The organism is Azospirillum sp. A29 (assembly GCF_042604625.1).
Taxonomy (GTDB): domain Bacteria; phylum Pseudomonadota; class Alphaproteobacteria; order Azospirillales; family Azospirillaceae; genus Azospirillum; species Azospirillum palustre.
In genome coordinates this window covers 675,068-903,190 of the sequence record NZ_CP170467.1, presented here as the reverse complement: position 1 = coordinate 903,190, position 228,123 = coordinate 675,068, and the positions used below count along the sequence as shown (strand labels likewise).

At 64.5% G+C, this 228,123-nt stretch carries 197 protein-coding genes and 14 pseudogenes (1 of these 211 running past the window's edge); 108 read left to right on the top strand and 103 right to left on the bottom strand.

Annotated features, from left to right (window positions below):
• The 7 genes and pseudogenes from ABNQ38_RS32275 to ABNQ38_RS32245 form a co-directional block, all read left to right on the top strand.
• A protein-coding gene (locus ABNQ38_RS32275; RefSeq protein WP_377810368.1) for a sugar ABC transporter ATP-binding protein crosses the window boundary here: on the top strand, nt 1-488 show its 3' end. Its footprint begins 988 nt before the window's first position; only the last 488 of its 1,476 coding nucleotides appear in the window; the start codon falls outside the window, past its left edge; its stop codon occupies nt 486-488.
• Nucleotides 485-1,516, top strand: coding sequence for an ABC transporter permease (locus ABNQ38_RS32270; RefSeq protein WP_377810367.1), 1,032 nt, complete (start codon nt 485-487; stop codon nt 1,514-1,516). The genes ABNQ38_RS32275 and ABNQ38_RS32270 overlap by 4 nt, the downstream gene beginning before the upstream one ends.
• A 190-nt stretch (nt 1,517-1,706) precedes the next feature.
• Nucleotides 1,707-3,041, top strand: a complete 1,335-nt coding sequence (locus ABNQ38_RS32265; RefSeq protein WP_377810366.1) for an MFS transporter — start codon at nt 1,707-1,709, stop codon at nt 3,039-3,041.
• Between the two features lie 146 nt (nt 3,042-3,187).
• The gene (locus ABNQ38_RS32260; protein ID WP_377810365.1) at nt 3,188-4,576 is read left to right on the top strand and encodes an amidase; all 1,389 of its coding nucleotides are present in this window, start codon (nt 3,188-3,190) and stop codon (nt 4,574-4,576) included.
• 263 nt (nt 4,577-4,839) lie between these two features.
• Nucleotides 4,840-5,727, top strand: coding sequence for an MBL fold metallo-hydrolase (locus tag ABNQ38_RS32255; RefSeq protein WP_377810364.1), 888 nt, complete (start codon nt 4,840-4,842; stop codon nt 5,725-5,727).
• 199 nt (nt 5,728-5,926) lie between these two features.
• Nucleotides 5,927-6,495, top strand: a pseudogene (locus tag ABNQ38_RS32250) (IS5 family transposase); the annotation flags it as partial.
• A gap of 232 nt (nt 6,496-6,727) precedes the next feature.
• Nucleotides 6,728-9,412 carry a P-loop NTPase fold protein gene (locus ABNQ38_RS32245; RefSeq protein WP_377810363.1) on the top strand — a complete coding sequence of 895 codons (2,685 nt, stop codon included), beginning with the start codon at nt 6,728-6,730 and terminating at the stop codon, nt 9,410-9,412.
• 304 nt (nt 9,413-9,716) lie between these two features.
• On the opposite strand, the gene ABNQ38_RS32240 is transcribed toward ABNQ38_RS32245, so the two are convergent.
• Complete coding sequence (locus tag ABNQ38_RS32240; RefSeq protein WP_377810362.1) at nt 9,717-11,084, bottom strand: sensor histidine kinase; 1,368 nt, start codon at nt 11,082-11,084, stop codon at nt 9,717-9,719.
• A 2-nt stretch (nt 11,085-11,086) separates the two neighbouring features.
• On the bottom strand, nt 11,087-11,746 hold the full coding sequence (locus ABNQ38_RS32235) for a response regulator (RefSeq protein ID WP_377810361.1): 660 nt from the start codon (nt 11,744-11,746) through the stop codon (nt 11,087-11,089).
• Nucleotides 11,747-11,955: 209 nt separating this feature from the next.
• On the opposite strand from ABNQ38_RS32235, the gene ABNQ38_RS32230 reads away from it, so the two are divergent.
• The 3 genes from ABNQ38_RS32230 to ABNQ38_RS32220 are packed head-to-tail and all read left to right on the top strand — an operon-like array spanning nt 11,956 to nt 17,186.
• Nucleotides 11,956-12,759, top strand: coding sequence for a MipA/OmpV family protein (locus ABNQ38_RS32230; RefSeq protein WP_377810360.1), 804 nt, complete (start codon nt 11,956-11,958; stop codon nt 12,757-12,759).
• A 30-nt stretch (nt 12,760-12,789) separates the two neighbouring features.
• A complete protein-coding gene (locus ABNQ38_RS32225; protein WP_377810359.1) occupies nt 12,790-13,953 on the top strand; it encodes an efflux RND transporter periplasmic adaptor subunit in 1,164 nt (387 codons plus the stop codon).
• Nucleotides 13,950-17,186 (top strand): efflux RND transporter permease subunit, encoded by a 3,237-nt coding sequence (locus tag ABNQ38_RS32220; protein ID WP_377810358.1) that lies wholly within the window; start codon nt 13,950-13,952, stop codon nt 17,184-17,186. Before ABNQ38_RS32225 ends, ABNQ38_RS32220 begins: the two co-directional genes overlap by 4 nt.
• A 380-nt stretch (nt 17,187-17,566) precedes the next feature.
• Here ABNQ38_RS32220 and ABNQ38_RS32215 read toward each other — a convergent pair whose 3' ends face one another.
• The 5 genes from ABNQ38_RS32215 to ABNQ38_RS32195 are packed head-to-tail and all read right to left on the bottom strand — an operon-like array spanning nt 17,567 to nt 23,320.
• Nucleotides 17,567-20,659, bottom strand: a complete 3,093-nt coding sequence (locus ABNQ38_RS32215; protein ID WP_377810357.1) for an efflux RND transporter permease subunit — start codon at nt 20,657-20,659, stop codon at nt 17,567-17,569.
• Entirely contained in the window at nt 20,659-21,771 is a 1,113-nt protein-coding gene (locus ABNQ38_RS32210) for an efflux RND transporter periplasmic adaptor subunit (protein WP_377810356.1), read from the bottom strand. Before ABNQ38_RS32210 ends, ABNQ38_RS32215 begins: the two co-directional genes overlap by 1 nt.
• 19 nt (nt 21,772-21,790) lie before the next feature.
• Nucleotides 21,791-21,958, bottom strand: coding sequence for a hypothetical protein (locus tag ABNQ38_RS32205; protein ID WP_377810355.1), 168 nt, complete (start codon nt 21,956-21,958; stop codon nt 21,791-21,793).
• A 31-nt stretch (nt 21,959-21,989) separates the two neighbouring features.
• Nucleotides 21,990-22,370, bottom strand: a complete 381-nt coding sequence (locus ABNQ38_RS32200; RefSeq protein WP_377810354.1) for an antibiotic biosynthesis monooxygenase family protein — start codon at nt 22,368-22,370, stop codon at nt 21,990-21,992.
• A 56-nt stretch (nt 22,371-22,426) separates the two neighbouring features.
• Entirely contained in the window at nt 22,427-23,320 is an 894-nt protein-coding gene (locus ABNQ38_RS32195) for an NAD(P)/FAD-dependent oxidoreductase (RefSeq protein WP_377810353.1), read from the bottom strand.
• Nucleotides 23,321-23,605: 285 nt separating this feature from the next.
• Between ABNQ38_RS32195 and ABNQ38_RS32190 the strand changes: the two genes are divergently transcribed.
• The 3 genes and pseudogenes from ABNQ38_RS32190 to ABNQ38_RS32180 all read left to right on the top strand — a co-directional run bounded on the left by ABNQ38_RS32190 (nt 23,606) and on the right by ABNQ38_RS32180 (nt 26,213).
• Nucleotides 23,606-24,265, top strand: coding sequence for a TetR/AcrR family transcriptional regulator C-terminal domain-containing protein (locus tag ABNQ38_RS32190; protein ID WP_377810352.1), 660 nt, complete (start codon nt 23,606-23,608; stop codon nt 24,263-24,265).
• Nucleotides 24,266-24,290: 25 nt separating this feature from the next.
• Nucleotides 24,291-25,154, top strand: coding sequence for a class I SAM-dependent methyltransferase (locus ABNQ38_RS32185; RefSeq protein ID WP_377810351.1), 864 nt, complete (start codon nt 24,291-24,293; stop codon nt 25,152-25,154).
• 346 nt (nt 25,155-25,500) lie between these two features.
• Nucleotides 25,501-26,213, top strand: a pseudogene (locus tag ABNQ38_RS32180) (IS6 family transposase).
• A 186-nt stretch (nt 26,214-26,399) separates the two neighbouring features.
• Here the strand turns inward: ABNQ38_RS32180 and ABNQ38_RS32175 are convergent.
• Nucleotides 26,400-31,517, bottom strand: coding sequence for an autotransporter domain-containing protein (locus tag ABNQ38_RS32175; protein WP_377810350.1), 5,118 nt, complete (start codon nt 31,515-31,517; stop codon nt 26,400-26,402).
• A 442-nt stretch (nt 31,518-31,959) separates the two neighbouring features.
• Here ABNQ38_RS32175 and ABNQ38_RS32170 point away from each other — a divergent pair, with 442 nt between their 5' ends.
• From ABNQ38_RS32170 to ABNQ38_RS32155, 4 genes are all read left to right on the top strand, one after another.
• Nucleotides 31,960-32,556: an invasion associated locus B family protein gene (locus ABNQ38_RS32170; RefSeq protein WP_377810349.1), complete on the top strand. Its 597-nt coding sequence runs from the start codon at nt 31,960-31,962 to the stop codon at nt 32,554-32,556.
• 8 nt (nt 32,557-32,564) lie between these two features.
• Nucleotides 32,565-33,461, top strand: a complete 897-nt coding sequence (locus ABNQ38_RS32165) for a tetratricopeptide repeat protein (RefSeq protein WP_377810348.1) — start codon at nt 32,565-32,567, stop codon at nt 33,459-33,461.
• The gene (locus ABNQ38_RS32160) at nt 33,458-34,606 is read left to right on the top strand and encodes a tetratricopeptide repeat protein (protein WP_377810347.1); all 1,149 of its coding nucleotides are present in this window, start codon (nt 33,458-33,460) and stop codon (nt 34,604-34,606) included. Before ABNQ38_RS32165 ends, ABNQ38_RS32160 begins: the two co-directional genes overlap by 4 nt.
• 91 nt (nt 34,607-34,697) lie before the next feature.
• Nucleotides 34,698-34,841, top strand: a complete 144-nt coding sequence (locus tag ABNQ38_RS32155) for a hypothetical protein (RefSeq protein WP_377810346.1) — start codon at nt 34,698-34,700, stop codon at nt 34,839-34,841.
• A gap of 113 nt (nt 34,842-34,954) precedes the next feature.
• Here ABNQ38_RS32155 and ABNQ38_RS32150 read toward each other — a convergent pair.
• Nucleotides 34,955-35,591: pseudogene (locus tag ABNQ38_RS32150) on the bottom strand (IS6 family transposase).
• Nucleotides 35,592-35,644: 53 nt separating this feature from the next.
• Here ABNQ38_RS32150 and ABNQ38_RS32145 point away from each other — a divergent pair.
• Nucleotides 35,645-35,842: pseudogene (locus tag ABNQ38_RS32145) on the top strand (IS6 family transposase); the annotation flags it as partial.
• 133 nt (nt 35,843-35,975) lie between these two features.
• On the opposite strand, the gene ABNQ38_RS32140 reads toward ABNQ38_RS32145, so the two are convergent.
• The 3 genes from ABNQ38_RS32140 to ABNQ38_RS32130 form a co-directional block, all read right to left on the bottom strand.
• Complete coding sequence (locus ABNQ38_RS32140) at nt 35,976-37,076, bottom strand: LacI family DNA-binding transcriptional regulator (protein WP_377810345.1); 1,101 nt, start codon at nt 37,074-37,076, stop codon at nt 35,976-35,978.
• Between the two features lie 125 nt (nt 37,077-37,201).
• Nucleotides 37,202-38,527, bottom strand: a complete 1,326-nt coding sequence (locus ABNQ38_RS32135) for an NAD(P)/FAD-dependent oxidoreductase (protein ID WP_377810344.1) — start codon at nt 38,525-38,527, stop codon at nt 37,202-37,204.
• A 43-nt stretch (nt 38,528-38,570) separates the two neighbouring features.
• Nucleotides 38,571-39,626: an ABC transporter substrate-binding protein gene (locus ABNQ38_RS32130; RefSeq protein ID WP_377810343.1), complete on the bottom strand. Its 1,056-nt coding sequence runs from the start codon at nt 39,624-39,626 to the stop codon at nt 38,571-38,573.
• Nucleotides 39,627-39,786: 160 nt separating this feature from the next.
• Between ABNQ38_RS32130 and ABNQ38_RS32125 the strand changes: the two genes are divergently transcribed.
• Entirely contained in the window at nt 39,787-40,623 is an 837-nt protein-coding gene (locus ABNQ38_RS32125; RefSeq protein ID WP_377810342.1) for a sugar phosphate isomerase/epimerase family protein, read from the top strand.
• A gap of 31 nt (nt 40,624-40,654) precedes the next feature.
• Here ABNQ38_RS32125 and ABNQ38_RS32120 read toward each other — a convergent pair whose 3' ends face one another.
• From ABNQ38_RS32120 to ABNQ38_RS32070, 11 genes and pseudogenes are all read right to left on the bottom strand, one after another.
• Entirely contained in the window at nt 40,655-41,470 is an 816-nt protein-coding gene (locus tag ABNQ38_RS32120; protein WP_377810341.1) for an ABC transporter permease, read from the bottom strand.
• 12 nt (nt 41,471-41,482) lie between these two features.
• A complete protein-coding gene (locus ABNQ38_RS32115; protein ID WP_377810340.1) occupies nt 41,483-42,343 on the bottom strand; it encodes an ABC transporter permease in 861 nt (286 codons plus the stop codon).
• Complete coding sequence (locus tag ABNQ38_RS32110) at nt 42,340-43,428, bottom strand: ABC transporter ATP-binding protein (RefSeq protein WP_377810339.1); 1,089 nt, start codon at nt 43,426-43,428, stop codon at nt 42,340-42,342. The genes ABNQ38_RS32115 and ABNQ38_RS32110 overlap by 4 nt, the downstream gene beginning before the upstream one ends.
• 48 nt (nt 43,429-43,476) lie before the next feature.
• The gene (locus ABNQ38_RS32105; RefSeq protein WP_377810338.1) at nt 43,477-44,310 is read right to left on the bottom strand and encodes a PfkB family carbohydrate kinase; all 834 of its coding nucleotides are present in this window, start codon (nt 44,308-44,310) and stop codon (nt 43,477-43,479) included.
• 3 nt (nt 44,311-44,313) lie between these two features.
• Entirely contained in the window at nt 44,314-45,357 is a 1,044-nt protein-coding gene (locus ABNQ38_RS32100) for an SIS domain-containing protein (RefSeq protein WP_377810337.1), read from the bottom strand.
• Nucleotides 45,358-45,692: 335 nt separating this feature from the next.
• A pseudogene (locus tag ABNQ38_RS32095) lies at nt 45,693-45,821 on the bottom strand (IS3 family transposase); the annotation flags it as partial.
• Nucleotides 45,822-45,853: 32 nt separating this feature from the next.
• A complete protein-coding gene (locus tag ABNQ38_RS32090; RefSeq protein ID WP_377810336.1) occupies nt 45,854-46,339 on the bottom strand; it encodes a LysR substrate-binding domain-containing protein in 486 nt (161 codons plus the stop codon).
• A 124-nt stretch (nt 46,340-46,463) separates the two neighbouring features.
• Nucleotides 46,464-47,819, bottom strand: a complete 1,356-nt coding sequence (locus ABNQ38_RS32085; protein ID WP_377810335.1) for a transposase — start codon at nt 47,817-47,819, stop codon at nt 46,464-46,466.
• A gap of 244 nt (nt 47,820-48,063) precedes the next feature.
• Nucleotides 48,064-49,374, bottom strand: a complete 1,311-nt coding sequence (locus ABNQ38_RS32080) for an HlyD family type I secretion periplasmic adaptor subunit (protein ID WP_377810334.1) — start codon at nt 49,372-49,374, stop codon at nt 48,064-48,066.
• Entirely contained in the window at nt 49,371-51,143 is a 1,773-nt protein-coding gene (locus tag ABNQ38_RS32075; protein ID WP_377810333.1) for a type I secretion system permease/ATPase, read from the bottom strand. The genes ABNQ38_RS32080 and ABNQ38_RS32075 overlap by 4 nt, the downstream gene beginning before the upstream one ends.
• A gap of 321 nt (nt 51,144-51,464) precedes the next feature.
• Nucleotides 51,465-52,127: a calcium-binding protein gene (locus ABNQ38_RS32070; protein WP_377810332.1), complete on the bottom strand. Its 663-nt coding sequence runs from the start codon at nt 52,125-52,127 to the stop codon at nt 51,465-51,467.
• Nucleotides 52,128-52,410: 283 nt separating this feature from the next.
• Here ABNQ38_RS32070 and ABNQ38_RS32065 point away from each other — a divergent pair, with 283 nt between their 5' ends.
• The 7 genes and pseudogenes from ABNQ38_RS32065 to ABNQ38_RS32035 all read left to right on the top strand — a co-directional run bounded on the left by ABNQ38_RS32065 (nt 52,411) and on the right by ABNQ38_RS32035 (nt 57,461).
• Nucleotides 52,411-53,547, top strand: a complete 1,137-nt coding sequence (locus ABNQ38_RS32065) for a hypothetical protein (RefSeq protein ID WP_377810331.1) — start codon at nt 52,411-52,413, stop codon at nt 53,545-53,547.
• Nucleotides 53,548-53,674: 127 nt separating this feature from the next.
• Entirely contained in the window at nt 53,675-54,388 is a 714-nt protein-coding gene (locus ABNQ38_RS32060; RefSeq protein WP_377810303.1) for an IS6 family transposase, read from the top strand.
• Between the two features lie 355 nt (nt 54,389-54,743).
• Nucleotides 54,744-55,175, top strand: coding sequence for a hypothetical protein (locus ABNQ38_RS32055; protein WP_377810330.1), 432 nt, complete (start codon nt 54,744-54,746; stop codon nt 55,173-55,175).
• A gap of 732 nt (nt 55,176-55,907) precedes the next feature.
• Nucleotides 55,908-56,156 (top strand): type II toxin-antitoxin system Phd/YefM family antitoxin, encoded by a 249-nt coding sequence (locus tag ABNQ38_RS32050; RefSeq protein WP_377810329.1) that lies wholly within the window; start codon nt 55,908-55,910, stop codon nt 56,154-56,156.
• Nucleotides 56,156-56,569: a type II toxin-antitoxin system VapC family toxin gene (locus ABNQ38_RS32045; protein ID WP_377810328.1), complete on the top strand. Its 414-nt coding sequence runs from the start codon at nt 56,156-56,158 to the stop codon at nt 56,567-56,569. The genes ABNQ38_RS32050 and ABNQ38_RS32045 overlap by 1 nt, the downstream gene beginning before the upstream one ends.
• A 54-nt stretch (nt 56,570-56,623) precedes the next feature.
• A pseudogene (locus tag ABNQ38_RS32040) lies at nt 56,624-56,773 on the top strand (polyamine ABC transporter substrate-binding protein); the annotation flags it as partial.
• A 118-nt stretch (nt 56,774-56,891) separates the two neighbouring features.
• Nucleotides 56,892-57,461: a substrate-binding periplasmic protein gene (locus tag ABNQ38_RS32035; protein ID WP_377810327.1), complete on the top strand. Its 570-nt coding sequence runs from the start codon at nt 56,892-56,894 to the stop codon at nt 57,459-57,461.
• Nucleotides 57,462-57,463: 2 nt separating this feature from the next.
• Here the strand turns inward: ABNQ38_RS32035 and ABNQ38_RS32030 are convergent, their stop codons facing one another.
• Nucleotides 57,464-58,786: an MEDS domain-containing protein gene (locus ABNQ38_RS32030; protein WP_377810326.1), complete on the bottom strand. Its 1,323-nt coding sequence runs from the start codon at nt 58,784-58,786 to the stop codon at nt 57,464-57,466.
• Between the two features lie 75 nt (nt 58,787-58,861).
• On the opposite strand from ABNQ38_RS32030, the gene ABNQ38_RS32025 reads away from it, so the two are divergent.
• Nucleotides 58,862-59,233 carry a response regulator gene (locus tag ABNQ38_RS32025; RefSeq protein WP_377810325.1) on the top strand — a complete coding sequence of 124 codons (372 nt, stop codon included), beginning with the start codon at nt 58,862-58,864 and terminating at the stop codon, nt 59,231-59,233.
• Nucleotides 59,234-59,718: 485 nt separating this feature from the next.
• Here ABNQ38_RS32025 and ABNQ38_RS32020 read toward each other — a convergent pair whose 3' ends face one another.
• Together ABNQ38_RS32020 and ABNQ38_RS32015 are read right to left on the bottom strand one after the other, a co-directional pair.
• Nucleotides 59,719-60,054, bottom strand: a complete 336-nt coding sequence (locus ABNQ38_RS32020; RefSeq protein ID WP_377810324.1) for a transposase — start codon at nt 60,052-60,054, stop codon at nt 59,719-59,721.
• A gap of 33 nt (nt 60,055-60,087) precedes the next feature.
• Nucleotides 60,088-61,261 (bottom strand): IS3 family transposase gene (locus tag ABNQ38_RS32015; protein ID WP_377810323.1). Its coding sequence is split into 2 segments (ribosomal slippage): nt 60,088-60,973 and nt 60,972-61,261, totalling 1,176 coding nucleotides; the frame shifts between segments, so codons are not numbered across the junction.
• Between the two features lie 70 nt (nt 61,262-61,331).
• On the opposite strand from ABNQ38_RS32015, the gene ABNQ38_RS32010 reads away from it, so the two are divergent.
• Nucleotides 61,332-61,652 (top strand): LysR substrate-binding domain-containing protein, encoded by a 321-nt coding sequence (locus tag ABNQ38_RS32010; protein WP_377810322.1) that lies wholly within the window; start codon nt 61,332-61,334, stop codon nt 61,650-61,652.
• Between the two features lie 518 nt (nt 61,653-62,170).
• On the opposite strand, the gene ABNQ38_RS32005 is transcribed toward ABNQ38_RS32010, so the two are convergent.
• The 7 genes from ABNQ38_RS32005 to ABNQ38_RS31975 all read right to left on the bottom strand — a co-directional run bounded on the left by ABNQ38_RS32005 (nt 62,171) and on the right by ABNQ38_RS31975 (nt 69,361).
• Nucleotides 62,171-62,887 (bottom strand): hypothetical protein, encoded by a 717-nt coding sequence (locus ABNQ38_RS32005; protein ID WP_377806558.1) that lies wholly within the window; start codon nt 62,885-62,887, stop codon nt 62,171-62,173.
• 1,246 nt (nt 62,888-64,133) lie between these two features.
• Nucleotides 64,134-65,156, bottom strand: a complete 1,023-nt coding sequence (locus ABNQ38_RS32000) for an IS110 family transposase (RefSeq protein ID WP_377810321.1) — start codon at nt 65,154-65,156, stop codon at nt 64,134-64,136.
• Between the two features lie 208 nt (nt 65,157-65,364).
• On the bottom strand, nt 65,365-65,913 hold the full coding sequence (locus ABNQ38_RS31995) for a GNAT family N-acetyltransferase (RefSeq protein ID WP_377810320.1): 549 nt from the start codon (nt 65,911-65,913) through the stop codon (nt 65,365-65,367).
• Between the two features lie 449 nt (nt 65,914-66,362).
• Complete coding sequence (locus ABNQ38_RS31990; RefSeq protein ID WP_377810319.1) at nt 66,363-66,611, bottom strand: GapR family DNA-binding domain-containing protein; 249 nt, start codon at nt 66,609-66,611, stop codon at nt 66,363-66,365.
• Between the two features lie 91 nt (nt 66,612-66,702).
• Nucleotides 66,703-67,968 (bottom strand): calcium-binding protein, encoded by a 1,266-nt coding sequence (locus tag ABNQ38_RS31985; protein WP_377810318.1) that lies wholly within the window; start codon nt 67,966-67,968, stop codon nt 66,703-66,705.
• A gap of 57 nt (nt 67,969-68,025) precedes the next feature.
• Nucleotides 68,026-68,994, bottom strand: coding sequence for an IS5 family transposase (locus tag ABNQ38_RS31980; RefSeq protein WP_377810317.1), 969 nt, complete (start codon nt 68,992-68,994; stop codon nt 68,026-68,028).
• Between the two features lie 13 nt (nt 68,995-69,007).
• The gene (locus ABNQ38_RS31975) at nt 69,008-69,361 is read right to left on the bottom strand and encodes a hypothetical protein (RefSeq protein ID WP_377810316.1); all 354 of its coding nucleotides are present in this window, start codon (nt 69,359-69,361) and stop codon (nt 69,008-69,010) included.
• Nucleotides 69,362-69,835: 474 nt separating this feature from the next.
• Here ABNQ38_RS31975 and ABNQ38_RS31970 point away from each other — a divergent pair.
• Nucleotides 69,836-70,929 (top strand): annotated as a pseudogene (locus ABNQ38_RS31970) (IS1595 family transposase).
• A 467-nt stretch (nt 70,930-71,396) separates the two neighbouring features.
• The gene (locus tag ABNQ38_RS31965) at nt 71,397-73,991 is read left to right on the top strand and encodes a PAS domain S-box protein (RefSeq protein WP_377810314.1); all 2,595 of its coding nucleotides are present in this window, start codon (nt 71,397-71,399) and stop codon (nt 73,989-73,991) included.
• Between the two features lie 1,569 nt (nt 73,992-75,560).
• Here ABNQ38_RS31965 and ABNQ38_RS31960 read toward each other — a convergent pair.
• Nucleotides 75,561-76,366 (bottom strand): IS5 family transposase gene (locus ABNQ38_RS31960; RefSeq protein WP_377810313.1). Its coding sequence is split into 2 segments (ribosomal slippage): nt 75,561-76,039 and nt 76,039-76,366, totalling 807 coding nucleotides; the frame shifts between segments, so codons are not numbered across the junction.
• Nucleotides 76,367-76,457: 91 nt separating this feature from the next.
• On the opposite strand from ABNQ38_RS31960, the gene ABNQ38_RS31955 reads away from it, so the two are divergent.
• Complete coding sequence (locus ABNQ38_RS31955) at nt 76,458-77,246, top strand: sensor histidine kinase (RefSeq protein WP_377810312.1); 789 nt, start codon at nt 76,458-76,460, stop codon at nt 77,244-77,246.
• A gap of 164 nt (nt 77,247-77,410) precedes the next feature.
• Here ABNQ38_RS31955 and ABNQ38_RS31950 read toward each other — a convergent pair whose 3' ends face one another.
• Nucleotides 77,411-77,788, bottom strand: coding sequence for a response regulator (locus ABNQ38_RS31950; protein ID WP_377810311.1), 378 nt, complete (start codon nt 77,786-77,788; stop codon nt 77,411-77,413).
• Nucleotides 77,789-78,339: 551 nt separating this feature from the next.
• On the opposite strand from ABNQ38_RS31950, the gene ABNQ38_RS31945 reads away from it, so the two are divergent.
• A complete protein-coding gene (locus ABNQ38_RS31945; RefSeq protein WP_377810310.1) occupies nt 78,340-78,552 on the top strand; it encodes a hypothetical protein in 213 nt (70 codons plus the stop codon).
• 172 nt (nt 78,553-78,724) lie between these two features.
• Here the strand turns inward: ABNQ38_RS31945 and ABNQ38_RS31940 are convergent, their stop codons facing one another.
• Nucleotides 78,725-80,500 (bottom strand): CHASE3 domain-containing protein, encoded by a 1,776-nt coding sequence (locus ABNQ38_RS31940; RefSeq protein ID WP_377810309.1) that lies wholly within the window; start codon nt 80,498-80,500, stop codon nt 78,725-78,727.
• A 195-nt stretch (nt 80,501-80,695) separates the two neighbouring features.
• Between ABNQ38_RS31940 and ABNQ38_RS31935 the strand changes: the two genes are divergently transcribed.
• The 5 genes from ABNQ38_RS31935 to ABNQ38_RS31915 all read left to right on the top strand — a co-directional run bounded on the left by ABNQ38_RS31935 (nt 80,696) and on the right by ABNQ38_RS31915 (nt 84,484).
• Nucleotides 80,696-80,851, top strand: a complete 156-nt coding sequence (locus ABNQ38_RS31935; protein WP_377810308.1) for a hypothetical protein — start codon at nt 80,696-80,698, stop codon at nt 80,849-80,851.
• A complete protein-coding gene (locus tag ABNQ38_RS31930; RefSeq protein ID WP_377810307.1) occupies nt 80,844-81,707 on the top strand; it encodes a sensor histidine kinase in 864 nt (287 codons plus the stop codon). The genes ABNQ38_RS31935 and ABNQ38_RS31930 overlap by 8 nt, the downstream gene beginning before the upstream one ends.
• Entirely contained in the window at nt 81,704-82,096 is a 393-nt protein-coding gene (locus ABNQ38_RS31925) for a response regulator (protein WP_377810306.1), read from the top strand. Before ABNQ38_RS31930 ends, ABNQ38_RS31925 begins: the two co-directional genes overlap by 4 nt.
• A 263-nt stretch (nt 82,097-82,359) precedes the next feature.
• Nucleotides 82,360-83,982, top strand: coding sequence for a diguanylate cyclase domain-containing protein (locus ABNQ38_RS31920; RefSeq protein WP_377810305.1), 1,623 nt, complete (start codon nt 82,360-82,362; stop codon nt 83,980-83,982).
• Between the two features lie 253 nt (nt 83,983-84,235).
• The gene (locus tag ABNQ38_RS31915) at nt 84,236-84,484 is read left to right on the top strand and encodes a response regulator (RefSeq protein ID WP_377810304.1); all 249 of its coding nucleotides are present in this window, start codon (nt 84,236-84,238) and stop codon (nt 84,482-84,484) included.
• 33 nt (nt 84,485-84,517) lie between these two features.
• On the opposite strand, the gene ABNQ38_RS31910 is transcribed toward ABNQ38_RS31915, so the two are convergent.
• Genes ABNQ38_RS31910 through ABNQ38_RS31900 form a run of 3 tightly spaced genes read right to left on the bottom strand, consistent with a single transcriptional unit; the run spans nt 84,518 to nt 86,808 of the window.
• Nucleotides 84,518-85,231, bottom strand: coding sequence for an IS6 family transposase (locus tag ABNQ38_RS31910; RefSeq protein ID WP_377810303.1), 714 nt, complete (start codon nt 85,229-85,231; stop codon nt 84,518-84,520).
• Between the two features lie 7 nt (nt 85,232-85,238).
• The gene (locus ABNQ38_RS31905; protein ID WP_377810302.1) at nt 85,239-85,433 is read right to left on the bottom strand and encodes a hypothetical protein; all 195 of its coding nucleotides are present in this window, start codon (nt 85,431-85,433) and stop codon (nt 85,239-85,241) included.
• 43 nt (nt 85,434-85,476) lie between these two features.
• Nucleotides 85,477-86,808, bottom strand: a complete 1,332-nt coding sequence (locus tag ABNQ38_RS31900) for a hypothetical protein (protein ID WP_377810301.1) — start codon at nt 86,806-86,808, stop codon at nt 85,477-85,479.
• A gap of 356 nt (nt 86,809-87,164) precedes the next feature.
• Between ABNQ38_RS31900 and ABNQ38_RS31895 the strand changes: the two genes are divergently transcribed.
• Both ABNQ38_RS31895 and ABNQ38_RS31890 read left to right on the top strand, forming a co-directional pair.
• Nucleotides 87,165-87,536, top strand: coding sequence for a hypothetical protein (locus ABNQ38_RS31895; RefSeq protein WP_377810300.1), 372 nt, complete (start codon nt 87,165-87,167; stop codon nt 87,534-87,536).
• Nucleotides 87,537-87,688: 152 nt separating this feature from the next.
• Entirely contained in the window at nt 87,689-87,943 is a 255-nt protein-coding gene (locus ABNQ38_RS31890; RefSeq protein ID WP_377810299.1) for a hypothetical protein, read from the top strand.
• Between the two features lie 54 nt (nt 87,944-87,997).
• On the opposite strand, the gene ABNQ38_RS31885 is transcribed toward ABNQ38_RS31890, so the two are convergent.
• The 4 genes from ABNQ38_RS31885 to ABNQ38_RS31870 form a co-directional block, all read right to left on the bottom strand.
• A complete protein-coding gene (locus ABNQ38_RS31885; RefSeq protein ID WP_377811133.1) occupies nt 87,998-88,627 on the bottom strand; it encodes a hypothetical protein in 630 nt (209 codons plus the stop codon).
• A 37-nt stretch (nt 88,628-88,664) separates the two neighbouring features.
• Entirely contained in the window at nt 88,665-89,537 is an 873-nt protein-coding gene (gene istB / locus ABNQ38_RS31880; RefSeq protein WP_377806510.1) for an IS21-like element ISAzs30 family helper ATPase IstB, read from the bottom strand.
• A complete protein-coding gene (istA, locus tag ABNQ38_RS31875) occupies nt 89,537-90,820 on the bottom strand; it encodes an IS21 family transposase (protein WP_377806509.1) in 1,284 nt (427 codons plus the stop codon). The genes istB and istA overlap by 1 nt, the downstream gene beginning before the upstream one ends.
• A 105-nt stretch (nt 90,821-90,925) precedes the next feature.
• Complete coding sequence (locus ABNQ38_RS31870) at nt 90,926-91,234, bottom strand: hypothetical protein (protein ID WP_377810298.1); 309 nt, start codon at nt 91,232-91,234, stop codon at nt 90,926-90,928.
• Between the two features lie 152 nt (nt 91,235-91,386).
• Between ABNQ38_RS31870 and ABNQ38_RS31865 the strand changes: the two genes are divergently transcribed.
• Together ABNQ38_RS31865 and ABNQ38_RS31860 are read left to right on the top strand one after the other, a co-directional pair.
• Complete coding sequence (locus ABNQ38_RS31865; protein ID WP_377810297.1) at nt 91,387-92,277, top strand: hypothetical protein; 891 nt, start codon at nt 91,387-91,389, stop codon at nt 92,275-92,277.
• A 93-nt stretch (nt 92,278-92,370) separates the two neighbouring features.
• On the top strand, nt 92,371-92,760 hold the full coding sequence (locus tag ABNQ38_RS31860; RefSeq protein ID WP_376968071.1) for a DUF4167 domain-containing protein: 390 nt from the start codon (nt 92,371-92,373) through the stop codon (nt 92,758-92,760).
• 320 nt (nt 92,761-93,080) lie between these two features.
• Here ABNQ38_RS31860 and ABNQ38_RS31855 read toward each other — a convergent pair whose 3' ends face one another.
• Nucleotides 93,081-93,608 carry a 4-oxalocrotonate tautomerase family protein gene (locus ABNQ38_RS31855; protein ID WP_376967725.1) on the bottom strand — a complete coding sequence of 176 codons (528 nt, stop codon included), beginning with the start codon at nt 93,606-93,608 and terminating at the stop codon, nt 93,081-93,083.
• Nucleotides 93,609-93,717: 109 nt separating this feature from the next.
• Here ABNQ38_RS31855 and ABNQ38_RS31850 point away from each other — a divergent pair, with 109 nt between their 5' ends.
• From ABNQ38_RS31850 to ABNQ38_RS31840, 3 genes are all read left to right on the top strand, one after another.
• Entirely contained in the window at nt 93,718-94,743 is a 1,026-nt protein-coding gene (locus tag ABNQ38_RS31850) for a GlxA family transcriptional regulator (RefSeq protein ID WP_377810296.1), read from the top strand.
• 123 nt (nt 94,744-94,866) lie between these two features.
• Nucleotides 94,867-95,241 carry a nuclear transport factor 2 family protein gene (locus ABNQ38_RS31845; RefSeq protein WP_377810295.1) on the top strand — a complete coding sequence of 125 codons (375 nt, stop codon included), beginning with the start codon at nt 94,867-94,869 and terminating at the stop codon, nt 95,239-95,241.
• Nucleotides 95,242-96,110: 869 nt separating this feature from the next.
• Nucleotides 96,111-96,947 (top strand): hypothetical protein, encoded by an 837-nt coding sequence (locus ABNQ38_RS31840; RefSeq protein WP_377810294.1) that lies wholly within the window; start codon nt 96,111-96,113, stop codon nt 96,945-96,947.
• A gap of 1,280 nt (nt 96,948-98,227) precedes the next feature.
• Here the strand turns inward: ABNQ38_RS31840 and ABNQ38_RS31835 are convergent.
• Both ABNQ38_RS31835 and ABNQ38_RS31830 read right to left on the bottom strand, forming a co-directional pair.
• Entirely contained in the window at nt 98,228-98,419 is a 192-nt protein-coding gene (locus tag ABNQ38_RS31835; protein ID WP_377810293.1) for a hypothetical protein, read from the bottom strand.
• 1,123 nt (nt 98,420-99,542) lie between these two features.
• Nucleotides 99,543-100,310 (bottom strand): IS6 family transposase, encoded by a 768-nt coding sequence (locus ABNQ38_RS31830; RefSeq protein WP_377810292.1) that lies wholly within the window; start codon nt 100,308-100,310, stop codon nt 99,543-99,545.
• Nucleotides 100,311-100,776: 466 nt separating this feature from the next.
• Between ABNQ38_RS31830 and ABNQ38_RS31825 the strand changes: the two genes are divergently transcribed.
• A complete protein-coding gene (locus ABNQ38_RS31825; protein WP_377810291.1) occupies nt 100,777-101,154 on the top strand; it encodes a response regulator in 378 nt (125 codons plus the stop codon).
• Between the two features lie 125 nt (nt 101,155-101,279).
• Here the strand turns inward: ABNQ38_RS31825 and ABNQ38_RS31820 are convergent, their stop codons facing one another.
• From ABNQ38_RS31820 to ABNQ38_RS31805, 4 genes are all read right to left on the bottom strand, one after another.
• Nucleotides 101,280-103,643 (bottom strand): PAS domain-containing protein, encoded by a 2,364-nt coding sequence (locus ABNQ38_RS31820; RefSeq protein WP_377810290.1) that lies wholly within the window; start codon nt 103,641-103,643, stop codon nt 101,280-101,282.
• A 776-nt stretch (nt 103,644-104,419) separates the two neighbouring features.
• Complete coding sequence (locus ABNQ38_RS31815) at nt 104,420-104,785, bottom strand: nuclear transport factor 2 family protein (RefSeq protein ID WP_377810289.1); 366 nt, start codon at nt 104,783-104,785, stop codon at nt 104,420-104,422.
• A gap of 81 nt (nt 104,786-104,866) precedes the next feature.
• Nucleotides 104,867-105,469 carry an NADPH-dependent F420 reductase gene (locus ABNQ38_RS31810; protein ID WP_377810288.1) on the bottom strand — a complete coding sequence of 201 codons (603 nt, stop codon included), beginning with the start codon at nt 105,467-105,469 and terminating at the stop codon, nt 104,867-104,869.
• A 73-nt stretch (nt 105,470-105,542) separates the two neighbouring features.
• Nucleotides 105,543-106,277 carry an SDR family NAD(P)-dependent oxidoreductase gene (locus tag ABNQ38_RS31805; RefSeq protein ID WP_377811132.1) on the bottom strand — a complete coding sequence of 245 codons (735 nt, stop codon included), beginning with the start codon at nt 106,275-106,277 and terminating at the stop codon, nt 105,543-105,545.
• 229 nt (nt 106,278-106,506) lie between these two features.
• Between ABNQ38_RS31805 and ABNQ38_RS31800 the strand changes: the two genes are divergently transcribed.
• Nucleotides 106,507-107,403, top strand: coding sequence for a LysR family transcriptional regulator (locus ABNQ38_RS31800; protein ID WP_377810286.1), 897 nt, complete (start codon nt 106,507-106,509; stop codon nt 107,401-107,403).
• A 253-nt stretch (nt 107,404-107,656) separates the two neighbouring features.
• On the opposite strand, the gene ABNQ38_RS31795 is transcribed toward ABNQ38_RS31800, so the two are convergent.
• Entirely contained in the window at nt 107,657-108,553 is an 897-nt protein-coding gene (locus ABNQ38_RS31795; protein ID WP_377810285.1) for a LysR family transcriptional regulator, read from the bottom strand.
• Nucleotides 108,554-108,692: 139 nt separating this feature from the next.
• On the opposite strand from ABNQ38_RS31795, the gene ABNQ38_RS31790 reads away from it, so the two are divergent.
• The gene (locus tag ABNQ38_RS31790; protein ID WP_377810284.1) at nt 108,693-109,712 is read left to right on the top strand and encodes an NAD(P)-dependent alcohol dehydrogenase; all 1,020 of its coding nucleotides are present in this window, start codon (nt 108,693-108,695) and stop codon (nt 109,710-109,712) included.
• Between the two features lie 172 nt (nt 109,713-109,884).
• Here the strand turns inward: ABNQ38_RS31790 and ABNQ38_RS31785 are convergent, their stop codons facing one another.
• The gene (locus ABNQ38_RS31785) at nt 109,885-110,052 is read right to left on the bottom strand and encodes a hypothetical protein (RefSeq protein ID WP_377810283.1); all 168 of its coding nucleotides are present in this window, start codon (nt 110,050-110,052) and stop codon (nt 109,885-109,887) included.
• On the opposite strand from ABNQ38_RS31785, the gene ABNQ38_RS31780 reads away from it, so the two are divergent.
• From ABNQ38_RS31780 to ABNQ38_RS31770, 3 genes are read left to right on the top strand one after another with little or no spacing between them, the layout of a single operon-like run.
• Nucleotides 110,023-110,370 carry a DUF4167 domain-containing protein gene (locus ABNQ38_RS31780; protein ID WP_377810282.1) on the top strand — a complete coding sequence of 116 codons (348 nt, stop codon included), beginning with the start codon at nt 110,023-110,025 and terminating at the stop codon, nt 110,368-110,370. The genes ABNQ38_RS31785 and ABNQ38_RS31780 overlap by 30 nt on opposite strands.
• A gap of 13 nt (nt 110,371-110,383) precedes the next feature.
• Nucleotides 110,384-110,734, top strand: a complete 351-nt coding sequence (locus ABNQ38_RS31775; protein ID WP_377810281.1) for a hypothetical protein — start codon at nt 110,384-110,386, stop codon at nt 110,732-110,734.
• On the top strand, nt 110,710-112,239 hold the full coding sequence (locus ABNQ38_RS31770) for a transposase (protein WP_377810280.1): 1,530 nt from the start codon (nt 110,710-110,712) through the stop codon (nt 112,237-112,239). Before ABNQ38_RS31775 ends, ABNQ38_RS31770 begins: the two co-directional genes overlap by 25 nt.
• Nucleotides 112,240-112,569: 330 nt before the next feature.
• Here ABNQ38_RS31770 and ABNQ38_RS31765 read toward each other — a convergent pair whose 3' ends face one another.
• The 7 genes from ABNQ38_RS31765 to argH all read right to left on the bottom strand — a co-directional run bounded on the left by ABNQ38_RS31765 (nt 112,570) and on the right by argH (nt 119,177).
• Nucleotides 112,570-112,725: a hypothetical protein gene (locus ABNQ38_RS31765; RefSeq protein WP_377810279.1), complete on the bottom strand. Its 156-nt coding sequence runs from the start codon at nt 112,723-112,725 to the stop codon at nt 112,570-112,572.
• A gap of 113 nt (nt 112,726-112,838) precedes the next feature.
• Nucleotides 112,839-113,702, bottom strand: a complete 864-nt coding sequence (locus ABNQ38_RS31760) for a polysaccharide deacetylase (protein WP_377810278.1) — start codon at nt 113,700-113,702, stop codon at nt 112,839-112,841.
• Between the two features lie 17 nt (nt 113,703-113,719).
• Nucleotides 113,720-115,132 carry an MmgE/PrpD family protein gene (locus ABNQ38_RS31755; protein ID WP_377810277.1) on the bottom strand — a complete coding sequence of 471 codons (1,413 nt, stop codon included), beginning with the start codon at nt 115,130-115,132 and terminating at the stop codon, nt 113,720-113,722.
• A 75-nt stretch (nt 115,133-115,207) separates the two neighbouring features.
• On the bottom strand, nt 115,208-116,050 hold the full coding sequence (locus ABNQ38_RS31750) for an ABC transporter substrate-binding protein (protein ID WP_377810276.1): 843 nt from the start codon (nt 116,048-116,050) through the stop codon (nt 115,208-115,210).
• Between the two features lie 23 nt (nt 116,051-116,073).
• Complete coding sequence (locus ABNQ38_RS31745; RefSeq protein WP_377810275.1) at nt 116,074-116,841, bottom strand: amino acid ABC transporter ATP-binding protein; 768 nt, start codon at nt 116,839-116,841, stop codon at nt 116,074-116,076.
• A gap of 10 nt (nt 116,842-116,851) precedes the next feature.
• Nucleotides 116,852-117,697, bottom strand: a complete 846-nt coding sequence (locus tag ABNQ38_RS31740) for an amino acid ABC transporter permease (RefSeq protein WP_377810274.1) — start codon at nt 117,695-117,697, stop codon at nt 116,852-116,854.
• Nucleotides 117,698-117,761: 64 nt separating this feature from the next.
• Nucleotides 117,762-119,177 carry an argininosuccinate lyase gene (gene argH, locus ABNQ38_RS31735; protein ID WP_377810273.1) on the bottom strand — a complete coding sequence of 472 codons (1,416 nt, stop codon included), beginning with the start codon at nt 119,175-119,177 and terminating at the stop codon, nt 117,762-117,764.
• Between the two features lie 112 nt (nt 119,178-119,289).
• On the opposite strand from argH, the gene ABNQ38_RS31730 reads away from it, so the two are divergent.
• Nucleotides 119,290-120,204 carry a LysR substrate-binding domain-containing protein gene (locus tag ABNQ38_RS31730; protein ID WP_377810272.1) on the top strand — a complete coding sequence of 305 codons (915 nt, stop codon included), beginning with the start codon at nt 119,290-119,292 and terminating at the stop codon, nt 120,202-120,204.
• 41 nt (nt 120,205-120,245) lie between these two features.
• Here ABNQ38_RS31730 and ABNQ38_RS31725 read toward each other — a convergent pair whose 3' ends face one another.
• Entirely contained in the window at nt 120,246-120,716 is a 471-nt protein-coding gene (locus ABNQ38_RS31725) for a GNAT family N-acetyltransferase (RefSeq protein WP_377810271.1), read from the bottom strand.
• Nucleotides 120,717-121,059: 343 nt separating this feature from the next.
• Between ABNQ38_RS31725 and ABNQ38_RS31720 the strand changes: the two genes are divergently transcribed.
• Genes ABNQ38_RS31720 through ABNQ38_RS31710 form a run of 3 tightly spaced genes read left to right on the top strand, consistent with a single transcriptional unit; the run spans nt 121,060 to nt 122,368 of the window.
• Complete coding sequence (locus ABNQ38_RS31720; protein WP_377810270.1) at nt 121,060-121,317, top strand: hypothetical protein; 258 nt, start codon at nt 121,060-121,062, stop codon at nt 121,315-121,317.
• 3 nt (nt 121,318-121,320) lie between these two features.
• Nucleotides 121,321-121,851, top strand: a complete 531-nt coding sequence (locus tag ABNQ38_RS31715) for a transposase (RefSeq protein WP_377811131.1) — start codon at nt 121,321-121,323, stop codon at nt 121,849-121,851.
• A gap of 13 nt (nt 121,852-121,864) precedes the next feature.
• The gene (locus ABNQ38_RS31710) at nt 121,865-122,368 is read left to right on the top strand and encodes a LysR substrate-binding domain-containing protein (protein ID WP_377810269.1); all 504 of its coding nucleotides are present in this window, start codon (nt 121,865-121,867) and stop codon (nt 122,366-122,368) included.
• A gap of 277 nt (nt 122,369-122,645) precedes the next feature.
• Here ABNQ38_RS31710 and ABNQ38_RS31705 read toward each other — a convergent pair whose 3' ends face one another.
• The 9 genes from ABNQ38_RS31705 to ABNQ38_RS31665 all read right to left on the bottom strand — a co-directional run bounded on the left by ABNQ38_RS31705 (nt 122,646) and on the right by ABNQ38_RS31665 (nt 130,342).
• Nucleotides 122,646-123,803: a mandelate racemase/muconate lactonizing enzyme family protein gene (locus tag ABNQ38_RS31705; protein ID WP_377810268.1), complete on the bottom strand. Its 1,158-nt coding sequence runs from the start codon at nt 123,801-123,803 to the stop codon at nt 122,646-122,648.
• A gap of 12 nt (nt 123,804-123,815) precedes the next feature.
• On the bottom strand, nt 123,816-124,160 hold the full coding sequence (locus ABNQ38_RS31700) for a RidA family protein (protein ID WP_377810267.1): 345 nt from the start codon (nt 124,158-124,160) through the stop codon (nt 123,816-123,818).
• A 40-nt stretch (nt 124,161-124,200) separates the two neighbouring features.
• Complete coding sequence (locus ABNQ38_RS31695; RefSeq protein ID WP_377810266.1) at nt 124,201-125,679, bottom strand: FAD-dependent oxidoreductase; 1,479 nt, start codon at nt 125,677-125,679, stop codon at nt 124,201-124,203.
• Complete coding sequence (locus ABNQ38_RS31690) at nt 125,676-125,981, bottom strand: (2Fe-2S)-binding protein (protein ID WP_377810265.1); 306 nt, start codon at nt 125,979-125,981, stop codon at nt 125,676-125,678. The genes ABNQ38_RS31695 and ABNQ38_RS31690 overlap by 4 nt, the downstream gene beginning before the upstream one ends.
• Nucleotides 125,962-127,098, bottom strand: coding sequence for an NAD(P)/FAD-dependent oxidoreductase (locus ABNQ38_RS31685; protein WP_377810264.1), 1,137 nt, complete (start codon nt 127,096-127,098; stop codon nt 125,962-125,964). Before ABNQ38_RS31685 ends, ABNQ38_RS31690 begins: the two co-directional genes overlap by 20 nt.
• Nucleotides 127,099-127,163: 65 nt before the next feature.
• On the bottom strand, nt 127,164-128,090 hold the full coding sequence (locus ABNQ38_RS31680) for a lysine/arginine/ornithine ABC transporter substrate-binding protein (protein ID WP_377810263.1): 927 nt from the start codon (nt 128,088-128,090) through the stop codon (nt 127,164-127,166).
• Entirely contained in the window at nt 128,087-128,869 is a 783-nt protein-coding gene (locus tag ABNQ38_RS31675; protein ID WP_377810262.1) for an ABC transporter ATP-binding protein, read from the bottom strand. Before ABNQ38_RS31675 ends, ABNQ38_RS31680 begins: the two co-directional genes overlap by 4 nt.
• On the bottom strand, nt 128,862-129,596 hold the full coding sequence (locus ABNQ38_RS31670; protein WP_377810261.1) for an ABC transporter permease: 735 nt from the start codon (nt 129,594-129,596) through the stop codon (nt 128,862-128,864). The genes ABNQ38_RS31675 and ABNQ38_RS31670 overlap by 8 nt, the downstream gene beginning before the upstream one ends.
• 2 nt (nt 129,597-129,598) lie before the next feature.
• Entirely contained in the window at nt 129,599-130,342 is a 744-nt protein-coding gene (locus tag ABNQ38_RS31665) for an ABC transporter permease (protein WP_377810260.1), read from the bottom strand.
• Between the two features lie 201 nt (nt 130,343-130,543).
• Between ABNQ38_RS31665 and ABNQ38_RS31660 the strand changes: the two genes are divergently transcribed.
• A complete protein-coding gene (locus ABNQ38_RS31660; protein WP_377810259.1) occupies nt 130,544-131,437 on the top strand; it encodes a LysR substrate-binding domain-containing protein in 894 nt (297 codons plus the stop codon).
• Nucleotides 131,438-131,493: 56 nt separating this feature from the next.
• On the opposite strand, the pseudogene ABNQ38_RS31655 reads toward ABNQ38_RS31660, so the two are convergent.
• The 4 genes and pseudogenes from ABNQ38_RS31655 to ABNQ38_RS31640 all read right to left on the bottom strand — a co-directional run bounded on the left by ABNQ38_RS31655 (nt 131,494) and on the right by ABNQ38_RS31640 (nt 134,261).
• Nucleotides 131,494-132,451 (bottom strand): annotated as a pseudogene (locus ABNQ38_RS31655) (IS5 family transposase).
• A gap of 223 nt (nt 132,452-132,674) precedes the next feature.
• Nucleotides 132,675-133,319, bottom strand: a complete 645-nt coding sequence (locus ABNQ38_RS31650) for an HD domain-containing protein (RefSeq protein ID WP_377810258.1) — start codon at nt 133,317-133,319, stop codon at nt 132,675-132,677.
• A gap of 49 nt (nt 133,320-133,368) precedes the next feature.
• Nucleotides 133,369-133,824: a carboxymuconolactone decarboxylase family protein gene (locus ABNQ38_RS31645; protein ID WP_377810257.1), complete on the bottom strand. Its 456-nt coding sequence runs from the start codon at nt 133,822-133,824 to the stop codon at nt 133,369-133,371.
• 17 nt (nt 133,825-133,841) lie between these two features.
• Nucleotides 133,842-134,261 (bottom strand): cupin domain-containing protein, encoded by a 420-nt coding sequence (locus ABNQ38_RS31640; RefSeq protein ID WP_377810256.1) that lies wholly within the window; start codon nt 134,259-134,261, stop codon nt 133,842-133,844.
• Between the two features lie 90 nt (nt 134,262-134,351).
• Between ABNQ38_RS31640 and ABNQ38_RS31635 the strand changes: the two genes are divergently transcribed.
• Nucleotides 134,352-135,764 (top strand): PLP-dependent aminotransferase family protein, encoded by a 1,413-nt coding sequence (locus tag ABNQ38_RS31635; protein ID WP_377810255.1) that lies wholly within the window; start codon nt 134,352-134,354, stop codon nt 135,762-135,764.
• 145 nt (nt 135,765-135,909) lie between these two features.
• Here the strand turns inward: ABNQ38_RS31635 and ABNQ38_RS31630 are convergent, their stop codons facing one another.
• Nucleotides 135,910-136,551 (bottom strand): HD domain-containing protein, encoded by a 642-nt coding sequence (locus ABNQ38_RS31630; protein WP_377810254.1) that lies wholly within the window; start codon nt 136,549-136,551, stop codon nt 135,910-135,912.
• 222 nt (nt 136,552-136,773) lie between these two features.
• Between ABNQ38_RS31630 and ABNQ38_RS31625 the strand changes: the two genes are divergently transcribed.
• Complete coding sequence (locus ABNQ38_RS31625) at nt 136,774-137,742, top strand: GlxA family transcriptional regulator (RefSeq protein WP_377810253.1); 969 nt, start codon at nt 136,774-136,776, stop codon at nt 137,740-137,742.
• Between the two features lie 60 nt (nt 137,743-137,802).
• Here the strand turns inward: ABNQ38_RS31625 and ABNQ38_RS31620 are convergent, their stop codons facing one another.
• From ABNQ38_RS31620 to ABNQ38_RS31595, 6 genes are read right to left on the bottom strand one after another with little or no spacing between them, the layout of a single operon-like run.
• Nucleotides 137,803-138,825: a GlxA family transcriptional regulator gene (locus ABNQ38_RS31620; RefSeq protein WP_377810252.1), complete on the bottom strand. Its 1,023-nt coding sequence runs from the start codon at nt 138,823-138,825 to the stop codon at nt 137,803-137,805.
• Nucleotides 138,826-138,830: 5 nt separating this feature from the next.
• Nucleotides 138,831-139,487 (bottom strand): energy-coupling factor ABC transporter permease, encoded by a 657-nt coding sequence (locus ABNQ38_RS31615; RefSeq protein ID WP_377810251.1) that lies wholly within the window; start codon nt 139,485-139,487, stop codon nt 138,831-138,833.
• 28 nt (nt 139,488-139,515) lie between these two features.
• Nucleotides 139,516-139,872, bottom strand: coding sequence for a nitrile hydratase accessory protein (locus ABNQ38_RS31610; RefSeq protein WP_377810250.1), 357 nt, complete (start codon nt 139,870-139,872; stop codon nt 139,516-139,518).
• 25 nt (nt 139,873-139,897) lie between these two features.
• On the bottom strand, nt 139,898-140,518 hold the full coding sequence (nthA, locus tag ABNQ38_RS31605) for a nitrile hydratase subunit alpha (RefSeq protein WP_377810249.1): 621 nt from the start codon (nt 140,516-140,518) through the stop codon (nt 139,898-139,900).
• 15 nt (nt 140,519-140,533) lie between these two features.
• Nucleotides 140,534-141,256, bottom strand: coding sequence for a nitrile hydratase subunit beta (gene nthB / locus ABNQ38_RS31600; RefSeq protein WP_377810248.1), 723 nt, complete (start codon nt 141,254-141,256; stop codon nt 140,534-140,536).
• A gap of 37 nt (nt 141,257-141,293) precedes the next feature.
• Nucleotides 141,294-142,253, bottom strand: coding sequence for a CobW family GTP-binding protein (locus tag ABNQ38_RS31595; protein WP_377810247.1), 960 nt, complete (start codon nt 142,251-142,253; stop codon nt 141,294-141,296).
• Between the two features lie 350 nt (nt 142,254-142,603).
• Between ABNQ38_RS31595 and ABNQ38_RS31590 the strand changes: the two are divergent.
• The 10 genes and pseudogenes from ABNQ38_RS31590 to ABNQ38_RS31545 all read left to right on the top strand — a co-directional run bounded on the left by ABNQ38_RS31590 (nt 142,604) and on the right by ABNQ38_RS31545 (nt 153,923).
• Nucleotides 142,604-143,561, top strand: a pseudogene (locus tag ABNQ38_RS31590) (IS5 family transposase).
• Nucleotides 143,562-143,896: 335 nt separating this feature from the next.
• A complete protein-coding gene (locus tag ABNQ38_RS31585) occupies nt 143,897-146,770 on the top strand; it encodes an ATP-binding protein (RefSeq protein ID WP_377810246.1) in 2,874 nt (957 codons plus the stop codon).
• Between the two features lie 149 nt (nt 146,771-146,919).
• The gene (locus ABNQ38_RS31580) at nt 146,920-147,915 is read left to right on the top strand and encodes a zinc-dependent alcohol dehydrogenase family protein (protein ID WP_377810245.1); all 996 of its coding nucleotides are present in this window, start codon (nt 146,920-146,922) and stop codon (nt 147,913-147,915) included.
• A 218-nt stretch (nt 147,916-148,133) separates the two neighbouring features.
• Nucleotides 148,134-148,400, top strand: a complete 267-nt coding sequence (locus ABNQ38_RS31575) for a hypothetical protein (protein WP_377810244.1) — start codon at nt 148,134-148,136, stop codon at nt 148,398-148,400.
• 16 nt (nt 148,401-148,416) lie between these two features.
• Nucleotides 148,417-148,716, top strand: a complete 300-nt coding sequence (locus ABNQ38_RS31570; protein WP_377810243.1) for a 4-oxalocrotonate tautomerase family protein — start codon at nt 148,417-148,419, stop codon at nt 148,714-148,716.
• A 257-nt stretch (nt 148,717-148,973) separates the two neighbouring features.
• Nucleotides 148,974-149,798, top strand: a complete 825-nt coding sequence (locus ABNQ38_RS31565) for an alpha/beta fold hydrolase (RefSeq protein WP_377810242.1) — start codon at nt 148,974-148,976, stop codon at nt 149,796-149,798.
• A gap of 93 nt (nt 149,799-149,891) precedes the next feature.
• A complete protein-coding gene (locus ABNQ38_RS31560; protein ID WP_377810241.1) occupies nt 149,892-150,857 on the top strand; it encodes an MBL fold metallo-hydrolase in 966 nt (321 codons plus the stop codon).
• Nucleotides 150,858-150,963: 106 nt separating this feature from the next.
• A complete protein-coding gene (locus tag ABNQ38_RS31555; protein ID WP_377810240.1) occupies nt 150,964-151,401 on the top strand; it encodes a DsrE family protein in 438 nt (145 codons plus the stop codon).
• 124 nt (nt 151,402-151,525) lie between these two features.
• Nucleotides 151,526-152,371 carry an SDR family NAD(P)-dependent oxidoreductase gene (locus ABNQ38_RS31550; protein ID WP_377810239.1) on the top strand — a complete coding sequence of 282 codons (846 nt, stop codon included), beginning with the start codon at nt 151,526-151,528 and terminating at the stop codon, nt 152,369-152,371.
• A gap of 466 nt (nt 152,372-152,837) precedes the next feature.
• Nucleotides 152,838-153,923: a Gfo/Idh/MocA family protein gene (locus ABNQ38_RS31545; protein WP_377810238.1), complete on the top strand. Its 1,086-nt coding sequence runs from the start codon at nt 152,838-152,840 to the stop codon at nt 153,921-153,923.
• Between the two features lie 145 nt (nt 153,924-154,068).
• Here ABNQ38_RS31545 and ABNQ38_RS31540 read toward each other — a convergent pair whose 3' ends face one another.
• The 5 genes from ABNQ38_RS31540 to ABNQ38_RS31520 form a co-directional block, all read right to left on the bottom strand.
• Nucleotides 154,069-154,827, bottom strand: a complete 759-nt coding sequence (locus ABNQ38_RS31540; RefSeq protein ID WP_377810237.1) for an amino acid ABC transporter ATP-binding protein — start codon at nt 154,825-154,827, stop codon at nt 154,069-154,071.
• Nucleotides 154,827-155,918, bottom strand: a complete 1,092-nt coding sequence (locus ABNQ38_RS31535; protein ID WP_377810236.1) for an amino acid ABC transporter permease — start codon at nt 155,916-155,918, stop codon at nt 154,827-154,829. The genes ABNQ38_RS31540 and ABNQ38_RS31535 overlap by 1 nt, the downstream gene beginning before the upstream one ends.
• Before the next feature lie 26 nt (nt 155,919-155,944).
• A complete protein-coding gene (locus tag ABNQ38_RS31530; RefSeq protein WP_377810235.1) occupies nt 155,945-157,090 on the bottom strand; it encodes an amino acid ABC transporter permease in 1,146 nt (381 codons plus the stop codon).
• A 37-nt stretch (nt 157,091-157,127) separates the two neighbouring features.
• On the bottom strand, nt 157,128-158,183 hold the full coding sequence (locus tag ABNQ38_RS31525) for an amino acid ABC transporter substrate-binding protein (RefSeq protein WP_377810234.1): 1,056 nt from the start codon (nt 158,181-158,183) through the stop codon (nt 157,128-157,130).
• Between the two features lie 70 nt (nt 158,184-158,253).
• Entirely contained in the window at nt 158,254-159,441 is a 1,188-nt protein-coding gene (locus ABNQ38_RS31520) for a trans-sulfuration enzyme family protein (RefSeq protein ID WP_377810233.1), read from the bottom strand.
• Between the two features lie 103 nt (nt 159,442-159,544).
• Between ABNQ38_RS31520 and ABNQ38_RS31515 the strand changes: the two genes are divergently transcribed.
• The 7 genes and pseudogenes from ABNQ38_RS31515 (at nt 159,545) to ABNQ38_RS31485 (ending at nt 168,725) form a co-directional block, all read left to right on the top strand.
• Entirely contained in the window at nt 159,545-160,444 is a 900-nt protein-coding gene (locus ABNQ38_RS31515) for a LysR substrate-binding domain-containing protein (protein WP_377810232.1), read from the top strand.
• Nucleotides 160,445-160,531: 87 nt separating this feature from the next.
• Nucleotides 160,532-161,288 (top strand): IS5 family transposase gene (locus tag ABNQ38_RS31510; protein WP_377810231.1). Its coding sequence is split into 2 segments (ribosomal slippage): nt 160,532-160,866 and nt 160,865-161,288, totalling 759 coding nucleotides; the frame shifts between segments, so codons are not numbered across the junction.
• Between the two features lie 287 nt (nt 161,289-161,575).
• Nucleotides 161,576-161,921 (top strand): annotated as a pseudogene (locus tag ABNQ38_RS31505) (transposase); the annotation flags it as partial.
• Nucleotides 161,922-162,329: 408 nt separating this feature from the next.
• Complete coding sequence (locus ABNQ38_RS31500; RefSeq protein WP_377810230.1) at nt 162,330-163,007, top strand: RraA family protein; 678 nt, start codon at nt 162,330-162,332, stop codon at nt 163,005-163,007.
• Nucleotides 163,008-163,048: 41 nt separating this feature from the next.
• Nucleotides 163,049-164,080: an NAD(P)-dependent oxidoreductase gene (locus tag ABNQ38_RS31495; RefSeq protein ID WP_377810229.1), complete on the top strand. Its 1,032-nt coding sequence runs from the start codon at nt 163,049-163,051 to the stop codon at nt 164,078-164,080.
• A gap of 121 nt (nt 164,081-164,201) precedes the next feature.
• Nucleotides 164,202-167,255 carry an FAD-binding and (Fe-S)-binding domain-containing protein gene (locus ABNQ38_RS31490; RefSeq protein ID WP_377810228.1) on the top strand — a complete coding sequence of 1,018 codons (3,054 nt, stop codon included), beginning with the start codon at nt 164,202-164,204 and terminating at the stop codon, nt 167,253-167,255.
• 132 nt (nt 167,256-167,387) lie between these two features.
• Nucleotides 167,388-168,725, top strand: a complete 1,338-nt coding sequence (locus tag ABNQ38_RS31485; protein ID WP_377810227.1) for an MFS transporter — start codon at nt 167,388-167,390, stop codon at nt 168,723-168,725.
• A gap of 78 nt (nt 168,726-168,803) precedes the next feature.
• On the opposite strand, the gene ABNQ38_RS31480 is transcribed toward ABNQ38_RS31485, so the two are convergent.
• Entirely contained in the window at nt 168,804-169,586 is a 783-nt protein-coding gene (locus tag ABNQ38_RS31480; protein WP_377810226.1) for an IclR family transcriptional regulator, read from the bottom strand.
• Nucleotides 169,587-169,744: 158 nt separating this feature from the next.
• Here ABNQ38_RS31480 and ABNQ38_RS31475 point away from each other — a divergent pair, with 158 nt between their 5' ends.
• Nucleotides 169,745-170,065: a DDE-type integrase/transposase/recombinase gene (locus ABNQ38_RS31475; protein WP_377810225.1), complete on the top strand. Its 321-nt coding sequence runs from the start codon at nt 169,745-169,747 to the stop codon at nt 170,063-170,065.
• A gap of 92 nt (nt 170,066-170,157) precedes the next feature.
• Here ABNQ38_RS31475 and ABNQ38_RS31470 read toward each other — a convergent pair whose 3' ends face one another.
• The 3 genes from ABNQ38_RS31470 to ABNQ38_RS31460 form a co-directional block, all read right to left on the bottom strand.
• Nucleotides 170,158-171,114, bottom strand: coding sequence for an ABC transporter permease (locus tag ABNQ38_RS31470; protein WP_377810224.1), 957 nt, complete (start codon nt 171,112-171,114; stop codon nt 170,158-170,160).
• Nucleotides 171,111-173,663 (bottom strand): ATP-binding cassette domain-containing protein, encoded by a 2,553-nt coding sequence (locus ABNQ38_RS31465; RefSeq protein ID WP_377810223.1) that lies wholly within the window; start codon nt 173,661-173,663, stop codon nt 171,111-171,113. The genes ABNQ38_RS31470 and ABNQ38_RS31465 overlap by 4 nt, the downstream gene beginning before the upstream one ends.
• Before the next feature lie 86 nt (nt 173,664-173,749).
• Entirely contained in the window at nt 173,750-174,892 is a 1,143-nt protein-coding gene (locus tag ABNQ38_RS31460) for an ABC transporter substrate-binding protein (protein WP_377810222.1), read from the bottom strand.
• A 327-nt stretch (nt 174,893-175,219) separates the two neighbouring features.
• On the opposite strand from ABNQ38_RS31460, the gene ABNQ38_RS31455 reads away from it, so the two are divergent.
• The 5 genes from ABNQ38_RS31455 to ABNQ38_RS31435 all read left to right on the top strand — a co-directional run bounded on the left by ABNQ38_RS31455 (nt 175,220) and on the right by ABNQ38_RS31435 (nt 181,628).
• Nucleotides 175,220-176,494 carry a ribulose-bisphosphate carboxylase large subunit family protein gene (locus tag ABNQ38_RS31455; protein WP_377810221.1) on the top strand — a complete coding sequence of 425 codons (1,275 nt, stop codon included), beginning with the start codon at nt 175,220-175,222 and terminating at the stop codon, nt 176,492-176,494.
• Nucleotides 176,491-177,900, top strand: a complete 1,410-nt coding sequence (locus ABNQ38_RS31450) for a four-carbon acid sugar kinase family protein (protein ID WP_377810220.1) — start codon at nt 176,491-176,493, stop codon at nt 177,898-177,900. The genes ABNQ38_RS31455 and ABNQ38_RS31450 overlap by 4 nt, the downstream gene beginning before the upstream one ends.
• A gap of 25 nt (nt 177,901-177,925) precedes the next feature.
• Nucleotides 177,926-178,762, top strand: a complete 837-nt coding sequence (locus ABNQ38_RS31445; protein ID WP_377810219.1) for a phosphogluconate dehydrogenase C-terminal domain-containing protein — start codon at nt 177,926-177,928, stop codon at nt 178,760-178,762.
• 185 nt (nt 178,763-178,947) lie between these two features.
• Entirely contained in the window at nt 178,948-179,706 is a 759-nt protein-coding gene (locus tag ABNQ38_RS31440) for a transcriptional regulator NanR (RefSeq protein WP_377810218.1), read from the top strand.
• Between the two features lie 38 nt (nt 179,707-179,744).
• On the top strand, nt 179,745-181,628 hold the full coding sequence (locus tag ABNQ38_RS31435) for a hypothetical protein (protein WP_377810217.1): 1,884 nt from the start codon (nt 179,745-179,747) through the stop codon (nt 181,626-181,628).
• Nucleotides 181,629-181,801: 173 nt separating this feature from the next.
• On the opposite strand, the gene ABNQ38_RS31430 is transcribed toward ABNQ38_RS31435, so the two are convergent.
• Complete coding sequence (locus tag ABNQ38_RS31430; RefSeq protein ID WP_377810215.1) at nt 181,802-183,022, bottom strand: MFS transporter; 1,221 nt, start codon at nt 183,020-183,022, stop codon at nt 181,802-181,804.
• Between the two features lie 107 nt (nt 183,023-183,129).
• Between ABNQ38_RS31430 and ABNQ38_RS31425 the strand changes: the two genes are divergently transcribed.
• Complete coding sequence (locus ABNQ38_RS31425; protein WP_377810214.1) at nt 183,130-183,735, top strand: TetR/AcrR family transcriptional regulator; 606 nt, start codon at nt 183,130-183,132, stop codon at nt 183,733-183,735.
• 181 nt (nt 183,736-183,916) lie between these two features.
• Here the strand turns inward: ABNQ38_RS31425 and ABNQ38_RS31420 are convergent, their stop codons facing one another.
• A complete protein-coding gene (locus tag ABNQ38_RS31420; protein WP_377810213.1) occupies nt 183,917-184,630 on the bottom strand; it encodes a TetR/AcrR family transcriptional regulator in 714 nt (237 codons plus the stop codon).
• A 317-nt stretch (nt 184,631-184,947) separates the two neighbouring features.
• Here ABNQ38_RS31420 and ABNQ38_RS31415 point away from each other — a divergent pair, with 317 nt between their 5' ends.
• The 9 genes and pseudogenes from ABNQ38_RS31415 (at nt 184,948) to ABNQ38_RS31375 (ending at nt 193,846) form a co-directional block, all read left to right on the top strand.
• Entirely contained in the window at nt 184,948-186,234 is a 1,287-nt protein-coding gene (locus ABNQ38_RS31415; RefSeq protein ID WP_377810212.1) for a hypothetical protein, read from the top strand.
• 34 nt (nt 186,235-186,268) lie between these two features.
• Entirely contained in the window at nt 186,269-186,772 is a 504-nt protein-coding gene (locus ABNQ38_RS31410; protein ID WP_377810211.1) for a VOC family protein, read from the top strand.
• A 92-nt stretch (nt 186,773-186,864) separates the two neighbouring features.
• A complete protein-coding gene (locus tag ABNQ38_RS31405) occupies nt 186,865-187,143 on the top strand; it encodes a hypothetical protein (protein WP_377810210.1) in 279 nt (92 codons plus the stop codon).
• 40 nt (nt 187,144-187,183) lie between these two features.
• Nucleotides 187,184-188,854: an AMP-binding protein gene (locus tag ABNQ38_RS31400; protein WP_377810209.1), complete on the top strand. Its 1,671-nt coding sequence runs from the start codon at nt 187,184-187,186 to the stop codon at nt 188,852-188,854.
• Nucleotides 188,851-189,348, top strand: coding sequence for an acyl-CoA thioesterase (locus tag ABNQ38_RS31395; protein ID WP_377810208.1), 498 nt, complete (start codon nt 188,851-188,853; stop codon nt 189,346-189,348). The genes ABNQ38_RS31400 and ABNQ38_RS31395 overlap by 4 nt, the downstream gene beginning before the upstream one ends.
• Complete coding sequence (locus ABNQ38_RS31390) at nt 189,345-190,499, top strand: FAD-dependent monooxygenase (protein WP_377810207.1); 1,155 nt, start codon at nt 189,345-189,347, stop codon at nt 190,497-190,499. Before ABNQ38_RS31395 ends, ABNQ38_RS31390 begins: the two co-directional genes overlap by 4 nt.
• Entirely contained in the window at nt 190,496-191,866 is a 1,371-nt protein-coding gene (locus ABNQ38_RS31385; RefSeq protein ID WP_377810206.1) for an MFS transporter, read from the top strand. Before ABNQ38_RS31390 ends, ABNQ38_RS31385 begins: the two co-directional genes overlap by 4 nt.
• A 12-nt stretch (nt 191,867-191,878) precedes the next feature.
• Nucleotides 191,879-192,643 carry an Asp/Glu racemase gene (locus ABNQ38_RS31380; protein WP_377810205.1) on the top strand — a complete coding sequence of 255 codons (765 nt, stop codon included), beginning with the start codon at nt 191,879-191,881 and terminating at the stop codon, nt 192,641-192,643.
• A 245-nt stretch (nt 192,644-192,888) separates the two neighbouring features.
• Nucleotides 192,889-193,846 (top strand): annotated as a pseudogene (locus ABNQ38_RS31375) (IS5 family transposase).
• Between the two features lie 173 nt (nt 193,847-194,019).
• Here ABNQ38_RS31375 and ABNQ38_RS31370 read toward each other — a convergent pair.
• Nucleotides 194,020-194,910, bottom strand: coding sequence for a LysR substrate-binding domain-containing protein (locus ABNQ38_RS31370; RefSeq protein ID WP_377810204.1), 891 nt, complete (start codon nt 194,908-194,910; stop codon nt 194,020-194,022).
• A 209-nt stretch (nt 194,911-195,119) separates the two neighbouring features.
• Here ABNQ38_RS31370 and ABNQ38_RS31365 point away from each other — a divergent pair, with 209 nt between their 5' ends.
• The 8 genes and pseudogenes from ABNQ38_RS31365 to ABNQ38_RS31330 form a co-directional block, all read left to right on the top strand.
• A complete protein-coding gene (locus ABNQ38_RS31365; RefSeq protein ID WP_377810203.1) occupies nt 195,120-196,199 on the top strand; it encodes an ABC transporter ATP-binding protein in 1,080 nt (359 codons plus the stop codon).
• A 14-nt stretch (nt 196,200-196,213) separates the two neighbouring features.
• A complete protein-coding gene (locus tag ABNQ38_RS31360; RefSeq protein WP_377810202.1) occupies nt 196,214-197,863 on the top strand; it encodes an ABC transporter permease in 1,650 nt (549 codons plus the stop codon).
• A gap of 12 nt (nt 197,864-197,875) precedes the next feature.
• Complete coding sequence (locus ABNQ38_RS31355) at nt 197,876-198,883, top strand: extracellular solute-binding protein (protein ID WP_377810201.1); 1,008 nt, start codon at nt 197,876-197,878, stop codon at nt 198,881-198,883.
• Between the two features lie 55 nt (nt 198,884-198,938).
• On the top strand, nt 198,939-200,141 hold the full coding sequence (locus tag ABNQ38_RS31350; protein WP_377810200.1) for a pyridoxal phosphate-dependent aminotransferase: 1,203 nt from the start codon (nt 198,939-198,941) through the stop codon (nt 200,139-200,141).
• Between the two features lie 11 nt (nt 200,142-200,152).
• Complete coding sequence (locus ABNQ38_RS31345; RefSeq protein WP_377810199.1) at nt 200,153-201,034, top strand: phosphonopyruvate hydrolase; 882 nt, start codon at nt 200,153-200,155, stop codon at nt 201,032-201,034.
• Between the two features lie 122 nt (nt 201,035-201,156).
• Nucleotides 201,157-206,061 (top strand): NAD-glutamate dehydrogenase, encoded by a 4,905-nt coding sequence (locus tag ABNQ38_RS31340; protein WP_377810198.1) that lies wholly within the window; start codon nt 201,157-201,159, stop codon nt 206,059-206,061.
• A 99-nt stretch (nt 206,062-206,160) separates the two neighbouring features.
• Nucleotides 206,161-207,127, top strand: a pseudogene (locus ABNQ38_RS31335) (IS5 family transposase).
• 54 nt (nt 207,128-207,181) lie between these two features.
• Nucleotides 207,182-207,355, top strand: a pseudogene (locus ABNQ38_RS31330) (ISL3 family transposase); the annotation flags it as partial.
• 223 nt (nt 207,356-207,578) lie between these two features.
• On the opposite strand, the gene ABNQ38_RS31325 reads toward ABNQ38_RS31330, so the two are convergent.
• From ABNQ38_RS31325 to ABNQ38_RS31315, 3 genes are all read right to left on the bottom strand, one after another.
• A complete protein-coding gene (locus ABNQ38_RS31325) occupies nt 207,579-208,565 on the bottom strand; it encodes an SLAC1 anion channel family protein (RefSeq protein ID WP_377810197.1) in 987 nt (328 codons plus the stop codon).
• A 212-nt stretch (nt 208,566-208,777) separates the two neighbouring features.
• On the bottom strand, nt 208,778-208,954 hold the full coding sequence (locus ABNQ38_RS31320; RefSeq protein ID WP_377810196.1) for a hypothetical protein: 177 nt from the start codon (nt 208,952-208,954) through the stop codon (nt 208,778-208,780).
• 42 nt (nt 208,955-208,996) lie between these two features.
• Nucleotides 208,997-209,506 carry a mismatch-specific DNA-glycosylase gene (locus tag ABNQ38_RS31315; RefSeq protein ID WP_377810195.1) on the bottom strand — a complete coding sequence of 170 codons (510 nt, stop codon included), beginning with the start codon at nt 209,504-209,506 and terminating at the stop codon, nt 208,997-208,999.
• Between the two features lie 604 nt (nt 209,507-210,110).
• On the opposite strand from ABNQ38_RS31315, the gene ABNQ38_RS31310 reads away from it, so the two are divergent.
• The gene (locus ABNQ38_RS31310) at nt 210,111-210,491 is read left to right on the top strand and encodes a nuclear transport factor 2 family protein (RefSeq protein WP_377810194.1); all 381 of its coding nucleotides are present in this window, start codon (nt 210,111-210,113) and stop codon (nt 210,489-210,491) included.
• Between the two features lie 89 nt (nt 210,492-210,580).
• Here ABNQ38_RS31310 and ABNQ38_RS31305 read toward each other — a convergent pair whose 3' ends face one another.
• On the bottom strand, nt 210,581-211,222 hold the full coding sequence (locus ABNQ38_RS31305) for a TetR/AcrR family transcriptional regulator (protein WP_377810193.1): 642 nt from the start codon (nt 211,220-211,222) through the stop codon (nt 210,581-210,583).
• Nucleotides 211,223-211,306: 84 nt separating this feature from the next.
• Here ABNQ38_RS31305 and ABNQ38_RS31300 point away from each other — a divergent pair, with 84 nt between their 5' ends.
• The 6 genes and pseudogenes from ABNQ38_RS31300 to ABNQ38_RS31275 all read left to right on the top strand — a co-directional run.
• A complete protein-coding gene (locus ABNQ38_RS31300) occupies nt 211,307-211,717 on the top strand; it encodes a hypothetical protein (RefSeq protein ID WP_377810192.1) in 411 nt (136 codons plus the stop codon).
• Nucleotides 211,718-211,783: 66 nt separating this feature from the next.
• On the top strand, nt 211,784-212,725 hold the full coding sequence (locus ABNQ38_RS31295) for an aldo/keto reductase (protein ID WP_377810191.1): 942 nt from the start codon (nt 211,784-211,786) through the stop codon (nt 212,723-212,725).
• Between the two features lie 155 nt (nt 212,726-212,880).
• Nucleotides 212,881-214,071: a GlxA family transcriptional regulator gene (locus ABNQ38_RS31290; protein WP_377810190.1), complete on the top strand. Its 1,191-nt coding sequence runs from the start codon at nt 212,881-212,883 to the stop codon at nt 214,069-214,071.
• Nucleotides 214,058-215,713, top strand: coding sequence for an acetolactate synthase large subunit (locus ABNQ38_RS31285; protein ID WP_377810189.1), 1,656 nt, complete (start codon nt 214,058-214,060; stop codon nt 215,711-215,713). Before ABNQ38_RS31290 ends, ABNQ38_RS31285 begins: the two co-directional genes overlap by 14 nt.
• A gap of 174 nt (nt 215,714-215,887) precedes the next feature.
• Entirely contained in the window at nt 215,888-216,241 is a 354-nt protein-coding gene (locus ABNQ38_RS31280; RefSeq protein WP_377810188.1) for a hypothetical protein, read from the top strand.
• Nucleotides 216,242-216,255: 14 nt separating this feature from the next.
• Nucleotides 216,256-216,735 (top strand): annotated as a pseudogene (locus ABNQ38_RS31275) (transposase); the annotation flags it as partial.
• A 389-nt stretch (nt 216,736-217,124) separates the two neighbouring features.
• On the opposite strand, the gene ABNQ38_RS31270 reads toward ABNQ38_RS31275, so the two are convergent.
• Entirely contained in the window at nt 217,125-217,361 is a 237-nt protein-coding gene (locus tag ABNQ38_RS31270; protein WP_200487422.1) for a 4-oxalocrotonate tautomerase family protein, read from the bottom strand.
• Nucleotides 217,362-217,388: 27 nt separating this feature from the next.
• A complete protein-coding gene (locus tag ABNQ38_RS31265) occupies nt 217,389-218,099 on the bottom strand; it encodes an SDR family NAD(P)-dependent oxidoreductase (RefSeq protein WP_377810187.1) in 711 nt (236 codons plus the stop codon).
• 240 nt (nt 218,100-218,339) lie between these two features.
• Between ABNQ38_RS31265 and ABNQ38_RS31260 the strand changes: the two genes are divergently transcribed.
• On the top strand, nt 218,340-218,576 hold the full coding sequence (locus ABNQ38_RS31260) for a LysR family transcriptional regulator (protein WP_377810186.1): 237 nt from the start codon (nt 218,340-218,342) through the stop codon (nt 218,574-218,576).
• Nucleotides 218,577-218,587: 11 nt separating this feature from the next.
• On the top strand, nt 218,588-219,265 hold the full coding sequence (locus ABNQ38_RS31255; protein WP_377810185.1) for a LysR substrate-binding domain-containing protein: 678 nt from the start codon (nt 218,588-218,590) through the stop codon (nt 219,263-219,265).
• A gap of 188 nt (nt 219,266-219,453) precedes the next feature.
• Here ABNQ38_RS31255 and ABNQ38_RS31250 read toward each other — a convergent pair whose 3' ends face one another.
• From ABNQ38_RS31250 to ABNQ38_RS31230, 5 genes are read right to left on the bottom strand one after another with little or no spacing between them, the layout of a single operon-like run.
• The gene (locus ABNQ38_RS31250) at nt 219,454-220,254 is read right to left on the bottom strand and encodes an ABC transporter ATP-binding protein (RefSeq protein ID WP_377810184.1); all 801 of its coding nucleotides are present in this window, start codon (nt 220,252-220,254) and stop codon (nt 219,454-219,456) included.
• A complete protein-coding gene (locus tag ABNQ38_RS31245) occupies nt 220,251-221,954 on the bottom strand; it encodes a cyclic peptide export ABC transporter (protein WP_377810183.1) in 1,704 nt (567 codons plus the stop codon). The genes ABNQ38_RS31250 and ABNQ38_RS31245 overlap by 4 nt, the downstream gene beginning before the upstream one ends.
• A complete protein-coding gene (fhuB, locus tag ABNQ38_RS31240; protein WP_377810182.1) occupies nt 221,951-223,954 on the bottom strand; it encodes a Fe(3+)-hydroxamate ABC transporter permease FhuB in 2,004 nt (667 codons plus the stop codon). The genes ABNQ38_RS31245 and fhuB overlap by 4 nt, the downstream gene beginning before the upstream one ends.
• A complete protein-coding gene (locus ABNQ38_RS31235; protein ID WP_377810181.1) occupies nt 223,947-224,855 on the bottom strand; it encodes an ABC transporter substrate-binding protein in 909 nt (302 codons plus the stop codon). The genes fhuB and ABNQ38_RS31235 overlap by 8 nt, the downstream gene beginning before the upstream one ends.
• A gap of 5 nt (nt 224,856-224,860) precedes the next feature.
• Nucleotides 224,861-227,083 carry a TonB-dependent siderophore receptor gene (locus ABNQ38_RS31230; RefSeq protein ID WP_377810180.1) on the bottom strand — a complete coding sequence of 741 codons (2,223 nt, stop codon included), beginning with the start codon at nt 227,081-227,083 and terminating at the stop codon, nt 224,861-224,863.
• A gap of 123 nt (nt 227,084-227,206) precedes the next feature.
• Between ABNQ38_RS31230 and ABNQ38_RS31225 the strand changes: the two genes are divergently transcribed.
• Complete coding sequence (locus ABNQ38_RS31225) at nt 227,207-228,025, top strand: AraC family transcriptional regulator (RefSeq protein ID WP_377810179.1); 819 nt, start codon at nt 227,207-227,209, stop codon at nt 228,023-228,025.
• Nucleotides 228,026-228,123 lie beyond the last annotated feature (98 nt).

Sequence of the window (228,123 nt, the reverse complement as noted above, 5' to 3'; positions counted from 1 at the left end):
TTCGGGAGAATGCGACACTCTCGTGCCTCAACCTACGGTCTTTTGCTTTCGGGCAATGGCTGAGGAAGAAATCCGAAGACGACGCGGTGCAGCGGGTTCTGAACCGCTTGAACCTCACCCCGCCACTTCTCGATCGGAACGTTTCGGCATATTCCGGAGGCAATCAGCAGAAAGTCGTTTTCGCCAGGGCATTCTTGCGTGAAACGAAGGTTCTCATCGTCGACGAGCCGACGGTCGGTGTGGATGTGGGAGCCAGGCTCGAGTTTTACGGGATTCTCAAGCAGCTGTGCGAGGCCGGGGCCGCCATCCTTCTCATATCATCGGACCTCCCGGAAATCCTTCACCTCACGCACCGGACATACGTGCTGGCCTTCGGCCGACAGACCGCGGAGTTCCAGCAGGAAGAGATCAGCGAAGCGGCGATCTTATCGTCATTTTTCGCGGTCGGTCGGAAAGAAGGCGACATAAAGACAGGAGCGGCGGCATGACGCCTTTGCAGCAAATTTCCCGGCCGGCGCAACCGTTTGCTCTGCGCAGCGTTGCTGACCGGATGCTTTCGCGCCTCAAAACGACCGGCATCATCAGCGCGCTTGTTCTTGTGGTGTTTGCTTTCTTTGCCGTGGCGAATTCCCGGTTCACGAACAGCAATAACCTCATCAATGTCCTGAATCAGTCCTCATACCTGATGATCGTCTCGCTCGGGCAGGGGCTGGTTCTGATCAGCGGAGGTTTCGACCTGGCGGTGGCCGCTCTGCTCGGCCTCACGAGTGTGGTCTCGGCCACGCTGATGATCGCTCTGGCGGCCAATGGGGTCGATCTCCCGCTTGCCATCGCGATCTCGGTCGCATGCGGCTTATCGGTCGGACTGATACTCGGCATGGTGAACGGTGTCGCCGTCGCCTACCTGAATGTTCCATCGTTCATCGTGACTTTGGGCATTGCAGGAATAGCGGCTGGCGCAGGATACCAAATTTCCGGGGGTGCTCCGGTCACCGGTCTTCCCGAGAATTTCATAGCAGTCTTTGGAACGCCCGATCTTCGCAGCATTTCCACATCGGTCTACATTGCGGTTCTCTTCGCCGTCGCTCTGCATCTCACGATGACGCGGACACGGGCGGGACGCTACATTTACGCTGTGGGCGGCAATCCTGTTGCTGCGCGATTGTCCGGCATCAATGTCAGGCGCCATATCGTTCTCGTCTTCATCACCAGCGGCATGCTGGCCTCGCTTGCCGGCATCCTCCTGAGCGCACGCGTATCGACCGGCGACACCAACCTGGGCGGAAATTTCGTTCTTCAATCCATCACCGCGGGCGTGCTCGGTGGAATTTCGCTTCGCGGAGGAGAGGGTACGCTTTTCGGTGCGGCCCTTGGCGCCCTCTTCATTGCCGTACTGAGCAACGGCATGAATTTGGAGAATATTTCCTCCTACTATCAGATGATCATCTTGGGTGGACTTCTTGTTCTGGCCGTCCTGGCGGAACAGCTGCGCCTCCTGATTTCGGGAAGACGATAGGGCAGATCGTCACCCTCATGCGTGCCGGCCGAAGTCGGTGCGTATGAATGATCACTGACTTTTTATCATATTTGTTCGAAACCACCTGAGGTTGTCCAGCGCAAACGGGCAATGGTGGATGGCGTTCGAATTCGCTCGGACCCAAGGCGGACCGATCGCATCGGTTTGCGGACGAGGATGGGAGACAACAATGAAACAGACAAAAAATGCAACGAATTGGAGGTCGCTGAGCGCAATCTCTGTCGGGAATGCGCTGGAGTGGTTCGACTGGACCTTGTATGCGACTTTTTCTGTATACCTGGCCAACAACCTGTTCGACAAAACCGATTCGCGATCAGCGATGCTATCCACGCTCGCAGTCTTCGCAGCCGGCTTCTTCGCGCGGCCGGTCGGCGGTCTCGTCTTCGGGCGGCTGGGCGATCGATTGGGCCGCAAGGGTGTTCTGGTCGCTACGATGCTGCTGTTGGCTTTCAGCAGCCTTGGAATTGCGCTCATTCCAACTTATGAAAACAGCGGATTGTTCTCGTCCTTTGCCCTGCTGGTCTTCCGCATGTTCCAAGGCCTGGCCCACGGCGGAGAAACGGGCGTATCCTATACCTACGTGGCCGAAATCGCGCCCAGAAGACACCGTGGCCTGTGGTCGAGTTGCGTCTATGCTGGTGTGATCGTCGGTGTGATCGCCGCCACGCTCGTTGCGGCCGCCCTGACCGCGCTTCTGGATGCGGGCGCGATGAACAGCTACGGCTGGCGCATCGGCTTTGCGATCGGCGGCGTCCTCGGCATCTACGCCATCTTCATGCGGAAATCGGTAGAAGAGTCGCACGTCTTCGAGCAACAGGAGAAGGTTGCCGAGAAGAAATTGTCGCGAGGCGACATGTTTCGCATCGCCCGCAACCTCGTCATGCTCAATTGCACGACGAACGTCGCTTACTACACCTGGGTGACGTTCGCACCCGCGACCGCAATTTCCAACGGCATGGATCCTGGCGGAGCCTATCGCGCCAGCTTGATCGCCATGGCCCTCTGCGTATTCTGGCTGCCGGTCTGCGGGATGATTTCGGATCGCCTCGGGCGGAAACCAGTGATGATCGCCTGGGGAATATCGGTCGTCGCGCTTACTTACCCCATTGCCACAATGGTTACGACGGAACCGCACACCCTGTTCTTTGCCCAGGTAATAGCGCTGGGAGCATGGGGGTTGATTGCGTCAATATTCCCCGCTGTGTTGTCGGAACAGGTCCCTACCCAGGCTCGGGCGCAGGGCGTTGGCTTCGTGTCTTCGGTCTCCGTGGCAATTTTTGGGGGAACAGCTCCCTATCTCAATGCTTACCTTTCCGACATCGGGCAACAGAATCTCTATCACTACTACGTTATGTTCTTGGGGTTCGTAGCGATTGCCGCCGGCTTGATCATCCGCGAAACGGCCGGAGTGGATCTCGCGGAAATCGGCACCTCCCATACACGGGCCGATAGTACCGAAATTGGCGGTTCCAACATGCACGCAACCGAGTTGGCCGAACGGTAACCTCGTTTGCAGTGATGCCGAGATCTAAAGTCCCGTAAGACCCAGCTCGTTCAATCCGAACACCCTGACATCCAGCAAAATAGAGGAAGCGGCACATGTACTCGAATCCAAATCAATCGTCTTCCCGATCCGCGGAATTATACGTGATGGATGTCGCAACACTTTCCGCGGCCTATCGGAAGCGCGAGCTGTCCCCTGTGGAGGTCGTCTGCTCAGCGCTGGAGCGCGCGGAGGAAATCTCCCATTTGAACGCATTCACCTTTCTCGACTTCGACAGGGCGATGCGAACCGCCGAAGCGTCAGAGCGTCGTTGGTGCAAAGGCGAACCGCGCTCGTCCATCGATGGCGTGCCGACGACGGTCAAAGACATCCTGCATGTCGAGGGCTGGTCGGTTCGTTATGGCAGTCGTGTGACGGATCCCGCCCCCTTCGAAAAAGACGCTCCGGCAGTTGAAAGGTTGCGGCAAGCGGGAGCGGTTTTCATCGGGCAAACCACCACCCCGGAATATGGATGGAAAGCCGTCACCGACAGTCCTGCGTTTGGCGTCACGAGAAGCCCCTGGAACCCGAAACTGACACCGGGCGGCTCGTCTGGCGGCGCCGCGGTTGCGGCTGCATGCGGCGCAGGTGTGCTCCACGTCGGCACGGACGGTGGGGGATCGGTGCGAATCCCTGCATCCTTCACCGGGATCGTCGGACATAAGCCTTCCTACGGCAGGGTGGCATTTGCTCCTCCGAGTTCCTTCGGCACCGTCGCCCACATCGGGCCAATGGCTCGCAGGGTCGCGGATGCCACGGTGATGCTGCAAATCATGTCAGGCAGGGATTTGCGCGACTGGACCCAGCCTCCCATGCCTTTTCCCGATCTCGATGTCTTCGAATACGGTTGGAAAGGAAAGCGGATTGGCTATTGGCGAACACCGTGCGTGGGAGATGTGGATGTCGAGGTGCTGAACGCCGTAGACGGCGTCATTTCCGATCTGCGGAGGGAGGGCGCGCATGTCGAGGAATTGCGTCTTCCCGATCAAGACGATTTGTTGGAAATCTATACACGGCATTGGTGCGTCGGTGCGGCGAACCGCCTTTCAACAATCGACTCCGGACGAATTTCGGAACTCGATCCGGGATTCGTCGCCGCAGCGCAAGTCGGCCAGAAATATAGCGGCGCTCAGAGAATGAATGCTGAAGCCGGCCGTAGCCGTTTCGGCAGTGCCATGGACGCTTTGCTTTGCGAGTATGATCTCATCGTTTCGCCGACCGTGCCGATCCTGCCGTTCGAAGCAGGGAGGAACGCGCCAGACGGCGACAAGCGGAGCTGGGTCGAGTGGTCGTCCTTCAGTTTCCCGATCAACTTAAGTCAACAGCCCGCCTGCTCGCTGCCTTGCGGTTTCAGTCATCAGGGGCTTCCAATCGGTCTTCAGATCATAGGGGCCAGAGGAGACGACAGGTCCGTTCTCAGCGCCGCACAGAGTTATGAAGCAATGTACCGGGACCGGTTCGTCCAACCCGGCGGTCGATGGTCCGTAGAGCACTGACAAGGCGATGAAGGCCCGAAAGGTCGCATTCTGTAACTTGGTGTTGGGGCTGGTCGGTGCGGCACGGCAACCCCGCGTTTTTGCCGGCGGAACGGAGCGTCAGAAGGTTTGCGGCACGCTCCGCCACCGAAGTGGGCAGTCAAAGGAAAGCATCGGAGCCTGAAGCTCCGTAACAATCCGGGGGTGGCGGGATCGCCGAACCTGGAATCCCGCCATGCACAGCAAAAACGTGTTCTGAGCGATTCAAATTATGGCAGGAGGAAATGATGTCGCGAAAGCCGCTTGGTCAGGTTCCTGGAATCTATCATCGCGCAATCGGTGATATCGTCGTAACCGCGATTTCCGACGGATATGCCGATGCAGGCATCGAACCTTTGAGGAATATCGATCTTTCTGAAGCTCTGCTGTTGTTCGAGGAAAAGCTTCGTCCGGTCAGACGGGCGTCGATCAATTGCTACCTCGTTCACTCGGAAGGACAGATCGCTCTGATCGATACCGGTTGCGGCCCTTATTTCGGCCCGACCGCCGGACAGCTTCTGCGAAACCTTAGTGCCATCGGCATCAGGAGCGATGAAATCGATGCAATACTTCTGACGCATATCCATCCAGATCATTCAGCGGGCTTGACGGACGTGGCAGACGGGCGTCGCATCTTCGCGAATGCCAGACTTGCGGTCCACCGGAACGAGTTGGCTCACTGGTTCGATGATGTCGAGATGGCCAAGGCAAGCGACCAGGACCGGCGTTTCTTCTTCGACACCGCTCGCGAGCAAGTCACCCCTTATAAAGACGTCGTTCAAGCTTTCGAAGGTCGCACGGAAGTATTCCCAGGTGTTCTGTCGAGGCCCTTGCTGGGGCACACACCCGGGCATTCCGGCTTCACGATCTCATCGAAGGGGGAAGAGCTTCTGATTTGGGGCGACACAATTCATATTCCCGAAATACAGATTTCCAGACCGGAAGTGACGCTCACATTTGACTGTGATCAGGAACTCGCCGCGGAGACGAGAAAAAAGCTCTTCGAAGAGGTTTCTGCGAGGAAAACTCTCATCGCCGGCTCCCACATTGACTTTCCCGGGTTTGCGCATGTCGTACAGCGGCGTGATGGCTATGATCTTTTGCCGGAGCCGTGGTCCTACACCATGCGTTAGGGTCCGGACCCATAAAGAGCTTTTCCTGAAGGGAACCGTTGTGATTCATGTGTGGACGACCGCCTCTGTGCAAGAAGAAAAGTGAAGTAAGTGGCGAAGTGGTCGGGTGCGGTCATGTGTCCGGCCTCCAGAGGTGCGGCGCTATTGACCGCGGGCCATGATGAGATCCGCGGATCAGGTCCCAATCAACGTTGCGCGCTACAACCGCTTTGTCCGCGGGGCGGCGAAGGGCGTGTGGGAGGACATCTTCCATGCGTTGGCGGCGGGTGGCTCACCGGCCCAGGTGATGATCGACTCCACAGCGGTGCGCGCCCATCGTTCGGCGAGCGGCGGTAAAGGGGGGAGCGCGCCCAGGCCATCAGACGGTCCCGAGGTGGGAGAACCACCAAAATCCACGCCCTGAGCGATCTGCGCGGTGGGCCGCTCGCCTTCCTGTTGACCGACGGTCAGGTTGCCGATTGCACCGCCGCCGACCGCCTGCTTGACCGGATGCCCGCCACCGATCTCCTGCACGGCGACAAGGGTTACGACAGTGCCGCTGTTCGCCGGAAGATCGAAGAGGCCGGAGCCGCGCCCAACATCCCACCACGCGTCAGCAAGCGCTGGAAAAACTGCTTCTCTCCCTACCTCTACCGGAACCGCAAGGTCATCGAGCGCATGTTCGGACGCCTCAAGGACTTCCGGCGCATCGCCACCCGTTACTACCGCTCCGCCACCAACTTCATGGCCGCCGTCCACATCGTCGCAACGGTCGCATACTGGTTATGAGGCCGGATCTTAGTAAATATTCTTCCCGTATTGCGTGTGCAAAAGCATGAGCAAACCTCACGCAAAAGCTTTGTGAATTCTGAAATTCCACTAAACCAATTTATGGTTCCAAAACAGCCTCCAGAGACCATTTTATGGCTCCACCGTTGCACTTTATGGTTCCAGATTTCGCCGATTTCCCAATGAAATCAAAGAACCCGAAATGCATTTTATGGTTCCTTCCAGAGTCGACGTGCCGATTGTCGTCCTGATCGACGAACTCGACCGGGTCGAGGACGCCGAGGTCCGTGCCGTCGCCCAGCTCGTGCGTGCCATCGCTGACTTTCCGGGCATTTCCTACCTGCTTGCCTACGACCGGAGCCGGGTGATCGAGGCCCTTGGCGACAAAAATTCGGAGCGCGGGGCTGCCTACCTGGAGAAGATCGTCCAGTTGGAGATTCCTCTGCCCGTCGCCGTAAGGTCCGAGACGCAGGGCCTCTTCACGACGGAGTTCGAGGCTGCGGTGCCGTCCGGTGTTCGCCCGGACGGCTGGCGCTCCGATCCGCGCTGGACGCGTCTCCTCGCGATCGCCACCGACGGCCTGCTGACCACGCCGCGCGACAGCCGACGGGTGTGCGGCATGTATGCCGTGCTGGCGCCGATGGTCGTCGGTGAAGTCGATTGGCTGGACCTGCTGGGCTATTGCATTCTGCTGGCCAAGGCTCCGGCAGTTGTCGAGGCGATCCGCCGCAAGCCGCGCCTGGTCGTGCGTGATGCTCCGGTGGACCGGGAGGCGGACATAGATTGGGCCGCCTTCTCCGAACAGGAGCGGGCCGGTCCAGACCAGCGGCTGGCCAATTTGGGTGTCGAAGCCGAAACGCCGCTGGCCCACCTGCTGGCGCTTCTGTTTCCGCGGTTGCGCGCGACTGGCGCGGCCCCCCTCCCAGACATCGCCGACAGCCTGGGTCGGCATCGCACGCTGATGACGGTGCTGCGTCTCGGCCTGCTACCCGGTGCCGTATCCCGCCATGAAATCACACGCTTCCTGGCCGGCGACGAGGACAGCATGCTGACACAGCTCCAGGCACGCTCCGCCGAACAGACCCTTGGACCCTTTCTTGACCGGATGCAGGACGTCTATCGGGAAATCGCAGACCCCGCCCCCGAGCGGACCCTTCGGATGCTCGGTCGCGTTTCCCGAGACATCGATGCCGCCACGCCGGAGCACAGCGGCGAATGCCATGCGCGCTGCCTCTGGTTCATGGAGCTTCTACATCAGGCGGTGAAACGGTGCGGCGTGCCCATCGAACTCGGTGTACGCGTGCTGACCACACTGCTGGCGGACGGCCATCTCGACGCTGCGGCGACGGTGCTGCGCCATCAAGGCTCTGCGCTCGGCCTGTTCGGAGACAAGCATCAAGACCTCAACGACGCATGGCTGCCGCCTGAGACTGCCGAGCATCTGGCCGGCGAGTTGGCCAATGTCGTGCTGGCCCACTGGAAAGCTGGGAATCTGCTGTCAGCCCTTCATACCCCCGAGCCCTTGTTTTTGACGCGCAACCTGGGCCACTGGAGCGAAGATTGCCGCGCCGGTTTGACAGAGCGCGTTCGCGCCGATGATGGCGCGCGCCGCGTCGCCATTATCGGGCCTATGGCCGTGGCAACCCGGCGGGCGCTGCTCGGTGACGGGCGGACCTTCGTGCGCTGGTGCGCCCAAGCCGGTTTGAGTGCGCTGCCGGCTTCGCCGAGTACGGTACAGGCATTTCTTACTGCCGCCCGCAACGCCGGCCGCAAGGACAGCACCGTACGCCGCTACCGCAGCTCGCTCGCCTGGTGGCACGCCGCCGCCGGCTTCGGCAATCCGTGTGCCGCGTCGGTCGTGGCCGTGCCGATGGTCAGGCCTGACCTTGCCGACGCCGCCATGGCTGCGCTGCGCACATTTATGGACGTTGCCCAGCGCGGCTATGCCAAGGCGACCCTGCGCGCCACCGAGGCCGATGTTCGGCTGTTCGCCGGCTGGTGCGGGCAGCAGGGGCTGTCCTGGCTGCCGGCCGAGCCGGCGACGGTCGGGCACTACATCCGGGAGATCGGCAAGGCCCGCAAGCCGGCGACCGTCGCGCGCTACCTCGCGTCGATCAGCCTGATCCACCGCGCCGCCGGGCACACCGACCCCTGCCGGCACTGGAGCGTAACACTGGAGCGGCGCGGGCACATGCGCGACTTGGGATCCGAGCGGCGGCAGGCGGCGGCGCTGACCGACGCCGTGCTGGCGCCGATCCTCGACCGGCTCGATCCGGAACAGCCGGACCGGCGCAAGCCACTCCGCCCGATTGACCTGCGCGACCGGGCGCTGCTGCTGGTCGGTCGCGACACCCTGGCCCGCGGCGACGAACTGGTCGCGCTGCGTTGGGACGACCTGCACCCGGTCGACTTTGCTCTGAACCCGGATGCGCAGCCGGGCGAGGCGACCATCCGCATCCGGCGCTCCAAGACCGACCAGGACGGGCAGGGCGCCGAGGCTTGGCTGTCGGCCGAGGCGGTAGCGGCGCTCGCCGCCTGGCGGGCGGTGGCGCCACGGTGGCCGGCCGATGCGGACGGGGAGGGGCCACTCACCAGGGAAGGGACGTACCTGTTCTGTCACCTGTCGCGCAGCGGCGCCGGCGAAAGGATGAGCCCGGCGGCGGTGCGCCGCGTGGTCGAACGGCGCACCGGCGAAGCCAACCCGCTGGCCGTCGGCTTCAGCGGCCACAGCTTGCGTGTCGGCGCTGCCCAAGACCTGCTGGCCGCCGGTGTCAACCTGCCCGGGCTGATGCAGGCGGGGCGCTGGTCCTCGCCGGTAATGCCGGCGCGCTACACGGAGCGCTTGCGGGCGACAAGGGGAGCGGTGGCCCGGGTCCGGCGGGGAAAGGGGAAAGGAACTCCTGCGTCGTCTGGGTAAGAGTTCGCAGCCCTGCGAGTGGCCCCCAGAGCGCTTCGTCCTACGGCATCTTGGTCATGCCTCGGCCGAGATGACCCGCCGCTACCAACGTCGCTGCGACCACTTCCGCGTCAACATCACCCAGGCAGGCAGCTTGTGACGCTGTCCCGAAGCACGGTCAGCACCGTGGAGACACTGCGATCTATGTTAAGCTGGAACAGGAGGCATTGCCGGACGATGGGTGACGTCTGCTTTGCGCCAGAAGCGGCCATTCACAATTATGCGATCACTGCCCTTTGGCTCCGTCCAAGGTCGATCTCTAACCTCAACCATAGGAGGTGGTCCGGTGATCCGGTGGCGCGCTCGGCAACCGCATGCGGACATGCAGCCCACCGAGCACCCCCGGTTCCAGCCGCTCCACCGGCACATGCATGCGTCGGCACAGTTCAGCGACAATCGAGAGGCCGAGGCCGACCCCGTCGCCTCCGGAGCGCCCGAGCCGTTGGAACCGCTCGAACGCGCGCTCAAACGCGTCAACCGACAGGCCGGCGCCATCGTCCTCCACCACCAGCCCAGTGCCGGCCGGCCCGTCGGCGGCGACCGTGACCGTCACCCGGCCCGGCGAGGCGGCGTACTTCACCGCGTTCTCGACGACGTTGCGCAGCACGATCGCCAGCAGCTCCGGGTGGGCGATGACGGCGGCCGATCGGGACGATTCCAGCGTGATCTCCACCTCACGCCGATTGGCCGCCGGCACCAGCTCGGCGACGACGGACTGCGCGAGCTCGACAAGGTCGATCCGGCTGCCGGGCCGCTGCGCCAGATCGAGCGACTGCGACCGTGTGACGTCGAGGAGTTGCGTGATCAGCCGGCCGGCCCGGTCCACGGCCTCCAGGATCTTGGAGAAACGTGGCCGGGCGTGCTCGGGCAGATCGTCGTCGAGGGCTTCCACCTGGGCACGGATCGCGGTGAGCGGCGTGCGCAACTCGTGGGCCGCGTTCGACACAAAGTCGCGCTCGCGGTCCAGCACCAGCCGCAGCCGTGCCATCAGATCGTTCAGCGCGTGGGCAACCACCCGCAGCTCGCTCGGTACCTCCACCTCATCCAGCGGCGCGAGGTTCTCCTCGCTGCGGTTCCCGACCTGATCGGCGAAGGCGTCGAGCGGCGCCAGGCCGGAGCGGATGCCGAGCGTCAGGGCCGCCCCCCCCAGCACCGTCGCGCATAGGACATAGCCCGCCACCACCCCGGCCACTTGAAGCGAGGACCACAGCGGCTCCCACGCATCGATGCCGATCACCACCCGCGTGCCGGTGCGTTCGTCCTCGAAGCCATGGAGGATGCGCAGGCCGTCACCGACGTCGGCTTTGCCATCCATGGGCAGGGCCAGCAGCCGCTCCGGCGGCAGCGCCTCCGAAGCATAGAGCAGCTGCCCGTTCCGGCTGATCACCACCAGATAGTCGTCGAGCTCGAAGTCGGGGTCGTGCTGCTCCTGGAAGATCGGCATCACGGCGGGTGACGCCGGCTGCGTCGCGGCGAAGGCCAGCATCAGCTGCGCCGTGTGGGCGGTCCGGCTGTGGAACGATTCCTTGTATTCCAGCGCCACCGCGCCGACGATCAGGAGGAAGGCCGGAACCCAGGCCGCGGCGATCAGCCAAGCCAGCCGGCGCCGCAGGTGTGCGTGGATCGACGGCATGCTCACTCCTTCGGCAGCATGTAGCCGACGCCGCGGATCGTCTGGATCAGGTCGGCGCCGAGCTTGCGGCGGATTTGCGAAACGAACACCTCAAGCGTGTTGCTCTCGGCCTCGCCGCTCCAGCCGTAGAGATGATTTTCGAGGGCGTTGCGGGTGAGGACCCGGCCCTGATTCTCGACGAACAGCAGCAGCAGCGCGAACACCTTCGGAGTCAGCGCGATGCTGTCGGCGCCGCGCAGCACGGCGAGGGACGCGGGGTCGATCCGCAGGTCGCGGTAGTGCCGGATCCCCGGCCGGCCGTCGCCGCGGCGGCGGGCGAGCGCGCGGCAACGCGCCATCAGTTCCTCCATGGCGAACGGCTTGACCAGATAGTCGTCGGCGCCGAGGTCGAGGCCGCGCACCCGGCTGTCCAGCTCGTAGCGCGCGCTCAGGATCAGGATCGGCAGGCCGTGGCCGTCCGTCCGCTGCCGGCGCAGGATGTCGAGGCCGTCGCGATCGGGCAGGCCGAGATCGAGGACCATCAGATCGAAGGCGTCGAGTTCGGTGACGCCGTCGAGGCTGGCGCCGTCCTCCAGCCAATCGACGGTCATGCCGGCCCGGGTCAGGCGGGTGCGGATGGCGTCGCCGATCAGCGGGTCATCCTCGACGAGCAGAATGCGCATGCCTCACTCACGGGGTTAGAGAGGTTGGGAGTTGGGGCGGTTGGTCGGAAGACAGGAATAGCAGGGAAACCTGAAGCGAAGCTGAGTCGATGCCCTGCCGCGACGCCCGTGCATGCAACGGCCGAACGCAACGGCCGCGTTCAGGTCCGGTTCAGGCAGCGGTGTCAGGGTCCGCGCCGAACCTGACCTGGACATAAGGCGCAATCATAATGAGATACACATTTCCGGCGGCGGCATTCTGCGCGACGGTGGCGGCGGGGACCATGATGGCGGGGATCGCGGCGGCCGAGGACCGCCCCCCGGCGGAGTGGTCCTTCACGCTCGGCGCGGGCGCCCTCTACGCGCCGGACTATGAGGGCTCCAACGATTACAAGGTGCGGCCGGTGCCGGTGGTGGAGCTGTCCTGGCGGGACCGGGTCCGGTTCACCACGCGGGGCGGGATCGGGGTCTTCGCGACCCCGCTCAAGACCGACCGCCTGCGGGTCGACCTCGGCGTCCGCTACGACTTCGGCCGCGACGAGAGCGACAACGACGCTCTGAAAGGTCTGGGGGATCTGGAGGGAGGCGCGGTGGCGGTCGTCCGGCTCGGCTACGAGGCCGGTCCCGTGGGCCTCGGCCTGGAGGTCGCCCGCGACCTGTCCGGCGACCGCGAGGGCCTCCAGGCCACCGCCGAGGCAGAGTATGGAATCGGGCTGTTCGACGGCCGGGGCCGGTTCAGCGTGACCCCGCACGTCACCTGGGCCGACGACAAGTACATGGGCAACACCTTCGGCATCACCGCGGCCCAGGCCGCGCGCTCCGCCCGCCATTACGCCCGTTACGACGCCGCCGCCGGCTTCAAGGACGCAGGCGTCACCGTCGGCCTTGGGTATCGGCTGACCGACTCGGTCATGGCGATGGGCCGGCTCAACTACAGCCGCTTGCTCGGCGACGCCGCCGACAGCCCGCTGGTCAAGCGCGAGGGCAGCGCTGACCAGGGCTCCGCCCTCGTCGGCCTCAGCTATCGCTGGTAGCGGGCGGCGATGCTGCGGAGATTTCTTGCGTTGGGCGCCCGCGCGGCCTTGTCGCTCCTCACCAGTTCGGGCGCCCTGGCCGAGGAGGCGGCAAAGCCGGACCCTCGGCCGATCCTGCCCTCGATCGTCGTCGTCGAGGCGGTGGAGCGCACCATCCGCGATCGTGTCCTGGCAACCGGTTCGATCGAGGCGGTGGAGGAGATCCATGTTTCCCCGCTGGTGGACGGGCTCTCCATCCGCGCCTTGAACGCCGAACGCGGCGACCGGGTCGAACCGGGCAGCACGCTGGCCGTTCTCGACGACGACGCGTTGCTGTTGGAGAAAAGTCAACTCGCGGCCACGCTCGCCAAGACGGAGGCGGCACTCGCGCAATGGCAGGCGCAACGCGCCGAGGCCAAGGCGAACGCCGACGAGGCGGCCCGCGTCGCCGATCGCGCCGAGCGGCTTTCGGCGAACAAAACGGTGTCGACGGCCGAGGCCGACCGGCTTAAGGCACTCGCCACCGCCGCGCAGGCGCGTCTCCGTTCGGCGGAGCAGGCCCTGGGCATCGCGGCGGCGGACATCAAGCTGGCTGGCGCGCGTCTCGCCGATGTCGACCTGCGCCTCGCCCGCACCGCCGTCACCGCACCGGTCGGCGGTGTGATCTCGGCCAGGAACGCCAAGGTCGGCGCCATCGCCAACGGCGGCGCCAACGTCCTGCCGCTGTACACCATCATCCGCGACGGCGCGGTCGAGATGAAGGCCGATGTCGCCGAGGCCGATCTCCTCAAGCTCGCGGTCGGTCAGCCGGCAACGGTCAGGCTTGCCGGCAGCCGCATGGCGGTCACCGGGACGATCCGCCTGATCATGCCGACGGTCGATGCGCAGACACGCCTCGGCACCGTCCGAATCGCCCTGGCCGATGCGGCCGAGGTCCGGGCCGGCATGCACGCGAGCGCCGTCATCGTCACCGCGGAGAAGCGGGCGGTCGTCCTGCCCCGGACCTCGGTCAGCGCGGCCGATGGGGGAGCCGTCGTCCGCAAGGTCGACGACGGCGTCGTCCGCTTGGTGCCGGTGACGGCCGGCATCCAGGACGGGGCCTTCGTCGAGATTCTGTCCGGCCTCGCGGCGGGGGAGCAGGCGGTGGCGAAGGCCGGCGCCTTCGTGCGCGACGGCGACCGGATCGTCGCGGTCAAGACAGAGCATGGGCCATGAACGTCTCCGCATGGTCGATCCGCAATCCGGTCGCCCCGATCCTGGCGTTCTGCGTGCTGGTCGTGCTCGGCTGGCGATCCTTCGATACCCTGCCGATCACGCGGCTTCCCACCATCGACGCGCCGATCGTCTCGATTGCCGTCACGCAGGATGGCGCCACCCCCGCCGAGCTCGAGGCCCAGGTCGCCAAGCGGATCGAGGACGCGGTCGCCGGCATCGCCGGCGTCCATCACATCGCATCGACGATCACCGACGGCCGTTCCACCACCGTCGTCGCCTTCCGCCTGGAGGTGCCCACCGGCGAGGCCTTGCAGGACGTCAGGGACGCGGTCGAGCGAATTCGCGGCGATCTTCCGGCCATGATCGATCCTCCGATCGTCTCGCGGGTCGAGGTCGAAGGTCAGGCGATCCAGACCTTCGCCGTCTCCTCGCCCGGCATGACGCTGGAGGAGTTGTCGTGGTTCGCCGACGACACGATCACCCGAGCCCTCCAGGGCCAGCGCGGCGTCGGCCGCGTCGAGCGCAACGGCGGTGCCGACCGCGAGGTCCGGATCGAACTCGATGCCGACCGCCTGAACTCCTTCGAGATCACCGCCGCCGACGTCGACGGCCAGCTCCGCCGCATGAACCTGGATCTTGGCTCCGGCCGTGGGCGGGTTGGCGGTGGTGAGCAGGCGATCCGCCTGCTGGGTGACGCCCGCGACGTGGCGGCCCTTGCCGGCACGATGATCGGGCTGCCCAACGGCCGCTTCGTCCGCCTGTCGGATCTGGGGCGGATAACCGATGCCCACCGGGAGCCGCGGTCGTTCGCCCGTATCGACGGGCTTCCGGTCGTCACCGTCGCGGTGTTCCGTGCCAAGGGCGCCGGCGAGGTGAGCGTCGCCGACATCGTGGCCCGAACGCTCGACGGTATCCGCGCGCAACACCCCGACGTCGCCATCACCCTGATCGACGATGCGGTCGTCATCACCCTCGGCACCTATGAGGCGGCGCTTCACACGCTGGCCGAGGGCGGGTTCCTTGCCATCCTCATCGTGATGGTGTTCCTGCGCAACTGGCGCTCCACCCTGATCGGAACGGTCGCCCTGCCGCTTTCGGCAATTCCGACCTTCTGGGCCCTGGATCTCCTCGACTTTTCGCTGAACCTCGTCAGTTTGCTGGCGATGACACTGGCGACCGGCATCCTCGTCGATGACGCGATCGTCGAGATCGAGACCGTCGAACGCCACATCCGGAGCGGCAAGCCGCCCTACCGCGCCGCCATCGACGCGACGGACGAGATCGGTCTGGCGGTGATCGCCACCACCTTCGCCATCATCGCCGTGTTCCTGCCCGTTTCGTTCATGCCGGGCATCGCCGGGCAGTACTTCATCCAGTTCGGCCTGACGGTGGCGGTCGCCGTCTTCTTCTCTCTTCTGGTCGCCCGCCTGATCATCCCGGTCATGGCGGCCCATCTGCTGCGCCCGGCGGAGGCGGCCCGCCATCGAGACGGCGGGGACGGCGGCATCCTGCGGCTCTACACGGCCTTCATCGCCGTGACGACCCGCCGGCGCTACGCCACGCTGCTCGCCGCGATCGGCGGCCTGGGTGTCTCGGTGTACTTCCTGGCCCAGATACCCGGCAGTTTCATGCCGCCGGAAGACAACGCGCGGGTCAGCCTGTCGGTCGAACTGCCGCCGGGCGCAACGCTGGAGGACACCGAACGGGCGACGGCGGCGATCCATGACCGGATCAGGGGCATCGACGGCGTCGCGACCGTCTTCGTGCTTGGCGGCGTCTCGCCGACCGGCGATCCGGAGCCGCACCGAGCTACGGTCACCGTGCGTCTCGACCCGCTCGACCACTCGCTCGCCACCGCGCTGGTCAATGGCGTGGCCGGCCGGATTCCGCTGATCGGACCGCATCTGCCCAAGCGCACGCCGGCTGGCCGTACGACGCCGCAGCCACGCATCGAAGCGGAGATCCTCGGCCGGCTGCGATCGATCCCCGATGTCCGCATCGTCAGGATGAACGAGGAGGGGGAGCGCGACCTGTCCTTCAACCTGCTGTCCGACAGTGCGGCGGATCTTGATCGGGCGGTCGCGCGCCTGGAGGCGAGGCTGCGCGGCGAACCGCTGGTCGCCAATGTTGGCACCGACGGCGCGCTGCCGCGGCCGGAGTTGCGTATCGGCCCGCGTGACGACCGCATGTCCCGCCTTGGCGTCACGGCGGAGCAGATTGCCCAGCTCGTCCGCATCGCCACCATCGGCGACAACGACGCGCAACTGAGCAAGATCGCGCTCGACGGGCGGCTGATCCCGATCCGCGTCCAGCTCGACCGCGACATCCGCGCCGACCTCGCAGCGATCCGCAACCTGAAGGTCCGGACCGCGTCCGGGGCGATGGTTCCGCTGTCGAGCGTCGCGGACATCGACCATGCGGAAGGGCCGGGTTCGATCCGGCGCCACGACCGCCATCGCGTCGTGGCGCTCGGCGCGGACCTGCCGGCCAGGGTTGCGCTCGACACGGCGACCGACCGCGTCCGGGCGATCGTGGCCGAGGCGGAGCTTCCGGCCACCGTCAGCGTCGTCGAAAGCGGCGATGCCGAGATCCAGGGAGAGGTGCAGCAAAGCTTCGGCGACGCGATGCTCCTGGGCTTGATGATGGTGCTGGTCGTCCTGATCCTGCTCTTCAGGGACGTGATCCAGCCCTTCACCATCCTGTTCTCGTTGCCGCTCGCCATGGGCGGCGTGGCGGCCGGCCTGATCCTGACCCGGAACGCGCTTTCCATGCCGGTGCTGATCGGCATCCTCATGCTGATGGGTGTGGTCAGCAAGAACGCGATCGTACTCGTCGACTGCGGCATCGAGAGGATGCGGCGCGGCATGGACCGCAAGGCAGCGATCATCGAGGCCGGGCGCAAGCGCGCCCGCCCGATCGTCATGACCTCGATCGCCATGTCCGCCGGCATGCTCCCGTCCGCCCTCGGTGTCGGCGAGGGCGGCTCCTTCCGCGCCCCGATGGCGATCGCCGTCATCGGCGGTATCATCGTCTCGACGGTGCTGAGCCTCGTCGTCGTTCCATCCTTTTTCCTGATCATGGACGACCTCTCGCAGCTGCTCGCCCGCACCCTCGGTCGCTTGGTCGGCAGGAGGGATGAGGGCGGCCAGCCATTCGACCCTGAGATGCGCGCCACGCTCGCGGTCGGGCAGAGCAAGGGCTCAGAAGACTGGAGGAACGCTTCAGGAAGCTGAAGGACGGGTGGTGGAGCACATCCCGGAGCAGGATCGCCGATGATCCCGTTCTTGCAGCCTTCAAGCGTTCGCAGCAGCGGAACATTTGCGTGCGGCGTGGATCGTACTGGGCAAGGCAGGGAAACGGGACCGTCCGCTTCGGGTCAGAAGCGGACACCGGAGGCTGTCGCGACAGGGGCCGCTATCGGCATGGAGAGGCCCACAGCCTTCCTTCGTGAAGGCATCCAGGCTTGTTCGGAAAGCAGTCCGACAATCAATTTGTCCGGAAAGCCGTCGTTGACGTGGGTTTCCGGACAGTTTGGCGGCTGGCCGTCAAAGGGCGGGATGACGGACCGAATGCGAGGTGGTTCGCTGTTCTGGAGAACCACCTCGAAAGCGCTTCAGATCACGCCGAGACGGGCATGGGAGCTTGACGTATCGCTGACAGCCGTCGGCTTGATCCGGAACCATGCCGCATAAAGAGCAGGGAGGAAGAGCAGGATCAGCACCGTGCCGACAGCCGTGCCGCCGATCAGCGTATAGGCCATCGACCCCCAGAAGACGGAATGGGTAAGGGGGATGAAGGCCAGCACCGCGGCAAGGGCGGTCAGGATCACCGGCCGAGTGCGCTGCACCGTGGCCTCGATGACGGCGTGATAATCGTCGTAGCCAGCCGCTTGGTTCTCCTTGATCTGTTCGGTCAGGATCAGCGTGTTGCGCATCAGGATGCCGGCCAACCCGATCAGCCCCAGGATGGCGTTGAAGCCGAAGGGCTGGTTGAAGATGAGCAGCATGGGCACGGCGCCGACGAGGCCGAGCGGTGCTGTCAGCAGGACCATAGCCATCGTCGAGAAGGACCGCACCTGCAGCATGATGACGATCAGCATGGCGGCGATCATGACGGGGAAGACCTTGCCGAGCGCCGTGTTGGCCTTGGTCGCTTCCTCGATCGATCCGCCCATCTCGATGCGATAGCCGGCCGGAAGCGAGGCGATCAGCGGTTCAAGGGCCGTCATGATCTGCTTGGAAACCTCCGGCGGCTGGGTCGCCTCGTTGATATCCGAGCGGATCGTGATAACGGAGGTCCGGTCCCGGCGCTTCATGATGGGCTCTTCCAGCCGTATCTCCGCATGGCCGATCTGGTCGAGCGGGATTTGCTGGCCGGTCCGGCTCGTCAGCGAGAAATCCGCCAGACGGGCCGGGTCCAGGCGATCGCCGCCGGCGCTGCGCGCCACGATGGGGACATTGCGGATGTCCTCGCGGACCTGGGTGACGGCGATCCCGGTGAGAAGGAACTGGAGTTGCTGCCCGACCTCGGCCGGCGAGAGGCCGATGAGGTTCAGGCGGTCCTGGTCGGGCGTGAAACGGAGCACCGGCGTGCGGTTGCCCCAATCCCGGTTGGCCTGCCGGACATCCGGAACGCTCCGCATGATGGCGAGGGCCTTTTCGGAAATGTCGTAGAGCTTTGCCGGATCGGGGCCCATCACCCGGAATTCGACCGGGAACGGCGTGTAGGGCCCGAACACGAGCTGGGTGACGCGGACATAGGCCTCGGGCACCAGCCCCTGCGCCACCGTCTGCCGCAGCCGGTGCTTCAGGGCCTCGCGCGCCTCGGCGTCCGGGGTCAGCACGACGATCTTGGCGAAGGCGGGATCGGGCAGTTCGGGCGACAGGGCGATGAAGAAGCGGGGAGCGCCCTGGCCGACATAGCTGGTGACGATCTTCGCCTCCGGCTGATCGGCCAGCCAGCGTTCGATCTTCTCGACCGAGGCCGTCGTCGTCTCGATGCTGGTGCCTTCCGGCAGGCGGACCTCCACCAGCACCTCGGGACGGTCGGAGGTCGGGAAGAACTGCTGCTTCACGCCGCCCATGCCGACGATGGCGGCGGCGAAGGCGAGGCCGACGACCCCGCAGGTCACGATCCTGTGGCGCACGGCGAAGCTGATGACCCCTCGCAGGCGCCGGTAGTTCGGGGTGCCGTAGATCGCCTCGTGACCGCCGGGGACCGGTTTGATCGCCGGCAGCATCCTGACGCCCAGATAGGGCGTGAAGATCACCGCCACGATCCAGGAGACAATGAGGGAGAACCCCACGACCCAGAAGATGTTGCCGGCATATTCACCGGCGGTCGAGCGCGCGAACCCAACCGGCAGGAAGCCGGCGATGGTCACCAGCGTTCCGGACAGCATCGGCGCCGCGGTGTGGCTCCAGGCATAGGCCGCCGCCCTGATGCGGTCGACGCCCTCCTCCATCTTCACCACCATCACCTCGATGGCGATGATGGCGTCGTCCACCAGCAGGCCGAGCGACAGGATCAGCGCGCCGAGCGTGATGCGGTCGAAGAAGCGGCCGGTCTCCAGCATGATCAGGAAGACGACGGCGAGCGTCAGCGGGACGGCCGCCGCCACCACGATGCCGACGCGCCAGCCGAGGCTGAGCAGGCTGACCAGCAGCACCACGCCCAGTGCCATGGCGAATTTGATCATGAACTCGTCGACCGCCGCGGTGATGTTGACGGCCTGATCGGTCACCTTGTCGAGCGTCATCCCGAGCGGCAGCGACCGCGCGATCCCCGCCGCCCGCTCTTCCAGCGCCCTGCCGAGCGCGAGGCCGTCCCAGCCCTCCTGCATGACCGTCGCCAGCATGACGGTGGGTTCGCCCTGGTGACGGATGATGTAGGTCGGCGGATCCTCGTAACCGCGGCGGACCTCGGCGATGTCCGACAGCTTCAGCGTCCGCCCGGCGGCGGCGATCGGCGTGTCGGCAATCGCCTGCACCCCGTCATAGGCGCCGTCGATGCGGATGAAGACCTGCGGCCCCTGGGTGTCGATGGAGCCGGACGGCGTGACGCTGTTCTGCCGTTGCAGAGCGGCGATGATGTCCTGGGCCGACACGCCGAGCGTCGCCAGCTTGGCATAGGAGAACTCGACGAAGATCCGTTCCGGACGTTCGCCCAGGATGTTGACCTTCTTGACGCCGGGCACATGCAGCAGGTCCTGGCGGATCGCCTCGGCCTGCCGGGCCAGCTCGCGCATCGGCAGGCCCTTGGCCTTCAGCGCATAGAGGGCGAAGCTGACGTCGGAATATTCGTCGTTGACGAAGGGACCGAGCACGCCGGGCGGCAGGTTGCGCGTCTCGTCGCCCATCTTCTTGCGGGCCTGATAGAACTCCTCCTGCACCCTGGCCGGCGGCGTGCTGTCCTTCAGCGTGAGCGTCATATAGGCGTAGCCGGGCCGCGTCGTCGTCTCCACCCGGTCGTACCAGCTCAGTTCCTGAAGGCGCTTCTCCAGCGGTTCGGCGACGAGATCCTGCATCTCGCGCGCCGTGGCGCCCGGCCAGACGCTGGTGACCGTCAGGGTCTTGATGGTGAAGGAGGGGTCCTCCGCCCGGCCGAGCATGACGAAGGCGAAGGCGCCTGCCGCCGCCAGCAGAAGGATGAAGAACAGGGTGACCGCCCGTTCACGGACGGCGAGCGCGGAAAGATTGAGGCTCATCACCGGACCCCGCTTTCGGAGGCGGTCCTGACACGGACGCCCTCCTGCAAAAGATGGGCGCCGAGCGACACCACCGGATCACCAAGGCCAAGCCCGGAGATCACGGCGGTTTTGCCGCTGACCCGGACCAGCCGGACCGGCTGGAAGCGCACCGTCGAACTGGCGCGATCCAAGGTCCAGACACCGGTCCTCCGGCCGTCGTCCAGCACGGCGCCCAGCGGCACCTGCAAGTTGTCCGTCTGGCCCGTCCGGCTCGTCAACCTGATGGTCACCGTCGCACCGAGGGGTGCCGCCGCGGCATCGCCATCGAGTACATAGCGCGCTTCGTAGGTGCGGGTCTGGGCATCGGCGGCGTCCGAAAGCTGGCGGAGATGCGCGCCGTAACGCTGCCCGTCGGCACCATAGAGGCTGGCCTCGGCCGGCGAACCGATTTGCGGCCGGATGGTTTCCGGCAGCGCCACCACCGCCTCGCGGGGGCCGGCCTGGGCGATCCGGACGACGGTCTGGCCGGCGGAGACGACCTGTCCCGGCTCGCCGAGCGTTTCGACCACCGTTCCGTCGCTGTCTGCCACCAGGAGCGAGTAGGTCGCCTCGTTCTCGGCGACCCGGGCATCCGCCTCGGCACTGGCAAGCTGCGCCCTGGCGGTGTCCAGCGCGGCCTTCGCCTGTTCATGACGCTGGCGGGAGGCCCATCCGTCATTGAGCAGGCTGGCGTAGCGCCGCTCGTCCGCCTGCGTTTGAACGACCACGGCACGCGCCGCGGCAGCGGCATTGCGCTTGGCCGTCAGCGCGAGGCGCAGATCGGTCTCGTCGATGCGCATCAGCGGCTGGCCGGCTTTGACCGGCTGGCCGACCGTCGCAAGCCGCTCGACGATCTTGCCGGGGACGCGGAAGCCAAGGTTGCTCTGCACCCTCGCTCCGACGACGCCGGTAAAACTGCGGTCCGATCCGTTCACCGGAGCCGCGGTGGCAAGCCGGACGATTGGCACGTCCTGCCGGGGGTCGCTGACCGCCGACGCCTCCTGCGTGTGCATGGATAGCGTTACGGCTGCGGCGGCACCCAGCGCCGCCGTCAGAACGCCACCCAACACAATCATCGGTCCCTTCTTCATGCCTGCTCCTGGTCTCACATTAGATTATTAGCGGCGCGGGCATGCTCGCCCGCAGGTGCTCGTGCAGCTTTGCCTTGAGAGCAGGATCGAGCGAGAAGCCGGGCGACCACTGGCGCCAGAGGCGTTCGATGAGGCCGAGATCGCGGGCCGTGGCGATCCAGCCGTGGGCATCGGCAACGAGCGTCAACGTGTCGGCCCAAAAGCCACCATTTCCAGAGTCAGGTTGTGCAAAAGCCGGGGACGGCGACCTTTTGGAACAGGTGCGGTCTGGCTTCGAACGATGACGGATATGCCGGAAGTTTCGCGAGGAACTCGGGATCAGTGAAGGCGGCGCGGACCGCCTCGGTGGATTCCCACACTACATAGTTCAGGTAAGTCGGGCTATCGCTGACCGCTCGGTGCAGTTGCATGGAAATGAAGCCCGGTGCCTTTGTTATGACCCCGGCAGCCGCCTTGAAAGCATCCAGGAACCCTGCTTCGTCAGCGGGATCGACGACCGTGAAGAGGTTGATGAGCACGAGAGGCGCGGCCGCGATACCGAGTTGGCGGTCAAACGGAAATTTCTCGTCGAGAGGTATGAATGGCTTTGCGGCGGCCATGGTGGCGCTCCTGTCTATCGTGAAATTGAAGCTGGCGTGATCGATGCTGCTTGCTCTCAAACCAGCATCGACTGCTGGGCAAAGATACCCGCCATCGCACCCTGCCATGTTGCCGTGGTGACCGAGGGGATTCCGGGGTTGGCGAGGTCGCCGGCGGCGTAGATGCCGGGCATGCTGGTTTCGCGGCGCTCGTCAGTCTTGAGGGCGATGCCGGTTGGCGTATTGACCGTGGCGAGGCCCAGTGAGTCATGCAGGCTTGCGGACGGCTTGGTACGCGGATGCGCGAACAGGATATCGACCGCGACCTCGAGGCCGGTATCGAGCTTGATGGTGGCGCCATGGCTCCCGTGACGGGCAACCCCGATGATCCGGCCATCAACGAGAGGTGCTTGGCGGGCCGTAAGATCGGCCCTGATCTCGGGTGTGATGTCATGACCATCAGCGAAGACCGTCAAATTGTCGGTCCAATCGTGAAACAGCCTGACCTGGTTCATCGACTGCGGACCCGACCAGACAAGGCCCCAATGTTGGTCGGCAACTTCGAAGCCGTCGCAATAGGAGCACGGGATGACGGATGAGCCCCAGCTTTCAGCATAACCCGGAACATCAGGCATCTGGTCCACAACGCCATAGCTCAGGATCAGGCGGCGCGCCCTAAGGCTTTCGCCACCGCTAGTGAGCACGGAGAAATCGTCGATGGCGCCGGAGACGCTGTCGGCCCGGGTATTGAACAGCCTGATCGTGGGATAACGCGCCAGCTGCTGCCGCGCCTCGGCCCAGATGTCCGAGGGGGGCTTGTGATCGTGGCCGAGCACGCCGTGCGAGCGGCCCGCAAAGCGATTGCGCCGCAGGCCGGTATCGAGAACGGTGACCTTGCGGCGGGCACGGCCGAGCTGCAGGGCTGCGGCGAGACCGGCAAAGCTGCCGCCGATGATGATGACGTCATCCATGGCAATGGGCTCCGTGTCGTGGATGGAGAGGTTTGGAGTGGGCATGGCGCGCACTATCGTCCAGCGACACGCGCTCGAGACGGTTGGCGAGCAGGGCTCAGGCATCGCCGAGACAGTCGCCCATCACTGTGTTGGCTGGCCGATGCCGCATTCGATATCGCCGGGCGGTCTCGGGAAACTCAATTTGGCGGACCGGGTAAAAATCCACTCTTTGGCTTGCATGTTTTAGAAACTGAATGGTATCGTAAATCCGTAATTAGGATACTGTCAAGGACTGTAATTGCCGTGACCGAAAAAAACAGCCAGGCCCGGCGCGGCCGGCCCGCCAACGAGGCGCTTGGCCAAACGATCATCGATGCCGCGGGGGAACTCTTTGCGGAACTGGGTTTCCAAGGGACGACATTGGACAAAGTCGCCCAGCGGGCAAAGATCTCCAAGCTCAGCATCTATCGGCACTACGAGAACAAAGAGGCGCTGTTTGGCGCGGCGTTTGCGGCCCGCTGCCATCAGTTAATACCGCAGGCCCTTTTCGAAGGCGTCGACGGTTCGGCCGAAGATCAGCTCATGGCGGTGGGATCATCACTGCTTCGCACGCTGTTGCGCCCGGACGTGCGCAGTGTCGAAGCCATGGTCATGGCTGACGTCACGAGTCAAAAGTCGTTGAGCAAGCTCCATTACGAAGCCGGACCCGCCCATATCATTGCCCAAATCGAAGCCCTGTTGCGTCAATTGCACGCGAAGGCGGTTCTGAACGTGCCCGATCCTCTCCGGTCCGCCCGTTTGTTCGCCGCGCTTTTCAAAGGATCCGATCTTCTGATGATCGCACGCTTCGATCAGGCGAGAGCAGAGGACGACAGCGAAATCGAATCCTATTGCCGGTCGGCCGTCGCCATGTTCATCGCTGCGCACGGTGGCAAAGACTACGACGGCGGATCACCCGGTTAAGAACGGATCAGAACAAGGATATCGCATGGCAGAGAACGATATTCATCAGGTGGCCGACTGGAATGGCCAAGGCGGGGAGCGCTGGGTCGCTTACCACGCCCGGCTCGATACCATGATGGCGGTGTTTGGCTTGGCCGCGATCGAAGCCGCCGCGCCCGCCACGGGCGAACGCGTGCTGGACGTTGGCTGTGGCGCGGGCACGTCTAGTCTGGATCTGGGCGCCCGCGTCGGCGCGGGGGGCCATGTGCTGGGCGTGGACATCTCCGAACCGTTGATCGACAGAGCCCGTGCGCTAGCGCCGCAGGATACGCCGGCCCTGTTCCAGGTGGCCGACGCCAGCAGCGTCGAACTGCCCGAGGCCGCGTTCGACATTCTGTTCTCACGCTTTGGCGTTATGTTTTTTGACGATCCTACAGCGGCGTTCGCTCATATGCGCCGTGCGCTCAAGCCGGGGGCGCGGGTTGCTTTCGTCTGCTGGCGCGGCATGGCCGAGAACGATTGGGTGCGATTGCCGATGGGCGCGATCAAGGGCATCGTCCCGCCGATGACGCCTCCCGGCCCCGAAGCGCCCGGCCCATTCTCGTTCGGCGACCAAGGGCGGGTGGCGCGTATCCTGACGGCGGCCGGCTTCACCGATGTCGCTATCGCGCCATTCGATGCCTCCATCCCGTTCGGAATGGGAGGGACGCGGGACGCGGCGCTCGACGATGCGGTGGAGATGACACTTGAGGTCGGCCCGCTGTCGCGCGCGCTCGCCGATCAGCCCGACGACATCCGGGCCCGCGCCTCCGCCGCGGTTCGTGCCGTCTTCGCGAACTGCCCCGGTGAGCGGTCGGTGATAATCAACGGCGCGGTGTGGATCGTCACCGCGCGCAATCCGGCAAGCTGACAGGGATTGACAGGGGGTACAGGCACTGTTCGCGCAGACGAGCCGCTTCGCCATACCGGGCATCGCGGCGCTCCTGGGCCGCCTGCGCCCACTATTCAGTGCTGCGCAACCGCCGCTCCGGTTCGAGAGCAACCAGCTGGGGAGTTTCACTCATCTCCCCCCGGCGGCTCCGATGGTGCGGGCGCCATCCGAGCAGCGGCGCAAAGGTCGCGGTGATTGTGTTCCGGAACACCGCGAAGGGCGTCGTTGGCGCTGCGCAGCAGATGCCATCGGTTCCGTTGCAAAGTTTGCCGGCGGGCGAAGATCCGGTAAAACCCAACCCTTTCGGCGTTGAGGTGACACGGTGATGCGCAGCAGGAGGAGCCCGTTCAAGGGCCGGCAGTTCACGGCGGAGGTGATCCTGTGGGCGGTGCGCTGGTACCTGCAGTTCCCGATCAGCTACCGCGATCTGGAACAGATGCTGGCCGACCGCGGCGTTGCCGTCGATCACACCACGCTTTACCGCTGGATCCAGGCCTACGCGCCGGAACTGGACAAGCGCATCCGCCCGCACCTGCGCCTGACCACCGCTCCTGGCGGGTGGACGAGACCTACGTGAAGGTGAAGGGGCGGTGGATGTACCTGTACCGCGCCGTCGATGCGCGCGGGCAGACGATCGATTTCCTGCTCAGTGCCAAGCGGGATGCCGCCGCGGCCCGGCGTTTCTTCCGCAAGGCGCAGAAGCAGGCGCACACGGTGAACCCGCGCACCCTCACCGTGGACAAGAACGCCGCCTATCCGAGCGCGACCAAGGCGATGAAGGAGAACGGCGAGCTATGGCGTTTCACCAAGCTGCACCGGGTCAAGTACCTCAATAATATTGTTGAACAGGATCACCGACGGATCAAGCGGCTGGTCCTGCCGGGGCTCGGATTCAAAGACTTCCACTCGGCACGTCGGACGATTGCCGGCTACGAGATCTTGGCGATGGTGCGCAAGGGGCAGGTCGCCGCCATGCCCGCCAACGACATGCCCGCTCAGGCGACCTTCATTGCCAGCCTGTTCGGTGTTGCCGCCTGACGACGCGGACGCCGCGGCTCTTCGCGCCTGCCGTCAAACTTTGCAACGGAACCCCGTCGCCTAACCCGCCGCGCCAAATCGCCAGTCCTAGCGCGAGAGCTGACGGAACTACTAGCGGAACTGGAGCGATCTCTTGCCCCACTCGCCTCGCTGCAACACACAGGTTAACGTGACAATGCCATTCAATCACCAGGACCAGCGCAGTCCAGCCGACAGGCCGTGATTGCTCTCGCGGCGGCGAATCTCGCCGAGATAGCCGACTTGCAAAGAGAGCCGCTGCGTCATCGTCACTGTTAGCCCGGCACCCACCAGAGCGGCATCGCGCCCCCCTTGGCTGGACTGCACAGCGAAGCGCGCGCCGTTGAGGGCGGCGGTCGCCGACGCATCCACGTCGCGCCAGTCATGCTCCCAACCCACAAGCCCGGTCGGCTCGACCACGGTCTCACCCAAGTTCAGCCGCGTACCGGCCCGCAGTCCGACCGAACTGCGCAACACATTCCGCGTCGCCGTTTCCTCCGTCAGGCTCAGTAGCGGGTTGCCGCTCTCGGTAAAGCCGTCGCGCTCCAGCCGATCCCACCGCAGCCCGACGCGCGGCTCGACCCAGGTCTCGCCGTTCAGCGCCATGCGGGTACCCGTCGACAGCTCCGCCGAGAGGGCATTGCCGTTCGCCTCGCCCGATGCCACCCCGGCGACATTGCCGAACGTCACCGACCGCGACGTCTCGGTGCGGCCATAACCATAGCCCAACGCCGCATCGATGAAGGCCGCACCCGGTGTCCAGCTTCCATAGGCGGTTGCCTGATAGCTATCCACCGTGCCCTTGCCCAGTCCACCTTCCGCCTTGACCCGGGTGCGCAGGAAGCCCAGCGCCACACCGGCCTTGAGTGCCGGATCAAATGCGTAGTCGGAACCGACCATGAAGCCGCCGGTGAAGCGGTCTACCGCCCCACCGTTGCCGTCGTTGCCGCTACGGCCCCGGCCGACCAGCGGCTGGCCCCACAGACTGGCCCCACCGGGTGTCGTCTTCACGTTGCCGTCCGGCAGGCCGGAGCCCGACCGCGCCTTGCCGTCGAACAGGAACTCCACCACGCCCGCCACCGGTCCCGGTGTATTGACGGCGCCGCGCCCAGCCGCCTGCCGGGCCTCCACGGCGTGACCGAACAGACGGCGGTTGGCTTGATCGGCCGCCAGCGCGTCGGCATGGATGACGCCGGACAGCTGGTTGAGCGCCGAGCCAATCTGTCCGCCCGGCAGGGTGTGGAGATTATCAAACAACGCCTGTGTCGCCGCATCCGGCGCCTGCCCGCCTGCCGCCGGGCGGAAGCTCTCCAGCGCGGCGCCGACAGCTTGCTGATTGGCGCTCTGGCTGAGACCCGCCGCGCCGAGGTTGGCGTAGCTGCTGGGGGTCGCCACCAACGCGACGGCATTGGAGCCATAGAGCAGGTCCAACCGCGTGCCGGCCGCCAGCCCGCCGCTCGGTTGGTCGAGGGCGGCGAAGTGCCCGGAGACGCCACCGTCGGCGGTGACCACGGTGAAGCTTTCACCCAGCGCCGGAGTGAAACTGTTGGTCGCCGAACCGGCGATGCCGCGCAGGATGGGCGTCAATCGTCCTCCGGCGTTGAAGGAGGCGCCGCGGACGATCACCTGATCGTGGTTGCCGGCGCCCGTCCCAGTACCGGTGCCGTCGATCTCGACCTGGTAGGTGGAACTTGCGGTGAGCCTGACAGGGGCTGTGAAGACCAGTGTGCCTGGCGAATTGCCCGGCGCCAGAATGCCGGAGACAGAGGTGGGGCCACCGACGAGGCCGCTGCCGCTGAGCGTCCCACCGCTGGCAACGCTCACGGCGCCGGTGATCTCACCGTTCACCTTGGCCGAGCCGCCGCTTTCCACGCTCACTGACGAAGCGACCGTGCCGCCGCTGTTGATGGCGACGGTGCCATTTCCGACGGTGACCGGAGCGGAGACGCTACCGCCGTCGCTGACCGTCACCGTGCCGCTGCTGACCGTGAGCGGGGCGGCCACATTGCCGCCGCCGTTGACGGTGACCGTGCCGCCGCCGACGACAACTGGAGCCACGACGTTGCCGCCGCTGGCAATCGTCAACCCGCCCGACCGAACGTTCAGGCCGCCACTGTTGGAAACCGTGTTGGAGAGGATGAGCGAGCCGGAACCGGTCACCGTGAGTTGCCCCGCCCCGGTGATCGAGCCGGACAGCGTGACGGTCGAACCGTTGGGATTGATGACGCCATTGGACGCCTCGACATTGACCGTCTGGCTCAGGGTCAGCGGCGCTACCGGCTTCAGTGTGCCGCCGTCGAAGGTGACGGTTGTGGCCCTGACCGCGCCGTCTCCGTTGGTGAAGGTCGGCTGGGAGCCGTCGATCACGCCTGGGGTGACGGTGGGCGTCGTCGGTGTCACGACCGGGGGCGTCACCACTGGGGTAGTCGGCGTCGTCACCACGGGGGAGGTGGGGGTCGTCACCACGGGGGTGGTCGGGGTGGTGACAACCGGTGTCGTCGGCGTGGTCGATGTCACGGTGGCAACCAGCACCGTGTCGTTGGCGGTGACCGTATAGCCGTTCAGATCCACGGTGCCGACATAGGCCGTGCCGGCCGCAGCCGTCCAAACCGCCGATCCGGTCGTCGCCACCGAAAAGGTCGTCCCGGTGAAGTTGGGTGCGGTGCTGCCGGCATTGCCACGGATCAGGGCGACCGTCGCGCCGTTGGCGATGGTGACGCCGCTGAGCGTCGGCGTGACGGTGACCGTCCCGGCACCCGGTGCGTAGTTGGCAGTGTTGGCGGCGTTGACGATGTAGCCGGTGCCGCCACTGCCGATGGTGACGGTGATGCTGCCCGTGCCGGTGATGTTGCCGCCCGCCGTCAACACCGAGCTGCCGAGCGCGATGGTGCCGCTGTTGACGATGGCGCCAGTGGTCAGGGCGCCGGTGCTTGCCAGGGTGGCCCCTGCAGCGATGGTGGCGGCGCCGATCGTGCCGGCCAATGCCAGGGTTCCGCCGCCAATGCTGACGGCACCGCTGAGGTTCGTGGCGGACAGGGTCGCCACGCCGCTGCCTGCCTTCACCAGACCGCCGGTGCCGGTGATCGAACCCGACAGGGTCGTGTCGGCGGCATCCCCGAACGTCAGTGTGTTGGCGCCCAGCACGACATTGCCGGCACCGGACAGCGCGCCGATCGTCAGACTGGTGTTGAGCTGGAACGCCGCGCCGGAACCGATCGACACGGCCCCTGTGCTGGCGAGCGCCGAAGCGCTGCTGGCCGCCAGCGTCCCGCCGGTGATCGTGGTTCCGCCGGTGTAGCTGCCGCTCCCCGACAGGGTCAGCGTGCCGGTTCCCGCCTTCACCAGCCCGCCGGTGCCGGTGATCGAACCGCTGACCGTGGTGTTGGTGCCGGCGCTGGTGGTCAGTGTGTAGGCGTTCAATCCGATGATTCCGGCGCCCGACAGGGCGCCCACCGTCTCGTTCGCGCCGAGTTGGAGTTGACCGCTGGCACCGACGTCCAGCGTCCCGCTGTCGGCCAGTGCCGTTCCGCCGTTCAGGGTCAGGGTGCCGGCGTTGATGCTGGTGCCGCCGGTAAAGCTGTTGGTTCCCGACAGCACCAGAGTGCCGGCACCGGTCTTGTAAAGCCCGCCGGAGCCGGTCAGGCTCGACGCGATGCTGGCGGTGACGCCGGTGCCGGCGGTGATCGTCGAGGGTGACGCCGTCAGGCCGATGGTTCCGCCGGTCAGCAGGTAGCCGGTGGTCCCGAAGGTCATTCCAGCCGCCGAGACCGAGCCGGAAACGGTCACCGTCCCAGCGGTGCCCTGGAAGACCGGCGTGATGGCGGAGCCGGTCAGGGTACCATTGGTGGAACCGTCGGCTTTGGTCCAGTTGGTCGTGGCGCTGCTCCAAGTCCCGTTGCCGCCGTCCACCGTGTTGTTGGACGCGTTGCCCCCGGTGTCGCCATCCCAATACAGGCGGCTCGGGTCCGTCAGCGTGACCACGAGGCTGTTCGTTGCGCTGACGACGGTGGCGGTGGCGATATCCAGGCCGGAGGACGGCGCGGTGACGGTGACGCCGCTGTAGTCGGTAGAGATCGGACCGCTGACGATCGTGTAGGCACCGGCCGCCAGCGTTCCCGATGGCGCCGCCGTCATCACGATGGATGTGCCGCTGGTCAGCGTCACGTTGCCCGACACGTTCAATTGGCCGTAGGTTGTGGTGGAGACGACGCCGATCTGCAGCGTCGCATTGACCGGTTGGCTATAGGCGCCGGAAAGGGTGGTGCCGCGTTGAACGTAGAGAACGCCCGTGTTGGTGATCGTGCCCACCCCGCTGGCGGAGGTGACATTGCCGTTGAGGACTGTGTTGCCGCTGAACGTGACGTTTCCGGCCGCGGTGATCGTGCTCGCCGTGCCGACCGCGGTTCCCGTCAGCGTTCCGAAGCTGGTCCCGGTGCCGCCGGTGATCAACAGGCCCCCGGTCCGGAGATCGGTGATGTTGCCGAGGATCGTCCCGGTGTTGGTGAAGGTATCGATCCTGCCGTTGCTGGAGATCGAGAGTGCGTTTCCGCTGGAGGATGTGCCGTGGATCGTTCCGCTGTTGGTCAGGGTGACGATCGTTCCGTTGAGCTTGATGCCGGTCGCCGCCTTCATCAGGCCGGCGTTGTCGAGGAGCGTGAGGGAGGTCAGCGAGCCGAAGACCTGAAGCGCGGCTGCCGAACCCTGTGATCCCGTGAGCGTGCCGGTGCTGGTGTTGACCAAAGCTGCGGCGCTCGTGGTCCCGCTCATCGAAACCGGCCCGTTCGATCCGGTGGCGATGATCAGCCCTGAGTTCGTGATGGTGCCAAGAGTTGAATTGTCGAGGTTGAGGCCGGTAGCGCCCGAGAGCGTGCCGGAATTGGTGATGGTACCGATCCTCGAATTCGACGACGCTTGCAGGACGTTGCTGGCGCCAGAGATGTAGCCGGTGTTGTAGATGCCGACGATCGAGGCGCCGACACCCGGCGAAATGGCGTTCGAGTTGGTCGATACGATGCTGCCGTCGTTCCAGACCGACCCGATGGTGGTGCTGCCGGGAATCGAGATGCCGGCCCCCGATGTCGGGGCGATCATTCCGGTGGAGGTGATCGACAGGCTGTTTCCAGACGTGATCGTCTGGATGGCCGTGACGGTCGTTCCCGTAATGGTGTTCGTCGTCTGCGCCTCGCTCGGCGACGGGCTCAGGACACCGGCTAGGACGATCATCGATGCCCCCGCAAGGAGGGTCACGCGTAGGGCTGCATGCTTGCGGGCGGAAACGGTCGGCATTGTCGTCCTATTCTGATCGTTTACTCAGCCTTTGATTGAAGACATCAGGCAAACGCCCGACACCTGGGTCAAAAGCCCACGGAAGTTTCAGGGTTTTGTTGGCAAGCAATAACCACGAAAAAGATGGGCATAAACCGGGTACCGGTAACTCGCGCCGCGGCGTTAACCTTTTCTACATAAATATAGATTTCCCTAAGTCTCTTCTTTCATACTGATACGGCAGCATAACGTCAATGCAACAGAATGTAACATCACAGCGTTATCGCATTCTCACCGCGCTTTTTTGACTTTCTACCCATGATAGAAAGAATTTCTTTGATGGTTGTCGCTGCTTCAGCAGGCTGTGAAAGAAAACAATCGCGTAGCGTTTTCGTGCAGGACCTATCCGGTCACCAGCTGACCTCCGCGATAGAGGGTCAAGCGGACGGAGAACCATGGCGACATGGCGGGCCAAGTGCAGGATGGCGGTCCGTTGCCGACGCACCGTCAACGCTGCGGGAGCCGGAAAGACGCATCAATGGATGAAGGTGTCATGAAAGTCTTGAAGGTCGCCCTGGTCAGCGTCGCCCTCGCCACCGGATCCGCTCCGGTCTTTGCAGCCGATCCGCCGGCCAAGGTGGACAGCGCCCCGCCGCCATTGTGGAGCAAGCGCTGCGTCACGGAGAGCGGCGATCGTGAAAGCTGCTTCATCGAACAATATGCCGTCGCGATGCCGGCGAACACCGTGCTGCTGAACATCCTGGTCGGCTTCCTGGCGCCGGAAGGGAAACCGCGCCTGATCATGACGGCGCCGCTCGGCGTTCTGCTGGCACCGGGTCTGGTGATGAGCATCGATTCCGGAAAGCCCGTCACATTGCCGTTCGAAAGCTGTCAGGCTGGCGGCTGCCGCATGGTCGCCGATCTCGACCAGTCCAGCCTCGACCAGTTCCGGCGCGGCGATAAGATGACGGTGCGTTTCGTCACCGGCGACCGCAAGGCCATCGACATCCCTGTACCATTGAAAGGCTTCGACGCGGCCCTGAAGCAACTCAAGAAATAGGCCGTTCCATGCCTCGCTCCCAGCCTTCGGGAAAGCCCGGACGTTCCCGTTCTTCGAAGAAATCCGAGCCGCAGGGCATCCCCGTCGAAACGGGCATTGAACTCGCCTACCGCCATTGGGAGGCGGGCCAGCTGCAGGAGGCGGAAATGCTCTGCCGACAGGTGCTGGCGGTGTGGCCCGGTCAGGTCGACGTTCATCATCTGCTTGGCCTGATGGCGCATGCGCTCGGCCGGATCGACATGGCGGTCGATCATCTGCGGCAGGCCTGTGCCCAACCGACGGCCCCCGCCGCCTATTTCAGCAACTTCGGGGAGCTGTGCCGCCGTGCCGGCCGCCTGGAAGAGGCGGAGCGCGCCGCTCGGCAGGCGGCGGCACGGGATTGGACAGCCCCCGGCATCTGGAGCAATCTTGGCATCATCCTCCAGGAATCCGGGAAACTGGAGGACAGCCTGCGCTGCCTGAAGCGCGTGCTGGTGCTGGCCCCAGATTCTCCGGAAGGCCACAACAACCTTGCAAACACCCTGATCCTGCTGAATCGGCGGGAGGAGGCCGCTGTCCGTTATGGAACGGCCTTGAACCTCAATCCGCTCTATGCCGACGCATGCAGCAATTTGGGCAAACTGATGGGTGAGCTTGGCCATCCTGACCAGGGCATAGGTCTGCTGCGGCGGGCCATCGAAATCGATCCGCGCATGGTCGATGCCTATTTCAACTGTGCCGACCTAGAAGCCGGGCGCGGCCGCTGGGCGGAGGCACTGGACTGGTTGGAGGCCCTGCGCGACTTCGCCCCCGACCATCCCGGTCTCGCACGCGCGTTTGCCTTCATCCGGCTCCGGCAGGCCGAAGATGAAACAGAGCAGCCTCCTGAAGCATCCGGCGATCCCGTGGAGAACGGGCCGCGATGACCGCGATGCAGACGCTGGAGGAGGAAGGGCGCGCCCTGCTGGCAGCCGGGAAACCGGAAGAGGCAGAACAACGCGCCCGACAGGCCCTTGCCAGCGGTGGCGGAACGGTGGGCTGCTGGCATCTGCTGGCGGTCGCCCTGCGCACCCAGGGCCGTATCGATGACTGTCGGCAGGTTTACGAACTGCTGGTCGACAAGCTTCCCGGCAACCTGAACCTCCGCTTCGAGTTGGCGGAAATACTGCTGCTGATGGGGGAGTTCGAGCGCGGCTGGCGCGAATACCATCACCGTTACGGCATGCCGCACACCGCCCAACTCGAACGCCGAGTACAGCGCCCACGCTGGGACGGGCGGCCGATTCCCGGCAAGACCCTGCTGATCCACGATGAGCAGGGCTATGGCGACACGTTCCAGTTCCTGCGCATGGTGGCTTGGGCGAAGCAGCGCAGCCAAGCCCGTGTCGTCCTGCAGATCAACATGGATCAAATCGGCTTCGCCCGGCGCTCGTCCTGTGCCGATCACCTCGTCCCACGCGGCCAGCTGCCCCCACCCTTCGACGTGCATTGCGAGATGATGAGCCTGCCGATGGCCATGGGGCTCAAGCTCTCCGATCTGCCCGGCGAAGTTCCGTATCTGAACGCGGATTTGGTGCGGGTGAAGCGTTGGCGTCGGCGGCTGGCCGGGTTGCCGAAGCCGCTGGTCGGCTTGGTCTGGGCCGGACGCCCCACCCATCTGAACGACGCCAACCGATCGCTGACGCTGGATCGGCTGGCACCGCTGGCGACGGCGGACTGCACCTTCCTGGCACTGCAAAAAGGGCCGGCGGAAGTGCAGGCGCTGACGCCGCCTTCCGGCATGCGGATTGAACGCCTGTCAAATGAGATCGGAGACTTCGAGGATACCGCCGCCATTCTGGCGGTCGCCGATTTGCTGATTTCGGTCGACAGCGCACCAGTGCATCTGGCCGGCGCCTTGGGCCGCCCGGCCTGGGTGATGCTGCCCTTCGTTCCCGACTGGCGCTGGCTTCTGAATCGCGACGACACGCCGTGGTACCCGAGCTTGCGCCTGTTCCGCCAGCCCGCCCGCAACGACTGGGCCAGCGTCTGCGAGCGTCTGAAGGCGAAGCTTCAAAACTGGAAGGTTTGAAAGCGGATTCGCAGGTCATACGCCAGCAGACCCATCCGTACATCACGCGGGCCTGTGCTCGAAAGGTGCGCAAGGTGCAGCGGAAGATCAGATGGTGCTGGAGCGTGACGGTGTTGTAGGCGACGGCATGCACGGAGACGAAGCCCTGGGCGGACGCGGGCAACTTGAACCGCTGCATCTCGCGTTCGTGTTGCTGCTCGGGCTGGTGCGAGACCTCGGCCCGGTTGCTCTGTAGCCGGCCCTGCTCGTGCCGTGCCGCCAAGCCGATCCCACGGAAGGCGACCCCATAAGAGGGCTTTGTCACGGCAACCGAGGCGGCAAATAGAAGGTACGAAATCCGCAACTCGTTCATGTTGCGGCGGTCGCGGCCTGCCAGTCGGCCACGGCCTGTGCCCGTAAGGTGCGAAGGGTGCGGCGGGAGACCAAGTGACGCTGAAGGTTGAATGTGTTGTAGACGGCGGCATGAAGAGAGACGAAGCGCTGGGCGGAACCCATTGATTTGAACCGCTGCATCTTGCGCTCTCGTCGCCGTACCGGCTGGTGTGAGACCTCGGCACGGTTGTTCGTTCGCCGCCCTTGTTCATGGTGGGCGGTCAGACCGAGTTGGCGGAAGGCGGCCCCGTAGGACCGGAGCTTGTCGGTGGTGGGCTTTGTCCCGTCGGCGCTGGACGAGCACCTCCAGAACTTCACCTTCATCATCCACGGCCCGCCACAGATGCATCAGCTGGCCGCCAACCCGTACGGCCATCTCATCAAGGTGCCAGCGTGGGCTGGGCTTGGGACGCAATCGCCGCAGGTTGCCGGCGATAACTGGCCCAAACTTCAAGACCCAGCGGCGGACGGTCTCGTAGGACACCTCCACGCCGCGTTCGGCCAGCAGTTCCTCGACATCCCGGTAGCTCAGCGTAAACCGGAGATAGAGCCAGATCGCGTGCCGAATGATCTCGGGCGGAAACTGATGGCGGGCAAACGAGAGCGGCGACATTCGGTGAGAATACCGTCACAGCCGCCAGGCCACCATCGTTGATGTGACAATGCCGGGCTGAGAACTCGCATCAGCCAACCCGACGACGCGAGCGGCAGATGAAGCGCTTCAAGTCAGCCCGTCAGGCGCAGCGATTTCTATCGATCCACGAGCCGATCCATAACCTCTTCCATCTTCGCCGCGATCACCTCACCGCCTCCGAGTTCCGAGCCGCCCGCGTCCAAGCCTTCGCTGCCTGGGCCGAGGTGGCCGGCGCGCCCTTGGCCGCGTAAGCACTCGGTCCACCGGCTATTTCCGGTCAAACCGCGCCGTCCCTTATCACCGCTGAAAACGAGTTGACGGTGCCGCTTATTCGACTGTCCGGGGAACGAGACCATCCCGCCTTCAGCGCGGTGCCATCGTCGACCCTCGCACCATCAGCTTCGTGTCGAGAAGGCGTTTGGCGGGCTCGACCCCAGGGGAGCGCAGGCGGCGAATGAGCATTTCGGCGGTCGCCTTGCCCATCTCGTAAACCGGTTGTGATAGGGCAGTGATGTTCGGTTCTACGAAGGTCATCCACTCCATGTCGTCATACGCCACGAACGACAGGTCTTCCGGTATGCGGATACCCATGCTGCGGCAGGCCTGATAGGCGCCGTGAGTCATAACGTTGTCCACCGTGAAGATCGCCGATGGTGGCGGATCGAGCCTCAGCGCCACCAGCGTCTGCTCCCGCGCCGTGGTGGGATCGTAGGACCCGGTGCCGCGGATCAGCGCCGTGTCGATCGGGACTCCCGCTGCCTCGTGCGCCTGGATGTACCCCAGCAGACGAGCGCCACTCGGCATCAGCATCTGGATATCCGGCTCCGTTGCGGAGCCGATCCAGTTCGGCCACTCCTTGTCGTGGGCGGTGCGAAGCTCCGCGATGATCGCGATCCGCCGGTGTCCCAGGCCGAGCAGGTGGCCGACCGCCGTCCGGCTGGCGCCCACGCTGTCGGTCAGGACCGCGTCGGCCGTCAATCCCGCGACATCGCGATCGAGCAGCACCACAGGCGTGCCGCTCTGTGCCGCCTCGATCAGGTGGCCGGTCTCGACCGGGCTCGCAGGTGACACGATGATGCCATCGACCTGCTTTTGCAGCAGCAGACCGACCGCCTCCCGTTCCAGAGCCACATCCTCGTCGCTGTTGGTCAGGATGGTGCCGAATCCCTCCTGCCGTGCGACGTCCCCGATTCCCCGCATGGCGCTTGCGAAGAACGGGTTGGCAATGTCGGCGCCGACGACGCCGATCGTGTTGGTGCGGCCGGTGATCATGCTGCGCGCCAGGCTGTTCGGCCGATACCCCAACGCTTCGGCGGCCTTGCGCACCCGCTCGCGGATTTCTTCCCGCACATAGCCATAGTCGCCGAGGGCACGCCCTGCCGTCGCGGCGGAGACGCCCGCCTCCCTGGCCACGTCGGCGATGGTGGCGCGGCGGCGCTCGGTGTTCGTCGGGGAGGATGCCATGCCTTGAGGTTCTTCGTTTCGGTATCGCTGGGAGGGCCCCATCCGGAGGGGATCGGGCGTCGCATGCTACTCGGCTTTCCCAACCGGGCAAAGCCGATCGCCAGGGCCGTTCGCGGATCGGGAGCCTAGAAGCCGACCTGCGGATCGGGACGGGAGCCGTCGGTGAACCGGGTGATCGAGAAGGGTGACACGTCCACCGCCGGATCGGTGTTGGTGGCGAGGTCCGCCAGCACATGCCCGGCGCCGGGGCCGAGCGTGAAGCCGTGGCCCGAGAAGCCGGTGCCGACATGGAATCCTGGGATGGCCGGAACGCTGGATATCACCGGGATCGCGTCCGGGGTGACGTCCAGCAGTCCGGCCCAACTCTGCTCGACCGGCACGGTTCCGAAGATCGGGAAGCGCTCGACAAGCCGTCGTCTTGTCTCGTCGATGAAGCGCTGATTTGGGTCAGGGTCGTTGACGCGGGTTCCCTCGTAAGCCGAGGCTGCACCCGGGGGACGGCGGCGCGCGTCACGCAGTTCGGTCATGAAACGGCTGGCAGTCGGCCGCAGCCGGCGCCAGGACATGCGCAGCATCGGCGTGAAGTCGCGCATGAACCGGAAGCTGGACGGCGTGATCGGGGCCAGCGTGTTGAAGGGATCGCCAATGGTGTAGCCGCCGTCCGCCCGGCGCCGGAACGAGTAGTGCTGCGTCACCGCCGCCGGCAACGGACCACCGGTCAGGGGAGCCGTCCTCATGACCGACGCCTGCACCGGCAGCTGCGACAGCCTGACGTCCAGGCTGTCGCAGAACAGCCGGCTCCAGGCTCCGCCCGCCAGCACGACCGCATCCGCCTTGATCCGGCCGCGTTCGGTCCACACGCCGGAAACGCGGCCGGCTTCGGTATCCAGCGCCCGCACAGCACAGTTGGTCAGGATGATGGCACCATTGCGTTGAGCGGCCCTGGCAATGGCGGGTGCCGCGCGTTGCGGCTCGGCAACGGCGTCGCCGTCGACGAACAGTCCGCCCTTGAACGGCCGGGTGGCGCCGGGGAATAGGGAGGCGACCTCGGCGCCGGAGAGAATGCGGGCGCCGAGGCCTTGGGGGACCGCCCTGCGGATCCAGGCCTCGGCCACCGCGATGGGGGCGTCGCTGTCGTAAAGCCTGGCGATACCGGTGGCGCGGTATCCGATGTCGGCTTCGACCATTGCCGTCATCCCGCTCCACAGGCGTGCCGACAGGACGCTGATGGGGATCTCCCGGTCGTCGCGTCCGCAGGTGATGATCCAGCCCCAGTTGCGGCTGGATTGCTCCCCGGCGATATGGCCCTTCTCGCACAGGACCACCGGGACACCCTTTCGGGCGAGGAAGAGTGCCGTGCTCGCCCCGACGATGCCGCCGCCGATCACCACGACCGCCGTTTCCGTCGGAAAATCGGCGGCGGCGGTCACCTCGTCCACGATCAAACCCATCAAGCGCTTCCTTTCAAGCTGGTCGACAGCAACGGCCGGTGCGTCAGCGCTGCATGAAGTTGTCCCAGCGCTCCAGCACGGCGGTGTTGTTCTGCGCCCACCAGACCTCGTCCAGCTTGATCTGGGTCTTCATGTTTTCCGGCGAGGTGTTGATCCGGGCGATCTGCTCCGGCGACAGGATCTTGGTGTCGAAGGCTTTCAGGTTTGACGGACCGTAATCGACGGTCAGCGGGAAATGGGCCTGCTGCTCGGGCGAGAAGAACATCGCCAGCGCCTTCATCGCCATGTCCTTGTGCGGCGCGCCCTTGGGAACGGCGAAGGCGTCGCCGGTCAGGATGCCCTGGTTGAAGGTGAAGCCGGCCTTTCCGCCGTCGCGCATCACACTGGAAGCCCGGCCATTCCAGATCTGGATGTAGTCGACCTCGCCATCCTTGAGCAGCTGCGCGGATTGGGCGCCCGAATCCCACCAGGCTTCGATCTGCGGCTTGATCTGCTCCAGCTTCTTGAATGCGCGGTCCACATCCAGCGGATAGAGCTTGTCGGGTGCCACGCCATCGGCCAGCAGCGCCATTTCCAGGTTGCCGCGCGGATATTTGAAGACGGAGCGCGCGCCGGGGAACGTCTTGGTATCGAAGAAGTCGGCCCAGCTCTTCATCGTCTTGCCGCCCGGCTGCCCGGTCTTGGTGTTCCAGGCGATGACGGTGCTGTAGTAGTAGGCGGGAATGCAGTAATCCATGTCCGACGGTGACTCGATGCCGTCGGTATTGACGATCTTCCGGTCGATCTTCTCCAGGATGCCTTCCTTGGCCGCCTGCTGGCACTCGTCCAGGCCAAGCTGTGCGATGTCCCAGGTGACGGCGCCGCTGCGGACCTGAAGCCGGATGTCACGCACGTTCTGGATGGTTTCCTCCTTGAACGTCACGCCCAATGCCTTGGCGGTGGGTTCGAAGAAGGCGGCGCGCTCGGCGTCGGCGATGATGCCGCCGCCGGTGGCAACCGTCAGCTGCTGTGCGCTGGCGCCGCCAAGCGGGGCCGCCGCCATCAGGAAGCCGGACAGGAGCCCCGGCAGCGCAATGGTAGTCAGGAATTTCGCCGTCATGATTGTCCTCTTCTCCCAGAAACGTGAGCCTTGTTTTATAGTGAGATCGTTCTCATAGTGTGTGAGAACGTTCTTACCCCGCTGCGCTCCTGTCAAGACAGATCCTGCGCAGGAGTCGAAAGAGCAGAGCGGGTGGGTTCGATCCAGACAGGAGAAACCATTGACCAAGCTCAGCCCAAACCAGCTTTGCGGCACCAATTTCAGCTACTACCGCTTCTCGTTCGACCGCTTCCTGGACGACATGGTGGCGCTCGATCTCCAAACCGTGGAGATCTGGGGGGTGGCGCCTCACCTGCACGTCGATCACGTGACCTCGGCGGATCTCAAGCGGATCAAAGGCCAATTGAGGGAGCGTGGCCTCAGGCTTGCCTGCTTCACGCCGGAGCAGATCCTCTACCCGATCAACATCGCATCATCCGAGGATTGGCTGCGGGACCGCAGCATCGCCTTCTTCCGCCGCGCGGCCGAGATCGCGTCGGAGCTTGAATGCCCGCACCTGTTCCTGACGTCGGGTGCCGGATATCAGGACCATCCGCGCGAACCGGCATGGCGGCGTTCGGCCGATGCCTTGGGTGAGATCGCCGATCATGCGGCCTCTCTGGGTGTCACCGGAGTGCTGGAAGCCCTTCAGCCGCGGGAGTCCAACCTCGTCCTGTCGGTGGCGGACCTGATCCGGATGCGCTCCGACGCCGGCACGCCGAACCTCAAGATCGCCCTCGACACCGTCGCCATGGCGGTGGCCGGGGAGAGCGTGACCGACTACACGGCGGCGTTCGGCGACGACATCCGTCACGTCCACTTCATCGACGGCAATCCCGCCGGCCACATGGCCTGGGGCGACGGCAACCTGCCGATGGAGACCTATCTGAAGGATCTGGCGGCAGCGGGCTACGGCGGCTGCCTGTCGTTCGAGTTCTCGGCCTCGCGCTACGCGCTCGACCCGCTGACGCCGGTCCGCCAGTGCGTGGAGCGCATCCGCGCGGCGCTGGCGGCGTGATGCCGGGCTGATGCTTGGAGGCGGCGGTCCTTCAGGGCCGCCGCCCGTCCTTGTTGGACCCGGCGGCCACCATGAAGATGAAGACGCCGACGATGCTCATGATGATCAGGATCGAGGACACCGCCGCGATCGTCGGATCCAGCTGATCGCGCAGCGACAGGAACATCTTCTTTGTCAGCAGCGTGTTGTCGCCGCCGGCGATGAACAGCGAAATCACCACTTCGTCCAGCGAGGTGATGAAGGCGAACAGCGCGCCGGCCAGAACCGACAGCTTGATCCGCGGCAGCGTTATGCCCAGGAACGCCCGGATCGGGTGGGCGCCCAGGCTCTGCGCGGCGATTTCAAGGTTATGGTCGAATGTCTTCAGCCCGGACAGGGTCGTCACCACCACGAAGGGTAGGGCAAGGGCCGTGTGGGCCATGACGATGCCCGGCAGTGAATTGACCAGTCCGAGCCGGATGTAGAGGAAGAAGACACCGATGCCCAGGATGATGACCGGGACGACCTGAGGCAGCAGGAAGACCCCCTTCAATATCTGCGCGGTCGTGATCCGGCTCCGCGACAAGGCCGCCGCGGCCGCCACGCCCAGGGGCGTCGCCAGAAGCGTCGTCAGGCCCGAGACGATCAGCGAGGTGCGGGTGGCGTGCAGCCACTCCGACGAGCCGAAGAAGGTCTCGTACCAGCGAAGCGACCACTCCCGCGGCGGAAACTCCAGGTAGTTCGATGCCGAGAAGCTCATCGGCACAACCACCAGCACAGGGGCCAGCAGGAAGAACAGGACGATCACCAGCAGCGCGTGAAGCCAGAGGCGCCGCCATGGCGACAGGTAGGCGTTCGTGGAATCCATCTCTCGTCCTCCTCAGTCGGTGCCGCGCCCGCCGAGCAGGCGGCTCGCGAACAGCATCAGGCCGACGATCACGACCAGCACGACGGCCAGCGCGCTCGCGGCGCCCCAGTCGGCGTAGACGATGACGTTCTGCTGGATCTTGATCGACAGGGTCGTGACGTTGCCGCCACCCAGAAGCTGCGGGGTCACGTAGAAGCCGAGGCAGAGCACGAAGGTCAGCAGGGCTCCGGCGATCAGGCCCTGCTTCGACAGTGGCAGGAACACGTCGAAGAAGGCCCGCGTCGGCGTGGCGCCCAGGCTGTAGGCCGCCCGCGTCAGGTTGCCGTCGATCGACCGCATCGACGCATAGAGCGGAAAGATGAAGAAGGGCAGCATGATGTGGACCATGCCGATCGTCGTTCCGAAGAAGCTGTTGGACATCCGCAACGGCCGCTCGATCAGCCCGGCGTCCAGCAGCCAGCCGTTGAGAATGCCGTTCCGTTGCAGGATCACCATCCAGGCGTAGGTCCGGACCAGCAGCGAGGTCCAGAACGGAATGGCGACGCAGGCCAGCGCCAACGCCGACAGGCGTGGCGGAAGGAGCGTTATTGCGTAGGTCGCGGGATAGCCGACCAGCACCGTTATCGCCGTTACCAGCCCGGCCAGCTGGAAGGTCGTCAGGAAGATCGCCGCATAGCTGGAATTGTCGATCATGCGCTGGTAATGCGCCAGCGACGGCACCCCATCGACCGAGAATGACAGGATGCCCAGCCAGATCGCCGGGACGATCACCAGCGCCACGATCATCAGGCCCGGCAGCACCATCAGCGCCAGTTCGGCCTTGCTCCGGGTCTCCAGCGCGGACAGCAGGCGGGCGTTCAGTGGGAGGCTCATCGCGCGTGTTCTCCGGCTGAGGCCCCGCTGACCACCCAGGCGTCCTCTTCGTGGATCGCCATGCGGAACCGGCTGCCGATATCGGGAAGGCCGCGCATGGTGTTCTGGCGTGTCCCCCGCTGCAGCTTCAGGCGCGTGCCGTCGGCCAATTTGGCGTGAACGACCACCAGATCGCCCTGGAACAGGACCTCCTCCGCCACCCCGTCGAAATGGATCAGGTCCGGCTGGCGATCGGCCGACGAGACGATCTCGATCTTCTCCGGCCGCAGCAGCAGCAGGGGATCGGCCTTGCCGGTGACATGTGCCGCCCGGAACCCGTCGGAGATTGCGAGATCGACGCCACCCTCCCTGGCCGTCAGCGGCACGAAGGCGCTGTCGCCGATGAAGTCGGCGACGAAGCGGTTGATCGGCCTATCGTAGATGTCGCGCGGCGACGCGATCTGGTGGATGCGGCCCGCCTTCAGCACCGCCACCCGGTCGGACATGGTCAGCGCCTCCTTCTGGTCGTGGGTGACATAGACGATCGTGCGGCCGAGCGTTTCGTGAAGGCGCTTCAGCTCGACCTGCATTTCCTCGCGCAGCCGCTTGTCGAGGGCGGAGAGCGGTTCGTCCATCAGGATGATGTTGGGCTCGAACACGATGGCGCGGGCGACCGCCACCCGCTGCCGCTGTCCGCCGGAAAGCTGGTCGATGCGCCGGTCGGCGTATTGGTCCATCCGGACCGCCATCAGCGCCCGCCTCGCCCTGTCATCCCGCTCGCCACGCCCGACGCCGCGCAGCTTGAGGGGATAGGCGACGTTTTCCCCCACGCTCATATGAGGGAAAAGCGCGTAGTTCTGGAACACCATGCCGATGTTCCGCTTGTGGGGCGCCAGGGTCACGATCTCCCGGTCGTCCACCCTGATGCTGCCGGAATTCGGGCGCACGAAGCCGGCGATCGTCATCAGGAGCGTGGTCTTACCCGAACCGGAGGGTCCCAGCAGCGTCAGGAACTCGGCAGCCTTGATCGAGACGGAGATGTCGTCGAGAACGCTCAGCGAACCGTAATTCTTTCTCAGTCCCGCGATTTCTATCGATGAAGCCATGGTCTCCCTCGCACCTTTGCCGCTGGGGTCTTCGCCAATCCCTGGATGTCAGCCCGTCGTCACCGTGACGGGAAGTGGCGCCATCGGTGCCTCGTGCCCGAACGCGCCGAACCGTGTGCAGACCTCGCCGGCAGCGGCGGCCGCGCGATGCGCCGCCTCGGGCAGCGATGCACCGGCGCCCAGAGCCACGACGAACGTCGCGGTATAGGCATCGCCTGCACCCAGGCTGTCCGTCACCGTCACCGGCACCGCCGGCTCATGGTGAACCGCCTCGCCCACTGCCACTGTCGATCCTGCGGCCCCCCGCGTCACGATCACGGTTTCGGGCCCCCGGGCCTGGGCCCAGCGGATCAGCGCCAGTACCCCGGCATCGTCCAGGCCGGAGCCTGAGAAGGTTGCGATCCGGATATGGGGCAGCAAGGGTTCGGCGTATTCCGCCGGCTTGGACCCGAAGTCGAAGGACAGCCGGGCCGCCGCCGACAGATCGGCCAATTGTCCCTCGACCTGACCATAGTCGCCGGTATGGACGAAATCATAGGTCGCGACATGATCCAGCTCCGCCTGGTCGAGCCGCAGCCGGTAGGGCGGCGGCGTCGAGCCGATGAAGTACCGGTTGCCGTCCTGGTCGATGCCGATCTGCGAGAAGGCGTTGAAGCTCTCGTTGACCCGCAGGCGGGAGATCTCGACCTTCTCGGCCACCAGCGCGTTCCGCACCAATGTTCCGGACAGGTCGTCGCCGATGATCCCGATGTAACCGGCCTCGGCGCCCGCCCGTCTTGCGAACACCGCGACGTTCAAGGCGTTGCCTCCGGGGAACATCAGGTCGAGGTGAAGGTAACGGTCAACGACGTTGTCGCCGACACCACAGAGCCGGACCGCCATGGCTCAATACTCGACCTTGTGCATGTACCGTCGCTCGTCCAGCGAATGACCGGTCGCCGCTTCCCGGTGGTCTGCCAGGCGGGTGCCCAGCACGCCCAGCGCAATGGCGGAAACCTCCCCGCGCAGATGCTCCGGAACACCGTCAAGCGGGAGATCGCGGCTATCGATGACGAACACGTGCGTGCCATGACGCCCCGCGAACCTGATGACGCGCTCCGTCAGCGGGCGCGTCGCGTCCTCGCCCTGGAACACGATCAGCGAGGCGTTGTCGGTCAGCATCTCGAACGGCCCGTGCAGATAGTCGCCGGCGTCGATGTTGCTCGCGTTCATCCACTGCATTTCCATGAAATAGCAGAGCGACAGCGAAAAGGCGGCACCCATGTTGGGACCGGACGACACCACATAGGTCGGCCGCTCGGCGCTGAGCTGCCGGGCGATCCCGGCGAGCTTGGGGTCGGCCTGTTCCTGTGCCGTGAGCAGGGCGGCCGGCAGCGCTTCGAGCGCCGTCCGGATGGCGGGGTCCACCGCTTCGCCGGTTTCCTCCAGCAGCGCCTGCCCCAGCTGGGCCAGCAGGATCTGCTTCGACGAGGTCACCGTCCGCTCGCTGCCATAGCTCAGCGAATAATGCGAGGCGTTGACCAGGGGATTGTCGTCGTCGCGGCTGACCGCAACCAGACGGGCGCCCCGTTCGCGGGCGAATTTGGCGGCGGCCACGGTTTCCGGCGTGCCGCCGGAATGCGAAGATGCCACGACCAGCATCTTCGGTCCCAGGCGGGCCGGCGGCAGGGACTGGAACTCCGCCGCGTTGATGTTGCGGATCGTCAGTCTGGTCGAACGCGCCTCCAGAAAAGTGGCGGCATGGATCGACGAGGAATAGGACCCGCCGCACCCGACGAACACGATGTCGGTGACGCCGTCCCGGATGGCGTCGCGTGCGATCCGCTGCGCAATTGCCTGCTTTTCCAATACGCCCCGCAGCGTCGGCACGAAATCGGGTTCGATCGGGCGCAACGGCAGGCCCGTGTTGAGGGTCTTTTCAGACGACACGACGCACTCCACAAAACTTGGATGAATTTCAACGAGAGCAGGGGCCTAGCCCTGAGAACGCTCTCAATATGAGAACGCTCTCATGCGGCGCCGCTGGAGTCAATGCGAATTTTCTTCGAGATGCTTGATCTTGGTGGCGGAGGTCTCGGCCGGCAGCACCCCGCTGCAACACGCTGCTTCACTGAGGGCAGCGCGATAAGCGTCAGCTGAACAACGCCGCCATTATCGACCAAAGATGGCGACGGCCGCGCGGATGCTGATCCCGCCATCCTTGGTTAGCCGGAAACGTCCCGCCCAGCGGATGGTCGCGCAACACCAGAAGCCGTAGGATGTCACTTGCCCTGGTCACGCTCGGCCTGCCGGACCCAGGTCCGCAGCGGCTCGGGATTGCAGCCGATCCTCGCCGCGACCGGGTTGATCGCCGCCCACTGCGAGGCATGCTCGCCTTTGAGTTCGAACATCATCCGAACCGCGCGCTCGCGGACTTCAACCCCAGTCAGTCACGGCGTTCCGGCACCTCGCGATCATGGAATTCCCAGAACTCCTGGACGAAGCGGTCGACGATGGCCGACGCACCCTGGTTCGGTGGGCGGATCACCAGGAAACTCGCGTCGATGTAGACGCTGAAGGGGCGGGTGACAATGCCGCGCCCTTCGAACTCCCAAGCGGCGGTCGGGTCGATGATGGCGATGCCCGCTCCCTCGCTGACCAGCATCAACGCCGTATGGGAGAGCCGAGCTTCCAACGTGGGCAGGCGTGAGATTCCGGCAAGGGCCACATCGACCCTCGACGCGAAGATGGTTCCCGGCTCCAGGGAGATCATCCGTTGCCGGTCGAGGTCGGCCGGATGGATCAGCGCCTTCTGTGCCAGCGGGTGGTTCGCTGGAATCGCGACGACAGCGGCAAAGGGACCGTTTTCGTCGTCGCTGATAGGGATGACCATGCGCGGCGGAGCTAACGTTTTCGTCGCATAGGCTCCCAACCGCTCGTTCTACTCACGTTCTCACATCCCGGACGATCTGATCATTCGACTTTGCGCATTTTGGGATCGCCGTCTCGGTTAGGAGGCGGTTCACAAGTCCAGTAGCGGTGCGGGGTGACGGGGATTACGGCGCGTAGCAGGCGACGTCGACGAGCCGTCGGAGGAGCGGTGGCGGTGCTCTGAGCATGTCGCCTTCAGCGGGCGACATGGCGGCCTGTTCGAACCACAGGTGCTGGCGCAAACGGGCCAAGGTATCGGCGAATGTAGGCGCTGGTTTTGGATACCAGATGGCGCGCCGGGGCGATAGAGCGAGGCGGCCGGCATTCTGATGGACGTACAGCGTGATCAACGAGTAAAGCCCGAACAGTAGCGGGGCGGTGCGGAACACCGCCGGGTCCGCCCACTGTCGCTGAGTTTCTATGCCGAGATGAGCCCGGCTCTCTTCGTAGGTCGTCTCCATCGCCCAACGGCGGTTGAACCATTCCAACACCGTACGTGGCGGCACCGATAGGTCGGTGCACAGAAAGGCTTCTGGATCGCGCCGGCTATCGGGATAGCGCACCATCACCCAGAGGATCGGCACGATCGGCTTGCCCTGGTGGTGCCACAGCGCCGTGCCAGAGACATAGTCGATCCAGCCGCTGGAGCGCCACCGGGTTCGGCCTGGTTGGGCGGCCCGGCGCCAGACGGTAGCCTTGTCGGTCAGACGGGCCCGCAAGCTGGGTTGGCGGGCGCCCTTCACCACCTGTCGCAAGGTCAAGGGCGGGTCTGGTGGCGAATCGAACAGGCGCGCATCCAAGCGCAGCCGAGTGATCGCGACCATGTGCGAGCTGACGGCGTCGAGCAGGGTCAGCGCGGCGAATTCGCCATCCATGACGGCAACCAGCAGCCGGTCCGGCAGCCAGCGATGCAGGCGCAGCAGGATGGCCCGGGCCCAGGTGGTGGTCGGCCGATAGTGCCGGCCCTGCGTCTCACACCAAGAGCGGCTTGGCACCAATGCGCTCAGCACCGGCAGTCCCCAGATGCGGCCGGCGAAGGGAACCTCGACCAGCAGCATGGCGGTCATCCAGCGCAATCCACGGCTGGTGACCGTCTGCTCCGTCGAGGACCGGACGGAGTCGAAGCAATGGCTTGCTGGGCGAACATGGGCTCCCCGGCGCCGTTCAAGAGTATGGTCGACACCGATGACGATCGGGCCGTCTGGGACGAAGGCGCTGACCAGGGCGTTCAGCAGGGTGCGTGCGAGTTTCAGCCCCGACCAGCGGTTCCGGTTGAGCACGCGGTGAAAGGCGGCGAAGTCGGGATCGTCCGCCAAGCCGAGGGTGCGCAGCAGGTTGGCCACGGTGCGGGGACCAACCGCCAGCACCGCACCGACCGCGAGCGCCGCCACCGTAGAGCGGGTGCGCCCCGAAAACGCATCCAAATAGGGCCACAGCCAAGCCACGAAGGTTTGGGGAAGAGAGACGGCTGGGCGTGGCATGGGGCACCTGCGGTGTCGTCGGAGGTTGACCAGCCAACAACCTTTCGCCGACGGTATTGCGACGCCCGCGCAGGACAGGACAAGCGTCCCAAAATGCGCAAAGTCGAATGCGCAAATTGTCCGGGATGTGAGAACACGGCATGAGCGCAAGCTTGCTTGCGTGTAATCATCCGATTCCATAGCGACAAAAATGGCGCTGAGAGAAGCGGAGAGCGCATAGCGGTGGCCAGCCTCCTGCTGCTCCCTACTCCTCGCGGAAAGCTTTCCGGAAGCCATCTTCAATGGGTTGCACGAGGTAGTGCAGCAGGGTGCGGTCACCGGTGACGATCAGGGTTTCCACCGGCATCCCCGGCAGCAGATGGATCTCCGGGAGACGATCGAGCTGGCCGGCATCGACGGAGACGCGGGCCTGATAATAGGGCTGTCCGGTCCGCTCATCCGTCACCGCATCGGCGGAGACGCGGAACACCGTGCCGTCCAGCTGTGGTGTCGTGCGGCTCTTGAACGCGCTCAGCATCACCTTTGCAGGCAAGCCGGAATGGACCACGTCGATGTCCGTCAGGCTGACACGGGCTTCGACCACCAGACGGTCGTCCAGAGGCACCAAGTCCAGCACCGTCTCCCCCGGCGCCACCACCGCCCCAGCTGCGAAGCGGCGCAAGGCCATCACCGTGCCGGCTTCCGGTGCCAGCAGGTCGCGCCGTTCCAGGCGGATACGGGCGGCCGACAGCTTTTCCTCCGTTTCAGCACGGCGGATCTGCACGTCGCGCAAATCCGCCGCCACTTCGCTCTGCCGGTCGTCGCGCAGAGTGAGGACCTCCTGTTCGGCCTGGGCGATACCCTCGCGTGCCTGGGCGATGCGGTTCGCGAGGTCGCCCTGTCCGCCTTCCAGCTCGACCGCCTGCCGCATCAGGGCGAGCAGGCGCGGCTTGCGCTCCAGTCCCTTGTTGACCATGTCGGCGACGGCGTCGGTCTCTTCCCGGATCAAGGCCAACTGCTTGAGGCCGGCCTTGCGCTGTTCCTCCACCCCGGCGATTTGCGCCTCCAGTTGTGCGATGCGCTGCCGGGTCATCAGGATGCGCCCATCCAGGCTGGCTTTGCGGCTGGCGAATATGCGTTCCTGTCCGGCGACAGTCTCCGCCACCGCCGGATCGTCGGCGCCAAGGCGTTGCGCCAGGGGCGGGATCGGCGGGAGGGACAGGGCACCGTCGCGTTCGGCCAGCAGGCGGGCCTCCTGAGCCAGCAGGGAGCAGAGTTGCCCATCCAGCAGCGTCACGGTGGACCGGGCCTCCAGATCATCAAAGCGGATCAGGGGTTGTCCGGCGGTGACCCGGTCGCCGTCCCGCACCAGGATCGCCGCGATGATGCCACCGTCCAGATGTTGTACGGCCTTGCGGTTGCTGTCGGCGATGATCGTTCCGGAAGCGACCGCGGCGCTGGCAAGCGGCGTGAGGGCTGCCCAGGCACAGAAGCCGCCGAAGCCCGCCAACGCGAGCACCAGCCCCGTGACGACAAGGTGCCTGACCGGCGGACGCGCCAATCGATCATTCGTCATTCCGGTTCCACACTGTGCAGTTTCGGCATCGGTGCCGCAAGAGGTCCGGAACGATCGCTCGCGCCTTTGGCCGGTGTCGGCTGAGCCGCCACCGGCTGCATCGTCCGGCGCTTCAAGGCCTCTAGAACCTCGGCGCGCAGGCCGAAGGCCTCGACCCGGCCGTCGCGCAGGGACAGGATGCGGTCGACCTGGGCCAGCGTGCCGGGACGGTGGCCGATGACGATCACGCAGGCCCCGCGCTCCTTCAGGGCGGCGATGGCGCGGTTCAGTGCCTGCTCGCCCTCAGCGTCCAGGCTGGCGTTCGGCTCATCCAACACCACGAGCTTCGGAGCACCGTACAGCGCACGGGCGAGCGCCACCCGTTGGCGCTGGCCGCCGGACAGGAAGGCGCCGCCGTCGCCGACCTGGGTGTCGTATCCCTGCGGCAGGCGCAGGATCATGGCGTGGCAGTCGGCCAGGGTCGCGGCCTCCACCACCGCCCGCGGATCGGGTTCGCCCATCCGGGCGATGTTTTCGGCCACGCTGCCGGCGAACAGCTCCACATCCTGCGGCAGATAGCCGATGTGCCGGCCGACGTCGTCGCGCCGCCATTGGAACAGGTCCGCCCCGTCGAGCCGCACCACCCCGGCAAGCGGCGGGTGCAATCCGACCAGCAGGCGCGCAAGCGTGGATTTGCCAGCGGCCGACGGTCCGATGACCGCAAGGGCTTCTCCCGGCCGGGCATCGAAGGAGATATTGTGCAGCACGGTTCGTCCCGGCGCCGTGCCGTCCTGTTCTCCTCCGCCGATCCGGAAAGCGACGTTGCGCACGCTGAGCTGCCCGGCCGGCTCTGGCAAGGGCAATCCGGGCACGCGGCGCCGCGGTCGCCCGAATGCGGCGGACAGGCGGCGCCAGGCTTCCCGCCCTGCGCTGACCTGCCGCCAGCCGCCGATTGCCTGCTCGACCGGGGACAGGGCGCGCCCGACCACCAGCGAGGAGGCCATCATGGAACCGGCGCCCATCTCGTGGCGCACCACCAGCCAGGCCCCGGTGCCGAGCAGGGCCACCTGCACGAGCTGGCGCACGAATTTGGTGATGTTGAGCAATACCGCCCCGCGGCGATGAGCGCGGTCCTGCGCATCCAGGGCATGGCTGTGGTCGCGGCCCCAGCGGCTGGCGAGACCGGGCAGCAGATGCATGGCATCCACCACCTCGGCATTGCGCAAGGTGGCCTCGGCGGTGGCGACCGCACGGTTGCTGGCGGCGGTGGCCTCGCGCAGGCAGGCCCGGGTGATCCGGTCGTTGACCAGAGCCAGAACGAACAGCAGCAGGGCTGAGGCCACCGCCAGATGACCCAGCACCGGGTGGAGCGCATAGATCAGCGCGAGGTAGACCGGAACCCACGGAACATCGAACAGGAAAGCGGCGCCGTTGCCGAGGACGCTGTGCAGCGTGCCGAGATCCCTCAGCATGGCTGTCCCTTCCCGCCGTCCGAGCAACGCCCCCTCGACCATCCGTTCCAAGATCGGCGGGGCGAGTCGGCGTTCCAGCCAGTCGCCAAGCGTGCCCAGCAGCCGGGACCGTACGAAATCGAGCGCGCTCAGCAGGGCGAGCGCGCCGGCGGTGATCAGCGACAGAAACAACAGCGTCGGTAGGCTGCCGGAGGGCAGGACACGGTCGTAGATCTGCATCATGTAGAGCGACGAGGTCAGCATCAGGACGTTGATCAGCAGGCTGAATCCCGTTGCCCACATCAAGGGAGCGCGACAACGGCGCAGGAGATCGCCCACGCCTTCTTCCGCGCTCGTTAACATATCAGAGCGGCATTCGACGTTGGCCGCATGCCCCGGCGGCTCCTTTGTACCCGCAATAACCACAATGGGATTCGCCTTCCTGTCAGTTATAAACCATTTTTACTTACAGTCTTATAATTTCTTTAGGAGATTGGGGAGGATTTATTATTTTATAAACAACTTTATTTATAAATTCTGCTATGAATTCTCTCCTCTAGCGCGCCATCGAAGGCCGACGAAGCCAGGGCTGAGCAAGCCACATTCCACACTTGGAAATATGGCCTCCAGACGGCCTTCGATGGTAAATATGCGATACTTTTACGCAGTTACATTTGAAACGTTTATCCAGTCGCTGAACCAGTAATTGGTTCCATTAACGTTTAGGTATTCGATACGTCCCGCGCCAAAAGCGCTTCCATTATAGAAATTCTGCACCTCGACCAGTTCATCGAGATTCCCGTCCAAGGCGTCAGTATCCGTATAGACAATAATATGATTTGAGCTATGGCCTATGACAGATGCGGACTTGATCGTGAGCTGCGTGATGTTTGAAACGCCGTCAATTCGCAGGGTGTCATACTCACCTTGGGAATCGTAAATCACGTCCCGTCCATCAGAATTGAAGGTGAAGCCATAAAAATCATTCAACTGCCCGCCATAAAGAACGTCATTGCCAGCCTGCCCATACAAGACGTCATTACCACCATCACCATTATAGTCTCCATACAAAATGTCGTTACCGGCACCACCGTAAAGGGTGTCGTTATTATACTCTCCAACGAGAGTATCGTTTCCATTACCGCCGCTCAGCAAATCGTCGTTCGTCCAGCCCCATATCAGATCATCGCCGTCATCACCATAAAGGCTGTCGTTTCCTGCATCTCCGTCGATGGTGTCGTTCCCACCATTTCCATAGATGGCGTCCGCAGAAGTAGTTCCGAAAAGACTATGAGCATCGTTGTCATCGAAAATTGTAGTCATGATACCTTCTCCAATGTTCACCAGAAACAACTAGCGAATCTCAAAAATCAAAAAGACTGTCAATATAAATGTATGAATAACCTTCAAAATCACAGACCATTCATAGGTATGTATGTCATATTCAAATATGCAATAACTTTAACTTCGGATGCTAATTATTAGAAATCTAATCAAATCAACGAGCCAAATTCAATTTTTATTAATATTTCTCGACTAGCTTTCAATGATCGGCATCGCGCGTTCATTCGCTTGAGCAGGGCGCCTGCCTCACAAGGAGGTTGGGATGAACATCTTTTCAGCAACCACCAAGGCCGCTCACTCGGCGGTCACGGCGACGTGGAAACCGGTCTCCAGCGGAGGCGGTCCTGGGAACGACGGCGCTGCGATGCTGGGCGCGCTAAAACAAACTCAGACCGATCAGGTCTCGGTCAGCAAGCTTGGCCAAGCCTTGACGGGGGTTGCTGCCGATGCCTTCAGCCATTTGAACGGCAAGGCAAAGGGATTCCTGGAGAACCTTGTCAATTCCGGCAAGATCAGCGCGGACGAGGTGGCGTTGGGGCTACGTTCGGCTGCCAGTGAAGCGACCTTCAACCGGTATGTTGCCGAGCGTCCCCAGGATGAGGAGGACAAGCGGCGGCTTGCCGCGTCGAACGCAGCCTCCGACCGGATGCAGACCTATCTGGGCGGGCTTGAAACCGCACGCGTCGCTTTCGGCGCGGCTCGGGACCAGCTGCACGAACAGCAGGCTGCTGGTATGCTGTCCGAGACTGGAATGCAGGAGCAATTGGCTCCCCTGCAGGCTGGCTTCGACGCCGCCGCCCAGGAAATCGATTCCCAGTACGGCAAAGCGGAGCGCGACGTTGATTTGGCTAGTCTGGGTGATAACGGCGGTTTCGCGAAAAATGTGAACGGATTTAATGCCGCCATGGGCATCGGCACGGACAAGGATGGCTTCATCAGCCCGACCTCTTCGGAGGGGAAGGCGGTGGGCGCCAAGCTATTCCAACTCGGCTTCGGTCCGGAGATGTTCGGTTCGGCCTTTGACGACTTCGCCGCGACGGTGGATGTGCCGGGCATCGGCCGCAAATCTTCTTCGACGGCTTCGCAAGCAGCGCCATCCGCTCCGACCGAGTCTGCCACCCCCGTAAGCATCGCCCCAACGGGTGCCGCTGATTCGGCATCCTCGGTGGCCTCCCCACCATCGGTGGGGCTCAAGCCGACCAACGCCGATCCGGGCAAGGCGAAAGCTGCTCTCTCGATGCTGCAAGATGCCCTGGAGAGTAATGGTGCTGGAAAGAAAGCTGGGGGCATCCTGGTCGCCACTACTGACGAAGAGGCGGATGCCGGCATCGCATCGTTGATGGAAACGTTGAAGGCTGGAGGACCGTCGTCCTCTCCATCCGTCAAAATCGACAGCTGAGGGACATTGGCGGTCGAAGCGGAGGCCAAGGATTGAGGTGATGTGGTGGAGGTTCCGTTGCAAAGTTTGACGGTGGGCGGAGATCGGGTAAAACCCGGCCGCTTTCGGCGGCTGGGGTGACACGGTGATGCGCAGCGGGAAGAGCCCGTTCAAGGGCCGACAATTCACGGCGGAGGTGATCCTGTGGGCGGTGCGCTGGTATCTGCAATTTCCGATCAGCTACCGTGACCTCGAACGCATGCTGGCCGATCGCGGCGTGGCAGTCGATCACACCACGCTTTACCGCTGGATCCAGGCCTACACGCCTGAACTGGACAAGCGCATCCGCCCGCACCTGCGGATGACCACCGGCTCCTGGCGGGTGGACGAGACCTACATGAAGGTGAAGGGGCGATGGATGTACCTGTACCGCGCCGTCGATGCGCACGGGCAGACCATCGACTTCCTGCTCAGCGCCAAGCGCGATGCGGCCGCCGCCCGGCGCTTCTTCCGCAAGGCGCTGAAGCAGGCGCACACGGTGAACCCGCGCACCCTCACCGTGGACAAGAACGCTGCCTACCCGAGCGCGACCAAGACGATGAAGCAGGCCGGCGAGCTGTGGCGTTTCGCCAAGCTGCGCCAGGTTAAGTACCTCAATAATATTGTTGAACAGGATCACCGACGGATCAAACGGCTGGTCCGGCCGGGGCTCGGGTTCCAGGGCTTCCACACCGCGCGCCGGACGCTCGCCGGCTACGAGATGATGGCGATGGTGCGCAAAGGGCAGGTTGCCGCCATGCCTGCCAACGACATGCCCGCCCAGGCGACCTTCATCGCCAACCTGTTCGGAGCGGCCGCCTGACGGTGTCGATACCGCGGCTCACCGCACCCGCCATCAAACTTTGCAACGGAACCGACATCTCAGCGTCGGCGCGGCGGTCGACCAGGCTGGGCCAGCCGCTTCGCCATGCCCCATTGCCCCAGCGCGAACGCCGCTGCCGGATCAAGAGCCTCCAGAGGCCCGCCATCTGCCGGGCGGCGACTATCGGGTGTTTCAGGATCCTGCACGGGTGATAGCCGGCGGTCCATTCGCGAAAGGGGTGCTAGGCGGCATAATAGTATATGACGCGCACCGCATGTGAGGGGTTGCACAACTCCTTAATGAGTTATAAAGCCAAAATTCGCATATTTCCTCAAGTTCAAACGAGGAGGTGGCAATGCCGAAAATTACGCATGGAAAATCGGATCGGGCGCTTCGAAAAACAACTATGGATGAGCGAGACCGGCGGGAGGATAAAAGGCCCACGCATGGCCGCGACACCAGAGCAAAAGAGAGGTATGATAAAGAGAATGAGCGTGATAGTGAAAAGGACCGTCGTGAATTATATTCTCCCAATCGTGAACAATCGTTCTCAAAATATGGCCCTGCTTACGTAGAAGTGAAAGGTAAAAAAGAGAAAATTTTTATGGTTAGAGATAAAAAAGTGGTGCCTAAATTCGATCTCGCCTTCAGAACAGATTTTTGGAAGCCGTCCGCTGATCACGGCCATATTTGTGGAATTTGCAAGAAACATATACCCGGAGACACTCCGAATGATCATAAGAACAGGGGAATAGATCACAAAAAAATTGGCTTGCCTATATATTAGGGAAGGTTAGTCCAGTCGAGTGCTGCTATGGCGGCTATCATTGGGAGGTATGGATTGAACGCAAAATATACAAGTACTACTGCGATATGACTAACTTACAACCATCACATAAGTCTTGCAATAGCAGAAAAAACGGACCAAAAACGTTTGACGCTTTTCAATCAAGAAAACTTAATCCATTAGACAAATGCAATGGTAATTGCGATAATCCAAAAGGTAGTGATTAAATATTTTTGTATCGACATTAACAATCTGGATGCCAACGACAGAGTGGAGGACGGGTTCAGTTCTTCTCTTACATTTGAAAGATGTGGGATGATCCGCGTTAGTTGATGCGGACCAAGTTTGGTCAGCCTGATCCGGATCGACGTCGGCGCCACTGCAGGATGACCGGCCGGGGTTGGCGTCGATGTCGCCCAACTGCAGGACCTGTGCGACGCGGCGGCCGACCGGCCGGGCCGATGCAAGGAGCCGATCGCTGCCGGCCCCGCCGGCGTAGGACCGCCTCGCATACGGCGGCGCGCCGCATGACCCGGCGGTACCGGCCAGTTGGTCCATGCACCCCAGTCATGGCCCCGCAGATCGAAACCCGACACGAGCGGCGCTGGCCAGGGTACGATCATCCAGTAAACGCCACTTTGTAGGATTGTGCCTACATATGGATTTGCAGTTCTCATTTTTATGTAGTATTGTAGCATTATCGTAATGGCTGGAGTGCATAGCATGGGCCGAATGATGTCCAGCAGAGATTTCAACCAGAACCCCAGCGAAGCTAAGCGTGCCGCCGAAGATGGCCCGGTGATCGTCACCGATCGCGGCGAACCGGCCTACGTGCTTCTGCGTTACGACACCTATCAGCGCTTGTCGGGCGAACAGGGGGGCTCCATCGTCGAGCTGCTGCGCCAGGACGATGCTGGAGCCGATTTCGACTTCGAGCCGCTGCGGATCGGTGACATCGCCCGGCCAGCGGTTCTGGACTGATGTTCCTACTCGACACCAACGCCATTTCCGAACTGCGGCGGCCGGCGCGGGCCAACCCCGGCCTGATCGCCTGGGCGGGCGGCAAACCGCCGGCCGACCTGTTCATCTCCGTCATCACCCTATTCGAGATTGAGCTAGGTGCCGGACAGGTCGGCCGTAGGGACGCCGCGCAAGGGGCGGTACTGCGTAAATGGATCGACACCCAGGTGATACCAGCCTTCAGAGGCCGTATCCTGCCGGTGGATGCCGAGGTGGCGCAGCGCTGTGCGACACTGCACCTCCCCGACCCTCGGCCACAGGGCGACAGCCTGATCGCGGCCACCGCTCTGGTTCATCGCTTGACCGTCGTGACTCGCAACGTGCGTGATTTCGAGCCGATGGGTGTTCCGTTGCTCAACCCCTGGAGCAGCTGACAGCCACTCGCCTTCCAAGCAATTTTCCGTAACCCTTGGGACGCAGGCCTAATCATGAAGCGCTTGCTTCCGATCCTCACCGGGCTTGTATTCAGCCTTTCAAGCGAAAGCGCTTTTGCTGAGCAGCTCCGTATCGCCACTGAAGGCGCCTTCCCTCCCTGGAATGCCATGACGCCGGCCGGCGAGTTGGTCGGCTTCGAAATCGACTTGGCCCGCGACCTCTGCCGCCGAATGGAAGCCGATTGCGAGATCGTCGCCCAGGCCGTGGGAAGGCATCATACCGGGCCTCCAGCAGGGCCACTACGACACCATCATGGCTGGAATGGCGATCACCGACTCCCGCCTCGCCAAGGTGGACTTCGCCGGCCCGTACGCGACGGAGCCGACGGTGGTTGCAGCCCTTCCGTTGTCGCCTCTGCTGGCTCTCCACTTCCCTGTGGACCGCGTCGACATGGACAACATCGGCGCGTCCGGAGCCGCAGCGATAACGGAGCTGCAGCATGGCCTCGCTGGCAAGACAATCGGCGTTCAGGTGTCCACCATCCAGGCCGCGTTTGCAGACCGTCACCTTCCCGACGTCCGGATCCGCGAATATGGGAAGCTCGACGAGGCGGCGCTCGACCTCGCCGTCGGCAGGTTGGATGCCCTGCTCGGATCCCGCTCCGCCGTCGAGGCGCTGCGCTTTCGAAATGACCCGACATCCTTGGCGGTCGTCAGCCCCAATTTCACCCGAGGCGGGCTTGGACGCGGCGTCGGGATCGCAGTGAGAAAGGGCGACGCCAGGAACCGGGCGGCATTCGACGATGCCATCGCTTCCGCCCAACGCGACGGCGCTGTCCAGGCCATGAGCATGCGCTGGTTCGGTTTTGATGTTTCGGTAAGCTCTCGTTGAAATTAGGACATGTAGTCAAGCGTAAAGGTGGTCCCCTGTCCGCCACTGATCCGCACTTGGCCGCCAACCTGCTTAGCTATCGCGTGAACCAGCCGGAACCCAGTTCCGCTGCCGCCTGCGGCTGGCGGCGTATCGACTGCGCCGGTACCATCGTCCCGCACTGTGAGCAGGCCCGGCTTGCCTTCGCCGGCACCGTTGAAGGTTACGGATATCGATCCCGCCCCACCATTCGGGAATGCGTGCTTCATGGCATTGCTGATCGCCTCCGTGGCGATCAGGCCCAGCGGTATCGCCGCATCCAGATGGACAAGCGACCCGTCGCCCACGACCTCAAGCCGAATGCGGTCGGTCATGCCAAAACTCTCGCTCAGCGCCTCGCACAATACGGTCAGGTACCGGCCGAAGTCGATCGCGCTGGTTGTCTCCTGCTGATAAAGCGCCTCGTGAACAAGGCTCATCGCGGTGACCCGGCGCAAGGTATCGTTGAAGGCCTCACGGATCGAGGAATCCGTGGATCGCAAGGCCTTGAAGGTCAGCAGGCTGTTGATGATCTGGAGGTTGTTCTTGACGCGATGATGCACCTCGCGGAGGAGGACGTCCTTATCCGACAAGGCGCTCTGCAGATTGGCGGTGGTCTCCCGCAAAACCGCCAAGGCGGCGCTCAGGTCGGCGGTGCGTTCATCGACCCGACGCTCCAGATCCTCATTAGCCCGGCGCAGTTCCTCCTTGGCGCGTTTCAACGCGCCATGCTCGATCAGCGTCCACTCTCCGTGGCGCCGAGTGAGGGCGAACTGGTGGTTCTTCACCACATCCATCACGTCGCCTGCTGAACTCTTCGCTAGGCAATAGCTGCAAAGCGCGATCACGCGGTGGTTACAAAAGCAGTCATTGACCTTGGATTCATATTCCGTGAAGGAATCCCAGTCCTTTGCCTCCAGGAAATACGTATTTCCGGTCAGGCGGAAACCCGAATATCCTCGGGCCAGAGCCTGTTCCTTGCGCTGGAGCCAGCCGTCGATAACTTCATCGGCACCCATCTTGCCGGTGCGCAGATACCAATCCTGATGATCGATGATTTCAATTTGGCCCTGGCGCATCCGCCTATCGACATCGGGCACAGCGTTTCGCAGGGCGGAGAGCGCGTCCTCCGCACCGAATGGGGAGGAGGTCACCCACATGCACTGTTCATTGGCATCCAGCCCAGCCTTGAAATAGGGGACCAGTGTGTCGGCCAGATCATCCGCCGTTTCGTAAAATTGGCAGAAATGACTTCCCCAGGGTATGCTGCCGATGGCAGGAATACCTGAGTTGGCGAGCTCACCCATCTAAGACCTCCAAATTTCCGGCAGAATAGAGCATTCTGCACTGCGAGAAAATCCTCCTGTTAGGTGATATTGCCTATGTCGAAAGTTATCTTAATTGTCGAGGATGAGGCGGTTGTTGCCCTGGCTACAGCGGATCTTGTGAGTGCCTTGGGCCATACTGTCCTTGGCCCGGCCGAGAGCTTCGACGAGGCAATGAGCTTGGCCGCTAACACATTACCGGAGCTCGCCTTAGTCGACATCCGCATCCGTGGCGAAATCGACGGCATCGAAACGGCCCGCCATCTTCAGGAGAGTCATGGATGTTCGATCGTGTTCGTCACTGGACAGACCGATGCCTCGACACGCCAGCGTGCCGAGGCCCTCAATCCGATTTATTATCTGCGCAAACCCTTCACGCCCGAACAACTGTCCGAAGCGGTTCGACTGGGCCTCGCCGCTCGCAAATGAATCCTGGGGTGGTTCGGCAGGTTCCATCAAAATCTCCACAAGTGCCGCGAACGGTCGTCGCGCAATCCCCCTAGAACAACGCCTTACTGGTGCATCCGGTAAATGGTCTCTTAGATTATATTTTTTAAAGCAGAGAAAATCAAATTTAACTCTCTGTTCTAATTGCCTCCTCCTTAGTCTCCACCATACCCTTCAACGTCTCCCGCTTTTTTCCACCAAACCGCCTCGATGATTCGAGCGCGGAAGCGCTCTCCCATTGTCATCGGGAAAAGTCGAATGTCGGACACTATCATCCTCCCCGCCCCGCTGCCGGCCATCGCTCTGCAGCTGGCCGCGGGAAACAGCATCACGTCCTCATTCCTGTTCAAGGAAGCTGATGCCCGGTTTGGCGGATCGCAGGGAAACGGTGCCTACACCGCCGCGGATGCCTATGACCTTGCCGTGATGACGCTGCACCGGCTGATCCCAGGGTGCGTATGCAAAGGTCAGAGCCATGGAAGGATGGCGGCGACGGTGATCATAGCGAGATAGTTGGCGGCACGCTTCTCGTACCGAGTGGCGATCCGGCGGAACTGCTTCAACCGGCCGATCAGGCGCTCCACCCGGTTGCGTTCGCGATAGGCGGCTTGGTCGAAGGCGAGATCCGGGCGCTCATTGCTCTTGGTCGGGATCACGGGCTGGATGCCGCGGCGGCGCAGGGCACGGCGGATCACGCCGCTGCTGTAGGCTTTGTCGGCGGCCAGCCGATCCGGCTTCAGGCGTGGCCGCCCTCGACCCAGACGCCGGATCCAGCCAGTACCCACGAGGGTGGGGAAGGCCATGCTTGACCTTCCCCCGGCAGAAGGGACACCGGGTTAAGCGGCTCGAAGCTCGGCTTGGTCCGGGGTTATGTAGCCGAGAGCCGAGTGCAGTCGCTGGCGATTGTAATAGCCTTCGATGTAGGCGAACAGGTCTCTGCGAGCGGCGTCACGCGTTGCATAGCGGGCGCCATGGACGAGTTCCGCTTTCAAACTGCCGAAGAAGCTTTCCATCGGGGCGTTATCCCAGCAGTTGCCTTTGCGGCTCATCGACTGCACAATGCCATTGTTTTTCAAAGCTTTGCGGTAATCCCCAGCGGCGTATTGACTGCCGCGATCCGAGTGGTGCAGGGGGCCGGGCTGGGGCCGTTGCCGCTGGATCGCCATGGTCAGGGCCGCCAGCGGCAGTTCGGTGCGCATGTGGTCGCGCATTGCCCAGCCCACGGCCTTGCGGCTGAACAGATCCAGGACGACGGCGAGATACAGCCAGCCCTCGTCCGTCGGGATGTATGTGATGTCGGTGAGCCAGGTCTGGTTCGGCTTCGCCGGGTCAAAGTCGCGATCGAGCCGATTGGGCGCCACCGGCAAACCGTGCCTGCTGTCGGTGGTGCAGACGCGATAAGCCTTGGCGCGTTGCGCCCGTAGGCCGTAGCGGCGCATGAGGCGTTCGACACGCCCGCGACTGGCGCTGTGCCCATTCGCCCGCAGGGCGGCGTGAATGCGCGGAACTCCGTAGCGTTGACGATGCGCGTCGTGAAGGCGCCGGATATCGTCGAGCAACTGTCGGTTCGCTGCCTTGCGTGGGCTCTCTGGTCGCGTGCGCCAAGCATAATAGCCCGATGGCGACACGCCGAGGGCATCGCAGAGCACCCGAACCGGGTATTCGTCGCAGCAGTCCGCAATGATCCGGAACCTCATCTCGGTGCTTCCGAGAAGATGGCAACAGTTTTTTTAATATATCCCGTTCCATCTGGACGCGGGCGAGTTCGCGTTTCAGACGGGCGATTTCCGATGCTTGATCAGCGCCAGCGGTCAGGGGGGCCGCCGCTTGCTGGACGGGGGGCATCGACGGCCCCCCTGACCCGGTTAGACGGCGCTGCCATTTCCGTAACACCGAGGGCTGCAAGCCTAATTCCCGGGCGATCTGCGCAAGGGAGCGACCGCTGCTGGTCAACAGCGCCACCGCCTCGTGCTTGAACTCGTCCGTAAAGATGCGCCGTGTCGTCGTCATTCTTGACCTCTCCACTCCATCTGGAGCTTAGCAGAGGTGTCCACTGATTCGGAGGAGGGTCATCATAAGCATGCATGGCATTCCGGACTGGGCCGGCGGGGGTGAGGTGCACACCACGGGGGTTCCCTTCAGGACCACGGACGCCGCGGCGCAGATCGTCGCTGTCCGGCAAGGGCTCGGGATCACGACGCTGCCGTGCTTCGTCGGGGATGCCGATCCCTTGCTGGTGAGGGTGCCAGGGACCGACCTGCACATGTACGGAACGCTATGGATTCTCACACAGGGGGAGACACGTAAGACGAAGCGCGTCCGGCTCTTCACGGAGTTCGTATCCCGCAGGCTCGCCGCCTACGCTCCGTGTATCGCGGGGCTGTCGATAGCGCGCGGCTGACAGCCGGTAGGTCGGTCCCGCCCACTGAAAGGCTGTCGCGAAAGCAACCGTGTTCTGCGAAGCGTGAACTACACCACTAAATCTGCAATTCCTGTCCAGCTCATGCGTGTCTTCAGCGTCGATCCGGAGGCCAGCCACCATATTCTCTCGGTCGTGGCCGGCCCCTGGGTCAGCCACTTCCGAATGGCGGTTTTGCGCCGATAGTGTTGAAAAACTCCCCAGCGACTGCTTCGCCGCCGTCTTCGCGCAACAATTAGTCATTCCGGCAGCGCTTCAAAGCGACATCGCTGCGCGGCGCGGCCAAGGCAAGACGGAAAATTTCTCACTCTGTCGGGCCTGGGAGTTTTTCAACACTATCCGCCACAAGCAGATGATTGGTTCCTTTCCCTGGCGTCGAAAATGGTCTGCCCATGCCCCTGAAATGATGAAGGCCGTCGGCTTGGTGCCGGCGGCCCTGTTGTCGTGGAAAGGTAGATTATGTCGCAGTCGCCGGTGTGCCACCGTTTACCACAGCAAAGTTACCTTGTTCTGCCGGGTTTTCCGCAGTCAGGTTCTTTTCCCATATTCTTACAAACTTCGTTTAAGACTTTCACTCTTTCGGGGTCTTTAGGATTGCCAAAATCTATAATTGGTCTCGAAATAGTTACGAATGATAAAATTCCACTTTTATTGTTACCAATGTGAGAGTAATCGTATTTTTTCATATTCTCGTCCATTTTATTTTTACAGAATGCGCGCTGACTTTCATCAAGTTTACCTGGTATAGTTATTACCAAGACGGTGAGATCAAGCCATGACCGGATCCGATTGGTAAAGGAGCCACTTTTGCCAACCCATACTGCAACAACCCTGCTATTTGATGCCTCGATAGCATTCACAGTTTCGTTTCCATTCCCATATGCCTTTGCATAAGTTCCAATTGGAAAGCCATATTTAAAATTCCCATTCGAGCTATTATTTTTGATTGAAGCAAAGCAAATAGAAGTTGATGGATTTGTAGAGAAAGTGTATTTAGCTACGATATCATCTCCGTTCCATGGAACCTCGTGGCTTATTCTTCCCTCCCACAACGTCCACTGAGGAGATCCTGACTTTTGAAACATTTTATTTAAATCATCAATATCTGAGGTAGGCAGCGGTATACCCTGCCTAACAGATGGACTTTGAGCTTTGCTTTGCGTAAGGGAAAAAAACAAGTATGTAGCAAGCAACGCAGTCAGCAACCGGTTATTCATATATGCCTCCCCGTGATACAGTGAATTTATCGGCGCTTTGCGGGAAGCTTGTTCAATTACTGAATATAAAATTCAGTAATAATCTGTTGTATAAGATAATTCCTAACACATATTTTTGCAGTTATCCATGCAAGAAGATCGTTCGCTTGAGCATACATTGTGCTGATTTGATGGTCTCATATTGATGCACATATCATAGTTTGTATTGCACTGCTTGCTGCAGACGTCCCAGCATATTGCAGGCTGCCCAACTTGTACTTTTTTCAAGTACATTTCAACGTGCTCCGTTTGGCTGGCCGCATGCGGTGCCAAAATACGCTGCAAAGCCGATGTTGAGGCTGCTGCCGCTGGGTTAATTATTGTCAGAGCTATTATTAATGAGGTGAGAAGACGTGCGATTATCATGATTTCCACTCCCAATAACGTCAGAGGATATCGGGTTTTCCTAAAGCGCCTGTCAGAGCCCAAGTCTGGTGTGCTGAAGTGGCTGGTATACCTCCGCTCCAGACCATTCCTGATCGGCGCTTTAAACTATTCTCACATCCGGGCAACCACGATGGTTGCGACATAAACATTCCGCAGGAGGCGCAAGATTATCAGATAATTTTTGCAAGTAGGAAAGGGAAAAATGGATATTATCATTTGATAATGATGAGTGGTACATACTCTGATACTCAGAGACGGACGAGCTGACCGATTGAGAGTAAATTGTCCGATGCTTGAGAGCGTGATTAGAGCAAAGTGTTAGGACGTGACATGTCGGAAACGGTCGGCCCATGGTCTGGGAACGACAAAGGCCGCAGGCTGGGCGCCAACAGGCCTCAATGTCGCGGAAGGGTGCGAATGGGGCGTTCCGGCTGCTGTCGTGGAAAGGGGCACCAGCGGGCATTGACCGCGTCTGCTATGGGTCGATAGTGTTGAAAAACTCTCTGGTGAGTGCTCCATAGCCATTTTTACGCAACAATGAGGCGCTTCTTTCAGGCAGCAGGAACATATCTGCGCGGGAAACGGCCGCCATGAGGCAGAAAATTTCTCATTCTATCAGCCTGAGAACTTTTTCAACACTATCGGCCAGATTCGGACGTTCGAGACTGCCTCGAAAGCGAGAGCTGAACCGGTGGTGCTCCGCGTCAAGGCGGGCGCGGACGCGCCCCCGCCCTGCGGGCGGCTTCGGCCTTGACCGGTCCGCGCCGCCGGTTCGCTGTGTTCGGCATCGGTCGGCGGCGAGCGCCGACCGTCGGCCTTCTTACGCGGGTTTCGCTTCCCAGTTGGCTCCCTTCGCGAGCATGGCGTTGAGGCGGACAATCAGCTTGCGCATACAGGCGGCCAAGGCGACCTTCGGCGGCTTTCCTCGTCCGATCAGGCTCTGGTAGAAGTCGGCGATGACGCCCTTGGCGTGGGTGGCGGCGGACAAGGTGGCCAAAAACAGCGCACGGCGCACGCCGGCCCGCCCGCCGGCGATATGGCGTTGCCCGCGCAAGGTGCCGCTGTCGCGATCGAAGGGCGCGACGCCGACCAGAGCGGCAATTTTCCCACCGGAAATCCGGCCCAGTTCCGGCAGCAGGACAGCCAGCGTCACCGCCGTCAGCGGACCAATGCCTGGAGCGGTCTGGAGTTCCTGTAACGTTCGGGACAGGGATGACAGGGTTTTGGCTGCCTGGGCAATGGCGGCATCCAGCGTGGCGATCTCCCGCGCCAGATGCTCGACCGCGTTGGTCAACGCCTCCCGTGCGGCGGCTGGGGCATGGAACATGCCCTTGCTGAGATCGGCTCGCTTGTCGACAAGCAGGCGGCGGGCCTTGATCAGGCCGGCCAACTCCTCGCGGGCCAGATCGGCCGGAAGCAGCGGCTCCGCCGTCTGGGTGGCAGTGAACTCGGCGATCACCGCCGCGTCGAGGCGGTCGTTCTTGGCCCGTCGCCCCTTGGCCTTGGCAAAATGGCGGACCCGCGCCGGATCGAAGATCCGGACCGAGACCCCGGCAGCGCGTAGCGCGTTCCGGACCGGCCGCTCATAGCCGCCGCTGGCCTCCAGGCCAGCCACGCCGATCCCCCGTTCCGCGATCCAGGCCACCAACTCCCGGTGTCCCTCGGGCGTGTTGGCCACCCGATGCTGGCCGGCGCCGGGGAACACGCCAGCATCCAGGAAATCCTTGCCGCAATCGATCCCCACGGCTCGTTCAGATTCCGGCATCCTCGTGATCCTTCCTTGTGATGCGAGCTCGAGCTCAAGCAACCGTTCGGACTTGAAAGGATGGTTGGCCGCCCTCAAGCTTTCGCCCGGCCTCGAAGCCTTGGGAGCGACGGGGTCAGCCAACCCGGACGGCTGGTTGCCACCGACCGTCCGAGCTTCAATATGGACCGGCTCTGTCATACAAGGGAGGCTAGTTGCCGCATGGATGCCGTCCGGCAGACTTCGGTTGCGCGAGGGCAAGGTCAGAATCAAACGCGGAACAACTATGCAACCCTAAAGTTAGGGCCTATGAACTGGAGCGGGGCAGCCTGTAGAGCACGTGCCGTTTGAGCGAATGCCCATCTGGAACACGAGGATGATCGAAGTCGTCATCCTCATGTCTCGCCATACCGATGCGCTCCATTACCCGTCTCGAGCGGTGGTTAGCGGGAACTGTTATGGCTACAATCTCTTTGAGATCCAATCTTTCGAAACCATCACGCAAGGCGCGCTTCGCGGCCTCAGTCGCGTAGCCGTAACCCCAGTAATCGGGATGCAGCCGCCACCCAATCTCCACCGCTGGTGTGAAATGAGCGTCATACCCGACGTTTACGAGGCCAACAAATCCGATAAACTCGTGTGTGGATAAGAGCTCCACCGCCCAAAATCCAAATCCATATTGCTCGAAATGCGCCTCGGCACGGCGAGCAAACGCATCGCTGGCAGTCCGATCGCCGATTGGCAAGAGATATTGCATAGCGACTGGATCCGCGGAAATCCGCGCAAAAGCCTGCAGATCCGCCTCCCGCCACCGTCGGAGCTGAAGGCGACTCGTTTGCAACAGGTCGGGAACCATACGGAAACTCCGAGTTGAGGACGACCATCATATAGGGTCCCAATCTCAAGCCGATTGATAGATGGGAAAGACTTCGGACCATTTGCCTCCGAACGTCCGCGAAACACCACCAACCGCCGCGCCTGCACGACGATTTGGCGGCAGAATCGGACACCGGAGACTGTCGCGAAAAGGGCCATAGCCACCTTGCCGGCATGCCGGCGGCGATCAGCTGGGCCAGCACCGGCCCGGCCGGCTCCTCGATCTCCACCACGGCCGCCAGCAGGTCGATGTCGAGGCCCTGCGCCTGGTGCCCACTGTCCGGCGCCGACGGCGCGGTGCCGCCCTGGACGATCACCTCGCATGCACCGCCGCGGCGATCCGGATCCGGCTGGCCGCCCCATATTCCATATGACCCGTTGTCTGTTTCCCGGGCGTGGCGCGGGTCACTCCATGCCGAGGGCTTGCTTTTACAGGGCCACCGTGGTCTCCAACTCGCGGCGGTCGGCCGCGTCCATCTTGCGCAGCCGGAGGATTTCGCGGGTCGTCGCTGCGGAGAAGCGGGTGTCTTCTAGCTCCTTCCACACGGTCTTCAACTCCGCCTGGATCTGTTGGCGTTCGGCGGCGTAGGCGGCGGTCAGGGCCGGGTTCCGGCTGCGGGTGCCGGCCAGTTCCACCGGCTGGCCATGGTGGAGCTGGCCGCACATCCAGCGTGCCATCCGACGCCTGCAGGTCGTGCGGGCTGACGGCGCCGATCAGCGGCGGCAACCCGGCCCGCACAACGTTTGGAACGCCGCCCGGGCCGCCAGATCAGGCGAAGAGGAAGTGATTGCCGTTCAGAGACGATACATGAACGTTGGCGAGCGTGATGCCGGAGTTGCCGCCGAGGCTGATCGTCGCATCGGCTCCGTTCTGGGTCAGATGCGGCGACAGGTCGGACATGCCGTGGATCGACGTCCATCCCCTCAGGTCGATGATGTCGGCGCTGGCCGGGCCCGTGCTGAAGTCGCCGATATAATCATAGCCGTCGCCGGGGTTGAACACGAAGGTGTCGAAGCCGCCCCCTCCCTGCAGGTAGTCGTCACCACCTTGCCCAACGAAGATGTCGTTGCCGTCTCCGCCATAGAGGCTGTCATTGCCCGATCCGGCCTCTACATAGCTGCCGCCGCCACCGATCATGACGACGTCCGCGCCGTCCCCTCCATACACCTCGTCGAACCCGCCGCGGCCTTCGATGTAGTCGTTCCCTGCGCCGCCCAGAATGGTGTCCTTGCCCGCAAAGCCATACAGTTCGTCGTTGCCGTCGCCACCGTTCAGATAGTCGGCGCCGCCGCCGCCGAAGAGGGTGTCGTCGCCACCCTGGCCATAGAGCTGATCGTTCCCGAGGCCACCCTGTAGGTAATCGTTGCCGGCATCCCCGTACAGCGTGTCGTTGCCGGCGCCGCCCGTCAGCGTGTCGTTTCCGGTGGTGCCGTACTGCACGCCGCCCGTTGGCGGCGCGCCGTCGTCGTTCAGGATTGTGCCGTTGGCGCTGACCGTACCGTAACTGCCGCCGCTGACGCTGAGGACGAAGCCTTCGTCGGCTTCTTGGACGGTGTCGACGACGACGCCGACCGTGATGACCGCGCTGGCGGCTCCCTGCGCGAAGGACACAGTGCCACTGGTCTGGGTGAAGTCGTTCGCCTGGGCCGCGCCGGAGACAGACCAGTTCAGTGTTTCGGCCGCTGTGGTCCCCGTACGGGTGAGGGTGAAAGTGAACGGCGTGGTGCCGCTATTCCCCTCGTTCTTCACCGCGTCGGTTGCGGCGATGGACAGCGTCGGCGTCGGTGGTGTCGTTCCCGCGAACAGGAAATTCCCGGCGGTGAGCGAGGCCTTCGTAACCCCGGCCAGCAGCAGGCTACCCGACCCGAGCGCCAAGCTGACGCCGTTGGCGGTGTCAGTGGTATGGGCGCCGACATCGGCAAAATCGTCGAAGCCGCCTGCGAAGCGGAGATCGACGACATCGCCGCCCGTTCCGGCCGTGAAGTCGGTGACGACATCGGCGCCGCCATCGGTTGTGGCCACGATCAGGTCCACACCGACTTTGGCGCACAAATTGGTGCGAGGGCGGAGTTCACCGGCGGGCAGCGGTGTTCAGGCGACCTTGCGGGTGGTCGGCATGCCCAAGCTGGTCATGATGTTCATGACCTTGCAGCCGACGGTGGCCTCGACCTTCTGGGTAGGCAGAATCCGAGCACGGAGGCAACGCCCGATCAGCTGCTTGTAGCGCATCATCGCCACCTCGCCCAAGGAGCGGCGGCCGTAGTGGACCGCCCGCTGCCAGCCCAGCCGTCCACGCTCGTAGATCAGCTGGATGTGGCAGTCACGCTGCGTGGGGGCGCTCTCGGCCGTGTCGCTCGGCGCCGCGCTTGAACGCGGCGGCACGATCACCTCCGCCGCGGGGCTGTGGGCGGCCACGGCGCGGTAGACGGGCTCGCCGTCGTAGGCGCCGTCAGCCAGCACCGTGCCGATTGGACGCGCGATCTGATCGAGCAACGGACCGACCAGCGAGGCATCCCCCTCCTCGTTGGACGTCAGTTCCGAGGCGAGGATCACACCGCAGTCCGGATCTACGGCCAAGTGCAGCTTTCTCCACGTCCGGCGCGCTTGGCTGCCGTACTTTTCCAGGTGCCACTCGCCTTTGCCGAACACCTTCAGCCCGGTGGAATCGATGACCACCGTCACCGGCTCGTCCGTCTTGGCCAGAGCCGACGCGACCTCCAGGTCGGCGCTGCGCCGGGAGAAGGTCGTGTGATCTGGAACCGGCAGATCCAGGCCGAGCAGGCGCATCAGCGAGCCCAGCAAGCCTTCGGTCTGGCGCCACGGACGACCAAAGGCAAGGCGCAGCATCAGCCCGGCCTCGATCGCCACGTCCGAGTAGCGAGAAGGCCGGCCACGCCGCCCCGTGGCGGGCGGCGTCCACGCGGCGATCGCCTCCGGCGTCACCCAGAGCGTCAGGTCGCCGCGCCGGCGCAGCGCCGCATCGTAGTCCGACCAGTTCTCGACCCGGTAGCGCGCCTTCGGGATTTTGTGGCGACGGCTCTCGTTGGCCTTGTAAGGCATCAGGCTCTCGGCTTCAGCGGGACGCCTCTATACCCGCCAGAACCCTCACACCGACAGCCCCAGGCGATTTATGCGCCAACGTCCAGTCAAGCTGCTCCAGTGACCTCATGGTCTGAAAAGAAACTAAGCTGGCAAGATCAGAACCGACAACAGACAGAGATTTCAAGTGAATGAGTCGTCCAAACTGCTCCCGTTGCGCATCGATTCTGTTGATGCTGGACTGATTTGATCTCCAATCTGGGGTTCCAAGATCGAGCACCTGCAGATGCGTCAGGTCAAACAGAGTGTCCGGCAGCCTGTCTAGACCCAGACCGCGCAGGACAAGGGTGCCTGTCAGCCGCTCGGCCTCATCGGCGATGAGACGCAACGCAGTGCTCATGGCTTGGGGGGGGGGGTGTGGAGCCTGAGATGCCATCGCCATTACTGCCTGTTCAGTAACCTCATTCATAAAGAACAGCAGAGCTCTTGCAACTCAAAACGCGCATATCTCCGCGCTCAGTCCACATAAGGTAAACAAGGTGCCGCTCAATGCCTCGTCTGCTCCTTACTGTGACGGGAGCCCTTACGATAGCGCCCAATAGGCGGTCGTCCTCGCGTATACCGAGGGCCTTTATCTGTGACCAGTATACCGATCACCCGGCTCACGTGTACCGTGGTGGGTCGGCTCCATCGCTTCTTCGTAAAACAGGGTCCGGGCGTTATGACAAGCTGGCGCCGCAGGGGTAGAGGGCAGCGCGATAATTGTCAGCTAAACAGCGCCGCCATAATCAACCAAACACAGTAAAGCATAGCTTTCCCAGCGTTTACATGCGACTCTCAGCCATCAAGCACTGAGGGGACGATGGGATCGGTGCTCGAAGAGCTGACGGCCATTCGGACCGTGGCGGAGATGACCGAAGCGTTCCGCGACGAGGCGCGGTGCCGCCGGCTGGTTGAGGCGATGGTGTGGCCGAACGGACGGCTCTGTCCGGCCTGCGGCTCGCGGCGTTCGATCACCCTGGCCGGGCGCGACATGGGACGACGGTCACGGCCAGGGCTTTATCAGTGCTGCAATCCGGACTGCCGCTTCCAGTTCACCGTGACGACGCGAACCCCGTTGCATGGAACGAAACTGCCGTTGCGAAACTGGCTCATGGGGCTGTAGTTCATCCTGCAATCGGACAAGGGCATCTCGTCCATTCGTCTGGCCGAAGCACTCGGCATCAGCCAGCCGACAGCATGGCGAATGGGTCACGTCCTGCGGCTCCTAGTGTTGCGCGACCATCCGCTGGGCGGGACAGTGGAGATCGACGAGTTCCACTTCGGCGCCAAGCCGCGCCGGGATCCCAACCCTCCCAAGCTGGGGCGCGGACGCAAGGGCCATCCCCGTACGACGAAGACGCCAGCTCTCGCGGTCGTCCAGCGGCCAAGCAGTCGGGAACCAGGGACGCCGGCGGGCGAGGCCTGTGCCGCCGTGGTTGGTGATCTGTCGCTCGACGAGGCCGAGCGGGTGCTGGAAGCCGCTGTCGATCCTGACGCGCACCTGATGAGCGACGAATGGAAGGCGTTCGTCGCCATCGGCAGCGCATTCTTCGCTGCGCACGATACCGTCCGCCATTCCCAGCGCGAGTACGTTCGCGGCAGTGTGCATGCCAATTCGGCCGAGGGCTTCAACGATCGTGTCCGCGCACGATCGCCGGCGTCTTCCATCACATCAGCCCCGACCATGCTGACCTGTATTTTGGCGAGATCGGTTTCCGCTGGGCACAGCGCACGGTGGCAGGTCAGGCCCAACGCCGGACCCGCAAAGGGCGGACGGTGATCCAAATCCTCTGGTCCCGTGTTACCCCAGCGCTCCAGCTTCCGGCCGTTTTCCGTTATGCTGTTGGGCGCCAACTCCGGCGAACCAAGGACGGCGGGATCAGCATCCGCTCTGCTGTAGCTATCTTTGGTTGATAATGGCGGCGTTGTTTAGCTGACACCTATCGCGCTGCCCTCGGGTATGAGCGCGCGTTCTTACGGTGTTCCCACATCCCGGACAATCTGGTCATTCGACTTTGCGCATTCTGGGACTGCCGTCTCGCTTAGGAGCGAGTTCACAAGTCCAACAGTAGTGCTGGGTAGTGGAGACGACGGCGCATATCAGGCAATGTTCCATAAGCCGTCAAAAGAGGGAGGTGAGCATGTTGCTTTCGGTGGGCGACATAACGGCCTGCACGGATCATAGGTTTTATCTGTAAGGCTGATCTTCGGTTCTGATCCACACAAAAGAAGTTTATTGTTTTCTCACCATACCGTGCGGGCAGAGCGGGAAAATTCGGGTAGGCTTTACCATTTGGTATGGACCATTGGTTATTGCCCCAACAAACTTAGATGGTTGAGGTAATTTTGAGAAATCGCGCGCGAGGATTGTAATGGTCGGTATGAGCTTGCTGCGCAGACTGATGCTGTTCGTCATCCTGGCCATGCTGCCGATCGCCGCGGTGGAGACTTACAATCAAATCGCCATCCGCAAAGCCAGAGCTTTGGAGGTGCGTCAACAAGCGCTCAGTGCCGCCACTTTGATCGACGCAGCACAGGAACAGATTATCCAGAGCGTCCGGCAGATCCTCAGCATTCTCAGGAATTCGCCGGTCATCCTGAGTGGCAACTTTCCTGCTTGCCAGTCCGCTTTGGCACAGGCAAAGCAGGGATTTCCAGACTACATCAACGTTCAAGTGACGGACGTGAATAGGGTCATTCGCTGCGCAACCGATGCTCCCGCCATCGGCATCGATATCGCCGACCGTCCCCATGTCCTTGATGCTCTGCAAACCGACCGCTTCACCGTTGGCGAATACATCCGCGTGCGCAGCACCGGCGAACCGGCGCTGCCCTTCGCGATCCGATATACCGGTGCAGATGGTAGGGCCGGCGTGGTAACCGCCTACCTGACACTCTCGTGGCTGTCGGAATTTCTGCGAACCCACCCTCTCCCTGAGAACGCGGCGATGGTCATTGCCGACCGGGCCGGCGTCGTTCTGGGGCGCCTTCCGGAGCTTCCCGGCATCCTCGGCACGCCTTTGCCGGAGCGCTATAAGCCGCTGCTCACTGCCTTTGCGGCCGGCACAACGGAACTTGTCGACCTGCAGGGGATTGAGCGAGTGTTCGGGTATATGCCGGTTGGGAAAGGGGCCGAGGGACTGTTTGTCGCTGTTGGCGTCGATCGGGCAGCGGTGATGGCGCCCATCACTGACGCGGCCATTCGTTTTGCCATATCCGCCCTCCTGCTGGGGATCGTCGGGCTTCTGCTGGTCTGGTACGACGTGCAACGGCAGGTGGCCAACCCAGTGGCGGCGATGCTCGCGGCCACTACCCGCTGGCGGGCTGGCGATCACACGGCGCGGGCGGCTCTGACGCAGGGCAGTGCCGAGATCGTCGAGCTCGGCAGGGCCTTCGACGCCATGGCGGATAATCTGGAGACCGAGGAGCGGACCCGCAAGCAGGCAGAGGCTGCGCTGCGGTTGAGCGAAGCGCGTCTGCGATCCATCGTCGACACGGCTGTTGATGCGTTCGTGGTAATCGATCCCAAGGGCATGATCTGCTCGGTCAATCAGGCCGCAGAGCGCGTGTTCGGGCACCCTGCCAAGGCGATGGTGGGGAACAACGTCCGTATGCTGATGCCGGAGCCAGACCGCTCCCGCCATGATGCCTACCTCGCCAACTACCTGCACACCGGCGAGCGTCGGATCATCGGGATCGGACGCGACGTTGTCGGTCTGCGCCAGGATGGTTCAACGTTTCCGCTGGAGCTCTCCATTGCGGAATGGGAGGTTGCCGGCGAACGTCGCTTCACCGGCATCATGCGCGACATCACTCAGCGCCGAGAGGCGGAGGATCATCTTCGTCAGGCCAAAGGAGAGGCAGAGCGGGCCAACTTGGCAAAGTCTAAATTCCTGGCCGCCGCCAGCCATGACCTGCGCCAGCCGCTCCAATCGACCTACCTGTTCATGGAGGTGATCCGATCACGGGTCAAGGATGAGCGTACGGTCGTGGCGGTCGAGCACGTGCAAACCGGGCTGAATGCCTTGACGGATTTGCTGAACCGCCTTCTCGACGTGTCGCGCCTGGACGCGGGGGCTGTGCACCCAAGAGTGCAGTCAGTCCAATTGGACAGCGTACTGGCTGATCTGAGCGCCGGATATGCCGCTATGGCGGCGGCGAAAAAGATCGATTGGACGGTGAAAGACTGCGCAATGCTGGTCCAAACAGACCCTGTACTGCTATTGCAGATGCTGCGCAACCTGGCAGACAACGCCGTCAAGTATACGGAGCGAGGTGCGATCCACATCGAGTGCTTCGAAGCCGAAAATCATGCCCGGATTGTGGTGCGCGATACCGGGATCGGCATTCCTGCGGAACACATCAAGGAAATCTTCGAGGAGTTTCATCAGGTCGGCAACCCCGAGCGTGATCGGACAAAAGGACTTGGCCTTGGATTGGCGATTGTCCGCCGCCTCTCACGGCTGCTTGATCATCCTGTGGAGGTCCGCTCCCAACCCGCCATCGGTACAGAGTTCTGCGTGAACCTCCCCATATCCACTGAGAGTGTTCAGGCAAATGACAACAGCGATGAGGGAAACCATGGGGTGACAAATGGTCTATTGAATCGCTTTGTGGTTCTGGTGGACGACGACGCTTTTGTGCTGACGGCACTGGAGACCATCCTCATCTCCTGGGGGTTTGAGGTGTTGGCTGTGCCCTCTTCTGAGGCTGCCGTGGAAAGACTGCAGCTGATCGACAAACGTCCTGACATGATCATTTCCGATTACCGACTGCGCAACGGCAAGGTCGGAACGGCGGCGGTTAAGGCAATAAGGGAAACCATGGGGGCCGACATTCCGGCGCTGATCATCACCGGGGAAACGGGCGGTGATGCTTTGCGCGATGCTGCCGAACATCGCTTGCCCGTCCTGCACAAGCCTGTACCTCCCGGCATTTTGAGGCAGGAGATGACACGACGCATTGGAATCCAGTGAAGGGATGCGAGTGGCAGGGGACACTATGGCGAATTCCGAGGCGGCGTTTCTGAGACCTCCGACGCACGAATATCCTGCTCCAGCTTGTGGTTGGTGGTTAATGCCAGGACCTGTGTGTAAAATAGCACGTAGGTAGGCACCTAAGGGCTCTCATACTTTCAGTAGGTTGCTGTGCCGATCGGCGTCAAAACCCCGTGCCGATTCAAACTCCTGATTTGCCTATCCCTCAAATAGGGGCTGGAGCGGGTTCAGGGGGGCAGGTCACTTGATGTCAGGCCCCGTGCCGTCGGGCAAACCGGCGCGTGGGCTGAAGACCCTACCGTGCTGAAATCTCTCTTTCATAGCTATGATGATAGCGTTATGCCGTAGGTGGTAATTGGGGCGCAAGTGGCCTGCCCCCCGCGACCAGCCAGCGAGAGGCGCCATTCAGTGTTTCGGTCCCACACCGTGCCTGGTTCCGACTATCACCGGACCAAAATGAGTCGCGGCGTCGGCCTCAAGTTCTTTGTGGTGCTCCTTATCGGATGGGCTGTGCCCACGCTGGAGGTGGAAGCCGCATCAGAGAGGCGCGTGCTGTTTGTCTCCTCCTTCAGTCCAACAGTCCGCTGGACGGAGACGATGCTCAGTACCGTCAATGCGGAGTTGGAAAGGCATGATCAGGCGGTCAATCTGTACGTCGAGTTCCTCGATCGCGCGCGACTACCCGACCGGCCCGACTCCGCCGACTGGGCGGCATTCCTAGCCAGCAAGTACCGGGATGTCCGGCTGGACGCGATCATCGCGGACGGTGCGCCAGCCATCCAACTGGTTGCTGAAAACAAGACCCGCTTGTTTGGCACTGCGCCCGTGGTTGGCATCTTTCCCAATTTCGATGATCTGCCGGAGGCGGCTCGGCACGCTGTGACCGTGAAGGTGATGACCGGACCGCACATTGATCAGACCGTCGATATGGCCTTCACTCTACAGCCGGCGGCCCGCCGTCTAATCATCGTATCGGACGACAGCCCGCTGTCCCACCATCTGGCCAAGATCATCCGTGCCGCTGTAACGCAACGCACCCTGCGTGCTCCCGGTCGCCAGATCGATATCCAGCATGTCTTCGACAGGCGGCTTGAGGATCTGGAGGCGATGTTGAGAGCTCTATCCAGTGATTGCGTCGTCCTCTACACCCATTTGTCGATCGACGTCACCGGGCGGCATTTTCGGCCCGAGACCGTCGCCGCCCGTTTGGCCAAGGCCTCGGCGGTGCCGGTGTATGCCCTGTTCGGATCCGATGTCGGCAGTGGGGTGGTCGGAGGATTGGTCAACGACCCGCAAATCGCGGGACGGGTTGCGGTCCAGGCGGTGGTAGGTCTTTTGGGCGAGGCCCCGGCATTGCCGGGCGACATCCGTTACTCGTCTGGACCAGTGGTCGACTGGCGGCAACTGCGGCGGTGGAGACTTGCGGAAGCGGACTTGCCGCCCGGAACGGAGATCCGCTACCGCGAGCCATCCCTGTTTGAAGCCCATTTTGCCCAGGCACTCGCCGGACTTATCTTCATCATCGTTCTCAGCGTGGCTTTAGAGCGCCTAACAGAACCATCTCTGGACGAAGCGCCAGCAGATGAGGCCGGCGGCAATGTGGTGGAAGGCGGTGAAGATGTCGGCTCGGCGTTCATAACGGACGGCGATACGGCGGAAGCGGGCAAACCAGGCCAGGGTTCGCTCGACCACCCATCGGTGCCGTCCCAGGCGCTCGCTGCTCTCGATGCCGCGTCGGGCGATGCGTGGAATGATCGCGCGGCGGCGCAACGCCCGCCGGCAGTGGGCAAAGTCGTAGCCCTTGTCAGCGTGCAGTTTGGCCGGACGACGTCGTGGCCGGCCGGCACACTGGCGGATTGCCGGTACCGCATCGACCAACGGCTCCAACAGCTTGCTGTCGTGCCGGTTGGCGGGAGAGATCTTCAAGGCGAGCGGGATGCCATTGGCATCGACGAGGATATGCCGCTTGGAGCCCGGCTTTCCACGGTCCGTCGGGTTCGGGCCGGTCTCCTCGCCCCCCTTTTTGCCGGGATGGCGGCGCTGTCCACCGCAGCCCGCTCCCAGTTGATGGCGTTGGCATAGCCGAGCCGGTCGAGCAGCAAACGATGCAACCGCTCCCAGACGCCGGCCTGATGCCATTCGTGCAGCCGGCGCCAACAGGTCATGCCTGAACCGCATCCCATCTCCACCGGCAGCAGTTCCCAGGGAATGCCGGAGCGCAATACGAACAGGATACCGGTCAGCGCCGCGCGGTTGTCCAGCCGAGGCCGCCCGCCTTTCGGCTTAGGCGGCTCCGGCGGGAGCAAGGGCTCAATCAGTGCCCACAGGGCATCGGAGACGAGAGGTGCAGCCATGCCCCTCCCAACAGCCCAATCCCCGTTTTGTTAGGCGCTCTTAGCCGTTATCCTCTTCCTGTATGCGCAGCGTGTGCGCCTTGGCAAAGCCTTGCAGGAAGCCAACGGCCGATTGGAAGAGCGGGTGGTCGAACGCACGCGCGACATCGAGCGGGCACTCAGCGGCGAACGTGAGGCGCGCCGACGCCTGCGGACCTTTCTTGACATGGCAGCGCACGAGTTCAAGACGCCATTAGCGGTCATTGACAGCGCAGCACAGATGCTGGTCGACACCGCCCAGGAGGGGGTTGGCAAACGTCTGATCCTGATCCGTCGCTCGGCACGCCGGGTCAGCGATCTGATAGAAACCTGCCTCACAGGGGAGCGCGTCGACGAGGAGGTGCCTATCCGCCCCATCCCCTTCACCCCGGCAACATTGATCAACCGTGTGGCCGAACGGCAACGCGGGCATGGCGCCGCCATCTCTGTGGCTGATGGCGTCCACTTGCCAACGATCTGCGTCGCCGATCCGGACCTGCTGGGGATTGCGCTTGATGCGCTGCTCGACAATGCCCGGCGCTATGGTGGAGACGGGGAAGTTATTGAGTTGGAGGCTCACAGTGACGGTGCCGTGCTGATCATATCCATCGCCGATCGCGGGCCGGGCATACCCTGCGAGGAACGTGAGCGCATCTTCGAAAAATATTATCGCGGCGAGGGCAGCCGGAACACGCCGGGCACCGGCATAGGCCTCAACATGGTGAAAGTGATTGCCGATCTGCATGGCGGGAGCATCGTCCACCATCCGCGGCCAAGTGGTGGCAGCGTCTTTGTTCTCACCATTCCCCTGAGCCGAACTGACACCGTGACCGATAGAGAGCCTTCTCCCGCCCAAGCATAGGCATTTCCGGCGCCGGTGGTTGCCGGTAGTGCTGCGCATGCCGGCAGACGTCGGCACCGCCCGCGCCCCTGGCCGACCACCCCACGCCCAACAAAGGCAATTTGAAGGGAGCGCCCATAAGCATCGCAACAGGCCCAGCAGCCCCCCGTTGCGCGCCGCACCCCTCAGGGGGCCGGAGCCGTCCGGCGGGCGAGAATGGCTCTGACCGTTGGCGCCAAAGCGGACACTGCATAAGGCTTGCGCAGGACCGTCAGGCGCCCCGGCTCCTCGTCCGGAAGATGCTCGCTGTAGCCAGTCATGACGATGATCGGCAGGTCGGGCCGACGCTGCCGGATCATCCGGATCAGCGCCTCGCCGCCCATCACCGGCATGCGCATGTCCGTGAGCAGGATGTCGGCCGGATCGGCGGCGTCGGCCTCGATGGCCTCCAGCCCATTGTGCGTGACGGTGACCCGGAACCCCTCGGACTCCAGAATTTCGGCCACCACCAGGGCAACCAGATCCTCGTCCTCGGCAAGCAGAACATGAAACAAGCCGGACATGGATCGCACCATAGGGTTTTAAGTTCCTTGGAAATACCTGAACAAACATAAATTTGATATCCTAAAATGATTTCGACACTACACCTAATTAATGACCGCCCTGGATGAAATGTAATTTTCTGTTGTTGCTAGGGCAGATTAATTCTGCGAGTTGGTACGATTTTCTCTTCTTGCCCAGCCCGCCGGGCATACCTCAAGAACACGCCGGTCGAGAAAGCAAACACGGGGCAATTTGCAAAACCGCCCTCCACAACCGAAAGCGAGGGGGGAGGGTCGGATGCGCAGGGGAGAGACGGCACCATACCGCAGCGTTACAGCACGCGGTAACAGAGTGGCATTTCCCAGATGTTCGACATCTCTGTACAGCCGCCCTCGAATTCGTCAACAGTGTCTGCTGCTGCCCAGACCCCGGTTAGTGTGGTGGGCGTCAGCTGGCATGTCCTGTGCTAAAGCCTTTGCTAGGGCCTGCCCTGCAAGCACCGCATGCGCTGGAATGACTCCGGTAACCTTTGGCTGTCATGAAATGGGCATCCAGCCAGGAAACAGATGTCATGGCCTCCACCATCCGTAAGTCTTCTCCGCCTCACTGCACGAACTGCAACAAGCCGGTGCTGCTGGGTCAGCCCCGCTGGGCAGGCGATCCAAATGATCGTCTCTGGCACTACGCCTGCGCCGAAGCGGCCGGCTTCACCTGCTCGGCCGAAGACTCCCCGTTCAACTGGCGGGCACTAGGGCTGCTTCCGCAGTTTTCGGCTGTGCTGTAACGTCGATCACGTTCATTGGCGCACTTGCCAAGCGGCGCAGGACCTCCAGGTGCAGCGCCCCGACGTCATGTTGAACTGGGGCGGCGACCATCTGCGGCGGTCGGCCATACCCTCGGTTCAGAACCTCCTGGCAGGCAGCCAAGGCAACGCGTTCATGCCGGATATACCATCGTCATGATGCTGTATTGGGCAGTCTGATTTCTGGAAGTTCAATCCAGAAGCGGCTGCCCGCCCCGACGGAGGAAACAACGCCGCAGCGACCTCCCATTTTGCCAATAGCTGTCCAAACGATCCCCAGACCTACGCCGCTGCCCTCGTAGGCGTCCGCTCCATGCAACCGCTCGAACGGCTGGAAGATGCGCGATTGATGCTCGGGTGCGACGCCGATCCCATTGTCTTCGATCCACAGCCGGACCACAGCGGGCCGGCACTCGGCCCACACTCGAACCCGCGGCACAGTTCCAGGGGCTACGAACTTAACGGCGTTCGTCAGAAGGTTCTCGACGACCTGCCGCAACGCCGTGGCATTGCCCAGAACGACGGGCAACGGGCGGGCAACATTTACCTCGGCTCCGCTGGCCTGAATAACCGCGCCAAGGTCGGCAAGCGCGTTCCACAGCAACCGGTCGAGATCGACGCACTCCACTGAAAATTGACCCTGTTGCAGCTGGCTGTAAGCCAGGACGTCGCCAATCAAGTCGTCCATGCGTTCGGCGGCCGCCATGACCCGCTGCAGATGCCCACATGCCGCCTCGAGTAACCCGTCGCCGAGATCCTCGCGAGCGGCTTGGGTGAAGCCCTCTACAGCACGTAAGGGTCCGCGCAGATCGTGGAAAACGGTATGCGCGAAGGCATCGAGCTGTCGGTTGGCCTCAAGCAGGCCGGCCGTGCGTTCTTCGACGCGCTGCTCCAGATCCTCGTTCAGGCGGCGGATCTCCATCTCGGCGGCCTTGCGGGCGCTGATATCCTCCAACACGCTGATAAAATAATCGGGGCTACCGTCCACTTTGCGGACCAGCGAGGCGGTCAGATTGACCCACACGGAGGTCCCATCCTGACGCAGATAGCGCTTTTCCATGGAATAGGTCGCCAAGTCACCGCGCAGCAAGGCCGCCACCTGCGCCTCATCGCCACCCAGGTCATCGGGATGCGTGATGTCTTGAAACCGTCCAGCCAGAAGCGCGGCGCGCGTCCACCCGACGATCGTGCACAGCCGGTCGTTCACCCGCAGCCAACGTCCATCCAATCCAACGTGGGCTATGCCCACGACGGCCTGGTCGAAGGTCGCCTGGAAACGCACTTCGCTACTCTCCAGATTCCCCAGCGCGGTGTCGCGTGCCCTTTCAGCATGCTGGCGGTGGGAACGATGGCGGCGCGCCACGAGGTGATAGGACAGCGCCGCGCAGAGGCACGCGAGGCTGCTGGAAAGCAGAGCGACGCCCATCGCCACGCGCCACCGCCACTCGGTGGCCTGCGTATGCTCCTCCAACACGTTCCGTTCTTCGGCCGCCATCGCCGCCACCTCGGCGCGAATGGCATCCATGATCTGCTTGCCGCTGTCCGTTTGGACCACGCTCAAGGCGGCATCAGAACCTCGGGTTTGCCGCAACCCGACGGTGAGGGCAAGTTCATCGCGTTTTGCCTGAGTGAGGTCGCGGAGACGTGGCAGATGATGCCGGATCGCCGGCACCAGCACCAGCACCAACTGGGTGAGGCGGTGATCGATGGCCTGTTGGGCCGCATCATACGGCTCCAGGTACTTGGGATTTCCGGTGAGAAGATACCCGCGCTGCCCGGTTTCAACATCTTTGAGGTCGGACAGCAGTTGCTCCGTGATCAGGATGATGCGATCGATGCGTTGCATCAGGGCACGGGCTTCATCGACCTGCCGCAGTATCATCGTCAACGTCAATCCAGTCAGAGCCAGCAAAATCAGCGCGGCAACCACACCCCACCCCGTTTGGCGGGACGGCGGCCGGTCAGGTTCTGTCACCTCTGAGGAGACTACCGCTCGTGATATTGCCATGGGGAACTTTCCATCTCAGCATTCACGACATTCCAGACCCGTGCTTGTTCAACAACATAGCTGGCTCCAATTCATGCCGGCCAGAAGTCTACCAAGCCGATCAAGCCGGAGGCATGAATGCGGGCCATTTTCATCGACGACGATGCGGACAGCCGGGCGTTGGCGGCTCGTGCGGTCATACGTGAGTTTCCTGGGACTGAGGCGGTGGAAGTAGCCGACCTGGAAGCCCTGCAGGTCGCGCTCGATGCCGGGCCAAGATTTGATCGTGACTGATTACCGGCTTCAGTTCTCCACCGGGTTGGAGGTGCTCCGAATGGTCCGTGAGCGTCTGCCGGAGTGTGTGGTGGTGATGTTCACCGGCACCGGCACGGAGGAAGTCGCAGTCGAGGCGATGAAGGCCGGACTCGACGATTACGTGGTCAAGCGCCGCAATCATCTGCCACGCTTGGTGGCGTCGATCCGCAGTGCCCTGGACCGGGCGGACACGCGACGCGCGTTGCGTGCATCGCAAGCAAACCATCAGGCTGCGCAGGAGGAAAAGGGGCTGTTGCTGGAGGAGCTCTACCACCGTCTGCACAACAACCTTCAGATCGTCGCCAGCCTGATCACCTTCTCGGCACGAAGCTTTTCCGATCCGGCGGTGCAAGAGGCTTTTACCGACATCGTCGAACGCATCCACTCGCTGACTTTGCTCCAGGAACGCCTGTACCGCAGCCGTGACCTGCGCCAGATCGACATGGCTGGCTATTTGGAGGACTTGGTTTCCCGTCTGATCCTGGGTTATGACGGCAAACTGGAGGTCGCACTTGAGCTTGTGCCCCTGGCCCTGCCACTGGATCGTGCGTCACCAGTGGCCCTGCTCGTAAACGAGCTTCTGCTGGATGCGGTGAAGCGAGCGGTGAGCACGGACGGTAAATTGCGGGTGAGGTTGGCGCTGACGGAGGAACGGACCGAGATGACGGTCATAGTGATCGGTAGCGCTGGACGGCTGCTGCCGGAGGACACCCTGTCCTTCCAAATCGCCTCTCGCCTGGCGCGGCAGGTGAAGGCGACCGTGAACTTTTCCGCGGGTGAGCCGGGGAGCACATGCACGGTGATTCTCCCGCCGGTGGACATGGGGCGGACATGAGCATGCTCCGGGTTCTGGTCGTCGAGGACGAGTTCCTGATCCAGGATGCCGTGGTGATGATCATCGAGGAGGTGCCGGGCTGCCATGTGGTCGGTGCCGTCGACAGCGCTGACGCGGCGTTGGAGTTGATAAGCCGCGCACCGGTCGATCTCGCGGTACTCGACATCAAGCTGCCGGGCACCATGGACGGCGTGGACTTGGCGCACGAATTGCGCCGCCGCCATGGCGTGCCGGTGGTGTTCCTAAGCGGCTCGGGAGACCCGACGACGATGCGGCGAATTGAGGCTTTCGGTCCGTTGGCTTTCTTGCGCAAGCCCTTTCATCCTCAGGAACTCAAGCGCCTTATTGCGAATCGGAAGGCAACCGACATGTCGTCGGTTCCTGTCTAGGCTTCAACTTCACACGCTCTGAAATGATTGCCGTTCAGAAACGGATTCAACCTCGTCAAGGGCGAGCACGGACCCGAAGACTTCAATCTGATTCTGTACGTGCCGCAGATGATACAGGATTGTCTGGTTGCGGAACGGTATTTGGACGCAGTAAAACGATTTGGGCAACCCGACCCCTTTCATGTGTAGACCTGCTGGCGCATACTCCGAAAGAGTGATAGCCTACATACTATAGTATGCAGAGCGAGATGCGGAGCCGCTCCATGGCCTGGAAGCGTTGGGGTCTACAGGGTGCAACGGCCGCCTCCAGCGCCGCTCTCATTCTGGGCGTGTCCACCCTATTGAGTGTCGTGGCAGGAGCCCGATCCGAGCAGCAGTTAGAGCAGGAGATTGGCCGCTCACTTTCGGAAGCGGCCTTTCAGATGTCTGAGAAGCTGGACGCGGACATGTGGGCCCGCTCCAAACAGATCCGCGTTCTGGCAAAAATTGACGCGGTTCGCGATTGGGCGATCGCCCAGAAAATGGTCGACGAACTCAAGGCGACGGACCCCACACTTGCCTGGGTTGGCGTCACCAACACCACAGGAACCATCGTAGCGTCGAGCGGCGGGATCCTCCTTGGTGCCGATGCGTCCTCACGGCCGGTCTACCAGAATGGCATCAAGGGCCACTTTGTTGGAGACGTTCATGAGGCGGTGATGCTTGCCAAGCTCCTACCGAATCCCACCGGCGAACCGATGAAGTTCGTCGACGTCTCCACACCTCTGAAGGACGATAGCGGCACCACCGTCGGGGTGCTGGCAGCACACTTCTCGTGGGCATGGGCGCGTGAGGTTCAACAAGTGTTGTTCCGGCCAATGCGCGACCGGCGGGGTTTGGAGTCCTTCATCGTCAGCACTGACGGTACGGTGCTTCTCGGGCCTGAGGGATCACTGGGGCGTGCACTGCCGATCGCCAGTGTCGCTGCATCCAAAGCGAACGGCACCGGTTGGGCAACTGAACTCTGGCCTGATGATCAGACATATGTAACCGGCTATGCCCATGGCGTCGGGCACTCGGATTATCCAGGACTGGGTTGGAGTGTGCTGATCCGGCAGCCCGTGGAGGCGGCCTACGCGAGCGCCGTGGCGCTGCGGCACGAGATCATGCTCTGGGGCTTGGGGTTTGCCACGGTGTTCAGCGTCGTTGCGTGGTTCGCGGCGGGTTGGATCGCTCGTCCCCTGAGGGCAATTGCCAATGCTGCCAACCGTTTGCGTCATGGCGAACCCGGTGTGGAAATTCCGGCGGTCGGCGGCGCTGCCGAGGTTGTGAATTTGTCAGGTTCACTGAGGGCTTTGATCGCTTCGCTGACGGATACGAAACAGGCTTTGGCTCAGATGGAAGATGCCGCCTATCAGGACCGATTGACGGGTCTGCCGAACCGGCGTTTCTTCGAGCAGTACGCCGCATCCCTGATGCAGCGTCCCGGCACCCACCCCTTCACTCTGTTGTATATCGACCTGGACGGTTTCAAGCCGGTGAACGACACGATGGGACACCAGGCGGGTGACGCTGTACTCCGTCAGGTCGCCGCTCGACTCGCATCTTGCCTGCGCGGAGAGGATGTTGTGGCACGACTCGGTGGGGATGAATTCGTCATCGTTCTCAGCGCAAGCCCTGGGAAAGCCGACCCTGCCCAAGAGGATATCGCACAGCGCCTCATTTCGGCTGTCAATGAGCCGGTGCTTGTCGCCGGCAAAGTCGCCCGGGTGGGATGCAGTATCGGTATTGCAACGTGGCCACAGGATGGTGTGACGCTGATGCACCTTCTGGAAGAGGCCGACCGGGCTCTTTATGCGGCGAAGTCTGCCGGCCGGAACTGTGCTGTCAATGCCTTTGGCAAGTGAGCGCCTGTTGATCTGTGTCTACCCAAGGTTGGATCGGCCACGGATAATGTGAAGGGATAACATCGCATCATCTCGTGATGGATCTCATCTGAACGAAATTGGCCCGGCCTCTCCCCGCTATTTGATTGGTAGCTAAGACCAACGCATACGCCGTTGTTTGCTGCGACAACGATCTCGCATACCTCTGGCCAGCTTGGTTTTGTCATTAAACTAAGTTAAGTGTGAGCTATCTCAACGCCAATGTGATCAACCGATGACGGTCCGGCCCCACATCATCCTGGCAGAAGACGAAGAACTCGTTGCCGCTGCGTTGGCTGAATTTTTAGAGACCGAAGGCTTCAGGGTTACAATCACCCATGATGGAGTGCAGGCCCTGGAGGCCGAAGAAAAGGATGCGGCCGACCTACTTCTGACTGACATGCGGATGCCGGTACTGGACGGAGAGGGCCTGATTAGAAGCGTCCGAGCCGGGCGCCCAAACCGGTTCCGTTGCAAAGTTTGATGGCGGGTGCGGTGAGCCGCGGTATCGACACCGTCAGGCGGCCGCTCCGAACAGGTTGGCGATGAAGGTCGCCTGGGCGGGCATGTCGTTGGCAGGCATGGCGGCAACCTGCCCTTTGCGCACCATCGCCATCATCTCGTAGCCGGCGAGCGTCCGGCGCGCGGTGTGGAAGCCCTGGAACCCGAGCCCCGGCCGGACCAGCCGTTTGATCCGTCGGTGATCCTGTTCAACAATATTATTGAGGTACTTAACCTGGCGCAGCTTGGCGAAACGCCACAGCTCGCCGGCCTGCTTCATCGTCTTGGTCGCGCTCGGGTAGGCAGCGTTCTTGTCCACGGTGAGGGTGCGCGGGTTCACCGTGTGCGCCTGCTTCAGCGCCTTGCGGAAGAAGCGCCGGGCGGCGGCCGCATCGCGCTTGGCGCTGAGCAGGAAGTCGATGGTCTGCCCGTGCGCATCGACGGCGCGGTACAGGTACATCCATCGCCCCTTCACCTTCATGTAGGTCTCGTCCACCCGCCAGGAGCCGGTGGTCATCCGCAGGTGCGGGCGGATGCGCTTGTCCAGTTCAGGCGTGTAGGCCTGGATCCAGCGGTAAAGCGTGGTGTGATCGACTGCCACGCCGCGATCGGCCAGCATGCGTTCGAGGTCACGGTAGCTGATCGGAAATTGCAGATACCAGCGCACCGCCCACAGGATCACCTCCGCCGTGAATTGTCGGCCCTTGAACGGGCTCTTCCCGCTGCGCATCACCGTGTCACCCCAGCCGCCGAAAGCGGCCGGGTTTTACCCGATCTCCGCCCACCGTCAAACTTTGCAACGGAACCGAGATGTCTAGGCAGGCATTGACCTGACGCTGTCTATCAATGGAGCGAATACAAGACCGTTCCTTCGTGAGCGAGATCACCCAGAACCCCGACGACGCGGCGATCGCCGCCACCATCATCGCCATGGCCCACCGGCCGCCGGCAGCCTCGCCGTGCCGGTCTGAGCGCTCAGGCCTGCTTGAGGAACAGCGGCGCCGACGGGTTGTTGAGCGGAGCCCCGACCACCGTCCAGCGGCCGGCGCGGTACTGGAACAGCTCGAAGCGCGCGGTCGGCCGGCCGCTGCGGTGCAGGAGGACGATGCCGTCGTCCTTGGTCCGCCAGGAGGCCTCGGTCTCGCGGCCGCCCTCGACCCGTCCGTCCGGCTGGAGGCGCAGGACGGACAGGCGGTTCCCGCCGGCATCCTCCAGCACCCAGTCGCCGGCGGTCACGTCCACCGGCAGTGCTGCCGCGGCGGCGGGGGGCGGGGCGGCGGGGTCCGGCCGGCGGGTCGCCGGCGCGCGCAGGACATAGACCTGCGCCGGATCGGCCGGGGCGTGGCCGCGCAGCACCCCGTCGCCGGCGACGGCGGGGAACAGTAGGGCGGTGCGGCCGTCGGCGTCGTAGAAGGTCAGGCCGCCGTCCTCGACCGACCAGAAGCGCGCCTGCGCCTCGTTGCCGCCGGCGATGACGCCGTCCGCCGCCAGGGTGAGCGTGCCGGTCGGCGCGCCGTCCGCCGGGCCGAACGACCAGACGCTGTCCTCCAGCCCGCCGGGGGCCGGGGCGGGCTGGGACTCCACCGATGCGGGAGCGGGTGTCGGGATCGGGGTCGCGGGGGGCGGTGCCGACGTGAAGGTGGGCGCCGGTGCCGGAAGGGGATCGGGCTGGCTGCTGTTGCCATCGACGACGCGCAGCGAGGAGACCGGCACGGTGCCGTACTGGCTGGTGAAGGTCAGCGTCCAACCGTTGCCCTGCTGCTGCGAGACTCCGGAGATCTGGTGGTTGCCGGTGTCGTAGACGGTCAGCGACCCGGCGACCTCGACCGCCAGCCGGCTGGTGCCGCCGAAATAGGCGTAGCGCAGGTCGTTCTGCGAGCCGCTGGAGTTCGGCACGCCGAGATCCGCCGGCCACCAGTTGCCGCCGCCGAACCCCATGCTCATCCCGGAGGAGAGGGAGGCGCCCTGGCCCTGCTGCTGGTGCTGCCACGACGGGGTTGCCGGCGTCGGTGCGGCGTCCTGCCACAGGCCCTGCTGCGGGTTCAGCACCAGGCCGGCGAGGTCGTTGCAGAGATTGTCGACGGTGGCCTTCAGCGCGTTGTTGAACAGGTCGCTGACCATCGTCATGCCGCCCTGCATCCACTGGCCCGAGCCACCGAACTCCGGATGGCTGAACTGCGCCATGGTGCCGCCGCCGTTCAGAAGTGCTGTCAGCATGGACTGCGCGGCGTCGGTGCTGACGCCCTGGCGGCTGGCGATCTCCGCAAGGCGGTCCTGGCCGGCCGCCGTCAAAACCCGCATCGCCATGGCCCGTCTCCCGCCTTTGCACCGCATCTCCGCCACGTCGCGGAGCGTCTCGCGTCTCCTTATCATGGAGGACATCCGGCGTCACCCGCGCACGGGAGCGCTGGCACCGGGGCAGGAATGCCTCAGCGTTACACCAACGGTGGCCGGGACGCGCGGCGGATGAGACGAATGGGACAGTATGGAACATGGAACGTCGTCATGTTCGATCCGGCGCGGGTGGCAAGCGGGACGGAAAAGGGCCTTGCAAGTCCTTTTCCCCCTGCGGCAGGGCAATCGCATTTGGAAACTACATTCCTTGGAAAGGACCTCCGTCATCCCCGCTAAGGCGGGGATCCAGAGTTTCCAGGGCGAATCTGATGGATTGCGTGTTCTCGGCCGACTGGTTGCCGCTGGTCACTGCGCCGACTTTCCTAGAAGCCCTGGCGAAGCTGGAGGATTTTCTGGCCACGCTGCCGGCGGAGATGATCGGCCGGAATACCGTGTGGGCGGATGCCATCTACTCGGCGCTGGAGCAGCTCCACGAGATGCGCGTCGAGCGCAAAGACTATGGCGCGACGCAGCGTCAATTCGCCGCTCTTCCGAAGACGTTCCAGGATGTGCTCGACCAGGCGCTACGTCCGGCATCCGAGCCGACCGCTGCGGTCCGTCAATCGGGTATGCCGCTATTCGTCCTTGAGGAGTATCACCCTTCTGGAACCGGTAGATCGCACGGCTCATCCGCGAACTGACGCGCCCGAAACCGAAGGATTTGCGCCGTGAATATAAAGTTAGAATTACCGGCTGCCGGGCGCGGCCGTAATGCCGGCAATCCCCATAAGCCGCTGCCGGGACAACGTACCGTTCTTGCAAATGTTGGAACTCCGGGAGGGGAGGATTTATCATGATTGAATTTGCGGGACATTCCTACCCCGACATGGCGGCTCTCGGCCGGTCAGGGCGCAAGGCTGCCGCCGCTGTCATCCACGCGAACGGCGATCCGCTCGGTGCCGCCGCTGATCTGGCCGGAGCGGTGTTGCCTCTCATACCTTCGGCCGACACGCCACATGCCGATCTGCCGAATCTGCTGCAACTGGTGTCACTCGTTCTCCAGGACGGCTTGGCTGCTCACAACCGTCGGCTCGGCATCGCTGCATAGCGTCTAGAAAGGGAGGCTTTCGACAGAGCAAGTTAGCCTCACAAACGGCGCCCCTCAATCAGAAGAAAGACAGCTGCCACAACAGCGGCCGGACGCATCCGTTCTCGCTGCGTCGGCAGGGCGAAATTCCGGCGTGGGCCGAGGAACCGGCGGTAGCGTGCACAGCCACTCCTCCAGGGTCTCAGGCGGCGGGTCTGCCGCGGCGGGCGGCCTTTCGAGGGATTGGACGGCGTCCGATGCCTGCGGTGCCGGGCCCGGCTCGGCGGTTCGGGGCATGGGCTTCTCAGCAAGCTTCTCAAGAGACCTCTTGGCGGATCGGCCGGGGCTTGGCGCCTTGTGGCGCGGTACGGACACAGCCGGGGGCAGGTTCTTCCCGGATTCGGGCGGTGGCGGTCGTCGGGCGGGTGGCGCCGGAGCCGCTTCTCCCGGACCTAGCATCGCGCCGGGCCGTACCTCGCCATCCTCGTCGAGCCGGGCGGCGTAACGCGTTCCCGCGGAGGAAATGAACTCCCCCTCCCCGGTCGGACGTCCGCCTTTGAAGGAGCCGACGTAGCGATGGCCGCCCGGAAAGGTCAGTGTCCCATTGCCGGAGGCGTGGCCGTGGCGGTAGGTGCCGGTGAAGGACCGCCCATTCTCCCATTCGACATGGGCCTCGCCTGTAAAGGCCGAATGAAGTTTCCCCAGAACGGTCGGTCGAAAAATCCCCAGATGGTTTGAAGGGCTATGGATTGGCTTCGGTGTCGGCGCTCCTTCCTTTCGGTGGCCGCCCTCGGCGCCGTGGTGCCGGTGGCGGAGCGGTGATCGGCCGGCTGCGGTTGTTGTCCGGCATCAGTTCGGCGTGACGGCGCAGGCGGTAGCTGGCACCTTCGATCTGCACCACCACGGCATGGTGCAGCAGGCGGTCCAGCAGGGCGGAAGCGACGACGGTGCCGCCGAAGACATCGCCCCATTCGGAGAAGCCGCGGTTTGAGGTCAGGATCATGGCACCGCGTTCATAGCGGGCGTTGACGAGCTGGAAGAACAGGTTGCCGCCACCGGGTATCACCGGCAGATAGCCGATCTCGTCGACGATCAGCAGCTGTGGCCGACACAGGAAGCGCAGGCGTTCCCGCAAGGTCCCTTCACGTTCGGCCTTGGCCAGCGAGCTCACGATGTCGGCCAGGGTGGCGAAGTAGACCGAGCGGCCGGCCTTAACGGCCTCCACTCCCAAAGCAAGCGCCAGGTGCGTCTTGCCGCAGCCGGGCTGGCCGAGGAAATGGACCACCTCGTGCCGGTCGACAAAGTCGAGCTGCGCCAAGGTCATGATTCGATCGCGATCGAGGGAGGGTTGGAAGGAGAAGTCGAAGCCGGTAAGCGTCTTGATGGAGAGAAGCCGGCCCATCTTCAGGGCCGCCTTGATGCGACGTCCCTCGCGCAACGTCAGTTCCTCGCCCAGCAGGGCGTCGATGGCCTCCAGGGCGGAGAGTTCGCCGCGTTCCAGCCGGCGTAGGATGTGCTCCAGCGCTTCCAAGGCGCGCGGCATCTTCAGCCCAACCAGATATTGGCGAATGCGGTCGAGGGTGGCGGGGCCGGCTTCCAACGGCGTGGCGCTCATCACGGGCTCCCCGGCTGGTTGGCCAAATGGCGGCCGATGGTGTCGTAGATGGCCAGCGAGCGAGGGGTGACGGTGCCGCCCTGCAGCGGAGGTGCCGGGGGCGTGGCGACCTCCCTGGGCGTCTGGCTGTTGGGCGGTGGAGGCTGGGTCCGATGGCCGGTGGCAATGCGCCGCTGGCCTCGTCCTTCCAGCGCCGGGTGGGATGCGACGGCTATGCCGTCCTCCAGGATGGTGACAGTGCCGGCGGTGACCTGCACCTCCACCGTCCGCCGGCGGGTGCAATCCGGCACGGAGTAGAGGTTGCCGCCGACCGACACCATGCCGTCTCGGGTGACACGGCGCTCCAGGGCCAGCACGCTGTTGAAGGGGCCGGCCGGCAGCGGCTTGAGGTGGGAGCGCTCCTCGGCGAAATGCTCGGCGACGATGCGCTGGGTGGTGGCGTGCCGACGGCGGTTGGCGAGCTGATCCAGCCACTGGGTGAACTGGATGTTCAGGTCCTCGAGATTGCGGAAGCTGCGGGCCAGGAAGAAGTCCTCGCGCACGTAGCGGAAGGGCCGTTCGACTTTGCCCTTGGTCTTGGCGCGGTACGGCTTGCAGGCCTTCGGCAGGAAGCCGTAGTGGCTGGCCAGGGAGAGGAGCTTGGGATTGTAGGCGATGCCTTGGGCCGGTTGATCGGGGTCTTCGACCTCGCCCAGCACGGCGGTTTTCATGCGGTCGTAGAGGATTTGTTCCGGCACGCCGCCGAAGCTGTCGAAGGCGGCAATGTGGCAGCGGAGCACGGTTTGCAGGTCCTGGCGGGCGACGAAGCGGGCCCACATCATGCGGCTGTGGCCGAGCACCATCGAGAACAGCCAGACGATCCGCTCCACCTCGGGCTCTTCGGTGAAGGTCGTCTTGAAGAAGGCAAAATCGACCTGGGCCTGCTTGCCGGGCGGCGTCTCGAAGCGACGCTCGAAGGACGGTGACGGGGTGGGACGGATGGCGCGAACCACGGCTTTCAGGATGGTATAGCCGCCGGTGTAACCGCGCTCCGTGAGTTCCCGCAGCAGTCGCCGGGCGCTGAGATCGGGAAAGGCCTGCAGGCGTTCGCGCAGATAGGGCTCGAAGGGCGTGAGCAGCGTCGGCCGAGCCGGCCGAGGGGTGTAGGCGGGCGCCTCCAATCCGCGGGCGATGTATTTGCGGATGGTCTTGCGATCCAGGCCGGTGCGGCGTGCGATCGCCGACACCGACAGGCCCTCGCGGGCGAGATCGAGAATCATGACGAGTTCTCCAAGTCTGACCACCGGCCCTCTCCCTCAGCCTCGGAGGGTGATCATGGGCGACGGGCGGCCGCAGGGCTCCGGGGCGTACGCCCCGGAGCCCTGCCGTTGCGTCAGCCTGGGGAATTTTCAGCCGCCCTTTCCGGGGAGTATCCAATCGGCACTGACATCGCCCTCCAATCGACCGGCCACCAGGGTCCCCTCCGCCCAACCGGCCGACTGGCCGTTGGTCGTCCAATCCAGCACTCCACTGCCCTGGGCAAAGCCGTCCCGGCACTGGCCCGCCCAGCGGAAGCGTTTCCGGTTGCCGGGCTCCTGGTCCCGGACGCGGCAGCCGCCGGTCAGGTCCGATGCCTGCCTTTCCGTGGCGGGAGCAAGGCTCGATGCCATCGCCCCCAGCAAGACGGCAAAGCCGAAGATCACTGGCCGGACACGCATGAACAGGCACTCCAGACGCACTCGAACCGTGGCGAGAGGAAAGGGTAGCCGCACCTGTCCATCCCCCTCTGTGGTCTGGCTCTCAAACCGCGCTCGATCGGCTGGCGGGGGCCGCGCTACACTCGCTTCCGGTGCAGCGTCGGAGTTTGGCGATGAAAGCGTTCGCGGTCGCTCTTCTGCTGTGGACGGTGGGAACGGCGCAGGCGGCGCCCCTCGATCGGTATCTGGCCGTACGTGACCGACACATCGCCGCCCTTAACCGGGAGGCGGAGGCCGGTGGCGTCGACAGCGCGAGCCGGAAGGAGGCGGACGCCCGCCGCGAGCTGGAAGGGATGCTCAAGGCTATGGTCGGGCCGGTCGCAGTCCGGGGCTTTCCTGCCGATGGCCGGATTAGCCTGCAGACTCTGCTGAAGGAGTTGGGCTTCGGCATGCTGGACGGCATCGCCTACGGCGAAGCGGACAACCAGCGGGTCGTCGTCGCCACTACGGAGGAGCTGCTGCGGAATTGGCTGAAGGAGCATCGTGACTGGTGGCCAGGGCTTGGCCGCATGCCGCAGGATCCCAGGACGGCCCTCGGGGAGGAGGATTTCTACACCCAGGCGATCAGCACTGAGGCCGCGGTTGCCCGCTTCGCTGATCTGCCGGTCAAAGCCCGAGGGGCGGGGTTCGCCGTCGCCATGCTGGCGGCCGCCCGGCAGGACATCGGGCTGGGGGTGCCGGACCGGATCGTCCTGTCGGTGGTCCAGGGCGGCCGGGTGTTCGTCGCGGTCGAACCTGTCGCCGCGCCCATCGCACTCATCCCTGCTTGCGACGCGTTGTGGACGCAGCACGAGGAGGCCGCCCGGCGCGCTTGGAATGTCTTTTCTGCCTCAAAACAGGACGAGGCGACGCGTGAGATGCTCTTCAAGAAGGCCACCGGTCTGGAGACGGAAGGCGACAGAGCCTACCGCCGCTGCTTCGCACAGCGGCTCTTAAGGGAGGCTGCCTTTCAGGCCGTGGTCCAGCAGGCGCAGGCCCTGATCGACCGCCTACCGCTGCCCTAAGAGCACCTTACTCTGTCGAAGTCCTCGCGCACCGAGCCATTGAGCCGTTCCGCTCATTCTTCCAAGAAGGGGCGGTATGGCTATTCCGCCGGCATGACGGCGCCAGCGCCGGCGGCGCCATTCGCGCACCGGCAGACCCACCGTGTCGGAGAATTTCCGCGCGTTGTAGCGATGCACGGCGTAGACTCTGCCCGGTCAAAGGATGCCCCTCCACTCTATCCAAGGAAGTCGGTAGGCCCCATGCCACCCTCCAGGCCCTACGTGCCAGTACCGCGACCAAATTTCAGCAAGCCCCGTCCCACCACTGCCGCCTCGACCGGCGTTCGACCAGCCCCCGCGCGTGTGAATGGATCCGCGCTTCAAAAGCAGAGTCAATGGCTCGCCCGCGCTGCCGATGCCGAACGCACCGGAGATGGCGTGGAGGCTGAACTGTGCCGGCAATATGCCGAGCATTGGTTCCGCGTCTTCCGAGGACAGGATTGAGGAAGATGAGCTGGTGTCTGGATTATGACCGATGCTGGCGAAGAGGTTGTCGTTGATGCTCGCTACATCGTCGATGCAGAAACCCCGACCGATCCAGAATAGGAGCCTTCTGCCGTCTATGCGCGACCAGACCGCCGACAACGGCGGTATGGGCACCTTGGGGCCACTACGCGAACGTGCTTCTTTCGAGTAGTGACCCCAGTCCGGCCAAATCTGATCATGCCATCCGGAAGCCTCGGCAGATCCGCTTTAGATCGACTGGCTTGGCCGGGAGAGGCTGCCTCTGATGTCCGAAAGCTCCAGGCGCAGCTGGGTCGACCTTAACCGGCTCCTCTTCCAATGGCATCAGCCATACTCGCAATGACGTCCAACGCTTTCGTCCTGCGGCGGCGGGCCAGCCTTTCGCTACCCACACTGCGGTCCTGATCCCCGGAGATGAAAGCCTGGATCTCTGGAAGGTGACGGATTACGCCGCGGCTGCCCCAATGGCCGTCGGGCACCTCAGTCGGGAAAACCCAGACCCTCGGAGCGACATCCTCAAAGCGTCCACCATCGGCACGGACGATAGCTTCCGTCAGTTCCTTGACCAGACGCGCCATGGACTCCTGCGTGTACTGCCCCTCTGGGACGCTCGGGACGATCCGATAGCGCGGCGCTGCGGCGGGAAGGCCACCGACGAAAGTAGCGTCGGGCCGATGGAGGAAAAGCACGGATACGCTCTGCGCGACCTCGTTGGCAGGGTCGAACCCTTCGGCCCGGAGCAGGATGTCGGTCATCTCCTTGAGCAACCGCGCCTCGACGTCTTGCGCTAAGGCGCCCTTCGGAATCACCACGTCGATCATCGGCATTCTTGCATCTCCTTTATCTGCAGCCTTGACGGTTTGCATCATGCGGCTTGAGTACGGCGTGCGGGAGTGGCAGATTTGACGATGTTCAAGGCAAATCAGACAGGGCGCGATGATCATCCGGTTTTGGGTCTGTGACGGCACCCTGTCGTCCGGCGTGGCCGGTCCGGTGGATGTCTTTGCCGTCGCAAACATGCTGGCTGCCAAGCGAACGGGTCCCGGCGGGCGGCCGCCGTTGCGGTGGTCCGTTGAATCCCTGGACGGTCGCCCGGTCCAAAGCGCGTCCGGACAGATGATTGCGGTCGATGGCCGCATCAATCCCGAAGCGCCAGCCAACGCCATACTGGTGACGGCGCCATACGCCCCGGACATCGACAAATTTCTGGAACGCCGCGAGGAGGTCGCCGCACTGACGCGGGCGCTGCGGCGGCAGCACGAGAGAGGGGCGGTGTTGGCATCCTACTGCACCGGCAATTACCTGCTCGCCGAGGCCGGTCTGCTCAATGAACGGCCGGCGACCACGCACTGGGCGAAAGCCAGGGATTTCAGCAGGCGTTATCCACGGGTCGCGCTGCGCGCTCAGGAAATCCTTACCGAGCAAGACGGTATCCTGTCCGGCGGCAGCGTGACTTCGTATCTCACGCTCGCAATAAGGCTCGTCGGCAGGCTGTCCGGCGCGGAACTCGCTGCCGCCACGGCCAGGATGCTGCTGATCGACACCAATCGGGTCTTGCAAGCACCGTTCGCGACGCTGATTGAGGAGCATGGACATGGCGACCGGCTCGTCGCCCGTGCCCAGCGCCGGATGGCCGCGACCATTCAACAGGCCTCATCCCTATCAGAACTCGCCACCCATCTCGCGGTCAGCGAGCGGACGCTCAACCGTCGCTTCAAACAGGCGATCGGGATCGGTCCTTTGGAATATCTTCAGGCGTTGCGGGTGGAGATCGCAAAGCAACTGCTGGAGGCAGGAACTTTGAGCATCGATGAAATCTGCCTGCGCGTCGGCTACGCGGATAGCAGCACGTTCAGGGCGCTATTCAAGCGCTTGGTCGGGCATTCGCCGCGTGAGTATCAGCGGTGGTCTCAACAGTTGCGGCCACAATGCAACGCCGCAACGGAAAATGCCGTTTGCTGACAGACGAGGCCGCTCACGGATATGCCGGCGGTTCGACGGCAGCCTGTCGGAAGCATCCGACAACGATTTGAATATCTTCAATGTCGTGGCAGAGCGTGTCCATCAAAGGAGGAGTTTATATATATGATGTTATTGGAGCGGTACATCGCTGGCTGGCGCGCGCAGGACGCGAATGCTATCCTCGCGACACTCACTACGGATTGCGTCGTCATCGAGAGTTTCGGACCAGTCTACCGCGGTCACTCTTGGGTGGAACAATGGGTTTTTACGTGGCTCGCCGAGAACGGCTGCGTCCTGGACTGGACAATCCGCGATTTGCAGTCGCTGGGCGATTTGGAAATTGCCGAATGGACATTCCGCTATACTTTGCGGGGCGAAGAGAGAACCTTTGATGGGGCAACCATTGCAAAGTTGCGTGACGGCAAGATCTCGTATTTGCGCGAATATGCCACAACAGACCCGCTGTATGATTGGCGAGGTGAGTGGAAGTCAATCTAAAGCATCCTCAGATTGAACGAAATCGTTGAGAGGGATTGTCATCGTAGCGATTGCCATCACGATGGATGAGGAGTTTGACGCGGACGACTTGGCCTGACTTCGACGGGGCATTGAGGGGATGAAGATCGTGTCCGGCGCATCGACACCGGTCGGCGGGGCAGGATCGGAGCGCCACGTCATCGATTACTGCCGGCAGACATAGCCAAGCCGGCGGAGAACTATTGCGAAAAGGAGCGTCATAATGACTACGAGCAGTTCGACGTCAACATGCTGAGCCGACTTCGTTGGGTCATTAATGACATTAAGATCGTGTCCAGAACATCGACACAGATCGACCCGGTCGGATCGGAGCGCCGCTCACAAGCCACGAATTCCTGCCCTTTGGCGACCGACTGCAACGTACAGCGCTCCCCATCCCGCTCCCAGCGCATCGGGTCCATGTGTAAGGACAGACCCGACCCCCGCCGGCAGGAACCCGCGCGCCAGCAACATCACGATGAGTTTCCCCACTTGGTACCCAGACCGCTCCTTCCCCTGGTCAATATGAACACGGATCGGAACCGGTCTGAGACTGAGGAAAATCAGCAACTTTGGTGCAGATATGTGGGCCATGATAGCGCTTTTTAGGCGTCCAGTTGGCGCATGCTAACCCAGCACAACTTTCGATAAAGCGACGTGATCGTTTGAGCCGATTTTCGCGGGAGATGGTATCTCGGTAGAAGGCCAGCAATCCCTTTCAGGAAACGAGAAATATCATCAGATCACGTTGAGTCACATTGCGCCTGGATGCTAGGTTGCAACCCTAACGAACATCATTGGGCGGGCGCACACCCGACGCTGCGAGCGTATCAACATTTGAGGAGAAGCGAATGAAGCCGCCCGCCACCTCAAAGACAACATTTCCGTTGCGCGCGACGCTCCTAACGGTCGGAATTTTACTTGCCTCAACTTCCGCTTCCCATGCGGGCTGCGGTTTGGACCCGCTCTGCCATCTCTCGGAGTCGCTCGCCAAGGGAGGTATCAGAGGGGTGTCTGAAGGCGTTCGTCCTCTCGTTACTGAGGTCATGACGCAACAAGCTCCAGCCCTAATCGCGCAGCTCCAGGCTGGCGTCGACCACAACCTCATGACGGCGGAGCAGGCCGCCCAGCGACTGTCTGATTATGCTGCCAAATTGGTAGAGAAGGCATCCAGCAATATTATTTCCAATGTCAAAGAGGACTTGATCCTATACGCCACGCAGCAAGCGATGCTGATCGAGAAAGACATAATGCGTGACGTGATGAAGATAATTGATTCCTTTCATTGCGAAATGCTGTCCGTTAATCTCCTTATGGAGAGGCAAATTAATATTTTTGATGAAAAAGTAAATATATGGCTTAAGAAAATACTATTTTGGCGGAATTTTAAAAATACTGTAGAAATGGCATGCCGAGCAGAACTTAGTCTTAATCCGACAATGCCGTTCTCGCAAATGGGGGCGCCCACAACATCCAGAATGTGGCGTTGCGTTCGCCTTAAATACGTCGACGTGAATGGGCATCCCGAGGCGATTCTTGACGCTTATGAGGATGTGGTCTCTAACGGACAGGCCACAATGTGCGCACTCCGGATGGGAAATCCCACCGCCCTTGAGAGGGCCACCGAGACCTGGATGGCGGATACTCAAGCAGCAAACACATGGCGCAGAACAATTCGGGGCGAATGAACTTTTGCTAGGGAGGAACCGACAATGCGTAGGACTATGCCTGCAGCGCTTCCTTTTGCTGCCCTTCTAATTTTATCAACCCCAGCGCAAGCTCAAGATACCTGCTCGCAAAGCAACGCCCTTGCTTGCTATACGCAGGCCTTGGTCAGGCTGCAATCCGCTCAGGACGCGCTGATTGCAGCGAGAACGGAGATCACGTCGTTGCGCACGGACATTGCAAGAGGAACTCCAGTCGGCTTCGTAGCGCCTATGTTCGTATTCGTCGATCAAATCAAAGCGTTGGCGCCGACTTGGCTGCCAGCTGACGGCCGAACCGTCGACGATAAGGACTCTGAATTGAACGGCATCGCGTTACCAAACCTTACTGATCGAGTGGTTTTGGGCGGAGATCCTAATGTATCGATTATAGAAACGACCCCGTCGAACTCGTCTGGGAGTCTGTCTACCTCAATTCCATTCAATTACTCTGGCCGCACAAATACCCTCACTTCTAGTGAAGTGACAGGGATTACTGGAAGAAACCAGGGCGCGCCACCTGAGTTCGTTATTGATACCAATGGCTATGAAGTCGCAGTAGCCGTTCATTTTCATTCATTCTCAATTAATACAAACCTCTCCGTCGACATTCCAAGGCAACCATATCGGAAGTTGATATACATGGTTAGATGTAGGAGATAAGGGACTGTTTGTGAGAACGCTAATTTGCGGATTAGGTCACACAGATCCCCAAAATCTCTTTGTCGCTGTCATGCGCGCAAGAACATTTATGCGAATTCATAAGACGGCCGTATGGGAGGTTGGTATGGTGGGAGAAATCAAACAGGTAAGCGCTTCATGGACATGGTTCGCAGATTATGCGCTGGCCTACGGAAATTGGACTGTTAACTGCCCAAGAGATCGTACCTGCCAAGTCGGCATGGGAATAAAGTTATTCGGAACACCACAAGGGGAGAAGATCTCATTCTCCGGTCACCGCGAGTTCGTAACGCTCGGCGTAGGGGCGATACATATTCGCTGCGTCGATGGGCGGGGCCCTTGCAAAGTCCGGCTCGATCAAGGAAGCGTTGGCCCAATCACGATCATCAGCGAGCCGATCTAATACTCCAGTCCTAAAGATGACTGGCTCGCCAGATTGCGGAGCTGCCGTCATCTACGGCCACTTTGTCGATAAGGCTCACACAATCGAAAGCTCGACCACGAAAGGGCGCGGTTCACAACCGAATAGGGTCGAGGCATATCAACGGTTTCAGCCCACTCCTTTGAATGTTCGATAGGAACACTTATTCCGCCGTCTCGTAGATCGAGCGGCGGGTACCGGCGCGCGGGACGAAGCGGACACCATCCGCGTCGATGTCCAGCAGCTGCTTGTTGCAGGCCAGCCAAAGCACGGAGTCGACGGTGGCGCTCCGGTCTCCGGTCGCCGCGGCCAGCCCGGCACACAGCGCCTGGCATGCTGGGAACAGTCGGGCCACTGGCGTCCTCTCCGACAGCCCGGCGAGGCGAGCCAGCCAGATGTCAGGCTTGCAGACATCGAACCCGACGTTCTTGGCGAGCTGGTACTTCGTGACGGCGCCGATGAAGGGGTTGCCGGCGGTTCACCCCCGCATGGGCGGGGAAAGGGACGGCCGCGAGATCTACGACTGGACGCAGAGCGGTTCACCCCCGTACACGCGGGGAAAGGGCCGAACGTGCTGCCCTGCGACCGGTGGACGGTCGGTTCACCCCCGCATGTGCGGGGAAGGGATAATGGATGCCGTCAACAGCAACAGGCTTAGCGGTTCACCCCCGCATGCGCGGGGAAGGACCCTGTGGGCGCTTCCGGACTGGTGTTCCGGTCGGTTGACCCCCGCTTGCGCGGGGAAGGGAAGCCCCTCATCAACCAGCTTCCACAGGTCCACGGTTCAGCCCCGCGTGCGCGGGGAAGGGCAGACGCGGGTGCTGATCCTCACCTTGGTTGCCGGTTCAGCCCCCCATGCGCGGGGAAGGGGACCTCGCGAAGATCGGACTCTGGCACCACGACGGTTCACCCCCGCATATGCGGGGAAGGGGCCAAGCTCGAGCGTTGGTCGCCGGTCGACGCCGGTTCACCCCCGCATACGCGGAGAAGGGTTCAGGTAATCGGCCCGGTCCTTGTCCGCCTTCGGTGCAGCCCCGCATGCGCGGGGAAGGGGGTGTGAAGCGCTACGGCGCCTGGGCTCCCGACGGTTCATCCCCGCATGCGCAGGGAAGGGGCCACGCTCTCCGGCTGTGTGGTGGTGTCGGTCGGTTCACCCCCGCTACGCGGGGAAGGGTGGTGAGGTGACCACATGAGCCTGCTCACGAGCGGTTCACCCCCGCATGGGCAGGGAAAAGGAACGCGATCAGGCCGAAGGTCATGCGAGCGTTGGTTCAGCCCCGCACACGCGGGGAAAGGTCCCCAGTCTCGCCGGGGGTGGAGATGGCGTCCGGTTCAGCCCTGCAAGCGCGGGGAAGGGCCGGCAAGGAGCAGCACCTGACCGGGCGGGATCGGTTCACCCCCGTATGTGCGGGGAAGGGCTCTGTTGCAAACTCTTCCTGTAGGCGCGTGAAGATGACGACCGGCATCATTGTCGGAGGCTATGCGGCCTGGAGTGCGAGTTGCTGGTTGACGAGCTGAACTGCTTCGGCGAGCACGCAGGGACCGACGTTGAAGGCGCGCTCGACAAGGCGCGCCTCGCCCTGCATGTCGCGGGTCAGATTGAAGGCGGCCGCCTGCCCTTTGCGGAGCGCACGCATCACCTCGAACCCCTTGATCGTCGCATAAGCCGTCTTCAGGGTCTTGAAGCCCCGAACCGGCCGAATCAGCTGCTTCAACTTGCCGTGGTCGGCCTCGACGACATTGTTCAGGTGCTTGACCTGCCGATGTTCCGTCTCCTCGGGACATTTGCCCTCGGCCTTCAGCTCCGCTAGGGCTGGCCCATAGGTGGGCGCCTTGTCGGTGTTGATGACCATCGGCTTCTCCCAATCCTTCAGGCCGTTCAGCGCCTTGCCGAGGAAACGCTTGGCGGCCGCGGTATTCCGCGTGGGCGAAAGGTAGAAGTCGATGGTGTTGCCATGCCTGTCGACGGCCCGGTACAGGTAGGCCCACTTGCCAGCGACCTTCACGTAGGTCTCGTCAACCCGCCAGCTGGTTGACCGTGGGCAGCGCCACTGCCAGCGAAGCCGCTTCTCGATCTCCGGCGCGTACTTCTGCACCCAGCGGTAGATCGTTGAATGATCGACCGCGACGCCGCGCTCCGCCATCATCTGCTCGAGGTCACGGTAGCTGATCCCGTACCGGCAGTACCAGCGCACGGCCCACAGCACGATCTCGCCCTCGAAATGGCAACCCTTGAAGTCCGACACGGTTTGGCTCCCTCCAACGTCCAGCCATTCCGCCGCGTGCCGGCCAACTTTGCAACAGAGCCCAGCCCGCTGGGTCGGGGACACAGATCCGGCGATGCGCGCGTAGCCTCGTTTTCCGAGACGCTATCGCGATAGGGAGGCAGACACTGCGCCGTTGTCGCGAAAAGGGCCGATCCGCTCGCCGGCGTGCCGGCAGCGATCCGGATCCGGCTGGTCAGCAGCGGACCCGCCTGGTCGGCCGCCCCATGTTCCATAACGCCCGGAGGCTGCTTTACGGACAGCGGGCGACCGGGGCGCCAGGACCGGTGTTCGTCTTGAATAATCGGAGGTGTTGTCGCCACCTTGAGTATAATTATCCCAAATACTTTTTGTAATATCTAGACGAACGCCGAAATCACTTTTGGTTGCTCCGGAGACAATTATTTGGGCATATTTGAACCATCTGAAATCCCATCCGGCGCGACACATGCACGATCCCCATCATGTTCTGATCGCCGAGGACGAGGATCTGGTTGCCATGGCGGTGGCCGAAATTCTGACGTCCGAGGGGTTTCGGGTCACCGTCACGCACAACGGGCTGGAGGCCATCGAGGCTGACGCCGCCGATCCGGCCGACCTTCTGGTCACAGACATGCGCATGCCGGTAATGGGCGGCGAGGCGCTGATCCGGATCATCCGGCAGCGGCGTCCCGCCCTGCCGATCGTGGTCACGACCGGGTTCAGCGCCTATCTTCCGAACGAAGAGCCGGGGCGGCTGGTGATCCTGCGCAAGCCTTATTCCGTGTCCGCCTTGGCCCCGACGATCACCGCCCTGCTGTCCGGCCGGACGGGGCCGGCCTCCTGAGTGACGGAGGGCGGACAGTGACCGGCGCAGGAACCAGAGCCAAGCTTATTTCAGCCGCAAATCTGTCCGGGAAACGGGGATCAGCTCACTCTAGCCCGGCATCCACTCCGGGATTGCGGCCATCGCTAAGCCGCTGGCGTGCGGTCCTGCAATACGGCCAGCAACATACGTTCGAGCTCGTCTATCTGGAATGGCTTTCTAAGCACGGGAATGTTGCCGCCCACGACCTCTTCAAGTGCCTCGCTATCGGCGAAGCCCGTCACGAAAATGATCGGCATGCCAGGCCGGGATGCCTGCGCCCGTTTCGCCACTTCTGCGCCGTTTAGGCCCGGCATGGCAAAGTCCAGGATCATCAGATCCGGTGTCGATCGTTCGAGTTCCGTCAGCCCGGCAGAGCCATCTTCGGCCTGCGTCACGGCAAAGCCGAGTTCGTCGAGAGACTCGACGAGGAACTGCCGAACATCGGGATCGTCATCGACCACGAGGATTCGCGCCGAAAGGCCCGTTGCGGTGACTCGCCTCTCATCGGCGGCCCGTTCAGCAAGATCGTCTGTTCTCCGCAGTAGCAGGTGCATCGTCGTGCCCTCGCCAGGTCGGGTGTCGATGCGGACGGTGCCGCCGGCTTGGCGCATCGCGCCATAGACCTGGCTCAGCCCCAGCCCCGTCCCCTTGCCGACGCCCTTGGTCGTGAAGAACGGATCGAAGGCGCGCGCGACCACTTCGGGCGGCATCCCCATTCCTGTATCACGCACCGCGAGTTCGACATATTCGCCATCGGCTAGTTCCCGATCGCCTGCCAGGCTGACAGGCCGCGTACTGATCGTCAGATCGCCGCCCTCCGGCATGGCGTCGCGCGCGTTCAGCGCCAAATTCAGAACCGCCATCTCGATTTGGACCTCATCACCCAGCACGCGGATGCCATCGGTCTTAAGATCGAGGCTGACCTTGATGTGCGGCCCGATCGTGCTGGCGACCATCTCACGGAAGGCGCTTACCAGATCGGAGACAGAGACCGGCTTCAGCTCGATCTTTTGTGCGCGGCTGAACGCCAGGAGCTGCCCCGTCAATCTGGAGCCGCGCTGGGCCGCCTTGAGCCCGGCTTCGGCCCACCGTTGCACACGCCCATGGTCGTGGGACTTGCGTCGGATGAGATCGAGGCTTCCCACTACGCCTTGGAGAAGGTTATTGAAGTCATGGGCTATGCCGCCCGTCAGTTGACCCACCGCTTCCATTTTCTGTGCCTGGGCAAGCGCACCCTCTGTTTCCCGCAAGCGATGCTGTTCGCGCAGCCGTTCCGTCACGTCGGAAACGAACTGATAGGCCCCGATCAGCCGTCCTTCAGCGTCGCGCAAGCTGCGGAACCGCATCTCATAATAGCGCCGATCGAGCGAAGGGTCGCCGAACTCGTCTGTCTGGACAAACTCCTTTCCGGCAAGGGCGCGAGACCAGACCGCTCGAACGGCGGCCTGATGCTCCGGTTGCCTTTCCAGCAAGGCAAGCATGTTATCGCCGACCCTCGGCTTCCGAACCCCGAAAATGCGCGCGAATTCGGCCGAAGCTGCTCGGTTGATCGCCAGCCAATTATAATCGACGTCCGCGACCTGGACGAAAATATCGGTGCCGTCGACTACATCGGCAAGCACCTTGCGCCCTGTCAGAGCTTCAGCAATGCGATGTTCCAACGCTTGGTTCAGCTCCCGAAGCTCCGCTTCCACCCGCTTCCGCTCGGTGATGTCCATCGCGGTTCCGATCACACGCAGGCAGCGGCCCGCCTCGTCGAAGACACCACGGCCCTTGGCTGCGACCCAGCGCACAATGCCGTCTTCTTTACCAATCGTGCGGTATTCCACATCGTAGAGGGAACGCCGGTTTGGATCAGCTGCAGCAGCATAGGCGGCCGCTGTTGCGTCGTGGTCGTCAGGATGCAGGCCCTCGTAATAGTCCCGCATCGATACGGGAACGTCCGCTGAGATACCGAACATCGCCTTGACGATCGGCGGCCAGTGCAGCTGCTGGTTCACCTCGTCCACGTCCCACAGGCCGATTTCGGCATGTTCCGTTGCAAGCCGTAGCCGTTCCTCGCTTTGGCGAAGCTCTGCCTCTGCTCGTTTCCGATCGGTGATTTCCACGACGGTTGCCCCGACCTGCGCGACGGCGCCGTCCTCGCCGGGAACAGGAAAGAAGCCGAGGAGCCATGTTCGCTGCGCGCCCTGGCTGGCGGGCGTCTCCCCGTCCATCTCGAAGCCCGCTACCGCGTCGCCGGTCGTGAACACCTGATCAATTATCGGCCCCACGGTTCGGGCATACTCGGGCAGCAATTCCTCTATTGTGCGGCCAACATGCGCATCAGCCGAAATGCCGTTGATCTTTGCGAGGGCGGCGTTGACCTTTGTGTAGCGATGATCCCGGTCGAAGAAAGCAAAGCCGATCGGCGCATTATCCGTCAGTGTGTCGAAGGCCGAGCCAGCCGTTGTTCCGAGACGCATCATAGGCCAGACCTCAACCGGTTCGCGGCTGGTTCAAGCCACGTCGCCCGAAACCCAACGGCCCGGTCAGGCCAGGTTGCACATACCTTGCGACGCTTTTGTTCCACTTTCTGCCGCTCCTCGCTGCATCTCTTTGTCGTTCCCCCTGCCCGCCGTCCTAAGTCTACTCACTGTTGACAGATTAGCCAGTGAATTCTTAGATTATCGGGATAACAGATGCCTATTATAGCGCGCTCTAGTCATACGAAATAATACTCATCCCCCAGCACAGTTACCAATCGACCCTGTTACTTACTTCGGTGACTTCGAAACCACCGGCGGCTTCCCGCCAGGGCTGGGACGAGTGCACGCAACTTAGTGGTGAGAAGATCTAGAGTGCACTGACGCAGACATAGGATTCACACACGAGCCTCGGACGTGCGATTCTGTTGGTATGTCCATTCCAGATTTTCTCGACACGCACCTAAGTTAAACGACATTGCCGGTTCGGGATGCGGGGCAGGGGGGAGCCGCGCCGGTGCAGCGCGGTTGCAATTGTGCATGTTCCATAATCGCTGTTCGCCGCCCCGGTTGTGCCCGGTCAAGCCCCTGCTCCAGCTCACCTTCGCGCGCTGGAGGAAGTTATGCAGCAGCCGTTAGGCCGCCTCCGATTAACATCTTGTGGGCGGCGGCCTCCCAATCAGCCCCCCGGAGGTTGAAACTTGGCTTGGTACGCGACGTCCGGCAACGCGGGCGCGGCGCCACTCCAGCCGATCCGCTCGTCGGTATACCGGCAGCGATCATAATTTTCGCGCGCCCGAGGATGCGCGGGGTGGAATGCACACGGCAAAAGGGTGTTGCGAAAGGGAGGAGCAGTGGCGGCCAAGGCAATTCATCGGCCAGTCGCGCAGAATGGACCAGAACCCGATCTCCCTGCGCCACATATTCGGGGGCTCGGGATAGGTGAACGGCACCTCCTCGGAAGCCTTCCGAAAGGCATCCACTACCCCGGCGCGCCCACGGTGGGTTCCGGCCAGCGGCCAGTCCTCACCCGGAATGATCCACTCGATGTCTTCGGCGACCAGCGCCAGCAGACCCTCCTTGTCGCCGCGGCCGATTGCGGCAAGGAAGTCCTTCACCGTCTGGACGTTCTCTTCGGTGCCCATAGGAATTCTCCATTTCCTTCGGGCCGGATCGCATTCGACCCGGCCGCGAGTATCACGTCCCTGCCGTCGGGGACGTCGTGTTCATCCGTCGAGTTTGACCAGGTCCTGGAAGATCAAGCGGCCCCAGCTGTTCCCGCGCCCCTGTACGAGAAGTCCGCCTTCAGAAAGCCCGCCGAGCTTGATCGGCGCGAAACCGAGCTTCTCCGCCAGCGCCCCGATCTCCGTTGCGGCGTCCTCATCATCGCTCGCCAGGAACACGACCCTCCTTCCACCCAGCAGGGCAGGATCCTGGGCCAGTTTCGCAGCGATCAAGTGGTTGAAGCCCTTGACCAGTTTCGCACCGGGGAAGGCCTGCGCGACGAACTGGGAAGAGGGCTGATCTCCCAGATCCTCGGGGTCCACGCCATAGGCATTGGTCACATCGACGATGGTCTTGCCCCGCCAGGTGGGAAGTGCCTTCGCGACATCCGGGTGCGCCCCGAAACGGACAGCCAGAAAAATGACGTCCGCCTTGACCGCTTCCGCCAGTGTCTTGGGAATGACCTCGGGTCCGATTGCGGCCGCGTCGGCTGCAAAGCTTGCGGGGTCGCGCGTGGTTGCGACGGCCACGTCGATGCTGTTGCGGTCGAACGCCTTGGCCAGGGCTCGGCCGATACTGCCGAAGCCGATAATTGCGTAGCTCATATGTTCTCCCTTGAGTTGCCAAACACCGGAGCGCACCGGATGACCGAACGGAGCGCTCGGCCGGATCCACATGTCAGAGCTGTGCCAAGCCGCCGTCGACGGCGACTTCGCTGGCGGTCATGAAGCTGCTGTCCGACGAAGCGAGAAAGGCGGCAACCGCCCCGATCTCCACCGGATCGGCCATGCGCTGGAGCGGAGTGATCGCACCGTAGGCCTTCTGGCCCTCCTCGCCCAACGCCTCCTTCGCGAGTTCGGTCGCCGTCGCCCCGGGCGACAGCACGTTGACCCGGATGCCGGTGCCCTTCAGATCCGCCGCCCAGCTCCGCGCGAGGTTGCGCACGGCCGCTTTGCTCGCGCTGTAGGCCGTAAATCCCGGAGCGCCCGTGGTGCCGGCGCTCGACCCGGTCAGGATGATCGAACCGCCGTCGCCCATCAGCGGCAGCGCCTTCTGGACCGTGAAGATCGTCCCCTTCACATTGGTGTCGAAGGTCTCGTCGATGTGCCCGGCGGTGATCCGGCCGAGCGGAAGCGGGCTTCCGGTCCCGGCATTGGCAAAGACGATATCGAGGGTTCCGCGTTCGGCCTTCACCGCCGCGTAGAGGTGGTCAAGGTCGGCCTCATCCGACACCGAGCCTTTCACCGCGCGGGCTTTGGGCCCGAGCTCCGCCACGGCCGCATCGAGGGCTTCCTGCCGGCGGCCGAAGATGAAGACGACGGCGCCCTCCTCGATGAATCGCTTTGCCGCAGCGCGGCCGATGCCGGTGGCGCCCCCCGTGATGACGGCGGTCTTTCCATTCAATCTGGTCATGTCGTGCATCCTTCGTTTCGCCATCCCGGGTCTTCGGCCGTATGGGGAAGCTGCCCCGAGAGCCTCAGCATGGGCCGGCGGACGTCAGGGGGGCAGTGCGGAACCGCGCACATCGATGGTGCGAAAACGATCCACCTAGACGATCTTCCGCCGCGATGATCCTGCGGACCGGTGTTCAGCGTGGTAGAACGGGCTCCGGTAGGCGGAACTCTCGGCGCGGAAATGCACCATGATCGACTGGGATGACGTTCGTTACTTTCTTGCCGCCGCGCGCGGGGGATCAGTGCGGGCTGCAGCGGGGCAGCTGGGTGTGAACCACTCGACCGTGCTGCGACGCATCGCCCAGCTCGAGGAACGCCTCGGGGCGCAGATGTTCGAAAAGCTGCCTTCGGGCTACCGCCTGACGGCTACGGGCGAGGAGGTCCTCGAACTCGCGATCCAGATGGAAGCGTCGTCGCACCAACTGGCGACGCGCGTCCTCGGGCGCGACCAGAGCGTGCGCGGGCTTCTGCGGGTGACGTTGACACCGATCCTTGCGACACACCTGCTCATGCCGGACTTCGCCGATTTCGCGCGTCAGTATCCAGACATTGAGATGGAAATCCTGTCGTCCGGCGAGTTGGCCAACCTGACCAACCGAGAGGCCGACGTGGCGATCCGCGTCGTCTACGATCGCCGAACCCTGCCGCTCAATCTTCACGGCTTGAAGGGACCGGAGTTGTTCGGCGGCGTCTACATGTCCCGCGAGCGACTGGCCGCATGGCGGGCGGGCGCGCCGGATCCCTTTCGGTGGATCGTCATAAGCATGCATGGCATTCCGGACTGGGCCGGCGGGGGTGAGGTGCACACCACGGGGGTTCCCTTCAGGACCACGGACGCCGCGGCGCAGATCGTCGCTGTCCGGCAAGGGCTCGGGATCACGACGCTGCCGTGCTTCGTCGGGGATGCCGATCCCTTGCTGGAGAGGGTGCCAGGGACCGACCTGCACATGTACGGAACGCTATGGATTCTCACACAGGGGGAGACACGTAAGACGAAGCGCGTCCGGCTCTTCACGGAGTTCGTATCCCGCAGGCTCGCCGCCTACGCTCCGTGTATCGCGGGGCTGTCGATAGCGCGCGGCTGACAGCCGGCAGGTCGGTCCCGCTCACTGAAAGGCTGTCGCGAAAGGGAGGCGCCACCCTGGTCAATCAGCCTGTCAGTTGACGCAGCCCTGCGGATCGGGTTGGCCAGCATCGACCGGGGCCGGTCGGATGGGACAGGCTTCCAGCCGTTCGCTTCCGAACGTCCGCAAAACGCCAGGAGCGGCCGTTGCAAGCATTGTGGATGCGAAAATGAATAGCTAGCCGGCGAATGTCCCAACCGACAGCTGCGCTTGATCAAAAACTCACAATCTTCATGAAGTCGATAAAGGCTCTCACCGAAGCGGGCATGTGTGTCCGCTCCGGATAGTAGAGATAGAAACCTGGGAAAACCTTACACCACGGTTCGAGCACCCGAAGAAGATTTCCGTTCTCAATTAACGGTAAAACCAAATCTTCGATCAGGTAGGCCAATCCAAGCCCCTCGCATGCGGCTGCCAGCAACAGATCCGTGTCATTGACGGTAAGCACGTTCCCGACATCGACATCGATCACGCCATCGACGTCAGAAAACCGCCATGGATACAGAGCTCCCGTGTTTTTCCATTTGTAGGTAAGGCACATGTGGTCTTTCAGATCGGCCGGGGTTTCAGGCCGCTGCCGGTCGGCGAAATATGTGGGGGCGCCAACAACCGCCATTCGAAGATCGGGCGTGATGCGAACCGCGACCATATCGCGACTGATTTGGCCGCCGATGCGGACACCGGCATCGAAGCCCTGCGCAACCACATCCGTGATGTCATTGTCGATCACGAGATCCAAGCGGACGTCCGGATAGGCGGATCGGAACCGCGCCAATTTCGGCAGGATGGCAATCCGCGCCGCGATGCTCGGCAGGTTGACGCGCACCACCCCTTTCGGCGTCTCCTGATAGGCGCCGACCGCCAGCATAGCCTCGTCCATCCCCGTCATCATGGGCTGGATGCGATCGTAAAGAACACGCCCCGCTTCGGTCAGCCCGACACTCCGGGTCGTGCGATTGAGAAGGCGCACACCAAGGCGGCTTTCAAGGGCTCGGACAGTGCGGCTCAGCGCCGACGGCGACATCGCAAGCCGCTTGGCAGCGCGCCCGAACGCTCGCTCGTCGCAGACAGTGACAAATGCTCTCAGCTGCGTGAAGTCCGTTCCATTCATTATGGCATCTCAATGCAATACTTCATCCCAGATAGGTACCATACACAGGCATAATCGCGATGCCGCATAGTCCTCCCGATGACAGGTGGAGCGTCCGACAGGTGCCGGACGTCAAAGGTCGTCAGACATGGAGCGAGGAATGGCGTCGATGAAACGCTGGGAAATCAATGCAATCGGCAGGCAGCACCTCAGGCTGAACGACGTCGGGATTCCCCAGCCCGGCCCGCGGGAGGTTCTGGTGAGGGTCGATGCGGTGGCGCTGAACTACCGCGACAAGATGGTCGTCGAGACCGGCCGCGGGCTGCCTCTGCAATTCCCTTTCACGCCCGGCTCCGACCTTGCCGGCGAGGTGGTGCTGCTCGGCGAAGGCGCATCCCGCTTCGGGTTGGGCATGAAGGTCATCTCCACGCCGACCCCGGACTGGATCGACGGCTTGCGTGCCGGGAACGCCCGCAAGCCTGCGTATCAAACATTGGGCGGCTTTTATCCGGGTGTGCTTGCCGAGTATGTCGCCATGCCGGAAGAGTGGTTCGTCTCGTCGCCCGAAACGCTCGAGCCATGGCAGGCCTGCACGCTTCCAGTCGCCGGTCTCACGGCCTGGTTCGCGCTTGTCGAACGGGCCGGGGTACGGGCGGGCGATACGGTTCTGATCCCCAGCACGGGCGGGGTCGCCCTTTTCGGAATGCAGATCGCCAAGGTCAATGGTGCCAAAGTGATGGTCTGCGGCCAGCCCGACTGCGAGACGCGCGCGAAGGCGCTCGGCGCCGATCACTTCATCGACGCCGGGAGTGACTGGATGGAAGCCGTCTACACGCTCACCTCCGAACGCGGCGCGGATGTCGTTCTGGAGGTCATCGGCGGCAAACATCTCGGACAATCCGTGCAGGTCACGGCGGTGGGTGGTCATGTCTGTCAGATCGGCGCGCTCGACGGTTGGGACATCCAGGCACCCGCAATGCCCTTGATGATGAAAGACATCACGATCCACGGGATCGGAACCGGCAGCAGAAAGGCGCTGGAACGGTTCGTCCGTGCGATCGATCAAACGGGCATCAAGCCGGTCGTCGATTCGCGCTATTCGCTCGCTGACCTTCCTGCAGCGTTCGACCATTTGGACCGGGGACCATTCGGTAAAATCGTTATCGACGTCACGTCATAGAACGGGCTGCGGTCCGGCTTGACGCATGGAGTTCGATGCCCATCCGCCAGTTGGAAAGGCGGACGGCGATAGGCGGGATTTCTACCGCGATGGCTGCTTTGGGTCAGAAGCGGCCACTGGAAGGTGTCGCGAAAAGGGCAGCATGGCCACCTCGCCGACATGCCGGCGGCGATCAGCTTGCCAGCACCGGCCCGGCCGGCTCCTCGATCTCCACCGCGGCCACCAGCACGTCGACGTCGAGGCCCTGTGCCTGGTGCCCACTGTCCGGCGCCGACGGCGTGGCGCCGCCCTGGGCGATCCGCTCGCCGGCATGCCGGCGGCGATCATATTTTTCGCGCATCCGGCGATGCACGGCGTAGACTCTGCCGGGTCACAGGATGACCCTCCACTCTATCCAAGGAAGTCGGTAGGCCCAATGCCACCCTCCAGGCCCCGCGTACCAGTGCCACGACCGAATTTCAGCAAGCCTCGCCCATCTACTGCCGCTTCGGCCGGAGTCCGGCCATCACCCGCCCGTGTGAACGGATCAGCGCTTCAGAAACAGTCTCAGTGGCTCGCCCGCGCGGCAGATGCCGAACGCACCGGAAATGGCGTGGAGGCTGAACTGTGTCGGCAATATGCTGAGCACTGGTTCCGCGTATCGCGGGGAGAGGAGTGAGGGAGACGATCTGGTGAGCGATACCACATTGACGCCACGGGAGCGGGCTCTGATCCGCAACGAATTCATGGTGCGCTTTGGGCAGGCACCGCGGCTGGAGAGCGGCATCCTGGTGAAGCGGTGGGCCACCGGGCGGAACAAGGGGCAGCCGAAGCCGGGAACGGTCATTCAGGGGATGCTGGACCGTGGGCTGCTGGAGTTGCGGGATGACGGTGGCCATTGGCTGCGGGCTCGGTTTACCGAGGCCGGCCTCGCTGCCTTACGGCACATGGCCGAGGACGCAGGCGCCCTTCCACCGGCCGAGTACCAGCACGTCTTGGACGAACTCGGACGCGGGCAATGGGTAGAGGTAAAGCACGGCTGACCTCACGTTCATGCCGCGTTCTCGGATCCCGGACAATTTGCGCATTCGACTTTGCGCATTTTGGGACGCTTGTCCTGTCCTGCGCGGGCGTCGCAATACCGTCGGCGAAAGGTTGTTGGCTGGTCAATCTCCGACGACACCGCAGGTGCCCCATGCCACGCCCAGCCGTCTCTCTTCCCCAAACCTTCGTAGCTTGGCTGTGGCCCTATTTGGATGCGTTTTCGGGGCGCACCCGCTCTACGGTGGCGGCGCTCGCGGTCGGTGCAGTGCTGGCGGTTGGTCCCCGCACCGTGACCAACCTGCTGCGCACCCTCGGCTTGGCGGACGATCCCGGCTTCGCCGCTTTTCACCGCGTGCTCAACCGCAACCGCTGGTCGGGGCTGAAACTCGCACGCACCCTGCTGAACGCCCTGGTCAACGCCTTCGTCCCGGACGGCCCGATCGTCATCGGTGTCGACCATACTCTTGAACGGCGCCGGGGAGTCCGTGTTCGCCCAGCAAGCCATTGCTTCGACTCCGTCCGGTCCTCGACGGAGCAGACGGTCACCAGCCGCGGATTGCGCTGGATGACCGCCATGCTGCTGGTCGAGGTTCCGTTCGCCGGCCGCATCTGGGGACTGCCGGTGTTGAGCGCATTGGTGCCAAGCCGCGCCTGGTTTGAGATGCAGGGCAGGCGCTACAGGCCGACCACCACCTGGGCCCGGGCCAGCCTGCTGCGCCTGCATCGCTGGCTGCCGGACCGGCTGCTGGTTGCCGTCATGGATGGCGAATTCGCCGCGCTGACCCTGCTTGATGCCATCAGCCCGTACATGGTGGTGATCACTCGGCTACGCTTGGATGCTCGCCTGTTCGATCCGCCGCCAGACCCGCCCTTGACCTTGCGGAAGATGGTGAAGGGCGCCCGTCAGCCCAGCTTACGGGCCCGTCTGACCGACAAGGACACGGTCTGGCGCCGGGCCGTCCAACCAAGCCGAACCCGGTGGCGCTCCGGCGGCTGGATCGACTATGCCTCCGGAACGGCGCTGTGGCACCACCAGGGCAAGCCGATCGTGCCCATCCTCTGGGTGATGGTGCGCTATCCCGATGGCCGGCGCGATCCGGAAGCTTTTCTGTGCACCGACCTGTCGATGTCGCCACGCACCGTCCTGGAATGGTTCAACCGCCGCTGGGCAATGGAGACGACGTATGAGGAGAGCCGTGCTCATCTCGGCATCGAGACCCAGCGACAGTGGGCAGACCCGGCGGTATTCCGTACCGCCCCACTGCTGTTCGGGCTTTACTCGTTGATCACGCTGTACGTCCATCAGAATGCCGGCCGCCTCGCTCTGTCGCCCCGGCGCGCCATCTGGTATCCGAAACCAGCGCCGACTTTCGCCGATGCCTTGGCCCGTCTGCGCCAGCACCTGTGGTTCGAACAGGCCGCCACGCCCGCTGAAGGTGACATGCTCAGAACGCCGCCATTGTTCCTTCGACGGCTCGTCGATGTCGCCTGCTACGCGCCGTAACCGCCCATCATCCGCACCATTGCTGGACTTGTGAACCGGCTCCTAAGCGAGACGGCAGTCCTGAAATGCGCAAAGTCGAAGATCTCTCGTGTAGTGACCCCGGTTAGGGCGAACGCCGAAGCTGAACGGACGCGAACGGTGATCCAATCCCTTTGGTCCCATACGCCGGACCTCTCGCTTCGCCTGGAGGAGTTTCGGGCCGGGGAGCAAACTCACAGAGGCTCTCCCAATGACCGGAGGGAGCTTCGGTCTCAGGTCACGTTCTACCTTAACGTTGTTTGCCTAACACCTATCGCGCGCTCCTCTGAAAGGGCCGTCCACCACATCACCTCAGTGATGCGGGCGCTTCGAAAGGGCCAGGCGTCCAGCCTCAACATCACCCGCGACATGCGAGGCGAGGCGCGCCTCGTCGAACGCGCCTTCAATGTCGGACCCGGCATGCTGGCCGAGGTCGTGCAGGTCGTCAGCCAGCAGTTCGAACCCCAAGCCGCATCATCGGCAGCGATGCCGGTCGCCATCATCATGCGCCTACAGCAAGACAGGGCGGCCAGCTTTTCGGGCGTCATGGAGACTCTCCTTTCAGGGTGCGGCACAGGCGCTCAGGCCGTTTCGCAGGCACGGTAATGGGCGGCGATCTCCGCACCGGTGGCGATCCAGACATCGTCCTTCGCCAGCACATGACGCAGGAAGTCGCGCAACAGGTGCCAGCGCATCGGCCGCCCGGAAACCTGCGGGTGAAGCACCATGGTCGTGCAGCCGCCCCAGGCGTGCGTCGCCTCGAACTCGTCGATCCACAGGCTCAGGACCGCGTCGCGGCCGAAAATCGGGCGCGGGTCGACCCGGCTCGTCATGCCGAAATTCCAGTCGTCGAAGGCATAATTGACCGGGATCTCGATCGGCCCGGGCCGGTCGTCGTGGAGCAGATGCCGATAGGGCCGGAAATCATCACGGAAGGAACTGGAATAGACGATCCCGCTGTCCGCCAGATAGGCGAGAAGCTCCGGGAAATTCTCGCCGGACGGGGCGCGATAGCCGACCGGCCGGACGCCCAGGGCGCGCTCCAGCGCTTCGAACCCGCGGTCGATCTCCTCGCGGGCGGCGTCGAAGGCGGAGCGTTCCGGCCGGCGATGAAGATAGCCGTGATGGCCGATCTCGTGTCCGGCGGCCACGATAGCCTCGCATTGCGGACGATGGGCGAGCGCGGTCCAGCCGGGAATGAAGAAGGTCGCCTTGACCTTTACCTCTTCGAGCAGATCCAGAATGCGGGCGATGCCGACGCGGCCGTCCCAGCCGCCATGCGAGACGGTGACCAGACGGTCGGCGTTCTCCGGCCGGTTGCCGATCCAGGCGGTTTCGCCGTCCACGTCGAAACCGACGAAAAGCGCGCTTTTGGCTCCGTTCGGCCAGGGGAAGTCCGAGGCAGGCGGCGCCCGGTTGAAGGCGATCGGGGGAAAGTCGGTCATGGCTGGCTCCCGGTTGATCAGCGGAACGGCTCTGTAAGGGGACGACCTGCGGCAAGCCTGGCGCACAGGGGGGCGACATCCTCCAGTGCCGGAAGGGCCGCGACGAGATCGGCCAGCGCGGCGACGGACTCCGCCGGCAACGCCATGCCGGCCAGTTCGGTGAACTTGGCCTGCACCGCCGTCGGCGTCATCGGCCGCTCAGGCGAGCCGGTGGCCCGTGGCACCATGCGGTCAACACCGGTTCCATCGGAAAAGCGCAGTTCCACAACCGGTTCGTCGAGCGCGGCCATCGCCGGATCGGTTTCGACGGCGATCCGGGCCAGCAGGTCGCGGATGCGGGGGTCGCGGCGCTTCGGCCCGGCATAGCTCGACAGCCCGGCTTCGCCATGGACGGCGCGCAGGGCAACGGCGAGCGGCAGGCTCATCTGGGCTGCGGCGAGCGGCTCGACCTCCGGCCGGCCGCACATGCCGACGAGGAACTGGCTGGCCTTCACGCGGATCCGCTCGATCTCCGCACCCGGCCGGCCGGTCTCGGCGAGCAGGTCGCCGACCGCGTCGATCGCCGAATGGGTGCCCCGGCAGGCGGCATAGGGCTTCAGCGACACCCGCATGATCCGGTAGACATCGCCCAGATCCTCGGTGAAGCGGGCAGGATCGCCATCGGCATGGCCGAAGCTGCGGAAGAAGCCTCCCCAGACCTCGTCGAAGACCTGCGACGGGCCGGTCATCCCGGCACGGGCGAGTTCGGCGGCCAGCACGCCGCCTTCCGCGGCGCGGCCGGCATGGATCTTTTTGGTTTGCGCACCGTCATGGATGAAGGCCCACAAGCCGGAGGAGAAGCTGGTGGCGATGGTGATCGCGTGCGCGGTCGCGGCGGCGTCCAGCCGCCACAAGCGGGCGACCGCGGCGGCGGCGGCGACCGCGCCGCAGGTCCCGGTCGAATGCCAGCCGGCGCCGTTGTGCCGGTCGTAGCCGCCGGCCGCCTCCAGCAGGCGGCGGCCGACCTCGTATCCGACGACGACGGCGACGAGAAGCTCCTTACCCGAAACCGGGCGGCCTTCGGCAGCGGCGATCACCGCCGGCACCACGACGGCGCCGGAATGGTCGCAGCCGCCGGTATCGTCCAGTTCGAAGACGTGGGCGGCGACCCCGTTGACCAGCGCGGCGTCGCGCGCGCTCGCGGTCCGGCCCAGTGCCCACAGGTGCGCCGGGCCGCCGGGGGCCACGCCGACCGTCCCGGCGACCAGCGCGAATTCATGCGACCGGGTTCCGGCGAGGCTGGCCCCCAGCGTGTCGAGAATATGGACCAGCGCCTTGTCCACGACGGCGGCGGGCAGATCGGCGAAACGGAGGGTCGCGGTGAAGGCGGCAAGGCGCGTCAGCGCGTCCGCTCCCGCGGTCGGCGGGGCGGCGGTCGGATGGGAGGTCATTGGACGTGTCCTGGAAGTCCCCAGGGTGGGGATGGGAGGGACCGCGCCGGGTGGGCCGGCGCGATTCCCGGACGATCACTTCACCGGTTCGCTGTTGACCAGCACGGTGTCGAGCATCGCGTCGGCCAGCCCCCAGCTGTCGAAGATCTTCTTGTATTCACCCGACGCCATCAGCGTCTTCAGCGCGGCGACATAGGCGTCGCGCAGTCCCGGCTCGGTCTTCGCGAAGGCGATTCCCTGGTAGAGCGAGGTGAAGGGCTTGCCGACGATCACGTAGCTGTCCTTCTCCAGGCCGACGAGATAGGGCAGCGTCTCGGAGCCCTGGACGGCGCCGTCGACGCGGCCCTGCTTCAGCTGCGTGCGGGCATCGGCCGACCCCTCCGACCCGACCACCTGGACGGCCGGCTTGCCCTGCGCCTCGCAATTTTCCTTCGACCATTTGGCCGTCTCATCGGGGAACGAGGTGCGGCGGCTCATGGCGACCTTCTTGCCGCAGAAGTTGGTCGGCAGCTTGAACTCGTCCTTGCGGTCGGCGAGGGTGTAGAACTGGGCGCCGGACTTCATGTAGTCGACGAAATCCAGGCTGTCGCGGCGCTTGGGAAGATCGCTCATCCCGGAATGGATCAGATCGGCGCGGCCGGTGGTCAGCGAGGAGATCATCTGCTCGAAGCCGATGTCGGCCCACTCGACGGTGACGCCGAGCTGCTTGGCCAGGGCCAGGCTGAGGTCGATGTCCAGCCCCTTCAGCGTGTTGGTCGCCGGATCCTTGTATTCCATCGGCGGATAGTTCGGCTGGTTGGCGACGATCACCTTGCCGGCGGACTTGATGCGCGCCGGAACGTCCTGGGCGGCGGCGGGGACGACCGTCGCACAGGCGAGACCTACAGCAACAAGGAGAGCGGATTTCAGGGTCATCATGGTTTCTCCGGGCACGAGATCGTTCACTTGTGGACGGCGCGGACGAAGGCCGCGCAGCGGGCGCTGTCCGGATTGGACAGGACTTTCTCCGCCGGACCGATTTCCTCGATCCGGCCTGACTCCATGAAGGCAACTGTATCGGCGACGCCGCGGGCGAACCCCATTTCATGGGTTACGACCACCATCGTCATGCCGCTTTCGGCAAGATCCTTCATCACGTCGAGGACTTCGGAAACCAGTTCCGGGTCGAGGGCGGAGGTCGGCTCGTCGAACAGGATCAGTTCTGGGCGCATGCCCATAGCGCGGGCGATGGCCACCCGCTGCTGCTGGCCGCCCGACAGTTCGGACGGGTAATGGTCCATCTTTTCGGCCAGACCGACCCGGGCGAGGAGATCGCGGGCATGGACGACGGCCGCCTTGCGATCCTCCTTCAGAACGTGGATCGGACCTTCGGTCACGTTTTCCAGCGCGGTCAGGTGGGGGAACAGATTGAAGCGTTGGAACACCATGCCGGTGTGCCGGCGCTGGCGGGCGATCTCGGCGTCGCGCAGCTCGTGCAGCTCGTCGCCCTGCCGGCGGTAGCCGAGCAGTTCGCCGCCGACCCAGATGGCGCCGCCGTCGATGCGCTCCAGCATGTTGATGCAGCGCAGGAACGTGCTCTTGCCCGATCCCGACGGCCCGATGATGCAGCAGACCTCCCCCTTGCGGATTTCGAGGTTGACGCGGTCGAGCGCGGTGAAGCTCGCGTAGCGCTTGGTGACGTCGATCGCCTTGACGAGGATTTCCGACATCGTCCCCTCCTCAGCCCGTCGCCTTGGGGCGTTTGGTTCCACGCGCGAAATGGCGCTCGACGTACATCTGCAGGACCGACAGGATGGAGACGACGGCGAGGTACCAGAAGCTGGCCACCAGCAGGAGTTCGAGGACCCGCGTGTTGGCGTAGTAGATGATCTGCGCGTTGTGCAGGATTTCCGAATACTGGATGACGCTGGCCAGCGACGTGATCTTGACCATGCCGATCACCTCGTTGCCGATCGGCGGCAGGATCACCCGCATCGCCTGCGGCAGCACGATCCGGCGCAGCATCATCAGCTGTCCCATGCCGATGGCGCGCGCCGCCTCGTATTGACCGCTGTCGACCGACAGAAGGCCGCCGCGGACCACCTCCGACGTGTAGGCCCCCTGCTGGATGCCGAGCGCCAGCATGGCGGCGACGAACGGCGTCATCACGTCGACGGTCCGCCATTCCATCAGGCCGGGGATGCCGATCTTGGGGAAGACCAGCGCCAGATTGAACCACAGCAGCAGCTGCAGCAGGGCCGGCGCGCCGCGGAAGATCCAGACATAGCCCGTGGCGATCCAGGACAGCACCGGGTTCTCGGAAATGCGCATGATCGCGAAGACCACGCCGAGCACGATGCCGATCAGCATGGCCGAGACGGTCATCAGGATCGTGTTGACCAGCCCTTCCAGGATCGCCGGGGCGAACAGGAATTCGCCGACATAGGACCATTCGATCTTGCCGGTGGCGAAGGCGCGGACCAGCGCGGCGAGAAGCAGCAGCACGATCCCGGCGGCGACCATCCGTCCCCAATGCCGGCGGGGACGAAGTTTCAGATGGCTTGTTCGGTAGATGTCCTCGCTCATCGGTTCAGTCCGCCCCCTTCGTCCGTGGTCTTGTCTTCCGGCGCGCCGGTCCGGTGCTGGTCGCTTAGCCGGGGCTGGGTCCCGCCCAGGCGCGCTGGCGCCCGATCACCGTCTCCAAATGCCCGATCTGCCGGCGCACGCTGGACGGCGCGGTTCCGTTGTAGCCGGAGCGTGCGGCGACGGCGGCTTCGGCGGTCAGATGCGCCAGGACGTCGGGCCCCAGCCGCGGATCGACAGTGGCGAGGTCTTCGGCGCTCAGGTCACTGAAATCGCAGCCCCTGGCTTCGCAATGGCGGACGAGCGCGCCGGTGATATCGTGCGCCTCGGAGAAGGGCACGCCGCGGCGGGCCAGCCAGTCGGCGACCTCGGTCGCCAGCGAAAAGCCGAGCGTCGCCTGCGCCTTCAGTCGCTCGCGATCCACCGCCATGGTGGCGATCATCCCGGTCATCGCCGGCAGCACGAGGTCAAGCGTATCGATGGCCTCGAAGGCCGCCCACTTGTCCTCGGCGAGGTCGCGGTTGTAGGCGAAGGGAATGCCCTTCAGCGCCACCAGCACGCCCTGCAGCACGGCGATCAGGCGGGACGAGCGGCCCCGCGTCAGTTCCGCGATGTCCGGGTTCTTCTTCTGCGGCATGATCGAGGAGCCGGTGGCGTGGCCGTCGTCAAGCTCGACCCAGGCGAACTGCTTGGAGTTCCACAGGAACACCTCCTCCGCCAGCCGCGAGAGGTTGACCCCCAGCATGGCGGTGACGAACAGGAACTCCGCGACATGGTCGCGGGCGCCGATCGCGTCGATCGAGTTCTCGCACGCGCCGTCATAGCCGAGTTCCACCGCGGAGAGTTCGGGATGGAGCGCGATGGCCGAACCGGCAAGCGCCGCGCCGCCGAGCGGCGACAGCGCGGAACGCCGCTCCCAGTCCATCATCCGGTCGATGTCGCGGGCGAAGCCCTGCGCATGGGCGAGCAGCTGATGAGCGAAGGTCACCGGCTGCGCCGGCTGGAGATGGGTGAAGCCCGCGGTGATGGTTTCGACATGCTCCTTCGCTTGTGCGACCAGCGCGTTCTGGAGGTCCAGTACATCGGCGGCAAGGCTGCGGATTTTGGTCCGGAGATGGAGCTTCAGGTCGTTGGCCGCCTGGTCGTTGCGGGAGCGGCCGGCGCGCAGCTTTCCGCCGAGCGCGCCGATGCGATCCTTCAGCACGCGTTCGAGAAAGGTGTGGACGTCCTCGTCCGCCGGGATCGGCTGCAGCTTGCCGGCAAGGAAATCCTGTTCCACCTCGGCAAGGGCCCGCTCGATGGCGGCGCATTCCTGCGCGTCCAGGATGCCGGCGCGGACCAGCTCGCGGGCGTGGGCGGCCGAAGACCGCAAATCTTCGGGAGCAAGCCGGAAATATTCAGCCGGAGACCGCGAAAGATCGACCAGGGCCTTGGACGGTGCCTTCTTGAACCGTCCGCCCCAGAGGGCGCCTGCGCTGTTCATGTGCAACTCCTCGTTCTGCACACACAGTGAGCATCAGGAAGCCCTGGCTGGACAAATGAATTGAATTCCGCAATGGTATTCCAAATCGGAATAGTCACCCGAGGAGGCCGGTTTGCATCTCCCCACCACCACGGCGCTCCGCGTCGTCGCTGCGCTGTCGCAGCACGGCACCGTGTCGGCGGCGGCGGTCGCCCTCAACATGACGCAGAGCGCGGTGAGCAAGCAGCTGAAGGCGGTGGAGACGCTGGTGGGACTAACGCTTTTCGAACGCGCGCGGCATGGGCTGGTGCCGACCGAAGCAGGCATCATCTACACCGAACAGGCGCGGGTGGCGATCGGGGCAATGGAAACCGCGGCCGTCCGCACGGCGCGGCTGCGCCACACCCGGCCGGTCCTGCGCCTCCATGTCCTGCCGATCCTGGGAGACCGCTGGTTCATGCAGAAGCTGATCGGCTTCACCGACCTGCATCCCGATGTCGACGTTCAATTCGTCACCTACGCGTCGCGGGAAAGCCATCCCGGGATCGACGTGGTATTCCGCTTCGGCAAGGGCGATTGTCCCGGTTGGGCCGCCGACTATTTCCTCGGCCGCGATGTCGCCCTGGTCGGTTCGCCGATGACGCTGGAACGCGGCGGCGGCATCGCCGGTCTCGACGACATCGGCAGATACCGCCTGCTTGTCCATTCCCAGACGCCGCTCGGCTGGGAGCAGTTCTTCTCCGCCCATGGGCGCGAGCTTCCGCCCGGCCGGGAACAGTTCCCGCTGTCCTACTATGCGCTCGTCATCCGCGGAGCGATCGGCGGCCAGGGGCTCGCCCTTGTGCCGCGCGTGCTGATCGCGCGGGAACTCCAGTCGGGCGAACTCGTCAACCCGCTCGGCCTCGGTTTCGACAGCCGCAATTGCTACTGGCTGACGACGCCATCGACACGGCCGCGCGAAGGGGTGTTGAAGTCCTTTTGCGATTGGGCGCTCACCGAGGCGGCGCGGTCGGAACGGGAGACTGCCGCCTGGACCGGCGGCGCCTGATCGAACGTTGTCTTGGAGCGCCGTTCGATTGCCGACTGCTCTCAGGACTCCCGTCCGGCAAAATGGGCCATAGCCTTGCCGGTCAGGCGGTAGGAGAGCTTTCCGTTCTCCCGCCGCGCACCGGTCGCGTCGTAGAAGGCGAGAAGCGCCGGGTTGCTGCGGTCGGCCGTCCAATCGACGCGGGAATGGCCTTCGGCCAGGGCGAGGGCGGCAAGCGCCTTGACGAGGCCGCGGCCGAGACCTTTGCCGCGATGGGCGTCGTCGACGTAGAGTTCCTTGAGAAACAACCCCTTGCGCAATCCCGGTCCGGGCCAGATCTCGGCGAAGGCGGCGAAGCCCGCCAGGACGCCATCGGCCTCGGCAACCAGGATCCGGTTGCCCGGCGGAAGGCGGCGCAGGTCGGCGACAATCGCCGGATGGGGCGGGCAGGGGACGCGGTAGTACGCCTGCATCGCTTCGAACAGTCGGGCGAGCTGCTCCGCCTCGGCGGGATCGAATGGCCGGATCGTCATGGGCGGGCCTGAAGAGGAGTGATAGGCATCTGCGTAGTCCCGCCATTTGATGGTGCATTCTACCAGTAGGACTGGAGGGATGCACTATGGGCCAAGTACTTCATGGGAGCGCCACGAGGACAGAGGCGATCAACATAGTCACGAGGGTTCTGTCAGGGCTTGCGCCAAGTTGCCGAGAGCGTGGGCATTCCTCAGATCTACCCTCCTATCGCGGAGGAGATGAACGCGTTGCCCACATTGCCAGTCGGCGAGCACGACCGAACGTTCGGATCGGACAGCGCATGGCTATCGGCGCTTTCGTTGCTACGGCTGCCGGCGCCAATTCAATGAGCGCACCGGCTCGGTGCTGAACCGGCTGCAACTGCCTTCGGACGTGGTGTTCCTGATCGTGTTGTGTCGGCTGCAGCTCAAGCTCAGCCTGCGCGATCTGGCGGAAATCTTGCTGTTACGCGGGCTGGTCTTCAGCCACGAGGCGGTGCGCGACTGGGAGGCCAAGCTGGCGCCGCGGCTCACCGAGGCTTTGCGCCAGCGCCGCCGAGGTAAGATCGGCCGCAGTTGGTATGTGGATGAAACGTACCTCAAGGTCGCGGGTCAGTGGTAATACCTGTACCGGGCCATCGACAGCGACGGTAATCTGGTTGATGTCTTCCTCAGCGCTACCCGCGACCGGGCTGCCGCCGAAACCTTCTTCCGCTCTGCTATCGAGGTCACTGGCATCACCCCCGAGACGATCACCACGGACAAGCACGCCGGCTACCCACCCGCGACTGACGAGCTGTTCGGCGAGGACGTCGAGCACCGAAAATCCAAATACAAGAACAACCATTTGGAGCAAGATCACCGCGGAGTCAAAGGGCGCACCCGCCCGATGCGTGGCTTCAAGTCGCCGGTCAGTGCCGCACGGCTTTGCCGGGCTTACGACGAAGTGCGCAACTTTCTGCGCCCGGCGCCCCGGCGCAAGCAGCACGTCCCGGCGGCACGCCGACGGGCAATCCATGTCCAGAGAGTCGCCGCGCTGCGCGACATACTCGCCGTCGCATCATTCACGGCGACCGCCCTCCGGGCCATTCGCATCACCGGCTCAGGCGGGGCGCGACACCTGACGGAACCGCTTTCGCCTCACCGCGAAGGGTGACCACTTCGCCGCATTGGCCCGCAGCCTGCTGCATGCGATCAGCGATTTCAGCTTGCGGGCACGCAATCTGGACAAGAAGCTGGTTGGCAATCTGAACATCGGCATGATCGGCCAATCACCGCTCAGTCAGAACAGCCGTATCAGTAAAGCCATCGCCCGGTTTCGCCAGCGTGACGAAGCAGTGAAATTGACGATCCTGATCCGCTCTCCAATCGAGTTGGAGGGGTGCCTGTTGAACGGTACGTTGGACATCGCGATCGGTTATTTCTGGCGCCGGGTGCCGTCCCTGCATTTCACACCGCTGTTCGTTGAGCGCCAGGTCGCCTATTGCGGCAAGAACCATCCTTTGTACGCTCAGGCCGGAAACCTGTCCCCGGACGAGGTCAGGGACTATGATTCGGCATGGCGCACTTATCCGCTTCCGGAAGCGCAGTTATTCACGCCGCCGCAGCGAATGACGGCGGCAACCGACAACATGGAGGCGCTGGCGATGCTGATACTCTGGGGCATCACTTAGGATATCTCCCGCAACACTTCGCCAAACCCTATTCGGACCAGGGGCTGTTGACCCCCCTGAATCCGACCCTGACGGAGTACGAAGTGCTCTTTCACGTCGTGACCCGGTAACGCCATTATCTTGGAGAGGTCGTCCGCGCGTTTCTGGATGACCTGCGCTCGGTCCATGTCGACGAGAGTAGGATGTGCAGCGTCTGAACGCTCCGCCGCGGCCTGGGGCGGGGCGTGCAACGCCCCCGTCCGCGTGGATGCGGAGCGGGAGCGGACGAACGGCGGGATCAGTTCGACAGGTCAGCGGCGAGGAATGGGGCGATGGCCGCACGGTCGACCACTGCACCCAACCCCGGTAGGTCCGGAAGCGCGACATACCCGTTTCGCACCTCCCTTTCCGGCGGGTTCTCTGTGACCGGCACATAGGAGTTCTGGTCGGAGAAGTAGGGATACACTTCCAGGTTCATGGTGTTCGGCAGCAAGCAAGCCAGAACCAGCGACGCCGACGAACATAGGGAACTCGCGCAATTGTGCGGAGCGACGCGGACGTTGTGGGTGTCCGCCATGCCGGCGATCTGCACAGCTTCCAGCAGACCGCCGCAGTTGCCGATGTCCGGCATGATGATCGAGACGGCACCGGTGTCCAGCAGATTGCGGAAACCGGCGCGGCCGTACACCCGTTCGCCGGCGGCGATGGAGATCCCCGTCCTGGCGGCGATGCGCGGAAGGCCCGAGAGGTTGAATGGATCCAGAGGCTCCTCGATCCATGTGATGTCAAGGCCGGCGCAGACGTCGAGGAAGCGGATCAACTGGTCGTCGCACAGGCCGCCCGACAGGTCGAGCATGAGTTCGACCTCCGGGCCGACCTCCGCACGCAGGGCCTTCACCCGCTCGACCGCGCGGCGGAAGCGTCCATCGTCCACCGCGCGGGCGGACACATGGCGGAAGGTGCCGTCCGGAAGTTCGTGGGCGAGAGGATAGGCTTTCAGGCTGGTGTAGCCGTCGGCCAGCGGCCGGGCCGCCGCCTTGGCCCAGCGCACGACGTCGTCGTGTTCGTGGTTCCAGCCGTTGGCGTAGACCTTGACCGATCGCCGCACCGGCCCCCCGAGCAGCCGGTGCACCGGCAAGGACAGGGCTTGGCCCAGGACATCCCATAGCGCGAGTTCGATGGCGCTCAGCGCCGCGAAGGTGATGGCGCCACCACCTTTGCTCCAGAAGGCTTGATCATAGAGATCCTGCCAGATGGCGCGGATCTGGGTGGCATCGCGCCCGATGATCTCGGCGGCCATGTCCTTCAGCATGCCGGCGACGGCAGACGCGCCGTAGCCGTAGGCGACGCCGGCTTCTCCAAAGCCGCTGACGCCGTCCTTGGTGACGATCTCGACCAGGACGGGCCGAAGCCCACCGCCCTCGACGGTGTAAATCTTGACGGATTTGATCTGCATCGCGGCGGGCCGTCAGATGTGGGCGGTGACGACGATTTCGATCATCGTCGTCCCCCCGAGATCGGCGACGCCGACGGTGGCGCGGGTCGGCAGGGCCTCGGCTGGCAGCCATTCCTTCCAGACCGCGTCCATGTCCGGCTTCTTTCCAAGGTCGGTCACGAAGATGGTTGCGGACAGCAGCTTGGACTTGTCGCTGCCGGCCAGGGCCAGATAGCCGTCGATCTTAGTCAGGATCTCGCGGGTCTGGCCCGCCATGTCCAGGCTTTCGTCGTCGCAGGTGGTGCCTCCGACGAAGACCATGCCGTTGCGTTCGACGACGCGGTGCATGATCGGGGTGCGCAGATGCCGGATGGTCATCGCTGGTTTTTCCTTTGGTGGTGGGGTGCTGTGGACGGGATCAATGTCCGCCGCCGGGGGGGCGCTCGCCCGTCACGGCGAACACCGCATCGGGCGGGGTGGGAAGGGCGGCCAGTTCGGACAGGCGCAACGGCTTGACCGGCGTGCGCCATCGGTAGGTGCCGATCTTGGACGGGCTGACGCCGCGTTCCTCGGCCATGATCTCCGAAACGGTCTGGGCACAAAGCCGCCCTTGGCAGGGGCCCATTCCGCAGCGCAGGAAGGTCTTGAGCTGGTTGGGTCCCGGCAGGCCGAGGGCGATCGCCTCGCGCAGCGCACCGGCACGCACATCCTCGCACCGGCAAACGATCGTTTCGGGATCCTGCGGTGCGCGGAACGCAAGGGACGGTCGATACAGTGTGTCGAGGAAGGCGCGACCGCGCCGATAGAGCGCCTGTTCGCACAGCAGCGGTTCGAGCGCGCGATCCCGCTCTTCGGCGGACAGCAGGCCGAGGCTTTCCAGCGCGACGATGCCCGCGATCCGACCGGCGACCGCCGCGTGCTGGGCTCCGCCGATGCCGGCTCCGTCGCCCGCCACGTACAGACCGGGCGTCGTGGTCCGTCCGCAGGCATCCGTGTGCGGCTGGAAGGCGCGCTGGGCCTCGTTCCAGACGATCTTGCAACCGGCGGCGCTGGCGAGGTTGATGGACGGAATCACGCCCTGGTGAAGAAACACGCAGTCGGCGTCGATGCTCCGCACGCGGGCGCCCTGCCGGAAGGTGATTCGCTTCGTCCGTTCATCCCCGGCGATGGACAGCGCGGTCACGCCGGAGTGCACGCGCACCCGTCGGCGCACCTTGACGAACAGCGCCAGCCCCTTCGCCAGATAGGGGGAGCGCAGGAAGTCCGGCGCGTGGCGGAGCGCCGCCCGGCGCTGCCGGGCGTCCGTGGTGTCGAGGAAGGCCGCGATCGTCGCGCCGGCTTGCACCAGCTGCCAAGCGAGCAGATAGAGGAGGGGACCGCTGCCCGCCAGAACGACGCGTCCCCGCGGAACAAGTCCTCCCGTCTTCAAGGCGATCTGCGCGGCCCCTGCCGTCATCACGCCGGGCAGAGTCCAGCCCGGCACCGGCATCGGCCGTTCCATGGCGCCGGTCGCGAGGATGACCGCGCGCGCTGGCAGGCGGCGGGCGGCTCCGCCCAGGCTGACCCCGACCATCGGGGTGGACGGCGCGCTTTCCGGTTCCAGCCCCCAGACGGTCGCTCCCGGAGCATAGTCGAGGGTGGATGCGGCGAACGCGTCGGTCAATGTCCGTCCCGCCCAGTAGTCCGGCCCCAGACAGTCGTCCGGTCCGGGCTCCCGCCGGGTGATCGCCCGGTAAATCTGCCCCCCAGGCGTCGGATTCTCGTCGAGCAGCAGGACCTGCGCGCCGCCGCGCGCCGCTTCCGTGGCGGCGGAGAGGCCCGCCGGTCCGGCGCCGACCACCACGAGGTCGTAGCGCCCGGCCAGCTCCGCCGCGGCGGTGAGCGTGCGCGCACTCATGCGCCCGTCTCCACGCCAACGCGGCGCCGGCCGCTCTGGCTTTCGACCAGCATGCCGTCCCGCGCAACGGTCAGGCAGCCATTCCGGTTCTGCGCTCCGTCAATGGTGACGAGACAGTCGAAGCACACGCCCATCAGGCAATAGGGCGCGCGCGGTTCGCCGCCGACGACGCTCGTGCGGACCGTGCGGACGCCGGAGGCCAGCAACGCCACCGCGACCGTCTCTCCTCTCTCGGCGGCGATAACCTGCCCGTCGAACGTGAAACGCACCGGGTCGGCCGGCTCATGCTGTCTGCGGAACATGGGACCTCCTGGGGAACCTCCTGGAATCGAAAACGGCAAGGTCGGAAGACAGAGCGCCTGCTGCAATTTGTGGCGCGAGAACCAGCGCGTGGCTCGCGGCCAGGGTCACGCCGGAATGGCAGGCCACCGCAAAAGCGCCGGGATGCGACGCCGACTCTTCGTAGACCGGCAGCCCATCCAGGGTCTTGACGCGGAAACCGGCCCAACTGCGCACGACGTTGACGTTGGCAAGCAGCGGGAACGTGCGGATCGCCCGTTGCGCCAGTACGGCGTTGATGTCGGCGCGCGCGGCGATGGATGTGGACGCCGTTTCCTCGCTGTCGCCGATCATCACCCCGCCCTCGTCGGTCTGGCGTATGGTGGCGGAGGCGAAGCGGAGGAAGGGCGCGCATTTCTCGGTGACCAGCACCTGGCCCTTGCTGCGCTTCAACGGAACGTCCAAACCGACCTTCGGCGCCAGCGTCCCGTTTCCGATGCCGGCCGCCAGCACCACGCGCCGGGCCACCGCCGTTCCCCAATCGCCGGACAACCGGAACCCGGCCTTCAAGGGTTCGATGTCCTTCACCGTGTGGCGCGCGCGGTAGTCCGCGCCGCCGGCCTTCAAGGCGGCGTGAAGCGCCCGCAGCAGCCGCAGCGAATTGACGTGGCCGTCCGCGGGGGAGAAGACGGCGCCGACCACGTCAGGGCCTATGGCGGGCAGGCGATCACGCAGCTCGTTGTGCCCGAGAATTTCATAAGGAGCCGCAGCACCAGCGGTTTCACCGGCGATGGTTTCCATCTCCGTGCGCCAGCGGTCCAACTCGGCCGAGGATAGGGCGAAGGAAAAGGCTCCCCGCTGGCTCAGGGCGACGTCGATTCCCGTGGCGTCCCGCAGCAGGGCCGCGAACTGCGGCCAGAGCAACGACGACTGCCGGGACCACAGCGCGTAGTGCGGCGCGCCGACTCCCTTCCCTTGCACCCAGACCAGAGCGAAATTCGCCCGTGAAGCGCGCAGATCGAGATCCTCGCCGTCCAGGACCAGCGGCCTCACACCGCTGCGGCACAGGCCGAAGGCGATGGACGCACCGACGAGCCCTCCGCCGATCACGGCGACGTCGCATTCCAGAAACCGTGACATACCGTGTCCCATTCACGCCGGGAGAGGCGGCGCGGCGTCGGAACGCCGCACCGCGCCGGATACGCTCAACTGCGCGGGCTGACGTCCACCTTGAACCACTTCATGGACAGGTCACGGACCGTGCCGTCCGCGACGGCCGAGGTGATGGCCGCGTCGAACCTGGCCTTCAGTTCCGCGTCCTCCTTGCGCAGGCCGACCGCGATGACGCCGAATACGCCGCCCGAAAACAGCGGGCCGGACAGCTTTGCGCCCTTCATGTCGGGCTTTTCCAGGGCGGCGGCCAGCACGGTGGCGTTGGCGAGCACCGCGTCCAGGCGACCGTTCATCAGGTCGAAGTTATGCTCCTCGGTCGACTTGTACTCCTTCAGGTTCACCACCCCATTGAAGTACGTGTCCATGAAGGTCGAGGCCGTCGTGGAGCCCTGGACGCCGGTCGACGTGCCCTTCATGACCTTGGCCATTTCGGCGATGCGCGCCTTGGCGGCGGTCTCCTGCGTGTCGAGGGAATAGCTTTCGCCCGTTCCCGGCATATTGGCCAGCGGGCTGTCGGCCAGCACGGCAAAGCCGTTGATGCCGGCGGCGTAGGGCTTGCTGAAGACGATGACCTCCTGCCGCTTGGGCGTCACGCTCACCGCCGCCATGATCGCGTCGTACTTGCGGGCGGTCAGCGCCGGAATGATCCCATCCCAGTTCTGCGCCACGATCTCGCATCTCACCGACATGCGTTCGCAGAGGACCTTTGCGAGGTCCATCTCGAAACCCTGCAGGGTGCCGTTCGGGGCCGAGAAGTTCCAGGGAGCATAGGCACCTTCCGTGGCGATCCGGACGGTCTGCTCCGCCGCCTGGGCGGTGAAGGAGGTCAAGGCGAGGACCGATGCGGCGATGATCCGTTTCAACGACATGAAGCCACCCTTTCTATTTTGTTTTGGGATGCGGAACGTGGCCCGGTCCGGGTTCGCGGCCGGGGACGGGCCTTCCTTGCCGGCGATCACGCGCGGGCGAGGAACTGGCGGAACCGTTCGGAATGCGGCCGGGCGAAGACGTCGGCGGGGGAGCCTTCCTCTTCGATCACTCCCTTGTGCAGGAAAACCGTCCGGGTCGAGACCTCGCGGGCAAACGCCATTTCGTGCGTCACGACCAGCATGGTCCGGCCCTCGGCCGCGAGGTCGCGCATCACCTTCAGCACCTCTCCCACCAACTCCGGGTCCAGCGCCGAGGTCGGTTCATCGAACAGCATGATCGCCGGATGCATGGCGAGCGCCCGCGCGATGGCCGCCCGCTGCTGCTGCCCGCCGGACAGGTGCGCCGGGTAGAAATTGCGTTTGGCGGCGATGCCGACGCGCTCCAGCAGCGCTTCCCCCTCCGCGATGCAGTCCTTGCGGTCCCGCCCCTGAACGTGCACCGGGGCTTCGATGATGTTTTCGAGGATCGTCAGGTGGGACCAGAGATTGAAGGATTGGAACACCATGGCGGCGCGGGATCGCAGACGCTGGACCTGTGCGGCGTCGGACGGGCGGGGTGGCCGGCCGGCCCTGCGGTCGATGCGGATTTCCTCGCCCTGGATGGCGACGGTGCCGTCGTTGGGCACCTCCAGCATGTTCACGCACCGCAACAGCGTCGATTTCCCGGAGCCGGAGGAGCCGACGATGGAGATCACCTCACCCTCATGCGCGGCGAGCGAAACGCCGTGCAGCACCTCCACCGACCCGTAGCTCTTGCGGATCCCGCTCAATGCGACCGCGGGGACAGGTTCGGGTATCCTCTCAGCCATGCTGCAGCATCTCCGGGGGCTCGGCCGGTCGGTGCGCTGCCGGCTGCCGGCGGTCCGGCGTGATCGCATGTTCGAAAAGAGTGAAACCATGGGAGGCAACGAAGGTCAGAAGCAGGTAGATCGCGCCGGCCATCATGAAGACCTCGATGGGTCGATAGCTCTCCGACACCAGCTTCGCCGCGATTCCGGTAACGTCCATGAGCGTTATGGTCGATGCGAGTGCGGTTGACTTGATCATCAGGATGACTTCGTTGCCGTAAGCCGGCAGCATGTGGCGAAGCGCCTGCGGCAGAACGATCCGGCGGAACATGAGCGCCTGCGACATGCCGCAGGCCCGCGCCGCCTCAACCTGCCCCGCGTTGACGGACAGGATTCCGCCGCGGATGATTTCCGCGCTGTAGGCGGCGGTGTTGAGAGCGAGCGCGATGACCGCGCACCAATAGGCTTCGCGCAGGTAGGGCCAGGCGAAACTGTGACGCAGCGCCGGAAATTGGCTCAGACCGTAATAGATGATGTAAATCTGAACCAGCAGCGGGGTGCCGCGATAGACGAAGATGTAGGCGCGGGCGCTGAGATCGAGCGCCGCATTGCCGCTGACCCGCATCAGCGCCAGTCCGAACGCCAGAATGGCGCCAACCGACACCGATATCAGGGACAGCTGGACGGTCAGCGGAATACCCTTGACCAGCGTTGCCAGCGTGCTGGCCAGGAATGACGTGTCGATCATGGTCACACCGCCTTGCGAATGCCGCGCGTGGCGCGCGCTTCCAGTGAGCGGAAGGCGATGCCCGACAGGAATGTGATGACGAGGTACAGCGCGGCCGCGGTCAGGAAGAAGCTGAAGGGCTGGCGGGTGGAGCCGGCGCCAATCTGCGCTTGGCGCATCAGCTCGACGAGCCCGATGACCGAGATCAGAGCGGATTCCTTCAGGACAAGCTGCCAGATGTTGCCGGATCCAGGAATCGCGTGGCGCACCGCTTGAGGCAAAACGATCCGGCGAAACAATGTGACCGGTGACATCCCATAGGCTCGTGCTGCTTCGATTTCTCCCTTGGAGAGGGCTTGAACCGCCCCCCGGAAGATTTGTGCCTGATAAGCGCCAGCCACCACGCCGATGGCCAGGACGCCGGTCAGGAAGCTCGGCGCGCCTATGAACCCTCCGGAGCCGCCCGACAGCAGGGCCAAAAGCTGGCTTGAGCCGAAGTAAAAAAGATAAATGACAAGGAGGTCGGGAATGCCGCGCAACACCATCGTGTAGAGGCGTCCGGCGGCGCGGAGTATGGAAAGATGCGACAGGAGGGCCGCGGCTCCCAAGGCGCCGAGCAGGACGCTGGTCAGGAAGCCGCACACTGCAATCGCCACCGTCAATCCGGTTGCGGCGAGCATGTCGCGGCCCCACCCACCGGGCGCAAAGCCCATGAGCTGGACGTAGTCGTGCAATTTTGCCTCTCGTTCCGGATGCATGTTGTCCATGCACCTTTTATTGCAGCCATTACTCGCCGGGACTTGGAGTAGCTCCGGATTTCGGAATGGAAAATTTGCCTCCGGCGACTTTAATCCATCGCAAAAAGCTGCTTTTCTGCACCATCACTTGGACGCATGATGTCCAACGGTCGTGCATGCGGTCAAATGCGAAATCGCTCGTCGTGAATAAGCAGACGTTATGGTGGAAGGATGAATCTTCGACAGGTTGAAGCGTTTCGCGCGGTCATGCTGACCGGTCAGATGACCACGGCGGCGGAACTGCTGTCCATCACCCAGCCCGCCGTCAGTCGCCTGATCCGCGATTTCGAGCATTCGACCCGCCTGCGCCTGTTCGAGCGGCGCGGCAACCAGATCATCCCGACCCAGGAGGCGGTCACGCTGATGAAGGAGGTCACGCGGTCCTTCGTCGGCTTGAACCGGATCGCCGCCGTCGCGGAGGAGATCAGCCGTCAGGCCGCCGGAACCTTGCGGATCGCCGCGATGCCGGCGCTCAGCAACGGCATTCTTCCCCGATTCCTGGCGCGCTTCCTGCGCGACAAATCCAACCTGTACGCCGCCTTGAACGGGCTCCCCTCGTCCATGGTTATCGAAGCGGTCGCGTCCGGCCAAGCCGATGTCGGCTTCGCGGATGGTCCACTCGACCGGCCGGGCTTTCTGATCGAAACCCGTCCCTTTGCCGCTGTCGTCGCGATTCCAGCGAACCACCCGCTGGCACAGAAGGCGCTGATCCATCCGGCCGACCTCGACCGGCAACGGATGATCTCCCTGGAGCCGGGAACCATCTTTGCGTCGAGGGTCGATGTGGCCCTTGCCGGAATCTCACGCCTGCCCACGTTGGAAGCTCGGCTCTCCCATACGGCGTTGATGCTGGTCAGCGAGGGAGCGGGCATCGCCATCATCGACCCGACCGCCGCTTGGGAGTTCGAAGGGCGCGGCGTTGTCACCCGCCCCTTCAGCGTCTACATCGACGCGAGTTTCCTGGTGATCCGCCCACCGAACCAGGGTGCGTCGGCCATCGTCGACCGCTTCGTCCAGGAGTTCTGGGAATTCCATGATCGCGAGGTGCCGGAACGCCGTGACTGACTGGGGGACTTTGTTGCGCAAATCGGCGCGACGAGTCCACCTCGGGGCAGTGATGATCAGGTGACCTTGCGGGTGGTCGGCATGCCCAAGCTGGTCATGATGTTCATGACCTTGCAAGCGACAGTAGCCTCGGCCTTTTGGTTGGGCAGACTCCGGGCGCGGAGGCTACGGCCGATCAGTTGCTTGTAGCGCATCATCGCCACCTCGCCCAAGGAGCGGCGGCCGTAGCGGACATCCCGCTGCCAGCCACACCGTCCACGTTCGACGATCCTCTGGATGTGACTGTCGCGTTGGCTGGGAGCGCTTCTGGCCGTGTCGCTCGGCACCGCGGTGGAGCGCGGCGGGATGATCACCTCCGCCGCGGGGCTGTGGGCGGCCAGGGCGCGGTAGACGGGCTCGCCGTCGTAGGCGCCGTCGGCCAACACTGTGCTGATCGGGCGCGCGATCCGATCGAGCAGTGGGCCGACCAGAGAGGCGTCACCTTCCTCGTTGCCCGTCAGCTCCGAAGCCAGGATCTCGCCGGTATCGGGATTGGCCGCCAAGTGAAGCTTTCTCCAGCTCCGACGCGCTTGGCCGCCGTGCTTTTCCAGGTGCCACTCACCCTTGCCGAACACCTTCAGCCCCGTGGAGTCGATGACCACCGTGACCGGCCCGTGCGTCCTGGCCAGCGCTGATGCGACTTCCAGATTGGCGCTGCGCCGGGAGAAGGTCGTGTGATCCGGAACCGGCAGGTCCAGGCCGAGCAGACGCATGAGCGAGCCCAGCAAACCCTCGGTCTGCCGTCATGGCCGACCGAACGCCAGACGCAGCATCAGCCCGGTCTCGATGGCGACGTCGGAGTAGCGCGCCGGCCGGCCGCGTCGGCCCGTAGCAGGCGGCGATCGCCTCCGCCGTCACCCACACCGCCAAGTCACCGCGCCGGCGAAGCGCCGCGTCGTATGCCGCCCAATTCTCCACACGATAGCGGGCCTTCGGGATCTTGTGGCGGCGGGGCTCATTGGCCTTGTACGGCATCGGAGGCTCGGCTTCAGCGGGCCGCCTCTATACCCGCTTGGCCTCCCGAACACCACCGGCCCGGCCTTTTTGCACCAACGTCCGCCAAGGGTGCTTTCAGGTTGGTGGATGCCCTGTCCGTGACAGTCATGCCATGGGTTTCAACAGGTGGCCCTGGGAGGGCTGCCTGACCGGGGCTCCGTTCTGTTCCAGGACGCCGGCGTTCCGCGGCTTCTTGCTTCGGTCAGCGCGCCCAGGGTGATGCGAGGATGACGCTGCACATATCCACCCGCTGGAACGCCGGATCCTTCGCTGCCAGGAAATCGTCGTTGAAGGTACCGAAGGTGCTGTTGGGGCGGTGCTTCATACCCTCATAGAAAGCGTCGATGATCCCATGCTTGAAGTCGGCTTCGCGGGGGAAGGCCGCGATAACGGCGTCACGCTCGTCATCCGTAAACTGGTCGTAGCCGCGGCCAGCCACGTCCATACCGGCGCCCGCCTGCACCAGCGCGATCTCCGGGCGCATGAATTCCGGAATGCCAGGCGTCGTGTGAAGAGCAACGGCATTCCAAACCGTTTCAATGTCACCGTCCGAGATTCCCTGCGCCCGCAGGAAATCCCGCGCGGCGTTGGCGCCGTCCACCTCGAACCGCAGCTGGCTGTTCTTGTAGGTCGCGGTGAGGCCGATGTCGTGGAACATGGAGGCCGTATAGAGCAGCTCCGGATCGAAGCTCATGCGCCGTCGCTTTCCCGCTATGGCTCCCCAGAAATAAACCCGGACCGAATGGTGGAAGAGCAGATCGCTCTCCGTATCCCGGATGAACCGGGTCACCTCACGGGCCAGTCTGCTATCGGGAATTTTCACGTCCGAAATGTCATCGGCCACCATGGTCTGTACTCCTTCCCATGCTGATCGTTGCATCAGAGTCGTGGCTTGTTCAGGTCTCCAGAACGGCCTGCGGCGTGTTCCGGAAGCTGATGGCCATGCGATTGTAGCTGTTCATCAGGCTGATCGCGATCGTGAGGTCGACGAGCTGCTTCTCGTCGAACACCTCCCGTGCAGCGTTGTAGGCGTCGTCCGGAACACCGGTCTCGGCAACGAGCGTCACGGTCTCGGCCCAGGCCAGGGCGGCGCGCTCGGTCTGGCTGAAGAGAGGACCGCCTTCCTTCCAGGCCTGCACCAACGCGAGCTTCTCGACCTTCACCCCTCTTTTGATGAGTTCGCGCGTGTGCATGTCGAGACAGAAGGCACAGTTATTGATCTGAGAAACTCGCAGGTAGACGAGATCCACCAGCTCTCCGGGCAGGCCGCTCTGCATGACATAGCCATAAACACCGCCCAGTGCCTTGGCGCCGTTAGGGGCGATTTGATTGTAGTCGAGCCTGTTGGTCATTGTTCGGATTCCTTCTTTCACTTGATGGGGAAGGTGAGCTTGGTCTCGTCGGAGTCGACGACAAAGACGGCAAGCAGCTTCGCTGGCGTGGTCTTGCTGGCGTTGCGGCTGACGGAATGGACCGCGCCCGGCACTTCCGACCAGCCCTCACCCGCCTTGTAGAGGCGGGTTTCACCGTCGTTCACCCTCGACTCGATCTCGCCGGACAGCACGTAGGCGTAGATGAAGGCGGACTTTGCGTGGGTGTGCGACAGGGAAGCGGCGCCGGGCGCGTACTCCACTTCGACCACGCGGAGCGACTTGCCGGGAATGTTGGCGATGGCCTGATCGAACTTGGCCGTCACCGTTTCGGTTTGAGTGTCGTGAGCCGGGGCAGGACCGGCGAAGATCGCAACGAGCACGGCCACGACAGCAGGGGCAATGATGCGGTTCTTCATGGCTCTTTCTCCTGTGACGCTCTGAAAATGCGGGTTTTTTGAGCCAGGAAAAAGACCCAAGAATGCGATGAAATCATGTACCATGGTGACATGACCAAGCCGCTCGCCTTGACTCTCGACCGTTCGGCCAAGGCCTCCCTGTCGGAGCAGATCCGGAGGGGTGTTGCCAAAGCCATTGAGGATGGCGTGCTGGAACCCGGCGCACGGCTGCCATCCTGGCAGGATCTTGCGGCCCAGCTCGGCGTTGCGCGCGGTACGGTGCGGACCGCCTATGAGACTCTCGCTGCCGCCCAGTTGATCGAGGCCTCACGCGCCAAGGGCACGCGCGTCGCTCAACGGCCGCGCACCGCCACAAGGAGCGAACCGCCGCCGGACGCAGGGTCGTTCCTGGAGACCTACCTGGAAATGACGCGGGGGCCTGCGTTCTTTCAGATGGGCGTACCGGCGGCCGAGACTTTCCCGGCAACCTTGTTCGCACGCATTCGCGCGAACGCCGTCCGCGCCGAGGCGAGCGTTCCCCCGTCATATCCCGACCCCCGCGGCGAGCATGAGTTGAGGCGGGAGATCGCAGCCTATCTGGCTGTCGCTCGCGGCATCGGCTGTTCGCCGTCGCAGGTCATCGTCACCGGGGGGTTCGGCGCAGGGCTCGGTCTGGGGCTCAGCGTGCTCGGCTTGGGCGGGCAGTCCGCCTGGTTCGAGAACCCGGGCTTTCCATGGACGAGGAAAGGACTTGAACTCGCAGGTTTGGCGGTGGCCCCGATTCCCGTCGATGCGGACGGAATCGACGTCGATCATGGGCTGCGCCATCATCCCGACGCGAAGCTCGTCGTCGTGACCCCCGGACAGCAGGCGCCGCTCGGGCCGACCTTGTCGCTGGAGCGGCGCCTTCGCCTCCTTGAATGGGCGGACGCGAACCGGGTCTGGGTGATCGAGGACGATTATCTGAGCGAACTGCAACTGGCGGGAAGAGCCGCACCGGCGCTCGCCTCGCTCGATCGAGGCGGGCGCGTCATCCACATCGGCTCATTCAGCAAGACGATCAGCCCGACCCTTCGACTGGGCTTCGTGGTCGCCCCGGTCGCGTTGGCCTCCCGGTTCGCCGAGGTGGCGGCATGTCTGGCACCACCGCCTGGACCCGCGGTGCAGATCGCGACCGCCGAGTTCATCCGCGAGGGCCACTACATGCGCCATCTCCGGCGCACCAAGCGCGCTTATGCGACCAAGCGGCAGGCCGTTCTGGATTGTCTTCACGCCTCCGTCGGCGCGGATCTTGTCGCTGCTCCCGGTTTGGCCGTGCTGCTTAGACTGCCGAAGGGAACGCCGGATGTCGCCATCGCGCGCGAAGCCCTGACGTTCGGCATGTTTCCGGCACCGCTTTCACCCTGGTATGCGCCGCCGGGCAATGCTGAATCCGGGCTTTTGCTGGGTGTCGCCACCGCACCGACCAAGAACCTTGCCCGGTCTTGCGACCGGCTCCTGGAAACGGTCCGGCGGTTCAAGTGAGGAGCTTGGCACGCCGAAGGTCGCGCGCCTGCACCACAAAGCCCCGGCCGCCCGGCTGCGGCAGCGCAAAAGAACCTGAACGGCGGCGCTGACCGGGATCAGCGCCGCATCAAGTGGATGGTCTGTGCCGGGTTCGGAAAGCCGATCAGGTCGGCCACGCCGAATTGAGGATGATCGAGCAGAAGTTCGTCTGCTGGAACCCCGGCTTCTTCAGCGCGAGAACATCGGCCTTGACGTTGCCGAAGGTGGTCTGAGGTTTTCCGCTGATTCCCTGTGCGAAGTGGTCGATGATGTTTTCCTTGAAGTCCGCCTCGCGTGGATGATGGGCGCAGACATGATGACGCTGCTCATGGGTAAAATCGTGATAGGCAATCCCCAGCACGTCCATTTCCACACCGGCCGTCACCAGGGCAACCGTCGGCCGCATGTGCTCGGGGATGCCCGGCGTGGTGTGGAGCGCGATTGCCGTCCACACATCCTCGATGTCGCGTTCGGCGACGCCATACCCCCTAAGGAATTCGCGGGCTGCATTCGCGCCGTCGACCTCGAACCGGAGATCGGCGCTCGAATGGCGGTCGGTCAGGCCCATATCGTGGAACATCGCGCCCACATAGAGCAGTTCGGCGTCGTAGGCGAGACCACGGCGATTGCCGGTGAGCGCCCCCCAGAGGAACACCCGCCGGCTGTGATTGTACAGCAGGTCATCCTCCGTATCGCGAACAAGCTGGGTCGCCGCGCGGGTAATCGCGCTGTCGGGAATAGGGATTCCGGCGATGATTTCGGACATGATTGCACTCCTTGAAAAGAACCGGCGTTGCCTCTTCGTGTATTCGCACGCTGAGGACATTACCATTACGGTCGAGAGGGCGGATCATGCTGGGTAAGAATACAGTCATCAGCGTGATCGCCGACTTATTTCTGCCGATTATAGCTCGACACCGCAATGCCGGCTGACCTATAGATCAGGACAATGGCACGTCGGTTCGTGCCAGTACCGACTGGAGCGACGGTGGCTGTTCAAAAGGTTGCGATCGTGATCCATGAGGGCGTCCAGGCGCTGGACGTCGCCGGACCCGTCGACGTTTTCGCTGAAGCGAACACTTACCTCCCGGCGGAGGACCGATACGAAACGGTCCTCATCGCCGCCGACCGAAGGCCATTGCGCGCGTCGAACCGGATGCAGATGCTGGCGGACGTGAGTTTCGAGGACGCATCCGGGGACTTCGGCATCCTGCTGGTCGCCGGCGGCCCCCATTTGCCCAACGCCGGTCCGGACGCGCGGCTCACCGGTTGGCTGCGCTCGGCGCCGGACCGCGCGGAGGTCTATGGCTCCATCTGCACGGGAGCCTTCGCACTCGGCTGTGCCGGGCTGCTCGACGGTCACACCGTGACCACCCACTGGCAGAATGCGCAAGCCCTCGCCGAGCGCTTTCCCGCCGCCAAGGTGGAGCCGGACCGCATTTATGTTCGTGACGGGCGGCTGGTCACATCCGCCGGCGTGACCGCAGGCATCGATCTCGCACTGGCGCTCGTGGCTCAGCGCCACGGGGCCGGCGTCGCCGTAGCGGTCGCAAAACGGTTGGTGGTGGTGGCCCAGCGCCAAGGAGGACAGTCGCAGTTCAGCCCCTATCTGACCGTGCCGGCGGACCCGGCGTCGGTCAGCGCGCGCATCCAAGACCATGTCATGGCGAACCTGGGAAAACGTCACACGCTTCGGTCGCTCGCCGACGAGGTGGGCATGAGTTCCCGCAATCTTGCCCGGCACTTCGTGCAGGAAACCGGGATCACGCCGCACGACTTCGTCCAGGGCGTCCGGATCGACGCGGCCCGCATGCTGCTGGAGGCAACCGACCGCCCGCTCAAGACCGTGGCGCACGACTGCGGCTTCGGTACGGCTGACCGGATGCGCATCGTGTTCAGCGAAAAGTTTGGGGTGTCCCCCGCTCAATACCGGGCAAGCTTTCGTCGGGGAGGATAAGGAGTTTCCCGCTGTTGCTGCGGCATTCGGAATGGCCGCCTCCCCCGATCAACCCATGGATCAGGAGGCTGTCGTCGTGCGGAAGCGCTTCCGGTAGTCCGCCGGAGTGATGCCGAGACTGCGGACGAAGGCGCGCCTCATGGTGCCGGCGTCACCGAAGCCGCAAATATAGGCGATGCGCTGGAGCGGCGTGGAGGAATCGACCAGCATCCGGCGCGCCGCGTCGAGCCGCGCGGCTTCAACGAAATCGGCCGGGGGTCGGCCGACGTCGCGCTTGAACACCCGGGCAAAATTCCCCGGACTCATGCCGGCCTGGGCGGCCAAGGCATCCACGGACAGATCGGCGGAAAGGTTGTCCAGCACATACTCCTGGATCTTCTGGATTCCGGTCCGGCTCGATGCTTGTGCGGCGAGATGGGCGCTGAATTGCGACTGCCCGCCGGGCCGCTTCAGGAACATCACCATGTAGCGGGCGACCAGCAGTGCCAGGTCCCGCCCGTGATCCTCCTCCAGGAGGGACAGCGCCAAGTCGATGCCCGACGTGACGCCGGCGGCGGTACAGACCTTGCCGTCGCGAATGAAGATCTGGTCCGAATCAACGGTCAATGCCGGAAAGTCGATACGAAGCTTGTCGGCGCATTCCCAATGGGTGGTGACGCGCCGGCCATCCAGCAGCCCGGTCGCCGCCAGAAGGAACACCCCCGTGCAGATCGAGCCGTAGCGGCGGGCTTGCGGCGCGCGACGCCTGAGCCAGTCGATCACCGCCGGATCGACGGCCTTGAACGACGGGTCACCGGCGATCAGCAACGTGTCGATCGGCTGGTCCGGATCGTGGATGGAACGATCGGCCAGGAACCGCAGGCTACCGGTCCCGCAAACCGGCCCCTCCGCGGTGCCCATCACCTGCACCTCGTAGGCCTTCGGATCGCCGAGGCGGCGCGCCGCCTCCCAGAACACCTCCGCCGGACCCACGACATCCAACGCCTGAACCCCAGGAGGGGCGAGAAGCACAATCCGCATGAGAAACGCTCGTCCTGCAGTCGGGCGGCCGAATTGCCCTGGCCGCCCGATCGTATTCGGCATGCCAATTATCGGGCAAGGGCAGGGCTGCGGAGCGTGGTGACGCGAAGCAGGGGATTGCCGGCGCCCAGCCGGCCCAACGCCCGCAGCAGCCCGCAACTGATCGCCGGTTCGCACAGCACCACCGGCAGATAGGCGGCGGCGAAAACCACCCAGTCCACGAACGGCGTTGCCTCCTCGCCCAACATCAGCCAGAAGCCGACCATGGCGACCACACCGCTATAGTAGACGGCGTCGAAGCGCAGAACCGACGCCCAGCGGATCGAGGTCAGCCCGCCGGCGTCCAACAGGCGCTTTCCGCCCATGGTGTGAGCGGCGACCAGCGGCACCATCAGCGACAGCGAGTTCACGGCGAGATGCACGAGATCCTGCGGTTCGAACAGCAGGCCCTGCAACGCAAGGCCGATGCCGAACCCGAACAGGGTCGCCCGGAAGCCGAAGATGAAATAGATGGCGGAGGCGCCGATGAAGTGCAGCTCCGATGGACCGACCGGCTGGTGCCAGACCTCCATGAGGACCGAGAAGAATGCGGCCGCCAGGAGTGCTTTGATCCATTCCTGCGGCCGGCGCAGGAATGCCGGAGCGTGTGAGGCAAGAAGGCTGAGTACGGCGGCATCGGCGCCGACGATCTTGGCGGCGGACAGCATGCCGGGTTCGATATGCATGGACGTCTCCCGATGTTTGACTGTGGAATTAGGCCGATTGCGGGTCGGCCGGCGCAGTGGCAGCGGCTGTGTGTGCGCAAAGCTCGTCGGGCGTCGCGAGCCCGGATTGGAGGATCGTCGCCTCCAGGGCACTCAGCCACTGCTCGTAGTAGCTCCAGGAGGGACCGTCAGGGGACTGGGTCCGTTCCCAGTCACCGATGGCGGCGATCAGGTTCCGGCGGAAATCCTCCCATTCGAAATGGCCCTCCCGCGCCAGGGCGAGCGCCACCCCGAAGGCCGACCGCTCCCACTCCTCCGCGAAGCAGAGAGAGCCGTTGGCGCGGGGCGGGGAATCCCCGGCCCCGGCCATGCTGGTCAGGGCGAAATGTTCGAAGCGGGTGAGCATACCCGTTTCTCCTGCCGGATTGGGTTCATGTGGACGTCGCCATCGCCACGCCCATCATGGCTTCCGGCGTGACCAGGGCGGCGAGTTCGCTTTCGCTCATGCCCTCGGTCCCGGCGGGACGCTCGGGAACGACGAACCAGCGGATTTGCGCGCTGCTGTCCCAGACCTTGACCTCCGTGCTTTCGGGCACGGCCAGCCCGAACTCCTTCAGCACCGCGCGCGGCTCTCGGGCAGCGCGGCTGCGGAAGGTCGGATCCTTGTACCAGTAGGGCGGCAGCCCCAGCACCGGCCAGGGGTAGCAGGAGCAGAGCGTGCAGATGACCAGATTGTGAACGCCTTCGCCATTCGCCACGGCGCGCATGTGTTCGCCCTCGGCACCGGCCATGCCTTCCGGCAGGTCCGTCATCTCGGCAATGGCAGCCGGCGCATCCTCGATGAGCCGCGTCTTGAAGGCCGGATCGACCCAGGCCCGGGCGACGATCCTGGCGCCGTTGAACGGACCCATTTTGGTTTCGAAGACGTCCAGCACCGTGTCCACGGTTCTGCTGGTGATGATGCCCTTTTCGATGAGCAGCGCTTCCAGGGCGCGGACACGCGCGGCGCTCCGGGCTTCGCGGTCATCGGGATGATGAAAGCGATCGGTCATGGTCGAGGACTCCTGTCAGGCGGCGGGCTTGGCGACGTAGGCGGCGTAAAGATCGGCATAGAGCGTGACGTTCGGCTCCGTGTTGCCGGGCCACAGCTCCCCGGCCTCGAAGCGCACGCAATAGACCGCCATCGGCGTGCCGACGCCGTCGGTCCCGGTATCGGTCAGATAGCCGTAAGCCCCCGGATAGACCGTCTCGACCACGCCACTGTGGTTTCGCAAAAAGCCGGGAAGGCGGGTGTGGTCCACCGTCGGAACATTCCTGACCGTGACGGTATCGCCTTCCCGGAAGTCGGGCAGGACCGCGATGTCGCGCTTTGGCGAATCCCCTGTCGCCAGATAGTGCTCGACACGCCGGTCGATCTCCGGCGCGCCACCTTGCGGCAGCGGCTTGTCCGGATCGGCGAGATATTCGGCCGTGCGGTCGTCCAACTCCTCCTCGGTGATGTAACCGTTTTCGATCAGGTAGCCGCAGATGCCGCCCAGCCATTTCTCATAGTAACGGTACTTGAAGTAATCGAAGGGGTTCAGGCTTTCCGCCCCGGTGCGCAGGTGGGCCCAGGTCCAGACGGTGTGAAAGGCGCTCGGCGTGGTCTGGAAGGGCAATTGCGGGCTGAGCGCCATCATGGCCGTATGAATGCCGAAGATGCGCTTTTCCCACTCCTCCACGAACACACGTGTTTCGACAGTGATGGAGCCCAGGCCTTCCAGGCCCCCGAGATAATGTTGCAGCTTCATTGGGTTGTTCCTGAGATGGGGAACGGGATCGGAAACGTCAGGGAACGGGGTCGTCCGCCCCGACCTTGCAGCCGCGGAGTCCCTCCAGAAGCGCTCCGGCATCAAGGTGGCGGCCGATGAAGACGAGTTGGTTCAACCGTTCCTCGTCGGGCTTCCAGGGCCGGCTTGGCCGCCCGTCCAACGTCATGTGGACGCTGTGGAAGACGAAGCGGCGCCCCTGTCCGTCGAGAGTCAGCACGCCCTTGGCGCGCAGCAGGTCGCGCCCTTTGTCCTGCACGAGTTGGCTGAGCCAGCGATCCACCGCCGTCGGGTCGAGCTGCCCGGCTTCACGCAAGGCCACGCAGCCGATGCCGGCGTCATGCTCGTGCTCATGCTCTTCGAGGATGCCGGGGTCGAGGCGCAGGATGTTCGCAAGATCGAAAGCAGCGATCCCAAGGATTTCAGAAAGTGGCAGGACACAGCCTTCGGTCCGGTGGATGCGGGCCAAAGGGTTGAGCCGACGAATGTCGCGTTCAACGGCGTCGAGTGCCGCGGCGGACTCCAGATCGATCTTGTTCAGCAGGATCACGTCGGCGAACGCGACCTGTTCGCGCGCCTCGTCGTGGCCGAGTTGCAAGGGCAGGTGACGGGCATCGGCCACGGTGACGATGGCATCGAGCGCGAAGCGGCGGCGCAGCCCGTCGTCCAGTATGAACGACTGGATGACGGGTGCCGGGTCGGCGAGCCCGCTCGTCTCGATCACCACCCGATCGAACCCGCACTCGTCCTCGACCAACCTCATCAACGCTTCGATCAGATCGCCGCGGACGATGCAGCAGACGCAACCATTGTTGAGTTCAACAACCGTCTCGCTCGTCGCCGTCACCAGCAGTCCGTCGATGCCGAGTTCTCCGTATTCGTTGACGATGACGGCGGTTCGCTCACCGCCGTGTTCAGCCAGGATGCGGTTGAGCAGGGTCGTCTTGCCGGCCCCGAGAAATCCGGTCAGCACGGTCACCGGAATCGGTCGCATAGCGATGCTCCGTTGCTTCAGGTTGCGAGAGGCAGCCTTGGCCTCACAGATAGCCAAGGGGATTGGCCGATCTGCTTCGGCGTCTCGTGGTATACATTGCACCGCATACCCTCCGCCGACTCAACATGTGGCAGCGGGCAATTCCTGACAAAGTGCCTATCAGAATCGGCCAACCGCATTGCCGCCATGGCTGCGACGATGAGCGAGTGTGCGAACAGGAGGGCGAACTAAAGAAAACAGATCACCTGGGAAAGACGTTGGTGCAAAAAGGCCGGGCCGGTGGTGTTCGGGAGGCCAAGCGGGTATAGAGGCGGCCCGCTGAAGCCGAGCCTCCGATGCCGTACAAGGCCAATGAGCGCCGCCGCCACAAGATCCCGAAGGCCCGCTATCGTGTGGAGAATTGGGCGGCATACGATGTGGCGCTTCACCGGCGCGGTGACTTGGCGGTGTGGGTCACGGCGGAGACGATCGCCGCCTGCTACGGGCCGACGCGGCCGGCCGGCGCGCTACTCCGACGTCGCCATCGAGACCGGGCTGATGCTGCGTCTGGCGTTCGATCGGCCATGGCGGCAGACCGAGGGTTTGCTGGGCTCGCTCATGCGCCTGCTCGGCCTGGACCTGCCGGTTCCGGATCACACGACCTTCTCCCGGCGCGGCGCCAATCTGGAGGTCGCGTCGGCGTTGGCCAGGAGGGAAGGGCCGGTCACCGTGGTCATCGACTCCATGGGGCTGAAGGTGTTCGGCAAGGGTGAGTGGCACCTGGAAAAGCACGGCGGCCAAGCGCGTCGGAGCTGGAGAAAGCACCACTTGGCGGCCGATCCCGATACCGGCGAGATCCTGGCTTCGGAGCTGACGGGCGACGAGGAAGGTGACGCCTCTCTGGTCGGCCCACTGCTCGATCAGATCGCGCGCCCGATCGGCACAGTGTTGGCCGACGGCGCCTACGACGGCGAGCCCGTCTACCGCGCCCTGGCCGCCCACAGCCCCGCAGCGGAGGTGATCATTCCGCCGCGCTCGAGCGCGGTGCCGAGCGACACGGCCGGAAGCGCTCCCAGCCAACGCGACAGTCACATCCAGAGGATCGTCGAGCGTGGACGGTGTGGCTGGCAGCGGGATGTCCGCTACGGCCGCCGCTCCTTGGGCGAGGTGGCGATGATGCGCTACAAGCAACTGATCGGCCGTAGCCTCCGCACCCGGAGTCTGCCCAACCAAAAGGCCGAGGCTGCTGTCGCTTGCAAGGTCATGAACATCATGACCAGCTTGGACATGCCGACCACCCGCAAGGTCGCCTGATCATCACTGCCCCGAGGTGGACTCGTCGCGCCGATTTGCGCAACAAAGTCCATCAGTGCACTATTGTCCGATGCGGCGGCAGATCACTACCACCTGCGCACGCTAGTGGAGGCCTGCTTCAGCCGCTACAAACATGTCATCGGAACTCTTATAGGGTTAGACACCGACGACCGCCAGCGGAACGAGATTGACGTCGCCGTACTCTTCCAGAATCCGCATGCTCGACCTTTTTTTGTCTTCAATGTTTAGATACGCAGCACTGCCGGCATCAGATCTCGGCATCTCGACGCAATAACATCGTGAAGCATTCTTGCTAACCGGAGCGAGGTCGCCTCATGGTTCAAGTCCCTTTCCAAATGGAGATAGCGGCCGAAACGGCGATCACATTCGGTGCTTTTCGCCTCCATTCAAACCGGCATCTCTTGTTCAAAGATAACGAGTCGGTTGTACTGGGTTCGCGCGCAATCGACATCTTGATTGCGTTGACAGAACGGGCTGGAGATTTGGTTACGAAGGACGAGCTGATCACGCGCGCGTGGCCGAACACAATTGTCGACGAGTCAAATCTCAGAGCGCAGATAGCTTTGATTCGCAAAGCTCTTGGTGACACCGGGAGCTCAGCCCATTTTATTGTGGCTGTTCCAGGTCGCAGCTACCGCTTCGTGGCGCCAATCTCATCCTCGATCTTTACAGATGGAGCCGAAGCTGCGGGCATCCGGAACAACCTCCCACAACTGCTGAGACCACCAATCGGGCGAGATGAGGCCATAAAAGCCGTTCGAGGCCGCTTTCAGCGTTATCGTCTTACAACCATCGTGGGACCAGGCGGCATCGGCAAGACCACACTTTGCGTCGCCGTCGCTCAGCAACTCCTGCCTTCCTATAAGGATGGAGTGTGCTTTCTAGATCTGGCTCCGCTGACGAACGGTCAACTTGCGTCAAGTGTGCTGGCAGCCACACTCGGCCTTGCCATCAGTTCCAAGGATCCGCTTCCCGGCATCATCATGCACTTGCGTGAACGTCAGATTCTACTTGTCTTCGACAGTTGCGAGTTGGTTGTCGATGCAACTGTGCAATTGGCAGAAGCGCTCCTCCGACAGGCACCGGACATCCACATCCTTGCAACGAGTCGGGAAGGTTTGCGAGCGGAAGGCGAGAGCGTCTATCGATTGGCGCCCCTGGACCTGCCTCCCGTTTCTGCTGGATTGACCTCGAGGGAGGCAATGACCTTCTCGGCCGTGCAGCTCTTCGTCGAACATGCATCGTCTCGCGGCACCGGATTTGTGTTTGATGACAGTGAGGCGCCTCTCGTTGCTGATATTTGCCGTCAACTCGATGGCATCCCCTTGGCCATCGAACTGGCGGCAGGTCGGGTTGGAGCGTTCGGCACGCGAGGCGTGGCAAAACTACTGAACGATCGCTTTCGGCTGCTCACTGGAGGCCGGCGTACCGCCCTTCCCAGGCATCAAACGCTGGAGGCTACGATTGATTGGAGTTATGAGGCGCTCTCGGAATCAGAACAGAGATTCTTGCGCTGTCTTGGTGTGTTTTCGGGTGATTTCACGCTGGACGAGGTTGTCGCTGTCGTAACTGGGGTCAGTAATCTTGAGACCAACATTCCTCTTCATCTTTCCAATCTGATCTCAAAATCTCTTGTCGCTGTCGATGCTCGCCAGGAAGTTGCGCAGTACCGATTGCTTGACACAACCCGCGCCTACGCGTTGGCCAAGCTTTTGCGACACGATGAACTCAATGGGGTCGTACTACGGCTGGCTGAATATCTGTGCGGGGTCCTTAAACACGCGCATGGCGAAATTGAAACAATTCCGGTTGGCGAATGGCTAAGTAGGTACAGCCACCATATCAACAATGTGCGTACGGTGCTGGACTGGGCCTATTCCCCTAAGGGCGATCCAAAAATCGGGCTTGCCATGACCGTGACCGCAATCCCGCTGTGGTATCAGCTATCGTTGGTCGACGAATGTCTGAACTGTGTTCAACGCGCGCTGTCAAGTATCAGCCCAGGACCAGAACGGGATGCGCAGGCGCGCGAAATCATGCAGCTTTACAGAGCGCTTGGTCTGTCTCAGGCTTTCAAGGTGGGCTTCGCGCTCCAGGCACCGGCGGCATTCGCCAAAGCTCTGGAAATTGCCGAGAACCTCGGCGACGTGGATGCTCAGTCGGAAGCGCTTTGGGGATTGTGGCTTTGCCAAATCGGGATGGGTGAGTACCGATCATCACTTGGCATCGCGCAGCGATTTATGAAACTCGCGGGAAACGGCCTCGATCGCTTCATTGGCGATCGGATGATCAGCATGACACTCTTCTGCATGGGAGATTGCAAGGGGGCTCGCATCCACGCAGATCGTATGCTTGCTCATGACACTTCCACTTCGGAAACCACTTCGACCAGTTCGGTTCGTTTTCGATTTGGGCAATCAGTGGCCGCGCGCATTCAGCCTGCCCAACTCCTTTGGATGCAAGGCTTCCCCGATCAGGCAATATTGGCCGTGAAGAGTGCCGTCGACGCCGCACGGGCATCGGGTCATGCGATTTCGCTCTGCGAAGCACTGGCACGGTGGGCATGCCCTGTCTGGATCCATGTCGGCGATCTGGCGGCTGCGGACCTCTCGATCACCAACATGCTCGACTTGGCGGCCGCGAATTCGCTCGGTCCGTGGGAGGTGTTCGGTCGTTGCTGGAGAGGCACACTTTTGATCAAGCAGGGTCATGTAGATCGAGGCATTGCAGTTCTTCGCACGGCTCTGGAGGAGCTTGGAAAGGGAAGGGTGTTCACGCTCTACAATGTTAGATTTCTTGGGTTTCTTGCCGAAGGTTTGGCCGCCGCGGGTCAGAGCGCTGAAGGTTTGACCTTGGTCGACGCTGCCATCCGGCACAGCGAGGAAAAGGAAGAGCTTTGGTGCATTGCCGAACTCTTGCGCGTGAAAGGTGAGATCCTGCTGCTTGACGGCGCAGGTTCAGCTTCGGCCGAGCAATGCTTCCTACAGTCGGTCAAATTTGCGCGACAGCAGGATGCTCTATCCTGGGAACTCCGTACGGGCATGAGCATGTCTCGTTTGCTATGTCAACATGGAGAGATAACGATGGCACGTTGCTTTTTGATGAATATATTCTACCGTTTCACCGAAGGCTTTGAGACAGCCGATTTGAAAGCTGCGAAGGCTCTTCTCGACGAATTCTCGCAGTGATCGATCGGGGCTCCACTCCTTCGCATCCCAGCTTGGACACACCGGAATTCACAACGATTCACTGGCTACTCTTCGGTCTCTTGGGTCATCGTCTTCCAATGCCGATCATTCGGCAATGTGCGATTGAACCACTGTGGAGAGGAGCGGACATGACCAACGCTGTAATGGATGCGCTCGTCCTGCATGGGCCCAACGCACCCTTCACTCTTGCCAGCATCGCTCGCCCGGAACCCGTGGCTGGCCAGGTCTTGGTTCGCATAAAAGCAAGCAGCGTCAACCCGCTGGATCTCAAGATCAGAAGCGGCAACGCGGCGCACGCGAAACATCCCTTCCCCGCAATCCTGGGAATGGACTTTGCCGGAACCATCGAGGCGCTCGGTGCCGGCGAGTGCGGTTTCGCCGTCGGAGATGATGTGTATGGACTGGCCGGCGGCGTGGGTGGCCTTCAAGGGTCGCTGGCACAGTTTGCTGCCGTTGATGCCAGCCTATTGGCGCCGAAGCCATCCAATCTCAGCATGCGCGAGGCGGCCGCGCTCCCCCTTGTCTTCATCACGGCTTGGGAAGGTTTGGTCGACCGGGCCCAAGTCCAAGCCCGCCAGAAGGTGCTTGTTCTGGGTGCCGGCGGAGTTGGGCAGATGGCGATCCAGATCGCTTCGGCTTTTGGAGCTGAAGTCTTCGCTGTCGACACAGCTGCGAAGGGAGCCACCATCGAACTATTGGGCGCAACAGCAATCGACCGTGAGCAGACAACCCCTCAGGAGTATGTCGGCGATCACACCGGTGGTATCGGTTTCGATGTCGTCTATGACACCGTAGGGGGCGCAGCACTTGATACCGCGTTCAACATCGTTCGGCGTTTCGGTCATGTGGTGAGTTGCCTCGGGTGGAGCACACATTCACTTGCTCCCCTGTCATTCCGCGCCGCGACCTATTCGGGTGTCTTCACGCTTTTGCCGATGCTGACAGGCGAGGGTCGCGCACACCACGGCGACATCATGCGTGAGGCGACAAGGCTTGTTGAGGCGGGAAAGGTCGTGCCTTTCGTCGATCCTCGAAGCTTCAAACTCAACGCGGTCGCCGATGCTCATCGCGAGATCGAAAATCGCACAGCCGCGGGTAAGATCGTGATCGAGATCACGGATTGAAACGCGACTCATGTCACCCAGTGCAGCGATCGGTGTCATGCCATTCCCTGACACGTAACTGATCGAAAGTGTCTTTACACGACAAGCTCGTCGCCCAGGCCGAAGCCTTTCATAGCTGGATCGACATTTCCGGCACCCAATTGTCCGCGCAATCGGGCGGCACCTCGGCACTTTACCGGCGATTCACGCCGGATTGACAAGCGGCCTTCAATTCGAAGGTGCTCTTCAAGGTCTTCCGGCCGGCGACCGTCATCGCCGTTGATCCCGACTTGCTCGCGCCCAACCTCGAAGACAAGTCCATGCGCGAAGCTGCCGCATTGCCGCCTGTCTTCATCACGGCATGGAACGATGTCCCCGATCGCGCACAGGTCGGGGCTTCCATTTCGAGACTGTCGCGAAAGCACAAAACGAAACCGAAAGGCGCACTGTCGACGGCAATCTTGCCGTCGATATCACCGAATAGCGCAGCATCATCAACCCTCTGAAGAAAGGAAAGATGTCATGCCATTCGTCAATGTGAAACTGGTCGACGGCGTTTTCACGCCGGAAGAGAAACACGCCATGGCCAAGGCCCTGACCGATGTCATGGTGAAGTTCGAGGGCTCTGAGGCCTTCCGCGAGGTGGTATGGGTCCTCATCGAGGAACTTCATACCGACGGCTGGCACATCGGCGGCAGGCCGTTCGAGGGGCCCAAGTCGTTGATGACGATCCTCTCGAAATCCAAGGACGTCGTTGAAATGATCGACGGCACGCCAACAACCCGCAAAGAGTGGGCCGCGGCAGCGCCAGTCTTGGGCTGACCACCTCGCACTCTCCAACACGGTGACCGTGGAGAACCGCTCGACCGAAGTCGGGCGGCTGCCGGTGGAACCGTGCCCGCCCGACAGAGGGAAGAGACATGAATGCGAGAGAAGCGTTTTCAGCACCCGGTGCGACGAGACGGGACGTCTTGATTGGCACCGCTGCCGTCCTCGCCACGACGTTGCCTCTGGAGACCATGGCCGCCACGGTGTCGTCGAACTCAATCAGAGCAACCATTGCAGATGGGAGTGAAACCATGAGCAGCATCAAAACGAAAGACGGTGCGCAGATCTTCTATAAGGACTGGGGCAGCGGGCAGCCGATTGTGTTCCATCACGGGTGGCCGCTGAGCAGCGACGACTGGGACAACCAGATGCTGTTCTTTCTCGGAAAGGGTTTCCGGGTCATTGCCCACGACCGCAGGGGCCATGGCCGTTCAAGTCAGACCTCGGGCGGCAACGACATGGACACGTACGCGGCCGATGTCGCCGCGCTTGCCGAAGCGCTCGACCTCCGCAATGCGATTCACATCGGTCATTCGACAGGCGGCGGGGAGGTCACCAGATACGTCGCCCGGCACGGCAAAGGCCGGGTCGCCAAAGCGGTTCTCATCTCCGCCATTCCGCCCGTGATGGTCAAGTCCGCGAAAAATCCGGGAGGACTTCCCATCGAAGTCTTCGACGGCTACCGTGCCGCTCTGGCGGCCAACCGGGCGCAGCTCTACCTCGATATAGCAAGCGGCCCCTTCTACGGCTTCAACCGCCCCGGTGCGGCAGTCTCCGAAGGCACGATCCGCAACTGGTGGCGTCAGGGCATGATGGGCGGCGCGCACGCGCACTATGAGTGCATCAAGGTCTTCTCGGAGACCGATTTCACCGACGACCTGCGGATTATCGATGTTCCGGTTTTGGTGATGCACGGCAGCGACGACCAAGTGGTGCCCATCGCGGACTCCGCCGAACTCTCGGTCAAGCTACTCGAGAACGGGAAGCTCAAGGTCTACGACGGCTATCCGCACGGGATGTTCACCACCCACGCCGACGTCATCAACGCGGACATCCTGGCCTTCATCAAGTCGTGATGGCCCGGGCAGGTCGATATGCCGGCCCTCAAGCTTCCACATCAGATTTGATAGCTGCCGGCTCAACTGAGACCGGCTGCGGAAAGGTATGTCGTGAAACCCGAACACATGCTCTCCCGCCGTGGATTCTGCCTTTGCTGCATGGGCGCAGCGGGTCTCGCCGCCACAGGGGGCTGGCTAAGTCCACGCGAGGCCTATGCCGAGGCGCGCGGCTTGGTGAGCCTCATCAAGGACAGCGCCGCCAAGTCCGTGATTGCCACCCACGAACTGAGGAACAACATCACCATCCTCGAAGGCTCCGGCGGCAACGTGGCGGTTTCGGGGGGCAAGGACGGCCTCGTCATGGTCGATGCCGGCATCAGCGTGTCGCGCGCCCAAATGACGAAAGCACTCTCCGCGCTTTCTCCGGACCCTGTGACCCACCTCATCAACACCCACTGGCACTTCGATCACGCGGACAGCAACGCGTGGATCGGTGCGGCTGGAGCCAAAATCATCGCACACGAGAACACCCGCAAGTACCTCTCTCAAGTGCAGCGGGTGGAGGACTGGGATTACAATTTTGTTCCGCTGGAACAGAGTGGAGTGCCGAAGCACGTCTTCGCCACGGAACATTCGCTCAAGCTGAACGGCCAGTCGCTCGCCATGAAGCATTACGGTCCGGCGCACACCGATGGCGACATTTCAGTGATGTTCGGCGAGGCAGACGTCCTCCATGTCGGCGACACCTACTGGAACGGAATATATCCGTTTATCGACTATTCGACGGGAGGCAGCATCGATGGGATGATCGCCGCCTCGGATGCAAACCTCGCTGCGTCGACCAGCAAGACGATCATCATTCCGGGCCACGGGAATCCGGTGAGCAACCGCGCTGAGCTGCAGGATTTCCGCGACATGCTCGTCGCCATTCGCGAGAATGTCGCCGTGCTGAAACGCCAGGGACGCACGCGAGACGAGGCGGTTGCGGCCAAACCGACAGCGGCTTTCGACGCCAAGTGGGGCAATTTCGTCATCGATCCGGGCTTCTTCACGCGGCTGGTCTATGCGGGCGTCTAGCACGCCCCTTCGGTCATCCGGCAATCCGGGCGCTTTCCTCCCCCGGGTTCCGGCGCGTCATCAGACCCCCGATCCGCCGACCATCGAACCAATTTTGGAGATGACTATGTCCGAAACAAAAAGCCCTCTGTTCATCGATATTCCGGTCGAACTGAAGGAGGTGAAGTCAGTCCACAGCATCGGCGGCCTTGAGTTCGAAGGCGACCTGCCCGCGTCGCTGTTCCATCTTCATTTGATCACCACAGACATTGCGAATTGGAAAGCGGAATCGGACGTGATCGTGGTCTTCCATACCAATGCGGGCCACGTCACGTTGAACGACGCTGCCTACAATACTTCGCGCAATATCGCCACTGGAAACCCATACAAAAAGCTGGTGGCCGACCTTATCGACGTCGGCGTCAAGGTCGAACTCTGCGGCGCGACCGCGCAAGTGAACGGCTGGGGCAATGCCGATCTTCTCCCCAACATAAAGATCAATCTCGATGCCATGGCCCGCACGATTCAGCTTGTGCAGCAGGGCTTCGTCAAGATCACGGAGTGATGATCGGTATCCCTGATACAGGCGCTACGATAGCTTCCAAGAGGCCGCCATGCTCCAATCGCCATTCGGATTTCATTCGACCGCATCGGAAGTCCTGAGAGGCGTCGACCTCCGGGGGAAGACAATGATCGTCACCGGCGGAGCAAGCGGTATCGGAATCGAGACAACGGCGGCACTCGCCGCGGCCGGGGCGTCTGTCGTCATCGCTGCTCGCCGCCTGAAAGCCGCTGAAGAAGTCGCAGCGGACATCCGGATCAGAACCGTCAATCCGGGCATCTCGGTCCGCCAATTGGACCTCGCGGACCTCCGCTCCGTCGGGCATTTTGTCGACAACTGGGAAGGCCCCATTCACGCGCTCGTCAACAACGCGGGCATCATGGCGCTGCCGGACCTGCAGCGCTCTCCCCCAGGATGGGAGATGCAGTTCGCGACCAACTTTCTGGGGCATTTCGCCTTAACCCTCGGCCTCCGCCGCTCCCTCGCCCAAGCCCAAGGCGCACGCGTCGTGTCCGTGAGCTCCAGTGGGAGCCTGTTCGGCCCGGTTTTCTGGGACGACCCGCACTTCCGCTTCATCCCCTACGATCCGCTCCTCGCGTATGCGCAGTCGAAGACGGCATGCACGCTTCTGTCGGTGGGCATCAAGGATCAATGGGCCGAGGACGGGATCGTGTCGAACGCGCTCAATCCGGGAGCCATTGCGACCAACCTCCAGCGTCACACAGGCGGGCTCCGTACGCCCGAGCACCTTCGCAAGACCCCGGAGGAAGGCGCGGCGACGTCAGTGCTCCTCGCGGCTTCGCCGCTGGTCAACGTAACGAACGGACGCTATTTCGAAAATTGCGTGGAGGCTCCAGTCGTGCCTGGTCGCCCCCAGTCGGTATTGGAGGGCGTCGCTGCATATGCGCTCGACGCCGTCAACGCTCAAAGGCTCTGGGAGATGGGCCTCGGACTTTTGGGAAAATGCAAATGACGTTATCTCGGAATTAGGATGCATCGGTCAAGGCGACCAAGGGGCTCCCATGGCGAGAAGCTATCGCGCAGGGGAATATGCTCTATGTCTAAGCCATTCGACCTATCATCCGTCGAACCTCTGGAGAAGACTTCCGACAAGTCCGCCGTGGGGTCCCTGGACGCTCGGGCACGGAGGCGCGAAGCCTCACGACGTTCGCCGAGTGCCGCTGAGGCACCTGCGTTCGACGTAAGGAAGTCATCTGCACCATCGCACCGGAATCGAACGAGTGTCCGATAGCGAGATGAACGGGACATGGTCAATGGAGGACCGTCTCGTCTTCCCGCCAACCGACGACACACGGTCGGCCCACTGCACAGCTACGGGCCCCACCGCGAAGCCTGGGAATTCACGGATGGGCCGTCGCCGGTCGGCAAGCATGAACTTCGCCGCGCCATTCTGGAAATCACGTCAAGGAGCGCGCCCAATGACCCATGCACCGATCAGAGTTGGCATCATCGGCGTTCACCCCGACCGTGGTTGGGCCTCGACCGCCCATGTGCCTGCGTTGAGGGACCTGCCGCAGTTCCGACTCTCTGCCCTGAGCCACAGCCGGATCGAAACCGCGAGGGCGTCGGCTGAAAAGTTTGGTTTCGAACACGCGGTGTCATCGACCGACGAACTTGTGAACCATCCTGATGTCGACTTGGTGGTCGTGACCGTGAGGGTACCGGAACACCGTGGTCTCGTGACCGCGGCGCTTCAAGCAGGAAAGTCGGTGTTTTCCGAATGGCCACTCGGCATGAACCTTCGGGACGCCGAGACGATGAACTCGCTCGCCGGCGAAAAAGGCGTCTCGGCGATGATTGGCCTTCAAACCCGTGCCAACCCGACCCTCCGGCACATGCGCAACCTGATCAAACAGGGCTATCTCGGCGAGGTGCTCTCGGCGTCCGTCATCGGGTCGGGAATCACCTGGGGGGAGGAAATCGAGGAGACTTTTCGCTATACCTTGGACCCGTCCAAGGGCGCGAGCATGCTGCACGTGCCGTTCGCCCATACGATCGACGCCTTGTTGTTCGTGCTCGGCGAGGACTTCCACAGCGTGTCCGGGACGCTGATTCGTCGTCGTCGGACGATAAGGATCATGGGGAGCAAGGAAGTCGTCCCGCTCGACGTCGCGGATCAAATAGCTTTCATCGGCAAGCTCACGTCCGGCGGCTTGGTGACGAGCCATTTCCGTGGCGGGTTGTCGCGCGCAACCAATTTCCATGTGGAGATCAACGGCACCAAGGGCGACCTGTTGCTGACGAGTCCCGTTGGCTACATAGGTCTGGGCGGATTCAAGCTCATGGGTGCACAAGCGGACGAGACCCTTCACCCGATCTCCATACCCGAAGGCTTTGGTGCCGACGACAATGTTCTGACGGGCAATGTGAAAAGGCTCTACCAACTGATCGCTTCCGACATGACGTCCGGTACCTCTCAAAGTCCAACGTTCGGAGACGCCGTCAAACTGCATCGGTTGATCGACGCGATCGAGCAAAGCGGCGGGGTGGCACGCTATGTCTGAGTTGACGCGGGTTGCCGTGGATTTATGTGCCCGTTGGACCTGCGGCCCTGCAGGTCCGGGGGGTTCACGCCGTTTTTCTCGGATACGCGCCGCCCCATTCAGTCAGGCTGTCCGGCGGTGGCGGGGCAATTTGCATATTCACTCATCAATGAAGGATCTGGTGCAGGAAGTTGCGCGTCCGTTCGTGATGCGGTGCATCGAAGAACTCATCGGGTGCCGCGCACTCCACAATCCGGCCGCCGTCCATGAAGACCACCCGGTCGGCGACCCGGCGGGCGAAGCCCATCTCATGCGTCACCACGATCATGGTCATGCCGTCCTCGGCCAGGGACACCATGGTCTCCAACACCTCCTTCACCATCTCCGGATCGAGCGCCGACGTCGGCTCGTCGAACAGCATCACTTGCGGTTCCATGCACAGGGCGCGGGCGATAGCCACCCGCTGCTGCTGCCCGCCGGAGAGCTGGCCAGGGAATTTCGCTGCCTGCTCGGCAATGCGGACGCGCCGCAACAGATGCATCGCCCGGCCTTCGGCCTCCCGGCGGGGCGTTCCGCGCGCCAGCATCTGCGGCAGCGCGCAGTTGTCGAGAATCGACAGATGGGGGAACAAGTTGAAGTGCTGGAACACCATGCCCACCTCGCGGCGGACCGCGTCGATATTGCGCACGCTGTCGGTCAGCTCCACCCCATTGACGGCGATGCGGCCGGCCTGATGCTCCTCCAGGCGGTTGATGCAGCGGATCAGCGTCGATTTGCCGGACCCCGACGGGCCGCAGACGACGATGCGTTCTCCCGCCGTCACCGTCAGGCTCACCTGGTTGAGAACCTGAAAGGTGCCGTACCATTTGTCGACCGCTTCGATCAGGATGGCAGGGCTTGCGGCGGCAGTTGCGGGGGTGGTCATCAGCGGATGTCCTTTTCCTGGACGCGGCCTTCCAGCCAGCGGGCATAGAGCGAGATAGCGAAGCAGATGAGGAAATAGACGGCCCCCACGAATAGGTAGCCTTCGGCATAGGGGGCCGGCCAGACGGGGTCAGAGGCGGCGGTGCGCCCGGCGCTCAGCATGTCGAAGACGCCGACGATCAGCACGAGGCTGGTGTTCTTGACCATCACGATAGCGGTGTTGGTCAGCGGCGGGATGACCTTCTGAATCGCCTGCGGCAATGCGACGTGCCACACCGCCTTCCACACCGGGATGCCCAGCGCGCGGGCCGCCTCCATCTGCCCATCGGGGACACCCTGCAGGCCGCCGCGGATTACCTCCGCCAGATAGGCGGCGGCGAAGATGGTCAGGGCAGCCAGGGTGCGGCCCAGCTTGTCGACTGACCAGCCCGCCGGCAGCAGCAGCGGCATCATGATCGAGGAGATGAAGAGTAGCCCGACCAGCGGCATGCCGCGGGTCGTCTCGATTACCAGCACCGACAGGAAACGCGGGACCGGCACCTTGGAGCGGCGGCCGAGCGCCAGCGTGACGGCGAACGGGAAACCCAACCCGAGGGACAGGATCGCCAGCAGCAGCGTCACCGGCAGGCCGCCCCAATTGGCGGTGGAGATGAAAGGCAGGCCCGCGAAGCCGCCCCACATCAGCGCCAGCATCGCGCCGACTGCCACGCCCCAGGCCGCCAGCAGGCGGCGCCCCCAGTGCCGCGGCGGCAGCGACACCAGCACCATGGCCAGCACCAGCCCGATCACCGCCAGCGGGCGCCATTGTTCGTCCGCGGGGTAGACGCCGAACAGGATGAAGCGGATCTTGGCGGCGACGAAGGCCCAGCAGGCGCCGCCGGCGCCGCAGCGGCCGGGATCGGCCGTGCTCCACACGGCGTCCAGCACGCCCCAACGCAGCGCCGGCAGTAGCGACAGGACGAGGGCGCCGGTGAGTACGGTCAGGCCCGCTGCGATCAGGTCGCCGAACAGGATCTGCAGGATGGGGGTGCGGCGGCGTCTCGGTGGGCCGTCCGGTGCCGCGGCGGGGATGGCAGTCGTCGTCATGGTCATGATCTGGGACTCTCCCATCGGCCGGCTCATCGCGTGACCAGGGCGGTTCTGGCGTTGCACCAGTTCATCAGCAGCGACACCGCGCTACCGATGGTCAGGTAGACGGCGAGCAGGATGCCGATGCTTTCCAGCGCTTGGCCGGTCTGGTTGATGACGGTGCCGATCACCAGCCCCAGCTCTGGAAAGCCGACGGCGAGCGCCAGGGTGGAGTTCTTGACCGTCGAGAGATACTGCGTGGTCAGCGGTGGAATGATGACCCGCAATGCCTGGGGCATGACGATCCGCATGAGGGTCTGCCGCTCGCTGAGGCCGAGCGCCCGCCCGGCCTCCCACTGACCGCGGCCGACGGCGTCGATGCCGCCGCGGATGATCTCGCCGATGAAGACGGAGGTGTAGAGCACCAACCCAACCATCAACGCCGCGAATTCCGGCGACAGCCGCATCCCGCCGGTGAAGTTGAAGCCGCGCAACTCCGGCAGGCTCACCGCCGCGCCGAGGCTGGTCGTCCAAGCCAGGAGCAGGATGGCGGCCGCAGCACCGCCGGCGGGCAGGGCGCGCGCCGTTCGGTTTTGCCGACCCTGCCGGCGCTGCCGTCGAGCCGCCAAGGCCGCAATGGCGAGAATGGCCGGCATTCCCACCGCAAAGGCCCAGCCGTTGCCGCTCCACTCGATGCCCGGCAGAAAGAGACCGCGCTGTGACAGATAAATGCCGGGCAGGGGGTGCAGGGCGTTGCGCGGCGCCGGCAGCGCCGTGGTGGCGAGCGCGTACCAGAACAGCAGCTGCACGATCAGCGGCGTGTTGCGGATTACCGTGACGAAGACCCCCGCCACCCCCGACAGCATCGGGTGGGCCGCCCGCCGCGCCAGCCCGATGAACAGACCGAACAGGGTTGCGAACAGGATGGCGAGAGCCGAGATCATCAGGGTGTTGCCGATCCCGACTACATAGGCCCAGGCGAAGCTGTCCGTAGGGCTGTAGGGGATCACGCTTTCCGAAATCGGAAAGTTGGCCGGCCGGGCGAGGAAATCGAAGCCGACCCGGATGCTGCGGACAGCCAGATTCTCGACCGTGTTGCCGGCGAGCCAGACCAGGGTCCCGATGAAGAGGAAAAGAAGAAGTGCCTGACCGACCCAAGCCCGGAGGCGTGGGCTGTCCCAGAGGGCGGCGAGCATAGGCCGATCTCCTGGATGCTGTGTGGATGCGCAGGATTTACTGGAAGGCGAGCGGGAACATCAGCCCGCCGTCGCGGAACAGGCGGTTGTAGCCGCGGTCGATCTTCAGCGGGCTGCCGGCACCGAGATTCCGGTCGAAAACCTCACCATAGTTCCCGAGCTGCTTGACGATGTTGTAAGCAAACTTGTCGTCCAGCCCGAGCCCCGTTCCATTGCCGGGCTCCAGCCCAAGGAAGCGGCGGATGCGGGGATCGCTGGAACTGAGCTTCTGGTCGATGTTGGCCTGGGTGATGCCGAACATCTCCGCCGCGGTCAATGCTTGGAACGACCAGTTGACGATGTCCATCCATTGGTCGTCGCCGTGTCGCACCGCCGGGGTCAGCGCATCCATATAGGGGGTGGCCGGGAAGATGATGTAGTCGCCTGGGTTCTTCGCCTGGGTGGCACGGATGGAGGCGAGTGCCGCCGCGTCGGTGATCAGCGCGTCGCAGCGGCCAGAGAAGAAGGCTTGGCGCAGCGCCGACACGCTGTCGAAGACCACGGTCGTCAGCTGGAGCTGATGCTCGCGGGACACATCGTTCACCACCACTTCGGTGGTCGAGCCCGTCTGCACGCACACCGACGCGCCCTTCATGTCCTGAACCTTGGTGACACCGAGGCTTTTCGGCATCAGGAAGCCGGTGAACTCGTAATAGTTGGGCGTGGTGAAGTTGATGCCGTTGCCGTCGCGCTGGATCGTCCAGGTCAGGGTGCGGGGCAGAATGTCGATCTCGCCGCTCTGCAGGGCCGGAATGCGCTGCTGGCCGCTGAGCGGTACGAATTCGGCCTTGTCCTTGTCGTTGAACACCGCAACCGCCACGGCGCGGCAAGTCTCGACGTCCAGCCCGCGCCAATAACCCTTGTCGTCCGGCGCGCTGAAGCCGATGGTGCCGGAACTGGCGGCGCAGATCACCTTGCCACGGGCTTTCACGGCGTCGAGAGTGGGGCCGGCCATTGCCGGAAGCGTGGTCGCCGAGCCAAGCGTCAGGACTGCCACGGTTGTGGCGATGGCGAGGCGGGCGGCGCGGCGCCAGCCGGATGTCTGTTCGGTCATGCGGGAAACCCCTGTTCGTCGTCTTGCTTGTTGTTCGCCCGCCATTGTCGGCAGTGCGTGTCCGCCGCCGTCAGGCGGCCTCGGCCTTGCTCGTCCGTGCAGCGATGTCGTCGAGGAAGGCGGTGAGGTCGTCCTGGAGGTCGGACGGGTCCTCCAGCCCGACGCTGATGCGCAGGATCAGGTCCTCTCCGGTCCAGGGGCGGGCGGTGCGATTGCGCTTGACTGGCATCGGTGCCATCAGACTGCGGGTTCCGCCCCAGGAGGCGCCGATGGCGAAGGTGCGCAGCACGTCGAGGGCCGGCGAGACATGCGGCGTCGCCGCGGGCGTAAACACGACGCTGAAGACGCCGCTGGCTCCGAGGAAATCGCGCTTCCAAACCGCATGGCCGGGAGAGCCGGCAAATGCCGGATACAGCACCTCTTCCACCAGCGGATGACCCGCCAGACGTTCGACCAGCGCCATCGCCCCGTCGGACGCCTGACGCATCCGCACGCCCAGCGTCTCCATCCCCCGCAGCACCAGAGAGGCGTCGTCAGGCGACACGCCGATCCCGTAGCGGCCGAGGGCGCTGCGGATCGGCGCGATCAGGGACTCGTCCCGCACGGTGAGAGACCCCATCAGCAGATCAGAATGGCCGCCGACGTACTTCGTCAGCGCTTCGGTCACCAGATCGGCGCCATGGTCCAGAGGCTTGAAGTTCAGCGGGGTGGCCCAGGTGTTGTCGCAGCCGACCAGGGCGCCGTGGCGATGCGCAACCGCGGCAATGGCCGGCAGGTCTTGAACCTCCATGGTGGTGGAGCCGGGGGATTCGCACCAGACGACCTTGGTGCGTCCGTCGATCCGCCGTTCAAGGTCGGCGACGGAGGTCGGGTCGTAATAGTCGACATCGATGCCGAATTTGACCAGATCGCGGTTGGCGAAGTCGCGCACCGGCGGATAGGAGGTGTCGGCGATCAACATCCTGTCGCCGGCCTGCAGGAAGGGCAGAACGGCGAAGCTGTTGGCCGCCTGCCCCGACGGCAGAAGGAAGGTCCAGGCGCCATTTTCGAGTGCCGTCAGCTTGGCTTCCAGCGTCCGGGTCGTTGGGGTGCCGTAAAGGCCATAGGTATAGCCGGTGTGCCCGCGGTCGCCGCGTGTCGCGTAGCCTTCGGCATTGGCGAACACGATTGTCGATCCACGATGAACGGGCACGCTGAGGCTGTCGAATCCTTCGGTGGCAACCGAGGGATTCACCACGCATTGGGTGAGATCTTTCATGGGGCGTCCTTTGACTGACGCCCCCGATTTGACGCTACCCGCCCTATTTCGTCCAATATCCATTTTCAGGTAGTTTATTCTCCCAGGTTATAGGGAGTTCGCCATGAATCTGCGGCAGGTCGAGGTGTTCCACGCCGTCATGACCAACGGCACCGCGTCGCGCGCTGCCGAGGTGCTGCGCATTTCGCAGCCCGCCATCAGCAAGACGATCCAGGAGTTGGAGCGGGAAATCGGCTTTCCGCTGTTCCACCGTGCCAAGGGGCGCCTGATCGCGACGGAGGAGGCGCGGCTGTTCTTCCAGGAGGTGTCGTCGTCCTTTGCCGGTCTGATCCACCTGCGCGCCGCTGCCGCCCGCATCCGCGATTTCGGCTCGGGCGAAATCCGGGTCGCCTGCCAGTCGGCGATCAGCACCACCATTCTTCCGAAAGCATTGCGGGCTTTCCAACTGCATCATCCCAATGTGTCGATCACCGTCCAGGCACGCATGTCGTCGGTGGTGAAGGACCTGATTGCCTCCGGCCAGTTCGATGTTGGGCTGGCGGCCGACGAGATCGACGTGACGGGAGTGGATGCGACGCTGTTCATGGAGCAGCGCCTGGTGATCGCGGTTCCCGCCGATCACCCGCTGGCGGAGCGCAAGGTTCTGCATCCTGCCGATCTTCACGGCACGCCCTTTATCGCCCTCGCGCCGGAGGACACCGCGCGTCGCCGGCTGGATGGGGTGCTGGCCACCCACGGCGTGATGCCGAAGATCGTGCTGGAAACACCCTATTCGACGACGGTCTGCGCCATGGTGCAGGCCGGAATCGGCTGCGGCCTGGTCAGTCCGTTGACCACAGAACCCTATCTCGGCCGGGGTTTGGTCGCCTGCGCATTCGAACCGGTTATCCGATCCCGCACCCTGCTCCTGCTGCCGCCAAACCGCCGCCCGTCTCGCATTGTCGCCGACTGCATCAAAGAGCTAATGGCATTTTCATCTGCCGGAGCGGGCGCAATCGATTGATCTTCAATAGGCTTAGGGTCCGGCCCCATAAAGGGCCTTTTACGCAAAGAGTCGTTGTGATTCAAAGTCCTGGAGAGAGGCTTTGTGATGAGCGACGGTCAGTTCTGGTTGACGGCGGAGCAGTTTGGGCGGCTTGAACCGCACCTTCCGCGCGACACCCGAGGCAAGCCGCGCGTGGATGATCGCCGTGTGATCAGCGGGATTGTCCATGTGCTGAAGTCGGGCGGGCACTGGGTGGATGCTCCGCCGGTCTACGGCCCCCGCAAGACCCTTTACAACCGGTTCGTCCGCTGGGCGGCCAAGGGGGTGTGGGAGGACATCTTCCATGCGTTGGCAGCGGCAGGTGGACCACCGGCCCAGGTGATGATCGACTCCACGGCGGTCCGCGCCCATCGTTCGGCGAGCGGCGGCAAAGGGGGAGCGCGCCCAGGCCATCGGACGGTCCCGAGGCGGACGAACCACCAAAATCCACGCCCTGAGCGATCCGCGCGGTCGGCCGCTCGCCTTCCTGTTGACCGGCGGTCAGGTTGCCGACTGCACCGCCGCCGACCGTCTGCTCGACCGGATGCCCGCCACCGATCTCCTGCAGGGCGACAAGGGCTACGACAGTGCCGCTGTTCGCCGGAAGATCGAAGAGGCGGGAGCCGCGCCCAACATCCCGCCACGCGCCAACAAGCGCTGGAAAAACTGCTTCTCTCCCTACCTCTACCGGAACCGCAACGTCATCGAGCGCATGTTCGGACGCCTCAAGGATTTCCGGCGCATCGCCACCCGTTACGACCGGTCCGCCACAAACTTTATGGCCGCCGTCCAAATCGCCGCAACCGTCGCATACTGGTTATGAGTCCGGACCCTAGCCCGGACAGCGGCGGTGATGGCAGGTACGGGGTGCTGCGTTAGGACGTCGACGACCCGCGCGTCGAGCAGCGCCGCCAAGCGGCGCCCATTGTTGGCCAACTCTGGTGGTGAAGGGTGAGGAACGGTCATGGCGGCAGTGTGCCGGATCTGGTGGAACGGCGTACCGGCGAAGCGGACACGCGCGCCATCGGCTTCAGCGGGCACTCGCTGCGGCTCTGTTGCAAAGTCGGCCGGCACGCGTCGAAATGGCTGGAGGTTGGATGGAGCCAAGCCGTGTCGGACTTCAAGGGACGCCACTTCGAGGGTGAGATCGTGCTCTGGGCGGTGCGCTGGTACTGCCGATACGGCACAGCGACCATGATCTCGAGCAGATGATGGCCGAGCGCGGCGTCACGGTCGATCATTCAGCGATCTACCGCCGGGTGCAGAAGTAAGCGCCGGAGATCGGGAAGCGGCTTCGCTGGCAGTGGCGCTGCCCACGGTCGACCAGTTGGCGGGTCGACGAGACCTACGTGAAGGTCGGTGGCAAGTGGGCCTACCTGTCCGAGCCGCCGCCAAGCTCTTCCTGTCCAAGGCGCTGAACGGTCTGAAGGAGTGGGAGAAGCCGACGGTCATCAGCCAGCAGCTCGAACTCCAGGACGCATAGCGTCGGCGGTGAAGCCCGTAATCATCATCCCGCGGCCTGCCGGCGAACTTTGCAGCAGAGCCGCTTGGCGGGCATTCACAAGCCGCCGCATTCCACCTGACCAGCATCAGGCTGGACAGTCATTCATCTCCCTTCTCTCATCCCGCGGCTCGGTCGTCGGCCCATCGCGGCATTCGATGCCTGGAGACGGACAGCCCTCGCAGAGACCTGTTGTAACAGCAATAGAACGGCGTTGCAAAAGTTCAGTCGGCTGACGATTTGGCTTGCCACGTTTCCCCGGAGGCTGATAATAGAACGGCGTTGCAAAAATCTAAACCGTGGGGCGCTCGTCTGCTGAGCTGCAGCGGCCCACACCGCGCCCGGCCCAGGGGAGGAAACACAATGCCGTCAGGATTCCGTGTTCTGTCGCGTCAGCGCGCCGTCAGCCGCGAGGTGGTGGAGCGGTTCGCCCAGCTGCCGGTCGCCAACGTCAGTGACAGCATGGCACGCATGGTGGCCGGCGGAGCGCGGTTGCGCCCAATGCACGCCGGTGGTGGCTTGGCCGGCCCGGCGCTGACCGTGAAGACCCCCCCAGGCGACAATCTGATGATGCACAAGGCCATTGCCATGGCCCAGCCGGGCGATGTCATCGTCGTGGACGCGGGAGGCGAGCTGACCAACGCGCTTATGGGAGAGATGATGCTGATGCAGATGGTCAGGCGCGGCGTGGCCGGCGTGATCATCAACGGCGCCATTCGCGACGCCGCATACATCCGGAGCCAGGGGGTTCCGGTTTTCGCAGCCGGCGTCACCCATCGCGGCCCCTACAAGAACGGCCCGGGAGAGGTCAATGTGCCGGTCGCCATCGATGGCATGGTCATCGCACCGGGCGATTTGATTCTTGGCGATGACGACGGCGTACTCTGCGTGCCGTACGACGTCGTCGACCCCGTCTTCGCGGCGGCGACAGCGAAGTATGAGGCGGAGCAGCGTCAGATCGCGAACATCCAGGCGGGCACGCACAGCGCGGCATGGGTGGATGAAGCCCTGCGCAGGCTGAATTGCGAAGGGGTGGAATAGGCTCCCATCCGGCTCACCCCTTCCTTGAAAGGACATCCGTCATGAACGCTTTCCCGACCGGCCGCGAGGGCCGGCCCACCGTTCTGGTCAGCGCCGCGGCGCTCGCGCCCGAAGCCGTCGCCATGCTGCAGCAGGCCGGTTATGCCGTGATGACCACCTCCGCCTATCCGTCCGAGAGCGAGCTTCTCGACGCTGTGAGGGAGCACCGGCCGGTCGCGCTGCTGCATCGCCAGGGCCACATCAACGGTGCCGTCCTTGATGCCGCGGGGCCGGATCTGCGCGTCGTCGCCCGTCATGGCGCCGGCATCGACGGGATCGACGTCGCGGCCGCCAAGGCACGTGGCGTGACCGTCACCCGGGCGGCCGGCGCCAACTCCCGCGCGGTCGCGGAGCACAGCTGGGCGCTGCTGCTGGCCGTGCTGAAAGATCTGCCATCGATCGGCGCGGGCATGGCGGGAGGGCTTTGGGAGAAGACCTCGCGCCACACGCGCGACGCCGAGGGGCGGACCATCGGCATCGTCGGCTACGGCGCGATCGGCTCCAAGGTTGCGCGCTACGCCGAGGCCTTCGGCATGCCGGTCCTTGCCTACGATCCCTACCTGCCGGGCGATGGCCTGCCGGGGCCGGGCGAGCGCGTCGGGGCGCTCACGGATCTTCTGGCCCGCTCCGACGTCCTGTCGCTTCACTGCCCGTTGAGCGCAGAGACCCGTGGCATGATCGGCGCGGCGGAACTCGCCCGGCTGCCGAAGGGCGCGCTGCTGGTCAACGCCGCCCGCGGCGGCATCGTGAACGAGGCGGCGTTGGTGGCGGCCTTGGACTCGGGTCACATCGCCGGCGTCGGCATCGACGTGTTCGAGACGGAGCCGTTGCCGCAGGAGAGTGCGTTGCGGCGGCACCCCAGGGTCATCGCGACGCCGCACATCGCGGCCAACACCCCGCGCGGGGCCCTGGGAATGGCCGCCGGCGCCGCCGACTGCATCATCCAGGTGCTGGCCGGCCGCGAGCCCGCTTTGAAGGGCGCCATTGTCACCCTGGGCGAGAAGACTCCGCTCGCCATCGGCCACGCCGCCTAGATCGGATCGCGTAAAAATCGGGATCGATTTGAAGCGTGAATCCGATCGTGAAACAGAAGCCTACAGCATCGTGCGTTTCATAGTGAACGCACGATGCTGTAGCCCAGGCGAGAACCGTCCAATGTTGCCCCGCCTCTCGCACACCTCCGACCCGGTGCCGCTGTATCTGGAGTTCCTGACCGAACTCCGGGTGCACGGCTTCGAGGGCGATCTGTCGCCGGACCATGCCGCGCGCACCGTGCTGGCGACGGACAACTCCGTCTATCAGGTCACGCCACAGGCGGCCGCCTTTCCGCGGAGCACCGAGGACCTTGTCCGCATCGCCCGCGTCGCGGCGGAGCCGCGCTTCGCGGACTTGCGGATCGCGCCGAGGGGCGGCGGCACGGGGACGAACGGCCAATCGCTCACGGATGGGCTGGTCGTGGACGTCTCGCGGCACATGAATGCAGTGCTGGAAATCAACGTGGCCGAACGCTGGGTCCGTGTGCAGGCGGGCGTGGTCAAGGACCAGCTGAACGCTGCGCTGGAACCGTATGGCCTGTTTTTCGCGCCCGAGCTGTCCACGTCAAATCGGGCAACCATCGGCGGCATGGTCAGCACCGACGCCTGCGGCCAGGGCTCGTGCCTCTACGGAAAGACCCGTGACCATGTGCTTGAGCTGACGACCGTGCTCCTCGACGGCACGGTCTGGACCTCGCGCGCCCTGGAGCCCGCGGACCTGGCTCTGGTCCAGCGCCGCCCGGACCGCGTCGGCGCGGTGCATCGGGCGGTGGATTCCATCCAGCGCGAGCAGGCCGAGCTCATCGCGCGGCATTTCCCGCAGCTCAACCGATGCCTGACCGGCTACGACCTGGCGCACATCCGGGACGAGCGCGGGCGCTTCCACCTGAACTCGGTGCTGTGCGGCTCCGAGGGCACGCTCGCTCTCCTCGCCGAAGCCAAGCTCAATGTGTTGCCGATCCCGCGCCACGCCGCCCTCGTCAACCTGCGCTACGGCAGCTTCGACGCGGCGCTGCGCGATGCGCAGACGCTGATCGGCTTCAAGCCGGCATCGATCGAGACGGTGGACTCCAAGGTCCTCGGGCTCGCCCAGGACGACATCATCTGGGACAGTGTGCGGGTCTTCTTTCCCGATGACGACGGGCAGCGGGCCAGTGGCGTGAACCTGATCGAGTTCGTGGGCGACACCGCGGACGAGGTCGAGGCCGCGCTGGAGCGCTTGATCGCCACGTTGGCGGATGATGGCCAGTCTGGGGGGCAGTCTGGGGGCCGGCGCGGTTTTACGGTTGCCCGGGGCGAGCGGGACGTGACCGCGATCTGGGCGATGCGCAAGAAGGCGGTCGGGCTCCTCGGCAAAATGCAGGGCGACAAGCGGCCGGTCCCCTTCGTGGAGGATACGGCAGTGCCGCCGGAGAGTCTGGCCGACTACATCGCGGAGTTCCGCGCCGCTCTCGACGCCCGCCATCTGGACTACGGCATGTTCGGTCATGTCGATGCCGGCGTCCTGCACGTCCGGCCCGCCATCGATTTAAAGGATCCGACGCAGCAGGCGTTGATCCGCGAGGTGACCGAGGAGGTCGTGCACCTCACGCGCAAGTACAACGGCCTGCTCTGGGGCGAGCACGGCAAGGGCGTGCGCTCGGAGTTCTCGCCGCGCTTCTTCGGCCCGCTCTACCCCGCGCTGCAGGAGATCAAGGCCGCGTTCGATCCGCGCAACCAGCTCAATCCGGGCAAGATCGCCACTCCCGGATCGGGCGAGCTGCTGACCATCGACGGTGTGCCCTTGCGCGGCGCCTATGACCGCGAGATCCCGCCCGATGTGCGCGCTGCGTACGACGAGTCCATGCATTGCAATGGCAACGGGGCCTGCTTCAACTGGGACCCGGATGACGCGATGTGCCCGTCCTACAAGGCGACGCGCGACCGCCGGCATTCGCCGAAGGGCCGCGCCTCGCTGATGCGGGAATGGCTCCGGCAGTTGGCGGTCCTCGGTGTCGATCCGGCGGCGGAAGCGCGCCGGCTGCGTCGGGAGCCAAGCTGGCGGTCGTTTCCCGAACGGCTGCGCAACACACTGGCGCGCCGCCGCGGCGCACCGGACTTCTCCCATGCGGTCAAGGACGCCATGGATGGCTGTCTCGCCTGCAAATCCTGCGTCGGCCAATGCCCGATCAAGGTGGACATCCCGGCCACCCGCGCCAAGTTCCTTGAGCTTTATCACGGCCGCTATCTGCGCCCGCTCCGGGACCATGTCGTCGGCTCGATCGAGCATCTGACACCGCTGCTGATGCGGATGCCTCAGCTCTACAACGCCGTGGTGGGCAGCGCCATGGGCCGGGCCGGGCTGCGGGCGCTCGGGCTCGCGGCGACGCCGAAGCTGTCCGGGCTGGATCTGCGGCGCGAACTGGCATCCCGCGGTGTGCAGGTGGCGACGCCGGCCGCCCTGCGGGCTCTCGACGAACCGGATCGGGCGCGCAGCGTGGTTGTCGTGCAGGATGCCTTCACCAGCGCTTATGAGACCCGCCTCGTCCTCGACCTGCTCGACCTCGTCGCCGCGCTCGGCTTCCGCCCGTGGCTGGCGCCCTTCCGTCCGAACGGCAAGCCGTTGCATGTCCATGGCTTCCTCGGCCGGTTCGAACGCGTTGCCCGCGCCAACGCGGCCATGCTGCGGACCTTGTCCGGCACGGGGGCAACCTTGGTCGGCCTCGATCCCTCGATGACGCTGACCTACCGCGCGGAATACGCGGGCGTCCTGGACCCGAGTGAACGGCCCGGCGTGCTGCTCGTCCAGGAGTGGCTTGCCCAGCACGTTGACGCCCTGCCGCGGGTGGCCGAGCCCATCAAATACCAGCTCCTTCCGCACTGCACGGAGCGTACGACGGCGGCCGCCAGTCTGCCGGCATGGAAGGCGGCGTTCTCGCATTGCGGCCTTGACCTGCGCATCCTGCCGTCCGGGTGCTGCGGCATGGCCGGCACCTATGGACACGAGGCGGAGCACCGCTCGATTTCCGAGCGGATCTACGACCAGAGCTGGGCGAAGCACGTCGCCGACGCTGGCCCAACCGGACAATTGCTGGCGACCGGCTATTCCTGCCGCTCGCAGGCGATGCTGATCAGCGGCGTTCGACTGCCGCACCCCGTGCAAGCTCTGCTGCGCCACCTCGGTTCAGAACGCTGAGCGGGTCCTGTCAGGGTCCGGCTCATCAGAGTTTCGCAGCGCTATTTCAGTTTGCTGACAACGCCGCCTCCGCCTGCACGTCCAAATGGACGAGCTGTTGGGTGCCGGACGGCGAAGGATACCGAAAACGCCATGGAGGAACGCGCAATGCAAAGCGACCACGCCGGGCAAGACGGCCTGGAACGGGCAACGATGCGGAAGGTGATTATTCGCCTCGTGCCCTTCCTGATGCTCTGCTATTTCTTCAATCTGCTCGATCGCTCGAACATCGGTGTGGCCTCGCTGCAGATGCGGCCGCAACTTGGCCTTTCCGCGTTCGCGTACGGCCTCGGTGGCAGCCTGTTCTTCATCGGCTACTTCCTGTTCGAGGTGCCCAGCAATTTGATGCTGCAGCGTTATGGCGCCCGGCGCTGGATCGCCCGCATCATGATCTCCTGGGGCGCCATGTGCGTCCTGATGGCCCTGACGCAGGGACCTCTCTCCTTCTACGTCCTGCGTTTCCTTTTGGGCGTCGCCGAGGCGGGCTTCTTCCCCGGCATCGTCCTGTTCGCGACTTATTGGTTCCCGGCCCGCTACCGCGCCCGGATCGTCGCCGCCTTCTCGATGTCCGTCCCGCTCGCGAGCTTCATCGGCTCGCCGGTCTCGGCCGGCCTGCTGCAGGCGGACGGAGTGCTGGGGCTGCACGGCTGGCAATGGGTTTTCGTCGCGGAAGGCACTCCGACGGTGCTGCTCGGCATCGCCTGCCTGCTCGTCCTCAAGGATCGACCCAATGATGCGCACTGGCTGTCGGCGGATCAGCAAGGCTGGCTGACCCGGACGCTCGATGCCGAGCGGGCAACCACGCGCACCGTCGGTCACCTCTCGCTTGCCCAGCTTGCCCGCAACCCCTACGTCTGGGGCTTGGCCATTGCGTGCTCCGCCAGCTCGGCGGCGAGTTCCAGCCTGTCGGTCTGGCAGCCCCAGCTCATCAAGAGCTTCGGCCTGACCAACTTCCAGACCGGGTTGGTCAATTCGATCCCCTACGGCATCGCCGCGGCGCTCATGATGTTCTGGGGCATGCACTCCGACCGCACGGGGGAACGGCGGTGGCACACGGCATTGCCTCTGATGGTCATTTCTGCCGGGGTCATCGGTGTGTTCTTCGCACGTGATTCGCTGGCGCTGACGGTGGTGCTGCTGAGCTGCGTGCTGGCGAGCTATTCCTCCTTCAAGGGGCCGTTCTGGGCCTTCACCTCGACCACGCTGTCGCCCACGACAGCCGCCGCCGGCATCGCGGGCATCAACGCGGTGTCCAACCTCGTCGGCGGTGGGATGGTGTCTCTGGTGGGGGCGATCCAGGACACGACCGGCAGCTTTGGCGCGGCCCTGCTGCCCATCGCCCTCCTGGCGATGACCGGCGCCCTGATCGTGGTGGTGATGGGCGCCCGAAAGACGCGTACCATCGGCGGCACCCCCACAGCGGCCGAATAGGCGTCGGCCAGATCTGGCGGGCACCGTTGCCCGCCGGTTTTCGCTCATCGGCTTCCCCAAGGGGGCTTGCCCGTTAAGTTAAGCGCCTTGCTCCGCTTGGCGCTTTCCCCTGAAAGGCTTTCGGCGAAGAAGAAATTTCCTAACCGGGGGAGCGATCGGCGTTCCTCCACACGCTCGTGTCAGCTTGGTGGCTTCATCGAGCAGCGTGCCTCGGATCCGCTGGGCGTGCTCCGCCGTCAGCCGGCTCACCGGCCCGGACACAATGAGCGCGCCCATGAGTGTCTGACCGACACCGAACACGGGTGTCGCAAGCGAGGCGGCGTGTGGGTCAGTCGCGCCCGAGGTGAACAACGGCAGCTTTGCATCGACGTCCGTTCCCGTCGGACCGTTGGCGAACAGCTGCAAGACCTGGGCGGAGGCCGATCGGTCCAGCGGCCGCGTGTCGCCGGGTTGCACGTGCAGGCGGATCCGGTTCGAGCTCTCCACCCGGAACAGGCAAAGCCGTTCCTCCCCATGACGCACGTAGAAAGCAGCGGTCTCCCCCGTTTCGGAGGCGAGACGCTCCAGCGCGGGCATGACGTGGTCCGCAAGGTTGAACGCCTGTTGGTAAGCCGTACCGAGCCGCAGCGTCTCTGCATCCAATCGGTAGCTGCCGTCCGGGAGGCGTGTGATCAGGCGATAGCGCTGCAACGAGACCGCCAACCGCATGATCGTGCTCTTGACCAAGCCGGTGCGCTCGGCCAACTCGGCCAGGGTGAGAGCGCCGTCGCCGCGCCGAAACGCTGTCAGAACCGCGAGCGCTCGCTCCACCGCGGACACACCAGCCACGGATTCAGGTTCTGTTTCCTTCGTCTTCGTCATCTTCCAGCCCTCAACCTGGACATTCAATGCCCGAAGATAACTGACTATGCAACGTCATTTCACTTTTTGCCGGCGGCTGATGTCGGCACGTTGATGCACGAATTGCTGCTCGGGTGAAGCGCGCATATGGCCGCGACGCCTTCCGCGCGGAGGGCTGCATGCTGCTGGAAGGATTGCGCTATGCGCCGCAGGCCGTCATCACGGACACGCTGAAACCCTGCGCGGCAGCGAAGAGGGAGACGGGGTCCGGCAGCGAACATCGACAAAGCCGATACCTGAACAATCGCTGCGAAGTCCCGCACCAGCCGACCGGACGGCGCGAGCGGCACAGGAAGCGGTTCAAATCCGCCCGGCAGGCCCGGCAATTTCTGTCCAGCCATAGCCCGATCCACGATCACTTCCAACTGCGCCGCCACCTGATCTCCGCCTCCGTGCACCGCGCCTCCCGCGCTCGGCCGTCACCGCTTGGCGCGGGGTGACTGGCCTTGCTCAGGTCAACGGATCAACGACCCAGACGCGGGGCGGCTCATCGTCATTGCGTCCTTGGCTGGTCAAGTTGACAACACCCAGCCTATGCCGAACCGCGGCTCCGGGCGTCTCCCGCGAAGGCAAGGACGGTGATGATCACCAGCCCCTGGATGATCTCCTGGGTTCCTCCGGGCAGCCCGGCGATCTGCATGGTGGTGACGATCAGGACCAGCAGGACGGAGCCGAACAGGGTGCCGGCCGCGGTGGCGCTGCCGCCGAAGATCAGGGTTCCGCCGAGCACGACCGCCCCGACCGACTGGAGAAGGAAGGGGCTGCCCATGTCGAGGAAGGCGCCCCCCGCCCGTGCCGACAGCAGTGTCCCGGTGAGGGCGGCGATCATCGCGCTGGCGACGAAGGTCGTGGTGACCACCCGGCCGACCGGGATGCCGGCGAAGGCGGCGGCGCGCTGGTTCTGCCCGACGGCGGACAGCACGCGTCCGAACACCGTCCACCGCAGCACGAAGGCGCACAGGAGGGTGGCGAGCAGCGCCACGATCACGATCACCGGGATGGACAGGACCCGCCCGCTGGTGAGCCAGGTCAGGATCGGGCTGATCTGGAAACCGGCGGCCGACCGGTTGGCGAGCATGGTGGCGGTGGCCAGCACATAGCCGGTCGCCAGCGTCGCGATCATCGCGGGGATGCGCAGCACAAGGACCAGCAGGGCGTTGAGCAGTCCGACCGCAAGCCCGGCCCCCAGCACCGCGAGCAGGCCGAGCGGCAGCATGCCATCCGATCCGCCGACGATGTTCACCGACAGGAAGGCCGACAGGGTGATGACGCTGGGGATCGAGAGATCGATGTTGCCGCGCCCTGTGGTGACGACCAGCATCTGTCCCAGGGCCGGGAACAGCAGGAAGGCCGCGGTCGTCATCACGCCGGACAGGCTCTGCACGCTGAAGCGGGCGGTCAGGATGCCGAGAACCAGCCACAGGATCAGGATGCCCAAAAGCGACCACGACCAGGGGCGCTTGTCGGTCCAGGTCAGAAGCGCCTTCATGCCTCGGTCTCCTTGCGGTCGATCAGCGTGCGCAGCGCCAGGATGCCGATCAGCAGCAGGCCCTGGACCGCGGCGTTGTAGTCGGTGCTGATGTCGAGGAAGCTCAGCAGCGAGCCGATGAGCGAGAGGGTCACCGCACCCGCCACGACGCCGGCCGGGGCGGTGACGCCGCCGACCAGCCGGCAGCCGCCGATCACGACGGCGGCGATGCTGAGAAGGGTGAAGCTGCTGCCGGCATTGATGTCGCTGGCGGTGGTGATGGCGGTCATCGACAGGCCGGCAGCGGTGGCGAACAGCCCGGCGACGAGATAGCGCAGGACGCTGTGGCGGAGCGGCGACCATCCGGCCTGGACCAGGGCGTGCCCGTTGTTGCCGAAGGCGCGCAGGACGACGCCCAGGCGCGAACGGTCGACCAGCAGCCCGCACAGCCCGGCCAGCACGACCATCACCGCCGCGGTCGGCAGGCCGGGGATCTGCCAGCCGAAGGCGGCGGCGAGCCAGTCGGGGCTGGAGCCGCCCGGTGCGGCCTGCAGGGTGAAGCCGCAGCCGAGCCAGATGAAGGAGGCGCCGAGCGTCACGACGATGGCGGGAATCCGGCGGCGTTCGATGACGGCGCCGAGCAGCGAATAGCCGGCGAGCACGGCGGCCAGCATCACCGCACCCAGGGCGGGCTGTTCGACCAGCATGGTGGCGCTGACGACGTTCACCAGCCCGGCATAGGCGCCGATGCCGAGATCGACCTGGCTGCCGCCGACGACGATCATCTGCGCGAGCGCGATCAGCACCAGAGGCACCGCGGAACTGAGCAGCAGATCCATGCCGAACAGGCTGACCGCCGACGGGTTCAGCCAGCCCAGCGCCCCGGCGACGAGCGCGAGGCTCGCCAGCGGCATCAGGGACACCAGCCCGGCCGTCCAGCGCGGCGGGACGGATGTGGCCGCAATGGGGGTGGCGGGGGCCGTGGCAGGGGCTGTGGCAGGGGCAGTGGTGGAGCGGCCGGACGCTTCGCTCTGGAAGGCGCCGCCGACGATGCTGTCCTCGGAGATGTCCTCTCCCTCCAGATCGCGCACGACGGCGCCGTTCTGGAAGACCAGCACCCGGTCGCACTCCAGCAGTTCGACATCCTCGGTGCTGAGCCAGACGACTAGCCGGCCGGCATCGGCGGCCTCGCGGATCACCCGGTAGAAATCATGCTTGGCGCCGATGTCCACGCCGCGCATCGGATCGTCGAGCAGCACGATGTCGAAGCCGGGCAGCAGGGCGCGGGCGACCAGCGCCTTCTGTTGGTTGCCGCCGCTGAGGTCGAGCAGGCGGGAGGGCAGCCGCTCCGGCGCCAGCCGCAGCTGGCCGGCCCACCGCTCGGCCGCCTCGCGCTCGGCGCCGGGCGACAGCAAGGCGGTGAAGCGGCGGCGCGCCACGTCGGCGATGGTCATGTTCCGCAGCACGTCCCACAGCGCGAAGACGCCCTCGCGCTGACGGTCGCCCGACACGAACCCCGCCTTGGCGGCACAGGTGAGGTCGGGATCGCGTCCGCCCGCCGCGCAGGCGCGGATGCGGTGGAGCAACTCCTTCTGACCGGCGCCCTCCAGCCCGGCGAGCCCGAGCACCGTCCCGGCCGCGACATCGATGGAGCGGCCGAGCGGGGCGGTCGCCTGTCCGCCGATCCGCAACAGGGGGGCCGCGCCTTGCCGGGCCGCTCCGGCGGCGTTGTCCCCGGTGCGGCGGCCGCGCCGTTCGCCATCGCCGCCCATCAGTTCGACCAGGGCGTGGATGGTGAAGCCGGCGGCCGGTCCCTCGCGCACGACCCGGCCGTTGCGCATCACCACCACGCTGCCGACGACATCCAGCACCTCGCGCAGCTTGTGGCTGATGAAGATGAAGGACACCCCGTCGCGGGCGCGGCGGCGGATGAAGGCATGGAGCTGCGCGCCGCGTTCGCTGTCGAGGGAGGAGGTCGGCTCGTCGAGGATCAGCAGGCGCAGGGCCGGATCGCTGGCGGCGCGCGCGATCTCGACCATCTGGCGCTGGCCCAGCGTCAGGTCGCCGACCACGGCGTCGGGAGCGATGCCGCTGTCGGGAAAGACCGCTTCGATGCCTTGCCGCGCCAGCGCGCGGTAGCGCGAGCGCCACAGCGGCGACCGCCCGCCATGGTCCGGCGATTCGAGGAAGACATTCTCGGCGACCGTCAGGTTGGTGCAGAGCGACAGTTCCTGATGGACGATGCGGATGCCGCGGGCGCGTGCCGCGCGCGGGCTGTGGCTGTCGAACTCCACCGGCGTGCCGGCGATGGCGAGGGTGCCCTCGTCCGGCTGCGTGACGCCACAGAGGATGCGCATCAGCGTGCTTTTGCCGGCGCCGTTGGCGCCGACCAGCCCAAGGACCTCGCCGGGGTGGATCGACAGGTGGATGCCGTCATTGACGCGGCTCGGGCCATAGGATTTCGAGATCCCGTCAAGGACGACGACCGGCCCGGAGCGTGCGGGCAGCGGGTCGCCGTCCGCTGGGACGCGGTCGTGGAGGTGGCGATCCTTGGAAAGGGCGGAACTCATGGCGCGATCGGCCTCTCGTCGGTGAAGGCGAAAACGGGCCGGCTGCGTGCCGGCCCGGCGGCTGTCCCCCGCGGGAACGGCCGGTCCTACTTGGCCTGTGCCTGGGTTTGGCCCTGGGCTTGCTCACCGGAGCCCAGCAGGGTCTTCTTCACCCAGTCCTGGCTGTAGGTGGGGCTGACGATAGTGCCGGACGGCATCGAGCGGAACTCGTTCAGATTGGTCTCGTCGACCACCGTGACCGGCATGGTCAGCGCCTTCGCCGGCTTGGCGCCCTTGGCGATCTCAAAGGCGAGCCAGAAGGCCGCGCTGCCGATGCCGGGGGCCGAATTCATCGAGACGGTCGAGTAGCCGGACTTTTCCTTCTGGACCGCCCACCACTGGATGAAGTTGGAGCTGCCGCCGCCGGTGATGATCGGCGGCTTCTTCTCGTAGTCGCCGCCATACTGTTCGAAAGCCTGGGCGATGCCGAAATCGTCGCCGCCGCCCTGGCCGATCACCGCATCGATCTTCGGAAGGCTCGGCAGAACGTTGGCGACGGCGGATTGCGCCGTCGCGGTGGTGGCCTGGCCGTAGACGGTGGCGACGACCTTGATGTCGGGGAACTTCTTCAGCGCCTCCATCTGGCCGCCGTACATCTCGTTGTCGGGCGCTGATCCCTTGACGCCGCGGACGATGATGACGTTTCCGCGTCCGTTCAGGCGCTTGGCGATCTCGGTCGCCATGTCGGCCTGATATTTCCGGAAATCGAAGCCCAGCGTGTAGGCGCAGGGGGCCGACACCAGGGAATCGAAGGCGACGACGGTGATGCCGGCCTTGCACGCCTTCTGGATGACGCCGTTCAGCGCGGTCTCGGACGCGGCGTCGATGGCGATCACATCGACCTTGCGCAGGATCAGATCGCCCATCTGGCTCATCTGCTGGTTGGTCGAGCCGTCGCCGTTGGCGACGATGAAGTCGGCGATCTTGCCCTCCTGCTTGGCCTGCGTGGCCGCGGCCTCGAAGGATTCCACCATCTGCCGGCGCCAGGTGTTGCCGTAATAGGAGTTCGACAGGGCGATTACCGGTTTGTCGGCCACCGGCTTGTCGGATGCGGCCAGCGCCTCCGGCATGCCGCCGGCCAGCGCGCCTGCCAGCGAGACCGCCGCGACCGGCAGCGCGACCATCAGTCGGGAGGTGAGCGGCAGGGTGGCGCTGGGCCGCGGCGCGGTCCCAGTCAGTCGGCGTTCCATCATCATCTCCTCCCGGTGTTTTTGCAGTAGGGATCAGTCGCAGCGGATTTGCCGCAGCGGATTTGCGGGGAAACTGGCAGCCATGCGCCCGGTCGGGGGCTTACAGCGCGCCATCGCGGGCGCGCCTGCCGAACGGGCTCCGGCAGCGGCTGAGCACGGCACGATCATCATACCAGTTATCGTTCGTGTGCAAGATCATTTTTAAAAAAGATTGTGTTGCTACGAACTGGCATACTGGTATGATGAGTATATCGGAGCTGCGTGACGCCCATGCCTTCTGTCGCGGCCAATCCGAAAAAAATCCCTTGAACACAGGTGAGACGCACGATGTCTGCGCATCGCATCACCGCGACCTACCGGATCGAGACCGCCTGTCCGCTGATGGAAGCGATCGAGACCATGGCCGGCGAGCAATCGACCGGGACCTTCATCCGCCTTCCCGGCGAGACTGACGCCATGCGCGACGCCTATGGCGCGCACATCGAGCAGGTGACCGAACTGGAGCCGGTCGGCTCCCCGTCGCTTCCGGGCGCCGGATCGCCCCGTGACGGAGCGGCAGCCGGCGGGACTCCGCTGTGGCGCCGGGCGGAGGTGGTGCTGTCCTGGTCGCTGGAGAATTGCGGCCCGTCCCTGCCGAACCTGCTGGCGACCGTTGCCGGCAACCTGTTCGAGCTGCGCCCCTTCAGCGGCCTGCGCATCCTCGACATCGCCCTGCCGGAGGCGTTCGCCGCCGCCTATCCCGGACCGCGGTTCGGCGTCGCCGGCACCCGCCGGCTGGCCGGGGTGGAGCAGGGGCCGCTGATCGGCACCATCGTCAAACCGAGCGTCGGTTTGGGACCGCAGGAGACTGCCGAAGTCGCCCGGACGCTGTGCGCGGCGGGGATCGACTTCATCAAGGATGACGAGCTGCAGGCCGACGGCCCGCACTGTCCCTTCGACGAGCGCGCCCGCGCGGTGATGCGGGTGGTGAACGAGCAGGCCGACCGCACCGGCAAAAAGGCGATGTACGCCTTCAACATCACGGGCGATCTCGACCAGATGCGCCGCCGCCACGACCTCGTGCTGTCGCTCGGCGGCACCTGCGTGATGGCGAGCCTGAATTCCGTCGGGCTTGCCGGGATGATCGAGCTCGGCCGCTTCAGCCAGCTGCCCATCCACGCCCACCGCAACGGCTGGGGCTACCTGTCGCGCGAACCGTCGCTCGGCTGGTCCTATGTGGCGTGGCAGAATATTTGGCGGCTGGCCGGCGCCGACCACATGCATGTCAACGGGCTGCGCAACAAGTTCTGCGAGCCGGACGACAGTGTCATCGCGTCGGCCCGCAGCTGCCTGACCCCGATGTTCGACAGCAAGCCCTGCACCGTCATGCCGGTCTTCTCCTCCGGCCAGTCCGCCCGTCAGGCGCCGGACACGTATGCCGCGCTGGGAAGCGCCGACCTGATCTATGCCGCCGGCGGTGGGATCATGGGCCATCCCGACGGTCCGGCGGCCGGCGTCGCCAGCCTGCGCGAGTCCTGGGACGCGTCGCTAGCCGGCATTCCGCTCGCCGAGCATGCAAAGACCCATCCGGCGCTCGCCAAGGCCATCGAGGCCTACGCATGAGCCCGTCCTCCATGGTCCCACCCCCGGCGTTATACCCGCCGCTGCCCGACGGGCTGCTTCTGAGCTATTACGGCGACGACTATACCGGTTCGGCCGCGGTGATGGAGGTGATGAGCTTCGCCGGTTTGGCCACCGTGCTGTTCCTCGACGTGCCGACGCCGGAACGCCTGGCCCGCTTCGCCGGATACCGGGGGGTCGGCATCGCCGGAGTGGCGCGGTCACAAACGCCGGAGTGGATGGAGGCCAACCTTCCGCCGGTGTTCCGGGCGATGGCGGCGATGGGCGCGCCGCTCGCCCACTACAAGATCTGCTCCACCCTCGATTCGGCTCCCCACATCGGGTCGGTCGGCAAGGCGGCCGAGCTGGCGTTGCCGATCCTCGGGTGCGCCGGCTGGAGTCCGCTGGTGGCGGCGGCCCCGGCAATCGCCCGGTATCAGGCCTTCGGCAACCTCTTCGCGGTGGCGGCCGACGGCGTGCGCCATCGGCTCGACCGGCATCCCGGCATGGCGCGCCATCCGGTGACCCCGATGGACGAGGCGGACGTGCGGCTGCACATCGCCCGGCAGACCGGGCTTTCGCTGGGGCTGGTCGATCTGGTCGCCATGAAGACCGGCGCCGCCGATGCGGCCCTCGCCGCGGAGCGGGCGCGTGGAGCGGCGATTGTGGCGCTCGACGTCGTCGATGCGGAGACGCTGCGCGAAGCCGGCCGGCTGATCTGGGAGGGGCGCGGCGACGGGCTGTTCGCCCTCGGCTCGCAGGGGGTCGAGTATGCGCTGGTCGCGCATTGGCAGGCAGCCGGTCTGATCGATCCGCCGAAGGAGCCGTTTCGCGCGTCTCCCGCGGAGCGGATCGCCTGCGTGTCCGGGTCCTGCGCACCGGTCACCGCCAACCAGATCGCCGTCGCCGGCGAGAACGGCTTCTCGCCCTTGCGTATCGACGCGGCCCGCGCCGTCGACGTGGCGGAGTGGGAGCGTGAATTGGGACGCGCCGCGGAGGCCGCGCTGGCGGCGGCCGGGCAGGGGCGCGATCCGCTGGTCTTCTCCGCCATGGGACCGGACGACCCTGCCGTCGCCCGCCTGCGCGACGCCACCGCGTCGAACGGGCTGAGTGCAGACGACGTCAACGACCGCATCGGCGCCGGGCTCGGCCGATTGCTCGACCGAGTGCTGCGGACCGCGGGGCTGAGGCGCGGCGTCATCGCCGGCGGCGATACCTCGGGCCATGCGGCCATGCAGCTGGGCATCCACGCCCTGACGGTTCTGGCGCCGATTGCGCCGGGTGCTCCGCTGTGCCGGGCCCATTCGGACGAGCCGGCCCATGACGGGCTGGAGATCGCGTTGAAAGGCGGCCAGATGGGCGCGCCCGACTATTTCGCCGCGGTCAAGCGCGGCTCTGCCACTTCCTGAGCTTTTCAAAAAGGATCGAAGACAGATGACCAAGATTGCTCTGCTCGGCGCCGGCGGGAAAATGGGCGTCCGGCTGGCCTCCAACCTCCACGGCTCGCGCTTCACCGTCGATCATGTGGAAATCTCCGACGAAGGCCGTGCCCGGCTGAAATCGGCCATCGGCGTCGAGTGCGTCGACCGCGAGCAGGCGCTGGCAAACGCCGACGTGGTGCTGATGGCGGTGCCAGACCGGCTGATCGGCAAGATCGCCCATTCCTTCATCGACCAAGTGCGGCCCGGCACCGCCATCATCATGCTCGACGCCGCCGCGCCCTATGCCGGCCTGCTGCCCGAGCGCGGCGACGTCACCTATTTCGTCACCCATCCCTGCCATCCGCCGATCTTCAACGACGAGGTGGAGCCGTCGGCGAAGTCAGACTTCTTTGGCGGGATCGCCGCCAAGCAGCACATCGTCTGCGTGCTGATGCAGGGGCCGGAGGAGCATTACGCCCTCTGCGAGGATATTTCGCGCACCATCTACAAGCCGGTCATGCGCTCGCACCGCGTCACCGTGGAGCAGCTGGCGTTCCTAGAGCCGGCGCTGTCGGAGACCGTCGGCGCCACCCTGTCGCTGGCGATGCGCGACGCCGTGGACGAGGCGGAGCGCCAGGGCGTTCCCCGTCAGGCCGCCATCGACTTCATGCTGGGGCATCTGAACATCGAGCTGGCCATCGCCTTCAACATCTTCCCCGAAGGCCGCTTCTCAGACGGCGCGCTGCATGCCATCGACAAGGCCAAGCCGGAGATCTTCCGCGACGGCTGGCTCGGCCGCGTCTTCGACCGCGAGGCCGTCCTGAAGTCGGTGAAGGACATCTGCGCTTAAAGGCATCCGGCGCGGCGGCGTTGCGCTATACTGATGTGATCGTCATACCGGGGTGCTCCAATGGGTTTCGACCGCCGACCGCGGAACCCTGAAACGGAGGCACACCGGTGGGCGTCGCCTTCGGCGGATCCCCTGGGCCGCGCGTCCGGAGGCTCCTTCCGGTACGTCCCACAGCAGAGTTGATCATGAGCGCCATCGATCCGATCCCCCGCCGCAAGCTTTCGCAGGAGGTCCTCGACCGGCTCCTGACGCGGATTTCGACCGGAGATTACGCGCCCGGAGACCAGCTTCCCTCCGAACGGCAGCTGATGGAGATGTTCCAGGTCGGGCGTCCGGCGATCCGCGAGGCGATGCAGACGCTGGCCCATATGGGGCTGGTCTCCATCACCCACGGCGAGCGGGCACGGGTGACGCCGGTCACCGCCGAGAAGCTGATCGAGCAGGTCGGCGGCTCCGCCCGTCATTTCCTGGCCACCGCGCCGGAAAATCTCGGGCATCTGAAGGAGGCGCGCCTGTTCTTCGAGGTCGGAATGGTCCGCATCGCCGCGGAGCGGGCGACGGAGGCCGACATCGACAGGCTGGGCTGGCGCCTGCACGAACAGCGGGAGAGCATGAACGACCGCGGTCAGTTCCTGGCCCGCGACATGGCCTTCCACCGCGAGATCGCCGCGATTTCCGGCAACCCGATCTATGCGGCCGTCAGCCAGGCAATGTTCGACTGGATGTCGGCCTACTACGTCAACCTGCTGCGGGCGCCCGGCATGGAGATGCTGACCATCGAAGAGCATGAGCGCATCTTCGACGGCATCGCCGTGCGCGATCCGGACGCCGCGGCCGAGGCGATGACCGACCATCTCAAGCGTGCCCACCACCTTTATCGCCAGGTGCAGGATCAGGTCGCCGGACCGTCCGCGGAGCAGGGTGGGGACGAGGGGCAGGGCTGACGCTTCACCTCACCGGAAATTCCAGGGAAGGACCTGTCGTGTTCGACCGCCCGTCGTCCATCTCGGACCATGCCATCGCGTGCTTCGGCACAGCCCAGCCGCCGTCGCGTCCCCATGTCCTGCGGGCCGGCCCTCTCAGCGCCGAGCTGGAGGATGGCGCCGTCCGCGCCATCCGCTGGCGCGATGTGGAGATCCTGCGCGGCGTCGCCTTCCTGGTGCGGGACGCCCATTGGGGCACGCCGTCCGCCCAACTGTCCGATCCGGAGGTGACGGAGACGCCCGGCCGCTTCGACGTCCGGTTCCAGGGGCTGGTGGACAAGGACGGGCAACGCTTCCGCTACGAGGTGCGGATCGGCGGGTCGGCCGATGGCGAGTTCGTCTTCGAGGCCGCCGGCATGGCGGAAACCGACATCCTCACCTGCCGAACCGGTTTCGTCGTGCTGCATCCCATCGCCGGGATGGCCGGCCGGCCGGTCAGGATCGAACATGCCGACGGCAGCGAGGAGGAGAGCTGCTTCCCGGCGCTGGTCAGCCCCGGCCAGCCGATTTTCTCGATCCGCAGCCTTGCGCACGAACCGGCGCCGGGGCTGCACGCCCTCTGCCGCCTGGACGGCGACGTGTTCGAGATGGAGGACCAGAGGAACTGGACCGACGCCTCTTTCAAGACCTATGTCCGGCCGCTGGCGCTGCCGACGCCCTATCTGCTGTCCGCGGGGACGCGGCTGGAGCAGGCGGTCAGGCTGACCGTCAGGGAGGAAGCCGGGGGCGACAAGGGGCTGCCTGCCGCCCGGCCGTCGGATGGCGTGCAGCGGCTGACGCTGGGGGAGGCGCTGGGTGCCACGATGCCGCCGGTGGGTGTGGGGATCGACACGCTTCGGCTGCCGGCGCAGGAGGCCGGGGTCTCCCTCATCCGGGATGCCGGTGTGCGGCTGCTCGTCGGCCGGTACGACCCGCGGATCTCCGGCGACGAAACGCTGGCAGCCTTCACCCGGCTGGTGGAGGCGACGGGTGCGGAGCTGCTGCTCGAACTGCCGTTGCCCTGTCGCGAAGCGCCCGATACCGAGCTGGGAGGAATTGCTGCCCGCATCGATGCCGCCCGCCTTCCGCTCTCCGGGCTGACGGTGGCGCCCGCCGCCTATCTCAGGAGCCATCAGCCTTCCGGCCCCTGGCCGGACGGGCCGTCCTTCGCCGACATCTACCAAGCCACGAGACGCGCTTTCCCCGGACTGCCGGTCGGCGGCGGGGTCCATGCCTATTTCTCCGAACTGAACCGGGCCCGGCCGCCGACGGTGGGCTGCGACTATGTCAGCTTCTGCACCAGCCCCCTCGTTCATGCCGCCGACGAGCGGTCGATAGCCCAGTCTCTGGAAGCCCTGCCGGCCATCATGGAGACGGCGCGCTCCTTCTGCGGCGGCCTGCCGATCCGGGTCGGTCCATCCGCCATCGGGATGCGCGACAACCCCTATGGTCCGGGGCCGGTCGACAACCCCGGCAACGGTCGGGTGCCGATGGCGCGCATGGATCCCCGACAGCGCGGGCTGTTCGGCGCCGGCTGGTATCTGGGCTATGTCGCCGGGCTTGCGCGGCAGGGCGCCGCCTCCGTCACGCTCGGGGCCATGGCCGGTGAGTTCGGTTTCGTCTATCGGGCCGGTGAGTGGCCGCAGCCCTGGTTCTACCACGAGCCGGCGGCAGTCTATCCCGCCTACCATGTCCTCCGTGCGGTGACCTCGGCCGGCGGAGCCCCGCTGGTCGAGTGCCGCTTCGACGGGCCGGGGGAGCCGCCGGTCGCCCTGGCATGGCAAAGACCGGACGGGGCGGTCGAGCTATGGCTTGCCAACCTCACAGCCGGGCCGATCCAGCTGGAGATCGCCGGCGTTCGCGGTGGCAGGCTCCATATGCTGACCGCCCCTGATTTCGCCTAGTCCTGCCGTGATCCGCAATGGATGGTGGGAGAGGGCGAAGTCTGGCCGCTGTCGGAGCTCGACCTGCCGACCTGCTCCGTGGCGCGTATGGTCTTTGATCATCGTTCGCTGACGAACCCGGTCGCCGGGGGGCGCGAAGTTCGGGCCGCCTTCCGCCAACCCGGTCTGACCGCTCAGTGGCCGAGGGCCTGGCCGGGCGAAATGCGGTGGCCGGCCGGAAAGCCGTGGGTCCTCGCGCGCCAGGCGATGAGGAAGCCGATTGCCAGCAACAGGGCCATGGCCCATGGGAAGGCGGATACTCCCCACGCATCGAGCAGAACGCCGCCGAGAAGACCACCGCCGGCAATTGCAGAGTTCCAGGCGACGACGTTCATCGACAATGCGACGTCCGCTCCGTCAGCGGCGGCATCGGCCAAGGCTGTCTGAAGAAGTGTACCGGCACCGCCGAAGGTGACGCCCCAGGTCGCCATCGCGACCAGGAGGACCGACGGAACCACCGCCCAGACGCCAAGCACCAGCGAGGTGAGGCCGAACGCCAGCAAACTGAGGAGCACGGTCCGGCGGAGAGCCCGATCGACGAATTTTCCGGCAACCCATATGCCGACCAGCGCGGCGACGCCGAAAACCAGAAGCACCAAATCGACATGGTCGGCGAGGTTTGCCACGGCAACGAAGGGGGCGATGTATGTGTAGAGAAGATTGTGGGCCAGCATCCATGCGATGACGACGCAGAGAACCGGCCGAACGCCGGGGGTCTTGAAGACCTGCGGCAACGGACTGCGATCGCCTTTGGCCTGCCCGGCATAATCCGGGACCTTTGCGAAAACCCAGGCGATCAAGCTCAGCGTCAGCAGCGACATGATGCCGAAGGCCCAGCGCCAGCCGACCGAGGTCCCGAGCCACGTTCCGAGCGGAACACCGAGGGAAAGTGCGATCGGCGTCCCGACCATTGCAATTGCCAGAGCCTTGCCTTGCTGGCTCAAGGCAACCATCCGGCGCGCGTAGCCTGCCAGCAGGCTCCAGGCCAGGCCGGCGGAGACGCCGGCAAAGAACCGGGCGGCCAGCGTCAGCCAATAGGCGGTAGAAATCGCCGTGACCGAGTTGAAGATCAGGAACCCGACGATGGCCAGCAAGAGAACAGTGCGTCGCCGCCAGCCGCTCGTGGCAAGCGTCAGGGGAATGGCGGCCAGGACGGAGCCCATGGCATAGGCCGTTACGGTCTGCCCTGCCAGCGATGACGACACGGCCAGGCCGTCGCTGATCTGTGGCAACAGTCCGGCCGGCAGGGTTTCGGTCACGATGCAGAGGAAGCCGGTCATCGCGAGAGCCAGCAGCCCTGCCACCGGCAACCGGTCCGCCTCCTCACGCGTCGCTATCGTGGTCGTCGATGCCATCGAACCCTCGTTTATTTATGGATCGGTCAATCCATATATCGAGGACGGGCGTCCCTTGGCAAGAACTTCTGGATCGGTTAGTATAGAAATAGCTCGAGGGAGGGGACATGGCGCGAACCGGACGCCCGAGGGAGTTTGACCGCGACGAAGCGCTCGATGCCGCTTTGTCCCTGTTCTGGGCGCAAGGGTACGAGCCGACCTCGCTTGCGCAACTCAAGGCCTGCATGGGGGACATTTCTTCGGCAAGCTTCTATGCCGCCTTCGGATCGAAGGAAGCGCTGTTCCGCGAAGTCGTCGGGCGATACCAGTCCACTTATGGTCAGGTGACGGCCTGCCTGACGGATGGCAGCCTGCCGCCGCGACAGGCGATTGAGCGTGCGGTGAGGCGCTCCGCCGAGATGCAGACCAACCAGGAGCATCCGCCGGGTTGCCTCATGATCCTCGGAGCGAACAACTGCGCGCCTGAGAACCGGCATATCGACGGCGTCCTGGCGGCCGATCGAATGAAGAATTGGCAGGGGATCAGGGATTGTATCGCCCGTGCCGTCGCCTCCGGAGAGCTGTCGCCTTCGACCAACGCCGATGCGCTGGCGACCGTGTTTCACACATTTCTCATGGGCATTGCCTTTGAGGCGAGGGACCGCACCGAGCCCGCGAAACTCAGTGCCTCGATCGATTCCCTCATGGAACTGTGGGACCGGCACCGCGCATGACGGGGCGGCCACGGTGCGACGGACCGACCATCCGGCCCCTTCCAAGTCCGTCGGGCGGCACCGAAGCCGGCAGATGACCAGCTCGGGCATGCCCGCCTCCCGCAAGGGCGCCCGATCACAACCGGCCGCCGGTGGACTCCGCTCTCACGCCGGATTGTGCGCCAAACTCAACGGAACCCCTTCACGCTTCCGCATCCCGCCGCTTGTAGAGGAGTTCCAGGCAGTCCAGATTCTCGTGCAACTGACGAAACAGATCGCCGGGCTCGCTGGCCGCCCTGCGCTGATCGTCCGTCCGCAAAAGGCCATGCACCGCCAGATCCGCCAGAATCCCAGCGACCTCCCTGGCCGTCTTGCGCCCGCCTTCGTGAAACCACCAGGTCGTCCAGCTGCACATGCCGATCAGCGCGAAAGCGGCGACGCGGGCGTCGACCGGACGGAACACGCCCTGCTGGATCCCTCGTGCGATCTGCGTCGTGAAATGGTCGAGCACGGCCCGTTTGGAGCGCTCGTGCACCGCGCGCAGGTCGGGGGGCAGTTCCACCTCGGTCCGATCCACGACCCGGAAATGAAGGGCGTGCGAGAGGAGAAGCTCGACATGGCCGCTCACCATGGAGCGCAGCACCTCGACCGGATCGTCGTCGGTCCGGGCTGAGAGCATGGCGGATTGCCGATCGCTGACGACGGTGACCTCCTCCACCAGCGAAGCCAGGATCTCTTCCTTGCTTTTGAAATAATAGTAGAGCGCCGTGCGCCCGACATTCAGCGCGTCGGCGATATCCTGGAAGCTGGTGCCGGCGAAGCCGCGTTCGGCGAACAGCTTTGCCGCTGCGTCGAGCACGCTCTGGCGCAGCAGCGCCTTCCGGCCGGTTTCCGCTTTGGCCGATGTTCTGCCCATCCCGTCCTCCTATCCGGCTTCTCCGCGCCGCAGGATGGGAGATTTTGACGCGGACGTCAAATTTTTGAAGCGATGACAGACCGGGTTTTCCACTCCCGCGGCCATCGAAGGCTTTGAAAACATTGCCCTGAAGCGCAATGACCACAACACAGGTGCGACAATGCGCGCCTTGACAGGAATTTCCACCTATTGACGGTGCCGTCAATTATTCGTCACCATGTCAAATATGCAAGGCGGCCAGCATCGATCGATAGCCGTGCCGGCCTGCCTCAAGACCAACATACGGGCGGATCGCGCCGCCCTTCGTAAGGGAGACGATGGACATTCCGGTTTCGGGCACACCCGCGCCTGCCGCACATCAGTCAGCGGAACAGGCGGCGACGGCGGGATTTCTCAACACCGATTGGAACCCACGCGACCTTCCCGACGGCACGCTGACGCGCAACGTGGCGCTGCGCACGGCCGACCGGGCGGCGACGGGAGGCACGCTCTATATCCGCGGACGCAGCGACACGGTCGTGTGCATCATGCACCCGCGGGAGTTCATGGCCTGCCATTATCTTGTCCCGGACATCGTGGAGGCCGGCTTCGCCGCTTGGTCCCAGTCGCCGCGCTCCGTCGGCAACGACAGCCGGCTTGAGCACGAGACGGCTCTGTTCGATGTCGCCGCGGGGCTGTCCTTCCTGCGCGCCCAGGGCTTCCGCCGCATCGTCCTGCTCGGCAACTCCGGCGGCGGCAGTCTCTATGCCTTCTACATGCAGCAGTCGCAGCTGGCGCCGGACCGGCGGATCGCCCGCACGCCCGGCGGGCGGCCGACCAACCTCGCATCGCTTGAGATGCCGGTGGCGGATGGGCTGGTGCTGGTCGCTCCGCACCCCGGCCAGGGCATGCTGCTGATGGGATGCATCGACCCGTCGGTGACCGACGAGGACGACGCGCTGTCGGTGGACCCGGCGCTCGACCCCTTCAGCCCGGCGAACGGCTTCGCGGAGCCTCCGGGACCGTCCCGTTATTCACCGGACTTCGTCGAACGCTACCGCTCCGCGCAGCAGGCCCGGGTCGCGCGCCTGGACGAACGGGCGCATGCCCTGATCGGGGAACGGCTGGCGGCGCGCAAGCGCGCCAAGGAGACCGGCAGCATCGACGACCGGCGGCGCGGCGCCCACACGCCACTCATGACCGTTTGGCGGACCGATGCCGACCTGCACTGTTTCGACCTCAGCCTCGATCCTTCCGACCGCGGCTATGGCTCCCTGTGGGGGCGGGATCCCTTCGCCTCCAACTACGGCGCGGTCGGCTTCGCCCGCGTCTGCTCCCCCGAGGCGTGGCTGTCGACCTGGTCGGGCCTGTCGTCGAACGCCTCCCTGCACAAGACCGCGGCAGCCGTCGAACAGCCGTTGCTGCTGGTCGAGTACACCGGCGACGTCTCGACCTTCCCGTCGAGGGTCGCGTCTCTGTTCGACGGCTTCGCCACAGGACGCAAGACACATCTGCGCATCCGTGGCGACCACCACGGCCGCGCACTGACCCCGGATGAGAAGCCGGGGCGCTACGCCGCCGGCCGGGCGGTCGGCGGGTGGCTGCGCGACCATTTCGGCGGCTGAGTGCCGCGAACGATAGGAATTCAAGGAGACCAGCATGCTTGACCAACCTGCGACCAGGCTCCGCCTGCGCGGCGTGGACCATAGCGCCCGCCCGACCTGGAAACTGCGCGAAACCGTGGAGTTCTACCGCGACAGGCTGGGCCTGCCGCTCGTCCATGTCATCTCGGCACGCGGTTGGGGCCCGGCCACCCATCCCGACTTCCTGCATTTCTTCTTCGACAGCGGCAATGGCAGCACGATCGCCTTCTTCTATTATCTCGGGTCCGACCAGCCGGAGGCGCTGGAAGGGCGCGTAGCGATGCCGCCGCTGCCGGATGACCACGTCTTCGATGCGACCCACACCGCCTGGCTCGTCGACAGCGAAGAGGAGCTGAAGGACTGGAAGCGGCGCCTGGAAGCCGAAGGTCTGACAGTCTCGGTGGAGACCACGCACGAGGTGATCGAGTCCATCTACGTGCGCGATCCCAACGGCTATTTCGTGGAGATCACCCGCAAGCTGCGGCCGCTGAACGCCATGATGCCACCGACGCCGCCCTGACCCTGCGGGCCGCCCTGGACGCGGAAGACGCCGCATCCGCCGAAGGCCGGCGCGTCGTCGCCATTGACGAGATCTGGACACGCAAGTCCAGGTTGCTCGATACGGACGGCAGCCACGCCGCGGCGGTCAGCATCTTCGTGCCGCGGCTGGAGGAATTCGCCAGCCTGACCCGCGCAGCCCGCGGACGCGGCGACTGCACCGTCACCGCGCTGGACACTCACGACCGTATCGACGCCGCCGGGCCGGTCGAGTTCCAGCGTCGTGCACTCGGGCTGAAGCCGGCGGTCTGGTACGGACTTTTCACCGGCGGCATCCGCGGCCGGATCGAGATCTTCGACCGCGACCGCGTCGTCATCGCCCCCGCTGCTTAAGGCGGCCCGCGCATCAAAACGCATCAAGGGGAGGACAGAGATGACAGGAATCCGCAATCCCATAAGCGGAGTCGTCTACACGCCGGCCGATCAGGCCGAACGATACCTTACCGACGGAGCCTGGATCCCGTCCACCGTCGGGGACGTGCTGCGTGCCACCGCAGCGCGCCATCCTGACAAGCCGGCTCTGATCAGCGACGAGCGGACCGTTACCTTCGCCGAACTGGACGGGACGAGCGACCGATTGGCCGCGGCGCTGCTGGCGCTGGGCCTTGCCGCCGGCGACCGCGCGATATTCCAGATGGGCACGACGATCGAGACCGTCATCGCGCTCGCCGCCTGCTTCAAGGCGGGGATCATCCCCGTCTGTACGCTGCCGCAGCACCGCGAGGTGGAGATCGGCGAGCTGGCCCGGCAGAGCGGCGCCCGCGGCTATTTCGTCCAGGCGGACTTCAGCCGCTTCGACCTCGTCGGGTTCGCCGTGTCCATGATGGAACGGCACCCCGGCCTGCAGCATCTCGTGGTTGCGCGGGGCGGGAGGTCCGCCGGACTGGCGCTGGAGGACCTGATCGCCGCCGTTCCGGCGGAAACCGCGCGCGCCCGGCTGGCCGGCATGCCCTTCGGTCCGCAGGACGTCCTGACCTTCCAGCTGTCCGGCGGCACGACCGGACTGCCCAAGATCATTCCGCGCTTCCATGCCGAATATCTCGGTCATGTGCGGCACCTGATGGGGCTCTACGGGATGACGGCGGACAGCCGCATCCTGTGGTCGCTGCCCCTGCTGCACAATGCCGCCCAGGTCTATGCGCTGATGCCGATGATGCTCGGCGGCGCGACCGTCGTCCTGATGCCGAAGGTCGACATCCGGCGCATGCTGGAGCTGATCGAGGCGCACAGAGTCACCCACGCACTGTCGGTCGGCCCCATCGCTCCGCAGCTGATGGGCTATGCGGACATCCGGCGGCACGACCTGTCCTCCCTCCGCCTGTTCGCGACGATGAGCCGTGCCGACAAGCTGGAGGAGCACATCGGCGTGCCCTGCTCCAATCTCTACGGCATCACCGAGGGGCTGCTTCTCGGCTCGCCGGCGGACGCCCCGACCGAGCGGCGGCACCGCACGCAGGGCACCTCCGGCTGTCCGTTCGACGAGATCCGGCTGCTCGAACCGGGAACCAGAATCCCGGTGCCGCCCGGCCAGATGGGCGAGCTGTGCTTCCGCGGCCCGTCCAGCCTGCGCGGCTACCTCGACAACGCGACTGCGAATGCCGGGGCTTTCACGTCCGATGGCTTCTACCGCACGGGCGACATCATGACGGCCCATGTCGTGAATGGGCAGACCTGCTACGCCTTCGAAGGGCGCCTGCGCGACAACATCAACCGCGGTGGCGAGAAGATCGGCTGTGAGGAGGTGGAGGCCTATGTCAGCCGCCATCCCAGCGTCGCCGACGCCAAGCTGGTCGCCATGCCCGATCCGGTCTATGGCGAGAAGGGCTGCATCTTCATCATCACGCGGCCAGGCATGCCCGCTCCGAACGTACAGGAGTTGGGCGCCTTCCTGACCGGTTGCGGGCTTGCGAAATACAAATGCCCGGAGCGCGTCGAAGTGCTGGACGAGTTCCCCCTCACCCGCGTCGGCAAGCTGAACAAGCCGGCGCTGAAGACACTGATCGCCGACATGTTGGCGGCTGAATCCACGGCAGGTGCGGCATGACCCCCAACGACTTCACAGCAACCGAATACGTCGTCGGCACCGACCCCCTGGTGATCCGCCGCCGCGTAAAATGGGGGGAATGCGACCCGGCCGGCGTCGTCTACACCGTCACCTTCAGCGAATACGTCATCTCGGCCGCGGAGCTGTTCTACGGCAGCCTGTTCGGCACCACCCCGCAGCGCGCCAAGGACGAGCAGGGGTTCGGCACGCCCACCCGCGCGCTCGACTTCGACTTCCGCCGGTCGCTGCGGCCGGACGAGGAGTTCGAGATGACCGTCACGGTCGCGGAAATCCGGAACCGCACCTACGTGCTGCGGATCTGCGCCCGCACACTCGATGGCGACATCGCGTTCCTGGCGCATCTGACCCCGGTCTGCGTCGCCCGCGGCGAACGCCGCTCCATCGACATCCCCCCGGCATTCCGGCAGGCGCTGGAACGCTACCACGGCGCCTGTGCGGCGGAAGGCTGTGCGGCGGAAGGAGGCCCGGCATGAAGATCACCATCATCGGAGGCGGCCCGGCCGGCCTTTATTTCGCCCTGCTCGCCAAGAAGCACGACCCGGCGCACGACATCCAAATCCTGGAACAGAACCCGCGGGGCGCCACCTACGGCTGGGGTGTCGTTTTCTCCGACGTCGGCCTTTCCTTTCTGAAGGAGGCGGACCCGGACTTCTTCGCCGAATTCACCGCCGGGCACGAATGCTGCGATTATATGGAGATCGTGCACCGCGACACCCGCGTGCAGATCCACGGCAATCACTTCTCCCGCACCGCCCGGCTCTCCATGCTGGAAACGCTGGAGCGGGCTTGCCTGCGCGTGGGTGTGGAGATCCGCCACGGCGAACGCATCACGGACATCGACGCGCTGGCGCATGACGCCGACCTGCTGGTCGGGGCCGACGGCGCCAACAGCGCGGTGCGCCTGCACTATGCCGAACAGTTCCGCCCCAGCTTCGAACGGCGACGCAACAAGTTCGCCTGGTACGGTACGCGCCAGCGCTTCCATCCCGTCTCGCTGATCTTCCGCGAAACCGCGGCGGGCGTTTTCATCGCCCACAGCTACCAGTACAGCCCGGAATTCAGCACCTTTCTGGTCGAGGTCGATCCGGAGACGTGGCTGCGTGCCGGCTTCGACCGGATGAGCGAGGAGGAGAGCAGCCGCGCCTGCGCGGAGATATTCCGTGCCGACCTCGGCAGCAACCCGTTGCTGACCAACCGGTCGCACTGGTTCGAGGCGAACATCGTGCGCAACGAGCACTGGCACCACGCAAACGTCGTGCTGCTGGGCGACGCTCTGCGCACCGTGCACTTCTCGCTGGGGTCCGGCACCCGCATGGCCATGCAGGACGCCATCGCGCTCCACCGCGGGATCGTCGACCACCCCGGCGACCTGACCGCCGCCTTCCAAGCCTTCGAAGCGCAGCGCCGCCGGTCCTCCTCCAGCTTCCAGGGAGCCGCCGCGCGCAGCCTGGACTGGTACGAGACGGTCGCCGGCAAGCTCCACCTCGACCCCGTCGCCTTCGCCTACGACTACATGCGGCGCACCGGGCAGGTCAGCCACGAGGATTTGCGCCGCCGCGATCCGCACTTCACCGCCGCCTACGAAGCGCAGAACACCGACGAACCCCTGGGGAGGACGGCATGAACACGGTCAGCGTCTCCGACGTCATCGGGCGCAGCCGGCTGGGCGGCCTGCAATTGCGGGTCGTCGCGCTCTGTACCCTGTGCATGATCGTCGACGGTTTCGATGTCCAGGCCATGGGCTATGTGGCGCCGGCGATCATCGGCGACTGGGGCATCCAGAAGGCGGATCTCGGCACCGTATTCGGCGCCGCGCTGCTGGGCATGACCCTGGGTGCCCTGGTCATGGGCATGGTCGCCGACCGGTTCGGCCGCCGCCCGGTGCTGATCGCCGCCATGCTGTGTCTGGCACTCACCAGCTTCGCGACCGCGCAGGCCGCCAGCGTCGAGGAGTTGCGATGGATGCGCTTCCTGACGGGCCTGTGCATGGGTGCGATCGTTCCGAACGCCGTGGCTCTGGCCGGGGAGTTCAGCCCGGCGCGGGTGCGCATCACCCTGATGATGGTCGCTTCATCCGGCTTCATCCTCGGCGGAGCCTTGGGCGGGATCGTCGCCGGCCTGCTCATCCCGGCCTATGGCTGGCATGCGGTGTTCCTCGCCGGTGCGGCCGCCCCGCTGCTGTTGGGCGTGGCGATGCTGGTCCTGCTGCCGGAATCCCTGCAATACCTGACGGTAAGAGGGCGGAAGCTGGAGCAGGTGCGGCGCTGGCTTGTCCGGATCGAGCCGGACCTGACCATGCGCGACGACACGATCCTGGCTGCGGCCGACCGTCCGGCGCGCGGTGCGCCGATCCTGGAGCTGTTCCGCGGCACGATGGCGGTGGCAACGCCGCTTCTGTGGCTGCTGAACTTCATGAACCTGCTTGCCGCCTATTTCCTGGCCAACTGGCTGCCGGTGATCATGACGGAGGCCGGTCATCCCGCCTCGGCAGCGGTGATGGTGGGAACGATCTTCTGGGTCGGCGGGCTGGTCGGCAACCTGCTGCTTGGCTGGCTGGTCGACCGGCACGGCTTCGGCCCGACCCTGGCGATCAATCTGCTGGCCGGCGCACTCGGCGTGGCGCTGATCGGACAGGTCTCCGGCTCGCTGGGGATCGCGGGCGTGGTGATCGCGGTGGCCGGCTTCTGCATCCTGGGGGGACAGTCCGCGTTGAACGCGCTCGCCGCCGCCTTCTACCCGACACCGGTTCGCTCGACGGGTGCGGGCTGGGCGCTTGGCATCGGCCGGCTGGGATCGATCTTCGGGCCGGTTATCGGCGGAGAACTGATGCGGCTGAACTGGTCCACCGCGGACCTTCTGGTGGTGGCCGCCATTCCGTGCCTGATCGCGCTGGCCGGCAACCTGCTGCTCTGGGCGCTTGGCCGGCTGCCGCGCACGGCCGGCAGCACGGCCGGCGCGCTTCCCCCGCAACCCGCCCGATCCCGCACCTGAGGAGCCCGCACCATGACCCGGACCTACCGCATCGGGCAGATCGTGCCCAGTTCCAACACGACCATGGAAACCGAAATCCCGGCCATGCTGCGCGCCCGCGAGGCGGTGCTGCCGGAACGCTTCACCTTCCATTCCAGCCGGATGCGCATGCACCGGGTGGTGAAGGAGGAGCTGGAGGCGATGAACCGCGAGGGGCTGCGCTGTGCCGCGGAACTCGCCGACGCCCGCGTCGACGTGATGAGCACGGCCTGCCTCGTCGCCATCATGGCGATGGGCGTCGGCCACCACCGCACTGTGGAGCGCGAACTGGCCGAAGTCGCCCGCGCGAACCACTCCGTGGCGCCGGTGATGACCTCGGCCGGCGCGCTGGTCGAGGGGCTGAAGGCGCTCGGCGCGCGCCGCATCGCCCTGATGGCACCCTACACCCGTCCCCTGACCGAGCTGGTGGTGGCTTACATCGAGCATGAAGGGATCGAGGTGATCGACTGGCGCTGTTTCGAGATCGCCGACAATCTGGAAGTCGGCCGCCGGGACCCCATGCGGCTGGTCGAGGACGTGCGTTCGCTGAAGACGGCTGGGGCGGACGTCGTTGTTGCCTCGGCCTGCGTGCAGATGCCATCCCTGCCGGCAATCCGCCCCATCGAGGAGATGCTGGGCATCCCGACAGTCTCCACGGCGGTCTGCACCGTGTACGGCATGCTCACCCGTCTGGGCCTGATTCCCGCAGTTCCTGGCGCTGGGGCGTTGCTCGCGGAAGGCGGGCCGGTCTTGGGCTGACTGGCACCGTCAACTTGTCGCCCACCCAGTTGCCTTAGGCCGACGGTGGCGGGGGATGGGACGGCATGACGACGCGCCCCGATCCCCGCTACGCTGGCTATCGCTATCCTGCCGAGATCACTGCGACGGCAGTGTGGCTGTACTTCCGCTTTCCGCTCTAAAGGACGTTGGTGCAAAAAGGCCGGGCCGGTGGTGTTCGGGAGGCCAAGCGGGTATAGAGGCGGCCCGCTGAAGCCGAGACCTCGATGCCGTACAAGGCCAATGAGCCCCGCCGCCACAAGATCCCGAAGGCCCGCTATCGTGTGGAGAACTGGGCGGCCTACGATGCGGCGCTGCGCCGGCGCGGTGACCTGACGATGTGGGTGACGCCGGAGGCGATCGCCGCCTGCTACGGGCCGACGCGGCCGGCCGGCGCGCTACTCCGACGTCGCCATCGAGACCGGGCTGATGCTGCGTCTGGCGTTCGGTCGGCCATGGCGGCAGACCGAGGGTTTGCTGGGCTCGCTCATGCGCCTGCTCGGCCTGGACCTGCCGGTTCCGGATCACACGACGTTCTCCCGGCGCAGCGCCGATCTGGAGGTCGCATCGGCGCTGGCCAGGACGGACGGGCCGGTCACCGTGGTCATCGACTCCACGGGGCTGAAGGTGTTCGGCAAGGGCGAGTGGCACCTGGAAAAGCACGGCGGCCAAGCGCGCCGAAGCTGGAGAAAGCTCCACTTGGCGGTCGATCCCGATACCGGCGAGATCCTGGCCTCGGAGCTGACGGGCAACGAGGAAGGTGACGCCTCGCTGGTCGGCCCGCTGCTCGACCGGATCGCCCGCCCGATCGGCACGGTGCTGGCGGACGGCGCCTACGACGGCGAGCCCGTCTACCGCGCCCTGGCCGCCCACAGCCCCGCGGCGGAGGTGATCATCCCGCCGCGCTCCACCGCGGTGCCGAGCGACACGGCCAGAAGCGCTCCCAGCCAACGCGACAGCCACATCCAGAGGATCGTCGAGCGTGGACGGTGTGGCTGGCAGCGGGATGTCCGCTACGGCCGCCGCTCCTTGGGCGAGGTGGCGATGATGCGCTACAAGCAACTGATCGGCCGTAGCCTCCGCGCCCGGAGTCTGCCCACCCAAAAGGCCGAGGCTGCTGTCGCTTGCAAGGTCATGAACATCATGACCAGCTTGGGCATGCCGATCGCCCGCAAGGTCGCCTGATCACCACCGGCCGTCGGTGGACTCCGCTCTCACGCCGAATTGTGCGCCAAAGTCCCTCGTCGGAGACCCAGACGGTCAGGCTGCCGCGCCGGCGTAGCGATGCGTCGGACATTGGTGCGCAACTTGGCAGGCTGAGACCGCCACTACCCCGGCCTTTTTGCACCAAAGCCCCTTCATCCCGCTTCGGAATCCCGCTTCAGCAGCCATTCGAGGAAGACCCGGCCAGCGCGGTCTTTCGCGGTGCCCTCGCTGTAAAGGACGTGGAAACCGGGCCCGACCAGCCTGTGTTGCGGAAAGGGAGCGACGAGCCGCCCTGCGGCGAGATCGTCCTTTATCAGTGCGTATGGCCCGATCGCCGCCCCGAGGCCGCTGATCGCGGCCTGGAGCGACAGGAAGAAGTGATCGAAGAACGGTCCGGCGATGGCTTCGGGCGTTGCCACGTGGGTGGTCCTGAACCACCGTGTCCATGCGTCAGGCCGCGACTTCAGATGCAGGAGCGGCACCTCGAGCAAATCCTCGGGAGACGCGATCCGCTTCTGCTTCAGCAAGGTCGGGCTCAGCACGACGGTCGACACATCATCGAGAAAACGCTGGCACATATGGTCGGGGCGGCTCATGACGTCGCGCCGGACAACGAAGTCAACCGGCTCGTTGAGATGGCCAATTCCATCCGTCGCCGAGGTCGAGATGCGCAACTCGATCGAAGGGTTGGCAAGCTGGAACGCCGAGATTTGAGGAATAAGCCACCGCAGGGCGAAGGACGGGGTCGCGTCGATCTTCAACACCCGCCCGTAGGTCCGGTGCGACAGTTGCTCCGAGGCGATGGCGAGGCGGTCGAAGCAGGATCGCACATCCTCCAGGAACGCGATAGCCCCCGGTGTCAGACTGATACCGCGTCCCGAGCGCATGAAAAGGGGCTGCCCGAAGTAATCTTCCAGCTGCTTGATCTGCTGGCTCACGGCGCTGTGGGAAACCGCAAGCTCTTCCGCGGCTCTGGTCACGCTCGCGTGGCGTGCCACCACCTCGAAGACCCTGAGTGCGCGGAGCGGTGGAAGGCGTCTCATTTCCCAAGCCTCCTAACAGGTCGGTCAGATTTTCGAACTGGAGCGCCGACTGATTTTCTTACATACAGACATCGTGCGGCGCAACCGCCCATCCAAGAAAAATAATATCTTTCAACGCGGTAGCTGCTGGTACCGAGCAGCGATCGTGCGGTCGTGCGTCAAATCCACGGTGCCCGTCGCGGCCCGATTCTGAAGAACAGGGAAAATTCATGGCTGCAATCACCATCAGCAAGGTGTCGAAAGCCTACGGCAAGGCGGCTGTGCTCCAAGGCGTCGAGCTCGCAATCGACAATGGCACGTTCTTTACGCTTCTCGGGCCAAGCGGCTGCGGGAAAACCACGTTGCTGCGAACCATCGCCGGCTTTATCTCTCCCGACACGGGAAAGATTCTCTTCGACGGCGAGGACGTGACCCGCGTGCCGGTTCATCGCCGGGACATCGGCATGGTGTTCCAGGATTACGCGCTGTTCCCCGACAAAACGGTGTCTGCCAACGTCGCCTACGGCCTGCGCGCCCGGGGCCAAGACCGGAGCACCGTCGAGAAATGTGTTGCCGAGTACCTCGACCGGGTCGGCTTGGCGCATCTCGGCGACCGTTACCCGGCCGAACTCTCGGGCGGCCAGCGCCAGCGCGCCGCGCTGGCCCGCGCGCTCGTCATCCGCCCGCGCGTGCTCCTGATGGACGAGCCGCTGTCGAACCTGGACGCGAAGCTGCGCGTCACCATGCGGGAAACCATCCTCGACCTTCAGCGGGCGTCCCGGACCACCACCATCTTCGTGACGCACGATCAGGAAGAGGCTCTGTCGATGTCCGACCGGATCGCCATTCTCGATCGCGGCGTCATCGCGCAGGTGGGCACGCCGGAGGATCTCTACGAACGGCCGACCAACGCCTACGTCGCCGATTTCATCGGTGCCGCCAACGTGCTGCCGGTGCGGATCCTGCGGGCGGCCGGCGAGGACCACGTCATCGCCGCGATCGCCGGACACGAGTTATGCTGCCTGGGCAGCGGCGCGGCGCGCGGTGGCGAAGACGGCAAACTGATCGCCCGGCCCGAATTGCTGGTGCTGGGCGAAGCCGAAGCGGCGCCCGGCACGCCGAACGTGCTCAAGGGTCAGGTTGCGCGGCGGCAATATCTCGGCGCCCGCACGGTCTACACGGTGCGGATCGGTAACGAGCTCACGATCACGGCGGAGCGGCACGCCGGCGCCACGCACCAGCCCCTGCTGGCGCCCGGCCAGCCGGTGGACGTGGTCGTGCCGAGGACATCCCGCGTCGTGGCAGCCTGAAGGGAGGCGTATCCATGCGACAGCGTATTCTGCCCTGGGGCGCCCTGACCACCCTGTGCATCGCGATCAACGTCCTGTTCGTGCTCTTTCCTCTGCTGACGCTGGTGGGAAACAGCTTCAGCGGCGCCGACGGCGGCCTCGGTTTCGACGGGCTTGCAAGGTTCCTGGCGAACCCCGACTATCTCCAAGGCCTGCGGAACACGGTGGTGCTCGGCGTCGCGGTCACCGTCGCCGCGACTCTCGTGGGCGTGCCTTTCGCCTACATCGTGGCGCGCTACGATTTCCCGCTGAAGAACGTCGTGGCGCTTCTGCCGGTCGCCACCATCATTATTCCAGAAGTCATCACCTGTCAGTCCTGGCTTCTGGTGCTCGGCAACAACGGCTTCGTCACCAAGGCCCTGCGTGACTCGGCGGGGATCGAGCTTCCAAGCTTCTACGGCTGGGGCGGCATGATCTTCGTCATGACGCTGGTGTACTACACCTACATCTATCTAAGCACGCTCGCCGCGCTGCGCGGATTCGACGGCCAGTTGGAAGAGGCGAGCCGGTCGCTTGGCCGCACCCCGGTCGAAACCGTGTTCCGCGTGGTGATCCCCACCGTGGCGCCCGCCATTCTCGTCAACGCGATGGTGGTCTTCACCCTGGTCGTCGGGAACTTCGCGGTCTCGATCATCCTGGGCAACCGCATCCCGCTGCTCTCGATCCAGACCTACAACGCCTTCGTCAACGAGATGGGGGGCAGTCCGGTCATGCAGAGCACGCTCTCCCTGGTGATGATCACGCTGGTCGCCATCGTGCTGTTCGTGCAGAAGCGGTTTGTCGAGCGGCGTCTCGTGCAGATGGCGCAGGGGCGCGCGCCCACTGCGGTCCGGGTTGCCTCGTGGCGGGGCATGGTCTTTGCCGGCCTCGTGCTGGTGGTCGTCCTGCTGTCGTTCCTGCCGCTCGTCACCGTGTTCGTCGCCGCCTTCACCGAAAGCCGGGGCCCGCTCGTCCGCTGGGGCACGTTCTCGCTGGCGGGCATCGAGCGGGCGCTCACCGCAGGCGTCGACCCGATCCTGAATTCGCTCAAGTTCGCGTCGGTGGCGACGGCGGTGGGCATCGCCTTCGCGGTGGTCGCGAGCTACCTGATCGTCAAGAAGCGGTCGGCCGCGACCCAGGCGCTTGATTACCTTGTCGTGCTGCCGCTGACCATCTCCGGCACCGTGCTCGGCATTGCGCTGGTGCAGGCGTTCAACAGCGGCAGCATGGCCCTCACCGGCACCGCGCTCATCATGATCGTCACCTATGTGGTGCGCCGGATGCCCTTCTCGATCCGTTCGGCCGCGTCCTCGCTCTACAACATTCCGGACTCACTGGAGGAGGCGTCGATCAGCCTCGGCGTCCCTCCCTTGAAGACCTTCCTCAAGGTCGTCGTTCCCGTGATGTGGGCTTCCGTCGCGTCCGCCTTCGTCTTGATGTGGGCGAGCACGCTGTCGGAACTCAGCGCCTCCATCGTCGTCTACGGCGGCGGTCTGGAAACGCTGCCCATCGCGATCTTTCGCCAAGTCGACAGCGGCCGCATGGGGCCGGCTTCGGCCTACGCCGCCGTGCTTGTCGTCCTCATCGTCGTGCCGATCGCGCTGAGCGTGAAGCTGCTCCGCATCCGGCTGTTCGCCACCAAGTGAAGGACCAAAGACATGCTTGATCGCCGCAGCTTTATCCTTGCCGCCGGTGCCGGCCTTTGCACCGCCGGCGTCGGGTCGACCTCCCTTGGGCAGCAGGGCGCGGGCAAGGTCGTCCTGTACACCTCGAACAACACCGAGGTCGTCCAGAGCGCCCTCGACGTCATCCGCAAGCGCATCCCCGACCTGCGGGTGGAGCAGGTCACCGGCGGCACCGGCACGCTGATGAAGCGCGTCGAAGCGGAGGCAACGAGCCCCGGCGGCGACGTGTTCTGGAGCGGCGGGTTCGGCACGCTCGGCGCCTATGTCAGGCATTTCGAAAGCTACCGCTCGCCCGAGATCGCCGCCATTCCCCAGAATCTGCAGGGCCCCGGCGGTCTTTGGACCGGGACCAACGTTCACATCATGCTGATCATGGCGAACAAAAGCCGCGCCGGCGGGGCTTCCCTTCCGAAATCCTGGACGGACCTGTTCGACCCCCGTTGGAAAGGGAAGGTCGCCATGACCGACCCGAACAACTCCAGCTTCACCTACATCACCGTGTACGCTCTCCTGCAAAGGTTCGGCGTCGATGGATTGCGCAAGCTTGCCGCTAATCTCGTGATCACCGGCACGACCGGGCAGACGAACAAAGGGGTTTCCGACGGAGAATACGCCCTCGGCATCACCTCCGAAGCCGCGGCCTACGAGTATGTCGCCGCCGAACAGCCGGACATCTCGCTGATCTACCCAGCGGAGGGCGCCGTGCTGTCGCCGGAGGGGATGGTGCTCATCAAGGGCGCCAGGAACCCGGACGCCGCCCGCCGGCTCTACGACGCCTTCCTCTCGAAGGAGGTGCAGGAGGCTGTCCTCAAGACGACCTACCGGCGCCCGTCCCGCGTGGACATCAAGGTCTCGTCCATCGTCAAGCTGCCGGACATGGTTGATATCGCCCTGCTCGACGTCGACCAGAGCGCCGCCTCCCAGGATCGCGAGGAGCTGCTGAAAGTGTGGAACACCATCGTCGCCGACGCCCGGCGCTGACCAACGCCGACCCGCGGCGCCGGCTCGCGCCGCCCCTCTTTCACCAAGGATAATCATGGGAATCGTTGCCAACCACGTAAAAGCCGTTCGTCCTTCGGAAACCAAAGCGATGACGGCCCGCGCCGCCGCGCTCAAGGCGCAAGGGCGGGAGATCATCACGTTGAGCCAGGGTGAGCCGGATTTCGATACGCCGGATAATGTGCTTGAAGCCGGCATTCAGGCAATCCGCTCCGGAAAGACGCGCTACACGGCGGTCGCTGGCATCACTCCGCTGAGAGAGGCGATCCGCGACAAGCTGAAGCGCGACAACAGCCTCGATTACGACATCGACCAGATCACCGTCGGATGCGGCGCCAAGCAGGTGGTGTTCAACGGCCTGTTCGCCAGCCTGAATCCAGGCGACGAGGTGGTCATCCCCAGCCCCTGCTGGGTGTCCTATCCCGACATGGTGCGGCTCGCCGGCGGAACGCCGGTCATGGCGGAATGCTCGGAAGTCCTGGACTTCAAACTCGGGCCTGAAAGCCTCGAGGCGGCCATCAGCCCGCGCACGAAGTGGCTGATGCTGAACTCTCCGCTGAACCCCACGGGAGCGGTCTACAGCGCCGAGGATTTGTCCCACCTCGCCGAGGTGCTGCGCAGACACCCTCACGTCTGGGTGCTGGCCGACGACATCTACGAGAAGCTCGTCTACCCGCCGGCCCGCTTCGCGACCATGGCCGAGATCGCCCCCGACCTCCATGACCGCACGCTCACCATCAACGGCGTTTCCAAGGCCAACTGCATGACCGGCTGGCGGGTTGGTTACGGCGCCGGTCCCATCGAGCTCATCAAGGCGATGAACACGATCCAGGGGCAGACCTCGTCGCACACGAGTTCGATCTCGCAGCACGCCGCGATCGAGGCGATCGCCGGCGACCAATCCTACATAGCCGGCTTCGTCGCCGAATTCCAACGGCGCCGGGACCTTGTCGTGGCGCGGCTGAACGAGGCCCCTGGTTTGCGGTGCCGGACGCCGGAGGGTGCGTTCTACGTCTACCCGAACTGCGCGGGCGTGATCGGCAAGCGCACGCCCTCGGGCGACACCATCACGTCAGACACCGACTTCGCCATGCATCTGCTCGACGCCGCCGGGGTCGCGGTGGTGCCCGGCTCCGGCTTCATGGCTTCGCCCTACATCCGGATTTCCTACGCCTCCTCCTTCGAGGAGCTCGAGCGTGCCTGCGACAAGATCATCAAAGCCTGCGCGGATCTGAATTGAAGGGTAATGACATGACGACGAAGAGCAAGAGCCGCATCCTGCGCGATGCGATGGCCGACAAGGGCCTCGTCCACATCATGGCCTCACACGCGCCGCTGTCGGCGCGGCTTGCCGAGGAGGCCGGGTTCGACGGCGTCTGGGCAAGCGGGTTCGAACTGTCCGCGCTTTACGGTCTTCCGGACGTGAGTCTGGTTTCCATGACCCAGCATCTCGACATGATGCGCGCCATGTCGGAACAGATGGACCTGCCGATCGTCGCCGACATCGACACCGGGTTCGGCAACGCCGTCAACGTGATCTACGCGGTCGAACAATACGAAGCGGCGGGCGCCGCAGCGGTCGTCATCGAGGACAAATCCTTCCCCAAGGTCACCAGCCTCGTTGCCGACGGCCGCCAGGAGTTGCTCCGGATCGAGGAGTTCCAGGGCAAGATCGAGGCCGCCTGCAAGACCCGCAAGGATCCCGACTTCCTTATTGTCGCCCGCGACGAGGCGCTCATCGCCGGCCTGGGCGAGCTGGAGGCGCTCAAACGGGCCGCAGCCTACGAGGAGGCGGGCGCCGACATGATCCTGATCCACTCCAAGAAGAAGACCCCCGACGAGGTCGAAAGCTTCGTCAACGCTTGGCATGGAAGGGCGCCGGTCGTCATCGTGCCGACCGCCTATCCCGAAATGAACGCGGAACGGATTCGCGCGCTCGGCAAGATCCGAATGGTCATCTACGGCAACCACGCCATCCGCGCGTCGGTGACGGCCATGCAGAAAACCTTCTCCGACATCATCAAGAATGGCGGCATCCAGAAGGTCAATGAGGAGATTGTGTCGGTCGAGGAAATCTTCCGTCTCCAGAGAATGGACCGGGTGAAGGCGCACGAGCGGGCCTATCTCCGCTGACGTCGATGGGACGGAGGCCCCCTCGTCCTCGCGAAGGTTCCGGGGAGGGGGCCGCTTTCCCGGCGGTAATGGTCCTGCGTCGGCAACCGACGCCACAATCCCTCCATGACGGTAACACAGCCATGAACGCAAACGCGGCCTCGCGCAAAGCCGAGCGAATGGAAGAAGTGGTGCGCCAACTTCGCGGCCGGCTGCACCGGCACCAAGCCGCCGAGGCAAGACGGTTCGTGCGCCAGTTCTACGCCAACGTGCCCCCCGACGACGTTCTGCGGACGCCGGCCGACCAGCTCTACGGCGCCGCCGTCGCCATGTGGCGGTGGGGCCGGCGGCGCCGGCCAAGCGAGGCCGGCGTGCGCGTCTACAACCCGCGCGTCGATGAGCATGGCTGGCAGTCTCCCCGCACCGTGGTGGAGATCGTCACCGACGACATGCCCTTCCTGGTCGACTCGGTCACCGCGGAGCTGGACCGTCAGGGCTTCATTGTACATCTGGTGATCCACCCCGTGCTGCGGCTGACACGCGACGAGTCCGGCCACCTCGCCCAGCTTTACGAACGCGAAGCGGCGCCGGTGGAGGCCGGCCGGGAATCCTTTATGCATGTGGAGGTGGAGCCGCGTTGCGCCGCGCAGGCGCTGGAGGGGGTGCGCACCGGGCTGGAACAGGTGCTGGGCGACGTGCGCGCCGCCGTGGCCGACGGGCGCGCCATGCGCGACAGGGTTCTGAGCGGGCCGCGCAGCAACCCGGCCGCCACGCTTCCGGCCCAGGAAGTGGCGGCCGAGGAGGTGGCGGAAGCCGAGGCGTTTCTGCGCTGGATGGACGCCGACCACTTCACGTATCTGGGTTCCCGCGATTTCCGGTTCGAACCGGCGGCGGGGGGTGGGTTGGCGCTGAACCCGGTCGAGGGCAGCGGGCTGGGCATGCTGCGCGACGGCGAGGTCACGGTTTTCGAGGCCCTGCGCAACCAACAGGCGCTGACGCCGGACGCGCGGGCGATCCTGCGCGCGCCGCGCGCGCTGATGGTGTCCAAGGCCGACACCCGCTCCTCTGTCCACCGGCCGGCGCACATGGACATGGTGCTGGTGAAGCGCTTCGACGACGAGGGGCGGATCGTCGGGGAGCGGCTGGTCGTCGGCCTGTTCACCTCGGCCGCCTGCAACCGCAGCCCGCAAGACATCCCCTTCTTGCGGCGCAAGGTGAAGGCGGTGATGGAGCGCGCCGGATTCGACCCCGGAAGCCACGACGGCAAGGCGCTGCTGAACATCCTGGAGACCCACCCACGCGACGAGCTGTTCCAGGCCGGCGTCGAGGAGCTGCACGACACGGCCATCGGCATCCTGCATCTCCAGGAACGTCGGAGGATGGCGCTGTTCTTGCGCTGGGATCCGTTCGACCGCTTCGCCTCCTGCCTCGTCTTCGTGCCGCGCGACCGCTACGACACCGCGCTGCGCCGGCGCGTCCAGGCGATCCTGGAGGAGGCGCTGGGCGGTCCCTGCACGGCCCTGTCCACCCTGCTGTCCGAAAGCGCGCTGGCGCGCATCCACGTCATCGTCAAGGCCGGGCCGGGGCGGGCCGCGCACGTCTCGGTGACGGATGTCGGGGAACGGCTGGCGGAGACCGCGCGCGCCTGGACCGACCAGCTCAGGGACGCGCTTGTGGAGGCGCACGGCGAGGAAGCCGGGACGGCGCTGAACGCGCGCTACGCCGACGCCTTCCCCACCAGCTACCGCGAGGCCTTCGCCGCCGAAGCGGCCGTGCACGACATCGAGCGGATCGAGGCCGCCGTCCAGCATGGCCGGCTGGGCGTCAACCTCTACCAGCCGCCGGCGGCGGGACCGTCGGAGCTGCACGTCAAAATCTACCGCGAGGGCGGCCCGGTGCCGCTGTCCGACGTGCTCCCCATGCTGGAGCACATGGACCTCAAGGTCATCACGGATCAGCCCTTCGACGTGACGGCGTCCGGGCGTCTGGCGCCGGTGTGGATCCAGGAATTCGTGCTGCGCACCGCGACCGGGGCGCCGGTGGACGTGGCGGCGGTGAAGGAGAGCTTCCAGGACGCCTTTTCCGCCGTATGGGACGGGCGCATGGAGGACGACGGCTTCAACCGGCTGGTTCTGCGCGCCGGGCTGACCAGCCGCGAGGTCACGGTGCTCCGCGCGTACGCCAAGTATCTTCGCCAGGCGCGCGTCGCCTTCACCCAGGAGGCCGTGGAAGCGACGCTCGCCGCGCATCCGGAGACCGCGCGCCTAATCCTGCGGCTGTTCCAGGCGCGTTTCGATCCCGCCGGGCAGGATCCCGCCGGGCAGGATCTCGTCGAACCGGGCGACGAGGCGGGCATCGCGGCGTTGATCGAGGACGCGCTGGAGTCCGTCGCCAACCTGGACGAGGACCGCATCCTGCGGCGCTTGGTGAACCTCGTGCGCGCGACGCTGCGCACCAACGCCTACCAGTCGGGGATGGACGGGCGGCCGAAGAGCTACATCGCCTTCAAGCTGGACAGCACCGGCATCGAGGCGTTGCCACTGCCCCGCCCGTGGGTGGAGATTTTTGTCTACAGCCCCCGCATGGAGGGCGTGCATCTGCGCGGCGGCCGGGTGGCGCGCGGCGGCATCCGCTGGTCCGACCGGTGCGAGGACTTCCGCACCGAAATCCTGGGGCTGATGAAGGCGCAGATGGTGAAGAACACCGTCATCGTGCCGGTGGGGTCCAAGGGCGGCTTCGTCGTCAAGCGCCCACCGCCCACGAGCGCCGGTCGCGAGGCGATCCAGGCCGAGGGCATCGAGTGCTACAAGACCCTGATGCGCGGTCTGCTGGACGTGACGGACAACCTTGCCCCGGACGGCACGGTGGTGCCGCCCCGCGACGTGCGCCGGCACGACGGCGACGACCCCTATCTGGTCGTCGCGGCGGACAAGGGCACGGCGGCCTTTTCGGACATCGCGAACTCCGTCTCCATCGAATACGGGTTCTGGCTGGGCGACGCCTTCGCGTCGGGCGGCAGCCAGGGCTACGACCACAAGAAGATGGGCATCACCGCCCGTGGCGCCTGGGAGTCGGTGAAGCACCATTTCCGCGAGCTGGGGCGCGACATCCAGCGTCAGGACTTCACCTGCGTCGGCGTGGGCGACATGTCCGGCGACGTGTTCGGCAACGGCATGCTGTTGTCGGAGCACACGAAGCTGGTCGGCGCTTTCGACCACCGCCACATCTTCTGCGACCCGGACCCGGACCCGGCCGCGAGCGTCGCCGAGCGCAGGCGGCTGTTCGAACTGCCGCGCTCCTCCTGGGCGGATTATGACGCGGCGCAGCTGTCCCGAGGCGGGCGGATCTTCCGGCGTTCCGCCAAGTCGCTGCAACTGACTCAGGAAATCCGGGAGCGCTTCGGCGTCCGCGCCGACCACGTCACTCCGGCGGAGCTTATCCAGGCCATGCTGAAGGCCGAAATGGACCTGCTGTGGTTCGGCGGCATCGGCACCTACCTCAAGGCGTCGGACGAGACCAACGCAGAGGTCGGCGACAAGAGCAACGATGCGCTGCGCATCGACGGGGCGCAGGTGCGCGCCCGGGTGATCGGCGAGGGTGCCAATCTGGGCGTAACCCAGCGCGGCCGCATCGAGGCGGCGCGGCGGGGCGTGCGGCTGAACACCGACGCCATCGACAATTCGGCGGGGGTGGACACCTCCGACCATGAGGTGAACATCAAGATCCTGCTGAACGATCTGGTGGCGCGCGGCGACATGACCATGACCCAGCGCAACGGGCTTCTGGTCGCAATGACCGACGAGGTGGCGGCGCTGGTGCTGAACGACAACTACCTCCAGACCCGGGCGCTGACCATCGCCCAAGCGCGCGGGCCGGACCTGCTGGAGCAGCAGGCGCGTTTCATCCGCTCGCTGGAGAAGGCCGGTCGCCTCAACCGCGCCATCGAACATCTGCCGGACGACGAGGAGCTGGCCGCCCGCATGGCCGCCCGCCAAGGGCTGACCCGGCCGGAATTGGCGGTGTTGCTGGCCTACGCCAAGATCATGCTGTACGACGACCTCCTGCGCACCGACCTGCCGGACGATCCGTTCATGCGCGAGGATCTTGCGCGCTATTTCCCCAGCCCGTTGCGCGACCGCTTCGGCGCGGCGATCGCGCGGCACCGGCTGCGGCGCGAGATCATCGCCACGGGGGTGAGCAACTCGCTGGTCAACCGGGTCGGGCCGGTGTTCGTGAAGGACATGATGGAGAAGACCGGCATGGGGCCGGGCGACGTGGCGCGGGCCTACGCCATCGTGCGCGACGCCTTCCAGCTCCGCCCGCTGTGGACGTCCATCGAGGATCTGGACACCCGGATCCCCGCCGCCGCGCAGACCGCGATGCTGCTGGAGACCGTCCGCCTGATGGAACGCGCGGTGGCGTGGTTCCTCACCGGCGGCGCCCACCCGCTGTCCATCGCCGGAGAGACCGCGGCCTACCGTCCTGGCGTCGAGGCGTTGATCGGTGCGCTCGACACGGTTTTGGACGGCGAAGAGGCGGCGCGGCTGGCCGCCCGCGCCCGGATCCACACCGCCCAGGGTGTGCCGGAGGAACTGGCCAGGCGCGTCGCGGCGCTGCCGGTGCTGGCTTCGGCCCCGGATCTGGTGCGGGTGGCGGAGCGCACAGGGCGCGACGTGCCGGCGGTGGCGGCGGTGTATTTCCGTCTGGGCCGGCGCTTGGGTTTGGAATGGCTGCGCGACAAGGCGGACGGCGCCAAGGCCGACAACCATTGGCAGAAGCAGGCGATCGCCGCCATCGTGGACGACCTGTTCGCTCACCAGACGGAGCTGACCGTACGCGTGCTGGACGGCACGGCCGACGGCGGGACGGCGGTGGAGGGCTGGATCGCTCAGCGCAAGCCGGTGGTGGAGCGCGTGGAGCATCTGCTGTCGGAACTGCGCGGTCAGGTCGACCTGGACCTCGCCATGCTGACGGTGGCGAACCGCCAGTTGCGGGGGATGATGGTCGGGGGCACCGTCAAGTTCGGGCTATGCGGCCGTGTGCGGTGACGGTATAGGGCCGAGATGACGACGCGCCCCGACCGCCGTGTTGCATGGATGCGGTCGGTGTCGTAGGTCCATACCCCGTCTCCGCTCTGGTCGCCCGCTATGCCGTACAAGGTCAATGCCGCTCGTCGCCATCACATTTCCCGGCCAATGCACAGTGACGAATTGGTCCGAGTACGATGCCGCCCTGCGCCAGCGTGGTAGCCCTGCACTCTGGGTCAGCGAGACGGCGATCGAGCAGTGGAAAGCGGCGCCGCGCCGAACGCCGGGTGGACAGGCGAGCTATTCAGACCTGGCGATCACCACAGCGCTGATGCTGAAAGCGGTGTTCCGGCTGGCGCTGTGGCAGACCGAGGGGCTGCTCGCCTCTATTCTCCATCTGCTCGGTGTGGATTTGGCGGTTCCGGATCAACCCACCATCGCCCGCCGTCCCCGGACGGTGACGCTGCCCTCGGCGCCGCGCTCGAGCGGTGGGCCCGTCCACCTGCTGCTGGACAGCACCGGGCTGAAGCTGTGCGGACCGGGCGGATAGCTGATTGAGAAGCACGGCACCAAGCGGCGGCGCTCCTGGCGCGTCCTGCACCTTGGGATGGACGCGGGCAGCGGGCGGATCGTCGCGACCACGCTGACCGAGCGCGGTGTCGATGATGCCTCGCAGGTTGCCCCTTTGCTCGACCAAGTCGCCGAGCCGGTCGCCTCGATTGCGGGCGACGGCGCCTACGACCGAACCGGGGTCTATGCGGCGGTCCACGAGCGCCATCCCGAAGCCGCGGTGGTGGCGCCACCGCGCCGCGATGTCGTGCTCAGCGATACGGCCGAGACCGCTCCCACCCAACGCGACCGTCACATCCAGATGATCGCCGAGACCGGACGGATAACGTGGCAGCAGACCAGCGGCTACAACAAGAGGGCTGGCGTGGAGAGCCAAATGGCGCGCTGGAAGGGCGTCCTCGGCGAGGCGCTGCGCTTCCATTCCGATCAGGCGCAGGCCACCGAAGTCGCCATTGGCGTCATCGTCCTCAACCGCATGCTCGACCTCGGACGCCCGAACTCCGTCCGCGTCGCCTGATCGCCAACGGAGCTGGGGCGTCTCTTGCACCGCTCGCCTCGCTGCAACACGCCGACGTTTGCTGCCGGTTTGCATCAGGATGGTGCTGCCGTTCGGGCGGCACTCACATTGCCATGGAGCAGCGGGCAGGCTGAGGGGCAGATCAATCGCCTCAAACTGCTCAAGCGTCAGATGTACGGCAGAGCCAACCTGGATCTGCTCCGAAGACGAACCCTCCTGGCCGCGTGATCCGCGCAAAATGCGCAAGAACCACCGAACCGGGGCAAGATCACCGATGACATCCAGCCGTTTCTGCTACAGGCGCCGTCGTGTCAATCGGCGCAGCACACGCGACACGTCGTCAACGGCGTAGGGCTTATGCCGGACCCCGCGAGGTCGCTTGATCACCAGCGTAGCAGGGCAAACTCCGTCAGAACGCCCAACTGTGCACGAAAGTCTTTGATCCGCACTTTTATGCGCTTAGGAGCTTTCCATTGAACACGATCACCAACGTACGCACGAATAGGACTGCGATAACCACCGTCACTGCCGCTAGGACGAGCGCCGCAACGATTGTAGTGCACCAGCCCCCCTGCACGCTTGCGTATTTGAGAGCTGCAATCGAAAGGGCCGCCATTGGAAAGCTCACGGCCCACCACGGTGCGCCGAAGGGCACAGACGGGCGAAACACGCGTGGTGCGAGCACCAAAAACAAAAAAAGACCAAAATAGAATAGAACCGACGAGAACATGTCGATGCTGTGTGTCATGTTCGTATAGGCGAGAAACCCGACCTCGAACGGTGCGACGAGGATCAGCAATACTGGCGTCATTGGCGTCGGCACCGGATGGAAATGACGCAACCTCCCCGCAATGAGCACAAATAGAGCAACAGCGAGAACAGCGCCAATCGCCAAGGCGAAGAGATTTACCTCACGTGCCCAATCGAAGGGCATGGCGGCGCCAGTCACCGCAACATCGAGGGAGGCCACGCCTGGTATCAGCAGTGGAGGAGCAGTATTGGTTTCATCCTCCTTCGCAGTAAGAAAACGCTGAACCACAATGTAGGACAGCCCCAATGTGGTGACAGCGCCAATAATCCAGATCCACTGGCCGAAATATTCACTGTGTGGCGCCACGACGGCGGAAAGCAGCAATAACGCTATTGTGATCGTTCCGAAGAAATTCCCCATCACCGGATGGTTGAATTCAGCCATAACCGCTCTGGGGTGTCGCAGGGTTTTCACGATGTAAGCCACCGCCGACGCTGCGAAAACGCCGGTCGCTACGATCCCAATGGCATCACTGATCAGGGCATTCGCTCCGAAAACCACGTGCGCCTGACGCCACGCAAGCGAAAGGCCGGCAATTCCCATTACGGCTCCAAAAATATTTACCGGTAATTTTTCAACTGAGGTGGCTTCTTCGGCATTTGACAGAGCAACGGCGGTCTCAATCATCTTTACCTTCCATCTGTATCGCCTTCTGGTAACCCCAACCGTCGACGCATCTTCGATGAGCCTTATTAAAGACAATTACACGTGCGACAACAACAACGCGCGGGTACCAGTTTCTGCCAATTCTCACCCTCAAACGGCCAGCGGCTTTCCCGTGTTGCTTGCCGCAATGATGTAATCGCGCCGTATTCCTAAATGGCCCAACAACTCACGTCTCAACAACCTTCTGCAACCAAACGGCCAATGCCCGTGAACACCATCACCGGCAGGAAGCGATCGAACTTCGATAAAAATCGGATGCAGAAAATTCGCAGGTCCAGATCCGCTTGGAAAAGAGTCGAAGGACTGAGCCAATCGACCAAGGCCGCCTCAATCGCCTTCCCGCGCGACATCTGGCGCAGCCTCTTGGAATTTCCTTTGGGCCATCCATCGCTTCAAAGACGGCGAACATGCAATCCTAAGGTTTCCGTAAACCTCAACCAGATCGTCGAGGCTGAAGCTGCGATTGAGTCCACTTGGGTTTGGCAAATCCACACAGCGGCACCGCAAAAGTGGGAGGATTGTGGACCCCAGCTGACCCTGTTGCCCTCGATCGCTTCATACGCAGCCTTTCCCAGGAATGCGATGGTTTCAGGGTGGAAGTGCTCCAGCTTCGCGCGGAGCGCCTCTCCAGCGTCGTGGAACTCATAAATCTGAAGTTCGCCGGCGTTGCGCGTGGGACGTGGGACAGCGGCGGTTATGCCGCAACCAAACGCGAGCAAACGACGATCTTCTTCCGCCGACATCCTCACAGGGGTGAAGCCCGAAAGGTGAAGGACACGCCAGAAGCGATTAGACGCCGATCCAAAGTTGTGGCCGGAGGCGGCCGTTCGTACGCTGGGATTTATGCCGCAGAAGACGACCGGAAGGTCCGGGACAAGAATGTCGAAGGATGACAGTTCCATCGGTGTCTACCAGAATTTCCCCAATTCCTGTGGCGATAGGCCAAATCCGCGTCCCTCTCGACGTGCGACGCTCGTCCACCAAGCGGATCGGCCACCGCCAATCGGATGGAGAACTCGCCGATCTGCAGCGCTCGCAGTCCCGGGATGCGCGTCAGATAGTCCGGCAGGACCAAGGCCATGGCCTGTGAGACGAAGGTTGGTGATTGAATGTCCACCTGACCCCTCCGTTTCGAGATTCATCGAGGCGCCACACCAGGGTCGAACCGCGACCAAGTCCTTGTCGTAGCAGCACTGCGGGAGGACTGAGATGGTCAGGTGGAAGATCGCATCGGCCAAACACATGAACTCAGTTCCGTAAACCGCTACTGCCGAACCGCCGGTCAGCCAGGCGCAACGCCCATCCCTTTGGACAGCGTTTGATAGAGTGATGCGCCGATCTTGATCCGCGCTCTCGAAGGGTACGTTTCGGGCGCCCATCTTGCACTGGTAAGATTGTCACCGTGCCCCTTCGCCAGGGACGCGGTTCGTGGCCGGATTCGCGGTGCGGCCGGTGCGCCTTTGCACGCCGCGGCTGAACCTCGGGACCAGAAACCGGAGCAGTAGGATGGACGAGAGCGAGATTCGAGAGGCGCTTAATCGCCATTGGGCAGCCTCGGATGCAAATGACTTTGAGGTCGAGCACGAGATATACCGTGAGAATGCGCTGCTCGAATACCCGCAATCGGGCGAGAGGATCAGGGGCCGACGCAACATACAGGCCTCGCGCGCCGCGCAGCCGAATTCGAAGCGTTTCAAGGTACGTCGCATCATCGGAATGGGCGACCTCTGGGTCACGGAATTCATCCTGGAGTATGATGGCCGCCCGTCCCATTCGGTGAGCGTCATGGAGTTTGTGGACGGCAAGGTGGCCCGTGAAACCCAATATTTTGCGGACCCGTTCGAGCCCGGCCCCTCGCGCGCGCGTTGGGTTGAACCCATAGGATAAAGGCGGCGAGACAGGGCTGCGCCCATGCGGACACCGATCGGCGGGATGCCGGGGTGAGATAGACAGCATCACCGACATGGCGCGCCTGGTCAGACCGCATCCGCAGATGCTCCGCAGATGATTGCCACCGCTCTGCGTGCAATCTCCGTAAGTTCGGCACGGGGCGTGCCGGTACGGGCGCGGATTGCGATGGAGTGCAGCACGGCGGATGCGAGCGCCGCGAGCGCCGCGGGATCGGCATCGTCTTTCAACTCTCCTCTTTCGCGCGCCATTCGGAAGCGCGCTTCGAAATCGGCATCGAGAGCACGAAGTCCGTCCGCGAGGATGCTTCGGATCACAGGATTGTCGACCGCCTCGGTTGTGGCGGTTCCAACCGCAAAGCAGCCGCGTGGCAGGGCGTCCCCGGAAAAATAAAGCGCCAGCTGCCCTTCATAGGCGCGCATCAGGGCCTTGTCCAAGGTCTGGTCACCGTCCGTCGACGCCTTACGCAGAGCGGTAAGGCTGAGCTGCCAATACGACGCAAGCGCCTTGAGATAGAGCGCGTGTTTATCACCGAATGCCGCATAGAGGCTCGGCCGGTTCATGCCGGTCGCAGCACTGAGCTCGTCAAGCGACGTGCTGGAAAACCCGCTTCTCCAGAACTTGTCCGTTGCCTGTTGCAATGCTTCGTCGGGGTCGTAGGCGCGTGGCCGGCCTCGGCCCCTCGGCCCAGAATGCTTATTTTGTACCATATCGAATAAAAATCCTTGACGGGGAATCCTGCGCGATCATATTTGTACACATCGGTACAAAATTCAATGGCCACGAGGCTCCCCATGCAGTCCGATGTCGCATCAACCGCCGGCCCGACGGCGTCCGACAGCGCGGTCCACGACGCCGATGGGAAGCGGCTCGCCGAACTGGGATCCGAGTTCAACCGTGCGCTCGACCGTCCTGCGCGCGGCGCGGTGCCAAAGGGATCTCTGCGAGAGTGCCTTCGCCGCCCGTTGATGATTGCGCTTCCGGTCATTCCGGCCGTCGTCGGCGCGGCGTACTATGTGGCAGAGGAGCCTTACGTCTCGACTGACGACGCCTTCATTCGCGCAGCGAAAAAGTCGATCAATGCCTGGGTTTCCGGCCAAGCGGCTTTCGTTGGGGTCATCAGCCAATTCGAGGTCGTGATGATCGCAATGCTGCTCGTGAGCCCGCTGGTGCTGTTTCTCCACAAGCCCCGCGCGGCCGGTTGACGCGGCTGCTCCAATGAACCCAGCCGCGGCAGATGCGGCCACCAGCCTCCGAAAAGGAGTACAGGTATGACAACCGGCGATGCGTTTCGCGACACCAGAATTCCTCTCGCCCATGGATCCGGTGCCATTCCCGCCATCGGGTTCGGCACGCTGATCCCCGATCCCCTCGCCACGAAACAAGCGACAATGACCGCACTGGAAGTGGGATTTCGGCATCTCGACTGTGCAGAACGCTACCGCAACGAAGACGCGGTAGGGGATGCGATGCAAGCATCATTCAAAGCGGGAACGGTTCGGAGGGAGGACCTGTTCGTCACCACGAAGCTGTGGAACACCAACCATCGTCCCGAGCGGGTCAAGCCCGCCTTCGAGGCCAGCCGCCGCCGGCTGCAGATCGACGATATAGATTGCTATCTCATCCACACCCCCTTTGCCTTTCGACCCGGCGACGACCAGGATCCGAGAGACGAACATGGTCGGGTGATCTATGATCCTGAGGTAACGCTGGTCGAGACTTGGCAAGCGCTCGAACGTCTTGTGGACGAGGGACGGTGCAAGGCGATCGGCCTGTCGGATATTACGTTGGACAAGCTCCGGGAAATCGTTGCGGTCGCACGGATAAAGCCCGCGGTGGTGCAAGTCAAATCCCATCCGTATCTCCCTGAATGGGAACTGCTCGACTTCTGTCGGGAGCAGGGGATTGTGCTGCTGGCCTTCGCTGCCTTGGGGCACGGCCTGGATCCAAAAGTTTTGGATGACCCCGTGATCACGGCCATCGCACAGCGCGTGCGGAAGACGCCCGCTCAGGTCGCGCTTTCGTGGGCCGTGCAGCGCGGCACCGCCTTTCTGACCACCTCGACCAAGCCCCGCAACATCCGGGAGAACTTTGATATTTCGCCCTTGCCGGACGACGCCATGCAAGGGATTAGGGACGACATAACAACAAGCGTGCGTTTCAACACCGTGGTGAGGACCGGTGTGCCGGGCTTCATTCCGCGGGCCGGTTAGTTGGTGCGGATGTCCGGTCCGGCCTTGCCCGGCAAAAACACCGGACCGACGGAGGCGCCGGACCTGCCGGAATCGGTACATCCGCGGGACGCACATCGGCGTGGCCGGAAGCGGTTCGATATCCTGGTTTCTGCCAAACCATTTGGAAAAATGCCATGCGCGTGTCGTTGCTCGCCTTTCCCGGGGTTCAGCTGTTGGACGTCGTGGGGCCACTCGATGTGTTTGCCGAAGCCGGCCGCCAGCTTGGCGACACAAACGCATACACGATGCAGGTGATCGGCCTTTCCCCAGGGCCGATCATCGGTTCCTCGGGATTGCGGCTTCTTCCGGACCGCACCATCGAGGATCCCGATGAAGGCCCGATTGACACGGTGCTTGTTGCCGGTGGCCCCAGGATTCAGAATTATCCGTGCGAACCCGTCGTGCAGAGGTGGTTGAAACAGCATGCCGCAACGGCGCGACGCTACGGTTCGGTGTGCTCCGGGGCGTTCGTGCTCGGGGCTGCCGGGCTTCTCGACGGTCATCGCGTGACCACGCACTGGAGGGTCGCCGACGAACTCGCCACAGCCTTTCCTGAGGCAACGGTCGAGCCCGATTGCATCTTCGTGTGCGACGGCCCTCTGTACACATCGGCTGGTGTGACGGCGGGTATGGATTTGGCGCTTGCGCTGGTGGAGGAAGATTGGGGACGTCCGCTTGCGCTGGCGGTCGCACGCGAGTTGGTGATGTTTCTGAAGCGTCCTGGCGGACAGTCACAGTTTAGTGCCCATTTGGCCGCCCAGTCGTCGGAGCGCTCGGCCATCCAGGCGGTACAAGCGTGGGCGCTGGAAAACCTGACAGGCAACCTGACTGTCAACGCCTTGGCGAAGCGGGCGAACATGAGCGCTCGCAATTTCGCCCGAGTGTTCCGCTTGGAAGCAAACATGACCCCGAAAGACTTCGTAGAGGGGGTGCGGGTCGACGCGGCCCGGCGCTTGCTTGAGGACACGGATACACCGCTGCAGCGTGTTGCCGCCCGATGTGGTTTTGGAAACGCCAATGCCCTGCGCCGCGCGTTTTTGCGACGGTTGCGGGTTACACCTGGAGAATACCGCCGGCGTATTGAAGACGCCGCGACATATGTTCGGCAAACAACGCCGAGACCAAACGTGCTGGGTACTTCGCTTTCGAGTGGTGTGGCGGTGGCGTCCCAGGTCGCGTGGGTGCCTTTGGACGAGCGCGGCCACGGCACGGTCCCATATGAGAATCCCTTGTGCCTGCATGCTCTGATTGAGGTGTTTGGGCCCTTGGCGGAATTTGCATCGCGCTTGGATCGGCTTGAGGAGTGTTCCCATGAACGGCGCTGAACTGCTGGTATCGGCACTGGAGTGCGAGGGTGTGGAGCAGGTCTTCGGGGTTCCCGGAGAGGAAAATCTTGCGGTCGTCGAGGCGCTGCGGCATTCGTCGATCAAACTGGTGCTGACCCGCCACGAGCAGGCGGCCGCCTTCATGGCGGCGACGCACGGGCGGCTGACTGGCCGGGCCGGGGTGTGCCTGGCGACGCTCGGGCCCGGCGCGCTCAACCTCGCCACCGGCGCCGCCTACGGTCTGCTCGGGGCGATGCCTATGATCCTGCTCACCGGCCAGAAGGGGATTTTGAGCCGCAAGCAGGCGCGCTTCCAGGTCGTGGACATGGTCTCGACGATGACGCCGCTGACCAAGATGGCGCGCCAGATCGTAAGCCCGACGGTCATCCCGGCGCTCGTCCGCGAAGCCTTCCGGGTGGCCCAACAGGAGCGGCCGGGGCCGGTCCTCCTCGAACTGCCCGAGGACATCGCCAGTGAAGCCGCACCGATGCTCGCACCGGTGCCGCCCCACCGGATCGACCCGCCGGTCGCCTCGCGGGAAGCACTGGACAGGGCGGCCGATTTGATCCGCAAGGCGAAGCGGCCGCTGGTGATGTTGGGCGCCGCGGCGAACCGGCCACGCCTAGCGCAGGCGCTGTCGGAATTCGTCAAGCGCGTGCAAATCCCGTTCATCAACACCCAGATGGGCAAGGGAGCGGTCTCGGGGGGCTCCGGACTCTACATAGGCACCGCCGCCCTTTCGGAGCGCGACTATGTGCATCGGGCGATCGACCAAGCCGATCTCATCGTCTCGATCGGCCACGACACGGTGGAGAAGCCGCCGTTTCTGATGGGGCCTGGAGGTCCCACGGTCCTGCATGTGGGCTATCAGCCGGCCACGGTCGAGGAGGTGTTTTTCCCGCACGTCGAGCTGGTGGGCGACGTCGGGCCGAGCCTCGGCCTGTTGGCCGACCGGCTCGAGGGCAAGCTGCCCCGCGCGGGAGCGCTCCTTGGCCTACGTGAGGGGATCCTCGCCCGGATCGCCGACCGGGCGGACGAGAGCCGGTATCCGCTGACCCCGCAACGCATCGTGCATGATGTGCGCCAGGTGATGCCAGAGGATGGCATCGTCTGCCTCGACAACGGCATGTACAAGATCTGGTTCGCCCGCAACTACCGCACCCGGGTCGCCAACACGCTGCTGCTCGACAATGCGTTGGCGACGATGGGGGCCGGTCTGCCATCGGCGATCATGGCGGCCATGCTCTACCCGACCCGGCGGGTTCTGGCGGTGTGCGGAGATGGCGGATTTATGATGAACGCACAGGAGCTGGAGACGGCTGTCCGTCTTGGGCTCAACCTCGTGGTGTTGATCCTTCAGGACAACGCTTACGGGATGATCCGCTGGAAACAGGCGGTCGACGGTTATGCCGACTTCGGCATGACTTTCGGCAATCCCGACTTCGTCACTTACGCCCGGGCCTACGGCCTGCCGGGCCGCCGGGTCGAAGACGCCGATGGCTTGGCGCCGGCGCTTGCGGCGGCGTTCGCCGGCGGCGGCGTCCACCTCATCACGGTGCCGATCGATTACTCGGAAAACATGCGGGTCCTTGTCGACGAACTGCGCGACCGTGGCTCGGAGAGTGGGAGTGAGAACGTTTGACGATGCGCCGTCAACTTGTCGATGACCGAACAGAGTGAAGGCGCGGCGGCCTGGAGCGGTCTTTGATGCCGCGACGGGCGCAGCGCCGCCGTTCCCGTGACAACGCCAGCTGGCCCCAAGGCTGACAGAACCACATTCTGAGCAAAGGTGTTGCCAATCAACCAAGGAAGAACAATGATTGATCTTACCGGCATGACCGTGCTGATAGCGGAACCTTACGCCTCGGTCGCTTCTGGCCTTTGCCTCATTATCGAGCAATGGGGTGGAACCTGTCGAGTAGTCTGCTCGTCATCCAAATTGCACGCTTCCCTGCAGAGCTTGACGCCGGACTTGATGCTGATCAACATCGACTTGGCGGGGGGAAGGGAGGAGGTCGAAGTCCTATCTCGCTCCTATCCAACAATGATTGTTGCTATGGCAGCGCGCTTCCGTACGGCGGCGGAAGATAATTGCGATACGGTGACGTGCTTGGAGATGCCGTTTACCATGGGCGACCTGCAGTTGGCGGTGCGTTCGGTTTTGCCCTAATTATCTGCAAGCCCGTGGCCAAGGCGGACGGGCCGGTCACCGTGGTGATCAACTCCACGGGGCTGAAGGTGTTCGGCCGGGGTGAGTGGCATCTGGAAAAGCACGGCCGCCACGCGTGCCGGAGTTGGCGCAAACTGCACTTGGCGGTCGATCCGGACACCGGCGAGATCCTGGCATCGACGTTGACTTCCAATGAGGAGGGGGATTCCTCCCTGCTCGGTCCGCTGCTCGACCAGATCGCCCGCCCGATCGGCACGGTGCTGGCCGACGAGGGGTACGATGGCGAGCCAATCTACCAGGCCGTCACGGGCCACACGCCCGACGCCGCAGTGGTCATCCCACCCCGCTCGACCGCCGTGCCGAGCGACACGACCGAAACCGCTCCAACCCAACGCGACCCGCACATCTCAATGATCAAGGAGCGCGGCCGGGCTGGTTGGCAGCGCGCTGTCGATTACGGCCGCCGCTCCCTCGGGGAAGTCTTGCCTCTCCGGCGCTGCCATAGGGTGCCGCTGAGCAACGGCATCAGTTTGGCCTCCCAGTCGCGCACTGCCCCGTGCGAGGAGACCAAGCCGCGCAGGGGCAGGATTACAGCCAGATCGCGCAGGCTCAGCTTGAACAGGAGGCGCCGCAGCACGATCAGGAAGACAACGTCCGAAGGCAGCTGCAGGCGGTTCAGCACCGAGCCGGTGCGCTCGTTGAAACCCGGCCCATACTTCCGGCACCGGAATCGCCGGTAGTCCTGCGCGGGTCCGGTCCGGATGCTCGGTCGCCGCGGTCGGAGAGCAGTGTGGGCCGCGCATTGGTCACCTCCAGAGTGACGGGATCCTCTGCGACAGTCCCACGTCGTTGAACAAGCTTGCGCGAAACCTGCCGGAACCGTTCACGAGGTCTTGCCCGCCGTCTGGCGCCGGTATTCTTCAACCGGTAATCCGCCCATGCCCCAGTTCTCCATGGGAACCTCGTCGATCACGACGAAGGTCGCCGCGTGCGGCTTGTTCAGCACCTCGAACAACAGGTCGCTGACACCCTTGATCAGGGTCGCCTTTTGCTCCGGTGTCGCGCCGGTTGCGCCGGGGCTTGTGCCCTCGCGGGTGATTTGGATGTTCACGTACGGCATCGGGTGCGTCCTTTCCGTTTGATGGCCTTACCAGCGACCGGCGTGCTGCCCGCCGTCGACGTGCAGCGTTTCGCCGGTGACGAAGTTGGCGGCGTCGAGGTAGAGCACCGCGTCCACGATGTCCTGAATGTCGCCCAGCCGGCCGACCGGGTGCAAAGCGGCCAGGAATTCATGCGTTTCCGGGGCGTGCATAGGCGTCTTGATGATGCCCGGCGACACAGCGTTCACGCGGATGCCCTTGCCTGCGTATTCGATGGCGAGCGAGCGGACAACCGCGTCCAAGCCGCCCTTGGTCAGGGATGCCAGCGCCGCGGGCACGCTGGCCAGCGGCTGTTCCACCAGCGTGGTGGTGATGTTGACGATGTGTCCGCTGCCCTGGTTCAGCATCTGCGCCGCGGCCAGCTGGGACACATGGAAGAAGCCGGTCAGGTTGGTAGCGACGACCGCCGCGTAGTCGGACGCGGTGTATTCGGTGAAGGGCTTGGCGATGAAGATGCCGGCGTTGTTGACCAGCGTGTCGATGCGCCCGAAGCGTTTGCGGGTGGTTTCTACCAGACGCTTGGCGGTGTCCGGGTCGGCGATGTCGCCGCCGACGGTCACGACGTTCGGATCATCGCTGGCTTTGATGGAGCGGGAGTTGGCGACGACGGCGAAACCGCGCTGGCGGAAGCCCGCCACCAGACCCGCACCGATGCCCTGCGACGCGCCGGTGATCCACGCAACCTTCTGCGTGCTCATGATCGATCCTTTGGGTTCGAACAAGGGTCGTGTGTGGATGGCCCGCCACCTGCGGATCGTTTCACGTCCCTTGGCGTGGATTGAAACAATGAGAATTTCTGTTGTGAGGCGGGAACCGGGAGACCGTCGAAACTTGCGACCACCCTGTCTTTCCGCCCCGCTTTCGCATTGAAAAATGCCGCAGGACGTGTAGAACGGCAAACGAGCTTTCCTCATCGAATCGACAAGGTGGATTTGTCGGTGTCGCGACCGTCGCTGCCCCTCAGCGGGTTCCGCGCCTTCGAGGCCGCCGCCCGCCATCTCAGTTTCGCCCGGGCCGCGGACGAATTGTGCGTCACCCCGGCGGCGATCAGCCATCAGGTGCGGACGCTGGAGGATTATCTTGGCGTGGCGCTGTTCCGGCGTAGCGGCCGACGCGTGCTCCTGACAGAGGCGGGGCAATCCTGCTGCCCGACCTGCGGCGCAGCTTCGACCTGATGGAGGCCGCCATGGGGCAGGTCAAGCGGCTGGCTGCGGGCGGCATCCTGACGGTCAGCATGTCGCCGTCCTTCGCGGCCAAATGGCTGATGCCGCGCATCGAGCATTTTCGGACACGCCACCCCGACATCGACCTGCGCATCGACGCGGACGTGCGGCTGGTGGATTTTTCCGCCAACGAGGTGGACATCGTCATCCGCTATGGCCCCGGCTCCTACCCCGGCCTGAAAAGCGTGCTGCTGTTCGAGGAGGAGCTGTTTCCGGTGTGCAGCCCCCGGCTGCTGTCCAGCGCCGTTCCGTTGCGCAGCATCGCCGACCTGGGGCAACATACGTTGCTGCACGACGAGACGATCAATTTCGCGGGGCCGATCCCGTCATGGCGGGTCTGGCTGCAAATGGTCGGGCTGGAGCAGGCCATCGACCTCAACCGGGGGCTGCGCTTCAATTCCTCGGTGACGGCGACCCAGGCGGCCGTCGATGGACATGGTGTGCTGCTGGGGCGCAGCCTGATCGTTGCCGACGATCTCTCGGCCGGGCGGCTGATCCGCCCCTTTGCGAAGTCTTGCCCGGCGGGATTGGGCTATTACCTCTTGCATCCGCCCCAAGTCGCGTCGCGAGCGAACGTCCACGCCTTCGTCGACTGGATCATTGAGGAAGCGGCCGGGGAGGGAACCGGCGGAGAGGGGTGACGGGGTGCCGTCACGTTCGGGCTATGCGGCCGTGTGCGGTGACGGTATAGGGCCGAGATGACGACGCGCCCTTGGCCGCGTAAGCACTCGGTCCATCGGCTATTTCCGGTCAAACCGCGCCGTCCCTCATCATCGCTGACAACGAGTTGACGGTGCCGCCAGCATCAAAACAGCCAAAGTCCTTTCCATCACTCCACGCCGGGAACAGGCTGTGCGACATAGCCGAGCGGGCGGCCCGAGACCGGATGCGGCATCACCCCGAAGGGCAGGCCGTAGATACGCTCCAGGGTCGCAGGGGTCATCACCGCGTCGGGAGCGCCGCGGGCGATCAGCCGGCCGCTATGCAGGGCCAGCAACTCGTCGCAGACGCTGGCGGCCATATTCACGTCGTGCAGGACAATGACGACGCCGAGACCGTGCTCACGGCTGAGACGGCGGATCAGGGTCAGCACCTCCACCTGGTGGGCGATGTCGAGGGCGGAGGTCGGCTCGTCCAGCAGTAGGGCGCCCGGCCGCTGGGCCAGCAGCATTGCGAGCCAGACCCGCTGGCGCTCCCCGCCCGACAGCATGTCGACCTGCTGGCCGGCGAAGTCCGCTACGCCGGTCTGGGCCATCGCGTCCTCCACCGCCTCCCGGTCGCCGGCCCCGAAACGGCCGAGCATCCCGTGCCAGGGATATCGGCCGAGCGCCACCAGTTCCCGCACCAGCAGGCCAGGGGCGGCGGGCGTCTGCTGTGGCAGATAAGCAAGGCGTCGGGCAAAGGCGCGCGCCTTCCAGGCAGCGAGCGGACGGCCCTCGAAGCGGATCGTCCCGGCCGAGGGGATGAGCTGGCGCGCCATCAGCTTCAGCAGGGTCGATTTGCCCGACCCGTTGTGCCCGATCAGCCCGACGACCCGGCCGGGGGCCAGTGCCAGGGTCAGCGGGTGCAGCAACGTGCGGCCGGGTACCGAGGCGACGACGGCCTCCAGTTCGAAAAGGGTGGCGCTCATCGTCCGGCATTCCCTGCGATGTCTTCCGGAGCCGCTGGCGTGGACACAAGGGCGATGCGCCCGCCGGCCATGTGGACCACACGGTCGGCGAGGCCGAAATAGCGGTCGTCGTGCGAGATCACCACCAGCGCCCGGCCCTGGCGGCGCAGGTCGGGCAGCAGCTCGGTGTAGAAGAGGTGGCGGAAGCCCGGATCCTGGTCGGCAGCCCATTCGTCGAAGACGATCACCGGCCGCCCGGCCGCCCAGGCGTTCAGCAGAGCCAGCCGCTTGCGCTGGCCGGTCGACAGGTCGGTGGTGGAGAAGACGCCGTCGCGCAGCGAGACCTTATGGGCGATGTCCAGCCGTTCCAGGTAACGCTCCGCCTCCGGCGGCAGGCCGGCGCCCGGCGTGCCGACCTCGTCGAACAGGTAATAGTCGGTGAAGACGGTGGCGAAGAGCTGGCGGTAGTCGTCGCGCGCCGCGTCGGCAACCCGTTGACCGTCGAGTCGGATGGCGCCCGTCTGCGGCAGGTAGAGGCCGAGCAGCAGCTTGATCAGCGTCGTCTTGCCCGACCCGTTGTCGCCGACGATGAACGGGATCTCGCCGCGCCGGATCTCCAGGTCGATCGGCCCAACCGTGAAGCCCGGCCGGCCATCCTCTCCGGCCGGGTAGGCATAGCGCACGCTGTCGAGCGCGATGGCGTGGCACAGCTCCGGCGTCGGCCCGCCGGGCTCCTCCAGCGCCACCGGCTCGCGTCCGTCGAAGTCGGCGGCAAGCCGGGCGACCCGCCGGAAGGCGACCTGCGCCTGTCCCAGCGCCGGCAGCGCGCCGACGAGCTGGTCGATCGGCCCCTTGACGTAGAGCAACACGATGGCGAAGCCGCTGACCGCCGCCGGTTCCAGCGCCAGCCGCTCACGCAGCAGCAGCGCGACGCCGATGACCAAGAAGAACAGGCCAGAGCCGACGGCGTCCGCCGTCCAGAACAGGCGCATGGCGTGGCTCTTGCGGTGGGCGATGCGGTCGACCGCCCCGCCCAGCAGGACCTCGAACACCCGGCGGCGGCGCGGCCGGTCGACGCGCAGTTCCTTGGCGCCCTCTGTGATGGCGCGGTACTGCTTCTGAAGGTCGTCCTGGGCGTCGCGGACGTCGGCGTAATCCTCCATCCAGGCGCGGCGGGCGTGGTGGGTGACCAGCACCCCGGCCGCCACCGCCAGCAGAACCAGCAGCAGCAGCGCGGGCGATAGCGCCAGCAGATAGCCGAAACAACCCAGCGTCACCGCCAGCGCCACGGCGTAGCCGGAGACGTTGAAGGTGAAGACGCTGACCGCCTCGACGTCGTTGACCAGCGAGGCCACCAGCCGGTGAATCCGCTGCCGCTCGATGGCGGCGACCGGGGCGCGCAGGATGCGGGCGGCGATGTCCTTGCGCAGCGCAGCGATCACCCTCTGGCCGGTCAGGCTGTTGCCGACGCCGGCTGCCGCCTTGCCCAGCACGCTCAGCCCGCACAGGCCGGCGAAGGCCAGGAAGAAGCCGGCGCCGACCCCGCCGGGCTCCTGGAGGCCGCGGTTGACCTGCGCCAGCAGCGCCGCGGTGGCGAGGCCGCCGGCCACCCCCAGCAGGGTCGCGGCCAGGGCTGTCGGCCAGAAGGGACGCAGCAGGCCCAGCGCCGCGCGGAGCAGGGCGAAACGGCCGTGGTTGGGATCTTGCTTGGAATTGTTCATCGCCGCAACAGCCAGAGAAGGTAGGGGGCACCCAGCAGGGTCGCCAGCAGGCCGGCCGGCATCTGGGCGGGGAACAGCAGGACACGGCCGAGCCAGTCGGCCACCACCATGACCAGGGCGCCGGCCAGCGCCGCCCCGGCCAGTTGCGGCACCGCCCGCTGCAACCCGCACAGCCGGGCCGCGTGCGGCGCCATCAGCCCGACGAAGCTGAGCGGCCCGACCACCAGCGTCGCCGCCGTGGTCAGCGCCGCGACCAGCAGCAGGACCAGCCCGCGCACCAACGGCAGCCGCAGGCCGAGCCCGCGCGCCGCCGCCTCGCCGAGCGGCAGGATCTCCAGCCAGCGGGCGCAGAGCAGCGGCAGGGCCAGCAGCGGCAGGGCGGCGGCCCAGGCGGCCGTGGCGATGGCCGGCGTCACCAGATAGGTCGAGCCGGTCAGCCAGCGGAACAGGATGAAGGCGCGAGGGTCGCCGCTCGACAGCAGCAGCGCCACCACGGCGCCGAAGACGGTGGTCAGCGCCACGCCGGTCAGCAGCAGCCGTTCCGGCGCGTGGCCGTGCCGGCGGCCGAGCAGCAGCACCGCACCCAGCGTCGCCAGCGCGCCGGCCCCGGCGGCGGCCACCTGCGCCTCGACCGGAAAAGCGGGAACCGCGAGGTGGAGCAGGATGACGCCGAAGGCGGCGCCGGTGCTGATGCCCAGCACCTCCGGCCCGGCCATCGGGTTGCCGGTCAACCGTTGCAGCAGCACCCCGGCCGCCCCCAGCATCGCCCCGGCGGCCATCGCCGCCGCCATGCGCGGCGCCCGCCAGTACAGCAGCGGCTGCAGCTCCGTCCAGCCGCTCCAGCGCCAGCCGCCGACCCCTTGCCCCACCGTCAGCGCCAGCCAAACGGCGAGCGCCAGGGCCAGCAGCCCGGCCGCCAGCCAGGGGACGGGCCGCGTCAGCCGGCGCGGCGGCGCCTCGGCTGTGACCGGCAGGTTGCCGCCCTGGCCACTGGACCTGGTCAGCAACCACAACAGCAGCGGTGCGCCGAGCAGCGCGGTCAGCGTTCCGGTCGGCAGCTCGCGGCCTCCAGCCAGCTGCGCGACCGCCTGCGCCGCCGCGTCGGCCAGCCACAGCAGCGCGGCACCCAGCGGCGGTGCCCAGGCCAGCCGGGCGTCCAGGCTGCGGGCGCCGGCCAGCCGCGCCATCGCCGGGGCGGCCAGCCCGACGAAGCCAATCACGCCGGCAGCGCTGACCACCGCCGCGCTCAACGCCACCGCCTGCGCCAGCGCCGCCAGCCGCAGGACCCGTACCGGAACACCGAGGCCGACGGCGCCCTCCGCCCCCAGATCGAGCAGGGCGAGCGGGCGCGCCAGCAGCAAGGCGAGGGCGGCCCCGGCCGCCAACTGCGGGGCCAGCGCCTGCGGAATCGCCCAGCCGTTCTGGCTCAGCGATCCGCTCGCCCACAGGAACAGGGCCTGGAACCCGGCTCCGTTGAACAGCATCAGGCCGCTGGCCAGCGCGCTGCAGGTCAGGCCGACGGCCAACCCGGCGAGGATGACGACGGCCGGCGCCAGCGCCGCCCGCCACGCCAGCCCGACCACCAGCGCCGCCGCTCCGGCTCCGCCGGCCAACGCGACCAGACCGCGTGCCATGCCGCCGGAGCCGACGCCCAGGCCGGGGGCCAGCATCGCCGTCGCCATCAACGCCAGTTGCGCGCCGCCGGCGACGCCCAGGGTCGAGGGTTCGGCCAGGGGGTTGCGCAGAACCTGCTGGAACAGCACCCCGGCCAATGCCAGGGCGCCGCCGCACAGCAGGCTGGCGCACAGGCGCGGCAGCAGACTGTCGGTCAGGATCAGCCGCCTCACGTCGCCCCCGTCGCCCGCCAGCAGCCAGCGCCAGGTTTCGACGTTGCCCAGCGAGCCCGGCAAATAGGGATGCGCCGCCACCGCCGTCAGCACGGCGGCAAGCAGCGCCAGAAGGGCGATCAGCCCACCGCAACGGAAACGACCGTCAGCCACGGACCGCCTCCACCGGTGTCAGCGCCGCCGTCAGCAGCCGGGCCAGCCGCTCCACCGCCGGCAGACCGGCCGAGCCGAGGACGGAGCCGATCTCGTGCGTCCGCCCGTCGCGCGCAAAGGGCATCGCCTGCCAGAAGGGATTCGCCGCCATGGCCGTCAACCGGCCAAAGCCGCCGAGCGCCACATTGACCAACCGCGCGTCGGGCACTCCGGCCAGCCGCTCCAACCCGACCGGGACGAACTCGCCCATCGACGGTTCCCCATTCCAGGCGTTGCGCAGCCCGAGCCGGCCCAGCACCGCGTGGTGCAGGCTCGATGAACCGAAGACGTTGACGTGCCGCTGGTCGAGGATATTGACGAGCCAGACTGGCTGGTCGGCCAGCGGCGCCAGCGTGGCCGCCGCCTCTTCCAGCGCCGCCTCGGCGCGGGCGGCCAGCGTCTCGGCCGCCGCCTCCAGCCCGAGAAGGGCGGCCAGCCGCCGCGTCTCCGTTCCCGCCCGCTCCAGCACGCCGGCCCCTGGCCGGTCGAGCGTCACGGTGACGACTGGCGCCACCCGCTCCAGCGGGCCGCGCATCGCCTCCAACCCCGGCGTGATCAGGATCGCGTCCGGCTCCAGCGCCTGAAGCAGCTCGAAGTTCGGCGTGAACAGCAGGCCGACATCGACCACCCCGGCCGGCAACGCCGGGGCGCCGGCGTAGCGCGTGCCCCAGGACGGCGCCGGCACGCCGACCGGGAGGCAGCCCAGCGCGACGCAGCAGGCCGCCAGCCCCCAGTCGAGCACAACGACCCGCCGCGGCGGAGCCGCCGCCGCCGTCTTCAAGGCGGCCAGCCCGCCCAGGCCAAAGGCGACGGAGCCGCCCAGAAGGCTGCGCCGCGACAGGGGGAAAGCCCTATCGACCATGGATGTCACCAAGAGTAGCGGACGCTGGCGTAGACCGTGCGGCCCAGTCCCCAGCGGCAGCCGACGGCCGAGCAGACCGACACATACTCCTTGTCGAAAATGTTCGAGGCATTGACCGCCAGTTGCGTCCCCTGCAGGGACGGCACCGCCTGCCCCAGGTCGTAATGGACCGCCGCGTCGAACACCGCGTAGTCCGGGATCTTCACCGTGTTGGCGTTGGTGGCGTAGGTCGACCCGACGTAACGGCCGCCGCCGCCGAAGCCCAGCCCCTTCAGCGCCTGCTCCTGGATCGTGTAGTCGGCCCACAGCGAGGCGATGTGCGCCGGCACGTTGTTCAGCCGGTGGCCGGCGTTGCCGGCGTTGTCCTTGGTGATCTCGTTGTCGAGATAGGCGTAGGAGGCGCGGACGCTCAAGCCGTCGGTCAGGCTGGCGACGCCGCTCAGCTCGACGCCGCGCGAGCGCACCTCGCCGGTCTGGACGCCGAAGTTCGGGTTGACCGGATCGGGCGTGGTGACGTTGGTCTGGCGCAGGTCGAAGGCCGAGGCGGTGACGAAGCTGTTGAGGCCCTTGGGTTGGAACTTCACCCCGACCTCGACCTGCTTGCCCTTGGTCGGCTCGAAGGCGGCGCCCTGCCGGTTGGTGCCGGCGACCGGCTGGAAGGAGGTCGCGTAGCTGGCGTAGGGTGCCAGACCGTTGTCGAACAGGTAGGTCAGCCCGACCCGGCCGGTGAAGGCGCGGTCGAACTGGCTGGTCCGCCGGTTGGTCAGGCGGTTCTCGCTGTTCGTCTTCGCCCAGTCCTCGCGCCCGGCCAGCAGCAGCGACCAGCCGCCCAGCCGGATCTGGTCCTGCAGGTAGGCGCCGACCTGGCTCTGGGTCTGGTAGGCGTTCTGGAAGACGCCGGGCAGCCTGATGACCTGATTATAGTTCGGCGCCAGGATGTCCAGCGTCGGCGCCGTGCCGAAGCGGGTGAAATTGTCCCAGCCGATGCGCTGGTAGTCGAGGCCGGCAAGCAGCGTGTGCGACAGCGACCCGGTTTCCAGCGTCAGCTCCGCCTGGTTGTCGATGGCGAAGGTGTCGAGCCGCTCGTCGGCGGTGTAGGTCTGTCGGTTCAGCGTCCGCTGATCGGCCTGGAGGTTCAGGCCCTGGACCGAGGCGTAATCGACGTCGATGTGGGTGTAGCGGGCGTTCTGCCGGACCGTCAGCGCCTTGCCGAAGCGGTGCTCGAACTCGTAGCCGATCTGGGTCTGGTCGCGCTTGAAGCTCTCAAACCCGGTGTCGCCGGTGTAGAAGCTGGGCGAGATCTTGCCGTAGCGGTTCGGCTGCAGCGTGCCGGAATAGGGCAGCAGGTTCCAGATGCCGCCCTTCGGGTCGTGCAGGTAGCCGGCCAGCAGGGTCAGGCTGGTGTCGTCGTCCGGCTTCCAGGTCACCGACGGGGCGATGGCGATTCGCTGCTCCTTGGTGTGGTCGGTCTGCGTCTCGGCGGTCCGACCGATGCCGGTCAGCCGGTAGAGGACTCGGCCCTCCTTGTCGAGCGGCCCGCCGAGGTCGAAGGCGCCCTGCATCATCGCGCCGGTGCCGGTCTGGACCTCCACCTGATGCAGCGGCTCGGCGGTCGGCCGCTTGGCGACCATGTTGAGGATGCCGCCGGGCGACGCCTGCCCGTAGAGGACCGAGGAGGGACCGGTCAGCACCTCCGCCCGTTCCAGCAGATAGGGCTCGGTCTTCGGGACCGCCCAGGTGCCGGAGAGCTGTTTCAGCCCGTTCAGATACTGGTCGAGCGCGAAGCCGCGCGCCGACAGGCTGTCCAGCCGGTTGTCGGCGTCCTCGCTGATCTGCACGCCGGGGGCGTAGCGTAGGACCGACCGGACGGTCTGCGGCCGGCGGGTGTCCAGCTCCTCCCGGGTGATGACGTTGACGGTCTGCGGGGTTTCCAGCAGGGCGGTGCCGGTCTTGGTGGCGCCCACCGAGGCGGGGGCGACGTAGCCGTCGGCCGCCAGCGCCGGGTTGCCGGGGTTCGCCGTCACTGACACCGCAGGCAGGCTGAGCGTCGCACCGCCCTGCGGTCCAACCGCCTGCTTCCCAACCCCTTGCTGCCCGGCCGCATCCTGTCCCCAAGCCGGCGTCCAGACGGTCGCTGCCACCGCCAGCATCGCCGGGATCGTGGCATTGCGCCGGCTCCTCTTCTTCCTCCGGCTCTCCGCCGCCCGGATCCGCACCGTCTGCCCCATCGCATCCTCTGTCGCTTGTCCCGCTGTGCGCCGGAAGCATCTACCGGCCCCTAATGAGAATGAGTATCATTCCTCATTGCATTCCGCTCCTGCGGGCGGGACAGGAACTATCGAGACGAGGCCATGCGGCTGCTGAATTATTCGCTTGCCAGCCTGGATGCGCCCGAACAGCCGACGGTGCTGGCGATCGGGCGGGAGCGCGGGACGAAGCCGGTGACGATCCGCTGGCACAGCCATGCCCGCGGGCAGGCCGTGGTTGTGTCCACCGGCCTGCTGACGATCTACACCCGCCAGGGGAACTGGATGGTGCCGAGCGGCCATTCCGCTTGGATCCCGCCGGGGCAGGAACATGCATTGCGGCTATGCGGGAATTTCTCCGGTTGGTACGTCTATGTGGCGCCGGAGATGTGCGGCCGGCTACCGGACCGCTTCGGCAGCGCCTCCACCCCCAGCCTGTTGCGGGAGGGGATTGCCCGCATCAGCCATTGGCAGGACGGCGCCGATCCCGGCACGCGCGAGGAGCGGCTCGGGCTGGTGGTCCTCGACGAAATCGCGGCACTGCCGCTGGAGCATGAACATCTGCCGATGCCGGCCGACCGCGCGATGGCGCAGATCGCCCGCATGATCATCGACGACCCGGCGGACGACCGGTCGCTCGATGCGCTGGCGGACGTGGTCGGGTTGTCACGGCGCACCGTCACCCGCCGCTTCGCCGATGCGACGGGAATGAGTTTTTCGGCCTGGCGCCAGCGTCTGCGCCTGTTCCAGGCGGCGGAAATGCTGATGACCGGCGCCCCCGTCACCACGGTGGCGCTCAACCTCGGTTACGACAGCCCGAGCGCCTTCACCGCGATGTTCCGCCGCCATTTCGGCGTTACCCCTTCCCGCTTCGCCAACCATCGGGAACATCCGCCATCGCACCAAAGCTCATCGTCGAAGTGATGGTGGGTGAATCAAGGCAATCCGTTTTGCGGATGCGGCGTTGTTATGCCGCCCCGCACCTGTAGAGGCACCGTCAAGTTCGGGCTATGCGGCCGTGT

Excerpts from the sequence above, each read along its gene's own strand:
- ABNQ38_RS32165 (WP_377810348.1), top strand. The coding sequence starts at position 32,565 with ATGCCTCGCTCCCAGCCTTCGGGAAAGCCCGGACGTTCCCGTTCTTCG.
- ABNQ38_RS31615 (WP_377810251.1), bottom strand. The coding sequence starts at position 139,487 with ATGCATATCGAACCCGGCATGCTGTCCGCCGCCAAGATCGTCGGCGCC.
- ABNQ38_RS32005 (WP_377806558.1), bottom strand. The coding sequence starts at position 62,887 with ATGAATAACCGGTTGCTGACTGCGTTGCTTGCTACATACTTGTTTTTT.
- ABNQ38_RS31785 (WP_377810283.1), bottom strand. The coding sequence starts at position 110,052 with ATGCGCGAAAAATATGATCGCCGCCGGCATGCCGGCGAGCGGATCGCC.
- ABNQ38_RS31570 (WP_377810243.1), top strand. The coding sequence starts at position 148,417 with ATGCCATTCGTCAATGTGAAACTGGTCGACGGCGTTTTCACGCCGGAA.
- ABNQ38_RS31690 (WP_377810265.1), bottom strand. The coding sequence starts at position 125,981 with ATGTTCCGCAGACAGCATGAGCCGGCCGACCCGGTGCGTTTCACGTTC.
- ABNQ38_RS31780 (WP_377810282.1), top strand. The coding sequence starts at position 110,023 with ATGCCGGCGGCGATCATATTTTTCGCGCATCCGGCGATGCACGGCGTA.
- ABNQ38_RS31225 (WP_377810179.1), top strand. The coding sequence starts at position 227,207 with ATGCGGCTGCTGAATTATTCGCTTGCCAGCCTGGATGCGCCCGAACAG.
- ABNQ38_RS31755 (WP_377810277.1), bottom strand. The coding sequence starts at position 115,132 with ATGACCTCCCATCCGACCGCCGCCCCGCCGACCGCGGGAGCGGACGCG.
- ABNQ38_RS31490 (WP_377810228.1), top strand. The coding sequence starts at position 164,202 with ATGTTGCCCCGCCTCTCGCACACCTCCGACCCGGTGCCGCTGTATCTG.
- ABNQ38_RS31265 (WP_377810187.1), bottom strand. The coding sequence starts at position 218,099 with ATGAGCACGCAGAAGGTTGCGTGGATCACCGGCGCGTCGCAGGGCATC.
- ABNQ38_RS31610 (WP_377810250.1), bottom strand. The coding sequence starts at position 139,872 with ATGCTCACCCGCTTCGAACATTTCGCCCTGACCAGCATGGCCGGGGCC.
- ABNQ38_RS31535 (WP_377810236.1), bottom strand. The coding sequence starts at position 155,918 with ATGACCATGACGACGACTGCCATCCCCGCCGCGGCACCGGACGGCCCA.
- ABNQ38_RS31360 (WP_377810202.1), top strand. The coding sequence starts at position 196,214 with ATGCGACAGCGTATTCTGCCCTGGGGCGCCCTGACCACCCTGTGCATC.
- ABNQ38_RS32210 (WP_377810356.1), bottom strand. The coding sequence starts at position 21,771 with ATGAAGAAGGGACCGATGATTGTGTTGGGTGGCGTTCTGACGGCGGCG.
- ABNQ38_RS31915 (WP_377810304.1), top strand. The coding sequence starts at position 84,236 with ATGACGGTCCGGCCCCACATCATCCTGGCAGAAGACGAAGAACTCGTT.
- ABNQ38_RS31800 (WP_377810286.1), top strand. The coding sequence starts at position 106,507 with ATGATCGACTGGGATGACGTTCGTTACTTTCTTGCCGCCGCGCGCGGG.
- ABNQ38_RS31540 (WP_377810237.1), bottom strand. The coding sequence starts at position 154,827 with ATGACCACCCCCGCAACTGCCGCCGCAAGCCCTGCCATCCTGATCGAA.
- ABNQ38_RS31870 (WP_377810298.1), bottom strand. The coding sequence starts at position 91,234 with ATGCGTGTCCGGCCAGTGATCTTCGGCTTTGCCGTCTTGCTGGGGGCG.
- ABNQ38_RS31645 (WP_377810257.1), bottom strand. The coding sequence starts at position 133,824 with ATGACCAACAGGCTCGACTACAATCAAATCGCCCCTAACGGCGCCAAG.
- ABNQ38_RS31410 (WP_377810211.1), top strand. The coding sequence starts at position 186,269 with ATGCTTGACCAACCTGCGACCAGGCTCCGCCTGCGCGGCGTGGACCAT.
- ABNQ38_RS31235 (WP_377810181.1), bottom strand. The coding sequence starts at position 224,855 with ATGGTCGATAGGGCTTTCCCCCTGTCGCGGCGCAGCCTTCTGGGCGGC.
- ABNQ38_RS32175 (WP_377810350.1), bottom strand. The coding sequence starts at position 31,517 with ATGCCGACCGTTTCCGCCCGCAAGCATGCAGCCCTACGCGTGACCCTC.
- ABNQ38_RS32020 (WP_377810324.1), bottom strand. The coding sequence starts at position 60,054 with ATGGCCTTCCCCACCCTCGTGGGTACTGGCTGGATCCGGCGTCTGGGT.
- ABNQ38_RS31530 (WP_377810235.1), bottom strand. The coding sequence starts at position 157,090 with ATGCTCGCCGCCCTCTGGGACAGCCCACGCCTCCGGGCTTGGGTCGGT.
- ABNQ38_RS31545 (WP_377810238.1), top strand. The coding sequence starts at position 152,838 with ATGACCCATGCACCGATCAGAGTTGGCATCATCGGCGTTCACCCCGAC.
- ABNQ38_RS31285 (WP_377810189.1), top strand. The coding sequence starts at position 214,058 with ATGAACGGCGCTGAACTGCTGGTATCGGCACTGGAGTGCGAGGGTGTG.
- ABNQ38_RS31965 (WP_377810314.1), top strand. The coding sequence starts at position 71,397 with ATGAGCTTGCTGCGCAGACTGATGCTGTTCGTCATCCTGGCCATGCTG.
- ABNQ38_RS32130 (WP_377810343.1), bottom strand. The coding sequence starts at position 39,626 with ATGACGGCGAAATTCCTGACTACCATTGCGCTGCCGGGGCTCCTGTCC.
- ABNQ38_RS31550 (WP_377810239.1), top strand. The coding sequence starts at position 151,526 with ATGATCGTCACCGGCGGAGCAAGCGGTATCGGAATCGAGACAACGGCG.
- ABNQ38_RS31270 (WP_200487422.1), bottom strand. The coding sequence starts at position 217,361 with ATGCCGTACGTGAACATCCAAATCACCCGCGAGGGCACAAGCCCCGGC.
- ABNQ38_RS31790 (WP_377810284.1), top strand. The coding sequence starts at position 108,693 with ATGGCGTCGATGAAACGCTGGGAAATCAATGCAATCGGCAGGCAGCAC.
- ABNQ38_RS31810 (WP_377810288.1), bottom strand. The coding sequence starts at position 105,469 with ATGAGCTACGCAATTATCGGCTTCGGCAGTATCGGCCGAGCCCTGGCC.
- ABNQ38_RS31635 (WP_377810255.1), top strand. The coding sequence starts at position 134,352 with ATGACCAAGCCGCTCGCCTTGACTCTCGACCGTTCGGCCAAGGCCTCC.
- ABNQ38_RS32010 (WP_377810322.1), top strand. The coding sequence starts at position 61,332 with ATGCATGGCATTCCGGACTGGGCCGGCGGGGGTGAGGTGCACACCACG.
- ABNQ38_RS31350 (WP_377810200.1), top strand. The coding sequence starts at position 198,939 with ATGGGAATCGTTGCCAACCACGTAAAAGCCGTTCGTCCTTCGGAAACC.
- ABNQ38_RS31795 (WP_377810285.1), bottom strand. The coding sequence starts at position 108,553 with ATGAATGGAACGGACTTCACGCAGCTGAGAGCATTTGTCACTGTCTGC.
- ABNQ38_RS31440 (WP_377810218.1), top strand. The coding sequence starts at position 178,948 with ATGAGCGCCATCGATCCGATCCCCCGCCGCAAGCTTTCGCAGGAGGTC.
- nthA (WP_377810249.1), bottom strand. The coding sequence starts at position 140,518 with ATGACCGATCGCTTTCATCATCCCGATGACCGCGAAGCCCGGAGCGCC.
- ABNQ38_RS31990 (WP_377810319.1), bottom strand. The coding sequence starts at position 66,611 with ATGGCACGCTGGATGTGCGGCCAGCTCCACCATGGCCAGCCGGTGGAA.
- ABNQ38_RS31865 (WP_377810297.1), top strand. The coding sequence starts at position 91,387 with ATGAAAGCGTTCGCGGTCGCTCTTCTGCTGTGGACGGTGGGAACGGCG.
- ABNQ38_RS31460 (WP_377810222.1), bottom strand. The coding sequence starts at position 174,892 with ATGGAACGCCGACTGACTGGGACCGCGCCGCGGCCCAGCGCCACCCTG.
- ABNQ38_RS31740 (WP_377810274.1), bottom strand. The coding sequence starts at position 117,697 with ATGAGCGAGGACATCTACCGAACAAGCCATCTGAAACTTCGTCCCCGC.
- ABNQ38_RS31255 (WP_377810185.1), top strand. The coding sequence starts at position 218,588 with ATGGGGCAGGTCAAGCGGCTGGCTGCGGGCGGCATCCTGACGGTCAGC.
- ABNQ38_RS32060 (WP_377810303.1), top strand. The coding sequence starts at position 53,675 with ATGCGCAGCGGGAAGAGCCCGTTCAAGGGCCGACAATTCACGGCGGAG.
- ABNQ38_RS31580 (WP_377810245.1), top strand. The coding sequence starts at position 146,920 with ATGACCAACGCTGTAATGGATGCGCTCGTCCTGCATGGGCCCAACGCA.
- ABNQ38_RS31760 (WP_377810278.1), bottom strand. The coding sequence starts at position 113,702 with ATGACCGACTTTCCCCCGATCGCCTTCAACCGGGCGCCGCCTGCCTCG.
- ABNQ38_RS31900 (WP_377810301.1), bottom strand. The coding sequence starts at position 86,808 with ATGGCGATGCGGGTTTTGACGGCGGCCGGCCAGGACCGCCTTGCGGAG.
- ABNQ38_RS31310 (WP_377810194.1), top strand. The coding sequence starts at position 210,111 with ATGGACGAGAGCGAGATTCGAGAGGCGCTTAATCGCCATTGGGCAGCC.
- ABNQ38_RS31515 (WP_377810232.1), top strand. The coding sequence starts at position 159,545 with ATGAATCTGCGGCAGGTCGAGGTGTTCCACGCCGTCATGACCAACGGC.
- argH (WP_377810273.1), bottom strand. The coding sequence starts at position 119,177 with ATGAACAGCGCAGGCGCCCTCTGGGGCGGACGGTTCAAGAAGGCACCG.
- ABNQ38_RS31370 (WP_377810204.1), bottom strand. The coding sequence starts at position 194,910 with ATGAGACGCCTTCCACCGCTCCGCGCACTCAGGGTCTTCGAGGTGGTG.
- ABNQ38_RS32230 (WP_377810360.1), top strand. The coding sequence starts at position 11,956 with ATGAGATACACATTTCCGGCGGCGGCATTCTGCGCGACGGTGGCGGCG.
- ABNQ38_RS31845 (WP_377810295.1), top strand. The coding sequence starts at position 94,867 with ATGATGTTATTGGAGCGGTACATCGCTGGCTGGCGCGCGCAGGACGCG.
- ABNQ38_RS31950 (WP_377810311.1), bottom strand. The coding sequence starts at position 77,788 with ATGTCCGGCTTGTTTCATGTTCTGCTTGCCGAGGACGAGGATCTGGTT.
- ABNQ38_RS32055 (WP_377810330.1), top strand. The coding sequence starts at position 54,744 with ATGCCGAAAATTACGCATGGAAAATCGGATCGGGCGCTTCGAAAAACA.
- ABNQ38_RS31770 (WP_377810280.1), top strand. The coding sequence starts at position 110,710 with ATGGGTAGAGGTAAAGCACGGCTGACCTCACGTTCATGCCGCGTTCTC.
- ABNQ38_RS31450 (WP_377810220.1), top strand. The coding sequence starts at position 176,491 with ATGAGCCCGTCCTCCATGGTCCCACCCCCGGCGTTATACCCGCCGCTG.
- ABNQ38_RS31525 (WP_377810234.1), bottom strand. The coding sequence starts at position 158,183 with ATGACCGAACAGACATCCGGCTGGCGCCGCGCCGCCCGCCTCGCCATC.
- ABNQ38_RS32045 (WP_377810328.1), top strand. The coding sequence starts at position 56,156 with ATGTTCCTACTCGACACCAACGCCATTTCCGAACTGCGGCGGCCGGCG.
- ABNQ38_RS31565 (WP_377810242.1), top strand. The coding sequence starts at position 148,974 with ATGAGCAGCATCAAAACGAAAGACGGTGCGCAGATCTTCTATAAGGAC.
- ABNQ38_RS31585 (WP_377810246.1), top strand. The coding sequence starts at position 143,897 with ATGGTTCAAGTCCCTTTCCAAATGGAGATAGCGGCCGAAACGGCGATC.
- ABNQ38_RS31400 (WP_377810209.1), top strand. The coding sequence starts at position 187,184 with ATGACAGGAATCCGCAATCCCATAAGCGGAGTCGTCTACACGCCGGCC.
- ABNQ38_RS31305 (WP_377810193.1), bottom strand. The coding sequence starts at position 211,222 with ATGGTACAAAATAAGCATTCTGGGCCGAGGGGCCGAGGCCGGCCACGC.
- ABNQ38_RS31290 (WP_377810190.1), top strand. The coding sequence starts at position 212,881 with ATGCGCGTGTCGTTGCTCGCCTTTCCCGGGGTTCAGCTGTTGGACGTC.
- ABNQ38_RS31895 (WP_377810300.1), top strand. The coding sequence starts at position 87,165 with ATGGATTGCGTGTTCTCGGCCGACTGGTTGCCGCTGGTCACTGCGCCG.
- ABNQ38_RS31910 (WP_377810303.1), bottom strand. The coding sequence starts at position 85,231 with ATGCGCAGCGGGAAGAGCCCGTTCAAGGGCCGACAATTCACGGCGGAG.
- ABNQ38_RS31675 (WP_377810262.1), bottom strand. The coding sequence starts at position 128,869 with ATGGCTGAGAGGATACCCGAACCTGTCCCCGCGGTCGCATTGAGCGGG.
- ABNQ38_RS32200 (WP_377810354.1), bottom strand. The coding sequence starts at position 22,370 with ATGGCCGCCGCAAAGCCATTCATACCTCTCGACGAGAAATTTCCGTTT.
- ABNQ38_RS31815 (WP_377810289.1), bottom strand. The coding sequence starts at position 104,785 with ATGGGCACCGAAGAGAACGTCCAGACGGTGAAGGACTTCCTTGCCGCA.
- ABNQ38_RS31445 (WP_377810219.1), top strand. The coding sequence starts at position 177,926 with ATGACCAAGATTGCTCTGCTCGGCGCCGGCGGGAAAATGGGCGTCCGG.
- nthB (WP_377810248.1), bottom strand. The coding sequence starts at position 141,256 with ATGAAGCTGCAACATTATCTCGGGGGCCTGGAAGGCCTGGGCTCCATC.
- ABNQ38_RS32155 (WP_377810346.1), top strand. The coding sequence starts at position 34,698 with ATGGTGCTGGAGCGTGACGGTGTTGTAGGCGACGGCATGCACGGAGAC.
- ABNQ38_RS32070 (WP_377810332.1), bottom strand. The coding sequence starts at position 52,127 with ATGACTACAATTTTCGATGACAACGATGCTCATAGTCTTTTCGGAACT.
- ABNQ38_RS32260 (WP_377810365.1), top strand. The coding sequence starts at position 3,188 with ATGGATGTCGCAACACTTTCCGCGGCCTATCGGAAGCGCGAGCTGTCC.
- ABNQ38_RS31630 (WP_377810254.1), bottom strand. The coding sequence starts at position 136,551 with ATGTCCGAAATCATCGCCGGAATCCCTATTCCCGACAGCGCGATTACC.
- ABNQ38_RS31320 (WP_377810196.1), bottom strand. The coding sequence starts at position 208,954 with ATGTCGCGCGGGAAGGCGATTGAGGCGGCCTTGGTCGATTGGCTCAGT.
- ABNQ38_RS32030 (WP_377810326.1), bottom strand. The coding sequence starts at position 58,786 with ATGGGTGAGCTCGCCAACTCAGGTATTCCTGCCATCGGCAGCATACCC.
- ABNQ38_RS32105 (WP_377810338.1), bottom strand. The coding sequence starts at position 44,310 with ATGGCGGTCCGGCTCTGTGGTGTCGGCGACAACGTCGTTGACCGTTAC.
- ABNQ38_RS31890 (WP_377810299.1), top strand. The coding sequence starts at position 87,689 with ATGATTGAATTTGCGGGACATTCCTACCCCGACATGGCGGCTCTCGGC.
- ABNQ38_RS31855 (WP_376967725.1), bottom strand. The coding sequence starts at position 93,608 with ATGCCGATGATCGACGTGGTGATTCCGAAGGGCGCCTTAGCGCAAGAC.
- ABNQ38_RS31475 (WP_377810225.1), top strand. The coding sequence starts at position 169,745 with ATGCTGCTGGAAGGATTGCGCTATGCGCCGCAGGCCGTCATCACGGAC.
- ABNQ38_RS31340 (WP_377810198.1), top strand. The coding sequence starts at position 201,157 with ATGAACGCAAACGCGGCCTCGCGCAAAGCCGAGCGAATGGAAGAAGTG.
- ABNQ38_RS31820 (WP_377810290.1), bottom strand. The coding sequence starts at position 103,643 with ATGATGCGTCTCGGAACAACGGCTGGCTCGGCCTTCGACACACTGACG.
- ABNQ38_RS32255 (WP_377810364.1), top strand. The coding sequence starts at position 4,840 with ATGATGTCGCGAAAGCCGCTTGGTCAGGTTCCTGGAATCTATCATCGC.
- ABNQ38_RS31825 (WP_377810291.1), top strand. The coding sequence starts at position 100,777 with ATGCACGATCCCCATCATGTTCTGATCGCCGAGGACGAGGATCTGGTT.
- ABNQ38_RS31245 (WP_377810183.1), bottom strand. The coding sequence starts at position 221,954 with ATGAACAATTCCAAGCAAGATCCCAACCACGGCCGTTTCGCCCTGCTC.
- ABNQ38_RS31935 (WP_377810308.1), top strand. The coding sequence starts at position 80,696 with ATGCGGGCCATTTTCATCGACGACGATGCGGACAGCCGGGCGTTGGCG.
- ABNQ38_RS31705 (WP_377810268.1), bottom strand. The coding sequence starts at position 123,803 with ATGCAGATCAAATCCGTCAAGATTTACACCGTCGAGGGCGGTGGGCTT.
- ABNQ38_RS31860 (WP_376968071.1), top strand. The coding sequence starts at position 92,371 with ATGACGGCGCCAGCGCCGGCGGCGCCATTCGCGCACCGGCAGACCCAC.
- ABNQ38_RS31660 (WP_377810259.1), top strand. The coding sequence starts at position 130,544 with ATGAATCTTCGACAGGTTGAAGCGTTTCGCGCGGTCATGCTGACCGGT.
- ABNQ38_RS31365 (WP_377810203.1), top strand. The coding sequence starts at position 195,120 with ATGGCTGCAATCACCATCAGCAAGGTGTCGAAAGCCTACGGCAAGGCG.
- ABNQ38_RS31415 (WP_377810212.1), top strand. The coding sequence starts at position 184,948 with ATGGACATTCCGGTTTCGGGCACACCCGCGCCTGCCGCACATCAGTCA.
- ABNQ38_RS31920 (WP_377810305.1), top strand. The coding sequence starts at position 82,360 with ATGGCCTGGAAGCGTTGGGGTCTACAGGGTGCAACGGCCGCCTCCAGC.
- ABNQ38_RS31250 (WP_377810184.1), bottom strand. The coding sequence starts at position 220,254 with ATGAGCGCCACCCTTTTCGAACTGGAGGCCGTCGTCGCCTCGGTACCC.
- ABNQ38_RS31390 (WP_377810207.1), top strand. The coding sequence starts at position 189,345 with ATGAAGATCACCATCATCGGAGGCGGCCCGGCCGGCCTTTATTTCGCC.
- ABNQ38_RS32135 (WP_377810344.1), bottom strand. The coding sequence starts at position 38,527 with ATGGGTTTGATCGTGGACGAGGTGACCGCCGCCGCCGATTTTCCGACG.
- ABNQ38_RS32050 (WP_377810329.1), top strand. The coding sequence starts at position 55,908 with ATGATGTCCAGCAGAGATTTCAACCAGAACCCCAGCGAAGCTAAGCGT.
- ABNQ38_RS31700 (WP_377810267.1), bottom strand. The coding sequence starts at position 124,160 with ATGACCATCCGGCATCTGCGCACCCCGATCATGCACCGCGTCGTCGAA.
- ABNQ38_RS32085 (WP_377810335.1), bottom strand. The coding sequence starts at position 47,819 with ATGCCACGCCCAGCCGTCTCTCTTCCCCAAACCTTCGTGGCTTGGCTG.
- ABNQ38_RS31485 (WP_377810227.1), top strand. The coding sequence starts at position 167,388 with ATGGAGGAACGCGCAATGCAAAGCGACCACGCCGGGCAAGACGGCCTG.
- ABNQ38_RS32110 (WP_377810339.1), bottom strand. The coding sequence starts at position 43,428 with ATGGCTTCATCGATAGAAATCGCGGGACTGAGAAAGAATTACGGTTCG.
- ABNQ38_RS32140 (WP_377810345.1), bottom strand. The coding sequence starts at position 37,076 with ATGGCATCCTCCCCGACGAACACCGAGCGCCGCCGCGCCACCATCGCC.
- ABNQ38_RS32185 (WP_377810351.1), top strand. The coding sequence starts at position 24,291 with ATGGCAGAGAACGATATTCATCAGGTGGCCGACTGGAATGGCCAAGGC.
- ABNQ38_RS31905 (WP_377810302.1), bottom strand. The coding sequence starts at position 85,433 with ATGGCGATGATGGTGGCGGCGATCGCCGCGTCGTCGGGGTTCTGGGTG.
- ABNQ38_RS31840 (WP_377810294.1), top strand. The coding sequence starts at position 96,111 with ATGAAGCCGCCCGCCACCTCAAAGACAACATTTCCGTTGCGCGCGACG.
- ABNQ38_RS31295 (WP_377810191.1), top strand. The coding sequence starts at position 211,784 with ATGACAACCGGCGATGCGTTTCGCGACACCAGAATTCCTCTCGCCCAT.
- ABNQ38_RS32080 (WP_377810334.1), bottom strand. The coding sequence starts at position 49,374 with ATGACGAATGATCGATTGGCGCGTCCGCCGGTCAGGCACCTTGTCGTC.
- ABNQ38_RS31345 (WP_377810199.1), top strand. The coding sequence starts at position 200,153 with ATGACGACGAAGAGCAAGAGCCGCATCCTGCGCGATGCGATGGCCGAC.
- ABNQ38_RS32215 (WP_377810357.1), bottom strand. The coding sequence starts at position 20,659 with ATGAGCCTCAATCTTTCCGCGCTCGCCGTCCGTGAACGGGCGGTCACC.
- ABNQ38_RS31425 (WP_377810214.1), top strand. The coding sequence starts at position 183,130 with ATGGCGCGAACCGGACGCCCGAGGGAGTTTGACCGCGACGAAGCGCTC.
- ABNQ38_RS31980 (WP_377810317.1), bottom strand. The coding sequence starts at position 68,994 with ATGCCTTACAAGGCCAACGAGAGCCGTCGCCACAAAATCCCGAAGGCG.
- ABNQ38_RS31495 (WP_377810229.1), top strand. The coding sequence starts at position 163,049 with ATGAACGCTTTCCCGACCGGCCGCGAGGGCCGGCCCACCGTTCTGGTC.
- ABNQ38_RS31685 (WP_377810264.1), bottom strand. The coding sequence starts at position 127,098 with ATGTCACGGTTTCTGGAATGCGACGTCGCCGTGATCGGCGGAGGGCTC.
- ABNQ38_RS31665 (WP_377810260.1), bottom strand. The coding sequence starts at position 130,342 with ATGGACAACATGCATCCGGAACGAGAGGCAAAATTGCACGACTACGTC.
- ABNQ38_RS31520 (WP_377810233.1), bottom strand. The coding sequence starts at position 159,441 with ATGAAAGATCTCACCCAATGCGTGGTGAATCCCTCGGTTGCCACCGAA.
- ABNQ38_RS32220 (WP_377810358.1), top strand. The coding sequence starts at position 13,950 with ATGAACGTCTCCGCATGGTCGATCCGCAATCCGGTCGCCCCGATCCTG.
- ABNQ38_RS31925 (WP_377810306.1), top strand. The coding sequence starts at position 81,704 with ATGAGCATGCTCCGGGTTCTGGTCGTCGAGGACGAGTTCCTGATCCAG.
- ABNQ38_RS32240 (WP_377810362.1), bottom strand. The coding sequence starts at position 11,084 with ATGCCGTCGATCCACGCACACCTGCGGCGCCGGCTGGCTTGGCTGATC.
- ABNQ38_RS31420 (WP_377810213.1), bottom strand. The coding sequence starts at position 184,630 with ATGGGCAGAACATCGGCCAAAGCGGAAACCGGCCGGAAGGCGCTGCTG.
- ABNQ38_RS31695 (WP_377810266.1), bottom strand. The coding sequence starts at position 125,679 with ATGAGTGCGCGCACGCTCACCGCCGCGGCGGAGCTGGCCGGGCGCTAC.
- ABNQ38_RS31325 (WP_377810197.1), bottom strand. The coding sequence starts at position 208,565 with ATGATTGAGACCGCCGTTGCTCTGTCAAATGCCGAAGAAGCCACCTCA.
- ABNQ38_RS31430 (WP_377810215.1), bottom strand. The coding sequence starts at position 183,022 with ATGGCATCGACGACCACGATAGCGACGCGTGAGGAGGCGGACCGGTTG.
- ABNQ38_RS31395 (WP_377810208.1), top strand. The coding sequence starts at position 188,851 with ATGACCCCCAACGACTTCACAGCAACCGAATACGTCGTCGGCACCGAC.
- ABNQ38_RS31380 (WP_377810205.1), top strand. The coding sequence starts at position 191,879 with ATGACCCGGACCTACCGCATCGGGCAGATCGTGCCCAGTTCCAACACG.
- ABNQ38_RS32035 (WP_377810327.1), top strand. The coding sequence starts at position 56,892 with ATGGCGATCACCGACTCCCGCCTCGCCAAGGTGGACTTCGCCGGCCCG.
- ABNQ38_RS31465 (WP_377810223.1), bottom strand. The coding sequence starts at position 173,663 with ATGAGTTCCGCCCTTTCCAAGGATCGCCACCTCCACGACCGCGTCCCA.
- ABNQ38_RS31455 (WP_377810221.1), top strand. The coding sequence starts at position 175,220 with ATGTCTGCGCATCGCATCACCGCGACCTACCGGATCGAGACCGCCTGT.
- ABNQ38_RS31650 (WP_377810258.1), bottom strand. The coding sequence starts at position 133,319 with ATGGTGGCCGATGACATTTCGGACGTGAAAATTCCCGATAGCAGACTG.
- istB (WP_377806510.1), bottom strand. The coding sequence starts at position 89,537 with ATGAGCGCCACGCCGTTGGAAGCCGGCCCCGCCACCCTCGACCGCATT.
- ABNQ38_RS31725 (WP_377810271.1), bottom strand. The coding sequence starts at position 120,716 with ATGACGATCCGGCCATTCGATCCCGCCGAGGCGGAGCAGCTCGCCCGA.
- ABNQ38_RS31280 (WP_377810188.1), top strand. The coding sequence starts at position 215,888 with ATGATTGATCTTACCGGCATGACCGTGCTGATAGCGGAACCTTACGCC.
- ABNQ38_RS32115 (WP_377810340.1), bottom strand. The coding sequence starts at position 42,343 with ATGAGCCTCCCACTGAACGCCCGCCTGCTGTCCGCGCTGGAGACCCGG.
- ABNQ38_RS31945 (WP_377810310.1), top strand. The coding sequence starts at position 78,340 with ATGGCCTCCACCATCCGTAAGTCTTCTCCGCCTCACTGCACGAACTGC.
- ABNQ38_RS32065 (WP_377810331.1), top strand. The coding sequence starts at position 52,411 with ATGAACATCTTTTCAGCAACCACCAAGGCCGCTCACTCGGCGGTCACG.
- ABNQ38_RS31480 (WP_377810226.1), bottom strand. The coding sequence starts at position 169,586 with ATGACGAAGACGAAGGAAACAGAACCTGAATCCGTGGCTGGTGTGTCC.
- ABNQ38_RS31230 (WP_377810180.1), bottom strand. The coding sequence starts at position 227,083 with ATGGGGCAGACGGTGCGGATCCGGGCGGCGGAGAGCCGGAGGAAGAAG.
- ABNQ38_RS31470 (WP_377810224.1), bottom strand. The coding sequence starts at position 171,114 with ATGAAGGCGCTTCTGACCTGGACCGACAAGCGCCCCTGGTCGTGGTCG.
- ABNQ38_RS31385 (WP_377810206.1), top strand. The coding sequence starts at position 190,496 with ATGAACACGGTCAGCGTCTCCGACGTCATCGGGCGCAGCCGGCTGGGC.
- ABNQ38_RS31315 (WP_377810195.1), bottom strand. The coding sequence starts at position 209,506 with ATGGAACTGTCATCCTTCGACATTCTTGTCCCGGACCTTCCGGTCGTC.
- ABNQ38_RS32170 (WP_377810349.1), top strand. The coding sequence starts at position 31,960 with ATGGCGGGCCAAGTGCAGGATGGCGGTCCGTTGCCGACGCACCGTCAA.
- ABNQ38_RS32120 (WP_377810341.1), bottom strand. The coding sequence starts at position 41,470 with ATGGATTCCACGAACGCCTACCTGTCGCCATGGCGGCGCCTCTGGCTT.
- ABNQ38_RS32235 (WP_377810361.1), bottom strand. The coding sequence starts at position 11,746 with ATGCGCATTCTGCTCGTCGAGGATGACCCGCTGATCGGCGACGCCATC.
- ABNQ38_RS31995 (WP_377810320.1), bottom strand. The coding sequence starts at position 65,913 with ATGGTTCCCGACCTGTTGCAAACGAGTCGCCTTCAGCTCCGACGGTGG.
- ABNQ38_RS31640 (WP_377810256.1), bottom strand. The coding sequence starts at position 134,261 with ATGAAGAACCGCATCATTGCCCCTGCTGTCGTGGCCGTGCTCGTTGCG.
- ABNQ38_RS31805 (WP_377811132.1), bottom strand. The coding sequence starts at position 106,277 with ATGACCAGATTGAATGGAAAGACCGCCGTCATCACGGGGGGCGCCACC.
- ABNQ38_RS31555 (WP_377810240.1), top strand. The coding sequence starts at position 150,964 with ATGTCCGAAACAAAAAGCCCTCTGTTCATCGATATTCCGGTCGAACTG.
- ABNQ38_RS31500 (WP_377810230.1), top strand. The coding sequence starts at position 162,330 with ATGCCGTCAGGATTCCGTGTTCTGTCGCGTCAGCGCGCCGTCAGCCGC.
- ABNQ38_RS31745 (WP_377810275.1), bottom strand. The coding sequence starts at position 116,841 with ATGTCGGAAATCCTCGTCAAGGCGATCGACGTCACCAAGCGCTACGCG.
- ABNQ38_RS32265 (WP_377810366.1), top strand. The coding sequence starts at position 1,707 with ATGAAACAGACAAAAAATGCAACGAATTGGAGGTCGCTGAGCGCAATC.
- ABNQ38_RS32025 (WP_377810325.1), top strand. The coding sequence starts at position 58,862 with ATGTCGAAAGTTATCTTAATTGTCGAGGATGAGGCGGTTGTTGCCCTG.
- ABNQ38_RS31620 (WP_377810252.1), bottom strand. The coding sequence starts at position 138,825 with ATGCCGAATACGATCGGGCGGCCAGGGCAATTCGGCCGCCCGACTGCA.
- ABNQ38_RS32160 (WP_377810347.1), top strand. The coding sequence starts at position 33,458 with ATGACCGCGATGCAGACGCTGGAGGAGGAAGGGCGCGCCCTGCTGGCA.
- ABNQ38_RS31300 (WP_377810192.1), top strand. The coding sequence starts at position 211,307 with ATGCAGTCCGATGTCGCATCAACCGCCGGCCCGACGGCGTCCGACAGC.
- ABNQ38_RS31670 (WP_377810261.1), bottom strand. The coding sequence starts at position 129,596 with ATGATCGACACGTCATTCCTGGCCAGCACGCTGGCAACGCTGGTCAAG.
- ABNQ38_RS32195 (WP_377810353.1), bottom strand. The coding sequence starts at position 23,320 with ATGGATGACGTCATCATCATCGGCGGCAGCTTTGCCGGTCTCGCCGCA.
- ABNQ38_RS31850 (WP_377810296.1), top strand. The coding sequence starts at position 93,718 with ATGATCATCCGGTTTTGGGTCTGTGACGGCACCCTGTCGTCCGGCGTG.
- ABNQ38_RS31750 (WP_377810276.1), bottom strand. The coding sequence starts at position 116,050 with ATGATGACCCTGAAATCCGCTCTCCTTGTTGCTGTAGGTCTCGCCTGT.
- ABNQ38_RS32270 (WP_377810367.1), top strand. The coding sequence starts at position 485 with ATGACGCCTTTGCAGCAAATTTCCCGGCCGGCGCAACCGTTTGCTCTG.
- ABNQ38_RS31355 (WP_377810201.1), top strand. The coding sequence starts at position 197,876 with ATGCTTGATCGCCGCAGCTTTATCCTTGCCGCCGGTGCCGGCCTTTGC.